Genomic DNA, 230,686 nt, shown 5'->3' on the forward strand with positions numbered 1-230,686 from the left:
TCTTCCATAGTGTTGAAGAAAATCGGCGCGATTTTGCTGCCCAGCACCACCCCGCCGCCGCGTTTGTTCGGCACATACGGAATGTCGTCACCCATAAACCACAGCACCGAGTTGGTGGCGGATTTGCGCGAGGAGCCGGTGCCCACGACATCGCCGACATAGGCTAACGGGAAGCCTTTGCCGTTCAGCGCCTCGATCTGCTGGATGGGACCGACGTTGCCGGGCTGGTCGGGGATAATGCCGTCGCGGGCGTTTTTCAGCATCGCCAGCGCATGCAGCGGGATATCCGGCCGCGACCAGGCGTCGGGGGCCGGCGATAAGTCATCGGTATTGGTTTCACCGGTGACCTTGAACACGGTAACGGTCATTTTTTCCGCCAGCGGCGGACGGGACAGGAACCATTCCGCCTCGGCCCAGGACGTCATGACATCTTGCGCGTGGGCATTACCGGCCCTGGCTTTCTCTTCGACATCATAGAAGTTGTCGAACATCAGCAGCATGGATTTTAGCGCGCGGGCGGCAATAGGCGCCAGCGCATCCTTGTCCAGCGCGTCCACCAGCGGCGAGATGTTATAGCCGCCCTGCATGGTGCCCAGCAAATCAATGGCTTTTTCCGCCGTCACCAGCGGGGAAGACGCCTCACCTTTGGCAACGGCCGCAAGGAAACCTGCTTTAACGTAGGCCGCTTCGTCCACGCCCGGCGGTACCCGATTGGTCAACAGATCCAGCAGATACGCTTCTTCACCCGCCGGCGGGTTTTTTAGCAGCTCAACCAGCGCCGCCATTTGTACGGCATCGAGTGGCTTAGGGACAATGCCCTGTGCAGCACGCTCGGCAACGTGCTTACGATAATCTTCTAGCACGACGTTCTCCTCGCTTTCATTGTCATAGGTAGTGCCTGGCTTTCCGTTCCCTACCGGCGATACATTAATTAGAAAAGGTTCGTTGTTATCCGGCAGGGTAAGCGCCAGTTTATCAGTATTTAACCGTCTTGTTAATTTGTTTACATAAAAGCAACATGATATTTGGCTGAAACGATAAGGCTTTAGCGATACCTTCAAAGGCGGGCGGCGGCGCGGCGATAACCGCGTGCCACCTGACGAATCACTTTGACATGAAAGCGTGCCGAAGCAAAGCGCCAGCGCGCCCGCAATGGCGCGCATATCATCGCCGGCGCCGCCAAAGACGCTTCACGCCCGTCGTTTTCGCCCTATGGCGCCTGCCTGCCGTTCTCTCTGCCGCTGCGCTTTCGTTCAAGAGTTAATGCCTTACGCCCTTTTTTTTTTCAACAATACTCCTCTGGCGCGCGCAATTATTAATTCCCAAAGTAAGGAGACTGAATGTACACCCCAACTTGTATGCCCTATACGGATGTATCGAATAACGCGAAATGGAATGATAGCGATTTTCCCGCAGGACGTCCGAACCCCGTGTATGCCGAACTTGCCGCCGCCTTAAAGACCGATGGCCTAACGCTCTCTTTCATCACCCTTGGCCAAGATAACACCCCTTGTTGGTCCGGGCAGGCCACCACACCGCTGGCATGGGCCAAACCGCTGACCGATGCCCTGGTCGAAGCCGGAAAGGGTTTTAAATTGTCCTTCGGCGGCGCCAGCAATGCCGATATCTCCACCGCCCTGTCCGAGGATGAATTACTGGAAGCCTATCGCCAGGCGATTACCCTCTATCAACCGCAGGGGTTGGATTTCGATCTGGAAAACAATCTGTTCGATATAGGGAAAATCAGCGCGGCGCTGGCCCGCCTACAGCCGGAGTACCCGAACCTGCCGATTTCATTGACGCTGCCGACCGCCCCCACCGGGCTTAAGCCCGAGCAAATAACGCTGGTGGAACAACTGGCCGCCGCGAAAGTCGATTTTATCGTGAACGCCATGACGATGGATTTCTACCAGCCCGGCGTAGCAGGGGAAATGGGACAGGCGGCGAAAGATGCGGTCACCAATATTGTCGCCCAACTGCAAAGTATTTACCCCGAGTTATCCGAGACGGCGCGTTTTGCCAAAGTAGGCATAACGCCGATGATCGGCCGCAACGATGATGGTTCGATGTTTACGCTGGCCAACGCCTTTGACGTCGGCGCCTTTGCCGCCCAGCATGGATTATCTTCGCTCTCGCTCTGGTCGCTGAACCGCGACGTCCCTTCCGATTTCGATTATGTCGACCCCGGGAGCAGCAGCAATCCAGAGCAGCGCACGGTCGGCGAATATACCCTTAACTTCCTGGCGGGCGCGCTAAGCACGTCCGTGCCTACGTTGCCCAATACGGTTGAGGTGGTGGACACGCAGTTGAAAACGCCGACGGCCGAGGTGACCTCATCGCCGCAATGGTGCGCGAAAGAGATTGAAGCCGCCGTCGCCAGCGCCGCAGCGATCTCCGCGCCAGCCGGGGAGGTGCCAGCGGGCAGCATTGCCGCGAGCGCGAGTGAAACCGCCGACGAGGCGGCCGCGCCCGGCGCCGCGTCTGACGCTGTCCCCATCGCGACCGCCGCTGCGGGCAGCATTGCCGCGAGCGCGAGTGAAACCGCCGACGAGGCGGCCGTGCCCGGCGCCGCGTCTGACGCCGCCCCAACTACAACCGCCGCTGCGGGCAGCATTGCCGCGACCGCTAGCGAAACCGCCGACGAGGCGGCCGTGCCCGGCGCCGCGTCTGACGCCGCCACAACCGCGACCGCCGCTGCGGGCAGCATTGCCGCAACCGCTAGCGAAACCGCCGACGCGTTAACGCCCGCCGTGGCGCAGACGCAGGCCGATATCCCTAACGCCATCGCGGCGCAAGGTGATGCCTTGGCCGGCACCGTAGATGAAGCTGGGACCAAAACCGAAGCCGTAACGCATGCCGAAACTGAGGCCAAGACCGACGCCCTAGTTAATGGCATCGCGAAAACCGAAGCCGAGGCCGTTGCCGAGACCAAAGCTGAAGCTGAAACCGAAGCCGAGCCCGAGGCCGTAGCCTAAGCCAAACGCATGCCATAGCTGCATGTCATAGCTGAAGGCAAGGACGCGGCCGTAGCCTAAGCCAAACGCATGCCGTAGCTGAATGTCATAGCTGAAGGCAAGGACGCGGCCGTAGCCCAAGCCGTAACGGATGCCGTAGCGGAAGGCAACGTAGCGGCCGTAGCTAAGCCGAGACAAACGCCAACGCTATGGCATGCTAACGCCTCTCCTCGGGTGAGGCCACGCGCGCAGCCGATTTCCAACGGCGTGCCGGTGGCCTTCGGGGAGGCGTTCTTTTGGTAGGCCCTGCGTGACGCCCCATCCTTTTGACGGCGACGCGCCACGCCTAGCGCTGACTCCGCGCGTTCATCAACCGTTTCAGCCACGATCGGCGGCCGCGTCAGCCCCCCGTTCGCCCTCGCTGACCCGTTCACCACCGAGTTGCAAAAAGCGACCAGTAACGCCAATTACGGTTTGCCAATCGCGGGGGGTTAGCATTAGATGGTTGCCCTTTACGACGGAGGCAACATGATATGGATATCATCTCTAGTCCCCCCCTCAGTATTATCCTGAACAGCGGTTGGGCGCTGACCAGCAGCCGCATTACGCGTATTATTCAAGCCAGAACGCTGGATGACGCCAGCCATATGGGGCTTATCGATCGTCTGTACGACAGATTTTTCCGCCAAGGCGGCAAGCGCGCCGCCATCACCCGCCTCTACCGGCAACTGAGCCAGCCCGGCGCCGGAGAGCCGCACGATCTCACGCCGACCACGATGGTTGCCCGTTTTATGCAGTTGCGTGCCTATGCCAACAGCGAGTACCGCAAGGTTTTTCAGCTATCGCTACGCTATGATCCGCTGGGTCAGGCGCCCTGGTCCTATCTGATGCAAATTGGTGATTATCAAATCTATCAATCGCCGCCGCTGGATTACCGTTTGGACAATCACTTGGCGGAAGTGTGCACGATGAAAGTCTGTCTGTCGCTGGACGATGTTTTGGCGGAAATCCGTGAACAGCTGACGCCGGAACGGTATATCCAATCGCAAATCGAAAGCATGGCCGACGCGCCGGCGGTGCGGCAAAAACTACACGCCGTACTGGACGATCCCGCCTACGGTCGTGAGAACTTGCTGGGTATTACCAACGGCGACGATAGCGCCTGTATTGTGGCGCATTATCGCCATGACAGTCTTGCCTTTGCCAATCGCTGCGCCACCCACGACGAATTTCGCGGCAGCCGGTTAAAAACGGCGCTGCTAACCACCGACTACCCTAATTTGCGAGCGCTTTGCCTGGTCGGCTATATGACCAAAGAGGATACGCTGCTGAAATATCTTGCCCGGCCCCATCTGCTGCAATTGGTCGATTACATCGGCGACGCGATTCATCGTCCGGAGGTAAGGCGGCTACTGGCGCGTTTCCCGGTGGGGGAAACCACCGCCTGTGAACTGTTCAATTTAACGCCGCCCGACAACGACGCGAGCGCCGCGCGTCAGCCGCTCGGCGCGCAATAAAAAAAGGCGCCGCGAGGCGCCTTTTTTTTTGCCGAAAGGCAAAGGAAAGTTATTTCTTTTTCTTCGCTTTGGCGTTGGGCAGGTCGGTAATGGTGCCTTCGTAAACTTCCGCCGCCAGACCCACCGATTCATGCAGCGTGGGGTGCGCATGGATGGTCAGCGCGATATCTTCCGCATCGCAGCCCATCTCGATGGCCAGGCCGATTTCGCCCAGCAGCTCGCCGCCGTTGACGCCGACCACCGCGCCGCCAATCACCCGATGGCTTTCTTTATCGAAAATCAGCTTGGTCATACCGTCCTGGCAGTCGGAAGCGATGGCGCGGCCGGATGCCGCCCACGGGAAAGTGGCGACCTCATAGCTGATGCCTTTCTCTTTCGCTTCTTTTTCCGTCAGACCGACCCAAGCCACTTCCGGCTCGGTATAGGCGATAGACGGGATGACTTTCGGGTCGAAATAGTGTTTCTTGCCGGCGATAACTTCCGCCGCCACGTGGCCCTCGTGGGTGCCTTTGTGCGCCAGCATCGGCTGGCCGACGATATCGCCGATAGCGTAGATGTGCGGCACATTGGTGCGCATTTGTTTGTCGACGCGGATGAAACCGCGGTCGTCGACCTCTACCCCGGCCTGGCCGGCATCCAGCAGTTTACCGTTCGGCACGCGGCCGATGGCGACCAGCACGGCGTCATAGCGCTGGGCTTCCGACGGCGCTTTTTTGCCTTCCATGCTGACATAGACGCCGTCTTCTTTGGCTTCCACCGCGGTGACTTTGGTTTCCAGCATCAGGTTGAAATGGGAACTGATGCGCTTGGTGAAGACTTTCACCACGTCTTTATCGGCCGCAGGGATAACTTGATCGAACATTTCCACCACGTCGATTTCCGATCCCAGCGCGTGGTAAACGGTGGCCATTTCCAGGCCGATGATGCCGCCGCCCATCACCAGCAGGCGCTTCGGCACGGTGGTCAGGGCGAGCGCATCGGTGGAATCCCATACGCGGGGGTCATCATGGGGGATAAACGGCAGTTGGATCGGGCGGGAGCCTGCGGCAATAATGGCGTTGTCGAAGGTAATGGTTGTCGTGCCGTTTTCGCCTTCCACCTGCAGGGTGTTGGCGCCGGTAAATTGACCGTAACCGTTTACCACCTTGACCTTACGCGCTTTAGCCATACCGCTCAGGCCGCCGGTCAGCTGATTGACCACCTTTTCCTTCCAGGTGCGCACTTTGTCGATATCGGTTTGCGGCTCGCCAAAGACGATGCCGTTTTTGCTCAGCGCCTTGGCCTCTTCGATGACTTTAGCGACGTGCAATAAGGCTTTGGAGGGGATACAGCCTACGTTCAGGCAGACCCCGCCGAGGGTGGAATAACGTTCCACCAAGACGGTCTCCAGACCTAAATCCGCACAGCGAAATGCCGCAGAATAGCCGCCTGGGCCTGCCCCAAGTACCACGACCTGAGTTTTTATTTCAGTACTCATCATGACCTCTTAGTTGATTGTCCGGCGGGTCAGACGTCTATTTTATCGCGTGTATTTGCATAACGCGCTGTGTCCACCGGGACGTCTCCATCGCGCATAGTTTACAGAAATGTTAATAGACTGCAAAGTATGTGACGACGGCGCATGTTTAGTTGGTACCGCCGACGACCGCCCTTCGCCGCCGGCGGCGACGCGAAACAAGCAGGCCGGCCGGGGGGCCGGCCTGGAAGTTACATCACCAAGCGACGGATATCGGACATCACATTATTGATGAAGCTGATAAAACGCGCACCGTCGGCGCCGTCAATGACCCGGTGGTCATAGGACAGCGACAGCGGCAACATCAGTCGTGGCGCGAACTCTTTACCGTTCCACACCGGCTTGATCGACGATTTAGACACGCCGAGTATCGCCACTTCCGGCGCATTGACGATAGGCGTGAACGCCGTACCGCCGATGCCGCCCAGGCTGGAGATGGTGAAACAGCCGCCCTGCATATCCGACGATGTCAGCTTGCCGGCGCGGGCCTTTTTCGAGATCTCCGCCAGCTCGCGCGACAGTTCTACGATGCCTTTCTTATTCACATCGCGGAACACCGGCACCACCAGACCATTCGGGGTATCTACCGCCACGCCGATATTGATGTATTTTTTCAGCGTCAGTTTCTGGGCGTCTTCGGACAGCGAGCTGTTAAAACGCGGCAGCTCTTCCAGCCCCTTGGCGACAGCCTTCATGATAAACACCAGCGGGGTGATTTTCACATCCAGCTTCTTCTTCTCGGCTTCGGCGTTTTGCTGCTTGCGGAAGGCTTCCACTTCGGTGATATCGGCTTCGTCGAACTGGGTCACATGGGGGATCATCACCCAGTTGCGGTGCAGGTTGGCGCCGGAAATTTTCTGGATCCGACCCAGTTCCACCTCTTCGGTATCGCCGAACTTGCTGAAGTCCACTTTCGGCCACGGCAGCAGGCCAGGCAGCGTACCGCCGCCGGCAGCGGCTGGGGCGGCCTCGGCGCGTTTGACCGCCTCTTTGACGTACGCCTGGATATCTTCGCGTAGAATACGGCCTTTACGCCCGGTACCTTTCACCTTCGCCAAGTTGACGCCGAATTCGCGCGCCAGCCGGCGGATCACCGGGGTCGCGTGCACATAGGCGTCGTTCTCGGCAAATTCACCTTTGCCTTGGGCCGGCGACGGGGCGGCAGCGGCGCTCTTGTTGGCGTCGCTTGCCGGCGCAGGGGCCACGGCCGCGGCGCTTTCCTTGGCGGCGGCCGGCGCGGGGGCGGCGCCTTCCACCTCGAACACCATAATCTGCGAACCGGTGCTGACCTTATCGCCGACGTTAATCTTGATCTCTTTGACGGTCCCCGCAAACGGCGCCGGCACTTCCATCGATGCCTTGTCACCTTCCACGGTAATCAGCGACTGTTCGGCGCTGATCTTATCGCCCACTTTGACCATGACCTCAGTGACTTCCACTTCGTCGCCGCCGATATCCGGTACATTGACGTCTTGGCTGCCGCCGGATTGAGCGGGCGCGCTCTGCTGCTGCGCCTGCGGCGCTTCGGCCTCGGCCGGTGCGGCGTCGCTGCCGCCACCGGCGACCTCAAAGACCATAATAAGCGAACCCGTGTTCACTTTATCGCCGGTGTTGACCTTCAGCTCTTTGACCGTCCCCGCGAACGGCGCCGGCACTTCCATCGACGCCTTATCGCCCTCGACGGTGATAAGCGACTGTTCGGCTTCAACCTTGTCGCCCACCTTCACCAGCACTTCGGTGACTTCCACCTCGTCGCCGCCGATATCGGGTACGTTAACCTCTTTACTCTGTGCGGCACCGCCGGCGGCGGCCGGTTTGGCCGCCGGCGCGCTGTCGGCCTGCTTCGGCGCGGCGGCAGGCTTCTCAGCGCCACCCTCGGCTTCCTCGAAGACCATAATCAGTTTGCCGGTGGTGACTTTATCGCCCACCGCCACCTTCAACTCTTTCACCACCCCCGCCTGCGGCGAGGGCACTTCCATGGACGCTTTGTCGCCTTCCACGGTAATCAGCGACTGCTCGGCGTCAACTTTATCGCCCACGCTGACCAGGACTTCGGTGACTTCCACTTCATCTGCACCGATATCCGGTACGTTGATTTCAATAGCCATGATTCACTCTACCTCTTACGCCAGACGCGGGTTGACTTTGTCAGCATCGATGCCGAATTTGCTGATGGCCTGCGCCACCACATCAGCGCCGATATCGCCGCGTTTGGCCAATTCACCCAGCGCCGCAACCACCACATAGCTGGCGTCCACTTCAAAGTGATGACGCAGGTTCTCGCGGCTGTCGGAACGGCCGAAACCGTCGGTGCCCAGAACGCGGAACTCGCTAGCGGGAATGAAGTTGCGGATCTGCTCGGCGAACAGTTTCATATAATCGGTGGACGCTACCGCCGGCGCATCGTTCAGCACGGTGGCCACATAGGGTACGCGCGGCGTTTCGGTCGGATGCAGCATGTTCCAGCGTTCGCAATCCTGGCCATCGCGCGCCAATTCGGTGAACGAGGTCACGCTGTACACATCGGAACCCACCCCATACTCTTTCGACAGGATCTGCGCCGCTTCGCGCACGTGGCGCAGAATGGCGCCGGAGCCCATCAGCTGCACTTTGCCTTTGCCGCCTTCCAGCGTTTCAAGCCTATAGATCCCCTTGCGAATCCCCTCTTCCGCGCCTTTCGGCATGGCGGGCATAGCGTAGTTTTCGTTCAGCGTGGTCAAATAGTAGTAGACGTTTTCCGGCTTATCGCCGTACATCCGGGTCAAACCGTCGTGCATGATAACCGCGACTTCATAGGCATAGGCCGGATCGTAGGAAATGCAGTTCGGAATGGTCAGCGACTGGATATGGCTGTGGCCGTCTTCGTGCTGCAAGCCTTCACCGTTCAGCGTGGTCCGCCCCGACGTGCCGCCGATAAGGAAGCCGCGCGCCTGCTGGTCGCCCGCCGCCCAGCACAGATCGCCGATACGCTGGAAACCGAACATCGAATAGTAGATGTAGAACGGAATCATCGGCAAATCGTTGGTGCTGTAGGAGGTCGCCGCCGCCAGCCAGGAAGAAGCCGCGCCCAGCTCGTTGATCCCTTCTTGCAGGATCTGCCCTTTTTCGTCTTCGCGGTAGTAGGCGACCTGCTCGCGGTCCTGCGGCGTGTACTGCTGGCCGTTGGGGCTGTAGATGCCTATCTGGCGGAACAGACCTTCCATGCCGAAAGTACGGGCTTCGTCGGCGATGATCGGCACCAAGCGATCTTTGATCGACTTGTTCTTCAGCATCACGTTCAGCACGCGAACAAAAGCGATAGTGGTGGAAATCTCTTTCTTCTGCTCTTCCAGAAGCGGAGCGAAGTCCTCAAGCGTCGGCAATTCCAGCGGCTTGGTGAAATCCTTCAGGCGGCTCGGCAGATAGCCGTGCAGCGCTTTGCGGCGCTCGTGCAGATAGGTGTGCTCTTCGGACCCTTCCGCAAAAGTGATATAGGGCAGCGCTTCGATCTTGTCGTCGGTAATGGTGCTCAGGTTGAAGCGATCGCGGAAGTAGCGTACCCCTTCCATGTTCATTTTCTTCACCTGGTGCGCGATATTCATGCCTTCCGCGGTCACACCCATGCCGTAGCCTTTGATGGTGTGGGCGAGGATGACCACGGGCTTGCCGGTAGTTTTTTTGGCTTTTTGCAGCGCGGCGTAGATTTTTTTCGGATCGTGGCCGCCGCGATTCAGCGCCCATATCTCGTCGTCGCTCATGTCCTTCACCAGCGCGGCGGTTTCCGGATATTTACCGAAGAAGTGCTCGCGCACGTAGGCGCCGTTCTTCGATTTAAAGGTCTGGTAGTCGCCGTCGACGGTTTCGTTCATTAATTGAATCAGCTTGCCGGAGGTGTCTTTACGCAGCAGCTCGTCCCAGCGGCTGCCCCAGACCACCTTGATCACTTCCCAGCCGGCGCCGCCGAACACGCCTTCCAGCTCGTTGATGATCTTGCCGTTACCGGTGACCGGTCCATCCAGACGCTGTAGGTTACAGTTGATGATGAACACCAGGTTGTCCAGCTTCTCGCGCGTCGCGATGGTGATGGCGCCCTTGGATTCCGGCTCATCCATCTCGCCGTCGCCCAGGAAGGCGTAAACGGTCTGATTGCTGGTGTCCTTCAGCGCGCGATGGTCCAAATATTTAAGGAATTTTGCCTGATAGATAGCGCTGATGGGGCCCAGGCCCATCGACACCGTCGGGAACTGCCAGAACTCCGGCATCAGCTTGGGATGCGGATAGGACGAGAGGCCCTTGCCGTGCACTTCCTGACGGAAGTTGTTCATCTGATCTTCGCTCAGGCGGCCTTCCAGGAAGGCGCGGGCATAGACGCCCGGGGAAATGTGGCCCTGGAAATAGACCAGGTCGCCGCCGTCTTTGTCGTTGCGCGCACGGAAGAAGTGGTTAAAGCACACTTCATAAATCGTGGCGGAGGACTGGAATGACGCCATGTGGCCGCCCAGTTCCAAATCTTTCTTCGACGCGTGCAGCACGGTCATGACGGCGTTCCAGCGTATAGCGGAACGGATGCGGCGCTCCAACTCCAAATTGCCCGGATACTCAGGCTCCTCCTCGACCGGAATCGTGTTGATGTAATTGCGTCCGGCGGCACCTTGCGCGATGCTTACCCCACCTTTACGCGCTTCGTCCAACACCTGATCAATCAGGAATTGCGCGCGTTCAATACCTTCTTCACGGATAACCGATTCGATCGCCTGTAGCCAGTCGCGTGTTTCGATCGGATCCACGTCATTGTACAAACGTTCTGACATGGTGGTGTTCCTTATCTATCTTTAATATTGGTTTAGTTGGAGCCTGTCTTCCTATGCTCTGGCCGTCAGAGCATACGAAGACAGGCCCATAGCTTCTGCTGCCGCGTGGGCCGCCGTTCCCGGAGGCTTAATCCTTGCGTTGCTGGAGACGTCGAAGCGAGCGTTCGCGCCGGCTATGTTCCCGGCCAAGGTCCAGCAAAATTTCCTCAATAAACGCCAGATGGCGATGTGACGCCTCGCGCGCCTTTTCCGGCTCGCGCGCGACTATCGCCGCGAAAATCCCGGCGCGGTGGCTGCTCACCTGCGCCAGCATTTCCCGGCGCGAGTAAAGCAATTCAAAATTCTGACGCACGTTGTTTTCCAGCATCGGCCCCATGCAGCGCACCAGATGCAATAAAACCGCATTATGCGCGGCTTCGGTGACGGCGATTTGATAATTCATGACGGCATCGGCCTCCGCGTCGAGATCGCCGCTGTCCTGTGCCGCCTGAATCGCCTGATGGCATTCACGGATATGCTCGAAATCCTGCTCGGTCCCGCGCAGCGCCGCATAATAGGCGGCAATACCTTCAAGGGCGTGGCGGGTTTCCAACAGGTCGTATTGCGATTCAGGATGTTCCGCCAACAGTTCGGTCAGCGGATCGCTGAAGCTTTGCCACAAATTACTTTGCACAAACGTCCCTCCCCCCTGCCGCCGCAGCAGCAGGCCTTTGGCTTCCAATCGCTGGATGGCTTCCCGCAGTGAGGGGCGGGAGACGTCAAATTGCTTGGCCAGTTCACGCTCGGGAGGCAATTTTTCGCCGGGGCGCAGCGTCCCTTCCAGAATCAAATATTCCAACTGTTGTTCTATGACATCCGATAACTTGGGTTGGCGGATCTTACTATAGGCCATTTCTTGTCTTCTCAACGGATGGCGCGGAGTCAATTGGTAATACCAATTACATTTTCACGGTGCTAAAAGTAACAAAGTATTCACCTTCTGTCTATCGTGGCTTTGACCTAAATCATCAAATCGCGCACATTCTCACAAAAGCCTTACATCTATGCTGCGTCAGGCCCGCTGCGCAGCACAATCGTGTTTTCCGGCGAAAAGGTTATTAACGTCTATGAAACGTTCCGGGGAAGCCGGGGAAGATGACCGACACTGCAAGCCAGGGAAAAAACGCCGCCAAATGCATAGTCATGCAACCCGGATATGACCTGATGAACCCCGGCGATTTTCCCGTCGCCGTTACGCCCATCGTCCAGCAAACGACGGCGCCGGTTTATTACGCGCAAGTGTCATAAATCCCGTGCAAAGCCTGCCACATATCACTATTCTGTTGCCCGCGACAGCCCGGACGCAAAAATGCCGCGCCGTGACGCGTAAATTAAAACGTACAACAACCGTAACTGTGGATAGACACAGCGCTGGGCGGAATCCCGATATCTGCCCGCCATAACGACAGAGGATTCGATGATGGAAGGTCAACAGCGCGCCGAGACGCTGAAACGCGGGCTAAAAAACCGCCATATACAGCTTATTGCATTGGGCGGGGCGATTGGCACCGGCCTGTTTCTGGGGATTGCGCAAACCATACAAATGGCCGGCCCTTCGGTTATTTTGGGCTACGCTATCGGCGGCGTTATCGCCTTCCTTATCATGCGCCAATTGGGCGAGATGGTGGTGGAGGAGCCGGTGGCCGGTTCGTTCAGCCACTTCGCCTATAAATACTGGGGCAATTTCGCCGGTTTCGCCTCCGGCTGGAATTATTGGGTATTGTATGTCCTGGTGGCGATGGCGGAATTGTCCGCGGTCGGGATCTATATGCAGTACTGGTGGCCCGGACTGCCCACTTGGGTCTCGGCGGCGGTGTTTTTCCTGCTGATTAACGCTATCAATTTGGCTAACGTGAAGCTTTACGGCGAAATGGAATTTTGGTTCGCCATTATTAAAGTGATTGCCATCGTGGCGATGATCGTTTTTGGCGCCTGGCTACTGCTGAGCGGACGCGGCGGCCCGGAGGCCAGCGTGACCAATTTATGGGCGCAGGGCGGCTTCTTCCCCCACGGCGGCAAGGGCTTGCTGATGGCCATGGCGGTGATTATGTTTTCCTTCGGCGGTCTGGAGCTGGTGGGCATTACCGCTGCCGAGGCGGACGACCCGGCGCACAGCATTCCCAAAGCCACTAACCAGGTTATTTACCGTATTCTGATCTTTTACATCGGCGCGCTGGCGATCCTGCTTTCGCTGTACCCCTGGGGCAAAGTGGTGGAAGGCGGCAGCCCGTTTGTCTTGATTTTCCAGGCGCTTAACAGCTATTGGGTGGCCAATATCCTTAATCTGGTAGTCTTGACCGCCGCGCTGTCTGTTTATAACAGCTGCGTTTATAGCAATAGCCGCATGCTGTACGGTTTGGCCCGCCAGGGCAATGGCCCGCAATCGCTCGCCAGAGTCGACCGGCGCGGCGTGCCGGTGGCCGCGCTCGGCGTCTCGGCCGTCGCGACCGCGATTTGTGTGCTGCTCAACTACCTGATGCCCGGCCAGGCTTTTGGCCTGCTGATGGCGCTGGTGGTTTCTGCGCTGGTGATCAATTGGAGCATGATCAGTTTGGCGCATTGGAAATTTCGCCGCAAAAAGGCGCAACAGGGCGTCGTTCCGCGCTTTCCGGCGCTGTGGTACCCGCTGGGCAACTGCCTTTGCCTGCTTTTCATGGCGGGTATTTTGGCGATTATGCTGCTCACGCCGGGCATGGCCATTTCGGTGTATTTGATCCCGGTATGGCTGGTGGTGTTGGGCATCGGTTTTGCGCTGAAAACCTCCGGCCAGCGCGCAGCCGCACGCTGATCCCCCGTTTGCACGCCGGCCGGTATTACCGTGCCGGCGACGGGCCGCCGGCGGCCCGTTCGCGCAGGGCTTGCTACCTCAAGCTGCTAGCACCTGCCGCGTATCTATGCGCATTATTGCCTCTCGCATGCTGCGTAACGCGTTTCTCATGCCCGTATTCCGTCTCGCATGCCCGGTATCGCGTTTCGCGTGCCCGTATCCCGTCTCGCGTGCCCGGTATCGCGTTTCGCATGTCCCTATCCCGTCTCGCGTGCCCGTATTCCGTCTCGCATGCCCGGTATCGCGTTTCGCATTCCGGTATCGCGTTTCGCTTGCCCGTATTCCGTCTCGCATGCCCGGTATCGCGTTTCGTCTGCGCCGTATCGTCTAGTGCCCGCCGCATTTCGGATGCGGTGTTCTGCAAGTTGCCTGCCGCGTTGATTCCCGGCATTCCGCTTGGTGCAAAAGGTATTCCGCTTCCATTAACGCTAGAGTGCCGCTTTTCATCCTGTTTGCTTATGACATTGGGTTTTTACCTCGCGCGACGGCTGTCCTCATTACGCCACGAGGATGCGCATAAGCGAGTCAATATAAACCGGTCCTGCGCTGCGCGCTAACGGTGGGCACAGGTGCATTTCTATCCGCGTTAAAATATCATCGAAATGTGATTCAGCTCTTTATTTATCGTTAAAACCTGGGACCCACCGCTAACAAAAGAGCGCGTACCTGCCGATAAATAAGGTCTGCCCCCTCAGCAGGCATAAGTGAACACAAGGTGGCAGATTAATTATGACGCTTTCAATGTATTTAAGCACAAAAAATGACTTAGGATAAAAGCCCAAACTGATGATGAATACCGTGTCTTGTTTTCCAAATTCCAGCAATGTCTTTGCCACCATCACTATTGCCAATGCCAAATTGACGCCATATTCAATACGATTCCCTTCCCGGTCAGAACATCTACGCCGCAGGGTTGAGCGCATAAATCATGCGCCCTCAACCGCGAGCCCTTTATTCGCCGCCCACATCCGATCGCCCCGGCGCTTTGATAATAGGTAAAATCATCCGTCTCTCTTGCCAATTATTAAAGAAATATCGAGCAATGCTAATTAATATCATGAGTTTTCATTAGTCAATCAACTTTGACAGCGGGTGATAGGAACCGGTAGACGTGCTGATTTTGATCGTAAAACGCAATTAAAACGCTAAGAAAAAAGTGATTATGCGACAAATTTTTAATTTACTCAGCAAAAAACGGGGCATAGAAGCCTTACATAATCATACTAACAATAAGGTCAGAAATGAAAAAATTCACTGTTAATAATCAATATAGAAAACCTATCGGCAAGCATGTGAACTGGGCTGATGATAAACAGAAAAGCCAGTTGCCTTTTGATGACCAGGTTAAATTGCTCGCTAGCCAACCGGGGCTGCACAGCCGCAACGTAACCAGGCATAACGTCGCCAATTTAACCCTATTGGCTATGACTTACCTCACCAATGTCCAAAACAGCAGTCTCTCCGCCGCCTCATCCACGCCTAATCCCCGAGCGCTCGCTTTCAATGATAAAGGGGGCAATGTAAATTTCAAGGCGCCTAAGCCTGAAATCCCAAGCCACGAAAATCGACTGAATCACCGGCCCTTTCCCGTCGAAAAAGGCAAGTCAGGGACAATGATTGACATAAAAAAACGAGAAATGATTAATAACCTATCAGGTTCCTCGAATGAAACCAGAGAGAGGACAAGGACAAAAACCGAATCTCATTCCCTCTCTTTTCCGCAAGCCGAGGCAATGTCGGTAAAAGCCCATTCCCATCCTGACCGAAATAGCATCCGAAGTTCCCTTATTGATTGCCTTAAAAATTCTGCTACGGCCGTCGCTCAACAACATGCACACGTGGCAGTGGCTGAAAAAAATTTACCCAACAGCCGTGCGTCTGTCACGCCGGCCAAAACGCCTGTTGCATGGCCTTCCCCCGCGGCCAAGGACAAGCCTGAGGCGCTAAACCTTCCTGCCAAGCACGCCATTCCTCGGCAGACCACCAAAAAACCGCTCCCGGCACCAGAACGAGACCCGCTGAAACATTCTCTTTTGCCGAAAGCACGGCCTTTGCGCCACGCCCCCCAACTACAGGTAGGATCACGCCGCGCGCGTTCCCTGTATGGGCAAAACACGCTTTCCGATCTTGAGCCACCTCACCCGGCGGTACAACAGAATGACGACCGCAATATTGATCACAGTGCCGAAAGCGGGCCGGATAAAACGCGCCATCATAAACGTGAACGACGTGCATTATTAAACGATATAGAGAATGTGTTAGACATGCTGGCTGTCTATAGAAAACAGAATCATAATGAACTACTGAGTCGAAGTATGAGCCAGTGGCAAAACCAGCAGCTTGCTGCCTGGTTGAACTTTCCGTTTTCCGCGCGAAATGCTAAACATATCGTCGCGAATACTCTCCTTTTTTTAGTTCAGGATCAGGTTAAGCAACATGCGGTAGCCCAAAAATTACTTTATAGCGCGGGTAACTACGGCGGCGATGATAACGAACCCCTTACCGTAGCAGAAGATGAAAAGGTCATATATTATTGGCTGAGTGCCAATCTGTTCCCGGAATCTATTGAGCAATTTATTCTCGATACCATAAGCTCGCTACAGGCTGAAAACTATAAAAAACGCCAGGGCGTCGTCAGCGTTGCGGATCTGGGCATGAAGATAACAACTGAAATAAACAGGATGTTTGATTTCCTCAACCACGAACAGCAAAATGTCATCGCTGACTACCTACTGCATCACACTGTCTCTGTCGATTTCCCTTTATTCAAAATCCCCGAATGGCAAACGCTGGATGTCATGAGTTTTGACACCCAGCTAATTCATGTCGGTTTGAAATATGCCGATATTCAGAATGCGGACCCAAAACGGCTCAATCAGAACGAATATAAAGCGATAGGCATTGCTCTGTATGAAGGAATTATGACGGCAAAAATCCCGGCTATGCTTGCCGAGCATTTTCTTTTGCCGGCGCGTATCGACATTTTTTATTTGTCACAGACTCAGCCTTATCGCCATCGGGAAATAGTCGAGTGGGAACATAAAAAAAGGCTGTCGAACTATTTCAAACATCTCGGCCATCATATTCAGTCTAACAATATCATAGAAGACTATATAAACATACAGAAACTGTGGCGCACCCGCGAACAGATCGCTCAATCCATTAAAGACGATTGTTTAAAGAAGACGGAACACCACACGCTCAACAATGAGATAAAGGGGAAGTTTTGCATAAAAAAATTCTACGATAACAAAGGCAAGGTAAGAAAGTATTATGATTTATTACCAAATGATCTTGAGATGTACCATATGCTCGTGGAATCTATGACTAAACATTATGGCCAAGTCATCGATTTAGTCCTACGTAATGCGTTCTATAACTTAAGCGAAAATGAAATCCTTTTCTTGGCCCAGGCAACACTATCACAGATAGAGGCCACTGAATACGTGATCACCCGCGAACGTGATAAATTCAATTTATCGCACCGTAGTTCATACAGATGTAAACCACACAGGCTACTATTGAAAGCAGAGATGTCAGCGGAAGCTCGTTGGTATTCCATTGATTTCAATGGTGCGCCTTCGGTTATCCTGCGTGAAAATAATCTTGATCGCTACTGCAACCAAGACAATCCATTTCGTGATCGGCACGATGGCAACGCTAAAAGATCAATATATGACCCGCGAATCTTCCCTCTAAACCCCAATAACAGTATTAACAACTTAAAATCTCACTCAGAGCCTATCGATGTGTTTTTCGCTGGCGTTGTAAAACACTTTAAGCAGCAGTATTTTACTGTGTTATATGACAGCGGTTTTTCACAAACCGCGTTTGAAAAGTTCATCGGATTTCTGACCTCTTTAATCCCTTTTTACAATTGCGCCGAAGAAATAGAGAATAAACATGTCGCTGCGGCAACCATTGATTGTTCTATAGATATTCTTTCTCTCATTCCAGGCGTAGGATCCCTTGGCAAAATGCTGGCCAATCTCGGTCGAAAAACCGTGTTAAATCTGCTTAGGAAGACCAGCATCAAGGCATGGACGCCGCGTGTGTTAAAGAAAAACATACGAAAAGCCTTTATCTCAGCATTAAAATCCGAATACAAAATGACCGAAAAATATATGAAGGCGTTAACTAAGGCGTTCATGAGGCAGATAGATCCCGGTTTTGAGTTAATTTATAGCATCGGACGCAGCGGGGTAAGGAATATCAGGAAAGTTTTGAGGGAGTTCAACCATATCCCTCATGTATCATCAGCGTTGTATAAGCTTGAAAAGTTTTCACCTATGCAACCGTTTTTGCAAGGCGCCACGTCCGGCAAACCTTTGGTGGTTAAACATGGACAGACCAGATTATCCCTGTTAGCGCTGGAAGGTCGTCAATTTTTACAGCACCCACTTTATCTTGCAAACAGCGTCTCAACAGAACGATTTATCAGAAAGAAATATGTATTATCGCAACTCAACTATCCTTTAAGAGTTGGCCCTGGTGAATTAAAAAATTTCGGTCATTGCATTGCCAAACGAGATGGCATTAAAAGAAAATGCGTTAAAGCATTCAATTACCTGAGCCTAAATCAGAAACTTATTCGGGCCGATAATCATCTACGCCTCAACGATCTCATACAGGCATCGCCTTTTCTGCATCAGAGTTATAAACTGCTCGGCTTAACTAAGAAACGGGCTATTCCCGCTTTCGCCAATAGTTATGAAAATTATCTCACCAAACTATTTTCCGTATCGACAATCGGCGCGCTGGACTCTCTAAGCGAAGTTGAGATAATAGAGCGATGGATTGAGTTTAATGTCAAACACGCAGCAAAACCCGCGCTCGATGAACTCAAAAGTTTCACTATTAAGACGTTGGCCCATAGTGAGGTCTTTGTTGCAGAACAAACTATAAGAATTCGATATAGAAGACTCCACGGCGCGATAACCAGTCTCTCTACCACGCCGGTGGCACGTTACGCTAATGGACCGAACAGTCGTGCCAAAGTCTATGATCCATCGGCGAGCGCTAATCCCATTCAGGCCCCGACAGCCGGTGAAGAGGCATCAACCGCGACACACGGGATAATCATTCATGGCAATCAACGTTTTCAGACGGAAGTCATTAAGCATCTCGACACAATAAATACCCTCCCTTCAGGCAAACGCTTAATCGAAAGGTTGGAGCATAAGAAGGTTGACATAATACCGCCATCCTACAGCGATGTGAGAAGAGTAGTATCAAAACAAGGAGAGAAGGTCTTCTTGTCAGATAACTCATGTAACGGAAAAAGTATCATTTTCGATCCTGAAAATGACATCATGGGAACCAACGTTGAGGATTTGGCTAACGAGCCCTGGCGCGCACGCAATCCGGCCATCGCTTTGTACCATGAAATGCTTCATTCTTATTTTCATTATCACCATCAGAATATCTATGACCTTACGGGAAAAAAAGTGTTCAAAGTGAATGGCGGTAGCACTTTGCTTGACGAAGCGCGAATCACCGGCACCGTCTATAAACATAAGGGCCACGAATTCAATTTCTATGATTCTGGCTATCTGTCAACTATTGATGACGACACAAAATATTTTACTGAAAATAATTTCCGGAAAGAATTGGCGCAGCTTTATCGCCACGATCATTACTACATCAGGCCGGTTTATGGCTCCGGCGCTGAGCAAATCAGAATAAAGCAATACAAAATAAAATTAAGCAAATAAATGTAAGATTAGCAAACTCAATAATGAAACCACTTTTTAACCGCTTGCTTTTTGGCCACTATAAAAATATCCTTCTTTGGCTATCAGCAAAACCGCACAGATAAAACAGGCATCAAAAATAGGGATAGCCATTATTAATATTAGGAACGTTTTCATGTGCGAATAAAGATTAACTTCACACAAACGGACGTATGTTTTTGCCTTCATTGGGGTGTAAAATGTTTAAATTTTTGACAAACATGTATGAAAAACGCTTTCCCTCACGGGGATATGTTCCCGTTATGGATGTCGAGGACACGAATAATGAGATACCCAGGCCTTTACCCTTAGTTTTAGAACAGCAGTTACAAATCTGGATGCAGAATGGAATGCAAAGAAAGGAGCAGCGCGCGGCCGCGGGGAATAAGATAAGACAGTGTCATCATGCAAAAGAAGAGACTATTGATTTAAGTCATTTCAATTTATCAGAATGGCCACCTTATCTTCCTCCCACGTTAAGAAAGATCGATGCTTCACACAATGCCTTTCAGCAGTTTCCGCCGGCATCGCTTGTCCAGCTTGAGTCGCTTGATTTAAGCCATAATCGCCTGACACAACTACCTGCCGTTTATTCAGCGCCGCTCTCCCGGCTAAACATTAGCCATAACGCGCTTTCATCGCTACCGACTCCTCTTTATGAGTCGCTGGAACATTTGCGGGTAAATAATAACCCATTAAATTCCTTGGATAGTTTATCCAGCGCTTCGTTAAAGTGGTTGGAGGCCAGAAATTGCGGATTGCAGCACTTCTCTGCCACGACACCGGCGCTGACACATCTCGACCTGAGTGAGAATCATATCACCTCCCCCCCGCCGGCATGGCCTGAAACTTTGCAGCGGTTGAAACTCAGTCATAATAAATTAACCCATCTCGGACGCCTGCCCGACAGCGTGGGGCAACTCAACGCCGATGATAATCTACTGGTTGAACTGCCTAATCCGCCACCCAAAAACCTACGCTTTATCGATATCAGCCACAATCAACTGCGCCGCTTGTTCGATCCTGAAAAGGCGCTATTGCAGGTTCTCAAAGCTGACCATAATCTGATTAACACGGTGCCTGCCGCTTTTAGCCGGAAAGAGTGCGACACGCGTTTATGGCTCAGTGACAACCCCCTCACGGAGGAAACGAAAAATAGGTTGCGTGTATCGAACCGAGCAATTAGCGCCTTCGATAGCGCTTTACCGCGTATCGTTCTTTGATATATTGGCTGCGCTTGAATGGACTGACGCTTAACGCGGACGGCGTTAAGCCGATGGCCTCACTGGAACTCAGGGTGCCCCCCACCCTACCGCGGCGCTAGCGCGCCAAATCGGCGAATAACCCAGTGTCGCCGGTCGTTGCCGCCAAGGGTGAAGCGAGGCCGTGCTCCAAGTCCCAACTGGCTTTTCAGGTCTCGCCGTCCGCGTTTGGCGAATTAGACCAGCGCGCCGTAAATGGTTAACAGCGCCACCACGACCACAATCACCAACGTGACTTTCTTCGCCAGCGACACCGCGGCGCGGGGCGTTTGCACCGCATCCAGATGCGGCTCGCGCGCCAGCGAAAATTGCGCCAGCCGCGTGAGAACTTGATACTGGCTGCTATGGATATCCCACAGCGAAGCAAACCAGGCCGGCAGCGCCTTCTCGCCGTGCCCGAGCAAGGCATAGGCCGCGCCCGCCAGGCGCACCGGCAACCAATCCAGCCAGTGCAGCAACAAATCAATGCCGGAGCGCGCGCGTTTCATTGGCGTGGAGCGACGCGCCAACCAGGTCTGCCAGGCGCGCAAAAATGCATAGCCCGCCAGAGGTACCGGGCCCCAGGGGCCGCCTATCACCAACCAGAACAGCGGCGCCAGATAGAAACGGAAGTTGATCCATAGTAGAGCATTTTGCAGCTCGCGCAGCCGCTCCACCGGGGCACCTTCCACCGGCAGGCCATGTATCAGCGCCAGCTCCTCGCTCATCGCTTTGCTGGCGTCGCCGTCGCCGCGGGCGGCGGCAATCAGATAGTCACGGTAGTGGCGGCGGATCCCCCCCGCGCCGATGCACAGTACCCCTAAGACAATCCACAACAGCTGTAGAGGTAGAGAGTATAACCAACCGGAGGCCAGCCGCAGGCAGACCGCGACCAATAGCATCCAGCACAGCACCAATATCAGCGTCTGCGCCAGCGATGTCTCGCGCAGGCGGCTGAACGGCCGCTCAAGCCAGCGATCCAGTTGCCAATGTTCGCCGTGCTTGAAAAAACGTTCCCAGGCCAGCACCAATAATAATGTAAACAGCGTCATAACCCGCGTCTCCCTGTTAAATGTCGTCAGCCTGTGTTGACAGGAGTTGTCGAAAATCGCGCCAGCTGAAGGACGGTCCTGGATCGGTCTTGCGCTCGGGCGCGATATCGCTGTGGCCGGTGATGCGCGCCGGGGTAATGGGATAATGGCGCAGCAACAGGCGGGTCACGTCGACAAGCGCACGGTATTGCGCATCGGTATAGCCCAATGTATCGGTTCCCTCCAATTCAATGCCAATCGAAAAATCATTGCAGCGCTCACGTCCCTGATAGCAAGACACCCCCGCATGCCAGGCGCGCCGATGAAAGGGGACATACTGCACCACTTCCCCGTCACGCCGGATGAGACAATGCGCGGACACCCGCAGCCGCCAGATTGTGGCGAAGTAGGGATCAATCGCGGGATCCAGCGTGCCGGTAAATAGCCTGTCTATCCAGGGACCGCCAAAACGGCCCGGCGGCAAACTGATATTGTGTACCACCAGCAGCGTGGGCACCACGGTCGCCGGCCGATCGTCGCAATGGGGAGAAGGAACGCGCCTGACGCCTGCAATCCAACCGTTGTCCAACCGCATGGTGACCTCATTTTACCGAGAGTGGTACTTCGTTCGGCTTCAGGGTAGCATGAATCAAAGCTTCCCTTTATCCGCAGTTACGGAGATTTTTATGTCGACCCGCCGTTATAATGTTGAGCGCCGCCGCGCGGAATTACTCGAACGAGTAGAGCAGGATATCCCGCCGTCGGTCAGCGCCGCGCTAAAAGAAGATCTGGGCGGCAGCACCGACGCGCAGGCCGATATTACCGCGTTGCTGCTGCCGACGAACAGTCAGGCCACCGCCGTCATCATCACCCGCGAAAAGGGCGTTTTTTGCGGACGGCGCTGGCTTGAGGAGGTCTTCAGCCAGTTGGGCGGCGGCGTGACTATCGCGTGGCAGGTCGCCGATGGCGACCCCATTGAGGCCAACCAACCCCTGTGCCGGCTGAGCGGGCCGGCGCGAATACTGCTTACCGGCGAGCGCACCGCGCTCAATTTCCTCCAAACCCTGTGCGGCGTAGCCAGCGAGGTGAAACGTTATGTCGATGCGCTGGCGGGTACCGGCACCGCGCTGCTTGATACGCGCAAAACCTTGCCGGGCCTGAGAACCGCGCTCAAGTACGCGGTACTGCGCGGCGGCGGCAGCAACCACCGGCTGGGCCTGGCGGACGCTTTCTTGATTAAAGAGAATCATATCATCGCTGCCGGCTCCATCGCCAACGCCGTCGCCAACGCCGTGGCGCTGCGCGCCGATGTCCCGGTGGAAGTGGAAGTCGAAACCTTGGACGAGCTGCGCCAGGCCTTGGAAGCCGGCGCCGATATTATTATGCTTGATAACTTCAGCCGTGAAGACATGGTCACGGCGGTGGCCCTGACGCGTCAGAGAGCGGCGCTGGAAGTTTCCGGCAATGTCACGCTCGCGACGCTACGCGACTGCGCGCTGACCGGCGTCGATTATATTTCCGTCGGCGCGCTGACCAAACATCTGCGGGCGCTGGATCTCTCCATGCGGTTTCATCAAGGATAAAAAGTGCGCGCGGCTGCGCAGTGCCAATGCCACATGTTGCCGCCGCGCAGCAAATAGTCCAATCCACTTGCCAGTTTTTCTTGCCGCCGCTGTCGCCGCATTCGCGCAGTCGCTAGGGTGAAGTTGTTATTCTTCACCCAGGGGACCCAATATGCATCGCCAGCGCGGATTCACCCTCATGGAGCTGATGGTAGTCATCGCCATCATCGCTATTCTTAGCGCTATCGCGCTGCCCGGTTATCAACGTTATCTGGATCGCGCGGCGCTGACCGATATGCTGCGGATCGCCAGTCCCTACCGTCTTGCGGTGGAGCTGTGCGCGATGCAGCAGGGGGATATCGACGGTTGCCACACCGGGCAGCAAGGTATCCCGGCCAGCCATCGCTCCCGGTATGTCAGCGGCGTCAGCGTACGCCAGGGCGAAATAAGCCTGACCGGCCGCCATACTCTCGCGGGGCTGACGCTGGTGATGTCGCCGGAACAGCGCGACGACGGCCTGGTCTGGCGCCATCGCTGCGATGCCGCCGCAGGCAGCTCACTCGCCGTGGCGTGCGGTGCGCTGTTCCAGACGGCCGATCGCGAGGAAGAGTAATGGTTAACCGTTCGCCAGCCGACGCGCGCTGGCCGGTCACCGGCACCCCGTTGCGCGACGACATGCCGGTGACCGGCACCCTGGATCTGCTGCTTGAGCGCGCATTTTGCCGCGAGGCGTCGGATATCCACATCGAGCCCTACTCGCCCGCCGGCTATCGGTTGCGGCTGCGCGTCGACGGGCTGATGACCGCCGCGCAGGGCTGCCCCGTGGTGCTGGCGGAAGGTCTGGTTGCGCGCCTGAAAGTGCTGGCGCGGCTGGATATCGCCGAACGCCGCCAGCCGCAGGACGGGCAATTCAGCGCCGGCGGCGATGGGCCGCCATGTTCGCTGCGGCTTTCCACGCTGCCCACGCTGCACGGGGAAAAGGCGGTGCTTCGCCTGTTGCGCTGCACGCCGGAACGTCTGACGCTAAAAGGCTTGGGCATGCCGAGACCTCTCAGACGGCGCGTACTGACCGTGCTGCATCAACCGCACGGTCTGATACTGGTAACCGGCCCCACCGGCAGCGGCAAGACGCTAACGCTCTACGCTATGCTTAACCGCCTTCGCCGCCGACCGCTCAATATTTGCAGCGTGGAGGATCCGGTTGAGCTGCCGCTGGCCGGGATCAACCAGTGTCAGGTGAACCCCCGGGCCCGGCTGGATTTCCCCCTGTTGCTGCGGGCGCTGCTGCGTCAGGATCCGGACGTGCTGATGGTGGGCGAGATCCGCGATCCGGAAACCGCCGCCGTGGCGCTCAACGCCGCCCGTACCGGTCATCTGGTGCTCTCCACGCTGCATACGCTGTGCGCCGACGACGCCGTCAGCCGCCTGCGCCAGCTCGGGCTGGAGGCGGCACAGGCCGGACCGGCGCTCAGCCTAGTGCTGGCGCAGCGCCTGGTGCGCCAACTCTGCCCCGACTGCCGGCGCGCGCCGCGGTCAGAGGCGCCGCGACCGGACGCGGCGGGCTACTGGCAGGCGGCAGGCTGTGGCCGCTGTCAACGCGGCTATGCCGGCCGCCGTGGTCTGTTCGCGCTGCTGGAGCAGGATGCCGGCGACGGCGATGGCCTGTGGCGCGCGGGGATGGCGTTGGCGCAGCAGGGCATAACCTCGCTCGCCGAGCTGAGGCGCGTTTTGGGTCATCCGTCATGAGCGGCTGCTGGCTCTGGCGCTGGCAGGGTTTGTCCGCCGAGGGCCTGCCCTGCCGGGGAGAGATGATAGGCCGCAGCCGCCGCGACTGTGGCTTGCGTTTGGTCGCTCAGGGCAACCAGCCCTTTCGCCTGCGGCTTTACGGCTGGCTGCCGGCGCGCTATTGGCAGCGGCGGGCGTTAATTGCCCTCACCGACCGGCTCGCCTCGCTGCTGCACGCCGGGCTACCGCTGCGGGAAAGCCTGGCGCTGCTGGCCAGCGAGTACCCGCGCGCGGGCTGGCGCTGTCTGCTGGCGCAGCTCGGCGCGGACATAGAACGGGGGCTGTCGCTGTCGCGGGCCTGCGCCGCCTGGCCGCAGGTCTTTCCGCCGGTGTGGTGCGCCATGCTCGCCCTGGGCGAACTTACCGGCAGGCTGGACAGCTGCTGCGCCGAATTGGCGAAAAGCGAGGCCCGGCTATGGCATCTCAGGCAGCAGGTAATACGATCGTTGCGTTATCCGCTATTGGTCTGTCTGGGCGCGGCGGGGGTAATGTTGCTGATGCTGCTGGTGCTGTTGCCGGCTTTCGCCCGCATCTATACCGACGCCGGCGCCCCCCTGCCCCCCACCGCCGCCCTGCTGCTGCGTACAGCCGCACACGGCAGGGAATACGGCCTGGCTTATCTCGCCGGCGGGCTGGCGCTGTACGGCGCCTGGCGGCGGCTTTGCCATTACCATCCGCGCTGGCGTGGCCGGCTGCGCGCGGCTCTGCTGTGGCTGCCGCTGGCGGGCCCCCTGTTGCGCCACCACGCGCTTCATCAGCTGTTCCAGACGCTGTCGATGAGCCACAGCGCCGGCATCGCGCTGGATCGGGCGCTCGCGGTGGCGGCCCGCGCTGTGGGGCATCCCCGCTATCGTCAGGCGCTGCTACGCTGTCGGCGCGACCTGCGTCGCGGCAAGGCATTGCATCAGGCGCTGGCGCCGGCTGCGCTGTTCCCGGCGCACTGCCGCTGGCTCATTCGCAGCGGCGAGCTTACCGGCACGCTGGATGAGGTCCTGGCGCAGCTGGCGCAGTGTCACGGCGAGCAGGCGCGGCAAAAGGCTGAACGGCTGGCGCAACTGGCCGAGCCCGCGCTGCTGCTGCTGACGGGCGCCATGGTGTGCGGACTGGTGGTAATACTTTATGTACCGCTGCTGCAGTTGGGGGAAGTTTTTAGCCAATTTTAAGCGCGGGACAGCCGCGGCCGCCGCGCTCGGCGGCGAGCTAAGAGATGCAGGTCAAGCACGCTTTTGCCGCATTCCCCGCGTGAGCTCGGCGGCGCCAACCTGGCTGAGGTAAACGGCAGTTGGGGCGCAGCCGGGGCGCGTCAACGTCACATCCAGGTGCGCAAGGTCCGCCGCGGCCGCGTTCGCCGACGGCGGGCTTGCGGCACCCGGACGCACGCCGATGCGGCAGCGCCCCGCGCGGGTTATAGCTGGGTGAAGATCCGATTTTCCTGCTCGGCGACGCGGATGAAAGTGGTGCGTTTGGTCAACTCCTTCAAGCGCGATGCCCCAACATAGGTACAGGCGGAGCGCAGACCGCCGAGAATATCACGAATGGCATATTCCACCGGGCCACGCAACGGTAGCCTGACGGTTTTGCCCTCGGCGGCGCGGTAATCGGCCACTCCGCCCACATGCCGCTTCATTGCCGACTCGGAGCTCATACCGTAAAACAGCATAAAGCGCTCGCCGCTCTCCTCCACAATGGTGCCTTCGCACTCGTCATGCCCCGCCAGCATACCGCCAAGCATCACGAAATCGGCACCGCCGCCAAACGCCTTGGCCACATCGCCAGGCACCGCGCAGCCGCCATCGCTCACGATTTGGCCGCTTAGCCCGTGGGCGGCGTCGGCACACTCGATTACCGCCGACAGTTGAGGATAGCCGACGCCGGTTTTGACCCGGGTGGTGCACACCGAGCCAGGACCAATACCGACTTTGACGATATCGGCGCCGGAGAGAATGAGCTCTTCCACCATTTCCCCCGTGACCACATTGCCGGCGCAAATCACTTTATCCGGGCAGGCTTCGCGAGCTTTTTGAACAAAGGTCACAAAATGTTCCGAATAGCCATTGGCGACATCAATGCAGATAAAATTCAGCTGCGGCGACAGCGCCAGGATCTGCTTCATTTTCTCGAAGTCGGCCACGGAGGTACCGGTGGAAACCATCACATGACGGAGTACCGATTCCGGCGCGCGCGCCACAAATTCGCGCCACTGATCCACGCTATAATGCTTATGCACCGCGGTCAGCACGTCGAAGGCGGCCAGCGCCTCTGCCATGTGAAAAGTGCCGACGGTATCCATGTTCGCGGCGATAACCGGCACGCCGGACCAACGAAGGCCGGGATGTTTGAAGGTGAAGTCGCGTTGCAGTTCAACATCGGATCGGCTTTTCAGCGTGGAGCGTTTCGGCCGGATAAGCACATCTTTGAAACCTAACTTCACATCTTCTTCTATACGCATAGGGTTTTCCTGGTAAAAGGCGACGAGTCGCTAATCAATATCGGATACAATTTGCCTATTCCAGTAGCGGTATCATACGCGGGATTAAAGTTAGGGCAAGACTGCAGAATCTGCCCATTTTACGCTACAATCGTACCAATTTACCTTGGGCCGGGAGAGTCCCTTCAGGGTGAGGCAGTGAACGTGACGCAATACATTGTTGCCCTGACCGGCGGTATCGGCAGCGGTAAAAGCACGGTGGCCAACGCCTTCGCCGCCCTCGGCGTGCCCCTGGTGGATGCCGACGTGATCGCACGGGAGGTGGTCGAGCCGGGCAGCCCGGCGCTGCGTGCCATCGCGCAACGATTTGGTCCGGCGGTGCTGAACGCGGACGGGTCGCTGGATCGCGCCGCGCTTAGAGCGCGTATTTTCAGCGATCCGGATGAGAAAGCCTGGCTTAACGGTCTGCTCCATCCGCTTATTAAACGGCAAACCGAGCAGCAGCTGCGCTCCGCCCGCGCGCCGTACGTGTTGTGGGTTGTGCCGCTGCTTATTGAGAATAACCTGCAACAGCGCGCCGATCGGGTGCTGGTGGTGGATGTGGCGCGCGAGGTCCAGATCGCGCGCACGCTCAGCCGCGACGGCGTCAGCCGCGAGCAGGTGGAGAACATTTTGGCGGCGCAGGTGCCGCGTCAGCGGCGTCTGGCCTGTGCGGACGATATTATTGATAATAGCGGGCGCCCCGAGGAGATAACGGATCGCGTTGCTACTTTGCATCAACGCTATCTTGCGCTTGCGGCATCAGCAACCCGACAGGATAAATCACCATGAGTGACGTTTACTCGACAACGGTGCTGTTTGAACACCCGTTAAATGAAAAAATGCGGACTTGGCTGCGGTTGGAGTTCCTACTACAACAGCTTTACCGGCATCCGGCTTTAAGCGAAATCGCCAACGCGCTGACGTTTTTCCGTACGTTAGCCGATCTGCTGGACGTCCTCGAACGTGGCGACATCCGCAGCGAAATGATCAAAGAGCTGGACCGCCAGCAGCAAAAATTGCTGCAGTGGGAAGGCGTGCCCGGCGTCGACAGTGAACGCGTTAGCGCCCTGCGCACCGATTTCAAACGCTGCGCCACCACGCTGATGGCGGCCCCGCGCCTGGGCCAAGCGCTGCGTGAGGATCGCCTGATCGGCGCCGTGCGCCAGCGGCTATCCATACCCGGCGGCTGCTGTAGTTTTGACCTGCCGGCGCTGCATATCTGGCTGCATCTGCCGCAGCCGCAGCGCGACGCCCAGGTGGACGGCTGGCTCCAAACGCTGGATCCGCTCAACGCCGCGCTGACCCGCATCCTGGATATCGTGCGCCATTCCGGCCCGTTCAAAAACCAAATCAGCTTAAACGGCTTCTTCCAGGATAACGCCGAGGAGGGGGATTTGCTGCGGTTGCGCATCCCTGTCGAGCATCAACTCTATCCGCAAGTTTCCGGCCATAAAACCCGTTATGCTATCCGTTTTTTATCCCTGGACAGCGAGAACGGCGTGGTGCCGAACCGCCTGCCGTTTGAACTGGCCTGTTGTTAGGAGCAATTAATCATGAGCGACGATATTGTTAACGTCACCTGTCCAACCTGCGGCAAAGGGGTAGAGTGGAGCCAGAAAAGCCCGTTCCGGCCGTTTTGCAGCAAACGCTGCCAGTTGATAGATCTTGGCGAATGGGCGGAAGAGGAAAAGCGTATTCCAAGCGATGTGCAAATCACCGACAGCGACGAGTGGAGTGATGAAACCCGTCACTAAGCGACGGCGCCCGCGGCGGCAATACGTCACCGCCGCTGGCGGCACATCTTGGCGGTAGATGCCGCGTCCGCCACCTCTTTTTTCCCTCGGTCTTCTTTTCATCGAACCGCTAACGTCACGCCGACCCGTCGAGAAATAAACACGTTTGCCGTGCAGAGAGCGCCGTCCGCCGAGACATCGCGCCGCATCGCGTCCCCGACCGCTGAGAAAGAGCGTGCCAGTCCGCCCTCTGTTAACATCGCGCTGCCGCCCGCTGGCCCATGGCGCGGGATTAATCCGCCGTCAGTTGGCGAATGATAGCCGCGTTGGCCGGCGGAAACTCTTCAGCCTTTAGCGCCTGCTGCGGGCACCAGCGCACCGGCTGCCCCTCGTTGCCGCAGGGAGTGCCGCGCCACTGCTCCACCAGAAAGAAATAAAACGCCAGCTGCCGCTCGGCGAAGTGATGCTGGGTCGTCGCCAGCAAATGGGCCTGTTCGACATCAATGCCGGTCTCTTCACGCAGTTCGCGATACAGCGCCTGTTCGGGGCTCTCTCCCGGCTCGACTTTGCCGCCGGGGAACTCCCAAAAGCCGCCCATGTGGACTTCCGCCGGGCGGCGGGCGATAAATATTTCCCGCCGGGCGTTACGGATGATACCCACCGCGATGGTTCGTATCGTCATAGCTGTCAGCGCTCCTTAAGGTTATCCCGCACGGCCAGGCCGCACGTGTTAAAAAAAGTGTAACCTCTTTTCAATAAAACGCCCGGCGAACCGGGCGTGACGAACGACTGCTGGCCGCTTGGCATCGGCTTACTGTAATTTGCCGTGGCAGTGTTTGAATTTCTTGCCGGAACCGCACGGGCAAGGATCGTTGCGCCCGACTTTGCGGCCTTCCTGCGCCGAAGAAGCGCTGCCGGTGGCGAGTTCCGCTACCGGCGCCTGATGGCTTAGCTGCTGCTGTCTAGCCAGACGTTCGGCCTCTTCACGCCGCTGCTGCTCCATCGCTTCTACCTCTTCCGGCATGCGCACCTGCACCTTGCTAAGGGTGCTGATCACTTCATATTTCAGCGACTCCAGCATGGCGGCGAACATCGCAAAGGATTCGCGCTTGTACTCCTGCTTCGGATCTTTTTGCGCATAGCCGCGCAGATGGATGCCCTGACGCAAATAGTCCATCGCCGCCAAATGCTCTTTCCAGAGGGAATCAAGCGTTTGCAACATGACGCCTTTCTCGAAATTGCGCATCATGTCGCTACCGACGATTTCCTCCTTACGCTGATATTGCACCAACGTCTGCTCGAGCACGCGCTCACGCAGGGTCTCTTCGTGCAGGCCCGGCTCGTCGTCCAACCATTGGCCGATAGGCATCTCCAGATCAAAATCATCTTTCAAGCGCTGCTCAAGCCCGGGCACATCCCACATTTCTTCCAGCGACTGCGGCGGAATGTAGCTATCGAGGATAGTCTTCAGCACATCCTCGCGGATGCTCTTAATGGTCTCGCTAATGTCCGCGACGTCGAGCAATTCGTTGCGCTGGGTGTAGATCGCGCGGCGCTGATCGTTGGCGACGTCGTCATACTCCAGCAGTTGCTTACGGATATCAAAGTTGCGGCTTTCCACCTTACGCTGGGCATTGGCAATCGCCTTGGTGACCCACGGGTGCTCAATGGCTTCACCCGGTTTCATGCCCAATTTACGCATCATGCCGGAGACCCGGTCTGATGCGAAAATACGCATCAGGGCATCTTCCATCGACAGGTAAAAACGGGATGAGCCGGCATCGCCCTGACGGCCGGAGCGGCCGCGCAGCTGATTGTCGATACGGCGCGATTCATGACGCTCGGTGCCGATGATATGCAGGCCGCCGGCGGCCAGCACCGCCTCATGGCGCGGCTGCCAGGCATCTTTGATAGCGGCGATCTGCTGCTCGTCCGGCGCTTCCAGGGCCGCGATTTCCGCCTGCCAGCTGCCGCCCAGTACGATATCGGTACCGCGGCCGGCCATGTTGGTGGCGATGGTCACCGCCCCCGGCTGGCCCGCCTGGGCGACGATCTCCGCCTCCATGGCGTGGAATTTGGCGTTGAGCACTTTATGCGCGATGCCGGCTTTTTCCAGCTCGCCGGAAACCAACTCCGATTTTTCAATGGAGATGGTCCCTACCAGAACCGGTTGGCCGCGTTCGGTGCAGGTTTTGATGTCCTCGATAATCGCGTCGATTTTTTCCTTTTCCGTCATGTAGACCAGATCGGCCAAATCTTTGCGGATCATCGGACGGTTGGTGGGCACCACAATGGTGTCGAGTTTATAGATGGAGCTGAACTCAAACGCTTCGGTATCGGCGGTGCCGGTCATCCCCGCCAGTTTCTCATACAGGCGGAAGTAGTTCTGGAAAGTGATGGACGCCAGCGTCTGGTTTTCATTCTGGATCGCCACGTTTTCCTTCGCTTCCACCGCCTGGTGCAGCCCGTCGGACCAGCGGCGGCCCGGCATGGTGCGGCCCGTGTGTTCGTCGACGATAATCACTTCACCGTCTTTGACGATGTAATCCACATCGCGGGCGAACAGCACGTGGGCGCGCAGAGCGGCGGTCACATGATGCATCAGCATGATGTTGGCGGGGGAGTAGAGCGATTCGCCCTCCTCCATGATCCCGGCTTTCACCAGCAGCTCTTCAATCAGCACCAGCCCCCGTTCGGTCAGGTTCACCTGGCGGGATTTCTCATCCACCGAGAAGTGGCCCTCGCCCTGAAAGCTTTCGGAATCCTCTTTGTCCTGGCGAATCAAATGCGGGATCAGTTTGTCGACGCGGCGATACATATCGGAGCTGTCTTCCGCCGGGCCGGAGATAATCAGCGGGGTGCGGGCTTCATCGATCAGAATGGAATCCACTTCATCCACCAGCGCGTAATGTAATTTACGCTGTACCCGCTCCTCCGGGCTGAACGCCATATTGTCGCGCAGGTAGTCAAAGCCGTACTCGTTGTTGGTGCCGTAGGTGATATCGGCGGCGTACGCGGCTCGCTTGGCCGGCGCCGGCAGCCCCGGCAGGTTGATGCCGACGCTCAGCCCCAGAAACTCAAACAGCGGACGGTTGTTTTCCGCATCGCGCTGCGCCAGATAATCGTTCACCGTGACCACATGAACGCCTTTGCCGCTGAGGGCGTTAAGGTACGCCGGCAGCGTGGCGGTCAAGGTTTTCCCTTCGCCGGTGCGCATTTCGGCGATACAGCGATCGTTAAGCACCATACCGCCCATCAATTGCACATCGAAATGGCGCATGCCGAATACGCGCTTACTGGCCTCGCGCACTACGGCAAAGGCTTCCGGCAGCAGGCTGTCGACGGTCGCCCCTTTAGCGATACGCTCGCGGAATTCGACGGTTTTGGCCGCGAGCTGTTCGTCGCTCAACTGCTCCATTGCCGGTTCCATCTGGTTGATGGCGTCCACCGCCTTGCTCATGCGGCGCAGGGTACGATCGTTACGGCTGCCAAAAATTTTGGTAAGTAATTTTGCTAGCATAGTCAGTCACATCTCATCACGGCCCCGTCCATCGGCGGCCAAAAGTCGTTTGCGGGAAAGTTACGGTCCTTCAGGGTCAGGCGGCCGCGCGCGGGCCGGCCCGTATTCCCTGCAGCTGCGCCAGACGGATGCCGGTGCGGTGGTCGATGAAGGCGACATGGCCCGTTTGACGCAGGCGCCGCACCGGCATCGGCTGCCGCGCTTCGCGATTGAGCAACAGGCCAAGAGTGGTAAGCAATACTTGATGCTGTACGCGCAGCGGCGCGACGGCCTCGGGCACCGGCGCGGGGACCCAGGCAATGGAGAGATGACGGATGACGGTGCGTATGGCATGCTGGTGCCAATAATCGACGGCGTAGGCGGGGCGACGCGGGACATCCTTCAGCCGCGCCAGCTGGCTGAAGCCGGCCTGGAAGGCGCTTTGCCGGCTGAGGCTGGCGCAGCTGTCGGCCTGGTGCAGCAGCTCCTGAGCGCCGCCGGGCAATAACGGCACGCCAAATCCGGCCGCGACCATCCCCAACAGGAGATGCGGCCAGAAATAACGTCTGCCAAATTGTCGCCAACGCTTTAAAATACCCATTACCCGATAATGTCTTCCGCCGGAGTGTTGTTATGCGCGATAGTCGTCCACATCCCATCGACAGCCTGTTTGGCGACGCCGCCGAGACGGGCCGCGTGTCCCTCTCAAAGATTCAGCAGCGGGCCATCATGTTGCTTAAGCTCAACCGCGCGGTCAGCGCGCTGTTGCCGGCACCGCTGCGCCCCTGGTGCCGCGTTGCCAACGTCCGCCAGGGCGTGATGGTGCTGGAAACCGCCAATGCCAGCTGGAAGATGCGGTTACGCTATGAACAACCTCAATTATTATCCGCGTTAAGAGCGCAGATTCTACCATCATTGTCGTCCATCGACATCAGGATTAACCCTGGCTTGGCGAGAAAACAGGAATTGAACGCGCAAAATAACGACAGCGGCCGGCAACATCACCGGCCGCTCGGGGAAAAGCCGCGGCAATTGAGCGTACAGAGCGCGGCGTCTATTCGCCATGTGGCGGCGCGCAGCGAAGGGAAATTAAAGAACGCGCTGGAACGACTGGCGGAGCTGGCCGGAGAGAGTGCCAACCCCGCCCGTCGCGGGAAATAGACGCCTAACTGCTAACCCTGCCGGCGTAAGCCGGGACGCCGCCGTGAGGCGCTGCGCCACCGTGCGCCGACGACGCTCATGCCATAACGAAGGAAGGCGCCTTGAACGCCAGCGGCAGTTCCGCCTCGTCCTCGAAGGTCACCAGTTCCCAGGCTTCCTGGCGCGCCAGCACCGCCTGCAACAGCTTGTTGTTCATGGCGTGGCCGGATTTGAAGGCGGTAAAAGCGCCAATGATGTTATGGCCGCACATAAACAGGTCGCCGATGGCGTCGAGCATTTTGTGGCGGACAAACTCATCTTCAAAGCGCAGGCCGTCTTCGTTCAGCACCCGGTAGTCATCGACCACAATAGCGCAGTCGAAGCTGCCGCCCAGGGCCAGGCCGCGAGATTGCAGGTACTCGATATCGCGCATGAAGCCAAAGGTGCGCGCGCGGCTTATCTGGCGAACGAACGACTCCGCGGAGAAGTTCAGGAAATAACGTTGCGAGCTGGCATCAATCGCAGGATGTTTGAAGTCGATGGTGAAATCGAGGGTGAAGCCGTTATACGGCGCCAGCTCGGCCCATTTATCCCCATCCTCGACGCGCACCGCCTGTTTAAGACGCAGGAATTTTTTGGCGCAGTTAAGCTCCTCAATACCGGCATCCAGCAGCAGGTAAACGAAGGGGCTGGCGCTGCCGTCCATGATCGGGATTTCAGGCGCATCCACTTCAACGATGATGTTGTCGATCCCCAACCCCGCCAGCGCCGCGTTCAGGTGCTCAACGGTGGAAATGCGCACGTCATGCTCGTTCACCAAGCAGGTGCACAGCATGGTGTCGCGCACCGACCGGGCGTCCGCGGGGAAATCCACCGGCGGGTTCAAATCGGTTCGACGATAGATGACCCCGGTGTTTGCCGGTGCAGGGCGTAGTGTCAGTGTGACCTTTTTGCCGGTATGTAACCCCACACCGGTGGCCTGCACGATACGTTTTAATGTCCGCTGTTTGATCATCTGTTTCTCTCGCAATGTTTAACCATGCCGCCTACTCTGCCCAGTATAGAGGAGAGTGGGCGGGCCAGTTTAGCACAAAGAGCGGCGTTTCCCAAAATGGCACGGTTTAATCCGCCTGTTTACGCAGGAACGCCGGAATATCCAGGTAGTCGGGTTCCTTACTTCCCTGGGCGTTTTGCTCATTGACCGCCTTGGCCGCCGTTTTCTGCTCCTGAGCGAGCGAAGACAAGCCCGCGGCGTGATCGCGGTAGCGGTTATCCATGACCGGCTGGCTGCTCTGCTTGTTGGTCACCAGCGTGATTTCCGGGCGCTTGTCCATGCCGATGCCGGTGGCCACGACGGTAACGCGCAGTTCGTCGTTCATATCCGGATCCAGCGAGGTACCGATGACCACGGTGGCGTTGTCGGAGGCGAAAGCGCGGATAGTGTTACCTACGGTTTCAAATTCGTCCAGACGCAGGTCGAAGCCGGCGGTGATGTTGACCAGTACCCCGCGGGCGCCGGACAGATCGATATCTTCCAACAGCGGGCTGGAAATCGCCATTTCCGCCGCTTCTTCCGCGCGATCCTCGCCGCAGGCGACGCCGGACCCCATCATGGCGTAACCCATCTCCGACATGACGGTGCGCACGTCGGCAAAGTCGACGTTCATCAGGCCCGGACGGGTGATAAGCTCGGCGATACCCTGCACCGCGCCTTTCAGTACGTCGTTGGCGGCGCCAAAAGCGTCCAGCAGCGAAATCCCGCGGCCCAGGACTTTCAGCAGCTTATCATTGGGTATGGTGATAAGCGAGTCAACATGCTTGGAGAGTTCAGCGATGCCCTGCTCGGCGAACGCCATGCGTTTTTTGCCTTCAAAGTTGAAGGGCTTGGTGACCACGGCAACGGTCAAGATACCCAGATCCTTGGCGACTTCCGCGACAACCGGCGCGGCGCCCGTGCCGGTGCCCCCGCCCATGCCGGCGGCGATAAACACCATGTCGGCGCCCTCAAGCGCGGCCCGCAGCGCTTCGCGGTCCTCCTCGGCCGAGTTGCGGCCGACTTCAGGATTGGCGCCGGCCCCGAGCCCTTTGGTGATACCGCTGCCGATCTGGATAGTCTGGCCCACCGCCGTCTTACGCAATGCCTGCGCATCGGTATTCACCGCGAAGAAGTCCACGCCTTCGATGCGCTCGCGCACCATATGCTCGACCGCGTTGCCGCCGCCGCCGCCGACGCCGATGACTTTAATCACCGCGTCGTTGGTTAATTCCATAGGTTCAAACATAATTTCTCTCCGTTTTGTGCCTGTCGCTTCGGAATCGGCCGCCTGCACAGCCGGGTTCCGTCTTGAAAATCGTTAAAATTCTTTGCGCAGCCAGCCGCTGAACCGCTTAAACCATGTGCTGACCGACGTTCGTCTTTCCACATCCACTTCGCCGCTTAAATGTGACTCTTTACCGTAATGCAGCAGCCCAACGGCGGTCGAATAATAGGGCTCCTGCGCATAATCCGTCAGACCGGTGATATTCAGGGGCTGGCCGATGCGCACCTGGGTATGGAATACCCGCTGCGCGCAGGCCGCCAGACCGTCGATTTGCGCCGCGCCGCCGGTCAGCACGATGCCCGCGGCCAGATGGTGCTTTACCCCCTGCGCCCGCAGCTGTTCTTGTAGCTGTAAAATCTCATCGTTGACCAGGTTCAGCAGCTCGGTATAACGCGGCTCGATCACCTCGGCCAGGGTCTGGCGCTGTAGGCTGCGCGGCGGCCGTCCGCCGACGCTCGGCACTTCAACGCTTTCGTCCTTGCTGACCACCGACCCCAGCGCGCAGCCGTGGCGAACTTTGATCGCCTCGGCGTCGGTGGGCGGCGTGCCGAAGGCATAGGCGATGTCGCTGGTGACCACGTTGCCGGCATAGGGGATCACCTTGGTGTGGCGCAGCGCGCCGGCGGTATAGACCGCCATGTCCATGGTGCCGCCGCCGATATCCACGACGCACACGCCCAGCTCGCGTTCATCTTCCGTCAACACCGCATAGCTTGATGCCAGACCGGCGAAAATCAGTTGGTCAACTTTCAGCCCGCAACGTTCAACCGCTTTGACAATGTTCTTCGCCATATCATTATGGCAGGTAATCAGGTGGACTTTGGCCTGCATCCGCACGCCGGACAGGCCAACCGGGTTTTTTATTCCTTCCTGATAGTCAATCGCGTAATCCTGCGGAATCACGTGCAAGATGCGGTGTTCGTCGCGTACCCGCACCGATTTGGCGGTATGCACCACATTCTCGACGTCTTCCTGCGTCACTTCTTCTTCGGAAATCGGCACCATGCCGATTTCATTCTGGCAGCTGATATGTTTGCCGGACAGGGCAAGATACACCGACGAGATCTGGCAGTCCGCCATCAACTCCGCCTGATCGATGGCGCGCTGCACGCATTTCACCACCGATTCCAAATCGTTAACGCCACCTTTGTCCATGCCGCGCGACGGGCAACTGCCGACACCGATGATATTGACCATACCATCGGGCAGCACCTCCCCTACCAGCGCGGCCACCTTGGCCGTGCCGATCTCCAGTCCTACTACCAGTTTTCTGTCCGTCGCCTTGATCATTGTTGTTTTGCCTGTGCCTGAGTCTGTTGCTGATTACTGTTTTCCGGCTCGATATAGGCCGCCGCCCATCCGACGGCCAGGCCCGAGTCATAGCGCAGGTCCACGTAACTGATGCGCTTATTATCGTTCCGGGCCTGCTGGAGCAGAACCGGATAAATCCCGATAAAGCGCTGCAGGCGCCTGGCTCTGTCGTCCCGGCCCAGCTCCAGCCGGGTATCGTCCTTTAGCGTTAACTGCCACGAATGGCGGGCGCTCATGCTGACCGCCTTGAGCTGAAACTTGGCGGCCGTCAGCACCTGATTCATGGTGCGATAGCCGGTCAAGACGTCTTGCTCGCTGCCTTCCGGGCCATAGAGCATCGGCATGGGCTGATTGCCGATGCGCTCTGCCGGCGCGCTGAACACCTTGCCGTTGCCGTCCAACAGATGTAAATCATTCCAGCGCGCCACCGGCACATATTCCACCACGTGGATTTTCAACTCGTCCGGCCACTGTTTACGCACGCTGACCTGCTTAATCCACGGCATGCGCTCTATCTGCTGCTGGATGACGTTGACGTCCTGCGTCATAAAGGTACCTGGCGCTCCCAGCGCCAGAATCGCCTGGCGAATATCGTCATTGGTGGTGTAATGACGTTCGCCGGTCACCACCAGCCGGGACAGCGGTAAACGGTGGGGGTCTTTCATCCAGCCCACCACCATCCAGCCTCCCCAGACGATGGTGCCAAGCACCATCAACAGGAAGATCAACCCTGCGAGCTGGCCGCCGTTGCTGCGTCCCGCAACGGTCCTCTCCGTCTCACGGTTGCGTACATTTATCGCCGCCTGCGACATGTCAGGCCGCTCCCGCCGCGACGACCGTCGGCGCATGTCGGCACCGGCCAGGCCGTTTAACCATGTCGTCCCTCGCCCGGCTGCGGCTGCAGCCTGCTCTCGGCCAGTTTACGGGCGATTTTGCCCACCGTGCCGGCACCCTGCATCAGCACCAAATCGTTATCCTCCAAGGCCTGCGCCAGCGTCGCCGGCAGCGCATCCATATCCGGCACCAAAATCGGGTCCACCTTGCCACGCCCGCGTATGGTGCGGCACAGGGAGCGGCTGTCGGCGCCGGGGATCGGCGCTTCGCCGGCGGGATACACATCCAGCATCAACAGCACATCCACACCGGACAACACGTTGGCAAAGTCGTCGTACAAATCCCGCGTGCGGGTGTAACGGTGCGGCTGAAACACCATTACCAGCCGTTTGTCCGGCCAGCCCGCCCGCGCCGCTTTGATGGTGGCATCCACTTCGGTCGGGTGATGACCGTAATCGTCCACCAGCATGACCTCGCCCGTTTTACCGTTGACGTGGGTCAAATCATAGCGGCCCAAATCGTCAAAGCGGCGGCCCGTCCCTTGAAATTGCAGCATCGCCTGCAAAATACTCTCGTCATTGATGCCCTCTTCGGTCGCCACCGCAATCGCCGCCACCGCATTCAGCGCGTTGTGCCGGCCCGGCGCATTGAGCTCCACGCGCAAATCGGGCTTGTCCTGCCGAGTGAGGGTAAAGCTGCCGCGCGCGCCGTCCTGACGATAATCGGTAATGCGCAAATCGGCATCGTCGCTAAAACCGTAGGTGGTAATCTGTCGCCCAACGCGGGGCAGCAATTCGCGGATCACCGGATCGTCGATACACATCACCGCGCGGCCGTAAAACGGCAAATTGTGCAGAAAGTTAATGAATGTCTGCTTCAAATTCTCAAAGTCGCCCTGGTAAGTATCCATATGGTCGGCTTCGATATTGGTGATAATCGCCACCATCGGCTGCAAATGCAGGAAGGAGGCGTCGCTTTCGTCGGCCTCGGCAATCAGGTAACGGCTACAGCCCAGGCGGGCATGTACGCCGGCGGCTTTCACCAGGCCGCCGTTAACAAAGGTCGGATCCAGACCGGCCTCGGCGTAAATACTGGCCACCATCGCGGTAGTGGTGGTTTTGCCGTGGGTGCCGGCGATGGCGATACCGTGACGAAAACGCATCAACTCCGCTAACATTTCCGCGCGCTGAATCACCGGAATACGCGCCTCTTTGGCCGCCACAATCTCCGGGTTATCGGGGGCGATAGCGCTCGACACCACCACTACGCTGGCGTCGCTGATATTCTCCGGGCGGTGGTTAAAATAGATTTGCGCGCCCAGGTCGGTCAGTTGCTGCGTCACCGCGTTCGGCGCCAGATCGGAACCGCTGATTTGATAGCCCTCGTTTGCCAGCACTTCCGCGATACCGCCCATGCCGGCACCGCCGATGCCGACAAAATGGATTTGCCTGACGCGGCGCATCTCGGGGACAAAAGTTCGCAGTTTAGCCAGTTGTTGTGTATTCACAGTAGTATCGCTTAAGTCAAAAAAAACGCTCTGGACGGCACGCCCGGCCCGTCCGGTCTTGTCGGCGCGCGGCTTAGACACCCGCCGCCGCCGCCACTTCCCGCGCCACTCGCTCCGTCGCGTCGGGAATAGCCGCCGCCCTGGCGCGCTGCGCCATACTCAGCAGCGTCGGCCGATCCCAGCCTGCCAGCACGTCGCTGACCTGCTCGGCGGTAAAGGCCGGCTGTTCGATGATTTTCGCCGCGCCCGCCTGCTCCAGCGGCCGCGCGTTCCAATACTGCTGACGATCTTTGTGCATAAACGGCACAAACAGCGCCGGCAGACCGGCGGCGGCGATTTCGCTCACCGTCAGCGCGCCGGCGCGACATACCACCACATCCGCCCAGGCGTAGGCGGCGGCCATATCGTCGATAAACTCCACCACCTGGTGCTGCGTCTCGCCGGCCGCCGCGTAGGCCCGGTTGACCTCCTCCAGCGCCCCTTTGCCCACCTGATGCCACAGGGTCAAGGTGCCCGCCAAGCGGGCGGCGACCGCCGGCATGGTCTGATTCAGCACCCGCGCGCCTTGGCTGCCGCCGATCACTAAGACCCGAATCGGGCCGGTGCGTTCGAGAAAGCGCACGTCGGGCGCCGGCAGCGCCAGTACCGCATCGCGTACCGGATTGCCCACCACATCGGCATGGGGGAACGCGCCGGGAAACGCTTGCAGCACTTTGCGGGCGATTTTCGCCAGACCGCGATTGGTCAGGCCGGCAATGCCGTTCTGCTCATGCAGTACGACCGGGATGCCGCAGCTCCAGGCCGCCAGACCGCCGGGTCCAGAAACATAGCCGCCCATCCCCAGTACCACATCCGGCCGCCAGGCGCGCATGATGCGCCGCGCCTGACGCCAGGCGCTCCAGATGCGCACCGGCGCCATCAGCTGCGCTTTCATACCCTTGCCGCGCAGGCCGCTGATGCGAATAAAATCGATGTCGATGCCGTGCTGCGGCACTAAACTGGCCTCCATGCGATCGGCGGTGCCGAGCCAGCGAACCTGCCAGCCCTGCGCCATCAGGTGATGGGCAACCGCCAGCCCCGGGAACACATGTCCACCGGTACCGCCCGCCATCACCATCAGCCGCCTGGTCTTTTCCATCATCGCGGTGCCCTCGCAAACGCCTGCGCCTTGGCCAGGCGCGTCTCAAAATCCACTCTCAGCAGCAGTACAATCGCCGTCGACATAATCAGCAGGCTGGAGCCGCCGTAGCTGATTAACGGCAGCGTCAGCCCTTTCGTGGGCAGCATGCCGGCGGCGGCGCCCACGTTGACCAGCGCCTGGAAGCTGAACCAGATACCGATGGAGCAGGCCAGGAAACCGGAAAAGCGCTGGTCGATTTCCAGCGCTTTGCGGCCGATGGACATCGCGCGGAACGCGACTAAAAACACCATCAGCAGCGCCAGCACCACGCCGAAATAACCCAGCTCTTCCCCCAAAATGGCGAAAATAAAGTCGGTATGGGCTTCCGGCAAATACTCCAGTTTCTGTATCGAATTGCCCAGCCCCTGCCCCCAAAACTCGCCGCGGCCAAAGGCCATCAGCGATTGGGTAAGCTGATATCCGCTGCCGAAAGGATCATCCCACGGGTTCCAGAACGAGGTCACGCGCCGCATACGGTACGGCTCGGCGATAATCAGCAGCACCACCGCGAAAATGCCCGAACCGATAATCGATAAAAATTGCCACAGTTTGGCGCCGGCCAGGAACAGCATCGCCAGCGTGGTGACAAACAGCACCACCACGGTCCCGAGGTCGGGCTGCGCCAGCAGCAGTACCGCCAGCAGCACCATCACGCCCATGGGTTTGCAAAATCCCCAGAAGTTAGTACGCACTTCCTCTACCTTGCGCACCAGATAACTGGCCAGATAGCAAAACAGCGCCAGCTTGGACAATTCCGCCGGCTGGATCCGCAGCGGACCGAGCGCAATCCAGCGCGACGCACCGTTAACCGAACTGCCAACCACCAGCACCACCAGCAGCATCACCAGGGTGATAAGCAACATTACCGAGCTGTAGCGCTGCCAGACCGCCATCGGGATCCTAAGCGTTGCCAGCGACAGCACAAACGCCAGACCGAGGTAGAAAGCATCGCGCTTGGCGAAATAGAACGGGTCGTCCGACAATCGCGCCCCGATGGGCATCGACGCCGAGGTCACCATCACAAATCCGATACCGGCCAGCCCCAGCGTCAGCCACAGCAGCGTGCGGTCATACAGCACATGGGTCGGCGCTTCGGGCTCGCGCGCCCCCATCACCCACGCCTTCAGGCGGGGAATCAATCCTAAACCGGGAATGCGCATCAGCCCACCTCCCGCGCCAGGCGCGTGAAGACCTCACCGCGCACTTCAAAATTGCTAAATTGGTCCAGGCTGGCGCAGGCCGGCGACAGCAGCACCAAATCCCCTGCCCTCACCCGCGTGCCGATGATACGCATCGCCTGCTCCAGCGTCTCGGTGAGGGTGGCGGCGTCGGGACGCAGGGACGCCAGCTGCGCGCCGTCCTGCCCGAAACAGTACAGCTGCACCCGGTCGCCCTGCACCAAAGGCGAAAGCGGGGTGAAATCGGCGGATTTGCCATCGCCGCCCAACAGCAAATGCAACGTCCCCGCCACCGCCAGCCCGTTCAGCGCCGCTTCCGTGCTGCCCACGTTGGTGGCTTTGGAGTCGTTAATCCAGCGTACGCCGTGGCGGTCATGCACCAGCTCAAAGCGATGCGCCAGACCGCGAAACTGCCGCAGCGCCGCCAGGCTGGCTGCCCGCGGAAGACCAATGGCGTCCGCCAGCGCCAGCGCCGCCAGGGCATTGGTGTAATTATGGCGGCCGCCGACGGTCATTTCGGCGCAATCCAACAGCGGTTCGCCGCGCGCCATTAACCAGGTGTTGCCCGCGCGTTGGCTAAGATAATAATCGCCGCGCTCAACGCCGAAGCTGACGCAGCGCGCGTCATGTCCGCGTTCCGGCAGAGTGAGCGCATCGTCGGCGTTGACCACGCACACCGCGGCATGGTGATAAATTTCCAGTTTGGCCGCCCGGTACTGTTGCAGGCCAAGCGGATAACGGTTCATATGATCTTCGCTGATATTGAGCACGGTCGCCGCCGCCGCTTTCAGGCTGTGGGTGGTTTCCAGTTGGAAACTCGACAGCTCCAGCACATACAACTGGCGGGGCGCTTCCAGCAACATCAGCGCCGGCAGGCCGATATTACCGCCGACGCCCACCTGCCAGCCGGCGGCGGCGGCCATCTCGCCCACCATGCGGGTGACGGTGCTTTTGCCGTTGGAGCCGGTTATCGCCACCACCGGCGCCTGCGCCTCGCGCGCAAACAGCTCAATATCGCCGACAATAGCGATGCCGGCCGCCGCCGCCGCGGCCAACGCGGGATGAGACAGCGGGATGCCGGGGCTGGCGACGATTAGCGTGGCGTCGAGCAGCCACGCCTCGTTCAACGACCCCAGGTGGCGCGGAACATCGGCCGGCAGCTTCTCCAGGCCCGGCGGCGTAAAGCGGGTGTCCATCACCCGCGGCGTCACGCCGCGGCGGCGAAAGAAGTCAACGCAGGAAAGGCCGGTAAGCCCCAGCCCGATGATGACCACTTGTTCGCCCCGATAGTCCGTCATGATTACCGTACCTTCAGCGTCGCCAGCCCGATAAGGACCAGCATCAGCGAAATTATCCAGAAGCGCACAATAACGCGCGGCTCCGGCCAGCCCTTCAATTCATAATGGTGATGAATGGGCGCCATACGGAAAATGCGCTGACCGCGCAATTTGAACGACCCCACCTGTAAAATCACCGACAGGGTTTCCACCACGAACACCCCGCCCATAATCAGCAGTAAAAACTCCTGGCGCAGCAGCACGGCGATAGTGCCGAGCGCGCCGCCCAGCGCCAGCGAGCCGACATCGCCCATAAAGACCTGTGCCGGGTAGGTGTTGAACCATAAAAACCCCAGACCGGCGCCGACGATCGCCGTACACACCACGACCAACTCCCCGGCGAAGCGCACGTAGGGAATATGCAGGTAGCCCGCGAAGTTCATGTTACCGGTCGCCCACGCCACCAGCGCCAGGCCGGCGGCGACGAACACCGTCGGCATAATCGCCAGGCCGTCCAGACCGTCGGTCAGATTGACCGCGTTGCTGGTGCCGACGATAACGAAGTAGGCCAACAGCACATACCACAGCCCCAGCTGCGGCATAATGTCTTTGAAAAACGGCACCACCAACTGGGTCGCCGGCGTATCTTTTCCCACCGCGAACATGGTGAACGCCACCGCCAGCGCTATCACCGACTGCCAGAAATACTTCCAGCGAGCAATAAGCCCCTTGGTGTCTTTGCGCACTACTTTGCGATAGTCGTCGATAAAACCCACGATGCCGTAACCCACCAGTACAAACAGCACGCACCACACATAGGGATTGGACGGATAGGCCCACATCAGCACCGAAATCGTAATCGACGTGAGGATCATCAGCCCGCCCATGGTCGGTGTACCGCGCTTGCTGAAATGCGATTCCGGGCCGTCATTGCGCACCACTTGCCCGATTTGCAGTTTTTGCAGCCAGGCGATAAGGCGCGGCCCCATCCAGAGCGACAAGAACAACGCGGTCAGCAGGCTGACGATGGCGCGGAACGTCAGGTATGAAAAGACGTTGAACCCCGAATAAAATTGGACCAGATGTTCGGCCAGCCAGACTAACATGGTGCTTTCTCCTGTAACGCGCGCACCACTTGCTCCATTGCGGCACTACGTGAACCCTTCACTAATACGGTCATTACCGCTTGCTCTGACAACAACTGCGCCAGACGGGCGGTGAGCGCCGCTTTGTCCTGAAAATGCTCGCCCCGATCGCTGGGCTCACCGATAAGGTGGCTCAGATTGCCGACGCTTAATACCTTGTCGATACCGGCCAGGGCGACGGCTTCGCCCACCTGCCGATGGCACTCGGCTGCTTCATCGCCCAACTCCGCCATATCGCCCACCACCATCACCCGGTAGCCCGGCATATCCGCCAGCACCTGCGCAGCGGCGGTCATGGAGCCGACATTGGCGTTATAGCTATCGTCCAGCAGCAGTTGCCCGGCGCCGAGCGCGATGGGGAACAGCCGTCCCGGTACGGCCTTGAGCTGCGCCAGGCCGGCGGCGATGGCCGGTAGTCCGGCGCCCACCGACAGCGCCAGCGCGCTGGCGGCCAGGGCATTGGCGACATTATGCCGTCCCGGCAGCGGCAGCCGCACCGGACACTCCCCGTGCGGGCTGTGCAGGATGAAACGCACCCCCTGCTGATCGCTTACGATGTCGCTGGCAAAGAAATCCACGCCTTCGGCGGCGTGTACGGCAAAACGCCAGACCGCTTTGTGGCCCAGCACCTGTTGCCAGTGCGGCCAGTCGTGGCTATCGGCGTTAAGGATGCCGCGGCCGTTGGCCGGCAGTCCGGCGAAAATTTCACCCTTGGCCTGCGCGACGCCCGACAGCGAACCGAACCCGGCCAGATGCGCGGCGGAAAGGTTGTTTACCAGCGCGGTTTCCGGCCGCACCAGATCGGTCGTCCAGGCAATTTCGCCGAGATGATTGGCGCCCAGCTCAATCACCGCGAAATCATGCTCCGGCGTCAGACGCAGCAGCGTCAGCGGTACGCCGATATCGTTATTGAAATTTCCCTCGGTCGCCAGCACGCGCCCGCACTGGCGCAGGATAGCGGCGGTCATCTCTTTGACCGAGGTTTTGCCGGAGGACCCCGTCAGGGCCACCACCCGCGCCGGCACCTGCTGGCGCACCCAGGCGCCCAATTGTCCCAGCGCGCGGCGGGTATCGGCGACAATCAGCTGCGGCACGTCCAGCGGTAGCCGGCGATTGACCAGCAGCGCCACAGCGCCGGCGGCGACCGCCTGTTCGGCGAAATCATGGGCGTCAAACTGCTCGCCCTTCAGCGCGACAAATACACTGCCTTCGGCCGTGCTCGGCGCCCGCGAGTCGGTGACCACAGACAGGATAGTGCGATCGTCGCCCACCCGTTCGGCGTTGAGCACCGGTGCGATAGCGCTGAGAGAAAAGGGGATCATGCCATCACCCCCAGCAGCCGCGCCACGGTGGTGCGGTCAGAGTAGTCCAGCCGCTGCTGACCGATGATTTGGTAATCTTCATGGCCCTTACCGGCCACCAGCACCAGATCTGCCGGCGCGGCCTGCATAATGGCGCTGGTTACCGCCTCGGCACGGCCTGCAATCGCCTGGGCGCGGCCCGCATCCAGCAGACCGCTCTTAATGTCGTTGATAATGTCCTGCGCCGTTTCCCCGCGCGGGTTATCGTCGGTAATAATTACCCGGTCGGCGTACTGTTCGGCGATAGCGCCCATCAGCGGCCGCTTACCTTTATCGCGATCGCCGCCGCAGCCGAACACACACCAGAGTTTACCGTGGCAATGCAGTCTGGCTGCCGTCAGCGCCTTTTCCAGCGCGTCAGGAGTATGGGCATAATCTACCAGCACCGTGGGACGGCCTTCGGCGTGAAAGACTTCCATGCGGCCGCAAACCGATTGCAGGCGGCTGGCGCTGTCAAGCAGCGCCGGCAGCGGGTAGCCGAGCGCCAGCAGCGTGGTCAGCGCCAGTAACAGATTACTGACGTTGAATTCCCCGATTAATTGACTGTGGACGATCCCATCTCCCCAGCTGGAGCGGAAGGGAATATCCGCGCCGCGCGCATGATAGCGTACCTCGCCCGCACACAACCAGTCGCCCTGCCGTTCCGGCGGCAGCGCGCCGCTGACCGCTACCGCGATCGCCTGCGGCAATTGGTGCAGCCAGCGCCGGCCGGTGGCGTCATCGGCGTTGATAATGCGCTGACCGACGTCAAGCTCGCCGAACAGCCGCCATTTGGCCGCTTCGTACTGCGCCATATCGCCGTGATAATCTAAATGGTCGCGGCTCAGATTGGTAAAGACCGCAGCGGCGAAATGCAGACTGCTGACCCGGTGCTGCACCAGACCGTGGGACGAGACTTCCATCGCCGTGAAGGTCGCGCCCTGGCGCTGCAACTGCGACAGCAGCTGCTGGACTTCGACCGGCGAGCCGGTAGTGTTGTCGGCCGGATGGATGTGGCCCAGCACGCCGTTGCCGACGGTGCCCATCACCGCACTGGTTTCGCCCAATAACTGCGCCCATTGCGCCAAAAGATGCGTGGTGGTGGTTTTGCCGTTGGTGCCGGTGACGCCAATCAGGCGCAGCGCGTGCGACGGCTGCTGATAAAAGCGCCCCGCCAGCGCCGATAACCGCTCTTGCAGCCGGTGAAGATAGATGACCGGCACGCCGTGCAGCTCACGCATTTCACCTTCTTCGGCTTCGCCTTCCGCTTGTGCCACGACGGCGGCAACGCCTTGCGCGATCGCCTGGGGAATATAGCGACGCCCGTCCGTCTGATGGCCGGCGACGGCCACAAACAGATCGCCCGCAGCCGCGGTGCGGCTGTCCAGCGTCATTTCCCTCAGCACGCGTCCCGGCGCGTTAGGCACCCAGGGCGCGAGCAGCTCACGCAAATTACGATCGGTCACCTGATGCCTCTTTTCGATTATTGACGACCATGTCGGATTTCTCGCCGGGCTGCGGCAGCGCATCCGGCTCTATGTTCATTGTACGCAGTACGCCGCCCATGATGGCGCCAAATACCGGCGCGGAGACCGCCCCGCCGTAGTATTTGCCGCCCTGCGGATCGTTTATCACCACCACCAGCGCAAAGCGCGGATTACTGGCCGGCGCGACTCCGGCGGTATAGGCGATATATTTATTGATATAATTACCGTCCGGCCCGACCTTTTTGGCGGTACCGGTCTTGATGGCGATGCGATAGCCCTTGATCGCGGCTTTGGTACCGCCGCCACCCGGCAGCGCCACGCTTTCCATCATGTGTACCACGGTACGCACCAGCGATTCGGGAAACACCCGCTCTCCCGCCACCGGGGGATCGACCCGGGTAATGGAAAGCGGGCGTAAAACGCCCATACCGCCGATCGTGGCGTAGACCCGCGCTAATTGTAACGGCGTTACCATTAGCCCGTAGCCGTAAGAGAAGGCGGCCCTCTCCATGTCGGACCACCGTTGTTTATGGGGATATAAGCCACTGCTTTCTCCGACCAGCCCCAAATTGGTCGCCTTACCCAATCCAAAGCGCGAGTAAGTTTCTACCAGCGCCGAGGACGGCATCGCTAACGCCAGCTTAGACACACCGACGTTACTCGATTTCTGCAAAATACCTGTCACGGTTAATTCGGCATAGCGCGCCACATCCTTGATTTGGTGGCCGCTAATCATGTAGGGCAGCGTATTGAGTACGCTGTTTTCCCGCACCACGCCGCGCTGCAGCGCGGTCATCACCACCATCGGCTTGACCGTCGAACCCGGCTCGAAAATATCGGTGATGGCGCGGTTGCGCATCACGTCCATGGTGGTGCCGGTCAAATTATTGGGGTTGTAGGAGGGGCTGTTGGCCATGGCCAGCACTTCGCCGGTGTTGACATCCACCAGAACCGCCGTGCCCGATTCGGCCTTATTGAACGCCACGGCGTTATTCAGCTCGCGATACACCAGCGCCTGCAGCCGTTCGTCGATACTCAGCGCCAAGTTGTGCGCCGCCTGACTGTCCACCGAGGAGATATCCTCGATGACCCGGCCGAATCGGTCTTTACGCACCGTACGCTCGCCGGGCTGGCCGGTCAGCCAGCGGTCGAAGCTTTTTTCGATGCCCTCAATGCCCTGGCTATCGATATTGGTCACGCCGATAAGATGCGCGGTTACCTGACCGGCGGGGTAATAGCGCCGTGACTCCTGACGCAGATAAATACCGGGAAGTTTAAGTTTATGGATGTAATCGCCGATAGCAGGATTAACCTGGCGCGCCAAATAGACAAAACGCCCTTTGGGATTGGCGTTGATGCGTGAGGAGAGCTGATCGAGGGGAATGGAAAGCGCATCGGACAGCGCTTTCCAGCGGCTGTCGGCGCTAATACCGCCATGATCGTTGAGCTCTTTCGGATCGGCCCAGATGGCGTTGACCGGCACGCTTACCGCCAGGGGACGGCCGGCGCGGTCGCTTATCATGCCGCGCGCGGTGGGGACTTGCTGCACGCGCAGCGAGCGCATATCCCCTTCACGCACCAGCTTGTCAGGATTGATGACCTGCAAATAGGCCACCCGCAGCATCAGCCCCACCAGCGCCAGCAGGATGCAACCGCACAGCAAGGCGAAACGCCAGCTGACAAAGCTGGTCTGATTCTCCTGGCGTTTCAGTTTCATCGTGCGTGCTGCGGCTTTCATGTATCGTTAGCGATCCCTGTGTAGATTACGGTTGAACCACAATATTCTCTTGCGACGGATCCACATGCTGCATTTGCAGCTTCTCGGTGGCGATACGCTCAACGCGGCTGTGATCGCCCAGCGCGTTTTCCTCCAGGATCAGGTTGCGCCACTCAATATCCAGCGCGTCCTTCTCCAGAACCATCTGTTCACGTTCAGCGGTCAGCCGCCGGGTCTGGTGGGTGGTGGTCACCACCAGAACCGCCGAGACCAGGACCGCAATCAACAGCAGCAGCGGCAGCTTGCCGTGGCGCAACAGATCGCTGCCGATGATCCCGATAAGGCCGTGCCGCTCGTTGCCGATCATGGCGCCAGTTTCTCGGCGAAGCGCAGCACCGAACTGCGCGCGCGCGGGTTGTCGTTAATCTCCCGCGCCGACGGCTGCATTTTCCCGGCCGCTTTCAGTTGGCGCCGATCCTGGTGCTGCGCGGCGATCTGCGCCTCCGTGAGCGGCAGACCCGCCGGCACCTGCGGCCCGCGGCTGTGCTGACGGATAAAATGTTTCACCAGCCGATCCTCTAGCGAATGGAAGCTGATAACCGACAACCTACCGCCGGGGGCCAGCACCGCCAGCGCGCTGTCCAGCGCCCGTTCGATCTCTTCCAGCTCGCTATTGATGTAAATGCGGATCGCCTGGAAACTGCGCGTCGCCGGATGTTTATGTTTATCGCGAAACGGACTGGCGTCGGCAATCAACGCCGCCAGTTCGCGGGTGCGGGTCATCGGCTGCTGGCGATTTCGCGCCACGATGGCCTGAGCAATGCGCTTGGCGAAGCGCTCTTCGCCGAAAGTTTTCAACACCCAAGCAATATCTTCCGCCGAGGCTTGCGCCAGCCACTGCGCGGCGGACTGACCGCGCGTGGTGTCCATGCGCATATCCAGCGGTCCGTCGCGCATAAACGAAAAGCCGCGCTCCGGATCGTCAAGCTGCGGCGACGAGACGCCCAGATCCAGCAATATGCCGTCAACCCGGCCCAGCAGATCCCTTTCCGCCATGTAATCCGCCATGGCGGAAAACGGCCCATGGATAATGGTAAAACGCGCATCCTCAATGGCCCGCGCCGCTTCGATAGCCGCGGGATCGCGATCGATAGCGAACAGTCGTCCCTGCGCATTCAGCTTTGACAAAATAAGACGTGAATGCCCGCCGCGTCCGAAGGTTCCGTCCAAATAGACGCCATCTGGCCGGAGGTTCAGCCCCTTCACCGCTTCGTCCAGCAACACGGTGGTATGTAAATAATTCTCTGACATGGCTATAGCGATAAGTCTTGCAGCCGGTCGGTAAGCGGTAGCTCCGCCGACAGCTCAGCGTCGATGTCATCCTTGACTTGTTGATACCAGGTCTGTTCGTCCCACAACTCGAACTTATTGAATTGCCCAACCAGCATCACTTCTTTTGACAGCCCGGCATGCTGCCGGAGCGTCGGCGCGAGCAGTATTCTGCCTGCGCCATCCATCTGGCACTCGCTCGCATGCCCCAGCAACAACCGCTGCACCCGGCGTTCCGCGGGGTTCATGCTCGACAATCGCGACAGCTTTTGTTCAATGATTTCCCAGGCCGGCAGGGGGTAAAGCAGCAGACATGGCTGATGGAGGTCAATGGTACACACCATTAAACCTGCCGATTCCTCATTCAGCTTTTCCCGATGACGGGTAGGCACGGCGAGCCGGCCTTTGCTGTCAAGGTTAACCAAGGTTGCGCCACGAAACATGCGTCCGTTTACCCCTTAAAAACCTTAATCACCACTTTGCCCCACAAATTCCCACGCAAAAGAGTGTACGAATGGTGTCAAAACATTGTCAAGCGACTAAATGACTCAGAAGGGATTATTTACATCGGTAATTACCATTTGGCAGGTGAATGCGTAATACATCGCAAAAAAAAGCTAAAAATAACATCACTCTATTCATCTTCATTCTGTACAAAATAAAAATATAAATATTCGCGCCTACCAAACCCCTGACGGCCAAAAATCGGGTATAACGGACTTACAGGAAGCGGGAAAGCGCCGCGCGACGCTTGGGCGGATGAAGCAAGGGGGGAGTAACAGAAGGGTTTACCATTCCTCTTTTTTCATACTGCGCAGTTATTTTAACGTCTTTATTAATCGGGCGGAAGCGTTCTGTTCGGCGGCTTAAAATACACCTTCGCTTTTATATGCCCTAATCTTTGTTGATTTTATCATCAGATGTTTATTGGTTAAACGCCCGCTTTATTTTATCGCCAGACTATTCCTAAAAGCGACGCAATTCATTTTTCTTACCGCGCCGGCGCGTTAAAACGTCAACAGGGTCAGCGGCAAACCCATCACCTCCAACCAATTGATTATCATTATTTTTCATTTACTGACGGCGAGAAATCGTCCCGAAGCCCTCCAGCGGTCATTTTATTGGCACAAATATCGACATTTAACATTTAAATAAAAATTATAAGCTACTTAACTTAACACAAGTAGTGATGTACTCTACGCCACATAAATAATGCCTTACAAATCACTTTGGCTGCCGCTTCCCTCGCCGCACGCCCATGATCTTTTCGCGCTGGAGCCGTTACGTCATGTTTGCTGAATCATCCCGTTTACGCAGTGCCGCGGCGGATACTTTTGCGCTGGTGGTGTACTGTTTTTTTACCGGGATGGCGATTGAGATCCTACTGTCCGGCATGAGCCTACAGCAGTCGCTGTCGTCGCGGCTGTTGGCGATTCCGGTCAATGTGATTATCGCCTGGCCGTTTGGCCAGTATCGCGACGCGGTGCTGCGTCTGGGGTGGTTGCACGGGCCGAAACAATTCTGGACCCGTAATTTGGCGGATTTGCTGGCATATGTCAGCTTTCAATCACCGGTTTACGCGGTCATTCTTTTGGCGGTGGGGGTGGAATGGCAGCAGCTGATAGCGGCGGTGGCCAGCAATGCGGTGGCCTCTATGGTGCTTGGTGTGGTGTACGGCTACTTCCTGGAATATTGCCGCCGGCTGTTCCGGGTGACCGGGACATTGCCGGTCACCTCTGCGCCGTCCCGACAGTAACGTCGACGCCCGGCCCGGCGGCGCGTGATTAATTCCGGCTAAGCTGACCGCGCCGGAACAGACTGCGGCGAATACGCGTCAGGCCCGACTTGGGTCGATGGGGCTCGTCGAGGCTGGCGAGCACCAGCTCCAGCACCCGCTCCGCCACTTCCCGATGGCGCTGGGCAACCGCCAGCACCGGACATTCGAGAAAATCCAGCAGCTCGTTATCGCCGAACGTGGCGATAGCCAGATTGGTCGGCAGCCGGCCGCTGCGTTTCAGCGTCACATCCATCACACCTTGCAGCAGTGAAAACGATGTGGTGAACAGCGCCTGCGGCATCGGATTGCTCTCCAGATAGCGGCCAAACAACCCCGCCGCCGCTGAACGCTCGTAGCTGTTGGCATAGAGAAAGTCCGGCTTGCGCCGATCCTGACCCCAGCCGCGGCGAAAGCCCTGTTCGCGCAGAAAACTCACCGACAGCTCCGGTAGCGCGCCAAGATACAGCACGTGCTCCCCCGGAAACTGGCTGAGCTCCTGGGACAACATTTCCGCATCTTCCTCATCCGCGCCGACGACGCTGATAAAGTGCTCGCGATCCAGCGCGCGATCGAGTGCGATGATGGGGAAGGCGTCATTGGCCCAGCGCTGGTAGAACGGATGCTCCGGCGGCAGGGCGGTAGAGACGATAATGGCGTCCACCTGCCGCTGCAGCAGATGCTCTACGCAGCGCATCTCGTTGTCCGGTTGGTCTTCCGAACAGGCAATCAATAGCTGATAGCCGCGCTGACGCGCCTGGCGCTCGAGATAGTTGGCGATGCGGGTATAACTGGTGTTTTCCAGATCGGGGATAACCAGGCCGATGGAGCGGGTGCGCCCGGCGCGCAGGCCGGCGGCGACCGCATTTGGATGGTAATTATGCTCCCTGACCACTGCCATAACCTTTTCCACGGTTTTATCGCTGACGCGGTATTGTTTCGCTTTACCGTTAATGACATAACTGGCGGTTGTGCGCGAAACACCAGCCAGGCGCGCGATTTCATCCAGTTTCACATAGACCCCTTTATGCTTATCAATTAACCCTTTGCCCGAATGTCCATAGTCGCACCGGGGAATTCAACCATGCTACAACTATCAGCACAAAATGCTAAGGGAAAATCCAGCGGTCCGCCGCGAGCGCCGTAAGCGCTTGGCTGACGTGGCTGACATCTTGAATGCAGTGGATGAAACGGCAACAGGACTACGGCACGGTATCAGGCCAGGTAGGGCTAACCATCAAGGCGTCAGCGCCGCGCTGCTCAGCGCGCTATCAGGCCGGCCAGGGTGGAACCCCCGTCCCGCCGTCGCCGGTAAACCCGGCCAGAGACGGCCTTACAGCCTGCCCTGCCGCTTCGGGGGAAACGCGCCGATGCAGGATTCAGCTCGGCGTTAAAGCCCTCATGCGCCGGGCGTTACACCCTTTGCGCCCGGCGCATTAAGGGACGTTCAGCCGATAACGCCAGCCGCGGCCACCGTTGGTCAAGCGTTCAGCGCATCACTTTGTCGCCGCGCGACAGCCCGACAATGCCCGAACGGGCGACTTCAACGATTTCCGCCACTTCGCGCACGGTGGCGAGAAACGCGTCCAATTTCTCGCTGGTGCCCGCAAGCTGTACGGTATAAATGGCCGGGGTGACGTCGACAATCTGACCGCGGAAGATTTCAGCACAGCGTTTGACCTCTTCGCGCGCGAATCCGCTGGCCTGTACTTTCACCAACATAATCTCCCGCTCCACATGACTACCGCCACCCTGCCCCAGTTCGCTGACGCGCAGCACATCCACCAGTTTGTGCAGTTGCTTTTCGATTTGCTCCAGCACTTTCTCATCGCCCATGGTCTGGATGGTCATGCGCGAAAGGGTCGGATCGTCGGTGGGCGCCACGGTCAAACTTTCAATGTTGTAGCCGCGCTGGGAAAACAACCCGATCACCCGGGATAACGCGCCGGATTCGTTTTCCAGTAATACCGATAAAATACGGCGCATGATCAGGTCCTCTCCGTTTTACTTAACCACATTTCATCCATACCGCCGCCGCGGATCTGCATGGGGTAAACGTGTTCCGTTCCATCCACCATCACGTCCACGAACACCAGACGGTTTTTCACCGCCAGCGCCTGCGCCAGCTTGGATTCGAGCTCGTCCGGCCGCTCAATCGCGATGCCGACATGACCATAGGCCTCCGCCAATTTCACGAAGTCCGGCAGGGACGCCATGTAGGATTGGGAGTGGCGGCCGGAATAAATCATGTCCTGCCACTGCTTTACCATGCCCAAATAGCGGTTGTTCAAACTGACCACCACCACCGGCAAATCGTATTGCAGAGCGGTGGACAGCTCCTGAATATTCATTTGAATACTGCCGTCGCCGGTGATACACAGCACCGTTTCCTGCGGGAAGGCCATTTTCACCCCGAGCGCCGCCGGCAGGCCAAAGCCCATGGTGCCCAGGCCGCCGGAATTAATCCAGCGCCGCGGTTCATCGAACGGATAATACAACGCGGCAAACATCTGATGCTGACCCACATCGGAGGTGACGTAAGCGTTGCCCTGCGTCAGCCGGTACAGCGTCTCGATCACCGCCTGGGGCTTGATTTTATCGCTGCCGCTGTCGTATTTCAGGCAGGCGCGGGCGCGCCACTGCTCGATATCCCGCCACCAATCGCGCAGCGCGTCGAACGGCTGGCGGCTCTCGCCCTGCTCCAGCAGCTCCAGCATCTGTTCGAGAACATGGCGGGCGTCGCCGACGATCGGCACGTCAGCGGTGACGGTTTTGGAGATCGACGCCGGATCGATATCGATATGCAGCACCGTGGCATCCGGGCAATATTTCGCCAGGTTATTGGTGGTACGATCGTCGAAGCGCACCCCCACGGCAAAAATCACGTCGGCGCGATGCATCGCCATATTCGCCTCGAAGGTACCGTGCATGCCCAGCATACCGAGGCTTTGCCGATGGCTGCCGGGGAAGCTGCCCAGCCCCATCAGCGAGCTGACCACCGGCAGGTTCAGCTGTTCCGCCAACTGGCGCAGTTCGCGGTGGCAGGCGGAGGTAATGGCCCCGCCGCCGGTGTAAACCACCGGCCGCTCGGCGGCGAGCAACGTCGTGAGCGCGCGCCGGATTTGCCCTTTATGGCCCTGGACCGTGGGGTTGTACGAGCGCATCGACACCGAATCGGGATAGAGGTAGGGCAGCTTGTGCGCGGCGCTCAGGATGTCCTTGGGCAGATCGATAACCACCGGCCCCGGTCGCCCGCTGGCGGCGAGATAGAAAGCCTTTTTCAGCACCTGCGGGATATCTTCGGTTTTCTTGACCAGAAAACTGTGTTTCACCACCGGACGCGAGATCCCTATCATATCGCACTCTTGAAAGGCGTCGTAACCAATCAGCGAGCTGGCCACCTGGCCTGACAGCACCACGAGCGGAATCGAATCCATATAGGCGGTGGCGATGCCGGTCACCGCATTGGTGGCGCCGGGACCGGAAGTCACCAGCACCACGCCGACCTCGCCGGTAGCGCGGGCGTAGCCATCGGCCATGTGCACCGCGCCCTGTTCGTGACGCACCAGCACATGATCGATCCCGCCGACCGTATGCAAGGCATCATAAATATCCAGCACGGCACCGCCGGGATAACCGAATACCTGCTTTACGCCCTGATCAATTAATGACCGGACGACCATCTCGGCTCCTGACAACATCTCCATGGTTTGCCTCCAGGCTTACAGTGTTACGCCGACAGCGGAACGCCTTTCCGATTGTCGTGAGGGACAGGGAATAAGCACCCTGAATACGGTGTTGTTATATTTTATGGCCGATTACGATAGCGCCTGTTAATGATGCAGGCAAACAGCAAAAATTCCCGCGCGAATAGCGGCTCTGTTTATTACGCTATCGCGCCGCGCCATCGCAAGATATTCCACTGGCTATCCCACTATTTTTGGCGGGTTATTTCTGTCTATAGGTCAATTTTAGCAGGGGTGCGTAAAAGCACGCGCCGGCAAATCCCGCGCTCGCGCCGCAGGGACGCGATGAACGGTTGACAGCGCGCGCCGAATGCGGTACCAATAACCCTATTAAACGAATTCACTATTGGAATGCAGAGAGTTTATGTTCACGTCTATCCGTCTACTAAGCCTACTACTACACGCAGAAATGATGCGCGGCAGGCTGGTGCACGGTATTCAGAACTGAATTCGGGCCACTCCAGATAAAAACCCGCGCACTGCGCGGGTTTTTTTATGCCTGCCGGGTGCGGAAACCTACAGAATAAGGATCGACCATGAGCCAACAAGTCATTATTTTCGATACGACGCTGCGTGATGGTGAACAGGCATTGCAGGCAAGCTTGAGCGTGAAAGAGAAACTGCAAGTTGCGCAGGCGCTGGAAAGAATGGGCGTTGACGTCATGGAGGTAGGTTTTCCGGTATCCTCCCCGGGTGACTTTGAATCCGTGCAAACCATTGCCCGCCAGATCAAAAACAGCCGCGTCTGCGGCCTGGCGCGCTGCGTCGATCGCGATATTGATGTCGCGGCCGAAGCGCTGCGCGTGGCGGAGGCTTTCCGCATCCATGTCTTCCTGGCCACCTCGACCCTGCATGTGGAATCCAAGCTGAAAAAGAGCTTTGACCAGGTGGTTGAAATGGCGGTGCACTCGGTGAAACGCGCGCGCAACTATACCGATGACGTGGAATTTTCCTGCGAAGACGCCGGCCGTACCCCGATCGATAACCTGTGCCGTATCGTCGAAGCCGCCATTAACGCCGGCGCGCGCACGATCAATATTCCCGATACCGTGGGTTACACCACCCCGAATCAGTTCGGCGGTATCATCACCTCGCTGTTCCAACGGGTGCCGAATATCGACAAAGCCATTATTTCGGTCCATTGCCACGACGACCTGGGCATGGCAGTAGGCAACTCCATTGCCGCGATCCAGGCCGGCGCCCGCCAGGTGGAAGGCACCCTCAACGGCATCGGCGAACGCGCCGGTAATACCGCGCTGGAAGAGGTGATAATGGCGATCAAAGTGCGCCAGGACTTGCTGAACGTCCACACCGGCATTCATCATCAAGAAATCTACCGCACCAGCCAGGTGGTCAGCCAACTGTGCAACATGCCGATTCCCGCCAATAAGGCGGTGGTAGGCGCCAATGCCTTCGCCCACTCTTCCGGTATTCATCAGGACGGCGTGCTGAAAAATCGCCAGAACTACGAAATCATGACGCCGGAAACCATCGGTCTGAAAGAGGTGCAGCTGAACCTGACCTCCCGTTCCGGCCGCGCGGCGGTGAAACACCGCATGCAGGAAATGGGCTATCAGGAAAGCGATTACTCCCTGGACGAGCTGTACGACGCTTTCTTGAAGCTGGCCGATAAAAAGGGCCAAGTCTTCGACTACGATCTGGAAGCGCTGGCGTTTATCAACAATCAGCAGGAACAGTCGGAGCATTTCCGCCTGGACTATTTCAGCGTTCAGTCCAGCTCCGCCGATATCGCCACCGCCTCGGTGAAACTGGCCTGCGGTGACGAGCTCCACGCCGAAGCCGCCACCGGCAACGGCCCGGTAGATGCCGTCTACGAGGCGCTGAACCGCATTACGCAGTTCTCCATTCAGTTGGAGCAGTACCAGTTGACCGCCAAGGGCCACGGCCGGGATGCGCTGGGCCAGGTAGATATCGTGGTCGAGTATGAGGGACGCCGCTTCCACGGCGTCGGTCTGGCCACGGATATCATCGAATCCTCCGCCCAGGCGATGGTCAATGCGATGAACAACATTTGGCGCGCGCGGCAGGTCGGTATCGAACTGCGTCGCCTGCACCAGCACAATAACAGTCAGGATATGCAGGAAACGGTGTAATGATGAGCAAGACTTACCATATTGCGGTTTTACCCGGCGACGGTATCGGCCCGGAAGTCATGGCGCAGGCCTATAAGATCCTCGATGCGGTGCGCCAGCGGTTCGGCGTGCGTATCTCTACCAGCGAATATGATGTGGGCGGCGTGGCTATCGACCGTCACGGCAGCCCGCTGCCCGCAGGCACTTTGGCCGGCTGCGAACAGGCGGACGCGATTCTGTTCGGTTCGGTGGGCGGCCCGAAATGGGAACATCTGCCGGCGGCGGAACAGCCGGAGCGCGGCGCGCTGCTGCCGCTGCGTAAACACTTCAAGCTGTTTTCCAATCTGCGGCCGTCGCGCCTGTATCCGGGGCTGGAGGCGTACTGTCCCCTGCGGGCCGATATCGCCGAACGCGGGTTCGATATTCTGTGCGTGCGCGAGCTGACCGGCGGGATTTATTTCGGTCAGCCGAAAGGCCGCGAAGGTAGCGGCCCGCACGAGCACGCTTTTGATACCGAAGTCTACTACCGGTTCGAGATTGAGCGTATCGCCCGCATCGCCTTTGAATCGGCGCGCAAACGGCGCAACAAAGTGACCTCCATCGATAAGGCCAACGTGCTGCAAAGCTCTATTCTGTGGCGCGAGGTGGTAAATCAGGTGGCGCAGGACTACCCGGAGGTGGCGCTGTCGCATTTGTATATCGATAACGCCACCATGCAGCTGATTAAAGATCCGTCCCAGTTTGACGTGATGCTGTGCTCCAATCTGTTCGGCGATATTCTCTCCGACGAATGCGCCATGATTACCGGCTCGATGGGCATGTTGCCCTCGGCCAGTCTGAATGAACAGGGCTTCGGCATGTATGAGCCCGCCGGCGGCTCGGCACCGGATATCGCCGGCAAAGATATCGCCAACCCGGTGGCGCAGATTCTGTCCACCGCCCTGCTAATGCGTTACAGCCTGGGGCTGGACGACGCCGCGGACGCTATTGAGCGCGCGGTCAATCAGGCGCTGGAAGCCGGGCACCGCACCGCCGACCTGGCCGGCGGCGGCAGCGCGGTGGGCACCGGCGAAATGGGCGATATTATCGCCGCGTTAATCAGTCAAGGGGCATAATTAACATGGGCAAGTCGTTATACCAAAAATTATATGATGCACACGTGGTCTATGAAGCGGAGAACGAAACGCCGCTGCTGTATATCGACCGCCATTTAGTGCACGAAGTGACCTCGCCGCAGGCGTTTGACGGCCTGCGCGCCCAGGGGCGCACCGTCCGCCAGCCGGGCAAAACCTTTGCCACCATGGACCACAATGTGTCCACGCAAACCAAAGATATCAACGCCTGCGGCGAAATGGCCCGCATCCAGATGCAGGAATTAATGAAAAACTGCGCGGAATTCGGCGTGCAGCTGTATGACCTGAATCACCCCTATCAGGGGATCGTGCATGTCATTGGCCCGGAACAGGGAATGACCCTGCCGGGGATGACCATCGTCTGCGGCGATTCCCATACCGCCACCCACGGCGCCTTTGGCGCGCTGGCGTTCGGTATCGGCACCTCGGAAGTGGAACATGTGCTGGCGACCCAGACGCTGAAACAGGGCCGAGCCAAAACCATGCAAGTGGATGTGACCGGCCACGCCGCCCCCGGCATTACCGCCAAGGATATCGTCCTGGCGATAATCGGTAAAATCGGCTCCGCCGGCGGGACCGGCCACGTGGTGGAATTCAGCGGCGACGCCATCCGCGCGCTCAGCATGGAAGGCCGCATGACCCTTTGCAACATGGCTATCGAGATGGGCGCCAAAGCGGGCCTGGTGGCGCCGGACGACACCACCTACGCCTATTTGCAGAACCGGCAATTTGCGCCCAAGGGCGACGATTGGCACCAAGCCGTCCTGTATTGGGACACCCTGAAATCCGACGAGGATGCCCATTTCGACAAGGTGGTGACGCTGGATGCGCAAGATATCGCGCCGCAGGTCACCTGGGGCACCAACCCCGGACAGGTCATTGCCGTCAATCAGCTTATCCCGTCGCCGGAGTCGTTCAGCGATCCGGTGGAGCGCAACTCCGCCGCCAAGGCGCTGGCCTATATGGATTTGCAGCCCGGCATCCGTCTGACCGACGTGACGATTGACAAGGTCTTTATCGGATCTTGTACCAACTCGCGCATCGAAGACTTGCGCGCCGCCGCCGCCGTCGCCCGCGGCCGCCGCGTCGCCGCCGGCGTGCAGGCGATCGTGGTGCCCGGCTCGGGGCCGGTCAAAGCGCAGGCGGAAGCGGAAGGGCTGGACCGCATCTTTCTCGAAGCCGGTTTTGAATGGCGCCTGCCCGGCTGCTCGATGTGTCTGGCGATGAACAATGACCGCCTGAACCCCGGGGAACGCTGCGCTTCGACCAGCAACCGCAATTTTGAAGGCCGTCAGGGCCGCGGCGGACGTACCCATCTGGTCAGCCCGGCGATGGCGGCGGCGGCGGCGGTGGCCGGCCGTTTCGCCGATATTCGCGAATTGAATTAAGGAAAGAGTGATGGCTAAATTTACGCAACATACCGGTATCGTGGTGCCCCTTGATGCCGCTAACGTGGATACCGATGCGATCATCCCCAAGCAGTTTTTGCAAAAAGTGACCCGCACCGGTTTCGGACAGCATTTATTTAACGACTGGCGCTTTTTAGATGACGCCGGGCAACAGCCCAACCCGGATTTCGTGCTGAATCAGCCACGTTACCGCGGCGCCAGCATTCTGCTGGCGCGGGAAAATTTCGGCTGCGGCTCTTCCCGTGAGCATGCGCCCTGGGCGTTGACCGATTATGGCTTCCATGCGGTGATAGCGCCGAGCTTTGCCGATATTTTTTACTCCAACAGCTTCAACAATCAGCTGCTGCCGATTACGCTGCCGGAAGATCAGATAAACACGCTGTTCGCCATGGTGGCGGCGCAGGAAGGGATAACCTTCACCGTTAATCTGGAGCGGCAACAGGTGGTGGCCGGTAATGAGGTTTATCCCTTCGAGATAGACAGCTTCCGCCGCCATTGCCTGATTAACGGCCTCGACAGTATTGGCCTGACGTTGATGCATGATGACGCGATAAGCCAATACGAAAGCCGTCAGCCGGCCTTTCTGAACTGACAGCCCCTCGACGCCGCCCCTACCGGGTGCGGCGTCAATTGTTGGCTAACGCGGCAGCGATGGCCATTATCCCCCGCGGCGCCGCGCCTTTTTATTGCTTAGCGCGACGGTCGTCGCGTTGTTAACGTTGTGGTGTCGCTATTGACCCGCCCGACGCCGGTTGGCCCTGATGACGACCGCCGCGCGACACTCTGCGCTACCGTCCCCCCACCCGCTATTGCTCGGAAACGCAGCGCGCTAATGCGCGATGCGCGACGTCCTGCGCGCAAAAAAAAAGCCGGCGCCATGTGTCGCCGGCCGGTGATCATCACCTGATTCAAGAGTTAGGGTGTCTAGGCGCTTGTCCATTGCATCGTTTGCACCGCGGCATTGCGGCTGGCTGGCCCACCGGCCAAGCGTTGAGGAGGTATAGCCGCTCTGCCGTGGCGCAGCGGAGGTGCATCCTGCCGCGCTTTCGGCTTAGTGAGTATCGGCGTAATATACGGAAAGAAAAATAGATGACTTTTCAGAGAGGGTTCCCCTTTTATGGCCTCACCGCGTTTACAGCAGCAATTTATACGCCTGTGGCAAAGCTGCCAGGGCGAATCCCGCGATACCACGCTCAGCGAACTGGCGTTACAGCTCAACTGCTCGCGCCGCCACGTCCGATCGCTACTGAAAAGCATGCAGCACATGGGCTGGCTCAGTTGGCATTCCCAGCCCGGGCGCAGTAAACGCTCGCGGCTGGACTTTCATTATACCGGTCTCGGGCTCCAGCAGCAGCGCGCCAGCGAACTCCTCGAGCAAGATCGCATTGATCAGTTGGTGCAGTTGGTGGGGGATCGCGAGAGCCTCAGAAGCATGCTGCTTTCCCACCTGGGCCGCGGTTTCCGTCAAGGGAAACATATCCTGCGGGTGCTTTACTACCGTCCGCTGAGCAATCTGTTACCCGGTACGCCGCTGCGGCGCTCGGACAATCATATTGTCCGGCAGATCTTCAGCGGCCTGACGCGTATAAATGAGGAAAATGGGGAACTCGAGGCGGATCTGGCCCATCACTGGCAGGCGCTGGCCCCCGATCATTGGCGTTTTTATCTGCGTCCAGCGGTGCGTTTTCACCACGGCCGGGAGATGACCGTCGACGATGTCATCCAGTCGCTGTCGCGCCTGACCGGCAACCCGCTATTTGCCTCGATCCTGTCTTTGCACTCCCCCGCGCCCCATACGCTGGATATTAAACTCGCCGGGCGCGACGATTGGCTGCCCTGGCTGCTGGCGAGCGTATCGGCGATGATCCTGCCCGCCGAATGGCGTACTCTGCCGGATTTCGCCCGCCGGCCCGTTGGCACCGGCCCCTATAGCGTGGTGCGCAACCACCCGAGCCAGCTGACCATCCGCGCGTTCGACGATTACTTCGGCTACCGGGCGCTGATTGATGAGGTCAATATCTGGGTGCTGCCGGAGCTGTCCCATGAGCTTAGCTATAGCGGCGTTCAGCTGCAAAACGTGGCTATGCCGCCGGGGGAAGACGGCAGCAGCGACGCCGCCGCGGAGATACGTCAGGAAGAGGGGTGCTACTTTTTACTTTACGACCAGCGCTCGCCGCTGATGCAACGCCCGGAAATACGCCGCTGGCTCTGCGACTACCTCAACCCGCTGGCGCTGCTGCCCTATACCCCGCCCGCAAGCCAACATTTCTGGTCGCCGGCCTACGGACTGTTGCCGCGCTGGCACCACCGCCGCCATGAACCGCCGGCGGCTAAACCACCAGAACTGACCCGACTGACCCTCACTCTATACCGCAACCATTCGGAATTCGACGTGCTTGCCGCCGCGCTGAGCGCGCTATTGGCGGCGCAGTCCATCCAGTTGGACATCAACGCGGTGGAATATGACCAATGGTACCGCGGCGACGCCACCGCGGATATTTGGCTAGGCAGCGCCAATTTCTCGCTGCCGCTGGCGTTTTCGCTGTTTGCCACCCTGTATGAAATACCGCTAGTGCATCGTTGCCTGCCGCCGACGCTTCACGACGCGGCCGAACGTTGGCGCCATCGTCAACTGCCGATGGCGGAGTGGTGCCGGTCGCTGGTTGACGAACATGGGTTTCATCCGCTGTACCACAACTGGCTCAGCCTGCAGGGCAGCCGTAGCATGCGCGGGATCCGGATGAACACCCTGGGCTGGTTCGATTTCAAATCGGCCTGGTTCGCGCCGCCGGCACCCTAGCTACGCGCAGGTTACCGGCACCCTGGTTATCGTTTCCCTTGTTTTCCGTATTTCCGGCGCCAATGGCGGGATTTACTGTTAACCCGACTCGTAAGCGTTTACAATCAATGCCGTTCTCAACGGGGTGCCCACTCCCGCCGCCCGCCGCGGCCGGGGTCAGCTGAGAGAAGACCCGTCGAACCTGATCCGGTTAATACCGGCGAAGGGATTTGAGAGTGCGCTTCTGCCTCAAAGACCTTTGCCACCCTTATCTCAGGAGTGCAAAGTGTTGAAAAAATGGTTGTTCTGTCTGTTACTGGCCGCCGCCGCGCCGGCGTGGGCCAAACCGACCCTGACGGTGTACACCTATGACTCGTTCTCTTCCGAATGGGGCCCGGGGCCGGCGATAAAAACGGCGTTTGAAAAAGAGTGCGGCTGCGAGCTGAAATTCGTCGCGCTGGAAGACGGGGTGGCGCTGCTGAACCGCTTACGCCTGGAAGGCAACAATAGCCGTGCTGACATCGTGCTGGGCCTGGATAACAACCTGCTGCAGGCGGCGCACGATACCGGCCTATTCGCCCCCCACCGAGTCGCTACCGACGCGCTTACGCTGCCCGGCGGCTGGCATGACGACACTTTCCTTCCCTACGACTACGGTTATTTCGCATTTGTCTATGACCAGACCAAACTTAAAAACCCGCCCCGCAGCCTGCATGAGCTGGTGGACGGCCCCGCATCATTAAAAATCATCTATGAAGATCCGCGCACCAGCACCCCTGGGCTGGGGCTGCTGCTGTGGGTGCAGAAAGTCTATGGCGACGGCGCGCGGGCGGCCTGGGAAAAACTGGCCGCGAAAACCGTTACCGTGACCAAAGGCTGGAGCGAAGCCTATGGCCTGTTCCTGAAAGGGGAAGCGGACATGGTGCTTAGCTACACCACCTCGCCGGCGTACCATATTATCGAAGAGAAGAAAAATCAGTACGCGGCGGCGGACTTCAGCGAAGGGCACTACCAGCAGGTGGAAGTGGCCGGGCAACTCGCGGCCAGCAAACAGCCGGCACTCGCCCATCGCTTTATGCAATTCATCCTCACGCCGGCGTTCCAGCAGGCCATTCCCACCGGCAACTGGATGTATCCGGTGACCCCTACCCCGCTGCCGGCCGGCTTCGCTGCCCCCGCGCAGCGGACATTGAGTTTCACCCCGCAACAGGTAGCCGCCGAGCGCGCCGGCTGGGTCAGCGCCTGGCAGCAGGCCGTCAGCCGCTAATGTCCGCCGCCCGCCGTCGCAGCGGCGCGCATGCGCCGTGGGCGCGAGGACGTTCGGCGCGGCGAATCCGGGGCGGCCCCATCGGCGAGCGCCCCGCCACCGCCCTTGCCGTGCCGATGACGGGCCGCAGCGCCGGCTTTCCCGGCTGGTTATGGCCCGGCGTCGCGGCGGCGTCGGTCATTGCCATTATCGCCATTGCCGCCTTCGGCGCGCTGTGGCGCCACGCGCCCGCGCATCCCTGGCGCCCGCTGCTGGCCGACAGCTATCTGTGGCATGTGGTGTCCTTTACCTTTATCCAGGCGCTGTTATCGGCGCTGTGCTCCACTTTGCCGGCCGTAGCGCTGGCCCGGGCCCTCTACCGCCGGCGGTTTCCCGGCCGCGCGCTGCTGCTGCGTTTTTGCGGTATGACGCTGGTGCTGCCGGTGCTCGTGGGCGTCTTTGGCATTATGAGCGTGTTTGGCCAGCAGGGCTGGCTGGCGCAGCTGTGCCGCTTGCTGCACGTGGAATATGGGTTTTCCCCCTATGGCCTAAGCGGTATCCTGCTGGCGCACGTCTTTTTCAACCTGCCGCTGGCGACGCGATTACTGTTGCAGGCGCTCGAGAGCATTCCCGTGGAGCAGCGGCAACTGGCGGCCCAGTTGGGTATGTCCGCCGGGCCGTTTTTCCGCCTGGTCGAATGGCCCTACTTACGCCGTCAGCTTTTGCCGGCGGCCGCGCTGATTTTCATGTTGTGTTTCGCCAGTTTCGCCACCGTGCTGGCGCTGGGCGGCGGCCCGCGGGCGACGACGATCGAGTTGGCAATTTATCAGGCCCTCAGCTATGACTTCGATGTCGGCCGCGCCGCCCTGCTGGCGCTCATACAAATGGTCTGCTGCCTTGGGCTGGTGATGCTGAGCCAGCGCCTGGCCGGGGCGCTGCCGGTAGGCCATAGCCAGCACGCTCGCTGGCGCGAACGCCAAACGGCGCCGGGCGGGATCCTGTGCGACGGCCTGATTATTCTGGCTGCGCTGCTGTTTCTGGTGCCGCCGCTGCTGGCGGTGGTCATTGGCGGCCTAAGCGGCAGCCTGCTGACGGTGTTAACGCAAACCGCGCTATGGCGGGCGGTGTTCACCTCGCTGTCTATTGCCCTGTGCGCCGGCCTGCTGTGTCTGCTGCTCACCGCTATGCTGCTTTGGAGCAGCCGCGAGTTGCGTCTGCGCCAGCGCCGCCTGGGCGCCCAGCTCTTGGATTTGAGCGGCATGGTGATCCTGGCGATGCCCGGCATCGTGCTGGCGACGGGTTTTTTTCTGCTGGCAATGGACAGCGGCGGACTGCCCGCGTCGCCCGCGCCGGTGGTTATCCTGGCGAATGCGCTGATGGCCATTCCTTATGCGCTGAAGGTATTGGAAAGTCCCATGCAGGACGTGGCCGACCGCTACCGTCAACTGTGTCTGGCGCTCGATCTCCGCGGCCTTAACCGGTTACGCCTGGTGGAGTGGCGCGCGCTGCGCCAGCCGGCAGGGCGGGCGCTGGCCTTCGCCAGCATCTTATCCCTGGGGGATTTTGGCGTGATTGCCCTGTTCGGCAGCGAGGATTTCCGTACCTTGCCGCTTTATCTCTATCAGCAGATAGGCGCCTATCGCAGCCAGGATGGTGCGGTGACTGCGCTGCTATTGCTGCTGCTCTGCCTGCTGCTGTTTAGCTTGTTTGAAACCTTGTCGGGGTCCCATGATAACGCTGGATAACGTGACCTGGCTTTACCGCCATTTACCCATGCGCTTCGATGTCCATCTCGACGCCGGCGAAAAGGTGGCGGTACTGGGCCCGAGCGGCGCCGGTAAAAGCACGCTGCTGAACGTGATCGCCGGCTTCCTGACGCCGCACAGCGGCAGTTTGTGGCTGGACGGCGTGCGCCATCACCAGACGCCGCCGGCACGGCGGCCGGTATCGATGCTGTTTCAGGAAAACAACCTGTTTGCGCACTTGACGGTGGCGGAAAATATCGGGCTTGGCCTGCATCCCGGCCTGCGTTTGACGCCGGCGCAGCGCACCCAATTAGCGCAAGCGGCGCGGCAGGTCGGGCTGGAAAACGTGCTGGACCGGCTGCCGGCGGCCATCTCCGGCGGCCAGCGTCAACGCACCGCCCTTGCCCGCTGTCTGGTGCGTCAGCAGCCGATTCTCCTGCTTGATGAGCCCTTTTCCGCGCTGGATCCGGCTCTGCGCGCCGAGATGGTGAGATTGCTCAATGACGTTTGCGCGACGCGCCGTCTAACGCTTTTGATGGTATCCCATAACCTGGAGGACGCCCTACGGCTGGCGCCGCGCACTCTATTGGTGGTGGACGGTCGGATTTATTATGACGGCCCCACCGCGGCGCTGGCGAGCGGCGAGTCGCCGGCGGCGGCGATACTGGGTATCGGCCGCTAAGCGCAACCAGCGCGACCACGCCGCCCAGCCACCGCAGGCGCTCGCCCTTACCGGGAAGACGCCAGCGGCCCCCGCCGTCGGGACGTCCCACTGCCGCCACCTCACCCAGGCACTTACGGAGCGGCTTATCTGAGCTATACCACGCAGAGCAGTGTGGTTGCCGCGCAGCCTATTCTCATGCTCAGGTAATCCGCTCGATTTTGCCCATAATCACAATCCAAGAGAAAATGCTGAGCAACGCCATGCCGCCGACAAACATCAGGGCGGGGGCGAAATTACCACCGGAAACCAGATAACCGATAAGAATCGGAACCAAAATCCCCATACTGGTGCCGACGAAGTTGAATATGCCCCCCGCGATACCCACCCGGTTAATCGGCGCGATAGAGGACACCACCGACCATGAGATAGCGGCCAGCCCGCTGCCGAAAAAGGCAATGGTCATAAACACGACGATCATCGCGGGCGAGTCGACAAAATTGGCGCCGATAATGGTGGTCGCCAGCAGCAGACCGGTAATGATGGGAGCTTTGCGCGCGAAGGTTAACGAGTGTCCCCGTTTGATCAACTTGTCGGAAAGATAGCCGGAGAGCAACACACCGCACCAGGCCGCCGCAAACGGCAGCGTGGCCATGAAACCGATTTTAATAAATTCAATATGGCGGTACTTGACCAGATAGATAGGGAACCAGGTAAGGAAAAACCAGTTGGCGCAGGTCTCCCCCATATGCGCTATCACCAACCCCCACAGCTTTCTGCTGCGCAAAAAACGCCGCATCGGTACCTCGTCGGTTTCCCTCGCTTCGCCGTTTTTCGCCGCGCTTTTCCATTCTAATCGGCCGCCGCCCTCGCGAATGAGGCTTAACTCGGCGGCATTGGCGCGGGATTTTAGCGGATCGCGATATAATAGCCAGAACCCTAATGCCCAAATCACGCCTATGCCACCGGTGACATAAAACATAAAACGCCAGCCGAAGGCCGCCTGTAGCCAGACCAATACCGGCGCCAGAAAGGCCAAACCGACATATTGACCGGAGATGTAGACGCCGACGGCGGTAGCCCGCTCGCGCTCAGGCAGCCAACTGGTAATAATGCGATTGTTCATCGGATAGGAAGGGACTTCGCTTGCGCCTACCCCCAAACGGTACAATACGAGTTGCCATACCGTGCTAGCGGTGCCCTGTAAGCAGGTAAACAACGACCAAACGCCGATCACAATGGGGTATAACACCCGCGGCGCGATTTTATCCACCAGAAACGATCCCGGGATCTGAAACGGGGAGTAGGCCCAGGCAAAAGCGGAAAAGACAAACCCCATTTGTACCGAACTCAGCCCCAACTCTTCCACTATGTGCGGCGCCGCAATAGACAGGCTGCTGCGATCGACATAATTGATCACCACCGTGATAAATAACATCAATACAATGAAGCGTCTCAACTGGCTGGATTTGGCGCCCGCAGGGGTGGCCGCAGACCGATCTAATCCCGTCATGGTTACCTCGATTATGTAGGTTTTGCTAGGTGTGTCGTTAACTTTGATCAAATCAATGGATTTTTATATAAAAATATCTTATTTTTACGATCAATTATATAAAACTGTGAGAAGGTTAACATCATGAAGCCGCCCAAGGTCACGTTAAAGCAGCAGATCGTGCAGGACATGGTGTCGGGATTCTGGCAACCGGGGGACCGGCTAACGCTGGGGGAACTGGCCGGTCGCTACCAGGCAAGCCAAACGCCAGTGCGGGAAGCGCTGCGGGAACTCTACGGTGAAGGCTTTCTGGAAATGGGTGCCGGCAAAACGTTCCAGCTGCGGCCGTTAAGCTTAGCGTTTATTGAAAATATTTTTGATATCCGCAGCTGCCTTGAAGTGATGCTGGTGAAAACCGCCGCCAATAAATGTCGCGCCGCCGATATTTTACACTTGAAAACCCTAAACCACGCCCTGGCGGAAGCGGTAAGCCAAGGCATGTTCGAGATCGCGATTGAAAAAAACCGTGAATTTCATGATGTGATTAACGGCATCGCCGCCAATGCCGAGGCGACGCGGATCCTCAAAATGCACTGGATTTTTATCGCGTCATTATGGAAACAGGTGGGCTACGGCGCGGCGCGCTATACCGGCGTGGTCAGCGATCATCATGCCATCATTCAGGCATTTGAGCGCCAAGACGCCGATGCCGCCGCCTCGCTAATGGGGGCGCATGTGGTGAAAGCAAAATTTGAATTGATCGAGAAAGTGAAAAACCAGGCGTTACCTACGGGGGATGGAAATGAGCAATTCGCATGACAGGCCCGATGAAATCCGTATTGATCTTTGCCGCATCAGCGAAAAAACCTGCTGGTTATTTATCTCCATACGGACGCGTTCCGGCCTACAGGGGGTTGGCGAAGCCACCCTGTCAGGACGTGAAAAAGAGGTTTTGGCGCTGTTTGGCGAGGTTGCTAGCGCATTGCTTAACGCCCCCGGCCGCTCCCCGCGCGCGCACTTTCCTGACATGCTCTCGCTTCCCCTGGCGGCGCTGATATCCGCGTGCGATCAGGCCCTATGGGACATACAGGCGCAGGCACAGGCGCTGCCGCTGTGCGCCCTGCTAAGCCCCGAACCAGCGCGGGAAATCAGCGTTTACGCCAATATTAACCGCAGAACCGGCGACCGCTCGGCGGCGGGATTTGCCGTCAGCGCTCTGGACGCCATCGCCTGCGGGCATACTGCCATTAAAATCGCCCCCTTTGATGAGGTCGATTGCCGTCGTCAGCGCCCTCCGAAAGCCGTCGCGGCGCTGCAAAAAGGGATTGAACGCATTGACCGCGTCAGAGACGCTATCGGCGAGGATATCCGCCTGATGGTAGATTGTCACTGGCGCCTGGATGTGCCGACGGTGCAAGCATTATTGCCCTCAATAGCGCGTTACCGCCTGTATTGGCTGGAATGCCCATTGCCGGAATCGCACGCCAACCTGGATGAGTTGGTCGCGATCAAAGCGCAGGCGAACGCACAGCATGTTTTGTTGGCGGGCTGCGAGGAAAACATCAGGACCGAGAGTTTTGCCCCTTTTTGGGATAAACGGGTTTATGACGTCTATATGCCCGACGCAAAGTATGTCGGCGGTATTGAGGAGATGATGGCGGTGGCCGCCCATATCCAGCAACAGGGCGCGACCTTTTCCCCGCATAATCCCTCCGGTCCCGTCTGTGATGCCGTAAGCGCCCATGTCTGCGCCGCCGTGGCTGGCGCTGGCATGCTGGAAATGCAGTTTGATGAAACGCCGCTGTTCTCGGCCCTCATCGGCGGCGAAACAAAAGCCGTCGAGCGCGGAAAAGTCGCTCTTTCCCCTCGGCCCGGGCTCGGCGTGACATTGGATAGGGCGCTGGTTGAGAAGTATGCACTTACCAGTCAAACGGTAAAACGCGGTAGTTGAATCCCCGCCGGCCTGGCTTCCCTCGTCAGCGCGTTGGGAAATTTCCGGCCCGGCGTTTGCCGCCAGCGCGCGGGGGGAAACACGGCCGGGCGCACCCGGGTCGTCAGGGCAGCTTAAAACCGCAGCACATGCCACAGCAGGCCGGCGTACAGCGGCATCAGCGGATGGCGCACCAGCAGAACCATGGTCGCCACGGCCGCCAGCGTCAGCAGCGGCGCCAGCCAGCGCAGGCGCGCGGGGGGCAGCCAGCGGTTCAAGCGATCCGGTGCGCGCTTGGCGCTGCGCGCCCAGCGCCACAGCAGCCAGCAGGCCAGCCAGAGCAGTAGCGCAGCCGCCAGCAACAGTAGACGGAATTCGCCGGTGCTCTCCCCCGGCGGGATATTGATCGCCACGCCGGCCAGAATGCCGGGCAGCAGATAGACCGGCGGCCAGCTCAGACAACCGATGATGTTCGGCAAGGCGAATTTATAGGGTGAGAGATCCAGCATACCGGCCACCAGCGGCACCAGCGGTCGGGTCGGCCCGATAAAACGGCCCACCAGAATTGTCATCATGCTGTGCCGGTGTAGCGCATGCTCGGTTTTAGTCAGCATGGTGCGGTGTTTTTTCCAAAACGACAGCGTCTTGAGCGGTTTTTTGAAGGCGTGGCCGATATACCACGAGATCCAATCGCCCAGCAAACAGCCGATAATACCGGCGCCCCAGGCGGGATAAAATGCCATTTTCCCGCTGCCGATTAGCGCACCCAGCGTCGCCATCATGACCGTGCCCGGCAGCAGTAGCCCCACCAGCGCCAGCGATTCAAGAAAAGCCACCAGCGTGACCGCCAACAGTGAAAAAGCCAGGGATTGCGTCACCCAGTGCTCAAAAAAGGCTTCCATAACCCCTCATTGTCATAAACCCGCCGCGGATTGTCGGTGTCGGACGCCGGCACGTCAAACAATCAATTGTATACGGATTTGGCAAAAGGATCCCTTCGCCCGGTTGGCTGGACAATGACTGTATAAATACTCATACTTTACCCTATGCCGGTTGCGCCAAAGGCTTATGCTCCTCCTCGCCCGGCGCCCCTACTCACTCTCACGGGAAAGCCTGACGCCATGTCCGTACCTTCCCTGCCGCGGCAGGGTTTTATTCTGACCCGTCACTGGCGGGACACGCCTGCCGGTAGCGCCATCGACTTTTGGCTGGCGACGGACCAGGGCCCACAAAAGGTCAGCCTTCCTCCCCAAGAGGCGGTGGCTTTTGTGCCGACGGCGTTCAGCGATCGCGTCCGCGCGCTGCTGGCCGGCGAAGACGTACAGCTGCGGCCGCTGGCGCTGCGGGATTTTCAGCGCCGGCCGGTAGAGGGGCTTTACTGCCGCCATTACCGCACGTTGGCGCGCGCCGAGAAAATCTTGACCGAGGCCGGCATCCCGCTTTATGAAGCGGATATCCGCCCGCCCGAACGTTACCTGATGGAGCGTTTTATCACCGCGCCGGTGCTGTTCGACGGGACGGCCAATACCAACGGCCACCTTCACAACGCGCGGCTGAAGCCCGCGCCGGATTACCGACCCGCGTTGTCGCTGGTGTCGCTGGATATCGAAACCAACCGTTTCGGCGAGCTTTACTGTATCGGTCTGCACGGCTGCGGCCAGCATCAGGTTTACATGCTGGGGGAGCCGGGCGGTCCCTCCGCCACGCGGCCGGAGATGCAGTTGGAATATGTTCCCAGCCGCAAAGGGCTTATCGAACGGCTTAATGCCTGGTTCGCCCGCTACGATCCCGACGCGATCATCGGCTGGAACCTGGTGCAGTTCGACCTGCGTATGTTGCAAAAACACGCCGAACGTTATGGGCTGCCGCTGCGCCTCGGGCGCGGCGGCGAGGCGCTGGAGTGGCGCGAACACGGCTTCAAGCAGGGCTATTTTTACGCCGCCGCCGCGGGCCGCCTGATTATCGACGGTATTGACGGCTTAAAGTCCGCCTTTTGGCAATTCTCGTCCTTTAGCCTGGAGCATGTGGCGCAGACGCTGCTCGGGGAGGGCAAGGCCATCGCTACCCCTTACGATCGCATGGATGAAATCGATCGCCTATACCGCGAGGACCCGCCGGCGCTGGCGCATTACAACCTGACGGACTGCGAGCTGGTCACGCGCATTTTCGAGCATACCCGGCTATTGGCGTTTCTGCTGGAGCGGGCAACGGTTACCGGGCTGGCGGCGGATCGCAGCGGCGGATCGGTGGCGGCATTCAGCTGGCTTTATCTGCCGCGCATGCACCGCGCCGGCTATGTCGCGCCCAACCTCGGGGATGTGGCGCCGCAGGCCAGCCCCGGCGGCTACGTCATGGATTCCCGTCCCGGGCTGTACGATTCAGTACTGGTGCTGGACTATAAAAGCCTCTACCCCTCCATCATCCGGACTTTTTTGATCGACCCGGTCGGTTTGATAGAAGGGCTGGCGGCGGGCGAAGGCCCGGACACGCTGGCGGGCTTCGCCGGCGCGCGCTTTTCGCGCCGGCATCACTGCCTACCGGCGATCGTCGATCGGCTCTGGCAGGGCCGGGAGCGCGCCAAGCGCGACCATAACGCGCCGCTGTCCCAGGCGATGAAGATTATCATGAACGCCTTTTACGGCGTCTTGGGTGCGCCCGGCTGCCGTTTTTTCGATAACCGGCTGGCGTCTTCCATCACGCTGCGCGGCCACGCCATCATGCATCAAACGCGGGCCCTTATTGAGGCGGAGGGCTATCCGGTCATCTACGGCGATACCGATTCCACCTTCGTTTGGCTTAAACGCCCCTACCCCCAGGACGCGGCGGTAGCCATCGGCCAGGGACTGGTGAGCAAAATCAATGCCTGGTGGCGGGACAATCTGCGCCAGGAGCTGGATCTCGACAGCGCCCTGGAGCTGGAATTCGAGACGCATTTCAGCCGTTTTTTGATGCCGACCATCCGCGGCGCGGAACTGGGCAGTAAAAAACGCTATGCCGGGCTAGTGCAGGACGAACAGGGGGATCGCATGGTGTTTAAAGGGCTGGAAACCGTCCGCAGCGACTGGACGCCGCTGGCCCAGCAATTTCAGCAGCAGCTCTACGAGCGTATTTTTCGCCGCCAGCCGTATCAGACGTTCGTGCGCGATTACGTGCGTCAAACGCTCGACGGCAGCTTCGACGATCGGCTGATTTATCGTAAGCGGCTGCGGCGCAAGCTGGGGGAATATGAGCGTAACGTCCCGCCCCAGGCGCGCGCGGCGCGCATCGCCGATGCCTATAACCAACGCCAGCAGCGCCCGCAGCAGTACCAGAACGGCGGCTGGATCAGCTACATCATGACCACCGCCGGCCCCGAGCCGCTGGAATGCCGCCACAACCCGCCGGATTACGATCATTACATCAGCAAGCAGCTGCAACCGGTGGCGGACGCGATCCTGCCCTTTATGCAGGATGATTTTGCTACCCTTATATCAGGTCAAATGGGATTGTTTTGATTGGCGGGGCGATTGACAGGTGACGTCGCCGTCGCCATCCATTACCATAGCGCCCTCAACGCGTAATTTTAACCCCTGACCCCGACTTACGCCGTGTACTTCAGGCCCGCGCCTACCACGGCCAGCCGCGCTATTGCCGGTAATTTAGCCCAATACAACACTGAGCCGAGAATTTATGCCTTTTACGCTAGGTCAACGCTGGATAAGCGATACTGAAAACGAGCTGGGACTGGGCACCGTTGTCGCCCAGGACGCACGGATGGTTACCCTGTTGTTTTCCGCCAGCGGTGAAAACCGCCTGTATGCCCGCAGCGACGCCCCGATTACGCGGGTGATGTTCAATCCCGGCGATACCGTGACCAGCCACGAAGGCTGGCAGCTGCTTATCGACGCCGTCGAGGAAAAAGAGGGGCTGCTGACCTATATCGGTACCCGTCTGGATAACGGCGAAACCCACTGCGCGCTGCGCGAAGTGCTGCTCGACAGCAAGCTGACTTTCAGCAAACCGCAGGACCGCCTGTTTGCCGGCCAAATTGACCGCATGGACCGTTTCGCGCTGCGCTACCGCGCGCGTAAATTTTACAGTGAGCAATTTCGCGCGGCGTGGAACGGCCTGCGCGGCATCCGCGCCAGCCTTATCCCCCATCAGTTGCACATCGCCGCCGAAGTGGGACAGCGCCATGCGCCGCGCGTGCTGCTGGCGGACGAAGTGGGATTGGGCAAAACCATTGAAGCCGGGATGATAATCCATCAGCAACTACTGACCGGTCGGGCGGAGCGGGTGCTGATCGTGGTGCCCGAATCCCTGCTGCATCAATGGTTGGTGGAGATGCTGCGCCGCTTCAACCTGCATTTTTCGATATTTGACGACGAGCGCTATAGCCAATCCCTGCACGATAGCGACAACCCTTTCGAGACCGAACAATGGGTGCTCTGTTCGCTGGATTTCGTACGCCGCAACAAAGAGCGGCTGGCGCACCTGGTGGAGGCGCCCTGGGATATGCTGGTGGTGGATGAAGCCCATCATCTGGTCTGGAGCGAAACCGCCCCGAGCCGCGAATATCAGGTTATTGAACAGCTGGCGCAGCACATCCCCAGCGTCCTGCTGCTGACCGCCACGCCGGAGCAGTTGGGCATGCACAGCCACTTCGCCCGTCTGCGCCTGCTGGACCCCAGCCGGTTTCATGACTACCAGGCGTTTGTCGATGAACAGCAGCGTTATCGCCCGGTGGCCGACACCGTCACGCTGCTGCTTAACGGCGAGCCGCTGGATGCCGCGGCCATGGCGCTGCTGGCCGGGATGCTCGGCGGGCAGCATGCCGATACGCTACTGGCCCGCATCAACGAGAAAGGCGCGGCCGCCGACGACGCGCGCCGCCGGCTGACGGCCATGCTGATGGACAGCCACGGCACCAGCCGGGTCATGTTCCGCAATACCCGTCAGGGAGTGAAAGGTTTCCCGGCGCGCCGGCTGCACGCCCACGCCCTGCCGCTGCCTGCGCAATACCAGACCGCCTTGAAGGTGGCCGGCATTATGGACAGCAAGCAGGCGCCGGATGAACGCGCGCGCCATAGGCTGTACCCGGAACGAATTTTTCAGCAGTTTGAGGGACACAACGCCACCTGGTGGAACTTCGACCCGCGCGTGCAGTGGCTGGTCGACTTCCTGCTCGACCAGCGCCAGGAAAAAGTACTGGTGATTTGCGCCCATGCCGGCACGGCGCTGCAGCTGGAGCAGGTGTTGCGTGAACGGGAAGGCATCCGCGCCGCGGTGTTCCATGAAGGGCTGTCGCTGGTGGATCGCGACCGCGCCGCGGCCTATTTTGCTTCGGCGGAGGACGGCGCGCAGGTGCTGTTGTGCTCGGAAATCGGCTCCGAGGGGCGCAACTTCCAATTCGCCAGCCAAATGGTAATGTTCGACCTGCCCTTCAATCCGGATCTGCTTGAGCAGCGCATCGGCCGTCTGGACCGCATCGGTCAAGGTCGGGATATCCAGATCCATGTCCCCTATTTGGAACACTCGACGCAGGCGGTGCTGCTGCGCTGGTATCATGAAGGGCTGGATGCGTTCGAGCATACCTGTCCCACCGGCCGCACCCTGTATGATGAAGCGTATCAGACCTTGCTGGGCTATCTGGCAGAGCCTGGCGAGCTGACCGATTTTACCGCGTTTTTGCACGATTGCCGCGCCCGTCACGATGCGTTGAAAGCGCAAATGGAGCAGGGCCGCGACCGCCTGCTCGAGCTGCACTCCAACGGCGGCGAGCCGGCCTTGGCCCTGGCGCAGACCCTCGCTGAGCAGGATAACGACAGTCAGTTGGTGAATTTTGCCCTGAATCTGTTTGATATTATCGGCCTTGCCCAAGAAGACCGCAGCGATAATCTCATTGTCCTTAAACCATCGGATCATATGCTGGTACCGGATTTTCCGGGCGTGCCGGAAGAGGGCTGCACCATCACCTTCAATCGCGACCAGGCGCTGGCGCGCGAAGAAACGCAGTTTATCAGTTGGGAGCACCCGATTATCCGTAACGGCCTGGATTTGGTGCTCTCAAGCGAAAGCGGCAGCAGCGCGCTGTCGCTGCTGAAGAACAAAGCGCTGCCGGTCGGTACCCTGCTGTTGGAGCTCATTTATGTCGTGGAGTCGCAGGCGCCGCGTAACTTGCAGCTTAACCGCTTCTTGCCCGCCACCCCGCTGCGTCTGCTGCTGGATAAAAACGGCACCAACTTGGCGCCGCAGGTAGAATTTGAGCAATTTAACCGCCAACTTAATGCCGTGAAGCGCCATACCGCCAGCAAACTGGTCGGCGCGGTGCAGCAAGAGGTGCATGGCATGCTGATGCGCGGCGAACCCCTGGTGGCGCAACAGGCCCGCGCGCTGATTGACGACGCCCGGGCGCAGGCGGACCAGCGCCTTGGCGCCGAACTGAGCCGGTTGCAGGCGCTGCGGGGGGTCAACCCGGCTATCCGCGACGACGAATTGGAGGCGGTGGCGGAAAATCGGCGCCAGGTGCTCAAGCATCTCGATGAGGCCAGCTGGCGTTTGGATGCCATCCGCCTTATTGTGGTCACGCATCAATAACCCGCAATCTCTCCCCGGCGGTCACGCCGCCGGGTTCACCTGGAGCCGTATGGAACCTTATCATCCCCCGCAAACGCCCTGGCTGCATATCCTGTACCAGGATGCGCATATCATGGCGGTCAATAAGCCGAGCGGATTATTGTCGGTGCCCGGGCGGGCGCTGGAGCACAAAGACAGCGTCATGACGCGGATACAGGCGGATTTCCCGCAGGCAGAATCGGTGCATCGTCTGGATATGGCCACCAGCGGCGTGCTGGTGGTGGCGCTGACCAAGGCCGCGGAGCGCGAACTGAAACGCCAGTTTCGCGAGCGCGAGCCGCGCAAAACCTATATCGCCCGGGTGTGGGGGCATCCCGCGCGCGATGAAGGCGACGTCGATTTGCCGCTTATCTGCGACTGGCCGAACCGGCCGCGGCAAAAGGTCTGCTTTGACACCGGTAAAGCGGCGCTGACCCACTATGAGGTGCTATCCCGCGATCTCGATCATAGCGCCCGCGTGCGGCTGACGCCGCTGACCGGCCGCTCGCATCAGCTGCGGGTGCATATGCAGTCCCTCGGCCATCCCATCCTGGGCGACGGGTTTTACGCTACGCCTGCGGCCAAAGCCATGGCGCCGCGGCTATTGCTTCACGCCCAAACCCTGGCCATCACCCATCCCCATTACGGCTCGCCGATTCATTTCCATTGCGAAGCGGATTTCTAAACTAACCGCCGCGCTGGCTTTGCCGCTGCGGCGAGCGCGCGGCACGACATACCGAGCCTCGGCGTGTCATGCCCCGCCCACCCGGGCGCGGCCTGCGCCCGGCGGTTAGCCCTGGGCGGCATTTACCGCTTAGCGAAAGCCCTTTTCCCGCTTTAAGAGATCATAGGCCTGCTGGATCGCTTGCGTTTTCTGTTTGGCCATTTCCATCATTTCCGGCGGCAGCCCTTTCGCCACCAGCTTGTCGGGATGATGCTCGCTCATCAGCTTGCGGTAGGCGCGCTTAATCGTCGGGCCATCGTCCTGGGGACTGACGCCGAGCACTTTGCAGGCATCCTCCAGCGTCGGTCCCTGCGCCCGCCCCGGCTGGCGGTAGCTGCCCTGGTAAGACTCATGCTGACCGCCGAACTGCGCGCCGCCCTCCATCATGCTGAGGAACTGATCAAACTGGCCGCGGCTGATGCCCAGCTCTTCGGCGATGACGTACAGCACCTGCCGCTCGTTGGGGTGCAGCGAACCATCCGCGAAGGCCGCTTGGATTTGAATTTCCAAAAACATGCGGATAAGATCGAAGCGGCCAAAGCAGACCTGGCGAAACTCGCGCAGCCGGCCGCGCAGCGGGAAATCGCTATCTTTCCCTTCGCGGAACGCCTCCTGTGCGGCGCTTTTTAGCGCATCATTCAGCTGCATCCGCGTCATCAACCGATTGGCGTTGACAATGTCCGCCTCGGTGACCCGCCCTTTGGACTTGGTCAAATGGCCCATCACCTGGAAAGTGGTGCGGAAAAAAACGTTTTGCCGGGTTTGTTGATCGGAAAAATAGCCGGGACCGGTCACGCGGGCGCCCCGCGCCTTATCCACCATATGGCCAATCAGCAGGCCCAATACGATGGCCCAAAAACCGCCGCCCGACCAAATCGCCACAATAACGCCCAACAGCTTACCCCAATAACGCATATACTCCTCAATTCATCATGCCGTCGGTACAAAATTGCTTTATCATACCTGTCATTTAACGCTAAGCCTAACGGTGCGCGGCGAAACGGCAGGATTTAACACTGGCGCAACGCTAATGAGTGATATAGTCTCTGACCGTTTGCCGCGATAAGCCCTGGATGACGGAACACCTGAAAAACGCTTATGAAAAAACGTTTACCCACACTGCTGGCCAGCCTTATCGGGTCCGCTCTCTGTAGCCAGCAGGCGCTGGCCGATCTGGCGGATCAATGCCTGTTAGGCGTGCCGGCCTATACCAAACCTCTTGTCAATGGCGACCCCAACGCGCTGCCGGTACATATACAGGCCGATAAAGCCGCGGCGAATTATCCCGAACATGCGCTATTTAGCGGCAACGTGGATATTGAACAAGGCAACAGCACGCTCACCGCCGATGAAGTGCAGCTCACGCAGCGTCAGGAGCAAAACCAGGCGCCGCTGCGTACCGTTACCGCCACCGGCAATGTCAATTATGCCAGCAATGAGATCAAACTGCAGGGCCCCAAAGCCTGGTCTAATCTCAACACCAAAGATACCGACGTCTATCAGGGTAATTACCAGATGGTGGGCCGGCAGGGCCGCGGCGACGCCGATACCATGAAACAGCGCGGCGATAACCGCTACACGGTATTGGAAAACGGCAGTTTTACCTCCTGCCTGCCGGGGGACGACAGCTGGAGCGTGGTCGGTTCGGAGGTCATCCACGACCGCGAGGAGCAAGTCGCCGAGATTTGGAACGCGCGCTTTAAAATCGGTAAGGTGCCGGTCTTCTACAGTCCGTATTTGCAAATGCCGGTGGGCGACAAGCGCCGCTCCGGTTTCCTTATCCCCAATGCAAAATACGGCAGTAACAACGGCTTCGAGTTCAGCGCGCCCTACTACCTGAACCTGGCGCCCAACTACGACGCCACTATCACGCCGAATTACATGAGTAAACGCGGCACCCAGATCCAGACCGAGTTCCGCTACCTGACGACCCCGGGCGAAGGGCTGGTGGAATTCGACTGGCTGCCCAACGATCGCGTTTACAGCAGCGAACACGCCAGCGATGGCGATAGCGACCGCTGGCTGCTCTATTGGCATCATAACGGCGTCATGGATCAGGTGTGGCGTTTCAACGTCGACTACACCAAAGTCAGCGACTCCAACTATTTCGACGATCTGGATTCCAAGTACGGCAGTACCACCGACGGCTACGCCACGCAAAAATTCAGCTTCGGCTATGCCGATGAAAACTGGGATTCCGCCCTGTCGTACAAGCAGTTCCAGGTGTTTGACACCAATAGCAGCGACGCTTACCGCGCCGCGCCCCAGTTCGACTTGACCTACTATAAAAACGACATCGGTCCCTTTGACCTCAAGGTATTCAGCCAGGCGGCCAAATTTACCAACGTCAACAACGATTATCCCGAAGCCACCCGGCTGCATATCGAGCCCACGCTCAACCTGCCGCTGGCCAACCGCTGGGGCAGTCTGAATACCGAAGCCAAGCTGATGGCCACACACTATCAGCAGGAAAATATCGATTATTACAACGAGAATACCACTACCGGCCGTCACCTGAAGGGCTCGGTCAACCGGGTTTTGCCGCAGTTTAAAACCGACGGCAAGATGGTGTTCGAGCGCGATATGGATTACGCGCCCGATTACACCCAGACGCTGGAGCCGCGGCTGCAATACCTGTATGTGCCCTATCGCAATCAGAACGATATCGGCGTTTACGACTCCACTATCCTGCAAACCGACTACTCCGGCCTGTTCCGCGATCGCACCTACAGCGGCCTCGACCGTATTTCGTCCGCCAACCAACTGGCGGGCGGCGTGACCACCCGAATTTATGACGATCAGCGCGTGGAACGATTTAACGCCTCCGTGGGTCAAATCTACTACTTCTCGCGGCCCCGTACCGGTGATATCACCGGTACCTGGGATAATTATGATAATACCGGCAGCGTGGTTTGGGCGGGAGATAGCTACTGGCGTATCAGCAATCAGTGGGGGGTCCGAGGCGGCCTGCAGTATGACTCCCGTCTGAACAGCGTTGCGCTGGGCGATGCGGTGCTGGAGTACCGGCGCGACGAGAATCGCATCCTACAGCTGAACTACCGTTACGCCAGCCCGCAATATATTGAGCAGATGCTGTCCGACATTAGCCATCCCGGCTATCAACAGGGCATTTCGCAGGTGGGGGTCACCGGCAGTTGGCCACTGGTTGACCGCTGGTCGCTGGTCGGCGCGTATTATTACGATACCAAGGCCAACCAGCCGGCGGATCAGTTGGTCGGCCTGCAATACAACACCTGCTGCTGGGCTATCAATGTGGGCTATGAGCGGAAGATCACCGGTTGGAACAATACCGACAGTTCCAGCCAGTACGACAACAAAGTGTCGTTTAATATTGAACTGCGCGGTTTGAGCAGCAATTATGGCCTGGGTACGGATAAGATGCTGGGATCCGGCATTCTCCCCTATCAGCGGGCGTTTTAATGCTGCAGTCTCGACGCAAACATTGAACTTAATCCGCATATGCGGCTGATATATATGGAAAAGTTATGAAAAACTGGAGAACATTTATCCTCGGCCTCGCCCTGTGCGCCCAAGGCGCCCTCGCCGCCCCGCAGGTCGTGGATAAAGTTGCCGCCGTAGTGGACAACGGCGTCGTCCTGGAAAGTGATGTGAACAGCATGCTGACCACGGTGAAACGCGGCGCGCAGGAAGCCAATCAACAACTGCCGGACGACGCGACGCTGCGCCGCCAGATCCTCGACCGGCTGATTATGGATAACATTATTTTGCAACTGGCGCAGCGCGCCAACATCACCATCAGCGACGAGCAGCTGGATCAGGCCATCGGCAATATCGCCGCCCAGAACCATATGACCCTCGATCAGCTGCGCAGCCGCCTGGCCTATGACGGCATGGACTACAACACCTACCGGGCGCAAATCCGCAAAGAGATGCTGATTGCCGAAGTGCGCAACGGCGAAGTTCGTCGCCGCGTGACTATTTTGCCGCAGGAAGTGGAGTCGCTGGCGCAGCAGATCGCCGCCCAAACCGGCAACGGCGCGGAATTTAATCTCAGCCATATTCTGATTCCGCTGCCGGAAAACCCGAGCCAGGATCAGGTGGATAAAGCGGAAGCGCTGGCCAATTCGTTAGTCGAGCAGAGCAAGAGCGGCGCGGACTTTGGCAAGTTGGCAATCACTTACTCCGCTGACCCGCAGGCGCTGAAAGGCGGTCAAATGGGCTGGGGGAAACTTGAAGAGCTGCCGTCGCTGTTCGCGGCGCGCTTGCAGGGCGCTCAGAAGGGCAGCATTGTCGGCCCGATCCGCTCCGGCGTCGGTTTTCATATCCTGAAAGTCAACGACATTCGCGGCGGCGACCAGAAAGTGGCGGTGACCGAAGTACATGCGCGCCACATTCTTTTACGCACCTCGGTGGTGATGACCGATCAGCAGGCTCGCGCCAAGCTTGAGGATATCGCGGCGCAAATCAAGAGCGGTCGCCTCAGCTTTAGCGCCGCCGCTAAACAGCTGTCGGAGGATCCGGGTTCCGCCAATCAGGGTGGCGATCTGGGCTGGAGCTCCGCCGATGCCTTCGACCCGGCCTTCCGCGATGCGCTGATGCACCTGAAGAAAGGGGAAATCAGCACGCCGGTGCATTCGTCCTTCGGCTGGCATTTGATTCAGCTTATCGACACCCGTCAGGTGGACCGCACCGACGCCGCCCAGAAAGACCGCGCCTATCGCCTGCTGTTCAACCGTAAGTTCGCCGAAGAGGCGCAAACCTGGATGCAGGAGCAGCGCGCGTCCGCCTATGTGAAAATTATCGACAACAATGGGCAATAACCAACGCATTGTCATCACTCCCGGCGAACCCGCCGGGATAGGTCCCGATCTCGTCGCCCTACTGGCTCAGCAGGCGTGGCCGGTCGAGCTGGTGATCTGCGCCGATCCGGCGCTGTTAACGGCGCGGGCGCGGCAGCTCAACCTGCCGCTGCGGCTGCACCCCTACCGTCCCGAAGAGCCGGCTACGCCGCGCCAGGCTGGGGAGCTGACGGTGCTAGCCATCGAGGCGCCGGCGCCGGTCACTGCCGGTGAACTCAATGCCGCCAATAGCCATTATGTGATAGCGACCCTGGCCCGCGCCTGCGACGGCTGCCTCAGCGGCGAGTTCGCCGCGCTGCTCACCGGTCCGGTGCATAAGGGCATTATTAACGACGGCGGCCTGCCGTTTAGCGGCCATACCGAATATTTCGCCGAACGCAGCGGCCGCGATCGCGTCGTTATGATGTTGGCCACCGCGTCGCTGCGCGTCGCGCTCGCCACCACCCACTTGCCGCTGCTGGCGGTTCCGGGCGCCATCACCCGCCAGTCCCTGGATGAAGTCATTACGATTTTGGTCCAGGATCTCAAGCGGCAATTCGGTATCGCCGAGCCGTGCATCTATGTCTGCGGGCTTAATCCCCACGCCGGCGAAGGCGGCCATATGGGCCGGGAAGAAATCGAAGTGATCACGCCTGCCCTGGATACGCTGCGCGCCAAAGGGTATAATCTGGTCGGTCCGTTGCCTGCCGATACCCTATTTCAACCGAAATATTTACAGCAGGCGGATGCGGTGCTGGCGATGTATCACGATCAGGGTCTGCCGGTGCTGAAATATCAGGGATTCGGCCGGGCGGTCAATATCACGCTGGGGCTCCCCTTCATTCGTACCTCCGTCGATCACGGCACCGCCCTGGAGCTGGCCGGGTCGGGACAGGCGGAGGCCGGCAGTATCAAAACGGCGCTTAATCTCGCCATCGACATGATAAAACATCGTAATGAATAACCGCGTTCATCAGGGGCATCTGGCGCGCAAGCGTTTCGGCCAGAACTTTCTGCACGATAGCTCAATTATTGATGCTATTGTTGCCGCCATTCATCCCGAGCCCGGCCAAGCCATAGTGGAAATCGGCCCCGGCCTGGGCGCCCTGACCGAGCCAGTGGCGGAGCGCATCGACGCCATGACCGTTATCGAGCTTGACCGTGATTTGGCCGCCCGCCTGGCCAGCCATCCTTTCTTGCAGTCCAAGCTCAACATCGTGCAGCAGGACGCGATGACGGTGGATTTCGCCGCGCTGTCCGCCGAACGGGGCCAGCCGCTGCGGGTGTTCGGCAATCTGCCCTACAACATTTCCACGCCGCTTATGTTCCACCTTTTCAGCTATACTCATGCCATTCGCGATATGCACTTTATGCTGCAAAAAGAGGTGGTCAACCGGCTGGTGGCGGGCCCGAACAGCAAGGCCTACGGCCGGTTGAGCGTGATGGCGCAGTACTACTGCAACATCATCCCGGTGCTGGAAGTGCCGCCGACCTCGTTCCGCCCGGCGCCGAAAGTGGATTCGGCGGTGGTGCGGCTGGTGCCCTATGCTACGCTACCGTTCCCGGTCCGCGATTTGAGTAAACTGGCCACGTTGACCAGCCTGGCGTTCAACCAGCGCCGCAAGACGCTGCGCAACAGTCTGGGCAACCTTTTCAGTGCGCAACAGTTGGCGGAACAGGGTATCGACGCGACGCTGCGCGCGGAAAATTTAAGCGTTGAGCATTACTGCCGGTTGGCTAACGTGCTGGCGGAGCGCCCCGTTTCACAGGACTAACAGGAGTGCTTTGATGATAAACTCGCCCCGTGTCTGCGTTCAGGTTCAGAGCATGTACATAGAGACCCAGTCTCAGCCGGAAAAGGATCGTTACGTTTTCGCCTATACCATCACGCTGCGCAATTTGGGACGGCACCCCGTGCAGCTGATGGGGCGTTACTGGCTTATCACCAACGCCAACGGCCAGGAGATCGAGGTCCAGGGCGAAGGCGTGGTGGGCGAGAAGCCGCGCATCCTTCCCGGCGGCGAGTTTCAATATACCAGCGGTGCGGTGTTGGAAACCCCGCTCGGCACCATGCAGGGCCATTACGATATGGTCGATGATCAGGGCGAAGGGTTTCACGTTGCGATCCCCGTCTTCCGCCTGGCGATCCCTTCTCTAATAAACTAACTATGTCGACTTATTTAATCGGTGATATTCACGGCTGCTTCGATGAGCTGAAAATCCTATTGGCGCAGGTTGAGTTCAATCCGGCGCTGGACACCCTGTGGCTGACCGGCGATCTGGTCGCGCGCGGCCCCGGTTCGCTAGAGGTGCTGCGTCTGGTGCGCAGTTTGGGCGATAGCGTACGTATGGTGCTGGGCAATCACGATCTGCATTTACTGGCGGTCTATGCCGGTATCAGCCGCAATAAGCCGAAAGATCGCATCACACCGCTGCTGGAAGCGCCGGACGCCGATGAATTAATCAACTGGCTGCGCCGCCAGCCGGTGCTACAGGTGGATGAGGAGAAAAAATTGGTGATGGCCCACGCCGGCATCACGCCGCAGTGGGATCTCGCGACGGCGCGCCAGTGCGCACGGGAAGTAGAGGCGGTGCTCAGCAGCGACAGCTATCCGCTGTTCCTCGACGCCATGTACGGCGATATGCCGAACAACTGGAGCCCGGAGCTGAGCGGTCTGGCGCGTTTGCGGTTCAGTACCAACGTGTTCACCCGCATGCGCTACTGCTTTCCCAACGGCCAGCTGGAAATGAACTGCAAGGATATACCGGAGAAAGCGCCGGCGCCGCTGCGGCCCTGGTTTGCGCTGCCGGGGCCGGTGCCCGAATGCTATAGCATCATTTTCGGCCACTGGGCTTCGCTAATGGGGCAGGGAACACCGGCGAATATCTACGGGCTCGACACCGGCTGCTGTTGGGGCGGCGAACTGACTCTACTGCGCTGGGAGGATAAAACCTTTACCCGCGTGCCCTCCAACCGGCAAAACGAGACCGGCATCGAAAATCCCATCAGCGCTTAAGGCCAACCCCGGCGGCCTGATGGATGTCTGGCCGTTAAACCCCGGCGCGGGCGACGCCACAAATCACGCATCAGCCGCGGCGCTACAGGTCGAGTCGCACGTCAGCCACGGCGCTACAGGTCGGGTCGCACGTCAGCCGCGGCGCTACAGGTCGGGTTGCGTATCAGCCGCGGCGCTACAGGTCGGGTCGCACGTCACGCGCGGCGTTCGGAGACAAGGCGCGTCAGCCGCGGCGCTCCAATACTTCAAAGCAGTAACTGTGGGTATTTTTCTCGTCGGCGTCATGGAATTCACTGAAGGTGGATTGCCATTCATCCGGCTCATAATCGGGAAACCAGGTATCGCCATCCACTTCCGCATCGATATGGGTCAGATAGAGCCGCCCGGCCTGCGGCAAAAAGCTCTCATAAACTTTCCCCCCGCCGATGACCATCACTTCTGCCACCGCACCCGCCGCGGTCAGCGCTTGCGCAGGCGTTGACACCCAGGTCACGTCGTCATTATCGCCGGGGTGGCTGCTCAGCACGATATTGTGTCTTCCCGGCAGCGGCTTACCGATGGACTCAAACGTCCGGCGCCCCATGATAACCGGTTTGTCGAGCGTGTTACGTTTAAACCAGGCCAGATCGGCGGAAAGATGCCAGGGCATGGCATTTTCCATCCCAATCACACGATCTACCGCCAGGGCGGCAATCAGGCTAATAATCATAAAACCCCTTACAGGCAACAAAATTGCTGACACTATACGGAAAGAGATCCAGGGCGTCGATAGCTGGCTTTGCAAGGCGTGACAAATTTCAGAAAGCACTTAAAAGCGCCGCGCCGACAGAAGGAAATCGGTTAAACCGGAGCGAAACAGCCATAAAAAAAGGATGCTTTCGCACCCTTTTAAACACCGTTACACGCGGATTTAGCCGATGATTTGCGCGTGCATTTCCTGCACGGAAATTACCTGGGCGGTGGCGTCGGCGTTGAGGGACATCGCGGTCGCGAACCCGCCGTTCAGCGTCGTGTCGTAATGGACTTTATACTGCAAGGCGCTGCGCCGGATGAGTTTGGAATCCTCAATCGCCTGGCGGCCGGCGGTGGTATTCACGATGTAGCTGTATTCGCCGTTTTTGATCCGGTCCTGAATATGCGGCCGACCCTCATGGACTTTATTCACCAGACGCGGATTGATACCGGCCTCGCCCAGGATCACCGCCGTGCCGTGGGTAGCGTCCAGCTCAAAGCCGTGTTTCAGCAGCTTGGCCGCCAAGTCTACCACCCGGTCTTTGTCGCCTTCACGCACCGACAGCAGCGCACGGCCGCTTTTCTTCATGCGCGACTGGCTGCCGAGCATCGCCTTGGCGAACGCTTCGGCGAAGGTCCGCCCCACGCCCATGACCTCGCCGGTGGAGCGCATCTCCGGCCCCAGAATCGGGTCCACGCCCGGGAATTTGTTAAACGGCAGCACCACCTCTTTCACCGAGTAGTAGGGGGGAATGACTTCGCGCGTCACTCCCTGCGCCACCAAGGATTTGCCGACCATTACCCGGGCGGCCACCTTCGCCAGGGCTACGCCGGTGGCCTTGGAAACAAACGGCACCGTGCGCGCGGCGCGGGGGTTGACCTCAATGAGGTACACCTCGTTATCCTTCACCGCGAACTGGACGTTCATCAGCCCCCTGACCTGCAGCTCAAACGCCAGTTTCTCCACCTGCTGGCGCATGACATCCTGAATTTCACGGCTCAGCGTATACGCCGGCAGCGAACAGGCCGAGTCGCCGGAGTGCACCCCGGCCTGCTCGATGTGCTCCATGATGCCGCCAATCAGCACGTTTTCGCCATCGCAAACCGCATCGACATCCACTTCTACCGCATCATCCAGGAAACGGTCAAGCAGCACCGGCGCATCATTGGACACGCTAACCGCGCTGTGGAAGTAGCGCAGCAGGTCCGTGTCGTCGTAAACAATTTCCATCGCCCTGCCGCCCAGGACATAAGAGGGGCGCACCACCAGCGGATAACCGATAGTGGCGGCTTTTTCCACCGCCAGGTCAATGGTGGTGACGGTGGCGTTGGCCGGCTGTTTCAGCCCCAAACGCTCAACCGCCTGCTGAAAACGCTCCCGATCTTCTGCCCGGTCGATGGCATCGGGGCTGGTGCCAATCACCGGCACGCCGGCGGCTTCCAGCGCGCGGGCCAGTTTCAGCGGCGTCTGGCCGCCGTACTGTACGATGACGCCCTTGGGCTTTTCGATACGCACGATTTCCAGCACGTCTTCCAGCGTCACCGGCTCGAAATAAAGACGATCCGAGGTGTCGTAATCGGTGGAAACCGTTTCGGGGTTACAGTTGACCATGATGGTCTCGTAACCGTCTTCCCGCAGCGCCAGCGAGGCGTGTACGCAGCAGTAGTCAAACTCGATGCCCTGGCCTATCCGGTTCGGGCCGCCGCCCAGCACCATGATTTTCTCGCGATCCTGATGAGGCTGGGATTCACACTCCTCATCGTAGGTCGAGTACATATAGGCGGTATCGGTGGCGAACTCGGCGGCGCAGGTATCCACCCGCTTATAGACCGGGTGCAGATTGTAGCTTTCGCGTAATTTGCGAATTTCCGCCTCCGCCACGCCCACCAGAGCGGCCAGCCGCGCATCGGCAAAGCCCTTGCGTTTCAACTGGCGCAGGTAATCGGCGCTAAGGGCGGTGACGCCTCGCTCCGCCACGTCGTTCTCCAGCTTGACCAGCTCCTCGATTTGCACCAGGAACCAGCGATCGATATTGGTCAGGTTGAACACACCGTCCACCGACATGCCGGCGCGGAAGGCGTCCGCCACATACCAGATACGCTCGCCGCCGGCATCCTTCAGCTCGCGCCGCAGGGTGGTCAACGCTTCAGGATCGTCGAGATTGACCTTGGGATCGAAGCCGCTGGCGCCCACTTCCAGCCCGCGCAGCGCTTTTTGCAGCGACTCTTGCTGGGTGCGGCCGATGGCCATGACTTCACCCACCGATTTCATCTGCGTGGTCAAACGGTCGTTGGTACCCGCGAATTTCTCGAAGTTAAAGCGCGGGATCTTGGTCACCACATAGTCGATGGACGGCTCGAAGGAGGCCGGCGTGCGGCCGCCGGTAATGTCGTTCATCAATTCATCGAGGGTATATCCCACCGCCAGCTTGGCGGCAACTTTGGCGATGGGGAAGCCGGTCGCCTTGGACGCCAGCGCGGAGGAGCGGGAAACGCGCGGGTTCATCTCGATAATGATAAGCCGGCCGGTTTTCGGATTGACCGAAAATTGGACGTTAGAGCCGCCGGTTTCCACACCGATTTCGCGCAATACCGCCATCGAGGCATTACGCATGATTTGGTACTCTTTATCGGTCAGAGTCTGCGCCGGCGCGACGGTTATCGAGTCACCGGTGTGGATACCCATCGGATCGACGTTCTCGATAGAACAGACGATGATGCAGTTATCTTTCTTATCGCGCACCACCTCCATCTCATACTCTTTCCAACCGATGAGAGACTCATCGATCAGCAGTTCGGTAGTGGGGGACAAATCCAGACCGCGCTCGCAAATCTCTTCAAACTCTTCGCGATTATAGGCAATGCCGCCGCCGGTGCCGCCCATGGTGAACGAGGGGCGGATAATGCAGGGGAAGCCGACATCCGCCGCCACCGCCAGCGCCTCGTCCATGGTATGGGCAATGCCGGAGCGCGCGGTTTCCAGGCCGATTTTTTTCATCGCCTTGTCGAAACGCTGGCGGTCTTCCGCCTTGTCGATCGCGTCAGCGGTGGCGCCGATCATCTCCACGCCGAACGCTTTCAGCACCCCTTCACGCTCGAGCTCCAGGGCGCAGTTGAGCGCCGTCTGGCCGCCCATGGTTGGCAACAGCGCATCCGGCCGCTCTTTTTCGATTATTTTGCGCACCACTTCCCAGTGAATAGGCTCGATATAGGTCGCATCGGCCATGTCGGGGTCGGTCATAATGGTGGCGGGGTTGGAGTTCACCAGCACCACGCGATAGCCCTCTTCGCGCAGGGCCTTGCACGCTTGCGCGCCGGAATAATCGAACTCGCACGCCTGGCCGATAACGATGGGGCCGGCGCCCAGGATCAGGATACTTTTTATATCGGTACGTTTTGGCATCTCAGGCTCCTGATACGTTAGGCTGTGAGCGATAAGCGTTGATGAGCTCGATAAAATGGTCGAACAGCGGTGCGGCGTCGTGCGGGCCGGGGCTGGCCTCGGGATGCCCCTGGAAACTGAACGCCGGTTTGTCGGTGCGGTGCAGGCCCTGAAGCGTGCCGTCAAACAGTGAGGTATGGGTGACCCGGAGCGTGGCGGGCAGCGTTTTTTCATCCACCGCGAAGCCGTGGTTCTGGGCGGTGATCATCACCCGATCGGCCGCCAAATCTTTTACCGGATGGTTGCCGCCGTGGTGACCGAATTTCATCTTTACCGTCTTGGCGCCGCTGGCCAGCGCCAGCAATTGATGGCCCAGGCAAATGCCGAACAGCGGAATATCGGTGGTGAGGAAGGTTTGGATGGCGGCGATCGCATAATCGCAGGGCGCCGGATCTCCCGGGCCGTTGGCCAGGAAAATGCCATCAGGGTTCATGGCCAGCACCGTTTCAGCCGGCGTCTGTGCCGGCACCACCGTCAAGCGGCAGCCCCGATCCACCAGCATGCGCATGATATTGCGCTTGATCCCGTAGTCATAAGCCACCACATGATAAGGCAGGTCGGTCGCCGGCGCGGGTAATCCCCCGTCCAGAGTCCAACTGCCCTGAGTCCAGCTGTATTGTTCGGTGGTACTCACCTCTTTCGCCAGGTCCATGCCGTTCAGGCCGGGGAATTCGCGGGCTTTGCGCAGCGCCAGTTGCGCATCCGGATTATCGCCGGCGATGATGCAGCCGTTTTGCGCCCCTTTTTCCCGCAGCAGACGCGTCAGCTTACGGGTATCGATATCGGCGATGCCGACAATATTCTGCTGCTTCAGATAATCCGAGAGCGACAGCGTATCGCGAAAGTTGCTGGCGATGAGGGGCAGGTCGCGGATCACCAGCGCCTGCGCCTGCACGCGGGGGGATTCGTTGTCTGCTTCATTGGTGCCGGCATTGCCGATATGGGGATAAGTGAGAGTAACGATTTGGCGAGAATAGGAAGGATCAGTGAGGATTTCTTGATAACCAGTGATTGACGTATTGAAAACCACTTCCCCCACCGCCGTGCCCTCTGCCCCAATGGCCCGACCGTGGAATTGGGTTCCGTCTTCCAGAACCAACAGCGCTGACTTTATCAAAACACCCTCCAAGGAATATTCAGTCATTATATTTGCATATTAATTCATTCAAACGGCATGAATCAATGCAAAAATCACCTGTAAGGTAGAATTTTGGCAAATTGGGCGCATTTTAAAGATGACCCTGTAGTTTGTCTACCCTAAAGGGATATTTTTTATCTGCTTTCGTCCGCTTTAGCGTAATGCGGGCATGAACAGCGTAAAAAAGAGGATAAAACAGCCCAGGAAAACGGTTGCCCGCTATTTTGATGGCGCCAGAGCGGCAAGCGGTGCTCTTCGGCGCCTTTTGGCGGCGGAAACCGCAGATGGCGCCGTATAATCCCCCGCTTAATGTTAAAAAAAGGGGGTTTTACGAGGGAATCAACTTAAATAGGCAAAAACCAGACCACTTAAGCAACACATCCATAATTATTTAATATAAACAATCAGTTAATAAGGTCATATGAAGAAAATAATTCAGAAGAAACCCTATAATTTGTCAAGACCAAGCACATTGACCATATCAAAAAGGCCCTTTTTCTGGCCCGAAAGCCAAACGGCGGCACGCACCGCTCCGCTGGCGAAAGTCATTCTGCTTGACGCTTTATGGGCGATCTCCAGGCGCTCGCCGACCTCGGCAAACATGGCGGTATGCTCACCCACGATGTCACCGGCCCGCACCGTGGCAAAGCCGATACTTTTCGCTTTGCGCTCGCCGGTATGGCCTTCACGGCTGTACACCGCGCAATCGGCAAGATCGCGCCCGAGGGCGCCGGCAATCGCTTCCCCCATGGCTAGCGCCGTGCCTGACGGGGCATCCACTTTGTGGCGATGATGCGCCTCGATAATTTCAATATCGGCCTCCTCCCCCATCACCTGCGCCGCTTTTTCCAGCAACTTAAGCATCAGATTGACCCCGACGCTGAAGTTGGCGGCGAAAACAATGCCCGTCTCTTGCGCCGCCGCGTGAATAGCCTCTTTCTGCGCATCGCTAAACCCCGTGGTGCCGATGACAATGCCTTTGCGATGCTGACGGCAAAACTCCAGGTACGCCAGGCTAGCGTCGGGTCGGGTAAAATCAATGAGGACATCAAAATCCTCTATTACCGCCGTGAGGTCGTCGCTTATCGTAACGCCGAGGGCGCCGATACCGGCCAGCTCACCGGCGTCCATCCCGCACAATCCCGAACCGTCGCGGCTTAACGCCGCGCCCAGCGCCGCCTGTTCCGACTGCGCCACCGCCTGGATTAGCTGGCGCCCCATCCGGCCACCCGCGCCGGCGACCGCGATGCGGATTGGTGTGTTGCTCATGGATCCTCTCACTTTTTTATCTTGTCGGTTATTCTCAGGTTAACCGTGCCGGCGCGCCGCCGCCAGCAGAAATCCGTGGTGATGATAAATTTGCGCTCGGCCGCGCAAAGGATGAGCTAGGCCGCTAGCCGACGACATTTTTTTTGCGCCACGCTGCGCAATTTGAATGTTTATTCATAGCCAATGCGCTTTTACGCTTTCCCCATCGCGTAAAGCCGCTACACTTAGCGCTTATCGGCAAGCCAAAGATGAGGTCAGGATGGAGACGCTTTTTAGCGGTCAAGTGCGTCCGGTGGGCGATTATCGCGCCGAGCTGGGGGAATCCCCGGTCTGGTGCAGCCAGAGTCGGTCCCTGTTGTGGGTCGATATTTTACAACGCCGGTTACTGCGCTATTGGCCGGAGCGGGATGCCATCGAGCAGCGCAGCCTCGCGCCGCTGTTCAGCGCCGCACTGCTGACCGAGCGTCGCGAACTGTTTTTACTGGTGAGCGACCAGGGTATCCTGCTTTATCACTGGGAGGATTGCCAGGCGCCGCCGGCGTTGCTCTGCCCCTACCCGCGGGACGCGGCCGGCACCCGCCCCAACGAGGCCGCCATCGCCCCTGATGGTTCCCTGTGGTTCAGCACCATGGACGTTAACGAAGCGGCGCCCCTCGGTGGCTGGTATCGGTTTGCCCCGGGCGATTCCCGGCCGGTCAAAATGGCCGGCGCCATGACCATTCCCAACACGCTCGCCTGGCATGAAGATCGCGTCTGGTTTGCCGACAGCGCCGAGCAGGTGTTTTTCTCAGCCAGCGGCCTGGGAATTCTGCCGCAGGAGATGCGCAGCCACGCCGCCGACGATATGACGCCCGACGGGTCGGCGCTCAGTCATGAGGGGGATTTGATTAACGCGCGCTTCGGCCACGGCTGTCTTAGCCGCTACCGTATCCGCCACGGTACGCTTACGCTCGCCGAGCATGTGCCGCTGCCGGTCACGCAGCCCAGCTGCTGCGCCTTTGGCGGCCCCGGAGGCACGACGCTGTTTATCACCTCGGCGCGTAAGCAGCTGGCGGCCCCCGGCGAGCTGGACGGCGCACTGCTGCAGGTCGCCACCGGCACCCGCGGGGCGCCAACCTACCGATTCCGGTTCGATTGACCCGCGGCTTGGGAGGGTTCGCCGTTACGAAAGCGTTGGGCAAGACGGCGAGGATGGCATTACTCCACCATCTTCACGTCGACCCGCAGCTCTTTCGGCACTTCAAAGACGATATTTTCCTCGCGGCCGATGAGCTCTTCAGCGTCTTCGGCGCCCAGCGAGCGCAGACGTTCGATCACCTGCTGCACCAGGATATCGGGCGCCGAGGCGCCGGCGGTAACGCCGATTGCCTGCGTGCCCTGCAGCCAGCTTTCCTGGATGTCGCCGGCGCTGTCAATCAGATAGGCCGGCTTGCCAACCCGCTGGGCCAGTTCCGCCAGCCGGTTGGAGTTGGAGGAGTTTTTCGAGCCGACCACCAGCACCACATCGGCATCGGCGGCCAGATTGCGCACCGCTTCCTGGCGGTTGGTGGTCGCGTAGCAAATATCGTCTTTGCGCGGCCCGATAATCGCGGGGAACCGCGCGCGCAGCGCGTCAATCACGTCAGAGGTATCATCCACCGATAGCGTGGTCTGGGTCATAAAGCACAGATTATCAACGTTTTTGACGTTAAGCCGCCAGACATCCTCCGGCGATTCGACCAGATACATCCCGCCGTCGGGGTTGTTGTATTGCCCCATGGTGCCTTCCACTTCGGGATGACCGGTATGGCCAATCAGAATGGCCTCGGTTCCCTTACGGCTGGCGCGGGCGACTTCCATATGCACTTTGGTCACCAGCGGGCAGGTAGCATCAAACACGGTCAAATCGCGGCTGCGCGCCTCTGCCCGCACCGCCTGGGAGACGCCGTGGGCGGAGAAAATCAGGATGGAGCCATCAGGCACTTCAGCGATTTGCTCGATGAAAATCGCGCCCCGCTGGCGCAGCGTGTCGACCACATAGCGGTTATGCACCACTTCATGGCGAACATAGATGGGCGCGCCATAGATTTCCAGCGCGCGCTCAACGATACTGATTGCCCGGTCAACGCCGGCGCAAAATCCGCGCGGATTAGCCAGCAGTATGCGCATCGGTCGCCTCCAGTTGCGGGTCTATTGCCAGTACTTCAATATCGAACCAGACCACTTTACCGGCGAGCGGATGATTAAAATCGACGGTGATAGAGTCGTCCGCCACGTCGCTTATCAGCCCCGGCATTTCGCTGCCGTTGATACCGGTAAACAGCATAATGGTACCCACGTCCGGCACGCCGGTCTCAATAAAATTGCGGCGCGAATAAAACTGAATGAGATCGGGATTGGACGGACCGAACGCCGACTCCGGCGCCAGGGAGAAGCTTTTCCGGTCCCCCGTCCGCAGGCCGAGCAGCGCCTGCTCCAACTCGGCGGACAGGCTGCCGTCCCCGAGCCGAAAAAGCGCCGGTTTGTTCTCGCGCCGGGTCGAATCGGCCAACTGCCCGTCCGCCAGTTTAAGATCAAAATGCAACAATACCGCGCTGTCCGGTTGTACGGCGTGATTGGTCATCACTTCACCCTTTCTGCCTGGCGGTTTTGCCGGCGGGACGGCAAAAGCCCTCCAGCACAATCAGTACGGCGCCAATGCAAATGCCTGCATCCGCCACGTTGAACGTGGGCCAGTGCCAATCGCCAACATAGAAATCAATAAAGTCGATCACCACGCCATGCACCATCCGGTCGAACAGATTGCCCAGCGCGCCGCCGATAATCATCGCATAGGCGGCGTTAGACAGCCTGGCCCGCTTATCTGAACGATACATCATGACCAGCAGCACCACCGCGATGATCACCGCTATGGCGGAAAACGCCCAACGTTGCCATCCTCCCTTGTCCGCCAGGAAACTGAAGGCGGCGCCCGGATTGTGGGCATAGGTAAAATTAATAAACGGGATAACCGGCACCGACTCGCCGAGCCAGAAATGCGCCATGACCCACTGCTTGCTGCCGAGATCCAGCGCCAGAACCACCAGCGCCAGCCAAAGCCAGCGCAGTCCCGTGGACATCATCGTTTTATTCATCAGACAAACTTACGCTCTTCGCCCGGGCCGGCCACATTGGTGACACAGCGACCACAAATTTCCGGATGATCGGCATGCTGACCGATATCCGTCTCATAATGCCAGCAGCGCGGGCATTTTTCCCCTTCGGCTTTTGCCAAGGCAATCTTCAGCCCTTTCAGCCCCTCGCACTGCACCGCGTCATCGCCGGCGTCGCCATAATCCGCCACGACCGCGCTTGAGGTCAGTAGCGCGAAGTAGAGTTCATCGCCCAATTCGCGCAGTGAAGCGGCAAGTTCCGGCTCCGCGTACAGCGTGACCCGAGCCTCCAGTGAGCCGCCGATGCGCTTGTCCGCCCGCGCCTGCTCGATAACCTTGTTGGTTTCGCTGCGCACCTGCAACAGGGTCTGCCAATAAGCATCGTTCAACGGCTGGGCGGCGTCCAGTCCGAACAGGCCATCGTACCACTCTTCGGTAAAGACATACTGCGCCCGTTCCCCCGGCATAAAGCCCCAGATCTCATCGGCGGTAAACGACATGATAGGCGCCATCCAGCGCACCAGGGCTTCAATGATATGATACAGCGCGGTCTGGCAGCTGCGGCGGGCGATACTGTCCGCTTTGGTGGTGTACTGACGGTCCTTGATGATATCCAGATAAAAAGAGCCCATCTCGACGGAACAGAACTGCATCATGCGCTGCACGACATTATGGAAATCATAGCTGTCGTAAGCGGCGACGATCTCCGCCTGCGCCGCCTGCGCCCGGCCCACCGCCCAGCGATCCAGCACCACCATCTGCTCCGGGCTGACGCTGTGGCGCGCCGGATCAAAACCGTTCAGGTTGGCCAGCAGGAAACGGGCGGTGTTGCGGATGCGGCGATAGGCGTCGGCGGAGCGCTTGAGGATCTCATCGGACACCGCCATCTCGCCGGTGTAATCGGTGGAGGCGACCCACAGACGCAGAATATCCGCCCCCAACTTGTCCATGACCTGCTGCGGGCTGACTACGTTGCCCACCGATTTGGACATTTTCCGGCCTTGCCCATCAACGGTAAAGCCGTGGGTCAGCACCTGACGATACGGCGCCTTGCCGTGCATGGCGGTAGAGATCATCAGCGACGACATGAACCAGCCGCGATGCTGGTCAGACCCTTCCAGATACATGTCGGGCGCATGGCCTTCAAATTCCGGCCGCACCGCCACCACGGAGGAGTGGGTGGAGCCGGAGTCGAACCAAACGTCGAGGGTATCCGGCACTTTGTGATAATGCGCGGCATCGTCTCCCAAAATCTCGGCCGGATCCAAATCCCACCAGGCCTGAATGCCGTCCTGCTCAACCCGCTGCGCCACCGCTTCCATCAATTCAATAGTGCGCGGATGCAGCGCTTCGGTCTCGTTATGCACGAACAGCGCCATCGGCACGCCCCAAGTGCGCTGACGCGAAATGCACCAGTCGGGACGGTTGGCGACCATGGTCTCAATGCGCGCCTGGCCCCAGCCGGGGATCCACTGCACGTCCTTGATCTCCGCCAGCGACTGCTTACGCAGGCCGCGCTGATCCATGCTGACGAACCACTGCGGCGTGGCGCGAAAGATAATCGGCGTTTTATGGCGCCAGCAGTGCGGATAGCTGTGCTGTAGCTTTTCCACGTGCAGCAGGGCGCCGCTGTCGCGCAGCAGATCGATGACCACATCATTGGCTTTAAACACCTGCAAACCGTCCAGCGCCGGCAGCGTACCCGGTAGATAGCAGCCATCGGCACCGACCGGATTGGCGACCTCCAAACCGTATTGCTGGCCAATGACATAGTCGTCGGGGCCATGGCCGGGGGCGGTATGCACCGCGCCGGTGCCCGCGTCCAGCGTCACGTGCTGGCCCAGAATGACCGGCACATCGAAGCCCATGAACGGATGACGGAACCGCAGCAGCTCCAGCGCGCTACCTTTGGCGCTGCCGAGCACCGTCCAACCCGTGATGCCGGCGCGCGCCATGACGCTGTCCACCAGATCGGCGGCCAGGATATAGGCTTGCCCGTCAACCTTGACCCATTGATAGTCGAAGTCGGGATGGACGGCGATGGCGCGGTTGGCCGGCAGGGTCCACGGCGTGGTGGTCCAGATAACCAGTGACACTTGACCGGTAAAATCAGCGATGCCGAACTTGGCGGCGACCGCGGCGGCGTCTGCGGCCGCGAAAGCCACATCGATGGACGGCGAAGTCCGGTCGTAATACTCCACCTCCGCCTCCGCCAGCGCGGAGCGGCAGTCGATGCACCAGTGCACCGGCTTGGCGCCTTTATGCAGATGGCCGTTGGCGATAATCTTGCCGAGGGCGCGAATAATATTCGCCTCGGTAGTGAAATCCATCGTCAGGTACGGGTGTTCCCAGTCGCCAAGCACGCCCAGACGAATGAAATCCTTTTTCTGCCCCTCCACCTGTTCGGCGGCATAACGGCGGCAGGCGGCGCGGAATTCCGCGGCGCTGACCTTCTCGCCCGGCTTGCCGATCAGTTGTTCCACCTTCAGCTCAATCGGCAGGCCATGGCAATCCCAACCCGGGACATATGGCGAGTCATAGCCCATCAACCCTTTGGATTTAATAATAATATCTTTAAGAATTTTATTGACCGAGTGACCGATATGAATGCTGCCGTTCGCATACGGCGGGCCGTCGTGCAGAATGAACGTTTTCTTGCCCTTCCTGGCGTGACGAATAATCCCGTACAGATCCTGTTCATACCAGCGTTGCAGCATGCCAGGTTCACGCTTGGCTAAATCGCCGCGCATGGGAAACCCTGTGTCCGGCAAGTTCAGGGTATTTTTGTAATCAGTCATTCGATTCTCGGTTCCGTTTTCGGTTTGAGCATTATTGAGGCGTCGCCAGCCCGAAATAGTCGCGGGCGCTCACCACATCATTCGCGATTTGCCGCTTTAAGTCGTCAAGCGAAGCAAACCGTTGTTCATTGCGCACTTTCGCGCGAATCACCACCTCGATATGGCAACCGTACAGGTTCATGTCCACATCCAGCAAATGCACTTCCAGCCGCTGGCGCAAACCGGCCACCGTGGGCCGGGTGCCGATATTCGCCACGCCGGGCAGCGGCCGGTCGGCGATGCCGTAAACTTCCACCGCATACACGCCGTTGATGGGCGCCTGCCGCCCTTTCAACGACACGTTGGCGGTCGGGAAGCCGATCGTCCGCCCCAGCGCGTCGCCATGCACCACGCGGCCGGAGAGGCGATAGGGATGCCCGAGCAGCATTTCCGCCTCCACCAGACGATCCTGCGCCAGCGCCTCACGCACGGCGGTGCTGCTTATGCGCCGACCGCCTTCGGTGTAGGTGACGGTGCTCATCACCTCGAATCCGGCCGCTTTCCCCGCCTGCTGGAGCAGGGCGTAATCCCCCTGACGCCGAGCGCCAAAGCGAAAGTCGTCGCCGACGCCGATGAAACGCACGCCCAGTTTTTGCACCAGCAGATCCGTTACGAAAGCGCCGGCGCTAAGCGCCGCAAACCGCTTGTCGAAAGTGACGCAGACCACGGCGTCCACGCCGGCGGCCGCCAGGTATTTCACCTTGTCGCGCAGCCGGGTCAAGCGCGCCGGCGCGGCATCGCCGGCGAAATGTTCCTGCGGCTGAGGCTCAAAAATCATCACCATCACCGGTAGACCGCGACGGCGGCCCTCAGCCTGCAATTCTGCTATGAGCGCCTGGTGTCCGCGGTGAAAGCCGTCGAAATTGCCGATGGTCAGCACGCACCCATGGTGACGTGGCTGTAAATTATGTATGCCGCGAATAAGCTCCATAGCCGGCTCAAGACACCTAAAACAGTGGAAATCGGCGGATTATACCTTGTACCGCCGCTAAGGTTAACCCGCGATTCCAATCTTTGACATTGCGCGCAGAGAAAGCCGCGCTTATTTCGCCCCCGCCCTGTTTTCACGCAGGTTATGCTGCCGCGAAACGCCGGTGGGCGGCGCGTCCACCCTTGCCCGTGGCCGAACCGCCGGCTCAGCACGCCGGTAAACGCTTTTTTCGCATGAAGCACTGTATTGTGTCGGCGGAAACTGATAGAATCTTGCGCCATCACATTGTAACAGGCGTCGCGCGTTTAAGCGGCGCTTATTTGCACAAATCCATTGACAAAAGAAGACCGAACGGGCATATTCCTCGGCCTTTGAATTGTCTCATAGAACAAGTTTGGGAGTTGGACCTTGGCTAATATCAAATCAGCTAAGAAACGCGCCGTACAGTCTGAGAAGCGTCGTCAGCATAATGCAAGCCGTCGCTCCATGATGCGCACCTTTGTGAAAAAGGTTTACGCTGCTATCGCCGCTGGCGATAAAGAAGCTGCGCAGAATGCGTTTTCTGCCATGCAACCGATTGTTGACCGTCAGGCCAGCAAAGGGTTGATCCACAAAAACAAAGCTGCACGTCATAAATCGAACCTGACCGCGCAAATCAACGCCATGCAGTAATTGCGGTAACGTTGTGCTTTGTTGAGAAAACCGGCCCTGGCCGGTTTTTTTATGCCCGCAAATCGCCGTTAAACGCACGTCGGGCGCAAACGAAACGGCCTCGATCGCTCTATCTTCTGGCGCGCAAGCGGGCCTGGCAATGGCTCTGTCTACGGCTAGCGGCTTGTGATTAGGCGCGGGTATTGCCTTCCTCTGGCAACGCCCGGGCGACAGACGCCGCGCTCCCCTGCGGCCGCGGCAGGACCGCGCGCAGCAGCAGGTAGCCCAAAAGCGCCGCGGTCACCGAGCCGGATAAAATACCGACCTTCGCCAGCACGATGGTGGTCGGATCCCCCTGCCCGAACGCCAGATTGGCGATAAAAATCGACATCGTAAACCCGATACCGCACAGCACCCCCGCCGCGGCAATGTGGCGAAATGCCATGCCGGCGGGCAGCCGGGCCAGTCTAAGCTTCACCGCCGCGGCGGTAAACAGCACTATCCCCAGCGGTTTGCCGACCACCAGCCCGGCGGCAATCCCCAACGGCAGCAGTGAGACCAAATGCCCCGGCGCTACGCCCCGCAGCGAGATACCGGCGTTGGCGAAAGCAAATAGCGGCAAAATCAAATACACCACCCACGGCTGCAGCCGGTGCTCCAGGGCGCGCGCTGGCGATGTGCCGGTTGCCGGCAGCGTGAGCGGGATAAGCCCCCCCACTATCACGCCGGCGAGCGTGGCGTGAATCCCCGAAAGCAGGATACAGCCCCACAGTGCCGCCCCCAACAGCAGGTAAAGCGCGAGAGACCGGACGTTGGCGCGATTCATCAGCGCCATTACCCCGATGATGCCCGCTGCCGCGGCCAGCGCCAGCGGATTAAGCGCGCTATTGTAGAACAGCGCGATAATCACTATCGCGCCAAGATCATCAATAATCGCCAGCGCCAGCAAAAACACTTTCAGGCTGGCCGGCACCCGCGTTCCCAACAGGGCCAGCACGCCGACGGCGAAGGCGATATCGGTGGCGGCCGGAATCGCCCAGCCGGCGCGCAATGCCGGCGCGCTGGCGGTGACCAGGCTATAAATCAACGCCGGCGCCGCCATTCCCCCCAGCGCGGCAATGGCGGGAAACGCCGCCCGCGCGCGGCTATTGAGCGCCCCCTGCAACAGTTCGTATTTGACTTCCAGACCGACGGCCAAGAAAAACACCGCCATCAGGCCATCGTTAACGATCAGCTGCACGGTCAGATGCGCAGCGGTGTCGCCCTCGGGCCGTGCGGGAAAATGAATGATGGCGTCATAGAGCGCGCTGGCGTCGGTATTGGCCATCACAATAGCGGCAAGCGCAGCGACGAAAAGCAAGACGCCGCCGGCGGCCGGGTGGGCAAACATGCGGCGTAAAGGCGCAGCGAACATAACGATCCTCGATTTTGGCGGAGAAGGGATTATTGTGCGGCAGGCGACGGCGGGGGTAAATGAAAACCGCCCGCCGTGCCGACGAAAATCCGCTTAGGGCGCCGCCGGCGCGGCAAAAAAAACCCGGCGCAGGGCCGGGGAGATTTGCGCCGCGCCAGAGGCGGAGCCTATCAGCGGGTCAAATCGTCAAAAAACTTTTTCACACCGTCGAGAAAGCTTTTCGAGCGCGGACTGTTCTGATCGCCGCTCGGTCCACCAAAGCTCTCTTCCAGCTCGCGCAGTAGCTGTTTCTGACGCTCGTTGAGTTTTACGGGCGTTTCCACCACGACCCGGCACAGCAAATCGCCTTGCGACCCGCCACGCACGGATTTCACGCCTTTGCCGCGCATACGGAATAATTTACCGGTCTGCGTTTCCGCCGGCACTTTCAGCTTGACCCTGCCGTCGAGCGTCGGGACTTCGATCTCGCCGCCCAGCGCCGCCATGGCGAAGTTGATCGGCACTTCACAGTAAAGGTTGTTTTCTTCACGTTCAAAAATGGGATGTTTCCGCACCTGGACCTGTACGTACAGATCCCCCGCGCCCGCCCCATGCTCGCCGGCTTCGCCCTCGCCCGTTAAGCGGATGCGATCGCCGGTATCCACGCCGGCCGGGATCTTCACCGACAGCGTCTTGGATTTCTCTACCCGGCCATGGCCGTGACACTTGGTGCAAGGATCTTTAATGATCTTACCCTGCCCCTGACAGGTGGGACAGGTCTGCTGTACGGCGAAAAAACCCTGGCGCATCTGCACCTGGCCCTGGCCGTGACAAGTCGGACACGTCACCGCCGAAGTGCCCGGCTTCGCGCCGCTGCCGTGGCAGACATCGCACTCTTCAAGCGTAGGGATACGAATTTCGCGGGTAACGCCGCGCACCGCTTCCTCAAGGGAAAGCTCCATGTTATAGCGTAAATCCGCGCCCCGGCTGGCGCGCTGGCGCCGGCCGCCGCCAAAGATGTCGCCAAAAACATCGCCGAATATATCGCTGAAATCCGCGCCGCCGGCGCCGCCGCCGAAACCGCCGCCGCCCATGCCGCCCTGTTCAAAGGCCGCATGACCATATTGGTCGTAGGCGGCGCGCTTTTGCGCGTCGGTCAGCACTTCATAGGCTTCTTTGATCTCTTTGAATTTCGCTTCGGCTTCGGCATTCCCTGGGTTGCGATCCGGGTGGAATTTCATCGCCAGGCGTTTATAGGCCTTTTTGATTTCACGCTCTTCCGCATCCCGGGAAACGCCTAAAATCTCGTAGTAGTCTGATTTCGCCATCGTCGTCTCTTCCTGCCCTCAACATGCTTGCACGGGCGCAGAGTTGCCTCGACGCCCGTGCCTGTTGCCAGCAGCGGCGGTGTGCGCCGCCGCCGTGCCCATTCAGGGCGATTATTTTTTGTCTTTAACTTCTTCAAATTCGGCGTCGACCACATCGTCGTCCGCCTTGGCGCTGCCGTCCGCGCCGCCTTCGCCCGCCGCCTGAGCCTGCTGCTGAGCCACTTCGAGCAGTTTGCCGGAGACCTGAATAAGCGCCTGCATTTTCGCTTCGATGTCGGCTTTATCCTCGCCTTTCAGCGCGGTGTCGAGATTTTTCAGCGCTTCCTCGATAGCGGTCTTGTCGTCCGCCGGCAGTTTGTCGCCCGCGTCTTCCAGCTGCTTACGGGTGCTGTGCAGCAGATGATCGGCCTGGTTACGGGTCTGCACCAGCTCTTCAAACTTGCGGTCGGATTCGGCATTGGCTTCCGCTTCCTGTACCATTTTCTGGATTTCCTCTTCGTTCAGACCCGAGGAAGCCTTGATGGTGATCTTCTGTTCGCGGCCGCTGTTCTTGTCCTTGGCGGAGACATGCAGGATCCCGTCGGCGTCGATATCGAACGTCACTTCAATCTGCGGCGTGCCGCGCATGGCCGCCGCAATGCCGTCCAGGTTGAACTGGCCCAGGGATTTGTTATCGCCGGCGCGCTTACGTTCGCCCTGTAGAACATGGATGGTCACGGCGGACTGATTGTCTTCCGCGGTGGAGAACACCTGGCTGTGCTTGGTCGGGATGGTGGTGTTCTTGGCAATCAGCGGCGTCATCACGCCACCCATGGTTTCGATACCCAGCGACAGCGGGGTCACGTCCAGCAGCAGCACGTCTTTCACGTCGCCGGCCAGTACACCGCCCTGAACCGCAGCACCGATGGCGACCGCTTCATCCGGGTTAACGTCTTTACGCGGCTCTTTGCCGAAGAAGTCGGTCACTTTCTTCTGCACCAGCGGCATACGGGTCTGCCCGCCCACCAGGATAACGTCTTTGATGTCCGAAACCGACAGGCCCGCATCCTTCAGCGCTACTTTCAGCGGCTCAAGCGTGCGATTGACCAGCTCTTCCACCAGCGACTCCAGCTTGGCGCGGGTCACTTTCAGGTTCATATGCTTCGGACCGGAACCGTCGGCCGTGATGTACGGCAGGTTGACGTCGGTCTGCTGCGCGGAAGACAGTTCGATCTTGGCTTTTTCAGCGGCTTCTTTCAGGCGCTGCATCGCCAGCGGATCGTTGCGCAGATCGATACCCTGATCTTTCTTGAATTCATCCACCAGATAGTTGATCAAGCGGCTGTCAAAGTCTTCACCACCCAAATGGGTGTCGCCGTTGGTCGCCAGGACTTCAAAGGTTTTTTCGCCATCGACATCGTCGATTTCGATAATCGAAATATCGAACGTCCCGCCGCCCAGGTCATACACCGCGATGGTGCGGTTGCCGGTTTCTTTGTCGAGGCCATAGGCCAGCGCGGCTGCGGTCGGTTCGTTGATGATACGCTTAACATCCAGACCGGCGATACGGCCGGCGTCTTTGGTCGCCTGGCGCTGCGTATCGTTAAAATAAGCCGGTACGGTAATAACCGCTTCGGTGACCGGTTCGCCCAGATAATCTTCCGCGGTCTTTTTCATCTTCTTGAGGATTTCAGCGGAAATCTGCGGCGGCGCCATTTTCTGGCCTTTGACTTCCAGCCAGGCGTCGCCATTGTCAGCCGCGATGATTTTGTACGGCATGATGCTAACATCGCGCTGCACTTCTTCATCCTTGAAACGACGGCCGATCAGACGCTTGATGGCGAACAAGGTATTTTGCGGGTTAGTGACGGACTGACGTTTAGCCGGTTGGCCAACCAGAATTTCACCATCCTGCGTATAGGCAATGATGGAAGGAGTCGTACGATCGCCTTCGCTGTTTTCAAGTACGCGAGGTTTGCTGCCTTCGATAATTGCGATGCAGGAGTTGGTCGTACCCAAGTCGATACCAATGATTTTTCCCATCTAAACATCTCCACTAAAAGTTCAATTTCGTTGTGGTCGTAAACCTGATATGCGGCCGAAAATAAACTTTTCAAGTTTTCGCCGCCCGATTATTTCCCAGGTTCAACAACGTTGGATGCAAATAAGATGGGGTCACACCGCCCTGCATCAAGGGGTAACGGCAAAAAAAATCCCGCGATAGCGCCTCGCGCGCCGGACGTTTTGCCCTATGATGCGCGCGTTCCTCCCTAATTTATTGAATAATTTAGAGTAAATTAATTAGGCTATTTTCCATTGCAGCGGCGGCGTGACGCGCGTTCAGGGCGCACACATACCGCGTGCATAGCGCCGGCGTTACCGCGCCGGGTTGACACGGCTCTTTAAGCTTGCCATCTTCCCCGACGACCGAGGATTTTTGCCCGCCGCCGACGCCGGCCAGTGCCGACGCCGCACGCTGTTACCCGCCGCCGGCCAGTGTCGCCGCACGCTGGCCTGAGCCTTGCGCGGTCCACCGGCAATACGCCCCGCCTACAGCGCCGCCTTGGCCCCATCGCTGCTGGGCAGCATACGCTTCGCGTTCCCCGGCAGCGCGAACCCCAACGCAATCCCCATCAACGCCAGCGCCAGCACGTACCAGGACGGCGCCATCGGTGTGACGCTCATCAGCAAGGTCACCACCATCGGCGTCAAGCCGCCGAAAATGGCGTAAGCGATATTATAGGAAAAGGAAATGCCGCTAAACCGCACCGGCGCCGGAAAGGCGTGGACCATCACAAAGGGCACGCCGCCCATGATGCCGACAAAGAAGCCGGCGCTACCATAGGTCAGAAACAGCTGCGCCGGTTGGGTGACGTCGCTGTGGTAAAAGATCCAGCTGGCGATAGCCAACAGGGCGCAACCGGCAATGAAGGTTTTGCGCGCCCCGAATCGGTCAATCACCACACCGGCGACGATGCAGCCGAACGCCAGGGCGATTATCGCCACGCAATTGGCCTCCAGCGCGACGGGCGCGCTAATGCCGCGCTGCTGCTGTAGCCACAGCGGGGCCATCAGGATAACCACCACAATGCCGGCGGAAAGCAGCCAGGTCAGCAACATGGATATCGCCACCGCTTTTTTATGACTCATCACTACCGATTTGAGCGGTAGCTCGCGGGCCAGCGCTTTGCGCGCCTGTAGCTCGATAAAGATTGGCGTTTCCCGCAGCCAGCGGCGCAAATACATAGCGCACAAACCAAAGACGCCGCCGATAAAGAAAGGGATGCGCCAACCGCCGGCGGCGATAGCGCTGGCGGGGAGTAGTTGGTTGATGAGAGTGGCCACAAACGAGCCGAGCAGAATGCCGACGGTCAACCCGGCGGTGAGGGCGCCGCAGGCGAAGCCGATGCGCCGGGAGGGCACATGCTCGGCGACAAAGACCCAGGCGCCGGGGACTTCGCCGCCAATGGCCGCGCCCTGCAAGATCCGCAGCAACAGCAGCAATAGCGGCGCCGCGATGCCGAGCGACGCATAGGTCGGCAATAGCCCGATCGCCAGCGTCGGCAGCGCCATCAATAAGATAGACAGGGTAAACATTTTCTTGCGCCCCACCCTATCGCCAAAATGGGCCATGACAATGCCCCCCAGCGGGCGCGCCAGATAACCCGCGGCAAAAATACCGTAAGTTTGCATTTGGCGCAGCCACTCCGGCATGTCAGCCGGGAAAAATAACTGCCCCATGACCCCGGCGAAAAACACAAAAATGATAAAATCATAAAACTCTAACGCGCCACCTAATGCCGCAAGCGTGAGCGTCTTACAATCCTGCCGGTCCAGCCGGCGGTGATGTTCGTCATGCATAATCATCTGCGCTTGACAAGGTAAATGGCAACAATATACCACGGCTTGTAAACTTAAACTTACTGATAGGGTAAAAATGTTTACCCTTCAGGCAATAACTCATGTACGCCACGCGAGCGGCAGCGATATCGCAGCTATGCGCGATGCAGACGACGGATGATTAGGCCATGTGGCGGCGCGAGCGGCGGACCTTTCACCACACCGTTTACTCTTCCGCGGCCCGGCGGGCGCTTTTGGGTCGAAACGCCGTGACCACCGACGGCTCAGTTTCCAGATAAGGGCCGTCCAGCAGTTGCATGCAGTAAGGCACGCTGGCGAAAATGCCCTGGACTACAATGTCGCCGCGGTCGTTCTTCACGCCTTCCAGCGTTTCCTGAATCGATTTTGGCTGTCCCGGCAAATTGAGGATCAGCGACTGCTTACGAATCACGGCGGTCTGGCGCGACAAGATGGCGGTGGGAACAAAGTGCAGACTGATTTGCCGCATTTGTTCGCCGAAGCCCGGCATTTCACGATCGGCCACCGCAAGCGTTGCGTCAGGGGTGACATCGCGCCGCGCCGGCCCGGTGCCGCCGGTGGTCAGCACCAAATGGCAACCGCTTTCATCCACCAGTTCGCGTAGCGTTTGCTCGATCAGGGGCTGCTCGTCCGGCACCAACCGGGTCTCAAGGGTGAACGGGCTGGTCAGGGCGCGGTTCAGCCAGGCTTCGAGCGCCGGCAGCCCCTGGTCGACATAGACACCGCGTGCGGCGCGGTCTGAAACCGATACCAGGCCGATGCGACATGTTTGCATAATGATGTTCTCCTTAACCACGATCGCGGACGCCAACCGACGGCGCCATGTAAAACGGCCCGCGCAGGGCCGTAAACGTTCTATCTCGCCCTCGCCGGCTGCAAAACCGGCGGCCAGCGTTAAAGCAGTTCGTCCAGCATTTTTTCCAGCTTTTCCTGGTCGACGGCAAAGTTACGGATGCCTTGCGCCAGTTTATCCACCGCCATTGGATCCTGATGATGCTGCCAAAGAAATGCTGCTTCCGTTAACTTTTCCGGACGCGCTTTAACCGCTCCTGTATAAGAAAGTTTACGCTCAAGCTCCCCTTCGCTGTCCGCCAGCTCTTTAAGCAACGCAGGCGCGATGGTCAACCGGTCGCAGCCGGCCAGCGCCAGGATTTCGCCGCTATTGCGAAAACTGGCGCCCATCACAACGGTGTCATAACCGTGTTCTTTATAATAGCGATAGATGGCGGTAACCGATACCACGCCGGGATCCTCATCAGGCGTGAAGGTCTGGCGTTCACCGTTGGCCTTATGCCAGTCGAGAATTCGGCCGACGAACGGCGAAATCAGATACACGCCCGCTTCGGCGCACGCACGCGCCTGGGCAAATGAAAACAGCAGCGTCAAATTACAATTGATCCCCGCCTTTTCCAGCCGTTCGGCGGCGCGAATGCCCTGCCAGGTCGAGGCCAGCTTGATCAAAATGCGTTCGTTGCCGATACCGGCATCGTTGTAAAGTTTCACCAGGCTCTTGGCCTTGGCGACGCTGGCCTCGGTGTCGTAGGAGAGTCGCGCGTCCACTTCGGTGGAGATGCGGCCGGGCACCCACTTCAGTATTTCCCTACCGATGTTGACCGCCAGCCTATCGGCGGCATAGTTCACCTGTGCGGCCCGATCGTTGCTCTGGCCGCGCGCCCAGGAGAGGGCGTCGTCGATATAGCCGCGGTATTCCGGGATTTGGGCGGCGTTAAGAATAAGCGACGGGTTGGTGGTCGCATCCTGAGGCTGATAGCGCTTGATGGCGGTAATATCGCCGGTATCGGCCACTACGGTGGTCATTTTACGCAGGGAACTGAGTTTGTCTGTCATAATCATGGTCTCATGTTGTCGCGTGTAGCACGGAGCGGGCTGTGCAGCGCGAGAATGATAGCACGGGCGGCGGCGGCGAAAAGCGGCCGGACGCGGGCTTTTACCTGTCGCACCTATCGGTGAAATCATGCGTAAAATGGGTAAAATAAGCGCCCAGACCCTACAACACCCAGCCGGGACGCTGGAGCGGGAGAAAAGGAACGATGGCTGAGCTATTGAATTTTATCAATAACCTGTTATGGGATTCACTATTAATTTATCTGTTGTTGGGTACCGGCATTTGGTTCACGCTGCGCACCGGTTTCATCCAGATACGCCATTTCTGCCACACCTTCACGATCCTCAAAGACTCAGGGACGCGCGGCGGCGGCGGCATTTCGCCGTTCCAAGCCTTATGCACCTCTCTTGCCGCCCGTATCGGTTGCGGTAATTTAATGGGGGTCGCCATCGCACTGATCCTGGGCGGGCCGGGCGCCATCTTCTGGATGTGGCTGGCGGCGCTGATTGGCATGGCGACCGCCTTTGCGGAAAGCACTTTGGCACAGTTGTACAAAATACGCGACACCTGCGGCAACGCCTGCGGCGGGCCGGCCTGGTATATGGCCAACGGGCTCGGCCTGCGCTGGATGGGCACGCTATTCACCCTCTTTTTACTGGCGGGCTATGGCGGTTTTTTCAGCGCCGTGCAGGCCAACGCGATTACGCTATCGGCGCAGCAGTTATCCGGTATGGGCCGCTGGCCGATTACCCTGGCGCTGCTTATCTTGTGCGCGGCGGCGATTTTCGGCGGCCTGCGCGCCATCGCCCGCTTGACCCAGTGGCTGGTACCGGCCATGGGCCTGCTGTATCTGCTGCTGGCGGGCTGGGTGGTGCTGCACCACTGGCACCAGATTGCGGCGGTGGCCGCGCTGGTGTTCAATAGCGCCTTTGGCCTGCCGGCGGCCGCCTCGGGTCTGGTGGGTTATGGCTTGGCGCAAGCGATTTTCCAAGGCGTACAGCGCGGTCTGTTCTCTAACGAAGCGGGCACCGGCTCGGCGCCGAATATCGCCGCCGCCGCCGCGCCCTGGCCGCCGCACCCCGCCTCACAGGGCTATATCCAGATGCTGGCGGTCTTTATCGACACGCTGGTGATATGCAGCGCCACGGCGGCGATTATTCTTACTTCCGGCACGCTGGAGCACGCCCACGCCGATATCCACGGCATCGCGCTGATTTATCAATCGCTCGCCACGGTGACCGGGCACTGGAGCATGCCGCTACTGATGGCGCTGGTGTTTGTGTTCTCCTTCGCCGCCATTATTGGCAATTACGCCTATGCGGAGAGCAGCCTGCGCTTTTTCGTGCCGCAGCCGGTGAAACTGAAATGGCTGCTGCGTCTGCTGACGCTCACCATGGTGCTATTTGGCTGCGTGGCGGAGGTCTCGGTGGTGTGGCGGCTGGCGGATCTGGCGATGGGACTGATGACGATAACCAACCTTATCGCCCTTTTGTTACTGTCGCCGGTCGTGTTGATGCTGGCGAATGATTACAATAGCCAGCGCGCTATCGGTAAGCTGCCAACGTTTTATGCGGCGAATTTTCCCGCTATCGCGCCGCAGCTGGCGCCGGGTCTCTGGGTTCGGCCGGCGACGCCGCGCGATAAAAACAGCCGGGCGGCCGCCCCGCTCCCTCGCGATGGCTAGTACGCGCCGGCGCGGCATGACCGGCGCCCGTATTTTTTCGCTATAACAGGAACCTGCAATGCTAATGGTTATTTCTCCGGCGAAAACGCTGGATTATCAGAGTCCGCTGGCGACCCATCGCTACACGCAGCCGGAATTGCTGCCCCAATCGACGGCGCTTATCGACGTGTGCCGGCAGTTGACGCCGTCGCGTCTCGGCACCTTGATGGGTATCAGCGATAAGCTGGCCGATCTGAACGCCGCCCGTTTCCAGGCCTGGCAAACGCCGTTTACCCCCGACAATGCGCGCCAGGCGATACTGGCCTTTAAAGGGGATGTTTATGCCGGTCTGGCGGCGGAAACCTTTAGCGAGGCGCAATTCGATTTCGCCCAGCGGCACCTGCGGATGCTGTCAGGGCTGTACGGCATATTGCGTCCGCTGGATTTGATGCAGCCCTACCGGCTGGAGATGGGGATCCGTCTGGCCAACCCGGCCGGTGCCGATCTGTATCGCTATTGGGGCGCCGCGCTGACCGATAAATTGAACCAGGCGCTGGCGCAACAGGGCGACCCGATCCTGATCAATCTGGCGTCGGACGAGTATTTCCGCGCGGTGCAACCGGACCGCATCAACGGCCGGGTTATCAAACCGGTGTTCCTGGATGAGAAAAACGGCCAGTACAAGGTAATCAGTTTTCACGCCAAAAAAGCCCGCGGCATGATGTGCCGCTTCGTGATTACCGAAGCGCTGACGCAGCCCCGGTCCTTGCAAGCGTTCAATGCCGGCGGTTATCGGTTTGACGCCGCGGCGTCGAGCGAGAATGAGTGGGTGTTCAAACGACCGCAGCAGGCCGGTTAGCGCTACGGCAATAGCAACCACCGGCGCTTCGCGCTGGTCGACGGCGCTACGATCCCGGATCGTCGGCACCAAACCGCCGGCGGCGCAGGCGCGACAAACGCCTACCGCACGCTATCGGCGGCAAATCGATCTTCGCTCTGCCAAACCGCCGGCACCGCCGCCCGCGAGCCGCTGACGGGACGCTATCGCGGCAGTTCCAGCATGAAATGACGCAGGTCGCTGAACGACGCCGGCATGCGCGCCGACAGCAACGGTAACGTCGCGCGTACCGCCAGCGCCGGCGGCAGCGGCAAATTCTGCCCAAGGATGGATTCTACCGATTCCTTGAACTTGGCCGGATGGGCGGTGCCGAGGAACAAACCGAACTCCCCGGGCTGCAGGCCGTCGCGCAGCAGACGGTAGGCGATAGCGGCATGCGGCTCGGAAATATAGCCCAGCCCCGCCAGCTCGCGCATCGTTTCGGCGGTGGTCTTATCGTCGACGCAGCCGTAGCCGAGCGTCGTCAGCTGCCAATTTTTGCGCCGAAACAACTCCTCCACCCGCGGCCAGTTATTGGGTTGGCTAACATCCATCGCGTTTGACAGCGTAGCCACGGTGGGATTGGGTAGCCATTTCCCGCCGCTCAGAAACCGCGGTACGGTATCATTGGCGTTGGTGGCGGCGATGAAACGCTTCACCGGCAGCCCCAAGGTTTTGGCCAGCAGGCCGGCGGTAAGATCGCCGAAATTGCCGCTCGGCACCGAAATCACCAATTGATTGCGCGCCTGCTGCGGCAGTTGCGCCACCGCTTCAAAATAGTAACAAATCTGCGCCAGCAGCCGGCTAATATTGATGGAGTTGGCGGAATTCAGCCCCAGCGTCTGTTTCAGCTCTTCATCGTCGAACGCCTGCTTCACCAACGCCTGGCAGGCATCGAAATCCCCCTCTACCGCCACGGTATGAATATTGCCGCCCAGCGTGCAAAAGAGCTTTTCCTGCAGCGGGCTGATTTTGCCTTCGGGGTAGAGGATCACAACCCGCACATTCTTAAGTCCGTAGAACGCGTGGGCCACCGCGGCACCGGTATCGCCGGAGGTTGCGGTAAGGATGGTCACCGGCTGGCCCTGGCCGACTTCGGTGAGCATCTGCGCCATAAAGCGGCCGCCGAAATCCTTGAACGCCAGCGTTGGGCCGTGAAACAGTTCCAGCGCGGCGATATCCTCGGCGACCGGCACCACCGGCGCCGGGAATTCAAACGCCGCCGTCACCCGCGCCAAGACGCGTTCCGGCGGCAGTTCATCCCCGATATAGGCCGATAAAATACGTGCGCTGCGGCTAACGAAATCCATTTCCAGCAACTCGTCTATCTCGGTTAGGGCGAATTCGGGCAGTTCCATGGGAAAAAACAGCCCCTGCTGACGGCCAAGGCCCTGCTTGATCGCTTGGGCGAAGCTGACCTGCTCATTGTGTTCCTTGATATTGTACAGTTTCATCATTTAATCCATCATTATACGGGCGCCGGAGGTATCCAGGCGGCAAATATGAACAAAACCTTCGTCGTTTTGCAGGTAGTGCTGCGTCAGCCAGTCGGCGACGCGCGCCGCGGTATCCTGGCGATCGCAGATGGCAAAGAGCGTCGGCCCCGAGCCCGAGATACCGCAGGCCAGCGCGCCAATATCGCCCACCGCCTGACGCGCGTCGGCGAAGCCCGGTAGCAGCCGGGTGCGATAGGGCTCGGCAATGACATCTTTCATCAGCTTAGCCGCAAGCGCCGGTTGCCGGGTATGGCAGGCATGCACAAAGCCCGCCAGATAACGGCCATGGCTGATACAGTCCTGGCGGCGATACTGTGCCGGTAGAATCGCCCGCGCCTCGGCGGTACTCACTTTGATGCCCGGGTAGGCCATCACCCATAGCCAATCGTCGAACCCCGGCACCGGCTGGCTGATGATGCCGTTCTCCTCCAGCATCAGTTGCATGCCGCCGAGAAAACAGGGGGCTACATTATCGAAATGCACTCCGCCGGAAATGCGCCCTTCCATTTCCCCCATCAACATCAGCATTTGGTCATCGTTTAACGGTCGGCCGCAATGGGCATTCATCGCCACCAGCGCCGCGACCACCGAACAGGCGCTGGATCCCAGGCCGGAGCCGATGGGCATATTCTTTTCCAGCCGCATGGCGACCGGTACCGTTTTACCCACCGCCTCGCAGAATCGCTGCCAGCACTGGTAAACGATGTTTTGCTCCGGCTCCGCCGGCAATTTGTCGACGAAACGCCCGGCGCAGTGCAGACTGAAGATCTCGGCGCCCGTCACGCTGACGCAATCGCCCAGCAGCGTCCCGTCCACCGGCGACACCGCCGCGCCCAGCACATCAAATCCCACGCTGACGTTGCCGATTGAGGCCGGCGCATACACTTTAACCATGTTAAACTCCCAACTTCCATGACAGCGTGCGTAAAAGATCGGCGAAAACGCCGGCGGCGGTGACATCATTGCCGGCGCCATAGCCACGCAGCACCAGCGGTAACGGCTGATAATAGCGGGTTGAAAACGCCAGCGCGTTTTCCCCGTCTTTTACTTTGAACAACGGGTCGTTGGCGCCCACCGCCTCGATTTTGACTTTACAGCGTCCTTCGTCAATGCTGCCCACATAGCGCAGCGCCTGACCTTCGGCGCGCGCCTTCGCCACTCTGGCGGCGAATTCATCATCCAGGGCCGGCAGACGCGCCAGGAACGTCTCCACGTCGCCGCCGGCGTCAAAGCCCGCCGGGAGCACCGGCTCGACATCAATATCCGCCAATTCCAGCGTATACCCCGCCTCGCGCGCCAAAATCAGCAGCTTGCGCGCCACATCCATACCGGACAGATCATCGCGCGGATCGGGTTCGGTGTAGCCGTTGCCGCGCGCCAGAAGCGTTGCCGCCGACAGCGACATACCGTCATCCAGTTTGCCGAAAATAAACGACAGCGAGCCGGAAAGAATACCGGAAAAGCGGGTCAACTCGTCACCGGCATTCAATAAGTTCTGTAAATTTTCGATAACCGGCAAACCGGCGCCGACGTTGGTATCATAAAGAAATTTACGGCGCGAGGTCGCGGCGGCGGCGCGCATTTGATGGTAATAATCCATTGAGGCGGTATTGGCTTTTTTATTTGGCGTCACCACGTGGAAGCCGTCCGCCAGGAAATCCGCATACTGGTTGGCCACCGCCTCGCTACTGGTGCAATCGACGATGACCGGGTTAAGCAGGTGATACTCTTTCACCAGCCTAATCAGCCGCCCCAAATTGAACGGCTCGCGCGCCTCCGCCAACGCCCCCTGCCAGTTAGCCAAGTCGATGCCGTGCACATTGGTCAGCAGAGCGCGCGAGTTGGCTATTCCGCATACCCGCAAGTCGATATGCTTATCCTTTAGCCACGCGTGCTGACGGCGGATCTGCTCGATCAGCGCGCCGCCAACGCCGCCCGCGCCGATGACGAAGACTTCGATAACCTGATCGGTATTGAACAGCATCTGATGCGCGACCCGTACGCCGGTGGTGGTGCTGTCATTGTCCACCACCACCGAGATGGAACGCTCGGAGGATCCCTGGGCGATAGCGATGATGTTGATATTGGCGCGCGCCAGCGCGGCAAAAAGTTTGGCGGACAGGCCGCGCTGGGTGCGCATTCCGTCGCCGACCACCGAAATAATCGCCAGGCGGGAAATCACATCCAGCGGCTCCAGCAGGCCGTCTTTCAGCTCCAGGTAGAATTCCTCCTCCAGCGCCCGGCGGGCAGCCGCCAACTCATGCTGCGGCACGCAAAAACTGATGCTGTATTCCGACGAGGATTGCGTAATCAGCACCACGGAGCTGCCGGCGCGCGACATGGCCGCGAAAACCCGCGCCGCCATGCCGATCATGCCTTTCATTCCCGGGCCGGAAACGTTGATCATCGCCATATTATTCAGATGGGTGATACCTTTGACCGGGTTACCTTCCTCGCCGCTGGTGGGCCCGATTAACGTGCCGGGAGCTTGAGGATTGGTGGTGTTTTTGATAAGACAGGGAATTTGGAACTGCGCGATGGGGACGATGGTACGGGGATGAAGAACCTTGGCGCCGAAGTAGGAAAGTTCCATCGCCTCCTGATAGGAAAGCTGACTGAGTAAACGCGCATCCGGCACCTGATTAGGATCGCAGGTATAAACGCCGTCCACATCCGTCCAGATTTCGCAGCAATCGGCGCGCAGACAGGCCGCCAGAACCGCCGCCGAGTAATCGGATCCATTGCGGCCCAGCACCACCAGTTCACCGCGCTCGTTACCGGCGGTAAAGCCCGCCATCAGGATGATGTGATCGGCGGGGATGGCGGCATCGTTGATGCGCCGGGTGGACTCGGCGATATCCACCGTCGATTCCAGATAGCCCCCCTGCGCCAGCAGCTTCTCCACCGGGCCGATGACCGTCACGTTGAAACCGCGGGCGCGCAATAGCGCTTCCATTAGCGCGATGGAGAGTTTTTCGCCGCGGCTGATGATCGCGGCGTTAACGCTATCAGGGCAGTATTTCAGCAGTGAAATGCCGTGCAGTAACTGTTTGAGCTGCGCGAACTCTTGCTCCACCTGGCTACGCAGCGCCGGATGATCAAACTCCGGCTGGGCTGCGGCCAACCCGTCCAACAGTCGGGTAAAGATCTGTTCGGCGTCAAGGATATTCGGCTGGATATCAATGCCGTTGAGCGTACGGTCTATCATCATGACCAAGTGGTTGGTGATTTTGGCCGGCGCGGATAATACCGCCGCCACCTGTCCCTGGCGGCTATTACTCTCAAGGATATCGGCGACGCGGATAAAACGCTCCGCGTTGGCGACGGAGGTACCGCCGAATTTCAGTACTCGCATTTCTGTTTCATCTCCTGAATTAAGCTTAAAAAAAAACCCGCACTGTCAAGGTGCGGGCTTTTTTCTGGATTCCTGTATGCGTCAGCCCGCGCCGCTACCCGTGGTGGTATCGGTGGTGGTAATAATAATGGTGCCGTGGCTGAAGCGGGTACGCATGATGGTTGGCATTATCACTGTTTTTTATTAATACTCTATTGGTTAAAGCAATCAGCCGCTAAAGTCAATGAATATCTGCTTTTACGGCCCGTAGCATGACCCGAGTCGCACCGGTCAATATCCCGCGCCTGCGCCGCACGCACGCCGGAACCCATTATCATTACCGATAATGCAGTCTACTATGCTAGCCATTACCGATATCACAGCAGAAATCACCGCGCGCCGTGTGACGTCAATCCAACCGGGCGCCTTGGCGAGCATCCGAGAAGCAACCGGGAGCACCCTCAGGTGCCGTGCTAGGATGAATTTATATAGTCACTTAAGTTATTAGGCGGCAGCTATTGTCATTTGTGGAAAATGGCGGCAGGAAAAATAGACGTTTTCTCGCCCCTCTTGCGGTAATTATAATGCTAATCGATAAGCAAAAGTAATCCATTAACGCCCGGCCAAGCGCCGGGCTGCGTCCCCCCAGCGCCCTTATGCCGCGACCAGCGGCCGTTCTGTTAGGTTATTTTCACCCGAACGCCTTGCCGGGTTAAACAATATAAGATAATGGTACATAAAGAGACGTGAAAGTTATCTAACGTGCCGTGCTGTTAATCTTGTCTACAGAAATGGCACAGGTGTTAGGGTTTATTTTGATATACGTCAGCAAAATGATATTTTCTTGAGTGGTAAATTCTGTTGACGCTGTTATATTGTTGTTAATAAGGGTAAGCTATGCAGCATTTAAGCCTGACAAATCAGGCCTCGAATACAGGTAAGCGTCGCCGGTAACAGAGCGTTAATCACGATAGGGCACGATGATGTGCTTAGGCCTGAAGCCTTGGGGGATGCGTCTTATTCCTCCGCTACCGTTAAGGACGACAGCGGCTTGAGTACCTCCTCTTTCAATTATGTTGGTAATTTTAGGTAGCAAACATGCAGACCCCGCACATTCTTATCGTTGAAGACGAGTCAGTCACCCGTAATACCCTCAAAAGCATTTTTGAAGCCGAGGGCTATATGGTCCATGAAGCTACCGACGGCGCAGAGATGCATCGCGCCCTGTCGGAACATGATATTAATTTGGTAATCATGGATATCAACCTGCCGGGTAAAAATGGTTTATTGCTGGCGCGAGAACTCCGTGAGCATGCCAGCGTCGCTTTGATGTTTCTCACCGGCCGCGATAACGAAGTTGACAAGATCCTCGGGCTGGAAATCGGCGCCGACGACTATATTACCAAGCCTTTCAACCCCCGCGAACTCACTATACGCGCACGCAATTTGCTCTCCCGCACCATGAATTTGGGCGGCGCGCTTGAGGAGCGCAAATTGGTGGAGAGCTATAAATTCAACGGCTGGGAGCTTGATATCAATAGCCGTTCGCTGCTTAGCCCCCACGGTGAGAGTTATAAGCTGCCGCGCAGCGAATTCCGCGCCATGCTGCATTTTTGCGAGAATCCAGGAAAGATTCAATCCCGCGCCGAGCTGTTGAAAAAAATGACCGGCCGCGAGCTCAAGGCCCACGACCGTACCGTGGACGTCACCATCCGCCGCATCCGAAAACATTTTGAATCGTTGCCGGACACGCCGGAAATCATCGCCACCATTCATGGCGAAGGTTATCGTTTCTGCGGCGATTTGGAAGAGTAAGCTTCACCGACAACGGTGCCTGCCCCCGTGGGGCGGGCGGCCGATGATCTTTTCCTCACCCACCGGTAAACGGCTTCCCGTCGCCGCCATCGGCTGCCGCCCGTTACGCCAGATAGCCCCGGCCCGCTCCCGTTCCCCTTGCAACCCAATGCCTTAGCGCGGGCAGCGACCGGCACAGGTGGTGCCGCTGCCGCACGCACGGCGCCGGCAAAGGCGGTTACGGACGCGATTCGCCCCAGGGCATAATCGGCACCGCGCTCAGCGCATTTTTGGGCGACCCCTCCACCACCCGATCCGAATAGGAGAGATACACCAGCGCGTTGCGTTTGGGATCATAAAAGCGTACCACCTGTAGGCGTTTGAAAATCAGCGAGGTGCGTTTTTGAAACACCACGCTGCCGTGCTCAGGACGGCTTTTGATCTTGTCGCTTAGGGTGATTGGCCCCACCTGCTGGCAGGAGATCGCCGCATCGGAGGTATCTTCCGCCAGGCCGAGGCCGCCTTTGATGCCGCCGGTCTTGGCGCGGCTGAGATAGCAGGTCACATTGGGCACCTCGGGATCGTCAAACGCTTCCACCACGATTTTATGATCGGGTCCGAACAGCTTAAATACGGTGTCGACGGAACCGACCTCCTCGGCCCGGGCCATCCCGAGGCAGAAGGCGTAGCCCATCAGGGCGATAACGATTTTTTTATTCATAGTTCAGCGTATTTTCCTGTAGCACCCATTGAGGCCGCCGGGGCGAGGGCGCCGGCGGGACTGGTCAATATTAACTGGCAATAATAAGCTTATAAATCTTTGGCGACCTGTTAGCCAAAATATTGCTATTATGCGTCGACGCTTTTTTAACGACGCCATCACCGCTTTCTGAGGATTGTTATGGATCAAGCCGGTATCATTCGTGACCTGTTAAGCTGGCTCGATAGCCATCTGGACCAGCCGCTGTCGCTAGATAATGTCGCCGCCAAAGCGGGCTATTCCAAATGGCACCTGCAGCGTATGTTCAAAGAAGTGACCGGCCACGCCATCGGCGCCTATATCCGCGCGCGCAGGTTATCCAAGGCGGCGGTGGCCTTGCGGCTGACGAGCCGGCCAATACTGGATATCGCGCTGCAGTACCGTTTTGATTCCCAGCAAACCTTTACCCGCGCATTCAAAAAACAATTTGCCCAGACGCCGGCACTGTATCGCCGCAAAGAAGAGTGGGATTCCACCGGCATCCGACCGCCGATTCGTCTGAACCAAAGCGCGCTGCCCCAGGCCGAGTTCATTCGGCTACCGGCAATGGAACTGATCGGCGTCACGCAAAGTTACACCTGCACGTTGGAGCAGCTCAGCAGCTTCCGTACCGAGCTGCGCATCCATTTCTGGCGCCAATACCTCGGCGAGGCCAAATGTCTGCCGCCGACGCTGTACGGGCTGAATCATACCCGACCAAGCCTGGAGAAAGAGGATGAACAGGAGGTGCTTTACACCACCGCTATTGAGCCGCAGCACATGCCGGAAAATGTCCACGGCGGCGAGCCCGTTCATCTGGATGGGGGGGAATACGCCCGCTTTATTTATCAAGGCCCGCCCCACGACCTGCAGGACTTCATTCTGTCGCTGTACGGCACCTGCCTGCCGTCGCAAAGCCTGGTGCGCCGCAAGGGATGCGATATCGAACGATTCTTCCCGCCGGAGCGCAAACCGGACGCGGAGTTGCCGCACACTATCCGCTGCGAATATCTGATTCCAGTGCGCCGTTAACGCTGCAGTTCATCCAGGGCGGGCATATCCAGATGGGACACATCGCCCGCCGTTTCCACCACCCAGCCAGGCGCCAGCCACGGGCTTTGTTGGTAATCCATGCGGGAGAGGGAGCAGTTACGCAGCCTGAGTCGGCGCTCGGCGTAGGCCGGCAGGCCCAAGACGGTGCTTATCAGACAGCCAAGCGCCATGCCGTGGCTGACCAGCAGCGGCGTACTGCCCGCCGGCAACGTCAGGCAGTGGTTAAGGGCGGCATGCATGCGCGTCGCCATTTCGGTCATCGACTCACCGCCCGGAATGCGCCCGCCTTCGGTGCCGTTGACCAATTGCCGACGCCAATCCTCTTCCTCACGGGTCAGGGTAGCGATATCGCGGGTTTCCAATACCCCCATATCCAGCTCGCGCAGCCGCGCGTCCACCGTCATCGGGCAGCCGCAGCCGGCGGCGATGATCTCTGCGGTACGGCGTGTACGGCCCAGATCGCTGCTGATAATATGGGTGATACCCAATGATACGGCCCGCTCAGCGACCTGTTCCGCCTGGCGTTCGCCCTTGGCGGTTAATGCACTGTCGGATTGCCCCTGAATACGGCGCAGCGCATTCCATTCAGTTTCGCCATGACGAACAAGATAAACCTGTAACATACTTTTTTCCGTTATACTGCGTGAAAGAGACGGGAGTTAACCAAACACTATGTACAATGTAATCGCTGCCACCCATAACCCGGCCAAGATTGAAGCCATTCAGCACGCTTTTGACGATACGTTCGGTCCGGATAATTGCCGAGTGACGGGCATTGATGTTGACAGCGGCGTGCCGTCCCAGCCGATGGGCGATCATCAGACCCGCAGCGGCGCGCGCAACCGGGTGATGGCCGCCCGCCAGGTTAATCCTGAGGCGGACTTCTGGGTCGGCGTCGAGGCCGGCGTTGAAGATGATATGACCTTTGCCTGGATGGTGATTGAAAATGCACATCTGCGGGGTGAATCGCGCTCCGCCAGTTTAATGTTACCTAATAGTATATTACAGGGAATCACAGAAGGGCGAGAATTGGGTCATGAAATGGCACGATTAACCGGTATTGGGGACATTAAGCGCCGCGGCGGCGCCATTGGCGTGTTCACGGAAGGCCGCCTGACGCGCAGCAGCGTGTACCATCAAGCGCTATTGCTGGCGCTGGTGCCTTTCCATAACGCGATATATCAAGAACCTCGCCGACCGCGCAACTAGACTGGCGTATTCAGCAGCTGCTGCATCAGCCAGCGTTTCAGCTCCGGCGGCGCCGACTTCAGGCTGTTCGATCCCCGGGTAATGGTCGCGATACCGGTTCCAAGCTCGTTTTTCAGTTCCCGCTGGCTGACGTCGCCGGCCAGCAGCGCTTGAATAATGCGGATACGCGTCGCCAGCGCCTCGCGTTCGTCGGGCGTAAGCATCAGCTGCAACAGCGGCACGTGCAGCTCGTCGGCATAGGCCTGGCCCAGCAGGCGGGCAAAGGTGCGCCAGTCCTGCTCCAGCCTATCGGCACCGGCGTCCGCGCCGGCGGTGGAAGATGTCGCGTTCATAAGCTACCGCCATACCATTCAACTAGTACATGAGCTTATCATACTTTTCGCCACTCAGTAGCGCCGCTGCCATTCAGCGTCGGTCAGCAGCTTCGCCGGCTGGCGCAGGAAATAGCGGTAAAACACGTCATAGGCCAGGACGTTCTTGACATAGCCGCGCGTTTCGGAAAAGGGAATACTTTCGATGAACGCGATGGCATCGGCGCGTCCGGCGCTGGTGTTAAGCCAGCTGTTGACTCTGCCGGGACCGGCGTTGTAAGCGATGCTGGCGAGAATACGGTTACGGCCGAACATCTGATAGACATATTCCAGATAGGTCGTGCCGAGGGCGATGTTGATTTGCGGATCCAATAGCTGGCCAGGCTGGGTGTAGTTTGCCATATTAAACATCTGCGCCGTATGCTGCGCGGTGCTTGGCATCAATTGCATCAGGCCGGCGGCGCCCACCGGTGAACGCACCTTTGGATTCCACGCGCTCTCCTGACGGGCGATGGCCATGGCGTAACTCTGGCTGATTCCTTTATCGTTAGTCGCCTGACGGAACGTTTGGTGCCAGGCCAGCGGGAAGCGCTCTTCCAAATGGTCCCACAGCTTGCCGGTGATCGTCGCCTGCACGCTCAGATCAGGCCATTGCTGCAAAAACGCATAGCGCGCCAGCTGCTCCTGCTGCGGCCGGCTGCGGCTGGCCACCAGCGCGCTCCATTCGCTGCGCGCCAAATTGTCCATATTCCAATACATCAGCTCGCGCACCCGGGCGATGGCCGGCTCCCGCGCCAAAGCCGGGTCCGGCGTTGCGGCGCGCGCCACGTTAATGACATAGCGTTGTCCCAACGCCTCCGCCGCCGCCATGGGATAAAACCCGCGCGCCTGCATCAGCGGACGCAATAGCGCCTCACCCTGCGCGCGCTGGCCGGCGTCCATTAACAGCCTACCGCGCCAATAACGCCATTCATCCTTTTGCCGATCCTCTTCCGGTAACCGTTCCAGCCAGGCGCGGACCTCCTGCATATTGCCCTGACCCAGCGACATGCGGATGCGTCGTTCCAGTAATTCGGTGGAATGACCGCGCAGAATAACCCCGTCGCGCCAGCGCGCCTGTTCGGGATTGGCATCGGTGCCCATCAGTCGCCAGGCGACGCTCTCTTCAAGCGCCAGGCGTTCGCTGTCGCGCATTTGCTGCGCGCGGGCCACTATCGGGATCAGGGAACGGGCGTTTTCCACATCGGTGCGGGCCAGGCGGGCAAAGGCAATTTGCGTCGCTTGGCGGGTTAAATCGGTGGGGCCGACGCTGCGGGCGAAATCCGGCAATGTCGCCGGGTTATCCTGTAGCGCCGCCAGTGCGTTGCCCATAGTTTGGTACTCGGCCGGCAGTTGCTTTGACAGGTAGTTGACCAGACCGGTATTGCCCTCTTTCATCGCCAGCCGTATCCGTTCGAGGGTGGCCAACGGGCTGCGCTCGCCCGCCTGGTCCCAAACGCCGAACAGTTTGTTGCAGCTGTCAGGAAGAGAGTGCCCGTTCAGCCAGATGTCGCGGGCGCCGTCCCAGGCCTCCTGCGGCTTGCCGGTAGCCCATTTGGCATAATAGTAATTACAGCGCGCCGCCACCGGTTTCGGCGGCTGCGGGCTAAAAGCCAGCAGGCTATACCAGTCCTGGCGGTTCGCCAGTTCGTTAACATAGCGCGCGGCCAAGGAGCGGGCCGGCGGCAGCGTCGGGTTGGCCTGGATAAAGGCAGTGATTTGATCGGGACTGACCTGGGAGAGATCCTGTGATAGCTGCCGGTACGCCAGATAAGGATAGAGCGGGTAGTCGCGCAGGGTGGGCAGCAGTTGCGCCACCACGTCCATTTGCTGCGCGTCCCAAGCCGACTTGACCTGCTGATAGCGCTGCCGCTGGGCCTCGAGGGAATCCGCCTGCGCCAGCACGGGCAGCGTCATCATCCCGATTGCCGCTACCCACAACCGCCATCTGTCCACCTTGACCATCTTTACTCATCCTCAGCTGATTACCCGTCCCGCCGCGGGGACATCGTTGCGCGCTTAACCGACCGGTTTGCGTTCACATGCTAGCCAAGCCAGCGGAATCGCGCCAGCCGGATATGACAATAAACATTATTTATTAATTAATGTTTTTAGTCTTCATTAATATAGCAAACCCGTGCCGCGAGACCGGCGAAAGCCGGCGATTTACCCCCTTTTACAGTCCGCGGCGGTCGGTGAACGTTTTTGGCGCCCTCCCCCTTCTTAGCCGCAGTTGGAGTAGAGTGGCGGTACTGCCTTCCTGACCGGTGAACGGCCCTGGGCGCGTTCCAGCTCCACCGCCGTTAAGCGGTGCGAAGCGTTCCTGTCCCCCTGGCCGGTTTGCGCCCCCGGCGTTTCTTCCTCTGCGCCGCAGTGGAAGAAGGGTGGCGCTACTGCCCTCCTGACCGGTTTGCGTCCCCGGCGCGTTCCTTTTCCCTTCGCCGTGGGCGGTAGTGGCGTTCTTTAACCGTGGCCGCGAACCGGTGGTCACCTTTCCCCCACCCACCGTCGCGTTGCTAATCGCGTGCCTGAGCTGCCGCCGTCCGTGATGCTGTGATTACGTGCCGAAACGGGCTAAACTGCGTTATCGCACTGGCGTGGTCTTGCCCCGCTCATTCCCGCCGCCGCGCGGGACAGTCAAAAACCCCATTAACATGAGGCTTATCGCAACGTGGCTCAATTCGTCTACACTATGCACCGCGTCGGCAAAATCGTTCCGCCGAAACGCCATATTTTGAAAAATATTTCGCTGAGTTTCTTCCCCGGCGCCAAAATCGGCGTGCTGGGTCTTAATGGCGCAGGGAAATCGACGCTGCTCCGCATCATGGCCGGCATCGATACCGACATCGAGGGCGAAGCCCGGCCGCAACCCGGCATCAATATCGGTTATTTACCGCAGGAGCCCCGGTTCGACGACGAGAAAACCGTGCGCGAAGAGATCGAAAGCGCCGTGGCGGTCGTCAAGCAGGCGCTGACCCGGTTGGACGCGGTATATGCCGCCTATGCCGAACCGGACGCCGACTTTGATAAGCTGGCCAAAGAGCAGGGGGAGCTGGAAGCCATCATCCAGGCCCACGACGGCCACAATCTGGACAACCAACTGGAACGCGCCGCCGACGCACTGCGCCTGCCGCCCTGGGACGCCAAAATCGGCACCCTGTCCGGTGGCGAACGCCGACGGGTCGCTATTTGCCGGCTGCTGCTGGAAAAACCGGATATGCTGCTGCTCGACGAACCCACCAACCATCTGGACGCCGAGTCCGTCGCCTGGCTTGAACGTTTCTTGCACGACTATGAAGGCACCGTGGTGGCGATTACCCATGACCGTTATTTCCTGGATAATGTCGCCGGCTGGATCCTGGAGCTGGACCGCGGTGAGGGGATCCCCTGGGAAGGCAACTATTCGTCCTGGCTGGAGCAAAAAGATCAGCGCCTGGCGCAGGAAGCCTCATCCGAGGCGGCGCGGCGCAAATCCATCGAAAAGGAATTGGAATGGGTACGGTCGAACGCCAAAGGCCGCCAGTCGAAAGGTAAAGCCCGCCTGGCCCGCTTTGAAGAACTCAACAATGTCGAGTACCAAAAGCGCAACGAGACCAGCGAATTGTTTATCCCGCCCGGTCCCCGTCTGGGTGACAAGGTGCTGGAAGTCAGCCAGCTGCGCAAATCCTACGGCGACCGGCTGCTTATCGATGATTTGTCTTTCTCCCTGCCTAAAGGGGCGATAGTCGGCATCATCGGCCCCAACGGCGCCGGTAAATCCACGCTGTTCCGGCTGCTGTCGGGCAAAGAACAGCCGGACAGCGGCAGCATCACGCTGGGGGATACCGTACAGTTAGCCTCGGTGGATCAGTTCCGCGACAGTATGGATAACGGCAAAACCGTGTGGGAAGAGATCTCCGGCGGCCAGGACATTATGCGCATCGGTAATTTTGAACTGCCGAGCCGGGCCTACGTGGGCCGTTTCAATTTTAAAGGCGTCGATCAAGGGAAACGCGTCGGTGAGCTGTCCGGCGGCGAACGCGGCCGCGTGCACCTGGCTAAACTGCTGCAGGTGGGCGGCAATATGCTGCTGCTCGATGAGCCGACCAACGATCTGGATGTCGAAACGCTGCGCGCGCTGGAAAACGCCCTGCTTGAGTTCCCCGGCTGCGCTATGGTCATCTCCCATGACCGCTGGTTCCTCGACCGCATCGCCACGCACATTATCGACTACCAGGATGAAGGAAACATCGAATTCTTTGAGGGAAACTTCACCGAATACGAAGAGTACAAGAAAAGGACGCTGGGCGCGGAAGCGTTGCAACCGCACCGCATCAAGTACAAGAAAATGGCCTGACGGCCAGCAGTGTGTTACGGCGCCCCACGGCGCCGTTTTTTTTCGCCTGCGCCATGCGAGTGGCCTGCGCTGAGCGCTGGTCGATATGGTCGATATGGTCGATATGGTCGGTATGGTCGATATGCTCGATATGCTCGGTATGGTCGATATGCTCGGTATGGTCGGTATGGTCGTTAGTGCCGCGCGTGGGCCGCTACGCCCCGCGCTGGCGCCTGCAAATTGGGCGCCGGCGTTGTCGGCGGTGCCGTCAGCGCTCCCCCAACAGCTCTTTCACCAGGGTAATGCACTGTAAAAAGCGCTGGTCATAATCCGCCACGTCCACCCGCACGTAAGGGATGTGATTATCGTGCAGCAATACTTCAAGTAAACGCTGGAACTCATCGCGGTCCGTCGGCGCGCCGAGACTGCGCAGACCGTCGGCGACCCAGGGAGTATTGTTCTTCAGCAGGATAACCAAATCGAAGCGGTACTCATCAATCATCGCCTGCACGAAAGGGTGCTCACGGCCGTGATATTTTTTGCAAAACGCCTGGCTGGTGACGAAATCGGTATCGATAAAGGTCACCTTATTGGCGTATTTCACGGCGAAATCGATGAACTGGGCCTGGCCTAGGGCAATTTTATCGTAATCGGAATATTGCAGCGCCATCTCATCGCCGCCAAGATGGGTGAACACATAATCACGGCCATATTCCCACGCGCTGGTGGTATTAAAGATATTGGCCAGCTTGTTGACCATGGTGGATTTGCCGCTGGACTCTCCGCCAATCAGCGCCACGGTGCGGACGAAGAAGGGTTTGACCTCCGTTGGAATATAGTCCCAATAGCGGAAAGGATCCTGACGGATTTGCTCTCCGCTGATGGACATAAACGAACGGTCGGGATCGATGATGACGGTTTCAATCCCCAGATGTTCCCGATAATGCGCGAGATCCTGTTTTTCGCTCGAATAAATAAAATCCGCCTCGATGCCTTTGTCGGCCATGAAACCCTTTACGCCTCGGCTCCAGACATCCCAACCGTGGGGGTAAGGCTCCATTCCCTGTTCATTGAACGCATGAATACGGATATTTTTTTGGTACTTGAAGGTTTGCAGCAGCCAGCGCAGCCTGTCGCTGAGCGTGGGCTGCTGCGACATGGCGCTGTCCTCAAACAGCCGCAGGTCGCGCTGATCGTCGTAGTTTAGGATCACATGCAGCTCATCCACCTGACTACAGGCCCGCTGAATCAAATAGATGTGCCCGGTATGCAGCGGATAGAACTTGCCGAAAATCACCCCGACCGTTTTCTGCCGCCGGGGAAACTCCAGCCCAAGGAAACGGTGGATGGCTTCGAGCTTCTGGGCGCTCGGGCTTTTGATTTTTGCGTTCAGCAGCTGGCTGAGGTAGCCCTTGGTGACGCCGCAGGCTTCCGCCACCTGCTGTAAGGTGCATCCCTGCTGCTTGATGGCGCTTTTCAGGTAGTTGAACGACGACATAGTTTCCTCAGCGTCAGAGTTCTTCCCGTATCGCCAGCGCGTCGGCCAGTTTTTTTACGCCGAAGATCTGCATATTTTCCGGCATTTTTTTCGGCACGTTGGCCTGCGGCACGATGGCGCGGCGAAAACCGTGTTTGGCGGCCTCGGTGATCCGCTCCTGTCCACTCGGAACCGGGCGGATCTCCCCCGCCAGACCGACTTCGCCGAAAACCACCAGATCTTTCGGCAACGGGCGGTCGCGCAGACTGGATACCATCGCCAGCATCAGCGCCAAATCGGCGCTGGTTTCGCTGACCTTCACCCCGCCGACGACGTTGACAAAGACATCCTGATCCGCCATCTGCAGCCCGCCGTGGCGGTGTAGCACCGCCAGCAGGATCGCCAGCCGGTTTTGCTCCAGCCCCACCGCCACCCGGCGCGGATTGGCCATCATCGAATGATCCACCAGCGCCTGGATCTCGACCAGCAGCGGGCGGGTGCCTTCCCACACCACCATCACGCTGCTGCCGGGCGTCATCTCCTCCCCACGGCTTAGGAATATCGCCGAGGGGTTGCTGACTTCGCGCAGCCCTTGCTCGGTCATGGCGAACACGCCAAGCTCATTCACCGCGCCGAACCGGTTTTTATGGCTGCGCAGCGTACGGAAACGGGAATCGGAATCGCCGTCCAGCATAATGGAGCAATCGATACAGTGCTCAAGCACCTTCGGCCCCGCCAATGAGCCGTCTTTGGTCACATGGCCAACCATGATTATCGCCACGCCCTGGGTTTTGGCGAAGCGAGTCAGATAGGCAGCGGATTCCCGCACCTGGGCGACGCTGCCCGGCGAGGACTGCACATCGGCCATGTGCATAACTTGAATCGAGTCGATGACCATCAAGCGCGGTTTTTCCTGCGAGGCAATCAGGCAAATTTGCTCGATACTGGTTTCCGACAGCATATTCAGTTCGCCGGTGGGCAGCCCGAGCCGGTGCGCACGCATCGCCACCTGCTGGAGGGACTCCTCGCCGGTGACGTACAGGGTTTTCATTTCGCCGGCCAGCTTGCAGAGCGTTTGCAGCAGCAGCGTACTTTTCCCGGCGCCGGGGCTGCCGCCAATCAAAATGGCGCTACCCGGCACCATGCCGCCGCCCAGCACGCGATCCAGCTCGTTAAAACCCGTAGAGAAGCGAGGCAGCGCTTCCAGGCTGATGTCCGAAAGCTTTTGCACTCTGCTCACGCCGCTCTCGCCGGCGTAGCCGCTGAACCGCTCGTTGCGCGCCGCCGCCGGCGTGGCGGCAAGGCGCACTTCGGTGATGGTGTTCCAGGCATGGCAAGCGGTGCATTGCCCCTGCCAGCGGGGATAATCCGCACCGCATTCGTTACATACAAAAGCGCGTTTTACCGCTTTAGCCACAGATTACCTCGGCAAGATAGGGCGCGCCGGACGCCGCGGTCGATACGCCGCGGGCGGGCACGCTCAGCGTTCATCGTGTTTGAGATTGCCGCTCAGGATGCACAGCACTCCCAGCAGATCGGCGTGACGAATCGTCACCTTACTCTGTTCATTGACTTTCGGCTTGGCGTGGAACGCAATACCCAGACCTGCTGATTGTATCATCAATAAATCATTTGCACCGTCGCCAATCGCCACCGTCTGGCTGATGGGGATGGCCAACTTGTCCGCCAGGCGCGTCAATTCCCGCGCTTTGTAACCGGCATCCACCACCTCCCCCAACACCTCACCGGTCAAGCGGCCATCGCGAATTTCAAGCTCATTGGCGGCGATGGAAACCAAACGCAGTTTGTCACGCAGTAATTCGGCGAAGTAGGTAAAGCCGCCGGAGGCGATAGCGACATGCCAGCCCAGGCTCTGCAGCTTTTTCGTCAGCTGGGTCAGACCGGGCATCAGCGGTAACGCCTCGCGCACCTGCCTCAAAATATCGGCATCGGCCCCTTGAAGGGTGGCGACCCGCTGGCGCAGGCTGGCGGTGAAATCCAGCTCGCCGCGCATCGCCCGCTCGGTGACCTCGGCCACCTGTGCGCCAACGCCCGCCAGTTTGGCGATTTCATCGATGCACTCGATTTGTATCGCCGTGGAGTCCATATCCATAATCAGCAGGCCCGGCGCGCGCAAATGGGGCGTCTTGCCAAAGGGGGCCACGTCCAGGCCGTGATCATGGGCCAGCCGCGTGGCGCGCGCCGTCAGCGACCCCGCCAGACGCACCACCCGATAGTCGTCGATTTGCCAGGCGGAAACCACCACCATCGCCGCGCCTAGCGCGCGCTGATACCGCGACAGACTCTGTTTATCCAAATTTTTGCCGTATAATAACCAACCGGTATGGCCCGCCCGATAATCCAGCGGCATGACCTCATCGCCGCTTAATGACAAAGGCAATCCCGGCCAGTGTGAAATCCCCTCGGGCAGATCGCAGTAGGTCAGACTATTGGGCATTTTGACTCCTGTAGGATGATGTTCAGCCGCCGTTAGCAACGCGCAACAAGCTATCCTATCGCCGGCGCTTCTGGCAACATAAAGCGTCCAAAAGAGAAAGGAAACCTATGGCCCGCGCCAGATTCTCGTTCCGTTTACACCGCACGGTTATCGTGCTGATTTGCGTCGCGCTGCTGGTGGTGTTGATGCAGGGCGCGACCTATTTCAGCCTGAGCCACCAAATGGCCCGCTCGGCACAGGTGGAGGAGTTGGCGGATACGCTGATTCGCCAGGTCACCGGCGAGCTGGCGCCCTTGATGGCCAGCCGTGACGACAACAGCGCGCCCATCAAATCGGTGCTGGACCGCCTCACGGGCAATAGCCGCATTCTCGACGCCAGCGTGTATAACATGGACGGCAGTCTGGTGGCCCGCTCGGGCGAAAACATCAGCGTACGCGACCGGCTGGCTATCGGCAACCAGCGGGCGGGCAGCTTCTTCAATCACCAGTTGGTGCGGACAATCGAAGATGACAAAGGCCCGAGCGGTTTTGTCCGTCTGACGCTGGATACCCACGTGTTGGAGATTGAGGCCAAACAGGTGGATAACACCACTAACCTGCTGCGCCTCATGATGCTGCTGGCGCTCGCCATCGGCATTATCCTGGCACGTACGCTGCTGCAAAACCGTCGCAGCCGCTGGCAGCAGTCGCCTTACCTGCTCACCGCCAGTACGCCGCTGGCGGAACGGCGCGCGGAAGAAGATGACGCCGCGCTCCCCACGGACGACGCCAAGCCGCCCGCAACCGACGTCAAGCCCCCCGACGCGCCCTGAGACGGCGCAGCCCCAGCCCGGCAACGATTTAGCGCGCGTCGCCCAATAATACCGATTCCAGCGCCACTTCAATCATATCGTTGAACGTGGTCTGGCGATCGGCCGCGCTTAAAGCTTCTCCACTGCGAATATGATCGGACACGGTGCAAATCGCCAGCGCGCGCGCGCCAAATTCCGCCGCCACGCCATAAATCCCGGCGGCTTCCATTTCCACGCCCAAAATGCCGTATTTTTCCAGCACGTCGAACATCTGCGGATCGGGAGTGTAGAACAGATCGGCGGAGAAAATATTGCCCACGCGCACCGGAATGCCGGCGGCGTTAGCCGCATCCACCGCATTGCGCACCATATCGAAATCGGCGATGGCGGCGAAATCGTGATCTTTAAAACGCATGCGGTTCACTTTGGAATCGGTGCTGGCGCCCATGCCGATAACGATATCCCGCACATTGACGTCGCTTCTAATCGCGCCGCAGGAGCCTACGCGGATAATCTGTTTCACGCCGAAATCGGTAATCAGCTCTTTAGTGTAAATCGAGCAGGACGGAATGCCCATACCGTGCCCCATTACCGAGACGGCCCGCCCTTTATAGCTGCCGGTATAGCCCAGCATGCCGCGCACCTGATTCACTTCCCGGGCATCGGAAAGGAAGGTGTTGGCAATATGCTGCGCCCGCAGCGGATCGCCCGGCATAAGCACAACCTCGGCGAAATCGCCCATTTCAGCATTAATATGCGGCGTAGCCATACTCTGATTCCTTGTTATGTTGAAGATAAAAACGGGCCGTCGACCCCAACAGACCCACGGCCAATAGCCACGGTTGATTGACCGGCCGCTTAGCGCGACGTCGAGGCAACGTCAGGGCGCCGGCCGTGTTATCGACGGGCGCCGCCCCGCACGGCTTAAATTATCGCTTTGCCATAGTCCATCGGCGAGAGGCCGAAGTAGCGCGCCACCGTCTGGCCTATATCGGCGAATGTCGTGCGATGGCCATAAAAACCCGGATTCACTTTCGGACCATAGATCAGCACCGGCACATGCTCACGGGTATGATCGGTACCGTGCCAGGTGGGATCGCAGCCGTGATCGGCGGTGAGGATCAAGATATCATTGTCTTTCACCCGCGACATCAGCTCCGGCAAACGGCGGTCAAACAGCTCCAGCGCTGCCGCGTAACCGGCCACATCCCGCCGGTGGCCGTAGGCGGAATCGAAGTCAACGAAATTGGTGAACACCAGGGTGTTATCCCCCGCCGCGTCCATTTCCCGCACCGTCGCATCGAATAAGGCATCGAGGCCGGTGGCCTTCACCTTTTTACTGATGCCCACCTGGGCATAAATATCGGCAATCTTACCCACCGACACCACCGTCCCGCCTTTCTCTTCCACCAGCTTTTGCAAGATGGTGGCGGAGGGCGGCGGCACCGCTAAATCGTGTCGGTTGCCGGTACGCTCAAATTGGCCGGCCTTCGCGCCGACGAAGGGCCGGGCGATGACGCGGCCGATATTGTAACCGCCGTCGGTGAGAATCTCGCGCGCTATCTCGCACAAATCATACAGACGCTGTAGGCCGAAAGTCTCTTCGTGGCAGGCTATCTGAAACACCGAATCCGCCGAGGTATAAAAAATCGGCTTGCCGGTGCGCATATGCTCTTCCCCCAACCGATCGAGGATCACCGTCCCCGAGGCGTGGCAATTGCCGAGAAAACCCGGCAAGCCCGCGCGGGCGACCAGCGTCTCCAGCAGCGCCGGCGGGAAGCTGTTCTCCGTTTCCGGGAAATAGCCCCAGTCGAACAGCACCGGTACGCCCGCGATTTCCCAGTGTCCCGATGGCGTATCTTTACCGGAGGAAATTTCGCTGGCATAGGCGTATGCGCCAATGATCTCCGCCTGCTTATCCAGCCCCGACGGAAAATGCCCGGTGGATTGTTCGGCGGCTTTGCCCAGCCCGAGGCGCGTCAGATGAGGCAGCTTCAGCGGCCCGTTGCGTCCGTGATTGGCGTCGCCGCGCTCACAGCGCTCGGCGATATGCCCCAGAGTGTCCGACCCGCGATCGCCAAATTTATCGGCATCGCCAGCAGCCCCGATACCGAATGAGTCCAGCACCATGATGAATACACGTTGCATCATTGTTCTCCTGCTTGCGGCGCAATGCCGGCCTATCGGCCGCTTTTGCACCGCGTTCGAGGGGAGCGGTGCGCGCCGCTCCCGCAATAAAAAGCCGGCAGACTAACCGGCCGCCGCCGTAATGCGGCGGTAAACGACCGGTAACGCTTCCGGCGCCCCGTCGCCGAGCTGGATGGCCGCGCGCACCGCCTCGGCCGCGCGCATCCAGCTTTCCTCGCTGGCGGCGTGGATTATGGCCAGCGGCGTCGCACCGTCGACATAGTCCCCCAGCCGCGCCATATCGGTTAAACCGACGCTATAATCGATGGCGTCGCTGGCCCGCTGACGGCCGCCGCCGAGCGCTACAACGGTCATCCCGAGCGCGCGGGTATCCATGGCGCGGATATAACCCGCGCTGGCGGGGAAGACCGGCTTACTTAGCGTCGCCACCGGCAGATAGTGATCATAGCGCTGGATAAAGTCCGCCGGACCGCCCTGCGCCGCCACCATCCGGCCGAAGCGTTCCGCCGCCTCGCCGCTGTCCAGCGCCCGCAATAGCGCCGCGCGCGCCTCGGTCTCGCCGTGCGCCAGGCCGGCGGTTATCAGCATTTCGCTGCACAGCGCCATCGTGACCTCAAACAGCCGCGGGTTGCGTTCGTCATTGGTCAAAAAACGGACCGCTTCGCGAACTTCCAGCGCATTGCCAGCGCTGGAGGCCAGGACCTGATTCATATCGGTCAGTAGCGCGGTGGTTTTGCACCCCGCGCCGTTGGCGACGCCCACAATGGCCTGCGCCAGCGCCTCGGAGCGCGCGAAAGTGGGCATCAGGGCGCCGGAGCCCACCTTCACATCCATCACCAGCGCATCAAGCCCTTCCGCCAGTTTCTTCGCCAGAATCGAGGCAGTGATAAGCGGAATCGAATCCACCGTAGCGGTAATATCGCGGGTGGCGTAGATGCGCTTATCCGCCGGCGCCAGCGAATGGGTTTGCCCCATAATCGCCACGCCAACGTGTTTGATCTGGGCGCGGAAGGCGTCGTCGTCCAGGAAAATCGATAGCCCCGGAATCGCCTCCAGTTTGTCGAGCGTACCGCCGGTATGCCCCAGCCCGCGCCCCGACACCATCGGCACGAAACCGCCGCAGGCGGCGATCATCGGCCCCAGCATCAGCGAGGTGACATCCCCCACGCCGCCGGTGGAATGCTTATCCACCACCGGCCCGCTTAACCCATCCCGGCGCCAATCCAGCGTATGGCCGGAGTCGCGCATCGCCAGCGTCAGCGCCACGCGCTCTTCCAGATTCATGTCGTGAAAGAAGATGGTCATCGCCAGGGCGGCGATTTGCCCCTCTGAGACGGTATTATCGCGCACGCCGTTGACGAAAAAGCGAATTTCCTCCGCGCTCAGCGGCTCGCCATCCCGCTTTTTACGGATAATTTCTTGTGCCAGAAACACGGTTTCCTCCCGGCAAAGCAAAACGGGCCTTAGCCCGAAAAACGGCCTATGCCGCTGCGACGGCGGGCCGCCACGGCTTAATACCCGTTTTTGGCAGGCGGTGCTTCCTGTCCCAGCACCGTCAACAAACTGCCCAATAGACTGGAGGCGCCGAAACGGAAATGACGGGGGTTGACCCAGCCTTCGCCCATGATCTCATCGGCAAGGGCCAAATAGGCCGCGGCCTCTTCGGCGGTGCGCACGCCGCCGGCGGCTTTGAACCCCACGCGATCGCCGACGCCCTCTTCTGCGATGACGTTCAGCATGATGCCGGCGCTCTCAAGCGTCGCGTTGACCGGCACTTTACCGGTAGAGGTTTTAATAAAATCAGCGCCGCCCGCAATCGCGATTTGCGATGCCCGACGGATGAAATCCGCCCGGCGCAGTTCACCGCTCTCTATGATCACTTTCAGCAGCACCTGTGAGGCATGGCACAGTTCGCTGGCCTGTTTCACCATTTCCAAACCAATTTGCTCATTGCCGGCGATAAGCGCGCGATAGGGGAACACGATATCTACCTCATCCGCGCCGTAGGCGATAGCGGCGCGAGTTTCCGCCAGCGCGATGTCGAGGCAGTCATTACCGTGGGGGAAATTGGTCACGGTGGCAATGCGCACCGCCGTGCTGCCCTGGGCGTTCAACGTCTGCCGGGCAAGGGGAATAAAGCGCGGATAGAGACACACCGCCGCGGTCTCGCCCACCGAAGTGTGGGCCTGGCGGCATAAAGCGATGACCTTTTCATCGGTATCGTCATCATTCAAGGTGGTCAGATCCATGAGGCTCAGCGCACGCTGGGCCGCAAGGGTTAATTGATTCATTTTACTCTCCAACTTACCGTTTTTCGCCGTGGGGCGAATCAGCAAACAGAGCGCGGAACAGACGGCTGTTCACGCGCAACAAGGTTGGCGAGCGGACTTGGTTCCATGAAGAGCTACCCGCCGGCCATGCAGACCGCGGGCGTCAGAGTTCCTTCTCGCCGCGCCATTATCCAGTGCACGGGGTATCCTGCTCTCCCCGTATTGCGCTGACGCTATTTTTTCATATTTAAGCGAAATTAGCTGCTGCATTATCGCGTTTTATGCGCGACAACACGGAATTCATGCTGCCCGCGCGCCTTCCGCCGTCTGGTCATGGCTGAACGCATTTATCTTAGCGCGTCCAGCGTGGGTGCGCGTTCCGCGGCCCTCATGGCTGAACGTCTTTCTCGCCGCGCGCGCCCTCACGGTGCACGTTCTGCGATCTTTAGGGTTGAACGTCTTTCTCGCAGAGCGGCCACTTCAGGTGCGCGTTCCGCGGCCTTTAGGGCTGAACCGCGTGTCGCCCGCAGGGGCGCGTCCTCTCGCTTTTATGGCGGCGCCCTTTACCGCGCAGCGGCACCCGGCAGATGACTTTCCCCGGCAGGCTTTGCCCGCAGCCCGAACAGACGCAGGCTATTGTGATAAAGCGTCTCGGCAATCTCCGCCGGCGGCTCGCGGCGCAGATCGCATAGCGCAGCGAAGGTCTGGCGGATCCGCTCCGGGCGGTTAGGCTGGCCTTGGTAACCGGACAGCGGCATATCAGGCGCATCGGTCTCCAGCAGCAGGCACGACAACGGCAATCGCGCCATGACATCACGGGTTTTACTGGCGCGGGCATACGTGATGGTACCGCCGACGCCGAGATAGTACCCCAGACGACGAAATGCGTCCGCCTGCTGATAGCTGCCGGCAAAACCATGTACCACCCCGGTACGCGGCACGCTAATGGTTCGCAATAGCTTGGCCAGCCTGTCGTGCGTTCGGCGGGAGTGCAGTATCACCGGCAAATCGTAGCGCGCCGCCAGGCGCAGCTGCGCCGACAATAACGCCAGTTGGCGCGGCAGCTGCGGCTGCGGCATATAGGTATCCAGGCCGATTTCCCCGACCGCCGTCAGCCGCGCACGGTGCTGGCGTAAATGCTGCTCTAATAAGTCGACATCCGCATCCTGGTGCTGTTCAATGGCGATGGGATGCAAACCGAGCGCGGCATGCAGCATCGGGTGCCGCTCTGCCAGCGCCAACACATCGGCGAAGCGCGCGGCCGCCACCGATGGCACCACAATACCGTCAATCCCGGCGGCGGCCGCCTGACGTAAACTTTGCTGTTCCTCGCCCAAAAACGGCGGGAAATCGAAATGACAATGCGTGTCGATAAAGCGCGGTGGGTTCATGAGCCTCCCCTGTGCCGGCTGCCTCGCGTTAGTCGGCCGAGCCGTGTTCCTCATCAAGCTTATAACATAAAGCGCCTTTGGGCAGTGACACGCCTTCACCCCTGCGAACAACCGGCAACCGGCTGTACATCGCAATAGCCGCACGTCGATAAGCCGCCGCGTCCTGCTGTGCTTCAAGAGTCCGCAACGCGTGGGGCGGCGGACCAACGGTAAGTCTCAGCGCCGCAGCGAAGATCGCCCTTAATGGAAGAGTCCGTCTTGAGCAGTACAATGACACCAGGGTTACGGTCTTGAGCAGCATAATGACGCCGGGGTTACGGTCAACGCGATGAATACGCTAGGTAGGGCAAACAGTGACGATGGCGGTAGTGAATTGACTAAAAGCGAGGCTTGAACGAAAACGGCGTCACAATCTGTCGCCGGCGGGCGCGACAGGCAACGGGACGGTGATTCAGTGGCAGGATTTGCTGGCTAGCGGCGATACCGGTTTCACCGACTTGCCGTAGTCCTCTTGTAAAACGCCGGAGAGGTAATCATTGCTTCCCGCAACCCAGGCACAGTCGCTATCAAACCACTCTGCCCACAACAACCACATCTGGCTTTTCCACTGTTTCAATCTGCCTACCACGATGTCGTTATTCATAAGCCTCTCCGGAAATAACCGTTCAACATGACTGGCCCGAAGGCCAGTGGCTGTTTCAAAGCTTCACTACCTGCCGCGACGGCCGGTAAACAGGCTTATCAGGAACAGGATAATACCGACGACGAATACGATTTTCGCTGCCCAGGCAGCCGTACCCGCCAGACCACCAAACCCTAATGCAGCTGCAATCAAGGCAATAACCAGAAAAATAATGCCCCAACGAAACATAAGCCTCTCCTTACCCAAATGATGGAAGTACAACTTTTGTGTTACCGGAGGAGAGGGAGCTTGCCCCTCTTCCTATGACGATACCGGTTGTTTTAGTCCCTTTAACCGCAAATTGACCGCGGTTACTTCGCAAGCCGCCCGGATTACTGACCGGACGTCAGGTCGTTTTTAACGCTCTTCACGCCATCCACCGCTTTGGCAACGCTTTCTGCACGGGTGATCTGCGTCGCATTTTCCACTTTACCGCTCAACTGCACGATACCGTCGGTGGTTTCCACTTTAATCATCCGCGACGGTACGCTCTTGTCGGCCAGAAATTTCGCTTTCACTTCGCTGGTAATCGCCGCATCGCTGGCGTAGGTCTTGACCGACGTTTTATTGGTTTCCTTGACGTGCAACTTATCGCTAACCGATTTCACGCCTTTCACCGTGCGCGCTGAGGCGACGGCTTTTTCCGCCTGGCTTTGGTTGGCGACAAAACCGCTCAGCGTCACCACGCCTTCATTGGTTTCAACGGAAATGTCGTTGCTGTTAACGGCTTCATTGCCGACCAGCGCGCTTTTGACTTTCGCGGTAATGGCGCTGTCGCCCATGTACCCCGACGCTGACTTCATTGAGCTATCGATTTTCTGCCCCGTGGTGTTCGCCGCGGACTTGGCGTCCTGCGTCACGGAGGTATCCGCCATTGCGGTTGCGCCGGCCAGGACTGAACCCAGTACGATAGCCGTCAACGATTGTGCAATCTTGGTCTTATTCATCGATGTTTTCCTTTTGTCATTCCACCCAATGCCTGGGCGATGCGCCACAACTGTAGCCTGAATAATGCGCCGCCGCTTCACGAGCCGGTCTGGCATCCAACAATTTCCGCGTCCTGCACCCTTGCAGTGACCCTTCATTAAAAAAAGCGTAAGGTGATAGCCACGCTTGCTGCGGTCTGATCTCCTGTTGACCTCATTCCCTTCTGGGGACCGTGGACAATAAACAGCCTATCTTCACGGCCTTAACAGCAAATTGCTCTGACTTCGCCGGATTTATTAGCTTAATTAACCGCTCCGTCAGTGACAATTTAACTATAGACCACCACAAGTAATTTGCATGCTCAGGGAAAAGAAAATCGTCAAATCAAAAGCAGAAGCAAGGATTTAGGAACTTTCCGGGACGCAAGCGGCCGCCGCCGCGGGCCGGACATCCAACAACTAACGTTTCGGCGAGCAGGCGTAAACACAGGCGCGCGGCGGGGACGTCGCCGCGGTCGCCAACGCCGATACAGGCGGCGCGCCGGTACATCGGCTGGGCAGCAACGCCACAACAGCAAAGAGGGGATAGCACCGCAGACGGCGACCCGGTTATCAACGGTCGGCGACACCCGCCGCGCGCGGCGCTATGCCGACGCGACGCCAAAACAGTGACACGCCTCCACCACAACGTCATCGTGCGACGCTGCCTGATAAGGGAAGTATGACGCCGCCGCTTTCGCGGCGGCCCAGGACAGACGCGATTAGTGTTCGCGCGTTTTATGGAACTGAATATCCGGATAGCGTTCCCGGGTCAGATTCAGGTTTACCATGCTTGGGGCGATATAAGAGAGGTTATCGCCGCCGTCGAGCGCCAAATTGAGTTCATTTTTGCGCTTGAATTCTTCCAACTTTTTGGCGTCGCCGCACTCCACCCAGCGAGCGGTGGAAACGTTTACTGATTCATACAGCGCTTCAACGTTGTATTCGCTCTTCAGCCGCGCCACGACCACATCAAACTGCAGCACGCCGACCGCGCCGACGATAAGATCGTTATTGGCCAGCGGGCGAAAGACCTGCACCGCCCCCTCTTCCGACAGTTGCACCAGCCCTTTAAGTAACTGCTTTTGCTTAAGCGGATCGCGCAGGCGGATACGGCGGAACAATTCCGGCGCGAAATTGGGGATACCGGTGAATTTCAGCTCTTCACCCTGGGTAAAGGTATCGCCAATCTGGATAGTCCCGTGGTTGTGTAGGCCGATGATATCGCCGGCGTAGGCTTCTTCGATATGGGAGCGGTCGCCCGCCATAAAGGTCAGCGCATCGGCGATAACGACATCCTTACCGGTACGCACCTGGCGCAGTTTCATGCTCTTTTCATAGCGGCCGGAGACAACGCGCAAAAACGCCACCCGGTCCCGGTGCCGTGGATCCATGTTGGCCTGGATTTTAAAAACGAATCCGGTGAACTTCTCTTCGTCCGCGCGCACCACCCGAACGTCGGTCTGACGCGGCATGGGCGGCGGCGCCCAGGCCACCAGACCGTCCAGCATATGATCAACGCCAAAGTTGCCCAGGGCGGTACCAAAAAAGACCGGTGTCAGCTCGCCCGCCAGGAAAGCCTGTTCGTCAAAGGGATGGGACGCGCCCTGCACCAGTTCCAGCTCTTCGCGCAGTTGCGCGGCCAGATCCTCGCCCACCGCCTGATCCAGTTCCGGGTTGTCCAACCCTTTTACCACCCGCACTGCCTGGATGGTATGACCCTGACCGCTTTGGTAAAGGTAGGTTTCATCTTTCGCCAGATGATAAATGCCCTTGAACAGCTTACCGCAGCCGATAGGCCACGTGATCGGCGCGCAGGCAATACGCAGCTCGCTTTCCACTTCATCAAGCAATTCCATCGGATCGCGTATATCGCGGTCCACCTTATTCATAAAGGTCAGGATCGGCGTGTCGCGCAGGCGGGTGACTTCCATCAGTTTGCGGGTCCGATCTTCAACCCCTTTGGCGGCGTCGATCACCATCAAACAGCAGTCCACCGCCGTCAGGGTGCGGTAGGTATCTTCGGAGAAGTCCTCGTGCCCTGGCGTATCCAGCAGATTGACCAGTGCCTGGCGGTAAGGAAATTGCATCACGGATGTGGTAATGGAAATACCGCGCTGCTTTTCCATTTCCATCCAGTCGGATTTAGCGTGCTGATTAGAGCCGCGGCCCTTCACGGTGCCGGCGGTTTGAATCGCCTGTCCGAACAGCAGCACTTTCTCAGTGATTGTTGTTTTACCGGCGTCTGGGTGCGAGATAATCGCGAAGGTGCGCCGTGCCGCAATTTCGTCGGCGTAGAGGTCGTTCTTCATGGTCACTTTCTCGATGGGCGCGCGGCAGGCGCGCGCCACAGTGTCTGTCTAAAGGGAATTTGCTGGTTGCAGATTCTACATGGTGTGGGTAGGCATTGATAGCTCCCCGGCCGGCGGCGGCGTCAGCCCAGCGGCAGCGCCATGATAACGGCATCCTCCCGGCCGTCCGCCGACGGGTAGTAATGGCGCCGAATCGAGACTTCATTAAACCCCAGCGCGCGATACAGGGCGATGGCCGGCGCATTGGATTGACGCACCTCCAGCCAAAGCGTCAATACTTGCCGCTGCTCCAGCTCGGCGATCACATGATCGAGCAGCGCCCGGCCGTGGCCTTGCCGCTGAAAGTCGGGGTGAACCGCAATGTTAAACAACGACGCTTCATCCAGCACGGTCTGGGTGATGGCGAAAGCCGCGATGCGATCGCCCACGCACAGTTTGAAATTCACATAGCGTTCGCCTTGATTGCCGGCAAAGGTTTTAGCGCTCCAGGGAAAGGCGTGGCTAGCCTGTTCTATGTGCCAGGCTTCGGTGAGATCAGCCGGCAGCAGCGGTAATATGGTATTCATCATCACTTATCCGGCGCCATAGCTCGCGCTTGGCGCCAGCATCCCCTGAAAGCGCCGCCAGCGGCGGCGTATGGAAAGACATTCCCTCGAATTCACGCAGGGCGTCAAGGCCGAGCCACCAGCAATGGCAACGGACATCGTCCGGCAGCATCATCACCTGTAAAGGCGTCACCCCGCAGAGCTGCGCCGGCGTCAGCGCCATGCTGCGCGCCACATCGGCCACCAGCGGATGATCGAGCGGCGGCGGCGCCTCGGCCACCAGCAATAAACGAATATGCCCCGGCAAGGTGATTGCCACCTCCCCCTGTAGCACCGCCGGGCGCCGGAGCGTCCATTGCGTAATGCCCAGTTGTTGTAACAGCCAATCGCGCCTTGTCGTCATTGTTTATCCCGTCGGCGGTCTCGATTCCGCGCCGCTATGCTACCAAACCCATCGAACCCAGGGCAATAAAGCACTATACTCCCTGCTCGAATTATTGAGGAGCGTTTGTCGCATGTCTGCATTAACCCCCGCCAGTGAAGTCATACTTCGGCATCAGGATACATTCTCAGATAAACAGGTATTGATTGCCGGCGATGTGCAGGATTTGCTGCCGGCCCGGCTTGAGGCGCGGAGTGTACGGGTTCATACCGCCTGGTTTCACCACCGGCAGACGCTGGCGCGCGCGCTGGGCGAGCAAGCGGTGCAATTCGGCCTGGTGGCGGACGCCGCCCTGGTCGGCGGGTGCGATACGCTGATTTACTTCTGGCCGAAAAACAAACCGGAAGCGCTGTTCCAGATGACCAATCTCCTGTCGCTGATGCCGTTGGGCTGCGATGTGTTCGTGGTGGGTGAAAACCGCAGCGGCGTGCGCAGCGCCGAAGCGATGCTGGACGTATGGTGTCCGCTGGGTAAGATCGATAGCGCCCGCCGCTGCGGGCTGTATCACGGCGAACTCGTTCAGCCACCCCGTTTCGATGCGGAGTCTTACTGGCAATCTTACTCGCTTGACGATGTGGTAATAAAAACCCTGCCGGGCGTGTTCAGCCGCGACGGGCTGGATAACGGCAGCCAGCTGCTGCTGTCAAGCTTTGAGCAGCCGATTCAAGGCCATGTGGCCGATATCGGCTGCGGCGCCGGCGTCCTGTCGGCGGTTCTGGCGAAAGGCGTGGCGGGGGTGCAGTTGACGCTCAGTGATGTGCACGCGCCGGCGCTGGCGGCCAGTCGCGCTACTCTGGCGGCCAACGGTCTGCAGGGGGAGGTGCTGGCGGGCGACGTCTACTCCGCCATCAGCGGCCGTTTCGATATGATCATCTCCAACCCGCCGTTCCACGACGGTATGCAAACCAATCTGAAAGCGGCGGAGACGCTGATTCGCGGCGCGCTGGACCATCTGCGCATCGGCGGCGAATTACGCATTGTCGCTAATGCTTTCCTGCCCTATCCGGATCTGCTGGATGCGGTATTCGGCAATCATAAAGTGCTGGCGCAAAACGGCCGCTTTAAGGTCTATCAGGCTTTTCATCAAGTGAAGCGTACCCGCGAGAACCGAGGAAAACGCCGCTAACGCCGGGTTGGCGCACCGTTGGCCGCCGCGCGCCGCTGGGCCCGGCGGGGCACGGTATTTTTTTGCAGCAAACGCCCGCGAAATCACAAATAATCATTGACCTTAACGCCAAAACCTCTAAAATCCGCCTCCGTGGTAACAGCCTTAAGCGGCTGTCCGTGTCAGGCGAAGGTGGCGGAATTGGTAGACGCGCTAGCTTCAGGTGTTAGTGTCTTAACGGACGTGAGGGTTCAAGTCCCTCTCTTCGCACCAGCACAGACCACAAAGTCGTAGCGGTAGAGCCAGCCTGCGGGCGAAGGTGGCGGAATTGGTAGACGCGCTAGCTTCAGGTGTTAGTGTCTTAACGGACGTGAGGGTTCAAGTCCCTCTCTTCGCACCAACCGGCGGTTCTCCTCGTTAGCGCGCGACGACGTCAACCTAGGTTACGGCCCTTTTCCTCTGCCGCACCGCGGTCAAACATGCAGTCACATTGATTTGTGCGAAGGTGGCGGAATTGGTAGACGCGCTAGCTTCAGGTGTTAGTGTCTTAACGGACGTGAGGGTTCAAGTCCCTCTCTTCGCACCATTGTCAATGTCTCGCTTCGCGTTCCTCTTTTGTTGCGTCAACCTCTAACAGGCTGCTTCGTTCGCCTTCCTTAGGCCTGCGCGATATTCCTTTGCCCACGCCGGCAACCCGCAACTGATTGGATCAACTCACCATCTGAACATAGGCGATGCTGCCCACCGTCGCGCTGGTTGATTTGCGATCGCTTTGCCACAGCGCGACCGGTTTCGACGCTCTCGGTTTACTGACGCGGGTGCACGGCGATGTCCTTTAATCTGGCATGGTCTTTTACGCTGTCGCCGAGCGTAGTTAATGACAATCGCGGCTAAAGCTGGTAAATTGAGCGCAAAGCGAAAAATTAAATTCAGGTATAAAAACGCTTGGGGATTTATAGCGATCCGTTATTTTCTCGCAACATTATTTATTATTAGTTTTCACAGCCGGGGCTTATACGTTTGTCTATGTCTAAAACTTATAACACCTATGAGGAGCTCCGCCAAAGTAAGCTTCGCACATCGCTGCTGCTATTTTTGTTACTAAATATCGCCTTTTCTCTTTTTTACGTGGTGAGCGCGATAAATAACAGTCGCCAGCCGTCAGCGGCGGCGATAATCGTTGCGGCGTTATCGCTCACCGTTTTGGTAATAAGTCTCTTTCGGATGCGCAGTTATGCAGTTTCATTGAATTATCTTGCAATTATTATCGGCATCTCCTGGGCCTGGCATATTCTGTTTCGATTCAATCAGCTAGCCACACCCGATAAAACATTTCTTCTTTATAGCCTGATGACGGTCTTTTTCATTAGCGCTATTACGCTTGCCGATAATTTATTGGCGTTTTGCCTGCATAGCCTGCCTTCGGCCGTGACGGTGGTGGTGCTGGATGAGTTTAGCCATATCGTCATGCTGCTATTTACTATCGTGCTGCCGCTTATCAGTTTCTCCTTGCACCACTTGATGCAAAACCGCAGCGAGGCTTTCACTATCGACCTGGTGAAACGCCTAAGCGAAGAGCGCGAAAAATTCAGCGATCTCAGCATGATCGATCCGCTTACCGGCCTCTACAACCGCCGCGGTCTGCATAACAGGCTTGAGGGGCTGCTCGGCGCGGGCGGCGGGACGGGCTGCCACTATTTGCTGCTGCTGGATATCGACCATTTCAAGGCGTATAACGATAATTATGGCCATAGCATGGGTGATAAGGCGCTGACCGCGGTGGCGGTGGCGATACGCGACGCCGTACGCTCCCGAGACGTCGTGGTACGCTACGGCGGCGAAGAATTTCTGGTGCTGCTGATTGATGTTGATGAAACCGAAGCGCTGACCCTGGCCGAGAACGTCCGGCAGGCGGTGCTGGATCTGAAAATACCGCATCTCTATAACCAGGAAGCGTCCACCACCGTTACGCTGAGCGTGGGTATTGCCTCGCTAACGGGCGCCAATATTGATGCGTCATTAACCGCCGCCGACCAGGCTCTCTATCAGGCGAAACATCAGGGCCGCAACGCGGTAAAATTCGCCGGACTGCCCGTCGGGGAGAAATCGCCCTCTTCCGCCGAACGCTAACGCTGTTAAATGTTAATCGCCCATTAAGCTTCATTCGCCGCCGTTATTCGTTGCCACTCTAACCGCCTTAATCAAAATAACGGCAAAGTTGAGTATTATCCGAATGCCGTCGGTCACCTGCCGCACGGATATTTGCGGCATTATTACCGCCGCGAAACTATTTATTTTAGCAGTATTTATCCTCGCGGGCGGCGTTAAAAGATCCTCGCCTACGCGCCGGCAGTATTTACCCACCCGGCCGACATTTAACCGGCCTCGCGACGCGCTATTTTGCGCGGATTTAAAATAGCAAGATTTTACCGAAACGCTCAGCTCCATTGTGCAGTGGAATCAGGGGACTACCTAATTCTTTTTACCTCGCGATGAACAAAGCACTTTTTATCCTTTTGCCGCGCGGATAGTATTGCCTACCAACAGCGGCTTTCGCGCCTAGCGCAATTCAGGTTGCGCCGTATCTACCGGTCGGGGTCCGCAAAGTTGACATCGGCGAGACAGGGGTGACGTTGACGGCGATATCGGCATAAGCGGCAGCGGCAGCGGCAGCGGCAGCGGCAGCGGCAGCGGCAGAAAATCATAACCCCTTGATTGGCAACAGCATACTCTCTTCAATTTGCTGAGCGGTCGATCCGGCACTAGGCTTAGGTGAGGCCATCATTCAGCAGAAGGAGGACATGATGAGCAAGAAAATCGCCGTTTTGATTACCGATGAGTTCGAGGATTCCGAATACACCTCGCCGGCACAGACCTACAAACAGGCTGGGCACCACGTGGTCACTATCGAGAAGCAGGCGGGCAACACCGTCACCGGTAAAAAGGGAGAAGCCACCGTCACTATCGATAAAGGCATTGATGACGTTCAGCCCGCGGATTTCGATGCGCTGTTGCTTCCGGGCGGCCATTCCCCCGACTCGCTGCGCGGCGACGACCGGTTTGTCAATTTTACCCGCGCTTTCGCCGACAGCGGTAAGCCGATATTCGCGATTTGCCATGGCCCGCAATTGCTTATCAGCGCCGATGTGGTGCGCGGCAAAAAAATGACCGCCGTGAAACCGATCGTAGTGGATTTGAAAAATGCGGGTGCCGACTTTTTCGATAAAGAAGTCGTAGTGGATAACGATACGCTCGTCACCAGCCGGACGCCGGATGATCTGCCGGCGTTTAATCGAGAATCCCTGCGCATCTTGAATAAGCCTTAAGCTGTCCCCTCCCCCGGCCCCGGCCGCACGCCGGGGCTTTTTTATGCCGCATTTTCACCACCAGCCGGCACCGCCTGCCGCGGAGAACTGCAGGGGCGGCAGCGACGGAGACAGCCCGGTACGCACAACCTGACGGAGACAGCCTGCTAGGCACAGCCTTTAGGGGACGCCGGTGGAGACTACCTACCGAGAGGCGAGCAGGGGAGCAGCCTGCTGAGATTAGCGGAGGGGCCAGCGCCAAAACGAACGTCCTGTCAGAGAGGCAACGCGACGAAGGCGGCGGCGCCAGAGATGCGCCTTAGACGGGGCGGTAGCGGTGGCCGGCGGATTCCGCTACACTCGGCGCTGCACCCGCCAACGAGGTCAACGAGGTCAGCTAAGCCAGCTAGGTCAACGAGGTCAACCAGGTCAGCCAGGTCAACGAGGTCAGCTAGGCCAGCCAGGTCAGCCAGGTCAGCCAGGTCAGCCAGGTCAGCCAGGTCAGCCAGGTCAGCCAGGTCAGCCAGGTCAGCCAGGTCAGCCAGGTCAGCCAGGTCAGTTAAGCCAGCTACGCCAGTTAGGTCAACTTAAGGGATCACCACCATGAGCAGCACCCTCTGGCATCTTTATCTCATCCGCACCGCCAGCGGCATGCTCTACACCGGCATCACCACCGATGTACAGCGGCGCCTTGAGCAGCATCAACGCGGCGGCGGGGCCAAATCGCTGCGCGGTAAGGGACCGCTAACGCTGGTGTTTCAGCGTCCGGCGGGCGACCGCAGCAGGGCGTTGCGTTGGGAATACCGGGTGAAACAGCTGTCGCGGCGGCAAAAAGAGCGCTTTGTCGCCTTGCAGGAACAGGCGCTGGAATGCTTCGGGCTGCTCGCTGGCGAGGCACCTGCGCCACCCTTGGATGGAAGGCCGCTTGCATCAGCGCCCTCAACGCCCACGCCGGGCGCGCAGCCGGCGGGCGCCAAGACTGCCCGCCCGGATTAATGGCCCGTTCTTAATGCGGGGTGGGCGAACGGCGCGGGCCAGGAGACTTCCCCGCTTATGCCGTCCAGGGCGTTGTCCGCCAGCGTGAACAACTGGAACGCCGCCTCGGTGCCCGGCCAAGACGTGCGCAATTGCCAACGCGCGGCGGGCTCGAAGCCAAAACGGTGAAACCAGGACGGATCCCCCAGCGTCACCACCGCGCTGTAGCCGAATTCATTGAGCGTATCCAGCCCTTCATAAACCAATTGGCGGCCGATGCCCTGCCCACGCCAGGCGTCGTCTACCGCCAGCGGCGCCAGCGCTACCCACTGGTGATCCTCGCCGTCGATCCAGACCGGGCAATAGGCGGCATAGCCGATCACCCCGCCTTCGTCATCGGTCGCCACCACGCCCAGGGTCAGCAGCCCGTCTTCCCGCAGCGCGCGCACCAAGGCGGCTTCGCTCTCCCGATTGAACGCCCGCTTGAGCAGACTGTCGATCCCCGGCGCATCCACCGGGATTTCCATTCGAATCAGCAAGACTGTGATACGCGATGGCCGTTGGCGGCGATCGCGTCCTCTTTCAGGCCGGCTTCCACTATGTCGGCCAGCTGTTGCAGGGCGTGGCGCAGCAGGGCCGGCATGCGCTCAGGATCGATGGCGTCCAGCAGGTTTTTAACCGTCAGGCCAAGTTCCGTATCCCCTTCGATACGCAGCCGGCGTTGGAAAAACAGCGTGTCCGGATCTTCGCGCCGGGCGGCTATCATCAGCAAGTCATTCGCGTTACTGGTGAAAATAACGTCCGGCGTGGGATGCTGTCTCACCCGCAACTGTCCGTCGCGCAGCGTCATCGCCCAGCTCAGCCCCAGGTCGTCGACATTGATTTGCAACCAGCGGCCATCCAGAAAGTCCAACTCGCCTTCTTCCAGCGCTGAACGAAACTGCCAGTGCAACACCTGTTCCAGGACCTGGCGCCGTGCGGCAAATGGGGTCATTTTAATCGGCAAGCGCAACAGCGACGGCCCCCGGCGCACCAGCTGTGCTCGTAGTTTCTCCCACACTGTTTTCACTCCTTCAAAAAAAGTTATTGCCCATTTTGCCACAGCGGCCGGCGCACGCAGGGGCCTATATCAATGTTTCGCACAAAAACGTCGCGATTTACCACCGCCGGCGGCGGTTTTCCCCTGCCATTACGCCATAAACTGCCCCAAATCAAAATCCCTTCACCCGCCCTTATTTACAATTGCCGGCAGGCCCACGCGGCAAATGCTGTTAATTCAGCCTGTTGGCCTGGAATTATTTCTTGCCCTTGCCGGCTTCGGCAACGGGTGGCCACTTCTTGGGAGCTTTATGGAACTGCTCTGCCCAGCCGGTAATCTACCGGCACTCAAGGCGGCGATTGATAATGGCGCCGACGCGGTGTATATCGGCCTGAAAGACGATACCAACGCCCGTCATTTCGCCGGCCTCAATTTTACCGATCAGCGCTTACAGGAGGCGGAGCGCTATGTGCACCGTCACGGGCGCAAGCTGCATATCGCTATCAATACCTTTGCCCATCCCGACGGTTATGCCCGCTGGCAGCGCGCGATAGACATGGCGGCGCAGAGCGGCGCCGATGCGCTGATTCTGGCAGACCTGGCGATGCTGGCCTATGCCGCCGAGCGTTATCCCGCCATTGAGCGCCATGTTTCGGTGCAGGCCTCCGCCACCAATCAGGCGGCTATCCGCTTTTATCAGCAACAATTTGACGTCGCGCGGGTGGTCCTGCCGCGCGTGCTGTCGATCCATCAGGTGAAACAGCTCGCGCAAGTAAGCCCGGTGCCGCTGGAGGTGTTTGCCTTCGGCAGTCTTTGTATCATGGCCGAAGGACGCTGCTATCTCTCGTCCTATTTAACCGGTGAATCGCCCAACACGGTCGGCGCCTGCTCACCGGCGCGTTTTGTCCGCTGGCAGCAAACCGCCGCCGGGATGGAGGCGCGACTCAACAATGTACTGATTGACCGCTATCAACCTGACGAAAATGCCGGTTATCCCACCCTGTGCAAGGGCCGCTATCTGGTGGACGGGCAGCGCTATCACGCATTGGAAGAGCCCACCAGCTTGAATACGCTGGCGCTGCTGCCGGCGCTATTCGCCGCCAATATTGCCTCGGTGAAAATCGAAGGACGCCAGCGCAGCCCCGCCTATGTCAGTCAAGTGACCCGCGTATGGCGGCAGGCCATCGATCGCTGCCGCGCCAATCCCGACGCCTACCGGCCGGAGGATGCCTGGAATCAGACGCTGGCGGCGATGTCGGAAGGGGTTCAGACCACCCTCGGCGCTTATCATCGCCGCTGGCAGTAACAGGAGAGTCAGACATGCGCTATTCTCTCGGACCGGTACTGTATTATTGGCCCAAACCGACGCTGGAAACCTTCTACCGGCAGGCGGCGGAAAGCCAGGCCGATATTATCTATTTGGGTGAAACCGTTTGCAGCAAACGCCGGTCAATGAAAACCGGCGATTGGCTGGCCATGGCCAGGCAACTGCTGCCGAGCGGCAAGCAGATCGTGATATCCACCCTGGCGCTGATTCAGGCGCCCTCCGAACTCACCGAGCTGAAACGCTACTTGGATAACGGCGAGTTTTTACTTGAGGCCAATGATCTCGGCACGGTGCAGCTGGCGGCGGAGCAGCGGCTGCCCTTCGTCGCCGGCCCGGCTTTGAATTGCTATAACGCCTATACGCTGCGCATTTTGCTGAAACAGGGGATGGTACGTTGGTGTATGCCCGTCGAGCTGTCGCGCGAATGGCTGAGTAACACGCTGGAACAGTGCGAAGATCTGGGGATCCGCGGCCGTTTTGAGGTGGAGGTTTTCAGCTATGGCCATCTGCCGCTCGCCTGGTCGGCGCGCTGTTTCACCGCCCGCTCGGAGAACCGCTCGAAGGATGAGTGCGAAACCTGCTGTCTCCATTACCCCCAAGGGCGGCCGGTGATGACGCAGGAGCAGCAACAGGTCTTCGTGCTGAACGGCATCCAAACCCAGAGTGGCTACTGCTATAATCTGATTAATGAACAGGTGTCCATGGCAGGGCTGGTGGATGTGGTACGCCTGTCGCCCCAGGACCTGTCTACGCCTGGGCAGGTAGCGGCGTTTCGCGCCAACCAGCAGGGGCAACATAACGCGGTGCTAAGCGGTCAGAAAGAATGCAACGGCTACTGGCGACGCATTCCCGGCCTGGCGCTGGTGGAATAATGCCCGAGACGCGGGCAAACATGCAGGGTTCAGTGCAGCCACTCTCGCGCCGCAGGGCATCAATGCCAATGATGTTGAGCGTTAGCGCCGGCGGGGCGGTACATCAGCGCGGGTGATGTGACCCTTCACGCCGGCGCCGCGGTGCATCAGCGCGGGTGATGTGACCCTTCATGCTGACGACGCGGGGCGTCAGCGTGGGTGATATGAGCCTTCACGCCGGCGCCGCGGTGCATCAGCGTGGGTGATATGAGCCTTCACGCCGGCGGCGCGAACGGCCACCGGCGCATTAAGGGTAACACCCCTGGCGCCGCGCCACCCTACAAGCCATCGCCGGCCTAATAACCACAATAAATAATGGGCTATCGCTGCCCGTATTTTTAGTTAATACTCATAGTTATCATTAGCCGACAAAGTTGCGGCACAGACAACCTGTGAGTATGCCCATGCTAACTAAACAGACACCGATTCCCTTTTCCGTACTGGATCTCGCTCCGGTGCCGCAGGGCGCGACGCCGCGCGACGCGTTCCATGCCTCGCTGGATTTGGCGCGCCACGCCGAACAATGGGGCTACCACCGCTACTGGATGGCGGAACATCATAATATGACCGGCATCGCCAGCGCCGCCACTTCGGTGCTGTTGGGGTTCATCGCCAACGGCACCACTACCCTGCGCGTCGGCTCCGGCGGCGTCATGCTGCCGAACCACTCGCCGCTGGTGATTGCCGAGCAGTTCGGCACGCTGGCTACCCTTTACCCCGGACGGGTGGATTTGGGGCTAGGCCGCGCGCCGGGTACCGATCAGCGTACCATGCTGGCGCTGCGTCGGCATCTGGCCAATGACGTGGATAACTTCCCGCACGATGTACAAGAGTTGTTAGGTTACTTCGCTGACGTCAAACCGGGGCAGCCGGTGCAGGCGGTCCCCGGGCAAGGATTGCATGTGCCGATTTGGCTGCTGGGCTCCAGCCTTTATAGCGCACAGCTGGCGGCGGCAATGGGTCTGCCCTTCGCTTTCGCCTCCCATTTCGCGCCGGACATGTTGTGGCAGGCGCTGAGTCTCTACCGCGAGCATTTCACGCCGTCGCCCACCCTGGCACAGCCTTATGCCATGGTCTGTATCAACGTGATCGCCGCCGACAGCGAGCGCGACGCCCGCTTTTTGTTCACCTCGATGCAGCAACAATTTATCAACCTGCGCCGCGGCCGGCCGGGCCCGTTGCCGCCGCCGGTGGAAGATATCGAGGCGCTGTGGTCGCCGGGTGAGCAATACGGCGTTGATCAAGCGTTGCGGCTGTCGGTAGTTGGCGATGCCGCGCAGGTCAAGAGCGGGCTACAGGCCCTGATAACAGAGACCGGCGCTGACGAACTGATGATTAATGGCCAGATTTTTGATCATCAGGCGCGTCTGCGTTCATTTGAGATTGCCATGGCGGCGCGGGAACACCTGAAGGATTAGCAGCGGCGGCTGAGTCAATGCCCTTTGGCGCCACCGGCGCGGCACACCATAAAAAAACCCGCCGGCAGGCGGGTTTTTTGTCATCAGCGGCACGGCATGAGCGCGGGGCGCACGGAGGTCTCGGGCGCGGAGCCAGTCACCTCCCTTCATCCCCCAGCGCGCAACGCCGCCCTACGGCGGCGTTCGTCATGCCTGGCGACGACCTCGGCGGTTATGCATCGCCACCGAAACGGCGCCGGCCGGCCGGTGCGGCGTCACCGTCGCGGCGCGGCGCACGCTGACCGTCACGGTTGAACCGACGTTCACCGCCGGCAGCGCCATCGCGGCGATCGCCGAAGCTGCGACGGCCGCCGTCACGGCGTTCACCGCTGTAGTTACCACGGCCTGCGCCCGGACCGCCACGGCGTTCGCCGCCGCGCGACTGCGCTTCACCGACAAACTGCATATTCATCGGCTTGTTCAGAATACGCGTGCGGGTGAAGTGAGACAGCATTTCTCCCGGCATGCCTTTCGGCAGCTCAATGGTCGAATGGGAGGCGAACAATTTAATGTTGCCGATATAGCGGCTGCTGATATCCCCTTCGTTGGCGATCGCCCCGACGATATGGCGGACTTCCACGCCATCATCGCGGCCCACCTCGATACGGTAGAGATCCATTTCGCCCACATCGCGGCGTTCGCGGCGCGGCGGACGCTCGCCGCCATCGCGGCGCTCGTCGCGCTCGCGGAATTCACGGCGCGGACGGCGTTCAATCACCGGATCCGGCGGCAGAATCAGCGGGCGTTCGCCTTGGGCCATTTTCAACAGCGCCGCGGCCAGCGTTTCCATATCCAGCTCTTCCGCCGGCTGCAGTTTGGCCAGCAGGGCGCGGTACATATCCAGATCGCTGCTTTCCAGCTGGTTTTGCACCTTGGCGGCAAACTTGGCCAGGCGGCGGGTGCTCAACACCTCGGCGGTCGGCAGCTCCACTTCGGGGATGGTCAGTTTCATGATGCGCTCGATATTGCGCAACAGACGGCGCTCGCGGTTTTCCACGAACAGCAGCGCCCGACCGGCGCGGCCGGCACGACCGGTACGGCCGATACGGTGCACGTAGGATTCTGAATCCATCGGAATATCGTAGTTCACAACCAGGCTGATGCGATCAACGTCCAGGCCGCGGGCGGCGACGTCGGTGGCGATCAGAATATCCAGGCGGCCATCCTTTAAGCGATCCAGCGTCTGCTCGCGCAGCGCCTGGTTCATGTCGCCGTTCAGGGCAGCGCTGTTGTAACCGCTGCGCTCCAGCGCTTCGGCCACTTCCAGCGTGGCGTTTTTGGTGCGCACGAAGATAATGGCGGCGTCGAAATCTTCCGCCTCCAGGAACCGCACCAGCGCTTCATTCTTGCGCATACCGTGAACCGTCCAGTAGCTCTGGCTGATATCGGGACGGGTGGTCACGCTGGACTGAATACGCACTTCCTGCGGCTCGTTCATGAAACGGCGGGTAATGCGGCGAATCGCTTCCGGCATGGTGGCGGAGAACAGCGCGGTCTGATGCTGCGCGGGCACCTGCGCCAGAATATTTTCCACGTCTTCGATAAAGCCCATGCGCAACATCTCATCGGCTTCGTCCAGTACCAGCCCGCTCAGATTGGACAGATCCAGCGTACCGCGCTTCAGATGATCCAGCAGGCGGCCCGGGGTGCCGACCACAACCTGCGGCCCTTGGCGCAGCGCGCGTAATTGCACGTCATAACGCTGTCCGCCGTACAGGGCGACCACGTTGACGCCTTTCATATGTTTGGCGAAATCGGCGCAGGCTTCCCCGACCTGTACCGCCAATTCGCGGGTCGGCGCCAGCACTAGCACCTGCGGCGCGGCCAGTTCGGGATTGATATTGTGCAGCAGCGGCAAAGAGAAGGCCGCGGTTTTACCGCTACCGGTCTGCGCCATGCCCAGTACATCACGGCCGGCCAGCAGATGCGGAATACAGGCGGCCTGGATGGGTGACGGCTTTTCATAACCGAGATCGTTCAGTGCGTTAAGGATAGGAGCTTTCAGCCCCAGATCGGCAAAAGAGGTTTCTACTTCAGACATGTACACGTGCCTCATTTCTTAATGGCGGCCAGTCTACATACCTCGTCGTGAAAACTTTCATTCATTTTCATCAAAAGTGTGAACCGGCTCAAATTGGATTTAAAACGAAAAAAACTAGCCCTCACCCTCGCAGGTGAAAAAAGAGTAATGCGGGCTACGTATGTTTTGTTCGTCAGCTATTGCTGGTCCGATTCTGATAGGTCGTCTTGCCCTTGGCCCAAAAGCGCCAATTCCAACAATGCATAGCGGTGCTCAACAAAGTTATGCACGTTGTTAGCAACCGTCAGTTTGAACAGCGCCGAAGCGGCGTTCTTGTCCCCCAGACTCAGGTAGTGTTTACCTAAATAGAAGTCAGTTTCACTGAGATGCTCGGCGAGCGAAGTGTTATCCGTTGCGTCCGCCTTGAGGCGCGCCATCAGCGTCGATTCGCTAATGTCCCCCAGGTAGAACTCGACAATATTCCATCCCCATTGCCCTTTATTCGCCCTCACATAACGGCTTTGCAGCGCGTTACGCGCTTTACCATCGTCGATTTTTTTCTCGACCAGGAAAAGCCACAGCGAGCGGAAGGGATCGTTTGGGTCGTCGCGATAAAACGCCTGCAGATCATCCTGCGCTAAACGGTAGCGGCCGCCGTAATACAGGGCGATGCCACGGTTTAAATACGCGTAGTTGTAAGTTGGATCAAGCTCTAGTACAGAATCAAACGCTTCATAGGCGGCATCGTAATTGCCCGCCTGCGTTAAGTATATGCCAAGATAATTAAAAACTTCCGGCATATCGGGTCGGATTGCCAGCGCCTGTGAAAAATCATTGCGCGCCAGCGCTCTCAGCCCAAGACTATCATACAGCACTCCGCGCTCATATAATAGCTGTGCTCGTTCATCATCGGTAAGGGCCCGGCTCGCCAGTATCTGTTCCATACGCGCCAGGATGACTTCTTGCTGTAGCGTGGGCTGCAAAGGTACGGCCAGAACGCTATCTTTACTACGCCAATCACTGTTGCTGCATCCTGCCAGCATTAACGCCATTGCAACGAACCACCAGCGCAAGTAAGGCCTCATTTCCCACTCCCGAAGAAAAACATTGGATGAACGTCCTGTCCCCCATCGGCTTAACACAAGGCGTCCCGCCCTTGTGATACGAACAGCTCCCCACCGGGGCAAGGAGCTGTTAAATGCGCTAACAGTTTAAGGCTATTCTGCTTCAGGCACCACGGCGTCCTGGCTGGGGGCACTGGCTTCCTTGATGCTCAGACGAACGCGACCCTGACGGTCAACTTCCAGAACCTTGACCGGCACTTCCTGGCCCAGTTCAAGATAGTCAGCCACTTTCTCTACACGCTTATCGGCAATCTGGGAGATATGCACCAGCCCTTCTTTGCCGCCGCCGATGGCAACAAAGGCGCCAAAGTCCACGATGCGGGTCACTTTACCATTATAAATCCGGCCCACTTCGATTTCCGCGGTGATCTCTTCAATGCGGCGAATCGCGTGACGGGCTTTATCACCGTCGGTGGCCGCCACTTTCACGGTACCGTCATCTTCGATTTCAATCGTCGTGCCGGTTTCTTCGGTCAGCGCGCGAATAACCGAACCGCCTTTACCAATCACGTCCTTAATCTTATCGGGACTGATCTTAATGGTATGAATGCGCGGCGCGAATTCGGAAATATCACCCCGCGGCGAGCTGATTGCCCGCTCCATCACGCCGAGGATGTGCATACGCGCGCCCTTGGCTTGATTCAGCGCCACCTGCATGATTTCGCGGGTGATGCCTTCAATTTTAATGTCCATTTGCAGTGCGGTGACGCCTTCACGGCTGCCGGCAACTTTAAAATCCATATCGCCCAGATGATCTTCATCACCCAGAATATCGGATAACACCACGAAGTTGTCGCCTTCTTTCACCAGCCCCATGGCGATACCGGCAACGGCCGCCTTGATGGGCACCCCGGCGTCCATCAGCGCCAGCGACGCGCCGCACACGGAAGCCATGGAGGAAGAGCCGTTGGATTCGGTGATTTCCGATACCACGCGCACGGTGTACGGGAATTCGCTGGCGTTCGGCATCACCGCCAGAACGCCGCGCTTCGCCAGACGGCCGTGGCCGATTTCCCGGCGCTTCGGCGACCCCACCATGCCGGTTTCACCGACGCAGTACGGAGGGAAATTATAGTGTAGCAGGAAACGGTCTGTCCGTTCACCCGTCAATTCATCAATATTCTGCGCATCGCGTTCGGTGCCGAGAGTGGCGGTGACCAACGCCTGGGTTTCGCCGCGGGTGAACAGCGCCGACCCATGGGTACGCGGCAGTACGCCGGTGCGCACGTCCAGGCCGCGGATCATATCTTTTTCACGGCCGTCAATACGCGGTTCGCCGCGCAACACCCGGCTGCGCACCACATTTTTCTCCAGCGTGCCCAGGATGTCTTTGATTTCGCCTTCGTCCAGGGTGTCGTCCTGGCCGGTCAGGGCTTCAACGACATCCGCTTTAATGGCATCCACCGCGGCATAGCGCTCTTGCTTTTCGGTGATGCGATAGGCGTCGCCCAAACGGGATTCCGCCAGCTCGGCGACCCGCGCCTGGAGAGCGACATTAACGTCCTGCGCCTGCCATTGCCACTTCGGCTTGCCGGCTTCAGCTACCAGCTGATTAATGTTGTCGATCACCACCTGCTGCTGATCGTGGCCGTACACCACGGCGCCCAGCATTTGGTCTTCGCTTAACAGTTGCGCTTCGGATTCCACCATCAGCACCGCATTCTGGGTACCGGCCACCACCAGATCCAGGCGGCTTGTAGCCAATTCAGCCTGGGTCGGGTTCAGCACGTACTGATCGTTGATGTAGCCCACGCGCGCGGCGCCGATAGGGCCGCTGAACGGAATGCCGGACAGGCTCAGCGCAGCGGAAGCGCCAATCATCGCCACGATATCGGGGCTCACCTGCGGATTAACCGATACTACGGTGGCGATAACCTGCACTTCGTTCAGGAAACCTTCCGGGAACAGCGGACGGATCGGACGGTCGATCAGACGCGAAATCAGCGTTTCGCCTTCGCTCGGACGGCCTTCACGGCGGAAGAACCCGCCCGGGAAACGGCCCGCGGCGTAGGTCCGCTCCTGATAGTTGACGGTGAGCGGGAAGAAGCTCTGTCCCGGTTTTGCTTGTTTGGCGCCCACAACGGTCACAAACACCGCCGTGTCGTCCATGCTTACCATGACTGCGGCAGTCGCCTGACGGGCCATCATACCGGTTTCCAACGTGACGGTATGCTGACCGTATTGAAACTTGCGAACAATCGGATTTAGCAAAATAATTTCCTTTTTCAAAGTGCGCGGCGCTTTCAAACTCGCCGCCCACCGTTGACTAACAACCTTCTCATCGCATCCTCGCGACTAATGACAATCTTTATTCCCCGGAATAAAGCCTCTCATTAGCCGCGCGAACCTCAGCAATGGAAGAATCTACTTAGCGTTCACCGCGGCGCGGGCGAAACTATCCCCCGCCCCGGGGTGGGCGCTGCCTAGAAGAAAGGGGCCACATAAGGCCCCTTTCTCCTGAAACTGTCTGGCTTAGCGACGCAGACCCAGGCGTTCGATAAGGCTGGTGTAACGCGCCACATCTTTGCCTTTCAGGTAGTCGAGCAGCTTACGACGCTGTGAAACCATACGCAGCAGACCACGGCGGCTATGGTGATCTTTTTTATGTTCCGCAAAATGGCCCTGCAAATGGCTAATCTGAGCGGTTAAAAGAGCAACCTGAACTTCAGTGGAACCGCTGTCTTTGGCATCACGGCCGAAATCAGAAACAATTTTCGCTTTCGCTTCAACACTTAGAGACATTATAACACTCCAAAATGATTGTGAAATAGATGGGCGCCGATCTCTAATTCAGCCACCCGCTTCATAAGCCGCGCTATTCTACTCTCAGCCCGTGGCGATCGCAAGGCGATTACATGATCAGGCACGCGGTTCCGCTATCAGGCGGCGCGGTGTCAGCCGGCCTGGCGCGGCGATTTCGCCGATGCCGAAGAAACGCCCGGCATCCCCCTCGGTCAAGCGTACCAGACCGGCCTGCGGCTGCGCTGTAACCGCTACCGTTTGCCCAAGCCGGACCCGCGCGGCGACATCAGACGGCAGATTAACCGCCGGCATATCCGCCACCGCGCTGTCCATCGGCAACAGCAGCGCATCCAGTTGCGCCAGGGTTTCCGGCGTCTCCGGCGCGTCGGCGGCGATGGCCTGCAGCGCCGCAAGCGTTACCATACGCTCGGTGGGGTAGCGGGCGACCGCCAACCGACGCAGCGCCGTGACGTGCGCGCCGCAGCCGAGACGTTCACCCAAATCATCGATAATGGTGCGGATGTAGGTGCCTTTGGAACAATGAATTTCCAGTTCCACCTCCGTCAGGTCCCAGTGGTGTAACTGCAAATCGTATACGTGGATGGGGCGCGCCTCGCGCTCTACGGTAATACCTTTGCGGGCGTACTCGTACAGCGGACGCCCCTGATGCTTCAGCGCCGAAAACATCGACGGCACCTGCCGGCTTTCGCCGCGGAAGTGGTCCAGCGCCGCCTCCAGCCGCGCTTGGTCCAGCGATACCGGCCGGACGCTGACCGTCTGGCCTTCGGCATCGGAGGTATCGGTGCGTTCGCCGAGCCGGGCGGTCACCCGGTAGCGTTTATCGGCCTCCAGCAAATGCTGGGAAAACTTGGTCGCCTCGCCGAGGCAGACGGGCAACATGCCGGTCGCCAGCGGATCCAGCGCGCCGGTATGCCCAGCTTTGTTGGCGCGAAACAGGCGTTTTACCTTTTGCAGCAGATCGTTGGACGAAAGCCCGAGCGGTTTATCCAGCAAGACGATGCCGTCGATATCACGGCCACGGCGACTTGGACGGCCCATCAGTCTTCCTTCCCCTCGCCGCCTTCATCGTCCGCCGGGATTGTGCCGCGGCGCAGGCGGTCGTTTTGCACCACCTGGCTGACCAGGTTGGACATGCGCATGCCCTCTACCAGCGAATTATCGTAGGCGAACGTCAGCTCCGGCACCACGCGTAGACGCATGGCTTTGCCGAGCAGGCTACGGATAAAACCCGCCGCATCCTGTAGCGCCCGGACGCCGGTTTTCACCTGTTCGGGGGTATTGTCATTCAAAAAAGTGACGAACACTTTGGCATAAGCCAGATCGCGCGAGACTTCAACGCCGGACACCGTCGCCATGCCGACGCGAGGATCTTTGATTTCGCGCTGCAGGATGATGGCGATTTCCTTTTGCATCTCCTGTGCGACGCGCTGGGTGCGGCTATATTCTTTGGCCATGGTAAATTCTCCAGACAAGCAGGGGGGCTTTCCGCCCCCCTGTAATGTGCGCTGCCGATAACGCGTTATCAGGCAATGGTACGTTGGATCTCGATGGTTTCAAAGACTTCGATCACGTCGCCTGAACGTACGTCGTTATAGTTCTTCACGCCGATGCCGCACTCCATGCCGTTACGCACTTCGTTAACGTCGTCTTTAAAGCGACGCAGCGACTCCAGTTCACCTTCGTAGATCACCACGTTTTCACGCAGCACACGGATTTTGTTGTGACGCTTCACCACGCCTTCCGTCACCATACAGCCGGCGATAGCGCCGAATTTCGGTGAACGGAACACATCGCGCACTTCCGCCAGACCGATGATTTCCTGTTTGTATTCCGGCGCCAGCATGCCGCTCATCGCCTGTTTGACTTCATCAATCAAATCGTAGATGACCGAGTAATAGCGCAGATCCAGGTTTTCCGCTTCGATGACGCGGCGAGCGGAGGCATCGGCACGCACGTTAAAGCCCAGCAGGATGGCGTTGGAAGCCGCCGCCAGCGTCGCGTCGGTCTCGGTAATGCCGCCCACGCCGGAGCCGACAATCTTCACCTTCACTTCGTCGGTGGACAAATTCTCCAGCGCGTCGCTGATGGCTTCAGCGGAACCCTGTACGTCAGACTTCAGCACGATGTTCAGCTCGGACACTTCCCCTTCGGTCATGTTGGCGAACATGTTTTCCAGTTTGGACTTCTGCTGGCGCGCCAGTTTGACTTCGCGGAATTTGCCTTGACGATACAGCGCCACTTCGCGCGCTTTCTTCTCATCGCGCACTACCGTCGCTTCATCACCGGCGGCCGGCACCCCGGACAGACCGAGGATCTCGACCGGAATCGACGGGCCGGCGGAAGCCACATCACGGCCCACTTCATCGCGCATGGCGCGCACGCGGCCGTACTCGAAACCGCACAGGACAATGTCGCCCCGATTCAGGGTACCTTCACGTACCAGCACCGTTGCCACCGGGCCACGGCCCTTGTCCAGGAAGGATTCGATGACGACACCGCTGGCCATGCCGTTGCGGATCGCTTTTAACTCCAGTACTTCCGCCTGCAGCAAGATGGCGTCCAGCAGTTCGTCAATGCCCGCGCCGGATTTGGCGGAAACATGCACGAACTGGCTTTCACCGCCCCACTCCTCCGGAATGACGCCGTATTGGGTCAGCTCATTCTTGACCCGATCCGGATCCGCTTCCGGCTTATCGATCTTGTTGACCGCCACCACCACCGGTACTTTGGCCGCTTTGGCGTGCTGGATGGCTTCGATAGTCTGCGGCATCACGCCGTCATCGGCAGCCACCACCAGCACCACGATATCCGTCGCCTGCGCACCGCGGGCGCGCATTGCGGTAAAGGCCGCATGCCCCGGGGTATCAAGGAAGGTTATCATGCCGTTATCGGTTTCCACATGGTAGGCGCCGATATGCTGGGTAATGCCCCCGGCCTCGCCTGCCGCCACCTTGGTGGAGCGGATATAGTCCAGGAGCGAGGTTTTACCGTGGTCGACGTGACCCATGATGGTCACCACCGGCGCGCGCGATTCCGCGGCGGCGGAGCTGCCGGTATCACGGTCGGACATCACCGACTCTTCCAGCTCGTTCTCACGGCGTAAAATCACCTTGTGACCCATCTCTTCCGCCACCAGTTGCGCGGTTTCCTGATCGATTACCTGGTTGATGGTCGCCATGGCGCCGAGCTTCATCATCGCTTTGATGACCTGCGATCCTTTCACCGCCATTTTGTTGGCCAGTTCCGCCACGGTGATGGTTTCGCCGATGACCACGTCGCGGTTCACCGCCTGCGCCGGCTTGTTAAAGCCCTGCGTCAGCGTGCTCGGTTTACGCTTGCCCTTACCGCCACGGCCCACGGCACGCGCTTCTTCGCGATCGGCCTTGGATTCGGACAAACGGCTGGTCTTCTTCTGTTTGGTGGCTTTACCACCGCGGGTGCGGCTGCGGCGATCGCCTTCCACTTTGCGATCGTTTTCGTCTTCAGCTTCCCGGGCGTGGTGAGAGGTCGTAACGTGGTAATCGGTGGTGTCTTCCTCCGCCGGCTCAGGCGCGTTATCCCAGGTGCCGCCGCGTTCTTCGGCCATACGACGCGCTTCTTCCGCGACCTGGAGAGCCTTTTCTTCGACCTTGCGACGCGTTTCCTCTTCCGCTTTGCGTCTTAGCTCCGCGGCTTCGGCTTCACGGCGAGCTTTTTCAGCCGCCTGTGGTGACTTGGTCATAGTATTGGTCTGCTGGTTAGTCAATTTATCACTTTCCGCTGCCACACGTTTCGCTTGTTCAGCGGCCTCACGCTTGGCCTTCTCTTCGGCCGCGCGTTTTGCTTTTTCTTCGGCGTCACGTTTCGCTTTTTCGGCGGCTTCACGCTGGGCCTGCTGCTGAGCCAACTCTTCCGCTTCACGCCGGGCCTGTTCTTCCGCTTCAGCCTGCTCTTGCGCCTGCGGATCGCGTTGCACATAGGTGCGCTTCTTGCGCACTTCGATTTGCACCGACTTACTTTTACCGCCGGTGCTGGGAATATTCAAGGTGCTGCGCGTTTTGCGCTGCAAAGTTAATTTATTGGGCGCCGCGCCGCGATCGCGGTTCAGGTGCGCCAGTAAGGTTTCTTTTTCCTGCTGGGTCACAGAATCCACTGCGGTTTTATCAATGCCCGCATCAGCAAATTGCTGTACCAGGCGATCGACCGGAGTCTGTATTTCTGCGGCGAGCGATTTTACGGTTACATCTGTCATGCTGTTCCTTTCCTGCTACAGTTTATTACGCGTTGTCGCCAAACCAGCAAATATTGCGCGCGGCCATAATCAGCTCGCCGGCTTTTTCACTACTCAGCCCTTCAATATCTGACAGGTCGTCGACACCCTGTTCGGCAAGATCTTCCAGCGTACAAACACCACGCGCCGCCAGCTTGAACGCCATGTCGCGCTCAAGTTCAGGCAGACCCAGCAGGTCTTCAGCCGGTACGCCCGCGCCGCGATTCTCTTCCTGCGCCAGGGCAAGCGTGGTCAGCGCATTCTTCGCCCGTTCGCGCAGCGCTTCCACCGTGTCTTCATCGAGCCCTTGAATTTCCAGCAGTTCGTTTATCGGTACGTAGGCCAGCTCCTCAAGAGATGAGAAACCTTCCTCCACCAGTACCTCGGCGAACTCTTCATCGATATCCAGATTGCGGGTAAAGATATCGATGGCCGCATGGGCTTCAGCTTGATGTTTTGCCTGCAGATCCTCTACCGTCATTACGTTCAGCTCCCAGCCGCTAAGCTGGGAAGCCAGCCGGACGTTTTGTCCGTTGCGGCCGATAGCCTGGGCAAGATTGCCCGCTTCTACCGCGATATCCATGGTGTGCTTGTCCTCGTCCACCACGATGGAGGCGACATCGGCAGGAGCCATGGCGTTAATAACGAACTGGGCCGGGTTGTCATCCCACAGCACGATATCGATGCGTTCACCGCCCAATTCGCTGGACACCGCCTGGACGCGCGCGCCGCGCATGCCGACGCAGGCGCCGACCGGATCAATACGCTTGTCGTTGGTCTTCACGGCGATTTTCGCCCGTGAGCCCGGATCGCGGGCGGCGGCCTTGATTTCAATCACTTCTTCGCCGATTTCCGGCACCTCAATGCGGAACAGCTCTACCAACATCTCCGACCGAGACCGGCTGACAAACAGCTGCGCGCCGCGCGCTTCCGGACGCACAGAATATAACACGCCGCGAATACGGTCGCCGGGACGGAAATTTTCACGCGGCAGCATGTCTTCACGGCCGATCACCGCTTCGGCATTGCTGCCCAGATCGAGACTGATGCTATCCCGATTAACTTTTTTCACCACGCCGGTGACGATTTCGCCTTCATGACTGCGGAACTGATCGACCACCATCGCCCGCTCGGCTTCACGCACTTTTTGCACGATGACTTGCTTGGCGGTCTGGGTGGTAATACGGTCAAACACGACCGATTCAATTTCATCTTCGATGTAGCCGCCAAGCTGCGCCTCAGGGTCGTCAAACTGCGCCGCGTCCAGGGTGATTTCCCGGGTGGGCTGAGTCACTTCATCCACGATGAGCCAACGGCGGAAGGTATCGAAATCCCCCGATTTGCGGTCGATGCTGACGCGGACTTCGATTTCCTGTTCGTATTTTTTCTTCGTTGCCGTGGCCAGTGCCGTCTCTAGCGCCTCGAAAATCTTTTCCCGCGGGACGGCTTTCTCGTTGGACACTGCCTCAACAACAGCCAGAATTTCTTTATTCATCCTAGTTGCCTCAGTAAAACGTTAAAAGTGGGGTACCAGGTTCGCTTTCTGGATATTGTTCAAAGCGAACACGTCATCTTTTCCTTCCACCGTCACGGTGATCATGTCACCGTCAACCGCTTTGATGATCCCCTGCCATTTACGGCGGTTTTGTACCGCGATACGGAGCACCACGCTGACGTCGCTACCGATAAATTGACGATAATGTGCGGCGGTAAACAGCGGGCGATCCAGGCCCGGTGATGAGACTTCAAGGCTATAGGCCACGGAGATAGGGTCTTCGACGTCCAGTACCGCGCTGACCTGGTGGCTTACATCAGCACAATCATCAACGGTGATGCCCTCGTCACTATCGATATAAATGCGCAGCGTCGACTGGCGGCCACGAATAAATTCAATACCCACCAGCTCGAACCCTAGGGCTTCCACGGGTGCCGTGATCATCTCTGTCAATTTTTGTTCTAATGTGGACAAGGCCACCCCCAAGACATAAAAAAAGGGCTTATTAGCCCAGTATTACTGTAGTGAAATAACAAAAAACCCCGAAAATTCGGGGCGTTAAGTGACTGGACCCTGTAAACCGCAGGCGGTTTTGAAACCATTCCAGAAGAATTATTTTTCAAAACGCCTGTGATGGTAAACCTAACGCCTACAGACAGTATATTTGAAAAAGCACTCTAAGGGAATGTGGTTGCGGGGGCCGGATTTGAACCGACGACCTTCGGGTTATGAGCCCGACGAGCTACCAGGCTGCTCCACCCCGCGTCCGAAAACGCTGAAAATACTACGCTGATAACCCTAAAAAAGCAAGTTATCTCTGGGATTGGTACCGAGGACGGGACTTGAACCCGTAAGCCCAATCGGGCACTACCACCTCAAGGTAGCGTGTCTACCAATTCCACCACCTCGGCACTTTCTATCGACTCTTACGCTGCTGTTTCGTTGCCTTGCCGGGCAACGCTTAACGCTTACTGCGGAATATCGTTACCTGGTTTCGCCGGCGCTTCGGCTGGTGCCTTATCCGCCTGCTGAGCCTGATTCAAATTATCCCACTGGCTGCCTTTTTGACCATGATTGCTGCTCAGGTTGCCCAGCACCAGGCTGAGAACGAAGAACAGCGTCGCCAGCACGGCCGTCATACGGGTCATGAAATTACCGGAACCGCTTGAACCGAACAGGGTGCCAGAGGCGCCTGCACCGAACGAGGCTCCCATATCAGCACCTTTACCTTGTTGCAGCATGATCAGCGCAACCAGGCCGACCGCTACCAACAGGAATATGACTAACAGAGCTTGGTACATAATCTTTCAGTATCCTTGCGGCTACCACCGCACGTTAAGCTATTGCAGCCCCCAATACGGCACTTGGCGTCGCCGACTGAAGCGGGTGTGAATACTAACCAAAGCGCCCCTTGCGTGCAAGGGCATTTTACGGCTGGCTGACCGTTTGCGGAAAAAAACGCCAATGCCGTTCGCCGCTTAGACGCCGGCGCCGGTCGATGGGCCCCGCCAAAGCCGCAGCGGGCGCTGACGCGCTGCTTATGCCGGCGAAAACCGCCGCCTTGCGCCGGTCGTCAGCGCAGCGTCAGCCTGTCTATCCCGGACGGCGGCGTTCGCCGTATCAGCGCTGAAAAATCTTACGTCGCAGCCCGCAGCTTTCATGACATCAGCATCAAAGAGTCTGGCGTTTCAGCTCGCGGCGTCCACCGCATACGCGCCGAAAACCTGACGCTTCTGCCCGCGGCTCACTCGGTATTTGCGTCAGAAGCCTGGCGTTTTAGCCCATCATGTTCACCGCACGTGCGCCGAAATCTGGCACTTTTTCCCGCGGCGTTCACCGCATACGCGCCGACCTTCCGTACATTTTAGCCCGCGGCTTTTACGGCATCCGCGATCTGGTGCGCCAGCCGGCTGACCTGCTCGGTGTCATCCCCTTCGACCATAACGCGGATCAGGGGTTCGGTACCCGACTTACGCAGCAACACCCGCCCGCGCCCGGCCAGCTGCTGCTCCACCTCGGCGCTGGCCTGTTTTACCGCCGCCGATTCCAGCGGATCGTGAAGTCCGGCAAAACGTACATTGACCAGAATCTGCGGCAACAGGCGCATGCCGCTGCAAAGGTCGTGTAAATTCATGTGATTACCGACCATCGCCGACAACACTTGCAGCCCGGCGATAATGCCGTCGCCGGTGGTGGTTTTGTCCAGCAAGATAACATGGCCGGAGTTCTCCGCGCCGATGCGCCAGCCCTTTTCCTGCATTTTTTCCAGCACATAGCGGTCGCCAACGCGGGCGCGCACGAACGGCACCCCCAACTGCTTAAGCGCCAGTTCCAGGCCCATATTGCTCATCAGCGTACCGACCACGCCGCCGGATAACTGGCCCTGACGCAATTTTTCCCGCGCGATGACATACAAAATTTGATCGCCATCCACTTTCTGCCCCAGATGATCCACCATGATCACCCGATCGCCGTCGCCGTCATAGGCGATGCCCAGGTCGGCTTTTTCCGCCAGCACCCGGCTTTGCAACAGACGCACATCGGTGGCGCCGCATTCCTGGTTGATGTTCATACCGTCCGGCTGGCAGCCGAGGGTCACCACCGTCGCGCCGAGTTCGCGCAGCACGCTGGGGGCGATGTGGTAGGTCGCGCCGTTGGCGCAATCTACCACTATCTTCAATCCCTTAAGACTCAGATCGCCAGGGAAAGTCCCTTTGCAAAACTCGATGTAGCGCCCGGCCGCATCGACAATCCGGCTGGCTTTGCCCAATTCCGCCGATTCGACGCAGGTTAAGGGCTTGGCCAGCTCCGCCTCGATAGCTTCTTCCACCTCGTCGGGCAGTTTCGTGCCATCGATGGAAAAAAACTTAATGCCGTTATCGTAGAACGGATTGTGGGAGGCGGAGATAACAATACCCGCCTCGGCGCGAAAGGTGCGGGTCAAATAGGCGATAGCCGGCGTCGGCATAGGGCCGGTAAAAGCGGCGGACAGGCCGGCCGCGGCCAGCCCCGCTTCCAGCGCCGACTCCAGCATATAGCCGGAGATGCGGGTATCTTTGCCGATGATAATTTTACGCGAGCCGTGGCGCGCCAGCACCTTACCGGCGGCCCACCCCAGCTTGAGGACAAAATCCGGCGTAATGGGGGAATCACCGACCTTGCCGCGGATGCCGTCGGTGCCAAAATATTGATGATTGCTCATTGGAAATAGGTTTCCTTCGCTGAAAGCGTGGCTTGCACCACGCGCATTGCTTCCACGGTTTGCCTGACGTCATGAACCCGGATAATCTGCGCCCCCTGCAGCGCGGCGATGACCGCGCAGGCAACGCTGCCCGTAACCCGCTTCTCTGGCGGAAGGTCCAACAATTGACCTATCATCGATTTGCGCGACATCCCCACCAGCAGCGGCAGGCCGAGATGATGAAAATCCCCCAGCCGGGCCAGCAGTTGATAGTTATGCTCCAACGTCTTGCCGAAACCGAAACCCGGATCGAGCAGCAGACGGTCTTTGGCGATGCCGGCCGCTGCGCAGCGCTCAATTTGCTGCACAAAATACGCTTCTATCTCCGCCAGCACATTCTCATAGTGCGGCGCCTGCTGCATGGTGCTCGGATCGCCCTGCATATGCATCAGACAGACGGGCAGCTGGCTGGCGGCGGCGGCGGCCAGGGCGCCCGGTTCGCTCAGCGAGCGGACATCGTTGATCAAATGGGCGCCGGCCGCCGCGCTTTCGCGCATAACCAGCGCTTTGGAGGTATCCACCGAAATAAAGGTGTCGAAGCGCTGCGCCAGCGCAACCACCACCGGCACCACCCGTGCCGCTTCCTCTTCTGCGCTGACCGTCTCCGCCCCCGGGCGGGTGGACTCGCCACCGATATCGATAATGGCCGCGCCGGCGTCCAGCATCGCCGCGGCGTGATCGATTGCGGCGGCCAGATGCTGGTATTTGCCGCCGTCGGAGAATGAGTCCGGGGTTACGTTGAGGATCCCCATGACGCGCGGAATGGAAAGGCTAAGGGTACGCTCTCGAGCTTTAAGTTGCATAACGACGGTTTCCTTGTGCTGTGCAAACTGTAAGGCCGCTATCTTAGCATCTCCTGCGCAAAAAAAAGCCCCGGCGTGTCGTATAACGCGGGGCTGTCGGTAGTACCGCGCCGGGGCCTTGCCGCCGACGCGTGAGGGAACCCTTAACGGTTGCCGAACTGCTCCGACATGGTATTGCCGGGATTCGGCGTGCGCGGTTCATCCACCGGCGTCGGCGCGCGCGGCGTGCCGTCGTCGCCGCTATTGCCGGAGACGGTATCGTCCCAGCCTGCGGGCGGGCGGACCGCCTTGCGGCCCATCAGATCGTCTATCTGCGGCGCATCGATGGTTTCATATTTCATCAGCGCATCCTTCATGGCATGCAGGATATCCATATTTTCCATCAGCAGCGTGCGGGCGCGGACATAATTTCGCTCAATCAGCGACTTCACTTCCTGATCGATGATGCGCGCCGTTTCATCAGACATATGCTTTGCCTTGGCCACCGAACGGCCGAGGAAGACTTCACCCTCTTCCTCCGCATACAGCAGCGGGCCCAGCTTTTCGGAGAAGCCCCACTGGGTCACCATGTTACGGGCAATCGAGGTCGCCACTTTAATATCGTTGGACGCTCCGGTAGACACTTTCGCCGGACCGTAAATGATCTCCTCGGCCAGCCGGCCGCCGTACAGGGTGGAGATTTGGCTTTCCAGCTTCTGGCGGCTGGCGCTGATAGCATCCCCTTCCGGCAGGAAGAAGGTCACCCCCAGGGCGCGGCCGCGCGGGATAATCGTCACTTTATGCACCGGATCGTGCTCCGGCACCAGGCGGCCGATGATCGCATGGCCAGCTTCGTGGTAAGCGGTGGACTCTTTCTGCGCTTCGGTCATCACCATGGAACGGCGCTCGGCGCCCATCATGATTTTGTCCTTGGCCTTCTCAAATTCCACCATCGACACCACGCGCTTGCTGCCGCGGGCGGCAAACAGCGCCGCTTCGTTTACCAGGTTGGCCAAATCGGCGCCCGAGAAGCCAGGCGTGCCGCGCGCAATAACCGACGCATCCATGTCGGGCGCCAGCGGGACGCGGCGCATGTGGACTTTCAGAATCTGTTCACGGCCGCGCACATCGGGCAGGCCCACCACCACCTGGCGGTCGAAACGGCCCGGGCGCAGCAGCGCCGGGTCCAGCACGTCGGGGCGGTTGGTCGCGGCGATGACGATGATACCTTCATTGCCCTCAAAGCCATCCATTTCCACCAGCATCTGGTTCAGGGTCTGTTCGCGCTCGTCATGACCGCCGCCGAGACCGGCACCACGCTGACGCCCGACGGCGTCGATTTCATCGATAAAGATGATGCAGGGCGCCGCTTTTTTCGCCTGCTCGAACATATCGCGCACGCGGGAGGCGCCCACGCCGACGAACATTTCCACGAAGTCGGAACCGGAAATGGTGAAGAACGGGACCTTGGCTTCCCCCGCAATGGCTTTGGCCAGCAGCGTTTTACCGGTCCCTGGCGGCCCCACCATCAGCACGCCTTTCGGGATCTTGCCGCCGAGCTTTTGAAAACGGCTCGGTTCGCGCAGATAATCCACCAGCTCGCTGACCTCTTCTTTCGCTTCATCGCAACCGGCAACATCGGCGAACGTCGTTTTAATCTGGTCTTCCGTCAGCATCCGCGCCTTGCTCTTGCCGAACGACATGGCGCCTTTACCGCCGCCGCCCTGCATTTGACGCATAAAGAAGATCCAGACCCCAATCAGCAATAGCATCGGGAACCAAGAGATAAAGATCGACGCCAGCAGGCTGGGTTCTTCCGGCGGCTCGCCCACGACTTTGACGTTTTTGGTCAACAGGATATCGAGCAGCTTGGGATCGTTGACCGGGATATAGGTGGTGTAGCGGTTACTGTCTTTTTTAGTAACGGTGATTTCACGACCGTTAATACGCGCTTCCCTAACCTGATCCTGATTCAATTCGGACATAAAGGTGGAGTAATCCACTTTACGCCCATTGGACTCGCTGGGCCCGAAGCTCTGGAATACCGACATCAGCACGACTGCGATAACTAGCCAGAGAATCAGGTTCTTCGCCATGTCACTCAAGGGATTAACCTCATATTACAACGGTGTTAACAATTAGCGTAGGGTACTATATTTTGCGCCCTGTCGCCACAATGTACACTTCGCGGGAGCGGGCCCGGGAAGCGTCTGGCTTACGGATTTTTACCTTCGTAAACAGGGAGCGTATTTCCCGCAGGTACTCATCGAAACCTTCTCCCTGAAAGACTTTAACCAGAAAACTCCCACCCGGTGCCAGCACATCCCGGCACATATCGAGCGCCAGCTCCACGAGATACATGGATTTGGGGATATCGACCGCCGGAGTACCGCTCATATTGGGCGCCATGTCGGACAGCACCACCTGCACCTTCTGCTCGCCTACGCGCTCAAGCAACGCCTGCAACACCAGGGGGTCACGGAAATCCCCCTGGAGAAAGTCAACGCCCACCATCGGATCCATCGGCAGGATATCACAGGCGATAATACGCCCTTTGCCGCCGATTTGTGTGGCGACGTATTGCGACCAGCCGCCGGGCGCCGCGCCCAGATCCACCACGGTCATCCCCGGGCGAAATAGCTTGTCGCTCTGCTGTATTTCATCAAGTTTAAACCAGGCACGGGAACGGAGTCCCTTTTTTTGTGCCTGCTGAACATATTTATCGCTAAAGTGTTCCTGCAGCCAGCGGCTGGAGCTTGCAGAACGCTTTTTGGTCGCCATCTTATTTTCCAACTATCTTGTATAGAGTGCAGCGGTGGAAAGATTTGGCCGCCCATGCGCCGATATCGACGGACGCCGATTTGGCGATATGTATGAGATGGCGGTAGAATATGCCGTTTTCAATCCCAACCTAAGTAAAAAACACAAATGAATCTGAATAATAAGCAAAAACAGCATCTTAAAGGGCTGGCCCATGCGCTGAAGCCTGTCGTCATGCTGGGCAATAACGGCTTGACGGAAGGCGTGCTCGCCGAAATCGAACAGGCATTGGAACATCATGAGCTTATCAAGGTGAAAATTGCCGCGGAAGAGCGCGAGACCAAAACGCTGATCGCCGATGCCATCGTTCGTGAAAGCGGCGCCAGCAAGGTACAGGTTATTGGCAATATTCTGGTGCTGTACCGGCCGGCTACAGAGCGGAAAATTACGCTGCCCCGCTAACATCATCTTTTCCGATGGAAAGATGCCACTCTCCGACCCACAGGAAAAGGCCACCCGCGGCCTTTTGCTTTTCTTTACAAAGCCAGCGGCGGCCCGCGGGGGGCATAAGCGGACGGAGGCCGGCTGCGGCGCCGCCCGGATGCTTACAGATACTCCACCTTAAGGATCTCGTACTCCACCTCGCCGCCAGGGGTTTTGATGACGACGATATCCCCTTCTTCCTTGCCCACCAGCCCGCGGGCGATGGGAGAATTAATGGAAATCAGGTTTTGCTTGAAATCGGCCTCATCGTCGCCGACGATGCGGTAGGTTTGCTTCTCTTCGCTATCCAGGTTCTCCACGCTGACCGTGGCGCCGAAAATGACCCGGCCGCTCGGGGCCAGCTTGGTCACATCGATCACCTGCGCATTGGACAGTTTGGCTTCAATTTCCTGGATGCGGCCTTCGCAAAAGCCCTGTTGTTCCCGCGCGGCATGATACTCGGCGTTTTCTTTTAAATCGCCGTGCTCGCGGGCCTCGGCAATAGACCGGATAATTTCGGGGCGACGGACGCTTTTGAGATTTTCGAGCTCTTCCCGCAGTTTTTCAGCGCCGCGCAGGGTCATCGGAATCTGGTTCATAATTGTACCTCTATGTAAATTCTTCCTGCTAAAATAATCGCCGTCCTGGCGTGACAGGCGCTGGCGCGACGCGCGTTTGGCACACGCCGCTCACCAAGCGCAAAGCAAAAGGAGGCGACCCCGGAATTGCTTCCCAGGCCAGCCTCAGTTTTGCATTTTGATACGTATTTTACCGCAGAGTTCGGTGTGGGTCATCGTTTACTTTATCCCTGTTTGCACCGTAGTATGACAGCACGTTACATTGCCGTTGCCCAAAATTATGCGTTTTTTACGATTAGTCATAGGATTGACCAGTGTTTTCATGCTTTCCGCACAGGCGGCGCCGGTTGAAAACTATACGGAATATCTGCCCGACGGCGCCAACCTGGCGCTGGTGGTGCAAAAAGTGGGGGCCCCGCAGCCCGTCATTGATTATCACAGTCAGCAGATGGCCTTGCCCGCCAGCACCATGAAGCTGCTCACCGCGCTGGCGGCGCTGTTGCAGCTGGGCCCGGACTATCGCTTTACCACCACCCTCGAAGCGGCCTCGGCGCCGGTGGGCGGCGTGCTGCGCGGCAACCTGACCGCGCGTTTCGGCGGCGATCCCACGTTTACCCGACAGCGCTTGCGCAATATGGTGGCCGAGCTGCGCAAGCAAGGCATCAAACAAATCACCGGTGACCTGATTATCGACACCTCGGTGTTTGCCAGCCATGACAAAGCCCCCGGCTGGCCCTGGAACGATCTGACGCAATGCTTTAGCGCACCGCCGGGCGCGGCCATTGTCGATCGCAACTGTTTCTCGGTGTCGCTCTACAGCGCCCGGACGGCCGGGGAGCCGGCGTTTATCCGCGTCGCCTCGTATTACCCGGTCCATATGTTCAGCCAGGTGCGTACCCTGGCCCGCGGCGACGGCGCGGCGCAATATTGCGAGCTGGACGTGGTGCCGGGAGAGCTTAACCGCTATACCCTTACCGGCTGCATGACCCAGCGCGCCGAACCGCTACCGCTGGCGTTCGCCATTCAGGACGGCGCCAGCTATGCCGGCGCCATCCTCAAAGACGAATTGCAGCAGGCGGATATCACGCTGAGCGGCACGCTCCTGCGCCAGACGCAGCCCAGCCCGCCGGGACACATTTTGGCGCAATCCTCTTCCGCACGGCTGCACGATTTACTGCATATTATGCTGAAAAAATCCGACAATATGATTGCCGACACGGTTTTTCGCATGATTGGCCACGAACGCTTCAAAGTGCCGGGCACCTGGCGCGCGGGCTCGGATGCGGTGCGCCAGATCCTGCGTCAGCAGGCGGGCATCGATCTGGGCAACAGTATTCAGGTGGATGGTTCCGGTCTGTCGCGCCACGATTTGATTTCCCCCGCCACCATGATGCAGGTGCTGCAATATATCGGTCAGCACGATCAGACGCTGGACTTTATCTCCATGCTGCCGCTGGCGGGTTATGACGGTACGCTCATGTACCGCGCGGGTCTGCATGAGGCTGGGGTCGATGGCAAAGTGTCGGCGAAAACCGGCTCGCTACAGGGCGTCTACAACCTGGCGGGCTTTATCACCACCGCCAGCGGTCAACGTATGGCGTTTGTGCAATATCTCTCCGGCTATGCGGTGCCGCCGGCGGATCAACGCGCGCGCCGCGTTCCGCTGGTGCGTTTCGAGAGCCGGTTGTATAAAGATATTTATCAGAATAACTAGTCGTTTCGCGCCCGGTCGGCCCACGCGCCGGCCGGGCGACGCTCTTCTTTCCTACAAGCGGCTGGCGATGATTTTTTCCAACAATTTCCGCAGATCACGGCAGCAGATGGCGGCCATCAGGTGCTCGATGTGCCGCAATGTGCCGTTATCGTTGCGGTGATAGGGGCGGCCTTGACCGATGTCGACGACAAACTGCGCGATACAATCGGCGTTGTCCATAATGATATTGGCCTGTAGCATTTTGTCCGCTCTGACCCGCTCGATGAATTCCAGCGGCGTTAGGGGCCGTAATTTGCAGAAATTTTCATAGCCTTTCACGAAGGTCTTCGCGTAGGGCAGCGTCTCGCCATTGCGATTATTAATCGCATCATAGAACTGCTTCAGGATAGTCGTGACGTCCACAGGCTGGCCGTTGCTCGGCAGGAACAGAAAATCCTGGGCGCCCGCCTGGATATGGGAAATTTCATGCAGGATTGTGACATGCATCGGATAGTGTTTTTCAACCCTGTCGTTATCCACCATAATCACCACCCTGTTTCCCGCATCATTGGGCAGGGTCACGCCCAGCGGGATGGTCGGATCGTAGCTAAAGGGCTGGCCCGGGGTTCTCGACGAGGCGAAAAGGATATTGGTTTTGTGATGGCGCAGGTAGTCATTGAGACTGATGAGATAATAGCGTAGCCGCAAAATGGCCTGGGTGAGGATAAGATCATCTTGGGTATGCAGTACGCCGCTGAGATAGCGTCTGATGCTGCTATCGCCGGCAATGTTCTGCGTCCCCGTCAGCGTATCTTCAATCTCGTCGAAATAGATATCAAGCGCACGCCTGACATAGTCATGGGCCAACTCAACCTCATGGATGAAACGCTTCAAGTTTTGCCGCAGATACTGAAAGGCGGGAGGAATGGTTTGCATCTGCTTGCCATAGGAATACACATGAACTTTGAAGTTACGCAGATATGCCATCACTCTGCCCTCTTCCCAACCCGCCGCCTCACAACGTCGAATTTCGTTGCGCGCATAGTACGCTCTTACCGTGGCGTCTAAATCCTCGGTCAGGTCCTGCTTACGCTCGAACAGAAATTTATAGTACCCCATGGGATGAATGAAACTGGCCAGTCGCGACATAGGAAGGGGGGATGGCGAGTAGCTCGCCAGGGGGAAAAGCGACACGCTCTGCGCCTGTTGCGACGGCATCAGGTCATAGGTCGGGCGGTAGGCGTCTTGCAGGAGTGAGGCGGCCGATCCGGACGGCATGGCGGCATCCGCTGCGCGACGATCGGGGGCGCTACTCTGCGCCGCCTCTTTGGTTCCCTCAATGACTTCGGCAAGGCATGTCAAAATAGCATCCCATTCCATGTTATGTGTATTGAGGTCCGAAAAGCGTTCGCCGGCAGGCGCAGCCCTGGCCGGCACCGCTTGCGGAGCGACAGACGCATTAATAGCTCCCGTGACGCAGGGCGTGACGGCAACGGCGAACGGGGATGCGGTGGCGGACGGACCCGCAGCGGGCAACGCGGCGTTTATCGGCGCGCCCCTAACAATAGCGGCGTCGGATGCGTCCACGACCAGCGGCGCGGCGTTTATTGGCGCGCCCGTAACGATCGCGGCGGCGGACACATCCACGGCGGGCGATGCAGCATGGACCGGCGCGCCCTTAACATTAACGGATGCGGAGCCCTCCTGGGCGCGCGGCGCGGCATGGACCGGCGCGCCCTTAACATTAACGGACGCGGAGCCCTCACCGGCGGCCGGCACGGCATGGACCGGCGCGCCCTTAACATTAACGGACGCGGAGCCCTCACCGGCGCGCGGCGCGGCATGGACCGGCGCGCCCTTAAGATGAACGGACGCGGAGCCCTCACCGGCGGCCGGCACGGCATGGACCAGCGCGCCCTTAACATTAACGGACGCGGAGCCCTCACCGGCGGCCGGCGCGCCATGGACCGGCGCACCTTTAACAATAACGGACGCGAAGCCTTCACCGGCGGTCGGCGCGGCATGGACCGGCGCGACCTTAAGATGAACGGACGCGGTGCCCTCACCGGCGCGCGGCGCGCCATGGACCGGCGCGCCCTTAAGATGAACGGACGCGGTGCCCTCACCGGCGCGCGGCGCGGCATGGACCGGCTCACGCTTAACATTAACGGACACGGAGCCCTCACGGGCGGCCGGCGCGGCATGGACCGGCTCACGCTTAACCTTAACGGACGCGAAGCCCTCACGGGCGGCCGGCGCGGCATAGACCGGCGCACCTTTAACATTAACGGACGCGGTGCCCTCCTGGGCGGCCGGCGCGGCATGGACCGGCGCGCCCTTAACATTAACGGACGCGGTGCCCTCCTGGGCGGGCGGCGGCGTGCCCACAGGCTCGCGCTTCACCAAAGCGGCAGACGCCGTCGTAGCCGGCGCCCTGACTTCCTGCGCGTCCGACAACCCGGATACGCCGTTCACCGTGCTGGTGCCCGGCGCGGCCGTCCTCTTCTCCACCCCGCCGGGCGCGGCGCTAATCGCTCTCGCCATCGCACCGGCAAAGGCGGTGCCTATCGCCGGAAGCGCATCACCCCGACTCGCGGTACCCGTCCATAATTCACCGATAAGATTGCCATAACCGCTCAGGGTTTCGTTTGCAGGTATAACATCTCCCGCCGTCGGCTGAGACCAATAAGGTGTCCAGGCGCTAAAAACCAGGGTCTCTCTGCTTCCTTGCGCCGAGGTGTCAATGACGCTGGCCGCCAGCATACACATCATATTGCGCCAGCCCCAGCCGGCGATGGCTCCGGGCCAGGGAACGCTGGTCATCCTTATCTGCGCGCCCTGATCGCTGTGGAAGTTATTGCGATAACCCGCCTCCGATCCTCGCCGATAGGTAGGGTATCCGTGCGCGCGCGCGTCTGGCCTGTCGCCGTTGATGGCGATCGCTGCGGGTATTGCCCCTTGCGCCAGGGCGGCGGTGGGGAGCGGCGTGGAGGCGTCCGCCTCACCGGCGGTCGCGTTCAGTGCGGCATAGCGTAGTTGACGGTAGGGCGATGGTTCGGGCTTCTGCTGTTTTTTTACGCCATGACGAGAGCGGTTTTTGCCCCGTGGCGCTTTGCCGGGGGACGGGGTAGCCGGACTCCCGCCGCCGGGCTGACGCTGCCTGCGGGCGGCGGCGTTGCCGAGATCGGTAACCGCATCGCCCGAACGCCGGTCATTATCGGTCTGCGGCGGGCGTTCGGGGGCGGTACGCTCCATCGGCGCGGGGGCCGCCGCCCGCGGCGCAGGAGGCAAAGGACACGCCTTTGCGCCGTGGTGAGGCCGCGCGTGGGGCCGGGATGTTTTCTTCAGCAGCGCATTTATCATCAGCGGGAAGTGACTTGCGGCGGCTGGCACCGATGAACGCCCGCGCGGGCAGAGGGGAATCGCCGGCCTCACCGCCCGACGTTCGACCATGGCGGGCGACCGGGGCGGGGTGTGTGGCGTTCCTACGCCGGGTGAAGCCGGTGATGTGGATTGACGAGAAGCGTTCAATCCTGCTTTTTGCCTGACATCCAGGGTATTCGGCATAGTGACTCCTGTTCAGTTCCATTGGGTCGAAGTGACACCTCGCAACGCCGTTCGGGCCGCGGCGCGTCATGGCGTGATGCCGCCAACATTCAGGCACTGCCGGGCCTGCCATCAAGGGAGCCCCTGAGGGATAGCGCACGCATCGTTGAGGACATGTACCGCCCATCCTGACGGCCGGGTCATGTGGGACGGGTGAAATGTAACGAGCAGCAGGCAGTCGGCGCTGCGTATAGCCTTTCTCGCGGCTTTAGTGACCAGGGTAGTATGAAAGCCGCGGCAGCGACATGAAGAAAAGACGGTTTAATCACAACCGGTAATTTTCAGCGGATTCTTCAGCGATAGGGCCAATCTACCGTTGTAGACGGGCAGCAGGCAAGAGGATTTGCCCCCGGACGGATGGCCCGTAATGGAAATATCTTACGGCCTGAAAAGACATTCTCCCAGACGCAACGCGCGGTTAGGCAGCAATATCGCGGCTGGGGGAGGCGGAGATAGCCAGTCAGCACTTACTGACCAGCTATCGCCAACCGGGCGATGCCATGACCGCCAGGGGAGGAAAAGAGTTATTGATGCTCAGCGCTGATAGATTGTTTCCACGCCGTCTTCATCGTCCTCATCCCAATCATCATCATCCAGATCCTCTTCGACTTCCGCCTGCATGAGCTGATCGCGGTGATAATCATCCCACATGAATTCCACTTTTTCCGGCCCCGCCTCGGGCGCCGCCTGCTCTTTAGGATGCGCGTTGATAAACGCCATCACATCCCAGCACAGCGCCTTCACGCCGTCGCGATTGGCGGCGGAAATCAGATAGTATTGCGTTTCCCAACCCAACGCCTCGGCAATGGCCTTGGCGCGCGCCGCCGCTTCCTCAGCGCCAAGCAGATCCGCTTTATTGAATACCAGCCAGCGCGGTTTGGCGGCCAGCTTTTCACTGTAGCGTTCCAGCTCGGTGACGATAATGCGGGCGTTTTCGACCGGATCGGATTCGTCCACCGGCGCCAGATCGATAAGATGCAGCAACACCCGGCAGCGCTCCAGATGCTTAAGGAAACGAATACCCAAACCAGCGCCGTCGGCCGCGCCTTCGATCAGTCCGGGAATATCCGCCACCACGAAGCTCTGCTCGTTATCCATGCGTACCACGCCGAGGCTTGGCACCAGCGTGGTAAACGGATAATCCGCCACTTTCGGCTTGGCCGCCGATACCGCGCGGATAAACGTAGACTTACCGGCATTGGGCAGACCGAGCATACCGACGTCCGCCAACAGCATCAGCTCTAGCTGGATCTCGCGGATCTCGCCTTTGGTACCGTCGGTTTTCTGCCGCGGCGCCCGATTGACCGACGATTTAAAACGCGTGTTGCCCAAGCCGTGAAAACCGCCTTTGGCCACCATCAGCCGCTGCTCGTGGCGGGTCATATCGCCCATGACTTCGTTGGTGCCCAAATCCAGCACCCGGGTACCCACCGGCACTTTGATAACGATGTCTTTGCCGCGCTTGCCGGTACAATCCCGGCTCTGGCCGTTTTGTCCGCGCTCGGCGCGAAAGTTTTTCTCAAATCGGTAATCGATGAGGGTGTTCAGGTTTTCATCCGCCAGCAGCCACACATCGCCGCCATCGCCGCCGTCGCCGCCGTCCGGCCCGCCGCGGGGAATGTATTTTTCCCGGCGAAAGCTGACGCAGCCGTTGCCGCCGTCGCCCGCCGCCGCCAAAATGGCGGCTTCATCAACAAACTTCATGATAACTCTCCATAACTCATTTGCCGGGCGGCTTGATAACGGCGGCCGGGGCCCGTCTGTTCAGCCCGGGCCACCAGCGGTGACCGACAGCGGAACACATCGCACCCGCCACCACCACGACCGCGCCGCTATAGCCGACAAAGTTCAGCGGCGGCGGCGCGAAGGCCGCAGGCCAGAACAGCGCCAGCAAATTAGAAAAAATCAGGGTAAACAGCGGCGTCAGGGTAATAATGGCGCTCACTTGCGCCGCCTGCCAGCGCGCCATGGCTTCCGCCAGCGCGCCATATCCCACCAGCGTATTCAGGCCGCAGAACAGCAGGCAGGCCAACTGGCCGCCGGTTAATTGCAAAAGCGTCAGCGGCTTCGCCACCACCGTCAGCGCTATTGTACACAAAATATACAGCAACAACAGAATCTGTTGTGATGCCAGGCGCCGCAGCAAGACTTTTTGCGCCACGCCATAACTCACCCAAACCATCGCCGCGCAACAGCCAAAGATCACCCCCAGGGTGTTGGCGGTCAGACGGGTGAAAATCTCGCGCAGGCTGCTGTTGAAAAACATCAGCAAACCGCCTATCAGCATAATGGCACCAATCAGCTGCGTGATGCGCATGCGCTCTTTGAGAATGACGACGCTCGCCAGCATCATACCCACCGGCGACAGCTGGCCGATGACCTGCGAAGCGGTGGGGTTCAAATATTGCAGCGACGTGCTAAAAAAAACAAAGTTGCCTAAAAGCCCGGCGGTCGCCACCGCGAGCAGTATTAGCCAGCGCCAGCGGAAAAACAGCCGCAGGGGCGGCAATTGCCTGCGCGGCGCCAATAGCAGCAACAGCCCGATACCGGCCATTAAAAAACGGTACCAAACCACGGTGTAAGGCTCCATGGTGGTAAGGACCTGCTTCATGGCAATGGGGAGCGCGCCCCAGCACATGGCGGTGGTCAAAGCGAGCGCAATGCCGATGCCCGCCTGCTGTCCAGCCTGCTGCGTATTTTTCATGATGAACGGTGAGCGTAAAACAGCGGAATAAAGTAAAAAGCCCCGCAACCAGGTGCGGGGCTTTACTCGGCTATCGGAGAACGGAAAATTTATTCAGCAACGATGCTAACAAATTTACGGTTCTTCGGGCCCTTCACTTCAAACTGGATTTTACCCGTCGTTAAAGCGAACAGCGTATGATCTTTACCGCAGCCTACGTTGGTCCCCGGGTGGAACTTGGTTCCACGCTGACGGACGATGATGCTGCCGGCATTTACCGTTTCGCCGCCGAAGCGTTTAACGCCCAGGCGTTTACTTTCTGAGTCGCGACCGTTACGTGTGGAGCCGCCAGCCTTTTTGTGTGCCATGAGTCTGCTCTCCTGTTAAGCGCCAATACCGGTGATTTTAACGTCAGTGAACCACTGACGGTGGCCCTGATGCTTACGGAAGTGCTTACGGCGACGAAATTTCACAATCATCACCTTATCGCCGCGACCGTGAGCCACAACTTCCGCCGTGATCTTGCCGCCGCTCACGAAAGGACCGCCGATCTGGATGTCGTCGCCGTTGGCGATCATCATAACCTGGTCAAACTCAACAGTTTCACCCGTTGCGATGTCCAGCTTTTCAAGGCGAACGGTCTGACCTTCGCTCACCCGGTGTTGTTTACCACCACTTTGGAAAACCGCGTACATAAAAAACTCCGCTTTCCGCACGCTCAATCTGTAATCGTCTGGAGCGTGCTATAAATATTCACAATAGGGCGCGAATTCTACGCAAGAATCTCACTAAAGACAAGTGCAGAATACATACAGAAAGCGAAAAAGGTGCAGTTTCTTCATCGCCATTTATCTCTTACGTTTTTCAAGTACAATCAGTAACACTCTTTCCGCCATTCGGTCCCGTGTGCGGCATTACACTGACGGTATACCTACAAACCGATAGAAAATAATGAATCTTGAACAAATTACTGAACTGACCGCGCAGGATATGGCGGAGGTCAACACGGCAATTCGCGAGCAGCTAAACTCAGAGGTCGCCCTGATAAATCAGCTCGGCCACTACATCATCAGCGGCGGCGGCAAACGTATCCGGCCCATGATTGCGGTGCTGGCGGCGCGTGCGCTGCACTATCAGGGCAATCAGCATGTCACCGTCGCCGCGCTAATCGAATTTATCCATACTGCCACGTTGTTGCACGACGACGTGGTGGATGAATCGGACATGCGCCGCGGCAAAGCGACGGCCAATGCGGCGTTTGGCAACGCCGCCAGCGTCTTGGTCGGCGATTTCATCTATACCCGCGCTTTTCAGATGATGACCGCGCTGGAATCCCTGCGGGTGCTGAAGCTGATGTCTGAGGCGGTTAACATTATCGCTGAAGGGGAAGTACTGCAATTAATGAACTGCAACGATCCGGATATCACAATCGACAGTTATATGCGGGTTATCTATAGCAAAACCGCGCGGCTGTTCGAGGCGGCGGCGCAGTCCTCCGCCATATTGGCCGGCGCCGATGCCCGCCAGGAGGCGGCGCTGCGCGATTACGGCCGTTATCTGGGCACCGCCTTTCAACTCATTGACGACCTGCTGGATTACGGCGCGGACGGGAAAACGCTGGGTAAAAATACGGGCGATGACTTAAACGAAGGTAAGCCGACGCTCCCGTTGCTGCACGCCATGCGTAACGGCACGCCAGAACAGGCGGCGCTGATCCGCCAGGCGATCGAGCAGGGCAATGGACGCCACCTGCTGGAGACGGTGCTGGACACCATGCGCCAGTGCGATTCTCTGGGGTACACGCGCCGGTGCGCGGAAGAGGAAGCGGACAAAGCTATCGCCTGTTTGGACTGCCTGTCGCCCTCCCCTTACCGCGATGCGCTAGAGGGCCTGGCCCACGTGGCGGTGCAGCGCGACGCTTGAAAGCGCAATCGCCAGAGGAAAGGAATCTCTTTGGAAAATTGCCGTCATTGAGCGGCAAACCACGGCGTAACGCTGTCGTGGTGACCACCGTTACTCTTCTTGCAGCCCCAGCCGTACGATAAACGCGCCGATGCCTTCGCGCATAACAAAAGCAATCACCCGCTCCCGCTCTTCCACGGTCAGTTGCCGATAGATGGTTATCCAGGTGGCCAGGGCCACGGACACCCCCTCCGCTGGCGCTTCAAGAGACCATTCGACGTCGTCCCCGTCCCGCATTTCCCGGCGCATTAAAGCTTTTTGCACCACCGCCGGCAGGCTATCGAACGCATACTCCATCCCCCGCCCCTGCGCCCCTTTTCTGCGCCGCCGGTTCCATTTTTCACGCCTGGCAAGATCACACAGCCCCTGACGGGTACCGGGCAGTCCGGCAACGGACAGCAGTTCCTGCGTGCTGAACCAGGCTTGTTTCATAAGATTTTCATTCCGAATTCGACCTGCATAACAAATTAGAATTTATTTGGAAAATAATTGAAAACTTTTAGGAAGTTTGGTGCTATATATTTTCCAACTAAAGGCTATGACCATTGCCATCGTTTTATCTGCATTGGTTAGTTATACCATTAACCCGCGTTTGTCTTACAGCACAAGGAACGAAATATGAGCGAAAGGAATACAGATTGGCACCCTGCGGATATCATCGCGGCACTCCGTAAACGCGGAACCTCCCTGGCCGCGGTATCGCGCGCGGCGGGATTGAGTTCATCCACGCTGGCGAACGCCCTCACCCGGCCCTGGCCCAAAGGTGAATGGCTCATCGCCGATGTGCTGGAGGTCCATCCTTCGGTGATATGGCCCAGCCGCTATATCGACCCGGAAACCAATCAATTGCTCGATAGGAAAAGCCTGATACGCCAGCGCTGATCCTCGGCGCCGGGGAGGGCCATGCCTTCCCCGGCGCATTATTTCATTCCGGCCTGAGGTCGTTAACCGGCTCATCCGGATAGTCCAGACGCTTTAACAGGTTCAACACACCCTCACGTACGATAAAAGAGACGATAAAATCGCGCTCCGCATCGGAAAGTTGCCGATGAATTTCGTTCCAGGTTGCCGACGTCTCCTGTGGGGAGAGTTGGTACTCCGCCGGGTTGGTCCTTAAAGAAAGCGTCTTTTTTACCATGTCCGGCAAACTGTGCCAGGCATACTCTACCGCTTTGCCGCGCGCACCCTCGCGCCGCCTTTTTTGCCAGCCCTCCTCCCTGGCTCGCCGATTCAGTCCCTGTCGTGTTTTGGGTAGTCCACCTACCCCAATCAATTCGTGCGTTGCAATCCATTCTTTTTTTATTTCCATCTTTAATCCCCCTCCTTGTCATGGTGACAGCCTGGCGCTATCGCCATCGCACGGTTTGGGCAGGTACTGTGGAATTTACGGCACCTGATTCCCGTTCCGCTATTACGACAACATTTAATGTATAACATTAAAGACTTGTCGTAACGCTAATTACAACACAAAAAAAGCGCATTGGATCAAAGGTGGCATTAAAAAATGAGATCAATGCCAGCTATTAGAATAAAAAACACAAAATTAATAAAAATTGTTCATTATCAATTGAATAGAATTCTTATAACATTATCTATGTTATTACTGTAATGCAATAAACTATCTCTTAAGAAATAAGTTTTAGGTGAAAACGAATGGCCGAGAAAAGGGAAAAGAAAATGGCGCTGCCGCTAAATTTTCGACACGGAAACCGGGCCAGAAATAGTATTTGGCATAAGGAAAAGTTTATCGTTATACCCTGCTGAGGCGATGAAATGTTTAGCGTAGATTTAATCCCTCCGCCGACGCCATAACAGAAGTCGCGACCATCCCGCATGGCGTCAGGCGTCCCTTTTCGCCGGCGCAGGGCAACGCCACACGCACCGGTTCATCAGCAATAGCCACCTCGCCGGCGCAGGGCAGCGTCACACGCACCGGTTCACCAGCAGTAGCCACCTCGCCGGCGCCAGGCAGCGCCACACGCACCGGACCGCCAACAGTTCCCGCCCCACCGGCGCCGGCCCTGCCTGACACCTAAGCGCGCCGGGCCAGCCTACGCCCCGGCGCGTCAATGCCCCTAGCCCGGGCGAAACGCCCGACAAAACAATGCCGGCGTCGCCGGCAAATAACAGACCGCACCCGGCGGCTGTGATTATAAAGGGCAGCGCCGACGCAAGGATCGTAGCGCCTTATCCTCACGGCGGCGGCGGGCTACTGCTGCAGGAACTGGTCGCCGAGCGCAATATCCTGATTGAGCGCCGCGCGCATATCCTGTAGCGCCTGCTGCTCGAAGTCGCTGAGGATACCCAGCGGCCGCCGCGCGCTAACGCCCTGCGGCCCCAGCAGCAGCGGTTGGGCAAAAAAGCGGGAAAACGCCGACTCGCTTTCGACATAGGCGCATTCGATAATTCCCTGCTGCCCCTGCAGCGCCCGCACCAGCGACAGCGTAAAGCGGGCCGCGGCATACCCCATGGCAAGCGTGGCCGATCCGGCGCCGGCTTTGGCCTCCACCACCTCGGTGCCGGCGTTGCGGATGCGCCGCGTCAGGAGATTCACTTCTTCATCGCTGAAAGTGATCCCCGGCACCTGCGATAACAAAGGCAGGATGGTGACGCCGGAGTGGCCGCCTACCACCGGCACCTCTATTTGATCCGGCCGCAGCCCTTTCATGGCCGCCACGTAACTGTTGGCGCGGATAACGTCCAGAGTGGTGATACCAAAAAGCTTTTGCGGCTGATAGACCCCGGCCTGCGCCAGCACGCCGGCGGCGATGGCAACCAGGGTATTCACCGGATTGGTGACAATGCCGATCAGCGCCTCGGGCGCACAGACCGCCACCTGACCCACCAGCTGCCGCACGATGCCGGCATTAACATTAAACAGATCCGCACGATCCATACCGGGCTTACGGGCAACGCCCGCCACAATCAGCACGATATCGGCGCCAAGCAACGCCGGGGACGCGTCTGGACCGCAAAAACCACGCACCTTCACCGGCGAGGGAATGTGGCTGAGGTCCACGGCAATCCCCGCCGTTACCGGCGCAATGTCATACAGCGAGAGTTCCCCATCCTGGGGTAAACGGGTTGTTAGCAGCAGCGCCAGCGCCTGGCCGATGCCGCCTGCCGCGCCGAGCAGTGCGACTTTCATTGTAATCTCCTTATATCCCTACGAAGAATGGCATCTCATACTCTACTGAAAAGCATAAAGGCATCGCCTAATAAAGACAATTGATGAACATCAGGATTGCGACAGCGCATGGAGAAGCAGGCCATCTGTAGGCGGGTTGCAAGTTGGGGGCTTTTCACCCACCATGGACAGCGAAAGCTGTCTCCGGCAGCAATTTCATTGCATAAAAATTCATAAATATGCATAATAATCCATTAAATAATCGGCTTACTCTGCGGTAAAACATGCGAAATCAATCGAAACAGGAAGAACTGGTCAAGGCGTTCAAGGCGCTGCTGAAAGAGGAAAAATTCAGCTCTCAGGGCGAGATTGTGCTTGCGCTGCAGGAGGCGGGCTTTGAGAACATTAATCAATCCAAGGTCTCGCGTATGCTGACTAAATTCGGCGCCGTACGCACCCGTAACGCCAAGATGGAAATGGTATATTGCCTGCAGGCGGAGCTGGGCGTTCCCACCGCCAGCAGCCCGCTGAAAAATCTGGTGCTGGATGTGGATCATAATGACGCGCTGGTTGTCATCCATACGAGCCCCGGCGCGGCACAGCTCATTGCCCGAATGCTGGATTCGCTGGGGAAATCAGAAGGGATCCTCGGCACTATTGCTGGCGATGATACGGTCTTTACCACCCCCGCGCCTGGCTTTTCGGTCAAACGACTGTATGAATTTATTCTGGTCCACTTCAACCAAGAGCTCTGACGCTACCGCCGCTCGCGTTCGCAGCCGCCAGGGCCGACGGCGCACCGGATGCGCCATGCCGACGGCGTTACCGTAGAGCTGCCGCCGGCACCTGCTGGCCTAAGCTTGCCGCTCGGGCGCCTCGCCACGGCGTTAAACCCGGCATGCCGCAGGCTGGAAATGATCCCGTTTTCGACGTTTAACGTTCCTTTCGCCAGCGCCGGCTCCCGCCGGCGGTCGTGTACAGGCCCAGAAGCTACCGCGCTCCATCGGCACGCGATTTAGGCAGATGCGCGACGCGCATCCGACTGTTTCCCGGTAAAGACACAGCGCCCGCGCGCCCTAATCCGCCATCGTGCACAAAGCCGGATCCGATGCGTTAAACGGCGGTTTTTAACATTGTCTTACGTAGGGTAGGTTTTTTCACCTTGATAAATAGCGTGACATCGGATGTTACATGTCAGAAATAAGGGACTTTATCTGTAGGCCAGTGGGAAATGCTAGCTCAGACCGCACTTTTAGCCACATCAACTTATGCGCATGATTTTACATGACTTTAACAAAATACGCTCAATTTTTGCGCATATGTAATAACTTTTGCTTCTAACCTGGATGATTGCAAGCTTAAAGTTTCATAAATAATTATGATCAAACTATTAGTACCCGTCGTTACTAGTGTATACTTAGCTTCGTGATAAGCATCACAGTCCGAGAAAGATGCGCGTTATATGAGGAATAAAATGATGAAAACCAGAACGGCGTTACCATTAATGGCGGTGCTTTCCGCATTGTCTTTCGGCGCGTTCGCCGCGGATTCCATCTCGCTGCAGCAGGCTCAAGATTTGCAGCCCATGGGCAGCGTTAGCGTCAGCGGTATCGACGGTGCGCCAAGCGACATCCATCAGGCGCTGAATCAGGCGGCCGACGCGAAGGGCGCACGCGCCTACCACGTAACCGAAGCCTATGAACACGGCAACTGGCACGCCACCGCCCAGCTTTACAAATAATCTGTTCGCCAGAACCGGGACGGCTGCCCGCGGCAGCGCCTGGCGGATCAGCGCCACCCGGCGGGCATGCTTTTTGGCAGCACTATGCAATGTGTCATGTTGTGAAACACGCTCTGTAACCCACATCATTTCGCGGCGACCCTCAGTTAATCCTGTGTCCGGAATTAACCCATCGCGATTTGATGATTCCCTCATCGTCTAGCAGACGATTTTCCCCCGCTCGCGGGGTTTTTTTTTGCCCTGGGCTAACGCCCCTCAGCCCTGGCGCGTGGCTCGTTGCGCCAACTGATCCAGCAGCTTGGCATGAATGCCGCCAAAACCGCCGTTGCTCATCACCAGGATGTAATCTCCCGGTTGCGCGGTTTTCACGATCATTTCCACCAGCGTATCAACATCGGCGCTACAGTGCGCGGGCTGCACGCAGGCCTCCGCCACTTCGCTCACCTGCCAGGGAATATGCTGCGGCTGATACAGAAATACCTCGTCAGCGCGGCCGAGTGACGGCGCCAGCTCATTTTTGGATAGCCCCATTTTCATGGTGTTGGAACGGGGCTCCAGTACCGCCAGAATCCGCGCCGTGCCGCCGATTTTACTGCGCAGCGCCGCAAGCGTCGCCAGAATAGCGGTGGGATGATGGGCAAAATCATCGTAAACCGTCACGCCGTTGGCGGTACCTTTAAGCTCCAACCGCCGGCGGGCATTGATAAAGCGGCCCAGCGCCCGGCAGGCGTCCGCCGGCTGTACGCCGACGTGGCGAACGGCGGCGATAGCCATCAGCGCGTTATGCATATTATGCTCGCCCACCAGTGGCCAACTGACCGCGCCAACGGGCTCATCGTGCAAATACACCTCGAAACCGCTCGCGTCCGGGGTGGTTTTTTTCGCCCGCCATGCGCCTTCTTCGCCGGTGTATTCCGTTTCGCTCCAGCATCCCATCGCCAGGGTGTGTCTAAGATTGGCGTCATTATCCGGCAAAATGATTTTCCCTTTACCGGGCACCAGCCGGATCAGGTGATGGAACTGTTTCTGGATCGCTTTGAGATCATCAAAAATATCGGCATGGTCAAATTCCAGATTATTCAGAATAAGGGTGCGCGGACAGTAATGGACAAACTTGGACCGTTTATCGAAAAAGGCGCAATCGTATTCATCCGCCTCCACCACGAAGAACGGGCTATCGCCAAGCCGGGCGGAGACGGTGAAATTGCCCGGTACGCCGCCAATCACGAAACCCGGTTGATAGCCGCACTCCTCCAAGATCCAGGCGACCATGCCTGCGGTGGTGGTCTTGCCGTGGGTGCCGGCAACGGCGATTACCCAACGCTGCGCCAGCACGTGATCGTGTAACCACTGCGGGCCCGACACATAAGGGATGCCGCGTTCCAACACCGCTTCTACGCAGGGATTGCCCCGCGACATGGCGTTGCCGATAATGACCCAATCCGGCGCGGGATCGAGCTGAGTCGGATCGTAACCTTGAATCAGACCAATTCCCTGCTCCTGCAGCAGCGTACTCATCGGCGGATAAACATTATCATCCGAGCCGGTGACCTCATGTCCCAGAGAACGCGCCAGCATCGCCAGACCGCCCATAAAGGTGCCGCAGATACCAAGAATATGAATGCGCATAATTTTTCCATTTTTAGCCGCGTTTTGCCGCCTATTCTAGCGCCCCGGCCGATTGATAGAAACGGTATTTGATGATGTACTGGCAATCTGTTTAGGCTAAACTGGATGGACTGACTGGTAGTGGTAAAAAAATTATACCGCTTTTCATCCGTAGCTTCAGGGTCCTTTTTGAGATTCAGGGAATGTGTCATGAAAACGTTAGGCGAATTTATTGTTGAGAAGCAGCATGATTTTCCGCATGCCACCGGCGAGCTGACCGCGTTACTTTCAGCGATAAAGCTCGGAGCTAAAATCATTCACCGTGACATCAACAAAGCAGGATTGGTGGATATCCTCGGTACCAGCGGGGCTGAAAACGTGCAGGGCGAAGTCCAGATGAAGCTGGATCTGTTCGCGAACGAAAAGCTGAAAGCGGCGCTGAAAGCCCGTGGACAGGTCGCGGGCATTGCCTCTGAGGAAGAAGATGAAATTGTCGTCTTTGAAGGGGTTGAAAACGGCAAGTACGTGGTGTTGATGGATCCCTTGGACGGTTCGTCCAATATCGACGTCAATGTCTCGGTTGGCACTATTTTCTCTATCTATCGGCGCATCACGCCGGTCGGTACGCCGGTGACCGAAGAAGACTTTCTGCAACCCGGCAATAAACAGGTCGCCGCCGGCTATGTGGTCTACGGCTCCTCCACGATGCTGGTGTACACCACCGGCTGCGGCGTACACGCTTTTACCTACGATCCGTCGCTGGGGGTCTTTTGTCTGTCCCATGAAAGCGTGCGCTTTCCCGCGACCGGGCAGATGTACTCCATCAACGAGGGCAATTACATCAAGTTCCCCAACGGGGTGAAGAAATACATCAAATACTGCCAGGAGATGGACGAAGCCACCCACCGCCCCTACACCTCGCGCTACATCGGTTCGCTGGTTTCCGATTTCCATCGCAATTTACTCAAGGGCGGCATTTATCTCTATCCCAGCACCGCGACCCATCCCAACGGCAAGCTGCGATTAGCCTACGAGTGCAACCCGATAGCGTTTCTGGCCGAGCAGGCCGGCGGCAAGGCCAGCGACGGCAAAAACCGCATACTGGATATTGAGCCGCACGAGCTGCATCAGCGTTCCGCGTTCTTCACCGGCACCGAGTCCATGGTTAACGATGTTGAACGCTTTATCCGCGATTACCCAGATAACGTTTAAGCCTGGGAGCGCGCCGGCGGGGCATCGCGGGATGTCGCGCCGTGCTACTCTGCGTCCGCGCCACGGGCCGGACGGCCGCCGCGCTGGCCGACGCAACAGCGTGATCCTATCCGCGGGCGCCCAGCGTACCGCGGGGGAAAATCGGTTATACTAGCCGTCTCGCCATTCTTGGAAAGTTTAAGGAAAACGACATGAGTTTGAATCAGGTACCGGCAGGCAAAGATCTCCCGGAAGATATTTATGTGGTCATTGAAATTCCGGCTAACGCGTCCCCCATTAAATATGAAGTTGACAAGGAAAGCGGCGCCCTGTTTGTCGATCGTTTCATGTCCACCGCGATGTTCTATCCCTGTAACTACGGCTATATCAACCACACTCTCTCCCTGGATGGCGATCCGGTGGACGTGCTGGTGCCGACGCCGTATCCGCTACAGCCTGGCGCCGTGGTGCGCTGCCGTCCCGTCGGCGTGTTGAAAATGACCGACGAATCCGGCGAAGATGCCAAACTGGTGGCGGTGCCGCACACCAAGCTGTCGAAAGAATATGACCACATTAAAGACGTCGACGATCTGCCTCAGCTGCTGCGGGCGCAAATCACCCATTTCTTCGAGCATTACAAAGATCTCGAAGCCGGCAAATGGGTGAAGGTCGACGGCTGGGATAACGCCGAAGCGGCCAAAGCCGAAATTCTCGCCTCTTTCGAGCGCGCCAAAAAGAAATAATACCGCCGAAAAAAAACCGCTCACCGAGCGGTTTTTTTTGGCCGTTAACCCGCCGCGTCGGAAGGGTCCTCATGCCGGCGTACCCAATCTCCTCCGGGCAGCAGCGTAAGACCGGTGACCGGCCGCTGATAAAGATACATCCAGGCGCTGCCGTAGGGCGTGCCGATCAGGATCCGCTTGTATTCGCCGCTTTTGGTGCGCAGCGCATCCAGTTCCGCCAGGGTGGTGGAATCGATGCGGTACACCTCGCCATAGACCGCGCCGTCGCCCGACACGACCGCCGGATAATGGCCGAGATCGTAAAGCGCATAGCCTGGAATAGTGTAATCTCCCAGCCATTGGGCGTTGGTCATCCAGTGACTATTTCCCTGTTTGCGTCGCAGACTACCGTAAACAATAATTCGCATGGTTAAAACTCAAACCGATAGAGCAAGTCTAGCGCCTGGTTAAGACCAGACACGGCTTCCAGATAAAGTTTCGGCATTAAACGATAACGCAGCGTTAACGTTGCCAGTGAGTCAAAAATACCAACACCGTATTTGACCTGCAAACCGGGCGCGATATAACCGCTGACCACGACCTGGGAGCTGTCGCCAACCCCCTGTGTGTCCAGCGCTAAATCGCTGACCCCGAATGCTTGTCCGATTTTACCCACAACTTGGCCGCTTTGTGCAACCCCCATCCCAATTAACATCGATGTCATCATATTGCTGTCGGCGCCGGAGGCATCCAGACCCTGTCCGCGCAACAAATAAGACAGCGCCTCCTGTTGCGATTTGACCGGATCGGAAAAGACTTCCACTTTCGGCTGGTCGGCCAAGCCGGTGACGCGCACCCCCGCCGTGACGTCATCCTCGGTGGAATCCGGATTGCGGATGGCCTCGATGTTCAAATAAGGCTGATCGACCGGGCCGGAAAACAGCAACTGCCCTTTGTTGACGATCAAATCCTGTCCATAGGCGTGAAAGCGACCGGACGGAATATCGATTTGCCCGTTAAGCCCCAGCCCCTGCTTATCCTGCGCTACTTTCAAATCCCCTTTAAGCCTGGCTTTGAGGCCGAAAGCGTCCAGGCGCACATCGTCACCGACATGCACCAGCAGGTTGGAGGTAATGGGGATGGCGGAGCTCTCCTTATCGGCTACCGGCCGCAGATTATCGTCCAGCAGCACTTCATCACTGGAGACGCCAACCGCGCTCTGCGGCATATCCTTCACTTCAATGCGCGCCCAGGGAATATCAACCTTGCCATTAAGGGCGAACAGCGTCGGCGTAGCCTCGAACACAATATCCGGCGACATGTCCAGCCGTACCATGGGCGGCACGGTGATGCGCACCCGATTGCCCTGGGCGTTGATACGCGCGCGCCAGGCCGCCATCCGGTTCCAGTCGGCGTCGCCGGTCAGGTTGACCTGGCCGTGGGTTGTCCCGATAAGCCCCTGTAGCGTAGAGCGGGTCCCGGCGAAAGAGAGCGCCAGGCGACTGTCGGTCATGGCAAAGGGCATGAAGTTGCCTTTGATAACCAGACGCTCCAGCCCCAATTGACCGTACAGCTGCGGCCGCTGCACATCGCCGCCGAGACGCAACGCGGCATTGACTAGCCCATCGACGCTTTCACCCCGCGACATCAACGGTTTCAACAGCGCCAGCGAAAGCTGATTGATGTTGACGTTGCCGGACAGCGCCCGCCGATTTTGGGGATCCGCCACCTGCACCTGACCGTTGAACTGGCCATTGCCGGCGATTTTGAAAAGCCAGTCGAGGCGGGCCAATCCCTTATCCAGCGCGGCATTGAGCGTCAGCGTTTCAAACGCCACCGGCAGTGTCTTGCCCTGCACCGTTTGACTGACCTTCACGCCGTTGCCCACTAGCGCCACTTTGCCCTGCGGTAGGCCGCCCCCCGCGGTCCAGCGTACCTCGGCCCGGCCGGTGAAGACGCCGCTGGCCTGTGTTTCCGCCGGTAGCAGGGGTTTCAACATTGCCAAATCGAAGCGGTTCAGCTGCAAACTGGCCTGCCCGGATGCCCCTATCTCGCTGTTTTGCGGCGCGCAGATCTGCGCATTGGGGTTTTGCCAGCAATGCGGGCCGATAATGAGATTTTGCGCGACGGCCTGATAATCCAGCGTCATTGCGCGCGTCAGCCGCCATTCCCCCACCGGCGTAGCGAAACGGGTTTGGCTGAGCGTACCCTGCCAGCGTTGCTGTTGCCGATCGAAACCGCCGTTTAACTGCAACTGGCCGGCAACCGGCTCACCCTGCATCGCCAGCTTGAGCTGATGCCGCTTTTCATCGCCGGTCGCGTCCAGGGTCAGTTGGGCGATGGACAGCGACCCCTGTAGCAACCTGTCCAGCCGCAGCTGAACGTTACCGCGCACGATGTCGCTGGAACGGACATCGCCCTGCAACGCAATGCGCCCGACGGTTAACTCTCCCCAGCGCAGCGCGTATGCGTTGAGATCCATAAGCAACTGCGGCGCGCGCAGATTGCCCCGCAGTTTGATATCGCCCGCCGCCCGACCGCCCAGCCCTGGCAAGGCACCGTTCAGCGCCGGGGCGTTGAGCACGGCGTCCAGCGCGAAGGCATCGCTCAGTTCGCCTTTCACCGTCAACTGGTTACGCCCCAGCGCCAACAGCAGTTGCGGCACCTGCCATTGACCGGCGGCGTTACCCCTGAGCGACCCCTTCGCGGTGAGCGCGTTTTGCCGGATATGGCCATGGAGATCCAGTTCAGGCACCTGTAGTTGCCAGTTGCCGCCATACAGGCTGCCGCGGCTGGTGAGTTTTCCGTCCAGCCGCGCGGGCCAGTCCGGCCACTGGCGGGCGGTATTAATCCCGCTTAACGACAGTTCGCTACGCCAGCTAATGGCGCGCTGCCAGTCCACCACCGCGCTCAGATCGGTATTGCCCTGTAACGCCGCCAACCGCAGGCGCGATAGCGTAAAGCCGTCGGTATTGCCCTTGGCGTCCAGGCTCACATCCGCCGGCGGCAGACCCTCGCCGCTGAGCGCCGCTTTCAACGTCAGCCGATAATCCCGCGCCTCGCCGTCCAAACGCAGGGCCAGACCCCGCGCCTGATATTGCGGCGTACCGGTTAACGGCCACTGCACGGACTGCCCGTCGATCGTCAATGTCAGCGGCAGACCCGCCTGCGCCAGGCGCGTTTTCAGCGCCAACTGCGCGGTGAGCGGACCGGAGAGATTGAGCGCGGCGCGCAGTTCATCGCGCAGGTCGCCGTCTACCGCGAGCTTGATCTTCTCGCCTTTTAGCGGCGCGCTATTTACGGTGGTGTTGACCGTCATCGACACCGGCCAGCGCCCGCTGAGTTCGGCGTTGCCGGACGCGTTGAGCAAGCCCTGGGGCGAGTCGATATCCAGCAGCGTCAATTCAGCATGCCGATCGCGGGTCGCCGCCTGCAAACGTAAGCGGGTGATAAGCAGATTGGCGTCGCCGGAGAGACGCAGATTTTCCCCTTCGATATCCTCAACCGTCAGATTCAACGGCAGGGTAAACGAAGGCAGCGGCGGCAGGAGCGGCTTGGCGAACAGTGCGCGCAGCGTCTCGGCCAGCGGCGGCTGCGCGCGAATTGCCGCCCGCGCCGCCTCAGCATCGGCGCGTTTTTGCGCCGGCGTGCGCGTATCGGGTTTTATCGCCTGCGCGGCGGCGGCCGCCGCCTTATCCGCCACCACCTGCGCCGCCGTCGGCAGCGCCACCAGCAAACCGGCGATGCGCGTCGGCGTCACCGTCAGGTTATTGCCCTGAAACTGAAGGCCGGTGCTGAATTCGTCAAGGGCGATGCGGGTATTATCCACTTTGACCTGCACATTATTCAGCGCCAGACGGCGCAGGTTAAGCGGATAGGGGGTCGATAGGGAACCACCGCCCGACGCCTCCTGCGTTGCCGGCGCCGGCGGCCCGAATTCGGCGGTGTTTACGCCGACATTCACATCGCGCAGGGAGAGATCGTTGAGGCACAGCTGGCGCTCCCGCAGACAACCAAAATCCAGCGCAAGATGGAATTCGCCGACACCGACCGTAACGCCGGGCATCTGGTAACGTAACTGCTTAATGGTCAAATCGCGCCAGCCGCCGCTGACGGAGGCCATTTCCAGTCCCGGCACCCAGCGGGCCGCGCCGTTCAGCACCAGGTGCAGCCCGCTGGTGGTCCCCACCAGAAACGCCAGCGCGCCCACCAGCAGCACCAGCAGCAGCACGACACCCAGGCAGATTTTCTTAACAAGGCTCATAATTCCGGCCCCAGTCCAATATAGAATTGCACGCCGTGCTCATGTTCATCCGCCACCGGGGCGGCGATGTCCAGCTTGATGGGGCCGACGGGCGATTGCCAGCGCACGCCGACGCCGGCGCCGGTCTTGAAGTTGCTCTGTTTGATATCGTTAACCGCCTCGCCGCTGTCGACAAATACCGCGCCCCACCATTTGCCGGTGACGTTATATTGATACTCCAACGATCCGGTGGCCAGTTTGGAGGCGCCGGTCAATTTGCCGTCATCGTCGCGCGGCGACAGGGATTTGTATTTATAGCCGCGAATACTGCGATCGCCGCCGGCAAAAAAGCGCAGCGAAGGCGGGACGCGTTCAAAATCGTTGGTTTCGATCCAGCCCAGGTTGCCGCGGGCTACGAAGCGGTGTTTCTCCGCCAGCGTGCGGATCCAGACGTTCTGCGCCTGCAAAATGACAAAATCGATATCCGAACCCCAGACGGTATTGGAAACATCCACCGAATAGCGCTGGCTGTCGCCCCAGGTGGGCATCAGGCCGCCACGCTGGCGGGTCCGGTTGATACTGACGCCGGGATAGATAAGCATCGTGGTATCGGTAACGTTGGCCTGGGTAAAGTGATCCAGGCTCCAGCGCAAATTGATAGCCCGCTGCCAGCCGCTGGACAGATCCCAATAGCGCGCCACGTTCAGCGTGGTGGAATCCGCCTGGGTATCGTTGAGGTCTTCGCGCTTGAAGCCGCCTTGCAGCAGATAATATTGCTCCAGCGGATCTTTGAGCAGCGGAATTTTATAGCTGACATCGGCCGATTGCTCCGGCGCCGACAGGCTAAGACTGGTTTGCAAACTGTGGCCGCGCGAGTTAAGCCACGGTTTGTTCCAGGTGGTTTTGACCCGCGGTCCCACATCGGTGGCATAGCCGACGCCGGTTTCGAGACTGTTGCGACTGCGCGGCGTCACGACCGCGTCCAGCGGCAGCGTTTTGCTCTGTTTACCGGAGGAAAAGTCAGGGGAGATCACCACCGAATTAAACCAGTTGGTGGCCGCCAGCCGGCGGTTTAGCTCCGCCAGCGATTCGGCGCTGTAAGGTTCGCCCTCGCGTACTTTGGCGAGATTTTGCAGGTAATCTTCGCGGATCTGGGCGCCGTGGAAGCGCACTTTACCGAAGCGATAGCGCTGGCCGCTATCAAAATCGATATCCCAATAAGCCTGGTAGCGCGACGGCGCTACACCCAACTGGCTTTTGCGAAACTCGGCGTCGAAATACCCCTTGCGCAGCGCCAGGCTGGAAAACCCGTTTTTGAATCTGTCGTAAGCGCCGTGATTCAATACGGTGCCAAGGGCGGGCTTGCCGTCTGACACCCACTGGCGATAATCGCTGTCCTGCCGCGCCTCGCCGCGCAAAATGACATTGACGCCGGCGATTTTCACCGGCTTACCCGGCGTGACACGGGCGATAAGTACATCGCGACCGCCGTTCACCGCCGGCTTAAAGACGAAATCGATGGTGGGCGAATAATAGCCAAGCGCCCGCAGCCCCTCGCGCACCGCGTTATCCACCCGGCTTTGGAAGCGCGCGTCGGCGGTCACCTCATCGCTGCCAATGGTGGACAGGCGCGCGCGTACATTGCGCTGCAGGTCGCCGCTGAGCCCCTCCACCTGTAGGCGGACGTTGGCGCTATGGGCCTGCGGCATCAGCAACAGCGCGCAGAAAAATAGGGATTTTCGGCCGTACCGTGCTTTCACGCTGATGACCTCTGATTGTTTCTTTCCTGGCAAAGTCTCTCCATCCGCGACGAATCAGCGTTGATGCTATTATTAGCAGACTCAATACTCCGTTGGCAAAATCGCCGGGCGGCCCTTGCGCGGCCGCGTCCGTCTCGCCGTCGGGCGCTGAGTGGCGCTTACTCACCTGATGCTCAGGTGTATCAACCCTCTATGGTTAGTGATGAGATATTTTCGCAGTAAAATCGATTTATCTTCACAGCATCATGTAATAATGCGCTTTATTGTCGGTAAAGCGTGCCGGTTAAACAACCCCTTGCGGGGTATTTCGCCGGCATTTGTTCAAATGAGGAGTTCAGGGTGGCGCAAAATTTCGACAAAACTACGCGCATTACGCAAAGTGAAGCGCTGCCGGGGCGCATGACGCCCATGCCCATCGCCCCCACGCATCCGGTGCTGCACCATTCCATGAGCCACGTCCCGGACGGCATGGCGCTAGCGATATTCGCCATGGGCTGTTTTTGGGGCGTGGAGCGGCTTTTCTGGCAACAGCCCGGCGTTTACAGTACCGCGGCCGGCTATACCGGCGGCTTTACGCCCAACCCTACCTACCGCGAAGTGTGCAGCGGCCAGACCGGCCATGCCGAAGCGGTAAGAGTGGTGTTCGACCCGCAGATCATCCCCTACACGGCGTTGCTGGGGTTATTCTGGCAGCACCACGATCCGACCCAGGGCATGCGCCAGGGGGACGATATCGGCAGCCAGTACCGCTCGGCGCTCTTTCCCCAGGATGATGCGCAGCGCGAGGCCGCGCGCGTAAGCCTGGCCGCTTTTGCCCAAGCGATGGCCGACGCCGGCGATACCCGCCCCATCACGACCGCGCTGGAACCCGCGGCGCCCTTTTATTATGCCGAGGATGAGCATCAACAATATCTACATAAACATCCCGACGGCTATTGCGCCCTCGGGGGCATTGGCGTGTGCCTGCCGCCGGCCCGCTAAGCGGTATTGGCGGCGCGATGACAGACGCTGCTATACTGTCGTGCGACACGGTCGCCGTGGCGTTGAGGCGAGATGTTCACGCAAATTCGCCCTTACAGGGCGCCGACGCTTCCTTATAGCCCGAACTGGTTAACTTATGCTAAATAGTTTTTTGCTTATTCTGCTGCTGATTGCAGTAAGCGCATTTTTCTCGATATCAGAGATATCGCTGGCCGCCTCGCGCAAAATAAAATTGAAATTGCTGGCCGACGAGGGGGATATTAACGCGCAGCGCGTGCTCAAATTACAAGAGACGCCGGGCGTGTTTTTTACCGTGATTCAGATTGGCCTCAACGCCGTGGCCATTCTCGGAGGCATCGTCGGCGACGCCGCCTTTTCTCCCTGGTTTGCCTCGGTATTCGCGCACTTTATGTCACCCGAGCTGGCGGAACAGTTGAGCTTCATTTGCTCCTTCTCGCTGGTGACCGGTATGTTCATTCTGTTTGCCGATCTGACCCCGAAACGCATCGCGTTGATCTCTCCGGAAAGTTATGCCGTCAAGATCATCAACCCAATGCGCTTCTGCCTGCTGGTATTCCGTCCGCTGGTGTGGCTGTTTAACGGTCTGGCCAACGTCATTTTCAGAATGCTGAAACTGCCCATGGTGCGCAAAGACGATATCACTTCCGACGATATTTACGCGGTGGTAGAGGCCGGGGCGCTGGCCGGCGTGCTGCGCAAGCAAGAACATGAACTCATCGAAAACGTTTTTGAGCTGGAATCGCGCACCGTGCCCTCCTCTATGACGTCGCGCGAAAATATCATTTATTTCGATCTGCGCGAAACCGAGGACAGCATTAAAGAGAAAATCGCCACCCATCCCCATTCCAAATTCCTGGTCTGTGACGCGACCATCGACCACATCGTCGGCTATGTCGACTCGAAGGACCTGCTTAATCGCGTGCTGGGCAATCAGAGCCTGGCGCTCAATAGCGGCGTGCAGATCCGCTCGGCGCTGATCGTGCCGGATACCCTGACCCTGTCTGAAGCGTTGGAAAGCTTTAAAACCGCCGGCGAGGATTTCGCGGTCATCTTAAACGAGTATGCGCTGGTGGTCGGGATAATCACGCTAAATGATGTGATGACTACGCTTATGGGGGATCTGGTAGGCCAGGGGCTGGAGGAGCAGATTGTCGCCCGCGACGAAAACTCCTGGCTGATTGAGGGCGGCACGCCGATTGATGATGTGATGCGGGCGCTGCACATCGATGAGTTTCCGCAATCCGGTAACTACGAAACCATCGGCGGCTTTATGATGTTTATGCTGCGCAAAATCCCCAAACGCACCGATTTCGTCCGATACGCCGGCTACAAGTTTGAGGTGGTGGATATCGACAGCTATAAAATCGATCAGCTGCTGGTTACGCGCGTCGAGGAAAAATCCTCCCCGCTACTGTCGCCGGCGTCCGACAACAATGCCCATGTCGCCTGAGATAAGCGCCGCAGTGATGAAAAAAAAGCCCCCGCGCGCGGCGGAGGCATAATGACTACGGCGGCAGTTCGCCGTAAAAAGCGTTCTTAGGCCATATCTAGCTGGAGCCGCATTACCTGGCGATTGACTTCAGACATGACGCTGAAATGCTGTTTATCTCGCACCTTGGGCAGCAAAATTTTACCTTTATCAAACTCAAAAGCGCCGATGCCCTTGATGTAAAGTCTGCCGCGAAATAAGGTCTTTACGTAAGTGGCTACTTTTATGGCGTTATAGCGATGGAAGATTCTCATTTTTGTACTTTCCTCCTACAGGGTTACTTCTTCCTATGGTACTGACTACCGCGATTGGAAATCCGGTAACGCTACCTAACTACACCTTATCTGAGTGGTAAGTTGTGCTTTAGTTCACGCTCTTACAGGATGCATTACTGCTTTTACATATTTTGACAGTAGGGTATAAAAAACAAATCCCTATAAACAGTATAATTATCCTAAAAGTGCGGTGGTTGTGCTTGCACACACACTGGGCCAAAGAGGGCCCGGTGAGATCCTAACAACAGGAGTTTTTTATGCGCTATCTCATCGGCCTACCGTTATGCTGCCTCGTCGTGTCCCTCTCGTTGCATGCCCATCTGCTGCGCACCGGTGAACCGGTTCCGCCTGTGAAGGTCATGCATCAGGGGGAAGTAATCTACGATCATAATGAGTTTAGTCATCAATCCTGGAATAGCGCACGCCTCCCCGGAAAAATTCGTCTCATCCAGCATATCGCCGCCCGAACCTCGGCGCGCGAAATGAATGCCGCGTTGATTGAAACCCTACGCAAGGCAAGATTACCGCGCGAATATTACCAAACGACGACAATCGTCGATCGCGGCGACGCTTTCTTCGCTACCGGCTGGTTCATCCGCCACCAAATCGAGGCGAGTCTGCGTCGCTACCCCTGGTCGCAGATTATCGACGATACCAACAGCGTGGTGCGTCATAACTGGCAGTTGAAAAGCAAAACTTCGACCATAGTGCTGCTTAACGCCCAAGGAGAGGTGCAATGGGCCAAAGAGGGGCCGTTGACGCTGGAGGAGATACGCCAGGTCGTCAGCCGTATCCAGCGCCTATTGCGCGAACAGGACCGATGAGCGCCGGCGGCGAACGACGGCAGATTGATAGTCCAGCCGGACGGGAACAGCGGTCGGACGGTTATGGCCCGAGCGGTTACGTCGGCCGCTTGATAACCGTAGCCGGACGGGAGCAGCGGTCGGACGGTTGTGGCCCCAGCGGTTACGTTGGCCGGGCGGCCACGGCTGTCGGCGGGATATGGCCGCCCGACGAGTTAGCGGGGGCTAGACAGCCACCCGCTGCACGACCGCCGCGGGCGCGCGGCGTCAGAACAACGACACCCGAAAGCCGGGATTCAAGAAAGATTCTCGCGGGGTATAATCTAACGCCCGTCCCTGCCAATCATTGACCTGGGCCCCGGCCGCCATGGCCACCGCGTGCCCTGCGGCGGTATCCCAGACGCTGGTCGGCCCAAAGCGCGGATAAAGCTGCGCCGTCCCCTCCGCCACCAGGCAGAATTTCAGCGATGAGCCGATAGTGATCGTCTGATGCTCGCCCAGGTGGGCCAGATAATCCTGCAGCTCCGCATTGTTGCCGTGCGAACGGCTCACCACCACCAACGGCGGGCGCGCTTCTTTCACCTCTATGGCCTGCCGCTCGCCGTGCTCGTCGATACGCCAGGCTTTTCCGTCCGCTGCGGCATAAAGCCGGTCGGTGACCGGCGCATAGACCACGCCCATCACGGGCTTACCGTCTTCGATTAGCGCGATATTGACCGTAAATTCACCGTTACGGCGCAGAAACTCCTTGGTGCCGTCCAAGGGGTCCACCAGCCAGAAACGGCGCCAATGCTGACGAACGGACCAGTCCGGCGGATCCTCTTCGGAGAGAAGGGGAATGTCCGGCGCCAGCGCCTGTAAACGGGCGGCGATGACCCGATGCGCGGCCAGATCCGCGGCGGTAACCGGCGAGTCGTCCTGCTTCTGATTCAGCTCCAGCGGCTTTTCACCGTTGTAGACCTGCATGATGGCCGCGCCGGCGTCGCGGGAAAGGGTAATGATGTGTTCAATCATGATACACCTCGAAGATGAGCCTTAAGGTAATGATAATATTTTTTCGTCCGGCGTGATAACTCTTCGACACCCCAGGGGGGAGAAGTTGCATAGCGCCACGCCGTCGAGAGAAACGCCGGCGTGGGAGAGAGGAAACGCGTCGGCGCGCGTTCCGCAGGTTTACAGAATTTCCAACAGCTCTACTTCAAAAATCAACGCGCTGAAAGGCGGAATGGACGCGCCCGCGCCGCGTTCGCCGTAGGCCAGTTTGTGGGGAATATACAATTCCCACCGCGAGCCGACCGGCATCAACGTCAGCGCTTCGATCCAACCGGCAATGACGCCGCTGACCGGGAACTCTGCCGGCTGGCCCCGCTCAACCGAACTGTCAAACACGCTACCGTCCAGCAGCCGGCCGGTATAATGCACGCGCACGCGATCCTGGCGCGAGGGGATGGCCCCGTCGCCTTGGGTTAGGACTTTGAATTGCAGGCCGGATTCGGTCAGCGTGACGCCCTCCTTGTCGGCATTGTCCGCCAGGAACTTATCGCCTTCCACCGCCAGATGCTGTTGGCGCTCCTGACGCACCGCGTCGGCGCGTTCGTGGACGGTACGCAGCGCGCGATGGATAACGTCCACCGGCACCGCCGGGGCATTGCCTTCCAGCGCATCGCGTAATCCCGTAAGCAACGCATCCGGCAACAGGCCTTCCAGACCGGATTCGACCAATTGCTGGCCTACCTGTAGGCCGATACCGTAGCTCGCCTGGGCTTCTACGCTGTCTAATGAAGGGTTAGTCATGAAGTTTCCTTGATATCTCAAAAAGCGAAAGGCGCAGCATAACAGCGCGGGCGGTTGGGGTAAAATCCCGCGTGCAAATAGTATGACGCCTCCCCTTAACGTCAGCGTCACGGTATAAAATAGGCATGGAGCTTCATCCCACGCCGCTCTATACTTCATCGGGTTACGGCAACAGTTTTGCAAGAGAGGTCATCATGGGCAGAATCGCGCCCAGGAAAAACACGTCCCCGGGCTTTTCGCTGCCGGGCCTGGACGGCCTGCGGGAGAAATGGCGTCGCCGTTTCGGCCCCGATGATGATGTCAGCCGGCCCGCCGTTGAGAGCGAGGAACGCGCGCCAACCGGTGAAAGCGTTAAACGCACGCCGGGGCAAAACACGGGCGCGCAGGACAGCCTGCCAGCCGCGTCGACGGAGGACGCGACCTACGCCCTGGCCATCGGCAGCGCCGCCGAGGCAGACGAACCCTACCCGTCCCCTATCGGCAGTGCCGACATCGTGCGCGCGTCCCGCCGTGACGTTGGCACAACCTCCGGCCGCTACGGCACCGATGATGTTGACGCGACCTCCGTCCGCTACGGCACCGCTGCCGATGACGCGCCCGAGGCCACGCCCATCGGCAGCGCCGGCCATCGCCCTGATTATCTGACAGACGTTCCGCCACGAACGTCAGCGGCCCCCGCATCGCCAAGCGCAGGCGCCTCACTGCGTGGACAGGCGCTATTGGCGACATTGTGGCACCTGCCCGACGGTTTCAACTGGATGAGGCCGCTACCGCTCATGCATCGCCGCTGGCTGCTGATTATCGCATTACTGGTGGCCATCGCTTTACTTTGGCCCTACAGTCCAACGACGCCGCCGGCGCCGGTGGCTCGCAATGATGCAGCATCCTCAGCCGTACCGAGTATGCAGGCCGAGCTGGTGGACAACAGCGCCGGCGGCGGCAACACGGACGAGCGGCACGTGCAAACGTACCGCATCGTCGACGGCCAGACGCTGGCCCAGTTGTTCCGCGCGCATAATCTGCCGGTGGCGGATGTCTTTGCCATGGCCCAGGTAGAGGGCAACGACAAACCGCTAAGCAGCCTGCAGGCCGGGCAGGAAGTTCGCATCGTGCAAAACGCGCAGGGCGTCGTGACGCTGCTGGAAATAGAAACCGGCGCCGCCGGCCCGGTACGTTTTGCGCTCCAGCCCGACGGCAGTTACCAGCGGCGATAACCCTTCTGCCGCCGTCGCTGCCCTTGACGCCGGCGCCCTTGCGCGGCGGCAAAAAAACCGGCGCTCGGCCGGTTGTCATCCCACCCTCTGCGCGGGCGAAATAGCAAAACGCCGGCACGGGGCCGGCGTTTTAAGGTCGCATAATCTCGCGATTACGCTTCGGGCACAATCACCACATTCAGGGTAGCGAAAACATCGCTGTGTACCTGGATGCTGACGTCATGGTCGCCCGTCGTGCGCAGAACACCGTTCGGCAAACGCACTTCGCTCTTCGCGACGTTAACGCCGGCGGCGGTGATCGCGTCAGCGATGTCGCGAGTACCAATAGAGCCGAACAGTTTACCTTCGTCGCCTGCTTTCGACGCGATGGTGACGCTGCCCAATTCATTGATTTTCGCGGCGCGTGCTTCAGCTTCGGCCTGAACGTCAGCCAGTTTGGCTTCCAGTTCAGCACGGCGCGCCTCGAAATACTCTACGTTTTTCTTGGTGGCCGGCACGGCTTTGCCTTGCGGCACCAGGAAGTTACGAGCATAACCCGCTTTAACATTAACCTGATCACCCAAACCGCCCAGGTTGGTGACTTTATCAAGCAGAATAACTTGCATTACCTTATCCTCTCAAAGACTTAGTGGACAATGACCGATTACTGATGACGATCAGTGTACGGCAACAGGGAAAGGTAGCGCGCACGCTTGATCGCGCGGGCCAGCTGACGTTGGTATTTGGCGCGAGTACCGGTAATCCGGCTCGGGACAATTTTACCGCTTTCGGTGATATAGTTTTTCAGCGTAGCGATGTCTTTGTAGTCGATCTCAACAACGCCTTCCGCGGTGAAACGGCAGAACTTGCGACGACGGAAATAACGTGCCATAGGGCTAGTCTCCAGAATCTATCAAATCAATCTGCTCGGCATGCAGAACTATCTTGCTGAGGCCATTGCGTCCTTGATGGCAACTGATGAACCCCTGCACGGTGATCTGCGCGCCGACCGTTATACTGCGAGTTATATCGAGAGTGTGTTTTCCACTGACCACCACGGGCAGTCGGCACCATGCCTGGCGTGAAAAACCGGCTTCCTGCTGCACAGAACGGTGCTCAAGCACGAACTGGCAATGCGGAATACCTGACGGGCTGACCTTACGGATGGGTGTCTTGCACACGGTGCCCGACAGCATCAGACGGTTCGCCGTCATCATCGATTACTCTTCAGAATCCCCAGCATCAGAGTCTTCGTTGGTTTCAGTGGCGAAATCTTCACGGCGCTCGCGGCGTTCGTCTTTCGCTTTAACCATCGGAGATGCTTCAGTCACCGCGTGCTTAACGCGCATGATCATGCTGCGGATAACGGCGTCATTGAAGCGGAAAGCTGTTTCCAGCTCGTCGATCACTTCCTGCGGCGCTTCTACGTTCAGCAGAACATAGTGTGCTTTATGCAGTTTGTTGATCGGGTAAGCCAGCTGACGGCGGCCCCAGTCTTCCAGGCGATGGATCTGGCCTTCAGCACCGGTAATAAGGGCGCTGTAGCGTTCGATCATGCCGACAACCTGTTCGCTTTGGTCAGGATGAACCATAAAAACGATTTCGTAATGACGCATAGAATTGCTCCTTACGGATTATTCAGCCTCCTGTCAGGGTCAACCGCGGCCCATGGAAGCAAGGAACGTGATAAGTGTGCGGTCGAAAAATGACGCGCAATTGTACTTATCCAGTCGGCTAAACACAAGGACCGCGGCGGATTATTTCCGGGTTAAGCGGCCGGCGCTCGGCGTTCAACCGCAACGCTAAAGGGTGTCGCGAAAAAAAGCGACGGTGGCCGCGAGGGCGCCCACGGTAATTTTATGGCCAATCTCCGGCTCGGTGAGATAGCGCACCCGATGATGGGCGCCGCGCGCTGCTAGCGCCTGATACAGCCGCGCGCTTTCCGCCGGCGGCACCAGCGGATCCGCGTCGCCATGCCAGAGCAGCAGCGGCCGATCACCCAATTTATCCAGCCGCTGAAAGACATCGTAGTCCGCCAGCGGCGCCAGCGCGGCGGCAAAGCGCCGTTCATAATCCGGCGCATCCGGCGTCAATGGCGGAAAAAGCGTGCGGCTGAGCCGCATAAAATCGCCGGATCCCATCAGCGCCGCGGCAGACGACGGCCAATCATAACGCGCCAGCGCCCCTAGCGCCGTCATGCCGCCCATCGACGCGCCGCAGACGCCGACGCGTTGCCCATCAATCTGCCCCCGCTGACGATAATGGGCGTACAGCGTGGGCAATTCGTCGATATTATTGCGCAGAATATCCCAAAAATGCCGCAGGCGGCGTTGCTCATCGCCGTCAAAACGGGCACCATGCATAAGAGCATCCGGCAGGATCACACGGAACCCGGCCTGCGCCAGCGCATAGCCGAAATAGCTATAGACCTCTTTGGACGAGGTGTAGCCATGGTAAAAAAACAGCGTCGGCAGCCCTAACGCATAACCACCCGCCGGCACCGCATGTATCACTTCGATGTCGCCGACGTACTCCTGATGCATCTCTACCATGGGGCCTCCCCGTTCGCCGTAACACGTCACGCTACGCCGTCCTGTCGCCGTAGCGTCCGGTCATTACCATAATCACTGCTGGCCGGTTTCGCTATACTTTAATCACCTAAGCACTGCGGATATTTGGCTATGAAATGGCTTGCTTTGACGATCATCTTTTGCTGCTTGCCGTTAGCGGGATGTAGCGTGTTCAACGGCAAACCGGCGCCGCCGCCGGCGCCCGAAAAACAGGCGGTGGAAATCAGCCGCAATAGGGTAGGTTCGCTGACCCGGATAGGCAAGGTCACCGTAAATGAACGCGGCAGTCCGATGGATGCTAAAAACGCCATTCAACGCCAGGCGGATGAACGTCAGGCGCATTATTATCAGATCCTGATGATCGATGAAACGATCACCCCCGGCGTCTGGCACGCGGAGGCGATTCTTTATCGGTAATGGCGCCGCGCACGCGCATTTTAGGGGCTCATCGGCGCGAATACCCCAAGCGGCGCGCGCTACGTCGTCAAGGCGAGAACCGAATACGCCGCGGGGCGCAGCCCGCCGTCATCGTCGAGAACGGACAACGCCGAGGGCGCGAACATTTACTGGGCGCCTCGGCCGTCAGGGCCGTGGCGCGGGCGGACATACGCATGGCGTCATGGGGCGGGTGTAACCGAAAAGCGCCTCCGCCGCCGGCCCGATAGCGCCCACCGGCGGCCGCGAGATGATGTCTAACCTCGCTGCCGCACGGCTTCAAATAGACATACTCCGGCGGCAACCGACACATTAAGGGACGAAACCGCGCCGGCCATGGGAATACTGATGAGTTCATCGCAATGTTCACGGGTCAGGCGCCGCATGCCTTCGCCTTCCGCACCCATCACCAGCGCCAGCGGCCCGGTAAGTTTGCTTTGATAAAGATGGTGATCCGCCTCGCCGGCGGTGCCGACGATCCACACATTATGCTCTTGCAGCAAGCGCAGCGTACGCGCCAGATTGGTGACGCGGATCAGCGGCACGGTCTCCGCGGCCCCGCTGGCGACCTTTTTGGCGGTGGCGTTCAGCGGCGCCGCGCGATCGCGCGGTACTATTACCGCATGGACACCGGCGGCGTCGGCGCAGCGCAGGCAGGCGCCAAGGTTATGCGGATCGGTAACACCATCCAAAACCAGCAGCAGCGGCGCGGCCTGTTGTGCCAGTAGCGCCGGCAAATCGTTCTCTTGGAACTGCCGCCCTGCCTGCACGCGGGCGACGATACCCTGGTGTACCGCGCCCTCTGCTTTCTCATCCAGCCACTGGCGACTGGCCATCTGAATAACGATGCCGGCCTGCTCGAGTTGCTGCACCAGGGGCTGCAAACGGCGGTCGTCGCGTCCTTTTAACAAATACACATCCAGGAAACGCTGAGGATCGCGCTCCAACAGGGCCTGTACGGCATGAATGCCGTAAATAATTTCGCTCATGATCGTCTTTCATCGTCAACGGGCCTGCCGGCCCGTTTAGGGTTGTGCTAATAAACGTCGCGGTCCGGTAATCAGTTTTCTGAGCGACCGGAAGCCGCGGCGGGTTTCCTGCGGCGGCGCGTTTTGCCGCCAGCGGCTTTATTACGGGTAGCGCCCTCGGCGGAGGTTTTCTTGCGCGAAGTGTCCTCGGTCGACGGTTTGGCCGGCGCCGAAGAGGCGTGACCGCCTTTGCCGCGCCCTGCGCCGTGCGCCGCAGGCTGAGTCGCCTGAGCGCCCTGGGTCGTTTGCGCACCGCCGCGCTGGCGCTTACCCCGCCCGCCGCCGGGTTTATCGCCCCCCTTCCCTGTCGGCCGGAATGCGCTGTCGGGTTCAAAATTGGCGGGCTGTTTACTGCTGCTGCGGCGGCGCGGCGGTTTGCCGTCATTAGCGCCGCGGGCGGCCTGCTGCTGACGCTGGCGCTCGGTTTTGCCGGCACCGCGCGGCTGACGGCGGCTGGAAATCAATGAAAAATCGATTTTGCGTTCGTCCATATGCACGGCTTCAACGCGGATTTCTACCGCGTCCCCGAGCCGGTACACCCTGCCGCCGGACTCGCCTATCAGCCGCTGGCCGATGTTGTCATAGCGATAATAATCATTATCCAGCGATGAGACATGCACCAAGCCGTCGATAAACAGCTCATCGAGACGCACAAAGAAACCGAAACTGGTGACGCTGGTAATAATGCCGCTGAATACTTGCCCAACGTGATCCTGCATAAAATCGCACTTCAGCCAATCCGCCACGTCGCGGGTCGCTTCATCGGCGCGACGCTCGCTGAGCGAACATTGCTGACCGAGCTGCAACATCTCTTCCAGTTCGGAATGCCAACCGCCGGTCGGTGTGGCCCGTCCATCGACGTCGCCATTCTGTCGGCCGAGAAGATATTTGATCGCCCGATGCAGCGCAAGATCCGGATAACGGCGTATAGGCGAGGTGAAGTGAGCATACGCCTGCAGCGCCAGCCCGAAGTGGCCGCGGTTTTCAGGATCATAAATCGCCTGCTTCATCGATCGCAGCAGCATGGTTTGCAGCATTTCGTGGTCCGGACGGCCAGCGACCAAATTCATCATATCGGCATAATCTTTGGGCTCAGGTTTATCGCCGCCCCCCAAGGTCAGCCCCAGTTCGCCCAATACCGTGCGCAACGAGGTGATATGGTCATTGCTTGGCCGGTCATGCACGCGATAAAGCGCCGGCTCTTTATGCTTCTCGACAAAGCGCGCCGCGGCAATATTCGCCAGGATCATGCACTCTTCGATAAGCTTATGGGCATCATTGCGCTTCACCGGCTCAATACGCTCGATGCGGCGCTCCGCGTTGAAGATGAACTTGGCCTCTTCGGTCTCAAAAGAGATGCCACCGCGCTGCAACCTGGCCTGTTCCAGCGTCTGAAACATTTCATGCAGCTGGGTCAGCGGCTTGATGAGCGGCGCGTAATGGCTGCGCAATTCCTGCTGGCCCTGCAAGATCTGCCAGACCTTGTTGTAAGTCAGGCGCGCGTGAGAATTCATCACCGCTTCGTAAAATTTGTAGGAAGAGAGACGCCCCTGGGCGGAAATGGTCATCTCACAGACCATACACAGCCTGTCCACCTGCGGATTGAGGGAGCACAGCCCGTTGGACAGCACCTCGGGCAGCATCGGAATCACCTGCGAGGGGAAATAGACCGAAGTCGCACGCCGGCTCGCTTCCTGGTCCAGCGGCGTATGCGGCCGGACATAGTAGCTCACATCGGCAATCGCCACCCACAGACGCCAGCCTCCGCTGCGTTTTTTCTCACAGTACACCGCGTCATCGAAGTCGCGCGCATCCTCGCCGTCGATAGTCACCAAGGGCAGCGCGCGTAAATCGATACGCCCGCGCTTGGCCGCTTCCGGCACCTCTTCTTTTAAATCCGCCAACTGCTGCTCGACTTCCGGCGGCCAGACATAGGGAATATCGTGGGTGCGCAGCGCAATATCCACCGCCATGCCGGTTCCCATATTATCGCCGAGCACCTCCACCACTTTGCCGATGGCTTTGGTGCGCCGCGTCGGGCGCTGGGTCAGCTCCACCACGACCACGAACCCCATGCGGGCGCCCTGGGTCGCTTCCGGCGGGATTAAGATATCGAAACTGAGACGGCTATCGTCTGGCACCACGAACGCGCTGCCGGCGTCAATGAAAAAGCGGCCCACGATCTGGCTGGTTTTCGGCACCAGCACCCGCACAATGCGCGCCTCGCGGCGGCCTTTGCGGTCCGCGCCCTGCGGCTGCGCCATGACGACATCGCCATGAATGGCCATTTTCATCTGTTCGGCGGACAAATAATAATCGTCCTTGCTGCCTTCGACGCGCAGGAAACCGAAACCGTCTCGATGGCCGATGACCGTACCGCGCAACAAATCCAGACGCTCCGGTAGCGCATAGCACTGCCGACGGGTGAAAATCAGTTGCCCGTCACGCTCCATTGCGCGCAGGCGGCGGCGCAAGCCTTCCAGTTGGTCTTCACCACTGATATCCAGTTCTTGCGCCAACTCCTCGCGGCTGGCGGGTTTTTCCCGCTTGGCTAAATGGGCGAGGATAAATTCTCGGCTTGGCACCGGGAACGCGTATTTTTCTGCCTCTCTTTCCAGAAAGGGATCTTGTGACATTGAGCTATCTCCATAATGTCAAAACAGGTTGCCGTGCCGCTAGCGGGCACGCGCACGTTTTTGTAGAGCGGCGGTTAGGGCCATCATGCCGGCCACGCCAGGCGCAAAATGATGTGATGGACCCTATGGGTGCCTGCGGCAACACCTGTTTTCAACGGCAGGCAAAATGTCAACCTCTGTTTCCGCGCTACAACCGGCCGGCGCGCGCGGCACCGGCCTCAATACCGCTATCATTGGCAAGCCCGCCAAACCCTGGCGGGGGCATACGTACCGGTAAAAAGGAAAACATGAACAATAAGAGTAACCTTTGAGAACCAAACAGGCCATAAAACTTGTTGGTCGGCAATGAGGGCATTCGCAATGATGGCAGGATAACCTATTGACATATAAAAACAAACCGGGCTACGCCCGGTTCGCTCTCTTTTTTGCTAATTTACGCCCGACGGCCGTTAGGCGTCAAACGGATCGCGTAGAATCATGGTTTCGCTACGGTCAGGCCCGGTCGAAACGATGTCAACCGGCACGCCGGTCACCTCTTCTATGCGCTTGATATAGCGACGCGCCGCGTCGGGCAGCTTGTCGAACTGCTTCACGCCGAAGGTGCTCTCGCTCCAGCCCGGCAACGTCTCATAAATCGGCTCTATACCTTCCCAGTTTTCCGCCGCCAACGGGGTACTTTCCACCACGCGGCCGTCAGGCAGGCGATAAGCGGTACAGATTTTCACCTCTTGCAGACCGTCAAGCACGTCGAGCTTGGTGAGGCAGAAACCGGAAAGGGAGTTGATCTGCACCGCGCGGCGTACCGCTACCGCATCCAGCCAGCCGGTGCGGCGGCGGCGGCCGGTGGTGGCGCCGAATTCATTGCCCTTGGCGCACAGAAACTCGCCCGTGTCGTCAAACAGCTCGGTGGGAAACGGGCCAGCGCCGACGCGGGTGGAATAGGCCTTGACGATGCCGAGGACATAATCCACATAGCGCGGACCGAGGCCGGAGCCGGTCGCGACGCCGCCGGCGGTGGTGTTGGAGGAGGTAACGTAGGGATAGGTGCCGTGGTCGATATCCAGCAGCGTTCCCTGGGCGCCTTCAAACATCATCAAATCGCCGCGTTTGCGGGCGGCGTCCAGCAGCTCGGAGACATCCACCACCATCCCGGTCAGGACGTCTGCCACCGCCAGGATATCGTCCAGTACCGTTTGATAATCCACCGCTTCAGCCTGGTAATACTGCACCAGCTGGAAGTTATAGTAATCCACGACCTCTTTCAGCTTGGCGGCGAAGGTGTCTTTATTGAACAGATCGCCCACGCGCAGCGCGCGACGCGCCACTTTATCTTCATAGGCCGGGCCGATGCCGCGGCCGGTGGTGCCGATGGCTTTGGCGCCGCGGGCCTTTTCGCGCGCGACGTCCATCGCTACGTGATAGGCAAGAATGAGCGGACACGCCTCGGAAATCAGCATGCGTTCGCGTACCGGAATACCGCGCGCTTCCAGCGCTCCCATCTCTTTCATCAACGCTTCCGGCGACAGCACGACGCCGTTGGCGATGATGCTGACGACGTTTTCACGCAGAATGCCTGAGGGGATCAAATGAAGGACGGTTTTTTCACCGTTGATAACTAAAGTATGACCGGCGTTATGTCCGCCCTGATAGCGAACAACATATTTGGCCCGTTCGGTCAGCAGGTCGACGACCTTGCCTTTACCTTCGTCACCCCATTGGGTGCCCAGTACGACGACGTTCTTACCCATCTCTTAACTTCACCAGATTGCTTAAAAATGGATTCTATCATCTGAATCCATGACTTTCAGTACTTTTTCGCGCCGGTTCGCGCTGTTTTTTCGCGCTGCGATCACGCGCCCATTTTGCTACGCAACATATAGTAGATAACGCAGCCGGCGACCACTAAGCCTCCGCCGAAGCGGCGCAATAGCGTATCCGGCAGCGTCGTCAGCGAACCTATCATCTTGCGCCAGACGCCGGGAAACAACATCGGCCCCAATCCCTCCAGCACCAGCACCAAACCGAGCGCCATCCAAATCGTCGGATTCATGACATACCCTCAAAGCAAAAAGGCCCGAATGATCGGGTATTAAACACAGATTATCACATTGATTTGAATGCAATTCATCTCAAAGGCCGTCCACACACTATCGACACCGAACAAGAAGGCCTCGATAGCCGCGGCCTTTCCAAGCACACCTGTACTCTTCGCCTCTGCCTGCCGTCTTGCATTAGTGGCTTTCCCGTTCTTTCGCGCCAACACGCACGGTGGGTTAGCATTTAGCATCAAGTGCGAGCAATTTAAAAGAGTCTACGAAAATTCTTGTTGGAAGTTATCACCATGTTTAGACAAAGGCGCTAGGGAGGGACGTACGGCAAGCACCGCCGTTGACGTGCGTTATCCTCACTACGAATTAACCTGGCCATGTTGGCATCGTTATGCCAGCGCGGAGGCAAATTCGCCGCCGTTTGGCGTATGGCGTTTGGCGTATGGCGTATGGCGTATGGCGTATGGACAACGGTGACTAACGGCCGGACGGCGGCGTCAACGTCTTCTGTGACGCCGCCGCCCCTCCTCGGCATGACGCGAAACTGTCCAGCCCGCCCCCGCGCCGCAACCGTTATCCGTGGATCCATACGAAATGCGGTGTTAATAACGGGTATGACTAATGAGCAGATTTCCCTGCAGAAAGCGAAGAAAGCGATTCATAAGATTCCTGGGCGAACAGGTATACTCGCTCGCCATCGGGCGAAGGCGAGCTTTCTATGAAACAGAGTTCAACACTTATCGCCCGGAAGATGAATATGCGGCATTTACGCTTGTGGCAAACCTCGGTGGACACAAACAGCTTACCTCCGGCAAGCCAATTAACTTTGCTGTTTCTGAATAATTCGCTGGATAGCCTTTGGGATGAAGCATAACCTCAGCTTCGGCAACATCGACACCATGCATGTTTTTTGTTTCATGTTCTCGGCATTGTTTATAAAACGCTTTAGAAGCACAGGGATCGGGTGGACAAGGGCAATAATAGTGTCTGTCGTTATACCGATCAGAAAAGGTCATTCTCATAAGGGGCATTTCCCTACCTAGCGATTTAAAATGTGAAAACTCGTAATTTTCAAGGCAGCCATTCATATTGCCTATCCGCAGGCATTCTTGTCCATCAGACGGACATCTGCACAAGACATTATGAACCGTCACACGTCTATTCGCAGTCCTGTTTTTACGGCATTGCGACATGAATTTTTCTGTATAGCAAACATCCTGCCAATATTGATTCATTCTATGCTGTATTAAGTCGTTCGGCATGTTAGAGGGCCTCCATCATTGACTCATCGTAAAATACCTCATGGCGCAAAGAAAATATGCGCGTCGCTGTAACGCTATCATACTCATAATCACTACATGCAAAATATCATCACTCACCAAGCGAGATTTAAATGCCATCGGTGATTCAGCCTACCTTCAAGGCCAAGACCGCTTATGACGTAAGCGTTAGCGACATAAAAGATTGCGGCAAACCCTATTCGTTACGACTTCAAGCTATTTATCGATCCGTGTCGTTAGCTGACCAGATGGCGTCTAAGCGCAAGCTCAACGAGCTCATAACACAACACGCTTCTCTTAATCCTCCTAAAACCTGTTGTCTTGGACTGTATTTCATCGCATTAATTAACCGCCAATTGTTGATTTGCAAAACGGCAGGTTTTACATCACCTCCTTAATGAGATTCGGAGGCATAAGCGCTAATCGTTGAGGCTGCTTTTCGGGATGACACAGCATAATCAATGGCAGAAACCAGCGAAATAAGCAACCATTGCTTTGCTCAAACGTAGACAATAGCGAAACCGGGCGGCTGGGGGTGACCGGCAAAAAAGAGGTAAGTAAAAATAGCGCTAAGCGTTCAGCAGTAGGCTGAAATAAGGATGGCGGGTGCTAATAGCCAACGGTCTTATACAGTCTGTTTCAGTTATAATGCTTAAAGATAATATCAGGCTCACCGCTCGTCAGGTTGCGGGTCAGTATACCCCTGGTTCGCTAAACATCATTGGAGATAAGCTTGTTGGCGATCGCGATACGCCCTCCCCGGGCACCCTTTGCAAAGTCCTCTTACTCGCTTTACCCGTTCCCCGCTCGCGCCACGGGCCTGCCCTAATCGGGGTATTTTATAACCCGCTAGTGTCTGCGCAGCAGATGTACCCAATAGGGGTCAGACTGGTGCCCTCGATCTTCTCATCACTGAGGTTTGGGCACGTGTGCCAGAGCGTGCGCTGTGCATTGAATGAGGAAAAGACGCCTTAACCTAAAAGCAATAGTTTAATAATATAGTTGAACAAGCAACACTTGCTAGAGGTATTCGGCACTGCGTTTTAGATTCATTGTGGCACCCAGTCTGGGTGTGCCGGGAGGCGAGCCAGCAAGATAAGTCCCCGTAAATCAAGCCTTGTAGCCCCGTTCCCGACTCTTGCGTTAGAGGCTATCGTGTAAATTTCATGCCTTTGACATGGGAAATGGATGACTTTCATTCTCTCTGGTTACAGGTAGAATCATGAAAAGCTCGCCATCCGCGGCTGGCGAGTCCACTTTAATGGGCTAATGAACTGTTATAATTAAGAAAGGGAGGGGAAAGTACTATTGATGTCGATTGTTGTAGGTGGACAATAACAGTTTACTTCAGGCAAACCCAACAGCCTTGCTGTTTCTGGATACTGTTGGGGATAATCGCTAGGATGCAGAGTGAGTCTCGCTTGGCCTACATCTAGACCATGCATATTTTTTGATTCATAGTCTCGACATTGATTATAAAAAGCTTCCGATGCACAAGGATTAGGTGGACAAGGGCAATGGTAGGAGGTACTGGTTTTTTTATCAGTATAGGTGATTATCCTCATGTTAACCTCTTTGCTCGGGAATCTATAGTGTGGAAATTCATAATCGGAACGGCAGTGATTTGTATAATTCATCCAACGGCACGTCTCTTGGCTTGATGGGCACCTGCATAAGACATTATTTACAGCAGTAAATCTCTCCGTAATATTTCTCTTTCGACAATCGGCTATAAATTTATTGGTATAACATACATGTTGTCCATATTGATTTATCCTGTGCTGCATATAGTCGTTCGGCATGTATCATCTCCAATGTTGACCCGCCGTGAAGTGATGTACGGCGTTCATAGAGATCATGAACATTTCAAACATTGATTTAAACCTAGAGACGATTCAATTTTTATCAAAATGAGAACTAACACGATGAAGTGAACGCAATGTACCATCAAGTTTCATCATTTCGAGTTCAATCTTGAACGCTTTTCGCTGTCATTCCAGAACAATCACGTCGCTGAGGATAAAAACCGCGGATAGCCAAACCACAAGTCCTTCATAGTGAATATGATGATTCACTATGGGAAAAGTAACGTGGCGTTTGAGCGAGCCTTTCCCCATTAAGCGAAAGGCTCGGGTTATTATTACCTCACAATGATTGAGCGTCGGGCATTAAAAGCAGATAGGGAAACCGGGTCCCGTCCAGGCGCAAAGCTCTGCGCACTCCTTAGCGGTATTTCCGGGCTTGGCTAGACATGCTAAAGCAAAGGCCGGCGAAGTGGCGAGGGAAGTGAATACCAGTGTTGTTGCTATCAATAACGCTTTACGTGATTTAATTATAGAGTACATATCATTACCTCAGTGAAAATACGTTAAATCAGATGATGAACGGCCGCTTAAAATAGCCGCCCATCAATATTTCTATCATTAATTATTTTATTAATCATAGAAACGAGCTGATTGTTGCATAATTGTTTACAAAGTGTCTCAGTGACGAAAATATCGCGCACGCAAAAACGGGAGCAACCACCGGGATAGCGGGCGCTCCTCAGTATTTCGGTTCATGGATGCCCTCAAACACAACCGTGTCGCGATGCGAATCGCATCAGTTGCAAAAGGTGAACGGTTCGTGGCGGGATAGCTTATTGCTACGCTCAATCCAAAAGAGGGGATCGCTAGCGAAAAGGCGGGTTAGGGAGAAAAGTACCTCGCACACTCAAGCCTGATTGAATGTGCGAGGCAACCGTTAGGGACGGCGGCCGACCGCGGTATCTTCCGGCGACTTCATGAAGCGGAAGAAATCACTTTCCGGGCTCAGCACCATCACATCATTGTTGCTGTTAAAGCTGTTTTCATACGCGCGCAGACTGCGGATAAAGGCGTAGAACGCCGGATCCCGGCTGAACGCGTCGGCATACAGCTTGGCGGTTTCCGCATCCGCTTCACCGCGGGTAATCAGCGCCTGCCGCTCGGCCTCGGCCAGCGTGCGGGTCACTTCGTAATCCGCGGCGGCACGCAGCTTCTCCGCCTCTTCCTGGCCCTGGGACCGGTGGCGGCGGGCGACGGCTTCACGCTCCGCGCGCATGCGCTGATAAATCGCGTCGGACACTTCCGTCGGCAGGTTGATCTGCTTAATACGCACGTCGACAACTTCAATGCCCAGCGCCGCCATACTGTTCGGGTTCACCGCCGGCTGCGGGCCGTTGGTTTCACGCTCTACCCGCGCGGCGGCGGAAGCGATGGCGTTATCGGCCGCGGTGGCCTGCGTCTCTTCATCGTCGCCGGAGGTCCCGTTATTAAGCGCTTCGCGCACATCGGTCATCAGGCGGTTGCGGGAGTCGGTGACGATCCCCTTCACATCCAGCCGGCCGAGCTCCGAGCGCAAACGGTCGGAAAACTTCCGTTTCAGCAACACTTCCGCCTGCGACACATCGCCGCCGCCGGTCGCCAGATAATACCGGCTGAAGTCGCTGATACGCCATTTGATATAGGAGTCAACGATCAGGTCTTTCTTCTCCATAGTCACAAAGCGATCCGCCTGGTTTTCCATGGTCTGAATGCGCGCATCGAGATTCTTGACCGTTTCAATAAACGGTATTTTCATGTGCAGGCCGGGATTATAAATCAACGGTTTGTTGTCGCCGTCGCGCAATACTTTACCAAAGCGCAGCACGATGCCGCGCTGGCCTTCTTGCACCACAAACAGTGACGCATACAGCACCACCAGCACTATCACCACAATAAGCAATAAAGGCTTACGCATCGGTTACTCCCTCCCTTCGCGCGTGGTATCGTCACGCTGTGCATTGGCGCGTCGCTGATCCATGACCGTCCCGCTAGCGTTGCCGCCCGCGGCAGGTGCCGTCGTGGCACCGCTGTTAGCGCCCCCGGCGGGCAGCCGCAACAAATTGAGCGCCTCATTGCTTGAGCGCGTCTTGCTATTGCCGGTCGGCGCCGACGGGTTGCGCAACATCTGATCCAGCGGCAGCACCATCAAATTGTTGCTGCCCTTGTCGTTGACCAGAATTTTGCGGGTACTGCTCAGCACGCGCTCCATCGCGTCGATATACAGGCGTTCGCGGGTAATTTCCGGTGCCGCTTTATACTCCGGCAGCACCTTGGCGAAACGTTGCACTTCCCCCTGCGCCTCCAGCACGGTGCGGGCTTTATAGGCGCGGCCCTCTTCCAGAATGCGCTGCGCCTGACCGTTAGCGCGCGGCTGCACTTCATTGGAATACGCTTCGGCTTCGCGGATATACTGCTGTTCGTTTTCCCGCGCGGCGATAGCGTCGTCAAAGGCCGCTTTCACCTCTTCCGGCGGCCGGGCGGCCTGGAAGTTGACGTCCAGCAGGGTTATACCCATGTTATATGGCTGAATAGTTTCTTCTAGCACCCGCTGGGTGTCGCTGCGCACCACGGTACGGCCTTCGGTCAAGATGCGATCCATCGTATATTTACCGATGACGCCGCGCAGAGCGCTGTCGGTAGCCTGGCGCAGGCTGTCGTCGGCGTTGGTGACGCTAAACAAATAGCGTTCGGGGTCGGTCACGCGATACTGCACGTTCATTTCGACGCGCACCACGTTCTCATCGGAGGTGAGCATGACGCCGGACGCCGCCAGCTCCCGTACCGACTCCACGTTGACCGCGGTCACGGTATCAATGAACGTCGGCTTCCAATTCAGGCCAGGCTGAACCAGATGATCGAATTTGCCGAAACGCAGCACTACGCCGCGCTCCGCTTCTTTAATCGTGTAGAAGCCGCTGCCCGCCCAGATGACCACCACGGCCGCCACCGCCAGACTGATATAACGGCCGCTTCTGCCCGGCGCGCCGGTGCCGCTACCGCCGCCGCCTTTATTGCCGAACCCGCTCAGCTTGCGGCTGAGTTTGCGGAAGATATCATCCAGATCGGGCGGCCCTTGCTCTCGTCCGCCTTTATTGTTATTTCCGCCAGAGTTGCCGCTATTATTATTGCTGCTCCCCCACGGGTCGCGGTCATGTCCGTTATTACCGGGCTGGTTCCACGCCATGTTTTAGCTCCATTTTTACTTTAATTAGTATTCTTCAGGCTTGAGTTCCCAAAGGACGGTCAGACAAGATAGTCTACCAACGCCATTTCCTGCTTACATAAACGATGCCAGTCGATGATGGGCAGTCTTACCACCAACCCCACGCTGCCATCTTCCTCAACCCACTCTTTTTCTATGGCCTGCAGCTGGTAAAAACGGCTGCGCAGCCGGCCGGCCTGCGGGGGCAAACGGAGCTCATGGCGCGCGATCTCGCCCGCCAGTCGCTCGGTCAGGGCCTGCATTAATAGCGCGACCCCTTCGCCGCTGTGGGCGGAAAGCCACACCCGCACCGGTCGGTTCTCTTCATCGCGATCGATGCGTGGCGCGAAATCGTCAAGCAGATCGATTTTATTCATCACCAACAGCGTCGGAATATCGTTGGCTTCAATCTCAGCCAGCACCTGGTCCACCGCATCGATATTTTCATTAATTCGCGTATCGGCGGCGTCGACGATATGCAACAGCAGGGTGGCCTGCCGCGTCTCTTGCAGCGTCGCTTTAAACGCCGCCACCAGGTCGTGGGGCAGATGGCGGATAAAACCCACCGTATCCGCCAGAACGGTATCCCCCACGTCGCCAACGTTGATACGCCGCAGCGTCGGATCGAGGGTGGCAAACAGCTGATCGGCCGCATACACCCCGGCCTCGGTCATCAGATTAAACAGAGTGGACTTACCGGCGTTGGTATAGCCCACCAGCGAGACGGTGGGCACATCCGCCCGGGCGCGGGCGCGCCGGCCCTGCTCACGCTGTTTCTCCACCCGTTCCAAACGGGAAAGGATCTGACTGATGCGATTGCGCAGCAGACGCCGGTCGGTCTCTAGCTGGGTTTCCCCCGGCCCGCGCAGCCCGATGCCACCCTTTTGCCGCTCAAGATGCGTCCAGCCGCGTACCAGACGCGTAGCGAGATGACGCAGCTGGGCCAGCTCCACCTGCAGCTTACCCTCATGGGTGCGCGCGCGCTGAGCAAATATGTCGAGGATCAACCCCGTGCGGTCGATAACCCGGCACTCGCACAGGCGTTCAAGATTACGCTCCTGGGCGGGGGATAAAGCATGATCGAATAGGACCACAGACGCGCTACTGGTTTTAACCGCCTCCGCGATCTCTTCCGCTTTTCCCTCGCCGACAAAATATTTTGGATGTGGCGCCTTGCGGCTGCCGGTAACGACGTGCAGTGCCGCTACCCCGGCGGAAGAGACCAGGGATTCAAACTCCTGCAAATCTTCCATATCCTTGTCTTGCGAAAAAAAGATGTGAACCAGTATGGCCTGCTCACCGGCATCATAACGGTCAAACAAGCGTACAACCTCTCATACGGATATACCGCAGCTATAATCGGGCCTTAGCGCCAACAGCACGCTAAAGCACCGCGAAATGGTCAACAGGGATGCGCCTTATTCGGCGTCATCGCTTTCCGGCTGCGACGGTTGCGAAGCCGGGGTGCTGCCATGGTGATAATTACTGGAACCACCGCTCGGATTGTTATTGTGATGCGATACGGGGCGCGATGGTACGACGGTGGAGATGGCGTGTTTGTAAACCATCTGGCTGACCGTGTTCTTTAATAAAATGACAAACTGATCGAAAGATTCAATCTGGCCCTGTAGTTTAATGCCATTCACCAAATAAATAGAAACCGGAACACGTTCCCGACGCAACGCGTTCAAGAACGGATCTTGCAAAGATTGCCCCTTAGCCATTCTGTCTTTTCCTTATGTGCTTGTTGTTTGTAACAAGAACCATGTGGCTCTAAATAAAATAATCGTTGTAAAAAAGCGCGTTCAGTACCATCAATTGTACACAATCACCCAACCTATGCACTAACAACCTGTAATACCCTGTGAAGGGCGGCGGCGGGTTCATCGCTATCCAGCCAATGAACATCGCGCCACCCCCGCAGCCAGGTCATTTGGCGCTTGGCAAGCTGTCGTGTCGCGCAAATCCCGCGAAACACCATGTCATCATAATCGGTTTCGCCGGCCAGATATGACCACATCTGGCGGTAGCCGACGCAGCGAAGGGATGGCATTTCCCGGTGAAGATCACCTCGGGCAAAAAGCTTACTGACCTCGTGCTCAAAACCGGCGGCCAACATCTGATGAAAGCGCTGCGCAATACGCTGATGCAGCAATGCGCGGTCAAGCGGCGCGATGGCGAATTGATGTACCCGATACGCCAGCGCTTCACCGGATATTTTTGTCAGTTCCGTTAGAGTGTTACCTGAAACGAAAAAAACTTCCAGTGCCCGCGACAGTCTCTGCGGATCATTAGGATGAATACGATTTGCCGCAATCGGATCAATCTGTTGCAATTTCCGGTGCAATGCCTGCCACCCCACCGCTTCCGCCTCGCGTTCAATGCGCGCGCGCACTTCTGGATCTGCCGGGGGCAAGGGGGATAATCCCTCCAGCAGCGCCTTGAAGTAAAGCATGGTCCCGCCCACCAGCAACGGTATACGACCGGCCTCGGTGATCTCTGCCATTTCCTTAAGCGCATCACGGCGGAAATCCGCCGCAGAATAAGGCTCCGCCGGATCGCGGATATCTATCAGCCGATGCGGCGCCCGCGCCAGCTCGTCGGCGCTGGGCTTGGCCGTGCCGATATCCATACCGCGATAGATCAGCGCAGAATCGACGCTGATGATCTCCACCGGCAGGTGCTGGCGCAACGTCATCGCGAGCGCGGTTTTACCGGAGGCGGTGGGCCCCATCAGGAAAATGGCCTGGGGCCGGCGCGTAAATGTCGGCTCAGTCATGGTTCAGGGCTTTAATAGCGGCCTCAAAATTCAGTGTTACCAGAAGCCCGTCGGGCGGGGCTTTCACCCACTGCGGACAAAGCCGCTCCACCTCGGCAAGCAATTGTATCGCCCGGGAATGGCTCCAGACGACCGATTCGTGCTGCAGTCGGCGGGCAAGCCAGACTGCAACCTGGTGATGCGTCACCGACGTTTCACCGTGCAGGTAGCCTAACAGGTCTGGAATCAAGTTTTGTAAATTTTGTTGGCGTAATGGTAAAGGTACCGCATTCAGTATTGCCTGATGAAGATGCGCCTGTAGCGTAATTCCCATTTCCTGAAGCAGTGGCTGATGGCGTTTAAGCGCCGCGGCTTCTTCATCGCGCAGCGTCATACGCAGCGGAATCAGCAGCGGCTGAGCGCGCAGCTGTTCCGTGCCGGGCGTCAGTTGACGTTCGGTCAAACCGCGTTCGGCAACCGGCAGCGAGAGCAGCGCCAGGCCGCTCGCCGACTCTACCAGCGCATAGCAGGGCGCGACCAGAGTCACCACCCTGCCGAAACTGTGGGGATTACCGGCGACGGCCGGCCCGGCGCTGACGGACGCCTCGCCCATGACGGCGCTGGACGAGGCGGCGGCGCCGGCGTGCGGCGCGTCGTTGTCGCCGGGAAGCGAACCGCCATCCGCCGGCCGAGGCCGGGCGAAAATATCGCGCGGTGTCGTTTGCCCCTCCTGCGCCAGCGGCGCGGTCTGTACCAACTGCCGGTACAGCGCGCCTTCTTTGCGCTGATAGCCGGCGCCGCCGGCGTAGCCGCCGCTCCGCTCCCGCGCCTGGCCGCCACGAGCCGCCGCGCCGGAAGAGTGCTGCGGCGAAGCACGCTCGTCGGCTACCCCCGCCGACCGGCGGTCACGATCGCTATTTCCGCCCGCGGCCACTGACCGGCGGTCATGACGGCTATCCCCGTCCACCGCCACAGATCGTTGGTCATGTTCGCTATCCACGACCGCCGAGGATCGGTGGCCATGTTCGCTATCCACGACCGCCGAGGATCGGTGGCCATGTTCGCTATCCTTGACCGCGGCCGCGGATCGGCGGTCATGTTCGCTATCCCCGCCCGTCTCGCTCGCCGCGCGCCGCTCCTCGTCGGCCGCAACGAGCGCAGGCCGCGCCGCCGCCAGCCCAGACGCGGCGGCATCTTCCGGCAGGCGGGATGGCTCGCCGTCGGGCTGGCGCGCTCCCCATAGAGAGGATGCCTCGCCGGCGGGCAGGGAAAAATGATTGCGCCCGGATGCCTGGCGATTCTCCGGCGCGCTCGGCCCCGCGCCCTCATCGCCGATCGGCAGGCGTGGCGCCCCGCTTTGCTGCAAGACGGTCACCACCGCCTGATAGATAAAATCATGCACCAGCCGCGCCTGATGAAACCGCACTTCGTGTTTGGCGGGGTGGACATTGACGTCAACCTGATGCGGATCCACATCGAGAAACAGCACAAAGGCCGGCTGCTGCGTTCCCGCCAGCTGATCCTGATAGGCCTGCCGTATAGCGTGATTGATCAATTTGTCGCGCATCGTGCGCCGATTAACATAGCTGTACTGTATCTCGGGCAGCTCCCCCCCCGCCGGATCCGCTACCCAGCCGTGTATCGCCAGATCGCCGTGCTGCCAGGAAACGCTCAAGGCTCGCGCGACAAACGCCGGGCCGCAAAGCCCGCCCAGCCGGCGCAGATGCTGGCTTTGCTGGCTGACCGCGCGGTACTGGCGCACCGTTTTGCCGTTGTGCTGCAAAATGAATGTCACGTCGAATCGGGCCAGCGCGATACGGCGAATGACTTCATCGATATGGGTGAACTCGGTCTTTTCGGTGCGCATGAACTTGCGCCGGGCCGGCGTATTGTAAAACAGATCCACCACGTCCGCCGTCGTTCCGACCGGATGGGCGGCGGGTTTAAGCGTTACCGCCAGTTCGCGCCCCTCGGCGTAGGCTTGCCAGGCTTCGCTCTGCGCAGCGGTGCGCGAGGTCAAGGTCAGACGTGACACGGAGCTTACGCTGGCCAATGCCTCGCCGCGAAAACCCATGCTGGTGATGCTTTCGAGATCGTCCAGGCTGGCGATCTTGCTGGTCGCATGACGGGCCAGCGCCAGCGCCAGCTCCTCTTTAGCGATACCGCTGCCGTTATCACGAATACGGATACGTTTGGCGCCGCCGCGCTCGATATCGATCTCAATGCGGGTCGCACCGGCGTCAAGACTGTTTTCAAGCAATTCCTTTACCACCGACGCGGGGCGTTCCACCACTTCACCGGCGGCGATTTGGTTTGCAAGCTGTGGCGGCAGCACCTGAATCGGCATGATAATCGGGTCCTCTGGCCTTAAGCGGGCGGTATGGTCAACGTTTGTCCCAGCATCACGTTATTGGACGTCATATTATTAGCACGCTTGATGGCGCTGGCGGACACGCCATAGCGTGCGGCGATTGCGGTTAATGTATCGCCACGCGCCACTTGATGCCGTCGCGGACCGCCCTTCGGTGCGGCAGCGGGCGGCGGCGCGGCCTGAGCGCTTCCCACCGCGGGAATGCGCAGCCGTTGCCCGACCCAGACGCCCTCTTTTTTCAACTTGTTCAGCGTACGGATCGCCTCCATGCTTACCCCATATTGGCGGGCGATGGAGGAGAGCGTCTCACCCCGCTTGACGACATGGCGTCCTGCGGCGGCGGGCGCCAGCGCGCCGGCGTTGGACTGGGCCACCGCCTGGGTGCCGCTGGCTCCGGCGTCGGCCGCGGAGCTAACGCCCTGCGGCCGATTTTCGAGCTTTGGGCCGGTTTGCAGCGGATGCGCCAGGAAATAAGCGCGCAGCCCCAGGTACAGGGCGTTGGCGATCTTATCCTGGTACGCGCTGCTACCGAGTAGCCGCTCCTCCCGGGTATTACTAATGAAACCGGTTTCCACCAGCAGCGACGGAATATCCGGCGAGCGCAGTACGCCGAGACTGGCGTGTTCCGGCCGGCGTTTATGCAGCGCGCCTACCCGCTGCAGCTGGCCCAGTACCTTCACCGCGATGTCGTATCCCACCCGCTGCGAATGGCCGAACTGCAGATCCAGCACCGCCTGGCTGAGGTAGGGATCGGCCTGGCTGTTGGCCAGCAGATCGCCCGCGCCCCCCAGCAGCTCCGACTGTTTCTCATGCTGCTCAAGCCAGTTCGCCATTTCGCTGTTGGCGCGCCGGTTGGACAGCACCCAAACCGACGCACCGCTGGCGCTGCGGTTGGGCGCGGCATCGGCGTGAATGGACACCAGCACGCTGGCGCCCTTTTTACGCGCGACGTCGGAACGGCCCATGACGGAGATGAAATAATCGCCGTCGCGGGTCAGTACCGGCTTGAACATCTTGTCTCCATCGAGCAGCGTTTTCAGCTTGCGAGCGATGGCGATGGTCACATTTTTCTCATGCAGGCCATTAGGGCCGGTAGCCCCCGGATCCTGACCGCCGTGGCCGGCGTCGATGGCCACCACCACCGGCTCGGCGCCCGCCGGCAGCCGGCCGCGCGGGCTCGGCGTCGACGTCGATGCCGGCGTCGCCACCGTGGCGGGGCTCTCGACCACCGTCACACGGTTGGTAAAGGGGTTTTTTACCGATCTTGACGGCGGCGGCGCGCTTGGGGCCGGCACGGCGGCGCTGGTCCGCGGAGCAGAGGCGACGGCGGCCGGCTGCTGGCTCGTCACGGTCAGCACGACATTGTAGCGCCCGTCCACCTGACGTGTCGTGGCCTGCGCGCGGGATTTGCGGGTCAGCTCGAATACCAGGCGTATACTCTGCTTATCCACCGGCGTACTGGTGCGAATACGTTTAATCACATTCTCACCGCTGAAATCGAGCGGCAGCCCTTGCACCGGGCCGCTCTGGCGGATATCCACCACGACCCGTTCGGGGTTGTGCAGCGAGAAAAAAGCGTAAACCGGCTGTTGCGTAAACCCGAGGGTGACCGTCGATTGATTGGCGCTGTTGGCAACGTTAATATCGCTGAGCGTCGCCGCCATTGTCCGCCCTACGATTAAACACACCGCCAACGCCAGCATTATCCTGAACTTCAGCATCATGAAGACGTTCCCTGCCGCGGCGCCAGCTGCGCCAAAATGCGCTCGCCGGTGGCGCTGAGGGCCTGCGCCTGCGCCTGCCGGCCGTCCTCTTGGTAGACGAGCGTCAAGGCGATATCCGCCGCCGGCAGGATGCCCTCCCCGCGCTGCGGCCATTCCACCAAACACAAGGCGGTATCATCGAAATAGTCCCGCACTCCCATAAATTCAAGCTCCTCCGGATCCGCCAGGCGATAAAGGTCAAAATGATAAACCGTCCAGCGCGGTAGCGCGTAGGGCTCGACCAGGGTGTAGGTGGGGCTTTTTACATTGCCCGGGTGCCCCAGCGCGCGAAGAAACCCGCGGCAGAATGTCGTTTTGCCGGCGCCAAGGTCGCCATAAAGATAAATCACGCAGGCTTGCCGGCAGGCGTCAGCCAATGCTGCGCCGAAGGCGACGGTTGCCGTTTCATCCGGCAGGAATATTACACGTTTTTCCATGTCTGGTTTCTATGCGGTAAGCTCTGGATTGACATATAGGTACAATGCCGGCAGTAAATCTGTGGCCAACATGCCGCGCGTTCCTTTCTTCGCCGCCAGACGGTCGGCGGTAGCGCCATGGACTACGCAGCCGGCACAGGCTGCATCATACAGCGACAGCTTTTGCGCGAGCAAACCGCCGATGATACCGGACAATACATCCCCCATTCCCCCCGAGGCCATGCCCGCGTTACCGACATCGGCGACGGCGACGGCGCCATCTTCAGCGGCCAGCAAGGTCCCCGCGCCTTTCAGCACCACCACGCCGCCGTAGCGCCGCACCAGTTTGCGCGCCGCAAGTAAACGGTCACTTTCAATGGCGCCGACATTGCCATTCAGCAAGCGGGCGGCCTCGCCCGGGTGAGGCGTAATTATTCGATTGTGACGTTTCTCAGGATTGAATGCCAGCAAGTTAAGCGCATCCGCGTCCCACAGCATTGGTTTGTCACAATTTTCCACCTCGCGCAGCGCATTTTTCCCCCAACTGTCCTGTCCGAGGCCCGGGCCGATTACCACTACATCCGCCCATTCCAGCCCCTGCTGAAGGGTGTCGCGGGTCAGCGGCGCGACCATAAGCTCCGGCCGGGCGGTCAACAGCGGGGGGATATTCTCCTCGCGGGTCAGCACGCGGACCAGCCCGGCGCCGCAGCGCAGCGCGGCCTCCCCCGTCATACGAATCGCGCCGGCGAATCCATGATCCCCGCCCACAATCAACAGACGGCCATTGTCGCCTTTATGCGCGCAGGGATCGCGCGCCGGGAGCCAGCGCGGCAGCAGTTCCGCGCTGAGCCGCGCCATTAGCGGCGTTTCCCGCTCGAGCCATTTTCCCAGCCCCAAGTCGTCATAATGCACCTGTCCGGTCACGCTGCGCGCCTTGCCGGTCAACAATCCCGGTTTAAGGGCGATGAACGTCACGGTATGTGCGGCAGACACCACCTCCCCGGGCGTCGCGCCGGTCTCGGCCAACAGACCGGAGGGGATATCCAGCGCGATCACCGGCGCGGGATGCCGGTTTGCCGCGGCGATAAGCGAGCAATAGGGATCGCGCGGCGCCGCCTTGAGGCCCGTTCCCAGCAGCGCATCGATAATCACCTCCACGCCCTGCGGCCAAGGCGCCTCGGCGGCGTGTATTTCTCCGCCGGCCGCCAGCCACGCCGCTTTAGCCTGTTCCGCTTCGGCAGGCAAAGGGGAGCTGCCGCCGCACGCCAGCACCGTGACCTGTTTACCGGCGGCGGCGGCAAGCTGCGCCACCACGTAACCGTCCCCGCCGTTGTTACCGTGCCCCGCCAGCACCAGCCAGCGATGGGCGCCGGGATACAGCCAAAGAATACGTTGGAACGCTGCCGTACCGGCGCGCTGCATCAGCTGATAGAGCGACACGCTGGCCAGCCCGGCGCCCTGGCTTTCCCATTCCCGGAGCCACTGCGCACCGTAGACGGAGTGTGATAAACTTTGTAGAGAAAATGTGTTGGCACGGTCAGTCATGTCTTATCCTTTTGATCTTACAGAATTAGCCCGGCAAATTAAGCGCTGGGGGCAGGAATTGGGCTTTCAGCAGGTCGGGATTTGCGACACCGACCTTGCCGCCCATGAGCCAACGCTGCAAGCCTGGCTTGACCGCCAATACCACGGCGAGATGGCCTGGATGGCGCGCCACGGCATGCTGCGCGCCCGGCCCCACGAATTGCTGCCGGGCACGCTGCGGGTGATCAGCGTGCGCATGAACTACCTACCGGCTAAGGCCGCTTTTGCGTCGACATTGAAAAATCCTTCATTAGGATATGTTAGTCGTTATGCGCTGGGCCGTGATTACCACAAAGTTTTACGTAACCGTTTAAAACAACTGGGCGAGCGAATCCGCGACGCCTGCGGCGAGGTGAATTTCCGCCCCTTTGTCGATTCAGCGCCGATCATGGAGCGCCCGCTGGCGGCTAAAGCGGGAATCGGCTGGGTAGGTAAACACTCACTTATTCTCAACCGTGAAGCCGGTTCGTGGTTTTTCCTCGGCGAATTGCTGATAGATTTGCCGCTGCCGGTTGACGCGCCGCAGGCCGAACAGTGCGGCCGCTGCGTCGCCTGTATCACCACCTGCCCCACCGGCGCCATCGTCGAGCCTTATACCCTTGATGCCCGCCGCTGTATCTCCTATCTGACGATTGAGTTGGAGGGGGAAATTCCCGAGGCGCTGCGCCCGCTGATAGGCAATCGCATTTATGGCTGCGACGACTGTCAATTGATCTGCCCGTGGAACCGTTTTTCGCAGCTGACCGATGAGCCGGATTTTAGTCCGCGCGCGGTATTACATGCCCCTAAACTGGTAGAACTGTTTGGCTGGAATGAGGCCACCTTTCTGCGCGTTACCGAAGGGTCGGCCATTCGACGCATTGGCCACGTGCGCTGGTCACGCAATATCGCGGTCGCGCTGGGTAATGCACCCTATCAGGACGAGATCGTGCTGGCGCTGCGGCGCCGACTGGGAGAACTGCCGCTGCTGGATGTGCATATTCATTGGGCGCTGGAAAGGCAGATGGCGCGTCGAGAGGCCGCCGCCGTGGCGGTACAAAGCGCGCAGCAAACGCGGTTGGTCAGGGCCATCGAAAAAGGATTAACCCGCGACGCTTAGACAAATTCTCGCAGGGAAATGACCTCTTGCAATAGCGCATGGCCGCTGTGCATAAAAATAAAAATCCTTTGTCAATCAATCGTCACAAAAAACGCAAGCGATCGATCTTACGTTTCATAATAAAAATTTATCTTTCTTTTTCAAATGGCTATGGCAGAGCGAAATTTTCAACAGCCGAACGCGCGCGGTCGTTAGCCCGAAGAAGCCTGTGGATAACTCTGTTTAAAAGATTACGACGGAGAATATAAGGCAGACGCTGCGCTACCTTTAGCGGTGGATAAATTATTCACGCAATTAATTCGTCTGCTGCGGAAAAAAGGTGGCGAACGATCGTCTCGCGGGCGCTTGCACGGCTACGCCTTGATAGCCTTCGTGACGACGGATCGCATGATGTACCAGACACCTCAACTTGGCAAGCTTTTTGTCGACCGCGCGCGTGGATCCGCTTACCGTCAAGAGGGGTAAAGGCGGCGGAGGGCTCTCATGAATGAGCGTGTCAGCCATGGCAGTACGCTTGCTCAAGACCGCCGCCTAACGCTTGCCAACAGAGCAGTTGATCAGCCAAGTAACGATTACTTAGCATCATTGCGCCGTGACAAGAGGATAAGCGGGCCGCTATCGCGGTTTACTCGGCAGGGTAAGAGAGGCAATGACGGCGTCGGCCATGCCTAGCAGGTAACCGCCCGCGCTTATTCTGTAGAAAGTCTTAACATTAGGGGTTGGCGGCACCGATAAGGCGCAAAATGAAGGTCATGCTGGCCGGGCCGCCATGCCTATTTCTTGGCTTCAATACACCGCATTGCTGCTAGACCTTCAGCGGTTTTGCGTAAGCCGTCAAAGGGACCGAACGCGCATCAGCTTGTCCAACGTGCAAAAACAAAAAAGGGCCTGAAAGGCCCTTTTTCGCAACCGGCGACCGATCCGCGCGGATCGGTCGCCGTTAATTGGAGCGGGAAACGAGGCTCGAACTCGCGACCCCAACCTTGGCAAGGTTGTGCTCTACCACTGAGCTATTCCCGCATTAATCGCTTTCACGCTGCCCGGCAACGCAGACAGCTTATTATGATATAAGCAGTGCATCATTGCTGACAAAGACGGCAAGGGCATTTGGTTCTGGTTGGATTAACAGCGTCGTAAAACCACCTAACCCGTTGATTCCAATGCCTTTTAGCCATCTCAATCTTCGAGATGGACGCAATTATGGACTGCTTTAGGGTCAACGGCAAGCCTTTTTTCACGCTCGGCGTTTGACTGCTTATTCCGTCATCACCCCCTGTATTGCGCACGTTACCGGAGCGGCCGTCGGGCGCGGTCGTGATGGATAGATCATACTTAAAGGACTCATTAACCCATTATCGCCATTAACGTTGTATGGCGACACGCATCAAGGGAGAACATATGGATTTTCTGGGATGGACCGCCGCCGTCGGAGGGCTACTGTTACTGATGTCGCTGGCCTCCGGCTGGATTAATCGCGGTCCGCTGACGGTATTCGGCCTGTATCTGATCGCCGGGATTATCTGCGGACCGTGGATGCTGGATTTACTCCATCTCAACCTCGCCCAACATGCCGTTCTCGTCGCGCGGACGACAGAAATCGCCATGGCGACCTCGCTGTTCATCACCGGTCTGAAACTCCGTTTGCCGTTCAGCAACCCCGGCTGGCGTATGGGTATTCGCCTGGCGTTTCCAGCCATGATACTCACCGTCGCCGGCATCACCGTGATGTTCCATTACATCACCGGCTTTGCATGGCCGCTGTCGCTGGCGTTCGGCGCGATCGTCGCCCCGACCGATCCGGTGCTGGCCAGTTTAATCTCGGTGAATGACGCCAACGACGACGACAGCATGCGGGTTTCGCTCTCCAGCGAAGCGGGTATGAATGACGGTACGGCGTTGCCGGTACTGATGCTGGCGATGGCGCTGCTGGCTTCCAAAACCGACTTTTCCGCCGGCATCCTGGCCCACTGGGCGCTAAAAGATATTCTTTGGGCGCTATTGGGCGGGCTGGGGATCGGTTTTGGTATGGGCAGAGGCGTGGGAAAATTGGCGGCGCGCGTACGCAATGCCCATCAGGATGTCGCGCCCAATGACTTTTTTGCGCTGGCGCTGATAGCGCTAAGTTATGCCGCCGCGCAATGCCTTGATGCCTCCGGTTTTTTGGCTGCCTTTGCCGCCGGCGTCGGATTACGCCGCGCCGAAGTACGGGTGGTAAATCGCCATCCGCCGGAAGAGTTGGCCGAAGAAGAACATTATCCCCCCGCGGAGATCCTGGTGAACCCGAACCGGCGCCATACCTTGGGCAATGGGGGTCTGGCTACCGCCGTCGGTCTGGTAGTAGGGGATGCGCTTTCGTTCGGCGATACGGTGGAACGGCTGTTCGCCGCGGCGATTGTGGTGGCGCTCGGTATCTCCCTGGCCTACCATTGGGATCCGATGGGGCTGGTGCTGGCGGCGATACTGTTTGTGGTCATACGCCCATTATCGGTATGGCTGGCTACCCTCGGCACCGACACGCCGCCGTTGCGGCGGTTATTGATTGGCTGGCTGGGTATTCGCGGCATCGGCAGCGTCAACTATATCGCCTACGCTTTCAGCCATGGCCTGGCGGGCAAGGACGCGGAGCGCATGGTCAACATGGCGCTGACGCTTATCGTCGCCAGCGTCATTGTCCATGGCATTACCGTGACGCCGCTGCTGAACTGGCGCCAAGCCAGGCAAACCGCGCGCCAGGCAGACAATACTGACCCGTAAGCGCCGGTAGGAAGCGCCATGACAGAGCCTAACGCCCATCGGCCAGCGATTCGATTGCCCCGTCGGTAACGTACGTCTCTCTCGCCGATGGCCGCGCGGTTATGCCCGGCGAGCTCTGCGGGCCGCCGCGACCAGCCCGTCCAGCCACGTCTGATGGCCGTTCAACATGGGATTAGGCCGGGTTCTCGCCAGTTCCAGCGCCGGTTTGCCGTTCTGCGTTTCCTGGGTCAGAATACGCACCCGACCCCCGGACAAATCCTCGATCAACCAGGCGTGATGCACGTCCAGACGCGTAGGCCCCTCCCCCGCCCAACCGTGCCAGGCCAGCCGTCCCGGTTGCCCTGCGCCAGGTGCCTGCTGCTCTACGACCTGTGCTTCCACCGGGAAACCGAAGGTCTCAAAATAAAAGCGGACACCCGCCGTCAGCGCGGGGCCCGCCCGATCGTAAAAGCGAACGTTGGCGGCGTTAGTATAGTAGTCCGGCCAACGCGCGGCGTCGTTCAGCCACGGCCAAACCTCGGCCGCGCCAAGGCCGGCCTCAATCACTTCGTTAGAGACGAAATTGTCGGTAAAGCCCGGCTGATACTGCTCGGGCCAGATAATTGCATGCATAATTGACCTTGCTGTGTAGTGTGATGGGCCATGCCGCACGGATAGCGCCGCCGCGTCATGGACGCTACGCAGGGTGCGTGATACGCTGATATAAATCCAATCGCAATATTTTATTGACGCTATCATGCCCGCTGATATCAGACATTTGGATCTTAACCTTCTTAGAACCCTCGACGTCTTATTGGACGAGCGCAACGTCACCCGTGCCGCAAAGCGTCTCGCCCTGACGCAGCCTGCCGTCAGCGGTATGCTGACGCGATTGCGTGAGAGTTTTGACGATCCGCTGTTCGTACGTACGCAGCGGGGCATCGTCCCCACGCGGCGGGCGCAGGCGCTGGCGGCGCCGGTTAAGCAACTGCTTGGCGATGTGGAAACCCTGCTTAAGCCACCGGCATTTGACCCCGCCACGACCTGTGCGACCCTCACTCTTGCCGCGACCGATTATGCCCTGCGCACGGTGGTGGTACCGCTTATGGCGATGCTCAGACATCAGGCCCCCGGCATTACGCTAGCGGTGGTGGCGGTCGATAACCATCGGTTACAGACGCAATTTGAGCAGGGCGACGTCGATTTGGCGCTGGTGACGCCGGAGACGACGCCGCCGGGTCTGCACGCCCGGCCGCTGTATCAGGAAAGCTATGTTTGCGTCATGCGCGCCGATCATCCTGATGCCGCCAACGGCCGCCTCACACTTGATCGCTTTTGCGCGCTCGAGCATGCGCTAGTATCGTATTATGGCGACAATTTTGCCGGTGCGACCGACAGGGCGCTGGCCGATCTGGGGCGGACGCGGCGCGTGGCGCTATCGGTAAATAGCTTCCTGGTGTTGCCCGACATGCTCCGCATCAGCGATCTTATCGCCATCGTCCCGCGGCGGCTGGCGCAACATGCCGAAGGCTTGGCGATCCTGGCGCCACCGCTGACGATCCCCGGCTTTAGCAAAAGCGCGGCTTGGCACGAACGCACCCACCGTGACCCTGCCCACCGCTGGGTGCGGGAAACGCTTTTCACCCTGTGCCAAACGCGCGACTAATGCCGGCGAACGGCCGCCCTTCCCCTCCGCCCTTGGCGCCCAACCAACGGGGCCGCTTCTCGCGGAGGCGATAACGCCCGCTAATGGTGCCGAACGCATCTTCCATAGCAAGACCAGACATGCGCGCTTGAGAAAGCGCGCATGCATTTCATTCCATCAGAACAGGGTGGAAAGTTTTCAAAATCAGGGTAAATAAAAACGGAAACGTAATGAGTATTATCTCCAGTTACTTATAAGAAAATTAATATTTCCTTT

186 protein-coding genes, 6 tRNA genes, 1 riboswitch and 1 other annotated feature (1 of these 194 running past the window's edge) are annotated in these 230,686 nt (G+C 58.8%); of the genes, 69 read left to right on the forward strand and 123 right to left on the reverse strand.

The window, feature by feature from the left end; all coding sequences use genetic code 11:
* Nucleotides 1-863, reverse strand: partial view of a bifunctional aconitate hydratase 2/2-methylisocitrate dehydratase gene (gene acnB, locus SANT_RS16965; RefSeq protein ID WP_025423450.1) — the 5' portion only. The gene continues 1,735 nt to the left of window position 1, outside the view; the window shows 863 of its 2,598 coding nt (coding positions 1-863); the start codon lies at nt 861-863; its stop codon lies off the left edge, out of view.
* A 477-nt stretch (nt 864-1,340) separates the two neighbouring features.
* Here acnB and SANT_RS23020 point away from each other — a divergent pair, with 477 nt between their 5' ends.
* Together SANT_RS23020 and SANT_RS16975 are read left to right on the forward strand one after the other, a co-directional pair.
* Nucleotides 1,341-2,975 (forward strand): hypothetical protein, encoded by a 1,635-nt coding sequence (locus tag SANT_RS23020; RefSeq protein ID WP_148296319.1) that lies wholly within the window; start codon nt 1,341-1,343, stop codon nt 2,973-2,975.
* Between the two features lie 512 nt (nt 2,976-3,487).
* Nucleotides 3,488-4,471, forward strand: a complete 984-nt coding sequence (locus SANT_RS16975) for a hypothetical protein (RefSeq protein WP_025423452.1) — start codon at nt 3,488-3,490, stop codon at nt 4,469-4,471.
* Nucleotides 4,472-4,520: 49 nt separating this feature from the next.
* Here SANT_RS16975 and lpdA read toward each other — a convergent pair whose 3' ends face one another.
* The 4 genes from lpdA to pdhR form a co-directional block, all read right to left on the reverse strand.
* The gene (gene lpdA, locus SANT_RS16980) at nt 4,521-5,948 is read right to left on the reverse strand and encodes a dihydrolipoyl dehydrogenase (protein WP_025423453.1); all 1,428 of its coding nucleotides are present in this window, start codon (nt 5,946-5,948) and stop codon (nt 4,521-4,523) included.
* 230 nt (nt 5,949-6,178) lie between these two features.
* Nucleotides 6,179-8,095 (reverse strand): pyruvate dehydrogenase complex dihydrolipoyllysine-residue acetyltransferase, encoded by a 1,917-nt coding sequence (aceF, locus tag SANT_RS16985; protein ID WP_025423454.1) that lies wholly within the window; start codon nt 8,093-8,095, stop codon nt 6,179-6,181.
* 15 nt (nt 8,096-8,110) lie between these two features.
* Nucleotides 8,111-10,777 carry a pyruvate dehydrogenase (acetyl-transferring), homodimeric type gene (aceE, locus tag SANT_RS16990; protein WP_025423455.1) on the reverse strand — a complete coding sequence of 889 codons (2,667 nt, stop codon included), beginning with the start codon at nt 10,775-10,777 and terminating at the stop codon, nt 8,111-8,113.
* A 127-nt stretch (nt 10,778-10,904) separates the two neighbouring features.
* Nucleotides 10,905-11,669 carry a pyruvate dehydrogenase complex transcriptional repressor PdhR gene (gene pdhR / locus SANT_RS16995; protein WP_025423456.1) on the reverse strand — a complete coding sequence of 255 codons (765 nt, stop codon included), beginning with the start codon at nt 11,667-11,669 and terminating at the stop codon, nt 10,905-10,907.
* Nucleotides 11,670-12,236: 567 nt separating this feature from the next.
* Here pdhR and SANT_RS17000 point away from each other — a divergent pair.
* From SANT_RS17000 to SANT_RS24280, 3 genes are all read left to right on the forward strand, one after another.
* Nucleotides 12,237-13,604 (forward strand): amino acid permease, encoded by a 1,368-nt coding sequence (locus SANT_RS17000; RefSeq protein WP_025423457.1) that lies wholly within the window; start codon nt 12,237-12,239, stop codon nt 13,602-13,604.
* 1,280 nt (nt 13,605-14,884) lie between these two features.
* Entirely contained in the window at nt 14,885-19,357 is a 4,473-nt protein-coding gene (locus SANT_RS17010; protein ID WP_081730474.1) for a M91 family zinc metallopeptidase, read from the forward strand.
* A gap of 218 nt (nt 19,358-19,575) precedes the next feature.
* A complete protein-coding gene (locus SANT_RS24280; protein WP_158500166.1) occupies nt 19,576-20,598 on the forward strand; it encodes a hypothetical protein in 1,023 nt (340 codons plus the stop codon).
* Between the two features lie 215 nt (nt 20,599-20,813).
* Here the strand turns inward: SANT_RS24280 and ampE are convergent, their stop codons facing one another.
* Both ampE and ampD read right to left on the reverse strand, forming a co-directional pair.
* On the reverse strand, nt 20,814-21,668 hold the full coding sequence (ampE, locus tag SANT_RS17020; RefSeq protein WP_025423461.1) for a beta-lactamase regulator AmpE: 855 nt from the start codon (nt 21,666-21,668) through the stop codon (nt 20,814-20,816).
* Between the two features lie 16 nt (nt 21,669-21,684).
* Nucleotides 21,685-22,242: a 1,6-anhydro-N-acetylmuramyl-L-alanine amidase AmpD gene (ampD, locus tag SANT_RS17025; protein WP_025423462.1), complete on the reverse strand. Its 558-nt coding sequence runs from the start codon at nt 22,240-22,242 to the stop codon at nt 21,685-21,687.
* A gap of 91 nt (nt 22,243-22,333) precedes the next feature.
* On the opposite strand from ampD, the gene nadC reads away from it, so the two are divergent.
* The 4 genes from nadC (at nt 22,334) to SANT_RS17045 (ending at nt 26,157) form a co-directional block, all read left to right on the forward strand.
* A complete protein-coding gene (gene nadC / locus SANT_RS17030) occupies nt 22,334-23,230 on the forward strand; it encodes a carboxylating nicotinate-nucleotide diphosphorylase (RefSeq protein ID WP_025423463.1) in 897 nt (298 codons plus the stop codon).
* Nucleotides 23,231-23,381: 151 nt separating this feature from the next.
* Nucleotides 23,382-23,822: a prepilin peptidase-dependent pilin gene (ppdD, locus tag SANT_RS17035; RefSeq protein WP_025423464.1), complete on the forward strand. Its 441-nt coding sequence runs from the start codon at nt 23,382-23,384 to the stop codon at nt 23,820-23,822.
* A complete protein-coding gene (locus SANT_RS17040) occupies nt 23,822-24,955 on the forward strand; it encodes a GspE/PulE family protein (protein WP_025423465.1) in 1,134 nt (377 codons plus the stop codon). Before ppdD ends, SANT_RS17040 begins: the two co-directional genes overlap by 1 nt.
* Complete coding sequence (locus SANT_RS17045) at nt 24,952-26,157, forward strand: type II secretion system F family protein (RefSeq protein ID WP_025423466.1); 1,206 nt, start codon at nt 24,952-24,954, stop codon at nt 26,155-26,157. Before SANT_RS17040 ends, SANT_RS17045 begins: the two co-directional genes overlap by 4 nt.
* Before the next feature lie 242 nt (nt 26,158-26,399).
* Here the strand turns inward: SANT_RS17045 and SANT_RS17050 are convergent, their stop codons facing one another.
* Nucleotides 26,400-27,443, reverse strand: coding sequence for a GMP reductase (locus SANT_RS17050; protein WP_025423467.1), 1,044 nt, complete (start codon nt 27,441-27,443; stop codon nt 26,400-26,402).
* A gap of 183 nt (nt 27,444-27,626) precedes the next feature.
* On the opposite strand from SANT_RS17050, the gene coaE reads away from it, so the two are divergent.
* Genes coaE through yacG form a run of 3 tightly spaced genes read left to right on the forward strand, consistent with a single transcriptional unit; the run spans nt 27,627 to nt 29,218 of the window.
* On the forward strand, nt 27,627-28,253 hold the full coding sequence (gene coaE / locus SANT_RS17055) for a dephospho-CoA kinase (RefSeq protein WP_025423468.1): 627 nt from the start codon (nt 27,627-27,629) through the stop codon (nt 28,251-28,253).
* Nucleotides 28,250-29,005 carry a cell division protein ZapD gene (zapD, locus tag SANT_RS17060; protein WP_025423469.1) on the forward strand — a complete coding sequence of 252 codons (756 nt, stop codon included), beginning with the start codon at nt 28,250-28,252 and terminating at the stop codon, nt 29,003-29,005. The genes coaE and zapD overlap by 4 nt, the downstream gene beginning before the upstream one ends.
* A gap of 12 nt (nt 29,006-29,017) precedes the next feature.
* Nucleotides 29,018-29,218, forward strand: a complete 201-nt coding sequence (gene yacG / locus SANT_RS17065; RefSeq protein WP_025423470.1) for a DNA gyrase inhibitor YacG — start codon at nt 29,018-29,020, stop codon at nt 29,216-29,218.
* A 271-nt stretch (nt 29,219-29,489) separates the two neighbouring features.
* Here yacG and mutT read toward each other — a convergent pair whose 3' ends face one another.
* The 3 genes from mutT to secM form a co-directional block, all read right to left on the reverse strand.
* Nucleotides 29,490-29,879 carry an 8-oxo-dGTP diphosphatase MutT gene (gene mutT / locus SANT_RS17070; protein WP_025423471.1) on the reverse strand — a complete coding sequence of 130 codons (390 nt, stop codon included), beginning with the start codon at nt 29,877-29,879 and terminating at the stop codon, nt 29,490-29,492.
* 129 nt (nt 29,880-30,008) lie between these two features.
* Nucleotides 30,009-32,717: a preprotein translocase subunit SecA gene (secA, locus tag SANT_RS17075; protein ID WP_025423472.1), complete on the reverse strand. Its 2,709-nt coding sequence runs from the start codon at nt 32,715-32,717 to the stop codon at nt 30,009-30,011.
* Nucleotides 32,718-32,793: 76 nt separating this feature from the next.
* Nucleotides 32,794-33,297 carry a secA translation cis-regulator SecM gene (gene secM / locus SANT_RS17080; protein WP_025423473.1) on the reverse strand — a complete coding sequence of 168 codons (504 nt, stop codon included), beginning with the start codon at nt 33,295-33,297 and terminating at the stop codon, nt 32,794-32,796.
* A gap of 32 nt (nt 33,298-33,329) precedes the next feature.
* Here secM and SANT_RS17085 point away from each other — a divergent pair, with 32 nt between their 5' ends.
* Nucleotides 33,330-33,857 carry a DUF721 domain-containing protein gene (locus SANT_RS17085; protein ID WP_025245374.1) on the forward strand — a complete coding sequence of 176 codons (528 nt, stop codon included), beginning with the start codon at nt 33,330-33,332 and terminating at the stop codon, nt 33,855-33,857.
* 76 nt (nt 33,858-33,933) lie between these two features.
* Here the strand turns inward: SANT_RS17085 and lpxC are convergent, their stop codons facing one another.
* From lpxC to mraZ, 15 genes are all read right to left on the reverse strand, one after another.
* Nucleotides 33,934-34,851, reverse strand: a complete 918-nt coding sequence (gene lpxC, locus SANT_RS17090; RefSeq protein ID WP_025423474.1) for a UDP-3-O-acyl-N-acetylglucosamine deacetylase — start codon at nt 34,849-34,851, stop codon at nt 33,934-33,936.
* Between the two features lie 106 nt (nt 34,852-34,957).
* On the reverse strand, nt 34,958-36,118 hold the full coding sequence (gene ftsZ / locus SANT_RS17095) for a cell division protein FtsZ (RefSeq protein ID WP_025423475.1): 1,161 nt from the start codon (nt 36,116-36,118) through the stop codon (nt 34,958-34,960).
* A gap of 72 nt (nt 36,119-36,190) precedes the next feature.
* Nucleotides 36,191-37,447, reverse strand: a complete 1,257-nt coding sequence (gene ftsA / locus SANT_RS17100) for a cell division protein FtsA (protein WP_025423476.1) — start codon at nt 37,445-37,447, stop codon at nt 36,191-36,193.
* Nucleotides 37,444-38,280 (reverse strand): cell division protein FtsQ, encoded by an 837-nt coding sequence (ftsQ, locus tag SANT_RS17105; protein ID WP_025423477.1) that lies wholly within the window; start codon nt 38,278-38,280, stop codon nt 37,444-37,446. The genes ftsA and ftsQ overlap by 4 nt, the downstream gene beginning before the upstream one ends.
* 56 nt (nt 38,281-38,336) lie before the next feature.
* Entirely contained in the window at nt 38,337-39,809 is a 1,473-nt protein-coding gene (murC, locus tag SANT_RS17110) for a UDP-N-acetylmuramate--L-alanine ligase (protein ID WP_025423478.1), read from the reverse strand.
* A gap of 73 nt (nt 39,810-39,882) precedes the next feature.
* On the reverse strand, nt 39,883-40,950 hold the full coding sequence (gene murG, locus SANT_RS17115; RefSeq protein ID WP_025423479.1) for an undecaprenyldiphospho-muramoylpentapeptide beta-N-acetylglucosaminyltransferase: 1,068 nt from the start codon (nt 40,948-40,950) through the stop codon (nt 39,883-39,885).
* Entirely contained in the window at nt 40,947-42,149 is a 1,203-nt protein-coding gene (ftsW, locus tag SANT_RS17120) for a cell division protein FtsW (protein ID WP_025423480.1), read from the reverse strand. The genes murG and ftsW overlap by 4 nt, the downstream gene beginning before the upstream one ends.
* Nucleotides 42,149-43,465 (reverse strand): UDP-N-acetylmuramoyl-L-alanine--D-glutamate ligase, encoded by a 1,317-nt coding sequence (gene murD / locus SANT_RS17125; RefSeq protein ID WP_025423481.1) that lies wholly within the window; start codon nt 43,463-43,465, stop codon nt 42,149-42,151. The genes ftsW and murD overlap by 1 nt, the downstream gene beginning before the upstream one ends.
* A 2-nt stretch (nt 43,466-43,467) precedes the next feature.
* Nucleotides 43,468-44,550: a phospho-N-acetylmuramoyl-pentapeptide-transferase gene (gene mraY / locus SANT_RS17130; protein WP_025423482.1), complete on the reverse strand. Its 1,083-nt coding sequence runs from the start codon at nt 44,548-44,550 to the stop codon at nt 43,468-43,470.
* Complete coding sequence (murF, locus tag SANT_RS17135; protein ID WP_025423483.1) at nt 44,544-45,911, reverse strand: UDP-N-acetylmuramoyl-tripeptide--D-alanyl-D-alanine ligase; 1,368 nt, start codon at nt 45,909-45,911, stop codon at nt 44,544-44,546. Before murF ends, mraY begins: the two co-directional genes overlap by 7 nt.
* A complete protein-coding gene (gene murE, locus SANT_RS17140; protein ID WP_025423484.1) occupies nt 45,908-47,395 on the reverse strand; it encodes a UDP-N-acetylmuramoyl-L-alanyl-D-glutamate--2,6-diaminopimelate ligase in 1,488 nt (495 codons plus the stop codon). Before murE ends, murF begins: the two co-directional genes overlap by 4 nt.
* Complete coding sequence (locus SANT_RS17145) at nt 47,382-49,154, reverse strand: peptidoglycan glycosyltransferase FtsI (protein WP_025423485.1); 1,773 nt, start codon at nt 49,152-49,154, stop codon at nt 47,382-47,384. The genes murE and SANT_RS17145 overlap by 14 nt, the downstream gene beginning before the upstream one ends.
* A 25-nt stretch (nt 49,155-49,179) precedes the next feature.
* Nucleotides 49,180-49,500 carry a cell division protein FtsL gene (ftsL, locus tag SANT_RS17150; RefSeq protein WP_025423486.1) on the reverse strand — a complete coding sequence of 107 codons (321 nt, stop codon included), beginning with the start codon at nt 49,498-49,500 and terminating at the stop codon, nt 49,180-49,182.
* The gene (rsmH, locus tag SANT_RS17155; RefSeq protein ID WP_025423487.1) at nt 49,497-50,444 is read right to left on the reverse strand and encodes a 16S rRNA (cytosine(1402)-N(4))-methyltransferase RsmH; all 948 of its coding nucleotides are present in this window, start codon (nt 50,442-50,444) and stop codon (nt 49,497-49,499) included. The genes ftsL and rsmH overlap by 4 nt, the downstream gene beginning before the upstream one ends.
* A gap of 2 nt (nt 50,445-50,446) precedes the next feature.
* The gene (gene mraZ / locus SANT_RS17160; protein WP_011410413.1) at nt 50,447-50,905 is read right to left on the reverse strand and encodes a division/cell wall cluster transcriptional repressor MraZ; all 459 of its coding nucleotides are present in this window, start codon (nt 50,903-50,905) and stop codon (nt 50,447-50,449) included.
* An 845-nt stretch (nt 50,906-51,750) separates the two neighbouring features.
* On the opposite strand from mraZ, the gene SANT_RS17165 reads away from it, so the two are divergent.
* Nucleotides 51,751-52,218: an L-alanine exporter AlaE gene (locus SANT_RS17165; RefSeq protein WP_025423488.1), complete on the forward strand. Its 468-nt coding sequence runs from the start codon at nt 51,751-51,753 to the stop codon at nt 52,216-52,218.
* A gap of 28 nt (nt 52,219-52,246) precedes the next feature.
* On the opposite strand, the gene cra is transcribed toward SANT_RS17165, so the two are convergent.
* The 3 genes from cra to ilvI all read right to left on the reverse strand — a co-directional run bounded on the left by cra (nt 52,247) and on the right by ilvI (nt 55,943).
* Nucleotides 52,247-53,251 (reverse strand): catabolite repressor/activator, encoded by a 1,005-nt coding sequence (gene cra, locus SANT_RS17170; RefSeq protein WP_025423489.1) that lies wholly within the window; start codon nt 53,249-53,251, stop codon nt 52,247-52,249.
* Nucleotides 53,252-53,724: 473 nt separating this feature from the next.
* Nucleotides 53,725-54,222 carry an acetolactate synthase small subunit gene (gene ilvN / locus SANT_RS17175; RefSeq protein ID WP_025423490.1) on the reverse strand — a complete coding sequence of 166 codons (498 nt, stop codon included), beginning with the start codon at nt 54,220-54,222 and terminating at the stop codon, nt 53,725-53,727.
* Between the two features lie 2 nt (nt 54,223-54,224).
* Entirely contained in the window at nt 54,225-55,943 is a 1,719-nt protein-coding gene (gene ilvI, locus SANT_RS17180; protein ID WP_025423491.1) for an acetolactate synthase 3 large subunit, read from the reverse strand.
* Nucleotides 55,944-56,518: 575 nt separating this feature from the next.
* On the opposite strand from ilvI, the gene leuA reads away from it, so the two are divergent.
* The 8 genes from leuA (at nt 56,519) to thiQ (ending at nt 67,069) form a co-directional block, all read left to right on the forward strand.
* Nucleotides 56,519-58,096, forward strand: a complete 1,578-nt coding sequence (leuA, locus tag SANT_RS17185) for a 2-isopropylmalate synthase (RefSeq protein ID WP_025423492.1) — start codon at nt 56,519-56,521, stop codon at nt 58,094-58,096.
* Nucleotides 58,097-58,098: 2 nt separating this feature from the next.
* Nucleotides 58,099-59,190 carry a 3-isopropylmalate dehydrogenase gene (gene leuB / locus SANT_RS17190; protein WP_025423493.1) on the forward strand — a complete coding sequence of 364 codons (1,092 nt, stop codon included), beginning with the start codon at nt 58,099-58,101 and terminating at the stop codon, nt 59,188-59,190.
* A gap of 5 nt (nt 59,191-59,195) precedes the next feature.
* On the forward strand, nt 59,196-60,596 hold the full coding sequence (gene leuC / locus SANT_RS17195; protein ID WP_025423494.1) for a 3-isopropylmalate dehydratase large subunit: 1,401 nt from the start codon (nt 59,196-59,198) through the stop codon (nt 60,594-60,596).
* A 10-nt stretch (nt 60,597-60,606) separates the two neighbouring features.
* Nucleotides 60,607-61,209 carry a 3-isopropylmalate dehydratase small subunit gene (leuD, locus tag SANT_RS17200; RefSeq protein ID WP_025423495.1) on the forward strand — a complete coding sequence of 201 codons (603 nt, stop codon included), beginning with the start codon at nt 60,607-60,609 and terminating at the stop codon, nt 61,207-61,209.
* A gap of 525 nt (nt 61,210-61,734) precedes the next feature.
* Nucleotides 61,735-63,417: an HTH-type transcriptional regulator SgrR gene (gene sgrR / locus SANT_RS17205; protein ID WP_025423496.1), complete on the forward strand. Its 1,683-nt coding sequence runs from the start codon at nt 61,735-61,737 to the stop codon at nt 63,415-63,417.
* 110 nt (nt 63,418-63,527) lie between these two features.
* Nucleotides 63,528-63,643: riboswitch (TPP riboswitch) on the forward strand.
* A 42-nt stretch (nt 63,644-63,685) separates the two neighbouring features.
* Complete coding sequence (gene thiB / locus SANT_RS17210; protein WP_420480361.1) at nt 63,686-64,663, forward strand: thiamine ABC transporter substrate binding subunit; 978 nt, start codon at nt 63,686-63,688, stop codon at nt 64,661-64,663.
* Between the two features lie 116 nt (nt 64,664-64,779).
* Entirely contained in the window at nt 64,780-66,387 is a 1,608-nt protein-coding gene (thiP, locus tag SANT_RS17215; RefSeq protein WP_025423498.1) for a thiamine/thiamine pyrophosphate ABC transporter permease ThiP, read from the forward strand.
* Nucleotides 66,371-67,069, forward strand: a complete 699-nt coding sequence (thiQ, locus tag SANT_RS17220; protein ID WP_025423499.1) for a thiamine ABC transporter ATP-binding protein ThiQ — start codon at nt 66,371-66,373, stop codon at nt 67,067-67,069. The genes thiP and thiQ overlap by 17 nt, the downstream gene beginning before the upstream one ends.
* A gap of 181 nt (nt 67,070-67,250) precedes the next feature.
* On the opposite strand, the gene SANT_RS17225 is transcribed toward thiQ, so the two are convergent.
* The gene (locus tag SANT_RS17225; protein WP_025423500.1) at nt 67,251-68,561 is read right to left on the reverse strand and encodes an MFS transporter; all 1,311 of its coding nucleotides are present in this window, start codon (nt 68,559-68,561) and stop codon (nt 67,251-67,253) included.
* A gap of 123 nt (nt 68,562-68,684) precedes the next feature.
* On the opposite strand from SANT_RS17225, the gene SANT_RS17230 reads away from it, so the two are divergent.
* Both SANT_RS17230 and SANT_RS17235 read left to right on the forward strand, forming a co-directional pair.
* A complete protein-coding gene (locus tag SANT_RS17230; RefSeq protein WP_025423501.1) occupies nt 68,685-69,359 on the forward strand; it encodes a GntR family transcriptional regulator in 675 nt (224 codons plus the stop codon).
* Nucleotides 69,343-70,491, forward strand: a complete 1,149-nt coding sequence (locus tag SANT_RS17235) for a mandelate racemase/muconate lactonizing enzyme family protein (protein ID WP_158500167.1) — start codon at nt 69,343-69,345, stop codon at nt 70,489-70,491. Before SANT_RS17230 ends, SANT_RS17235 begins: the two co-directional genes overlap by 17 nt.
* A gap of 113 nt (nt 70,492-70,604) precedes the next feature.
* Here SANT_RS17235 and SANT_RS17240 read toward each other — a convergent pair whose 3' ends face one another.
* Nucleotides 70,605-71,372, reverse strand: coding sequence for a DedA family protein (locus tag SANT_RS17240; RefSeq protein WP_025423503.1), 768 nt, complete (start codon nt 71,370-71,372; stop codon nt 70,605-70,607).
* Nucleotides 71,373-71,591: 219 nt separating this feature from the next.
* Between SANT_RS17240 and SANT_RS17245 the strand changes: the two genes are divergently transcribed.
* The 3 genes from SANT_RS17245 (at nt 71,592) to rluA (ending at nt 77,749) form a co-directional block, all read left to right on the forward strand.
* Entirely contained in the window at nt 71,592-73,964 is a 2,373-nt protein-coding gene (locus tag SANT_RS17245; protein WP_025423504.1) for a DNA polymerase II, read from the forward strand.
* Nucleotides 73,965-74,139: 175 nt separating this feature from the next.
* Complete coding sequence (gene rapA / locus SANT_RS17250) at nt 74,140-77,046, forward strand: RNA polymerase-associated protein RapA (RefSeq protein WP_025423505.1); 2,907 nt, start codon at nt 74,140-74,142, stop codon at nt 77,044-77,046.
* 49 nt (nt 77,047-77,095) lie between these two features.
* Complete coding sequence (gene rluA / locus SANT_RS17255; RefSeq protein WP_025423506.1) at nt 77,096-77,749, forward strand: bifunctional tRNA pseudouridine(32) synthase/23S rRNA pseudouridine(746) synthase RluA; 654 nt, start codon at nt 77,096-77,098, stop codon at nt 77,747-77,749.
* A gap of 129 nt (nt 77,750-77,878) precedes the next feature.
* Here the strand turns inward: rluA and djlA are convergent, their stop codons facing one another.
* Nucleotides 77,879-78,703 (reverse strand): co-chaperone DjlA, encoded by an 825-nt coding sequence (djlA, locus tag SANT_RS17260; protein ID WP_025423507.1) that lies wholly within the window; start codon nt 78,701-78,703, stop codon nt 77,879-77,881.
* Nucleotides 78,704-78,886: 183 nt separating this feature from the next.
* On the opposite strand from djlA, the gene lptD reads away from it, so the two are divergent.
* The 6 genes from lptD (at nt 78,887) to apaH (ending at nt 85,625) form a co-directional block, all read left to right on the forward strand.
* A complete protein-coding gene (gene lptD, locus SANT_RS17265; protein ID WP_025423508.1) occupies nt 78,887-81,229 on the forward strand; it encodes an LPS assembly protein LptD in 2,343 nt (780 codons plus the stop codon).
* Between the two features lie 65 nt (nt 81,230-81,294).
* Nucleotides 81,295-82,590, forward strand: coding sequence for a peptidylprolyl isomerase SurA (gene surA, locus SANT_RS17270; RefSeq protein ID WP_025423509.1), 1,296 nt, complete (start codon nt 81,295-81,297; stop codon nt 82,588-82,590).
* Nucleotides 82,580-83,572 (forward strand): 4-hydroxythreonine-4-phosphate dehydrogenase PdxA, encoded by a 993-nt coding sequence (gene pdxA, locus SANT_RS17275; protein WP_025423510.1) that lies wholly within the window; start codon nt 82,580-82,582, stop codon nt 83,570-83,572. The genes surA and pdxA overlap by 11 nt, the downstream gene beginning before the upstream one ends.
* Nucleotides 83,565-84,383: a 16S rRNA (adenine(1518)-N(6)/adenine(1519)-N(6))-dimethyltransferase RsmA gene (gene rsmA, locus SANT_RS17280; protein ID WP_025423511.1), complete on the forward strand. Its 819-nt coding sequence runs from the start codon at nt 83,565-83,567 to the stop codon at nt 84,381-84,383. Before pdxA ends, rsmA begins: the two co-directional genes overlap by 8 nt.
* Nucleotides 84,384-84,396: 13 nt before the next feature.
* Nucleotides 84,397-84,774, forward strand: a complete 378-nt coding sequence (gene apaG / locus SANT_RS17285) for a Co2+/Mg2+ efflux protein ApaG (protein WP_025423512.1) — start codon at nt 84,397-84,399, stop codon at nt 84,772-84,774.
* A gap of 2 nt (nt 84,775-84,776) precedes the next feature.
* A complete protein-coding gene (gene apaH, locus SANT_RS17290) occupies nt 84,777-85,625 on the forward strand; it encodes a bis(5'-nucleosyl)-tetraphosphatase (symmetrical) ApaH (protein WP_025423513.1) in 849 nt (282 codons plus the stop codon).
* A 223-nt stretch (nt 85,626-85,848) separates the two neighbouring features.
* Here the strand turns inward: apaH and folA are convergent, their stop codons facing one another.
* The 4 genes from folA to dapB form a co-directional block, all read right to left on the reverse strand.
* Nucleotides 85,849-86,334, reverse strand: coding sequence for a type 3 dihydrofolate reductase (gene folA, locus SANT_RS17295; RefSeq protein WP_025423514.1), 486 nt, complete (start codon nt 86,332-86,334; stop codon nt 85,849-85,851).
* A 201-nt stretch (nt 86,335-86,535) separates the two neighbouring features.
* Nucleotides 86,536-89,760, reverse strand: coding sequence for a carbamoyl-phosphate synthase large subunit (gene carB, locus SANT_RS17300; protein WP_025423515.1), 3,225 nt, complete (start codon nt 89,758-89,760; stop codon nt 86,536-86,538).
* Between the two features lies 1 nt (nt 89,761).
* Nucleotides 89,762-90,916, reverse strand: a complete 1,155-nt coding sequence (gene carA / locus SANT_RS17305) for a glutamine-hydrolyzing carbamoyl-phosphate synthase small subunit (RefSeq protein WP_200867309.1) — start codon at nt 90,914-90,916, stop codon at nt 89,762-89,764.
* A gap of 468 nt (nt 90,917-91,384) precedes the next feature.
* Nucleotides 91,385-92,206, reverse strand: coding sequence for a 4-hydroxy-tetrahydrodipicolinate reductase (dapB, locus tag SANT_RS17315; protein WP_025423518.1), 822 nt, complete (start codon nt 92,204-92,206; stop codon nt 91,385-91,387).
* 259 nt (nt 92,207-92,465) lie between these two features.
* Between dapB and SANT_RS17320 the strand changes: the two genes are divergently transcribed.
* Nucleotides 92,466-93,344: an SMP-30/gluconolactonase/LRE family protein gene (locus SANT_RS17320; RefSeq protein ID WP_025423519.1), complete on the forward strand. Its 879-nt coding sequence runs from the start codon at nt 92,466-92,468 to the stop codon at nt 93,342-93,344.
* A gap of 59 nt (nt 93,345-93,403) precedes the next feature.
* Here the strand turns inward: SANT_RS17320 and ispH are convergent, their stop codons facing one another.
* The 5 genes from ispH to ribF are packed head-to-tail and all read right to left on the reverse strand — an operon-like array spanning nt 93,404 to nt 99,105.
* Nucleotides 93,404-94,354: a 4-hydroxy-3-methylbut-2-enyl diphosphate reductase gene (gene ispH / locus SANT_RS17325; RefSeq protein ID WP_025423520.1), complete on the reverse strand. Its 951-nt coding sequence runs from the start codon at nt 94,352-94,354 to the stop codon at nt 93,404-93,406.
* On the reverse strand, nt 94,335-94,808 hold the full coding sequence (fkpB, locus tag SANT_RS17330) for an FKBP-type peptidyl-prolyl cis-trans isomerase (RefSeq protein ID WP_025423521.1): 474 nt from the start codon (nt 94,806-94,808) through the stop codon (nt 94,335-94,337). The genes ispH and fkpB overlap by 20 nt, the downstream gene beginning before the upstream one ends.
* A gap of 4 nt (nt 94,809-94,812) precedes the next feature.
* Nucleotides 94,813-95,319, reverse strand: a complete 507-nt coding sequence (gene lspA, locus SANT_RS17335; RefSeq protein ID WP_025423522.1) for a signal peptidase II — start codon at nt 95,317-95,319, stop codon at nt 94,813-94,815.
* Nucleotides 95,319-98,135: an isoleucine--tRNA ligase gene (ileS, locus tag SANT_RS17340; RefSeq protein WP_025423523.1), complete on the reverse strand. Its 2,817-nt coding sequence runs from the start codon at nt 98,133-98,135 to the stop codon at nt 95,319-95,321. The genes lspA and ileS overlap by 1 nt, the downstream gene beginning before the upstream one ends.
* Nucleotides 98,136-98,166: 31 nt before the next feature.
* A complete protein-coding gene (gene ribF / locus SANT_RS17345) occupies nt 98,167-99,105 on the reverse strand; it encodes a bifunctional riboflavin kinase/FAD synthetase (RefSeq protein WP_025423524.1) in 939 nt (312 codons plus the stop codon).
* A gap of 408 nt (nt 99,106-99,513) precedes the next feature.
* Between ribF and rpsT the strand changes: the two genes are divergently transcribed.
* Nucleotides 99,514-99,777: a 30S ribosomal protein S20 gene (gene rpsT / locus SANT_RS17350; RefSeq protein ID WP_011410275.1), complete on the forward strand. Its 264-nt coding sequence runs from the start codon at nt 99,514-99,516 to the stop codon at nt 99,775-99,777.
* Nucleotides 99,778-99,946: 169 nt separating this feature from the next.
* Here rpsT and nhaA read toward each other — a convergent pair whose 3' ends face one another.
* The 6 genes from nhaA to tal all read right to left on the reverse strand — a co-directional run bounded on the left by nhaA (nt 99,947) and on the right by tal (nt 108,183).
* On the reverse strand, nt 99,947-101,170 hold the full coding sequence (gene nhaA / locus SANT_RS17355; protein ID WP_025423525.1) for a Na+/H+ antiporter NhaA: 1,224 nt from the start codon (nt 101,168-101,170) through the stop codon (nt 99,947-99,949).
* A gap of 170 nt (nt 101,171-101,340) precedes the next feature.
* Nucleotides 101,341-102,477, reverse strand: coding sequence for a molecular chaperone DnaJ (gene dnaJ, locus SANT_RS17360; protein WP_025423526.1), 1,137 nt, complete (start codon nt 102,475-102,477; stop codon nt 101,341-101,343).
* A gap of 111 nt (nt 102,478-102,588) precedes the next feature.
* The gene (gene dnaK / locus SANT_RS17365; protein ID WP_025423527.1) at nt 102,589-104,499 is read right to left on the reverse strand and encodes a molecular chaperone DnaK; all 1,911 of its coding nucleotides are present in this window, start codon (nt 104,497-104,499) and stop codon (nt 102,589-102,591) included.
* A 507-nt stretch (nt 104,500-105,006) separates the two neighbouring features.
* Nucleotides 105,007-106,317, reverse strand: a complete 1,311-nt coding sequence (locus tag SANT_RS17370) for an MFS transporter (protein WP_025423528.1) — start codon at nt 106,315-106,317, stop codon at nt 105,007-105,009.
* Between the two features lie 205 nt (nt 106,318-106,522).
* On the reverse strand, nt 106,523-107,110 hold the full coding sequence (gene mog, locus SANT_RS17375) for a molybdopterin adenylyltransferase (RefSeq protein WP_025423529.1): 588 nt from the start codon (nt 107,108-107,110) through the stop codon (nt 106,523-106,525).
* Between the two features lie 119 nt (nt 107,111-107,229).
* Nucleotides 107,230-108,183 carry a transaldolase gene (gene tal / locus SANT_RS17380; protein WP_025423530.1) on the reverse strand — a complete coding sequence of 318 codons (954 nt, stop codon included), beginning with the start codon at nt 108,181-108,183 and terminating at the stop codon, nt 107,230-107,232.
* Nucleotides 108,184-108,386: 203 nt separating this feature from the next.
* On the opposite strand from tal, the gene SANT_RS17385 reads away from it, so the two are divergent.
* Nucleotides 108,387-109,865: an alanine/glycine:cation symporter family protein gene (locus SANT_RS17385; RefSeq protein WP_025423531.1), complete on the forward strand. Its 1,479-nt coding sequence runs from the start codon at nt 108,387-108,389 to the stop codon at nt 109,863-109,865.
* Nucleotides 109,866-109,923: 58 nt separating this feature from the next.
* Nucleotides 109,924-110,703, forward strand: coding sequence for a peroxide stress protein YaaA (gene yaaA / locus SANT_RS17390; RefSeq protein WP_025423532.1), 780 nt, complete (start codon nt 109,924-109,926; stop codon nt 110,701-110,703).
* Between the two features lie 182 nt (nt 110,704-110,885).
* On the opposite strand, the gene thrC is transcribed toward yaaA, so the two are convergent.
* From thrC to thrA, 3 genes are read right to left on the reverse strand one after another with little or no spacing between them, the layout of a single operon-like run.
* Complete coding sequence (gene thrC / locus SANT_RS17395; RefSeq protein ID WP_025423533.1) at nt 110,886-112,175, reverse strand: threonine synthase; 1,290 nt, start codon at nt 112,173-112,175, stop codon at nt 110,886-110,888.
* Nucleotides 112,176-112,178: 3 nt separating this feature from the next.
* The gene (gene thrB / locus SANT_RS17400; protein ID WP_025423534.1) at nt 112,179-113,111 is read right to left on the reverse strand and encodes a homoserine kinase; all 933 of its coding nucleotides are present in this window, start codon (nt 113,109-113,111) and stop codon (nt 112,179-112,181) included.
* 1 nt (nt 113,112) lies between these two features.
* A complete protein-coding gene (gene thrA, locus SANT_RS17405; protein WP_025423535.1) occupies nt 113,113-115,572 on the reverse strand; it encodes a bifunctional aspartate kinase/homoserine dehydrogenase I in 2,460 nt (819 codons plus the stop codon).
* A 26-nt stretch (nt 115,573-115,598) separates the two neighbouring features.
* Nucleotides 115,599-115,718, reverse strand: a sequence feature (Thr leader region).
* 931 nt (nt 115,719-116,649) lie between these two features.
* Here thrA and arcA point away from each other — a divergent pair.
* Nucleotides 116,650-117,366: a two-component system response regulator ArcA gene (arcA, locus tag SANT_RS17410; protein WP_025423536.1), complete on the forward strand. Its 717-nt coding sequence runs from the start codon at nt 116,650-116,652 to the stop codon at nt 117,364-117,366.
* A gap of 217 nt (nt 117,367-117,583) precedes the next feature.
* Here arcA and creA read toward each other — a convergent pair whose 3' ends face one another.
* Complete coding sequence (creA, locus tag SANT_RS17415; protein ID WP_025423537.1) at nt 117,584-118,066, reverse strand: protein CreA; 483 nt, start codon at nt 118,064-118,066, stop codon at nt 117,584-117,586.
* Between the two features lie 180 nt (nt 118,067-118,246).
* On the opposite strand from creA, the gene robA reads away from it, so the two are divergent.
* Entirely contained in the window at nt 118,247-119,116 is an 870-nt protein-coding gene (robA, locus tag SANT_RS17420; protein WP_025423538.1) for an MDR efflux pump AcrAB transcriptional activator RobA, read from the forward strand.
* Here the strand turns inward: robA and gpmB are convergent.
* A complete protein-coding gene (gene gpmB / locus SANT_RS17425) occupies nt 119,113-119,760 on the reverse strand; it encodes a 2,3-diphosphoglycerate-dependent phosphoglycerate mutase GpmB (protein ID WP_025423539.1) in 648 nt (215 codons plus the stop codon). The two genes, robA and gpmB, sit on opposite strands and share 4 nt — an antisense overlap.
* A gap of 49 nt (nt 119,761-119,809) precedes the next feature.
* Here gpmB and yjjX point away from each other — a divergent pair, with 49 nt between their 5' ends.
* Complete coding sequence (yjjX, locus tag SANT_RS17430) at nt 119,810-120,346, forward strand: inosine/xanthosine triphosphatase (protein WP_025423540.1); 537 nt, start codon at nt 119,810-119,812, stop codon at nt 120,344-120,346.
* Here the strand turns inward: yjjX and trpR are convergent.
* Together trpR and sltY are read right to left on the reverse strand one after the other, a co-directional pair.
* Nucleotides 120,343-120,678: a trp operon repressor gene (gene trpR, locus SANT_RS17435; protein WP_025423541.1), complete on the reverse strand. Its 336-nt coding sequence runs from the start codon at nt 120,676-120,678 to the stop codon at nt 120,343-120,345. The two genes, yjjX and trpR, sit on opposite strands and share 4 nt — an antisense overlap.
* 54 nt (nt 120,679-120,732) lie before the next feature.
* Complete coding sequence (sltY, locus tag SANT_RS17440) at nt 120,733-122,661, reverse strand: murein transglycosylase (RefSeq protein WP_038668742.1); 1,929 nt, start codon at nt 122,659-122,661, stop codon at nt 120,733-120,735.
* A gap of 706 nt (nt 122,662-123,367) precedes the next feature.
* Here sltY and ettA point away from each other — a divergent pair.
* On the forward strand, nt 123,368-125,032 hold the full coding sequence (ettA, locus tag SANT_RS17445; RefSeq protein WP_038668744.1) for an energy-dependent translational throttle protein EttA: 1,665 nt from the start codon (nt 123,368-123,370) through the stop codon (nt 125,030-125,032).
* Between the two features lie 85 nt (nt 125,033-125,117).
* Entirely contained in the window at nt 125,118-125,324 is a 207-nt protein-coding gene (locus SANT_RS17450) for a hypothetical protein (RefSeq protein WP_025423544.1), read from the forward strand.
* Here the strand turns inward: SANT_RS17450 and nadR are convergent.
* The 3 genes from nadR to serB form a co-directional block, all read right to left on the reverse strand.
* Nucleotides 125,280-126,509 (reverse strand): multifunctional transcriptional regulator/nicotinamide-nucleotide adenylyltransferase/ribosylnicotinamide kinase NadR, encoded by a 1,230-nt coding sequence (gene nadR, locus SANT_RS17455; protein ID WP_025423545.1) that lies wholly within the window; start codon nt 126,507-126,509, stop codon nt 125,280-125,282. The two genes, SANT_RS17450 and nadR, sit on opposite strands and share 45 nt — an antisense overlap.
* A 13-nt stretch (nt 126,510-126,522) precedes the next feature.
* Nucleotides 126,523-127,905, reverse strand: coding sequence for a DNA repair protein RadA (gene radA / locus SANT_RS17460; protein ID WP_025423546.1), 1,383 nt, complete (start codon nt 127,903-127,905; stop codon nt 126,523-126,525).
* A gap of 63 nt (nt 127,906-127,968) precedes the next feature.
* Nucleotides 127,969-128,946, reverse strand: a complete 978-nt coding sequence (gene serB, locus SANT_RS17465; RefSeq protein WP_025423547.1) for a phosphoserine phosphatase — start codon at nt 128,944-128,946, stop codon at nt 127,969-127,971.
* Between the two features lie 107 nt (nt 128,947-129,053).
* On the opposite strand from serB, the gene SANT_RS17470 reads away from it, so the two are divergent.
* Nucleotides 129,054-129,758 carry a YtjB family periplasmic protein gene (locus SANT_RS17470; protein WP_025423548.1) on the forward strand — a complete coding sequence of 235 codons (705 nt, stop codon included), beginning with the start codon at nt 129,054-129,056 and terminating at the stop codon, nt 129,756-129,758.
* A 28-nt stretch (nt 129,759-129,786) separates the two neighbouring features.
* Here SANT_RS17470 and deoD read toward each other — a convergent pair whose 3' ends face one another.
* The 11 genes from deoD to SANT_RS17525 all read right to left on the reverse strand — a co-directional run bounded on the left by deoD (nt 129,787) and on the right by SANT_RS17525 (nt 140,453).
* On the reverse strand, nt 129,787-130,506 hold the full coding sequence (gene deoD, locus SANT_RS17475) for a purine-nucleoside phosphorylase (RefSeq protein WP_025423549.1): 720 nt from the start codon (nt 130,504-130,506) through the stop codon (nt 129,787-129,789).
* A 155-nt stretch (nt 130,507-130,661) separates the two neighbouring features.
* Nucleotides 130,662-131,885, reverse strand: a complete 1,224-nt coding sequence (gene deoB / locus SANT_RS17480; RefSeq protein WP_025423550.1) for a phosphopentomutase — start codon at nt 131,883-131,885, stop codon at nt 130,662-130,664.
* A 102-nt stretch (nt 131,886-131,987) separates the two neighbouring features.
* Nucleotides 131,988-133,319, reverse strand: coding sequence for a thymidine phosphorylase (gene deoA, locus SANT_RS17485; protein ID WP_025423551.1), 1,332 nt, complete (start codon nt 133,317-133,319; stop codon nt 131,988-131,990).
* Nucleotides 133,320-133,396: 77 nt separating this feature from the next.
* Complete coding sequence (deoC, locus tag SANT_RS17490) at nt 133,397-134,176, reverse strand: deoxyribose-phosphate aldolase (RefSeq protein WP_025423552.1); 780 nt, start codon at nt 134,174-134,176, stop codon at nt 133,397-133,399.
* A gap of 542 nt (nt 134,177-134,718) precedes the next feature.
* Entirely contained in the window at nt 134,719-135,546 is an 828-nt protein-coding gene (locus SANT_RS17495) for a TatD family hydrolase (RefSeq protein ID WP_025423553.1), read from the reverse strand.
* Nucleotides 135,547-135,997: 451 nt separating this feature from the next.
* Nucleotides 135,998-136,189: a CsbD family protein gene (locus SANT_RS17505; RefSeq protein WP_025423555.1), complete on the reverse strand. Its 192-nt coding sequence runs from the start codon at nt 136,187-136,189 to the stop codon at nt 135,998-136,000.
* 66 nt (nt 136,190-136,255) lie between these two features.
* Nucleotides 136,256-136,417, reverse strand: a complete 162-nt coding sequence (locus SANT_RS23550) for a DUF1328 domain-containing protein (protein ID WP_011410256.1) — start codon at nt 136,415-136,417, stop codon at nt 136,256-136,258.
* Between the two features lie 143 nt (nt 136,418-136,560).
* On the reverse strand, nt 136,561-137,175 hold the full coding sequence (gene osmY / locus SANT_RS17510) for a molecular chaperone OsmY (RefSeq protein ID WP_025244789.1): 615 nt from the start codon (nt 137,173-137,175) through the stop codon (nt 136,561-136,563).
* A 740-nt stretch (nt 137,176-137,915) separates the two neighbouring features.
* Nucleotides 137,916-139,505 (reverse strand): peptide chain release factor 3, encoded by a 1,590-nt coding sequence (prfC, locus tag SANT_RS17515; protein ID WP_025423556.1) that lies wholly within the window; start codon nt 139,503-139,505, stop codon nt 137,916-137,918.
* 122 nt (nt 139,506-139,627) lie between these two features.
* Nucleotides 139,628-140,071 carry a ribosomal protein S18-alanine N-acetyltransferase gene (gene rimI, locus SANT_RS17520; RefSeq protein ID WP_025423557.1) on the reverse strand — a complete coding sequence of 148 codons (444 nt, stop codon included), beginning with the start codon at nt 140,069-140,071 and terminating at the stop codon, nt 139,628-139,630.
* A complete protein-coding gene (locus SANT_RS17525; protein WP_025423558.1) occupies nt 140,040-140,453 on the reverse strand; it encodes a DNA polymerase III subunit psi in 414 nt (137 codons plus the stop codon). The genes rimI and SANT_RS17525 overlap by 32 nt, the downstream gene beginning before the upstream one ends.
* Nucleotides 140,454-140,565: 112 nt before the next feature.
* Here SANT_RS17525 and rsmC point away from each other — a divergent pair, with 112 nt between their 5' ends.
* The 7 genes from rsmC (at nt 140,566) to SANT_RS24905 (ending at nt 145,898) form a co-directional block, all read left to right on the forward strand.
* On the forward strand, nt 140,566-141,618 hold the full coding sequence (rsmC, locus tag SANT_RS17530) for a 16S rRNA (guanine(1207)-N(2))-methyltransferase RsmC (protein ID WP_025423559.1): 1,053 nt from the start codon (nt 140,566-140,568) through the stop codon (nt 141,616-141,618).
* 165 nt (nt 141,619-141,783) lie between these two features.
* Nucleotides 141,784-141,870, forward strand: a tRNA-Leu gene (locus SANT_RS17535).
* A 40-nt stretch (nt 141,871-141,910) separates the two neighbouring features.
* A tRNA-Leu gene (locus SANT_RS17540) sits at nt 141,911-141,997 on the forward strand.
* Between the two features lie 99 nt (nt 141,998-142,096).
* Nucleotides 142,097-142,183, forward strand: a tRNA-Leu gene (locus SANT_RS17545).
* Nucleotides 142,184-142,623: 440 nt separating this feature from the next.
* On the forward strand, nt 142,624-143,727 hold the full coding sequence (locus SANT_RS17550) for a GGDEF domain-containing protein (protein ID WP_081730475.1): 1,104 nt from the start codon (nt 142,624-142,626) through the stop codon (nt 143,725-143,727).
* 674 nt (nt 143,728-144,401) lie between these two features.
* Entirely contained in the window at nt 144,402-144,923 is a 522-nt protein-coding gene (locus tag SANT_RS17560; protein WP_025423562.1) for a type 1 glutamine amidotransferase domain-containing protein, read from the forward strand.
* Nucleotides 144,924-145,505: 582 nt separating this feature from the next.
* Entirely contained in the window at nt 145,506-145,898 is a 393-nt protein-coding gene (locus tag SANT_RS24905; RefSeq protein WP_025423564.1) for a GIY-YIG nuclease family protein, read from the forward strand.
* Here the strand turns inward: SANT_RS24905 and SANT_RS17575 are convergent.
* Complete coding sequence (locus tag SANT_RS17575; protein WP_038668749.1) at nt 145,895-146,416, reverse strand: GNAT family N-acetyltransferase; 522 nt, start codon at nt 146,414-146,416, stop codon at nt 145,895-145,897. The genes SANT_RS24905 and SANT_RS17575 overlap by 4 nt on opposite strands.
* Nucleotides 146,410-146,937: a ubiquinone anaerobic biosynthesis accessory factor UbiT gene (gene ubiT, locus SANT_RS17580; protein WP_025423566.1), complete on the reverse strand. Its 528-nt coding sequence runs from the start codon at nt 146,935-146,937 to the stop codon at nt 146,410-146,412. Before ubiT ends, SANT_RS17575 begins: the two co-directional genes overlap by 7 nt.
* Before the next feature lie 289 nt (nt 146,938-147,226).
* On the opposite strand from ubiT, the gene ubiU reads away from it, so the two are divergent.
* From ubiU to SANT_RS17595, 3 genes are all read left to right on the forward strand, one after another.
* A complete protein-coding gene (gene ubiU / locus SANT_RS17585) occupies nt 147,227-148,222 on the forward strand; it encodes a ubiquinone anaerobic biosynthesis protein UbiU (protein ID WP_025423567.1) in 996 nt (331 codons plus the stop codon).
* Between the two features lie 14 nt (nt 148,223-148,236).
* Nucleotides 148,237-149,115 carry a U32 family peptidase gene (locus tag SANT_RS17590; RefSeq protein ID WP_025423568.1) on the forward strand — a complete coding sequence of 293 codons (879 nt, stop codon included), beginning with the start codon at nt 148,237-148,239 and terminating at the stop codon, nt 149,113-149,115.
* Nucleotides 149,116-149,558: 443 nt separating this feature from the next.
* On the forward strand, nt 149,559-150,572 hold the full coding sequence (locus SANT_RS17595) for a luciferase-like monooxygenase (RefSeq protein ID WP_025423569.1): 1,014 nt from the start codon (nt 149,559-149,561) through the stop codon (nt 150,570-150,572).
* A gap of 211 nt (nt 150,573-150,783) precedes the next feature.
* Here SANT_RS17595 and SANT_RS17600 read toward each other — a convergent pair whose 3' ends face one another.
* The 17 genes from SANT_RS17600 to rlmE form a co-directional block, all read right to left on the reverse strand.
* A complete protein-coding gene (locus tag SANT_RS17600) occupies nt 150,784-152,652 on the reverse strand; it encodes a DEAD/DEAH family ATP-dependent RNA helicase (RefSeq protein WP_025423570.1) in 1,869 nt (622 codons plus the stop codon).
* A gap of 11 nt (nt 152,653-152,663) precedes the next feature.
* Entirely contained in the window at nt 152,664-152,723 is a 60-nt protein-coding gene (yrbN, locus tag SANT_RS24910) for a protein YrbN (RefSeq protein ID WP_376744496.1), read from the reverse strand.
* 105 nt (nt 152,724-152,828) lie between these two features.
* Nucleotides 152,829-153,716: a lipoprotein NlpI gene (gene nlpI, locus SANT_RS17605; RefSeq protein WP_025423571.1), complete on the reverse strand. Its 888-nt coding sequence runs from the start codon at nt 153,714-153,716 to the stop codon at nt 152,829-152,831.
* 132 nt (nt 153,717-153,848) lie between these two features.
* Complete coding sequence (pnp, locus tag SANT_RS17610; protein ID WP_025423572.1) at nt 153,849-155,966, reverse strand: polyribonucleotide nucleotidyltransferase; 2,118 nt, start codon at nt 155,964-155,966, stop codon at nt 153,849-153,851.
* 261 nt (nt 155,967-156,227) lie between these two features.
* The gene (gene rpsO, locus SANT_RS17615; protein WP_025244770.1) at nt 156,228-156,497 is read right to left on the reverse strand and encodes a 30S ribosomal protein S15; all 270 of its coding nucleotides are present in this window, start codon (nt 156,495-156,497) and stop codon (nt 156,228-156,230) included.
* A gap of 117 nt (nt 156,498-156,614) precedes the next feature.
* The gene (gene truB, locus SANT_RS17620) at nt 156,615-157,556 is read right to left on the reverse strand and encodes a tRNA pseudouridine(55) synthase TruB (protein WP_025423573.1); all 942 of its coding nucleotides are present in this window, start codon (nt 157,554-157,556) and stop codon (nt 156,615-156,617) included.
* Nucleotides 157,556-157,972 carry a 30S ribosome-binding factor RbfA gene (gene rbfA / locus SANT_RS17625; protein ID WP_025423574.1) on the reverse strand — a complete coding sequence of 139 codons (417 nt, stop codon included), beginning with the start codon at nt 157,970-157,972 and terminating at the stop codon, nt 157,556-157,558. The genes truB and rbfA overlap by 1 nt, the downstream gene beginning before the upstream one ends.
* Nucleotides 157,973-158,040: 68 nt before the next feature.
* Entirely contained in the window at nt 158,041-160,749 is a 2,709-nt protein-coding gene (infB, locus tag SANT_RS17630) for a translation initiation factor IF-2 (protein ID WP_025423575.1), read from the reverse strand.
* A 25-nt stretch (nt 160,750-160,774) separates the two neighbouring features.
* Nucleotides 160,775-162,262 (reverse strand): transcription termination factor NusA, encoded by a 1,488-nt coding sequence (nusA, locus tag SANT_RS17635; protein WP_025423576.1) that lies wholly within the window; start codon nt 162,260-162,262, stop codon nt 160,775-160,777.
* Between the two features lie 21 nt (nt 162,263-162,283).
* Complete coding sequence (gene rimP / locus SANT_RS17640) at nt 162,284-162,736, reverse strand: ribosome maturation factor RimP (protein ID WP_025423577.1); 453 nt, start codon at nt 162,734-162,736, stop codon at nt 162,284-162,286.
* Between the two features lie 214 nt (nt 162,737-162,950).
* Nucleotides 162,951-163,027: transfer RNA gene (locus SANT_RS17645), tRNA-Met, on the reverse strand.
* A gap of 59 nt (nt 163,028-163,086) precedes the next feature.
* A tRNA-Leu gene (locus tag SANT_RS17650) sits at nt 163,087-163,173 on the reverse strand.
* Nucleotides 163,174-163,230: 57 nt separating this feature from the next.
* A complete protein-coding gene (gene secG, locus SANT_RS17655; protein WP_011410237.1) occupies nt 163,231-163,563 on the reverse strand; it encodes a preprotein translocase subunit SecG in 333 nt (110 codons plus the stop codon).
* A gap of 563 nt (nt 163,564-164,126) precedes the next feature.
* On the reverse strand, nt 164,127-165,464 hold the full coding sequence (gene glmM / locus SANT_RS17660; RefSeq protein ID WP_025244763.1) for a phosphoglucosamine mutase: 1,338 nt from the start codon (nt 165,462-165,464) through the stop codon (nt 164,127-164,129).
* Nucleotides 165,461-166,306, reverse strand: coding sequence for a dihydropteroate synthase (gene folP, locus SANT_RS17665; RefSeq protein ID WP_025423578.1), 846 nt, complete (start codon nt 166,304-166,306; stop codon nt 165,461-165,463). The genes glmM and folP overlap by 4 nt, the downstream gene beginning before the upstream one ends.
* 143 nt (nt 166,307-166,449) lie before the next feature.
* Nucleotides 166,450-168,381 (reverse strand): ATP-dependent zinc metalloprotease FtsH, encoded by a 1,932-nt coding sequence (gene ftsH, locus SANT_RS17670; protein WP_025423579.1) that lies wholly within the window; start codon nt 168,379-168,381, stop codon nt 166,450-166,452.
* 55 nt (nt 168,382-168,436) lie between these two features.
* Complete coding sequence (gene rlmE / locus SANT_RS17675; RefSeq protein ID WP_025423580.1) at nt 168,437-169,066, reverse strand: 23S rRNA (uridine(2552)-2'-O)-methyltransferase RlmE; 630 nt, start codon at nt 169,064-169,066, stop codon at nt 168,437-168,439.
* A 147-nt stretch (nt 169,067-169,213) separates the two neighbouring features.
* Here rlmE and yhbY point away from each other — a divergent pair, with 147 nt between their 5' ends.
* Nucleotides 169,214-169,507 carry a ribosome assembly RNA-binding protein YhbY gene (gene yhbY / locus SANT_RS17680; RefSeq protein WP_025423581.1) on the forward strand — a complete coding sequence of 98 codons (294 nt, stop codon included), beginning with the start codon at nt 169,214-169,216 and terminating at the stop codon, nt 169,505-169,507.
* Between the two features lie 143 nt (nt 169,508-169,650).
* Here yhbY and greA read toward each other — a convergent pair whose 3' ends face one another.
* A complete protein-coding gene (gene greA, locus SANT_RS17685) occupies nt 169,651-170,127 on the reverse strand; it encodes a transcription elongation factor GreA (RefSeq protein WP_025423582.1) in 477 nt (158 codons plus the stop codon).
* A gap of 259 nt (nt 170,128-170,386) precedes the next feature.
* On the opposite strand from greA, the gene dacB reads away from it, so the two are divergent.
* Complete coding sequence (gene dacB, locus SANT_RS17690; RefSeq protein ID WP_025423583.1) at nt 170,387-171,820, forward strand: serine-type D-Ala-D-Ala carboxypeptidase; 1,434 nt, start codon at nt 170,387-170,389, stop codon at nt 171,818-171,820.
* Nucleotides 171,821-171,871: 51 nt separating this feature from the next.
* Here dacB and SANT_RS17695 read toward each other — a convergent pair whose 3' ends face one another.
* From SANT_RS17695 to rplU, 5 genes are all read right to left on the reverse strand, one after another.
* Nucleotides 171,872-175,090, reverse strand: coding sequence for a hypothetical protein (locus SANT_RS17695; protein ID WP_025423584.1), 3,219 nt, complete (start codon nt 175,088-175,090; stop codon nt 171,872-171,874).
* A gap of 849 nt (nt 175,091-175,939) precedes the next feature.
* Entirely contained in the window at nt 175,940-177,109 is a 1,170-nt protein-coding gene (gene cgtA, locus SANT_RS17700) for an Obg family GTPase CgtA (protein ID WP_025423585.1), read from the reverse strand.
* Between the two features lie 16 nt (nt 177,110-177,125).
* Nucleotides 177,126-178,109 carry a DMT family transporter gene (locus tag SANT_RS17705; protein ID WP_025423586.1) on the reverse strand — a complete coding sequence of 328 codons (984 nt, stop codon included), beginning with the start codon at nt 178,107-178,109 and terminating at the stop codon, nt 177,126-177,128.
* A gap of 89 nt (nt 178,110-178,198) precedes the next feature.
* Nucleotides 178,199-178,456, reverse strand: coding sequence for a 50S ribosomal protein L27 (rpmA, locus tag SANT_RS17710; RefSeq protein ID WP_025423587.1), 258 nt, complete (start codon nt 178,454-178,456; stop codon nt 178,199-178,201).
* Between the two features lie 15 nt (nt 178,457-178,471).
* Nucleotides 178,472-178,783, reverse strand: coding sequence for a 50S ribosomal protein L21 (gene rplU / locus SANT_RS17715; protein WP_025423588.1), 312 nt, complete (start codon nt 178,781-178,783; stop codon nt 178,472-178,474).
* A gap of 256 nt (nt 178,784-179,039) precedes the next feature.
* On the opposite strand from rplU, the gene ispB reads away from it, so the two are divergent.
* Entirely contained in the window at nt 179,040-180,011 is a 972-nt protein-coding gene (gene ispB / locus SANT_RS17720; RefSeq protein ID WP_025423589.1) for an octaprenyl diphosphate synthase, read from the forward strand.
* 90 nt (nt 180,012-180,101) lie between these two features.
* On the opposite strand, the gene SANT_RS17725 is transcribed toward ispB, so the two are convergent.
* Entirely contained in the window at nt 180,102-180,482 is a 381-nt protein-coding gene (locus tag SANT_RS17725; RefSeq protein ID WP_025244751.1) for a DNA-binding protein, read from the reverse strand.
* Between the two features lie 186 nt (nt 180,483-180,668).
* Between SANT_RS17725 and SANT_RS17730 the strand changes: the two genes are divergently transcribed.
* Complete coding sequence (locus tag SANT_RS17730) at nt 180,669-180,932, forward strand: helix-turn-helix domain-containing protein (RefSeq protein WP_025244750.1); 264 nt, start codon at nt 180,669-180,671, stop codon at nt 180,930-180,932.
* A 43-nt stretch (nt 180,933-180,975) separates the two neighbouring features.
* On the opposite strand, the gene SANT_RS17735 is transcribed toward SANT_RS17730, so the two are convergent.
* Both SANT_RS17735 and mdh read right to left on the reverse strand, forming a co-directional pair.
* Complete coding sequence (locus SANT_RS17735; RefSeq protein ID WP_025244749.1) at nt 180,976-181,353, reverse strand: DNA-binding protein; 378 nt, start codon at nt 181,351-181,353, stop codon at nt 180,976-180,978.
* 906 nt (nt 181,354-182,259) lie between these two features.
* The gene (gene mdh / locus SANT_RS17745) at nt 182,260-183,198 is read right to left on the reverse strand and encodes a malate dehydrogenase (RefSeq protein WP_025423591.1); all 939 of its coding nucleotides are present in this window, start codon (nt 183,196-183,198) and stop codon (nt 182,260-182,262) included.
* 263 nt (nt 183,199-183,461) lie between these two features.
* On the opposite strand from mdh, the gene argR reads away from it, so the two are divergent.
* Complete coding sequence (gene argR / locus SANT_RS17750) at nt 183,462-183,932, forward strand: transcriptional regulator ArgR (RefSeq protein WP_025244748.1); 471 nt, start codon at nt 183,462-183,464, stop codon at nt 183,930-183,932.
* Nucleotides 183,933-184,654: 722 nt separating this feature from the next.
* Complete coding sequence (gene yhcN / locus SANT_RS17755; protein ID WP_025423592.1) at nt 184,655-184,918, forward strand: peroxide/acid stress response protein YhcN; 264 nt, start codon at nt 184,655-184,657, stop codon at nt 184,916-184,918.
* Between the two features lie 255 nt (nt 184,919-185,173).
* On the opposite strand, the gene mpl is transcribed toward yhcN, so the two are convergent.
* Nucleotides 185,174-186,547, reverse strand: a complete 1,374-nt coding sequence (gene mpl, locus SANT_RS17760; RefSeq protein ID WP_025423593.1) for a UDP-N-acetylmuramate:L-alanyl-gamma-D-glutamyl-meso-diaminopimelate ligase — start codon at nt 186,545-186,547, stop codon at nt 185,174-185,176.
* Between the two features lie 189 nt (nt 186,548-186,736).
* Here mpl and fbp point away from each other — a divergent pair, with 189 nt between their 5' ends.
* On the forward strand, nt 186,737-187,738 hold the full coding sequence (fbp, locus tag SANT_RS17765) for a class 1 fructose-bisphosphatase (RefSeq protein ID WP_025423594.1): 1,002 nt from the start codon (nt 186,737-186,739) through the stop codon (nt 187,736-187,738).
* 191 nt (nt 187,739-187,929) lie between these two features.
* Entirely contained in the window at nt 187,930-188,460 is a 531-nt protein-coding gene (gene ppa, locus SANT_RS17770; protein ID WP_025423595.1) for an inorganic diphosphatase, read from the forward strand.
* A gap of 44 nt (nt 188,461-188,504) precedes the next feature.
* Here ppa and SANT_RS17775 read toward each other — a convergent pair whose 3' ends face one another.
* From SANT_RS17775 to tamA, 3 genes are read right to left on the reverse strand one after another with little or no spacing between them, the layout of a single operon-like run.
* Nucleotides 188,505-188,867, reverse strand: coding sequence for a gamma-glutamylcyclotransferase family protein (locus tag SANT_RS17775; RefSeq protein WP_025423596.1), 363 nt, complete (start codon nt 188,865-188,867; stop codon nt 188,505-188,507).
* A gap of 2 nt (nt 188,868-188,869) precedes the next feature.
* On the reverse strand, nt 188,870-192,703 hold the full coding sequence (gene tamB, locus SANT_RS17780; protein WP_025423597.1) for an autotransporter assembly complex protein TamB: 3,834 nt from the start codon (nt 192,701-192,703) through the stop codon (nt 188,870-188,872).
* Entirely contained in the window at nt 192,700-194,391 is a 1,692-nt protein-coding gene (tamA, locus tag SANT_RS17785; RefSeq protein ID WP_071882080.1) for an autotransporter assembly complex protein TamA, read from the reverse strand. Before tamA ends, tamB begins: the two co-directional genes overlap by 4 nt.
* A 450-nt stretch (nt 194,392-194,841) precedes the next feature.
* Between tamA and msrA the strand changes: the two genes are divergently transcribed.
* Nucleotides 194,842-195,423 carry a peptide-methionine (S)-S-oxide reductase MsrA gene (gene msrA, locus SANT_RS17790; protein WP_051440246.1) on the forward strand — a complete coding sequence of 194 codons (582 nt, stop codon included), beginning with the start codon at nt 194,842-194,844 and terminating at the stop codon, nt 195,421-195,423.
* 136 nt (nt 195,424-195,559) lie between these two features.
* A complete protein-coding gene (locus SANT_RS17795) occupies nt 195,560-196,894 on the forward strand; it encodes a hemolysin family protein (protein ID WP_025423600.1) in 1,335 nt (444 codons plus the stop codon).
* Nucleotides 196,895-196,980: 86 nt separating this feature from the next.
* Here SANT_RS17795 and SANT_RS17800 read toward each other — a convergent pair whose 3' ends face one another.
* Nucleotides 196,981-197,187, reverse strand: a complete 207-nt coding sequence (locus SANT_RS17800; protein ID WP_011410214.1) for a DUF1107 domain-containing protein — start codon at nt 197,185-197,187, stop codon at nt 196,981-196,983.
* Between the two features lie 278 nt (nt 197,188-197,465).
* On the opposite strand from SANT_RS17800, the gene SANT_RS17805 reads away from it, so the two are divergent.
* Nucleotides 197,466-198,032, forward strand: a complete 567-nt coding sequence (locus tag SANT_RS17805) for a YtfJ family protein (RefSeq protein ID WP_025423601.1) — start codon at nt 197,466-197,468, stop codon at nt 198,030-198,032.
* Nucleotides 198,033-198,278: 246 nt separating this feature from the next.
* On the opposite strand, the gene cysQ is transcribed toward SANT_RS17805, so the two are convergent.
* Nucleotides 198,279-199,025: a 3'(2'),5'-bisphosphate nucleotidase CysQ gene (cysQ, locus tag SANT_RS17810; protein WP_025423602.1), complete on the reverse strand. Its 747-nt coding sequence runs from the start codon at nt 199,023-199,025 to the stop codon at nt 198,279-198,281.
* 159 nt (nt 199,026-199,184) lie between these two features.
* A complete protein-coding gene (locus SANT_RS17815; RefSeq protein WP_025423603.1) occupies nt 199,185-199,805 on the reverse strand; it encodes a peptidylprolyl isomerase in 621 nt (206 codons plus the stop codon).
* 125 nt (nt 199,806-199,930) lie between these two features.
* Here SANT_RS17815 and SANT_RS24740 point away from each other — a divergent pair, with 125 nt between their 5' ends.
* Complete coding sequence (locus SANT_RS24740) at nt 199,931-201,019, forward strand: LysM-like peptidoglycan-binding domain-containing protein (protein WP_237234629.1); 1,089 nt, start codon at nt 199,931-199,933, stop codon at nt 201,017-201,019.
* 152 nt (nt 201,020-201,171) lie between these two features.
* Here the strand turns inward: SANT_RS24740 and rplI are convergent, their stop codons facing one another.
* From rplI to yjfP, 5 genes are all read right to left on the reverse strand, one after another.
* Complete coding sequence (rplI, locus tag SANT_RS17825) at nt 201,172-201,624, reverse strand: 50S ribosomal protein L9 (RefSeq protein WP_025423605.1); 453 nt, start codon at nt 201,622-201,624, stop codon at nt 201,172-201,174.
* A gap of 38 nt (nt 201,625-201,662) precedes the next feature.
* On the reverse strand, nt 201,663-201,890 hold the full coding sequence (gene rpsR / locus SANT_RS17830) for a 30S ribosomal protein S18 (RefSeq protein WP_005974788.1): 228 nt from the start codon (nt 201,888-201,890) through the stop codon (nt 201,663-201,665).
* Between the two features lie 4 nt (nt 201,891-201,894).
* Entirely contained in the window at nt 201,895-202,215 is a 321-nt protein-coding gene (gene priB / locus SANT_RS17835) for a primosomal replication protein N (protein ID WP_025423606.1), read from the reverse strand.
* Nucleotides 202,216-202,218: 3 nt separating this feature from the next.
* Nucleotides 202,219-202,614, reverse strand: a complete 396-nt coding sequence (gene rpsF, locus SANT_RS17840) for a 30S ribosomal protein S6 (protein WP_025423607.1) — start codon at nt 202,612-202,614, stop codon at nt 202,219-202,221.
* A gap of 186 nt (nt 202,615-202,800) precedes the next feature.
* On the reverse strand, nt 202,801-203,550 hold the full coding sequence (gene yjfP, locus SANT_RS17845) for an esterase (protein WP_025423608.1): 750 nt from the start codon (nt 203,548-203,550) through the stop codon (nt 202,801-202,803).
* A gap of 129 nt (nt 203,551-203,679) precedes the next feature.
* On the opposite strand from yjfP, the gene bsmA reads away from it, so the two are divergent.
* A complete protein-coding gene (gene bsmA / locus SANT_RS17850; protein WP_025423609.1) occupies nt 203,680-203,985 on the forward strand; it encodes a biofilm peroxide resistance protein BsmA in 306 nt (101 codons plus the stop codon).
* 275 nt (nt 203,986-204,260) lie between these two features.
* Here the strand turns inward: bsmA and rlmB are convergent, their stop codons facing one another.
* From rlmB to nnr, 13 genes are all read right to left on the reverse strand, one after another.
* Nucleotides 204,261-204,992, reverse strand: coding sequence for a 23S rRNA (guanosine(2251)-2'-O)-methyltransferase RlmB (rlmB, locus tag SANT_RS17860; protein ID WP_025423611.1), 732 nt, complete (start codon nt 204,990-204,992; stop codon nt 204,261-204,263).
* 71 nt (nt 204,993-205,063) lie between these two features.
* A complete protein-coding gene (gene rnr / locus SANT_RS17865) occupies nt 205,064-207,667 on the reverse strand; it encodes a ribonuclease R (protein WP_025423612.1) in 2,604 nt (867 codons plus the stop codon).
* 449 nt (nt 207,668-208,116) lie between these two features.
* Nucleotides 208,117-209,415, reverse strand: coding sequence for an adenylosuccinate synthase (locus SANT_RS17870; RefSeq protein ID WP_025423613.1), 1,299 nt, complete (start codon nt 209,413-209,415; stop codon nt 208,117-208,119).
* Nucleotides 209,416-209,516: 101 nt separating this feature from the next.
* Nucleotides 209,517-209,717 carry a DUF2065 domain-containing protein gene (locus SANT_RS17875; RefSeq protein ID WP_025244728.1) on the reverse strand — a complete coding sequence of 67 codons (201 nt, stop codon included), beginning with the start codon at nt 209,715-209,717 and terminating at the stop codon, nt 209,517-209,519.
* A 4,020-nt stretch (nt 209,718-213,737) separates the two neighbouring features.
* Nucleotides 213,738-214,754, reverse strand: a complete 1,017-nt coding sequence (gene hflC, locus SANT_RS17890) for a protease modulator HflC (protein WP_025423616.1) — start codon at nt 214,752-214,754, stop codon at nt 213,738-213,740.
* Nucleotides 214,755-214,757: 3 nt separating this feature from the next.
* Complete coding sequence (gene hflK, locus SANT_RS17895) at nt 214,758-216,023, reverse strand: FtsH protease activity modulator HflK (protein WP_025423617.1); 1,266 nt, start codon at nt 216,021-216,023, stop codon at nt 214,758-214,760.
* A 59-nt stretch (nt 216,024-216,082) separates the two neighbouring features.
* Entirely contained in the window at nt 216,083-217,363 is a 1,281-nt protein-coding gene (hflX, locus tag SANT_RS17900; RefSeq protein ID WP_025423618.1) for a ribosome rescue GTPase HflX, read from the reverse strand.
* A gap of 96 nt (nt 217,364-217,459) precedes the next feature.
* The gene (hfq, locus tag SANT_RS17905; protein WP_011410200.1) at nt 217,460-217,765 is read right to left on the reverse strand and encodes an RNA chaperone Hfq; all 306 of its coding nucleotides are present in this window, start codon (nt 217,763-217,765) and stop codon (nt 217,460-217,462) included.
* 113 nt (nt 217,766-217,878) lie between these two features.
* The gene (miaA, locus tag SANT_RS17910) at nt 217,879-218,820 is read right to left on the reverse strand and encodes a tRNA (adenosine(37)-N6)-dimethylallyltransferase MiaA (protein WP_025423619.1); all 942 of its coding nucleotides are present in this window, start codon (nt 218,818-218,820) and stop codon (nt 217,879-217,881) included.
* On the reverse strand, nt 218,813-221,146 hold the full coding sequence (mutL, locus tag SANT_RS17915; protein ID WP_025423620.1) for a DNA mismatch repair endonuclease MutL: 2,334 nt from the start codon (nt 221,144-221,146) through the stop codon (nt 218,813-218,815). Before mutL ends, miaA begins: the two co-directional genes overlap by 8 nt.
* 20 nt (nt 221,147-221,166) lie before the next feature.
* Nucleotides 221,167-222,894, reverse strand: a complete 1,728-nt coding sequence (amiB, locus tag SANT_RS17920) for an N-acetylmuramoyl-L-alanine amidase AmiB (protein WP_025423621.1) — start codon at nt 222,892-222,894, stop codon at nt 221,167-221,169.
* Nucleotides 222,891-223,370, reverse strand: a complete 480-nt coding sequence (gene tsaE, locus SANT_RS17925) for a tRNA (adenosine(37)-N6)-threonylcarbamoyltransferase complex ATPase subunit type 1 TsaE (protein WP_025423622.1) — start codon at nt 223,368-223,370, stop codon at nt 222,891-222,893. The genes amiB and tsaE overlap by 4 nt, the downstream gene beginning before the upstream one ends.
* Before the next feature lie 9 nt (nt 223,371-223,379).
* Nucleotides 223,380-224,894 carry a bifunctional ADP-dependent NAD(P)H-hydrate dehydratase/NAD(P)H-hydrate epimerase gene (gene nnr / locus SANT_RS17930; RefSeq protein WP_025423623.1) on the reverse strand — a complete coding sequence of 505 codons (1,515 nt, stop codon included), beginning with the start codon at nt 224,892-224,894 and terminating at the stop codon, nt 223,380-223,382.
* On the opposite strand from nnr, the gene queG reads away from it, so the two are divergent.
* A complete protein-coding gene (gene queG / locus SANT_RS17935) occupies nt 224,893-226,032 on the forward strand; it encodes a tRNA epoxyqueuosine(34) reductase QueG (protein WP_025423624.1) in 1,140 nt (379 codons plus the stop codon). The two genes, nnr and queG, sit on opposite strands and share 2 nt — an antisense overlap.
* 945 nt (nt 226,033-226,977) lie before the next feature.
* Here the strand turns inward: queG and SANT_RS17940 are convergent.
* Nucleotides 226,978-227,052 (reverse strand) — tRNA-Gly (locus SANT_RS17940).
* A 378-nt stretch (nt 227,053-227,430) separates the two neighbouring features.
* On the opposite strand from SANT_RS17940, the gene SANT_RS17945 reads away from it, so the two are divergent.
* Nucleotides 227,431-228,786, forward strand: a complete 1,356-nt coding sequence (locus tag SANT_RS17945) for a cation:proton antiporter (RefSeq protein ID WP_025423625.1) — start codon at nt 227,431-227,433, stop codon at nt 228,784-228,786.
* A gap of 99 nt (nt 228,787-228,885) precedes the next feature.
* Here SANT_RS17945 and SANT_RS17950 read toward each other — a convergent pair whose 3' ends face one another.
* Nucleotides 228,886-229,398, reverse strand: coding sequence for a polyketide cyclase (locus SANT_RS17950; protein ID WP_025423626.1), 513 nt, complete (start codon nt 229,396-229,398; stop codon nt 228,886-228,888).
* Nucleotides 229,399-229,522: 124 nt separating this feature from the next.
* On the opposite strand from SANT_RS17950, the gene SANT_RS17955 reads away from it, so the two are divergent.
* On the forward strand, nt 229,523-230,431 hold the full coding sequence (locus tag SANT_RS17955; RefSeq protein WP_025423627.1) for a LysR family transcriptional regulator: 909 nt from the start codon (nt 229,523-229,525) through the stop codon (nt 230,429-230,431).
* Nucleotides 230,432-230,686: the final 255 nt, after the last annotated feature.

This window comes from Sodalis praecaptivus, assembly GCF_000517425.1.
GTDB lineage: Bacteria > Pseudomonadota > Gammaproteobacteria > Enterobacterales > Enterobacteriaceae > Sodalis_A > Sodalis_A praecaptivus.

Excerpts from the sequence above, each read along its gene's own strand:
- lpdA (WP_025423453.1), bottom strand. The coding sequence starts at position 5,948 with ATGAGTACTGAAATAAAAACTCAGGTCGTGGTACTTGGGGCAGGCCCA.
- SANT_RS17085 (WP_025245374.1), top strand. The coding sequence starts at position 33,330 with ATGCGCGATAGTCGTCCACATCCCATCGACAGCCTGTTTGGCGACGCC.
- hflC (WP_025423616.1), bottom strand. The coding sequence starts at position 214,754 with ATGCGTAAGCCTTTATTGCTTATTGTGGTGATAGTGCTGGTGGTGCTG.
- infB (WP_025423575.1), bottom strand. The coding sequence starts at position 160,749 with ATGACAGATGTAACCGTAAAATCGCTCGCCGCAGAAATACAGACTCCG.
- SANT_RS17245 (WP_025423504.1), top strand. The coding sequence starts at position 71,592 with ATGTCCGTACCTTCCCTGCCGCGGCAGGGTTTTATTCTGACCCGTCAC.
- yacG (WP_025423470.1), top strand. The coding sequence starts at position 29,018 with ATGAGCGACGATATTGTTAACGTCACCTGTCCAACCTGCGGCAAAGGG.
- carB (WP_025423515.1), bottom strand. The coding sequence starts at position 89,760 with ATGCCAAAACGTACCGATATAAAAAGTATCCTGATCCTGGGCGCCGGC.
- SANT_RS17225 (WP_025423500.1), bottom strand. The coding sequence starts at position 68,561 with ATGACGGGATTAGATCGGTCTGCGGCCACCCCTGCGGGCGCCAAATCC.
- osmY (WP_025244789.1), bottom strand. The coding sequence starts at position 137,175 with ATGAATAAGACCAAGATTGCACAATCGTTGACGGCTATCGTACTGGGT.
- SANT_RS17235 (WP_158500167.1), top strand. The coding sequence starts at position 69,343 with ATGAGCAATTCGCATGACAGGCCCGATGAAATCCGTATTGATCTTTGC.
- SANT_RS17775 (WP_025423596.1), bottom strand. The coding sequence starts at position 188,867 with ATGCGAATTATTGTTTACGGTAGTCTGCGACGCAAACAGGGAAATAGT.
- SANT_RS17040 (WP_025423465.1), top strand. The coding sequence starts at position 23,822 with ATGGTTAACCGTTCGCCAGCCGACGCGCGCTGGCCGGTCACCGGCACC.
- SANT_RS17600 (WP_025423570.1), bottom strand. The coding sequence starts at position 152,652 with ATGTCTGAAGTAGAAACCTCTTTTGCCGATCTGGGGCTGAAAGCTCCT.
- ppdD (WP_025423464.1), top strand. The coding sequence starts at position 23,382 with ATGCATCGCCAGCGCGGATTCACCCTCATGGAGCTGATGGTAGTCATC.
- nadR (WP_025423545.1), bottom strand. The coding sequence starts at position 126,509 with ATGTCGTCGTTCAACTACCTGAAAAGCGCCATCAAGCAGCAGGGATGC.
- SANT_RS17045 (WP_025423466.1), top strand. The coding sequence starts at position 24,952 with ATGAGCGGCTGCTGGCTCTGGCGCTGGCAGGGTTTGTCCGCCGAGGGC.
- SANT_RS17955 (WP_025423627.1), top strand. The coding sequence starts at position 229,523 with ATGCCCGCTGATATCAGACATTTGGATCTTAACCTTCTTAGAACCCTC.
- queG (WP_025423624.1), top strand. The coding sequence starts at position 224,893 with ATGTCTTATCCTTTTGATCTTACAGAATTAGCCCGGCAAATTAAGCGC.
- murG (WP_025423479.1), bottom strand. The coding sequence starts at position 40,950 with ATGATGGAAAAGACCAGGCGGCTGATGGTGATGGCGGGCGGTACCGGT.
- SANT_RS17495 (WP_025423553.1), bottom strand. The coding sequence starts at position 135,546 with ATGAACCCACCGCGCTTTATCGACACGCATTGTCATTTCGATTTCCCG.
- murD (WP_025423481.1), bottom strand. The coding sequence starts at position 43,465 with ATGACGGACTATCGGGGCGAACAAGTGGTCATCATCGGGCTGGGGCTT.
- thrC (WP_025423533.1), bottom strand. The coding sequence starts at position 112,175 with ATGAAACTGTACAATATCAAGGAACACAATGAGCAGGTCAGCTTCGCC.
- leuD (WP_025423495.1), top strand. The coding sequence starts at position 60,607 with ATGGCTAAATTTACGCAACATACCGGTATCGTGGTGCCCCTTGATGCC.
- mutT (WP_025423471.1), bottom strand. The coding sequence starts at position 29,879 with ATGACGATACGAACCATCGCGGTGGGTATCATCCGTAACGCCCGGCGG.
- miaA (WP_025423619.1), bottom strand. The coding sequence starts at position 218,820 with ATGACTGAGCCGACATTTACGCGCCGGCCCCAGGCCATTTTCCTGATG.
- zapD (WP_025423469.1), top strand. The coding sequence starts at position 28,250 with ATGAGTGACGTTTACTCGACAACGGTGCTGTTTGAACACCCGTTAAAT.
- yjfP (WP_025423608.1), bottom strand. The coding sequence starts at position 203,550 with ATGGTAGAGATGCATCAGGAGTACGTCGGCGACATCGAAGTGATACAT.
- priB (WP_025423606.1), bottom strand. The coding sequence starts at position 202,215 with ATGATGACGGCGAACCGTCTGATGCTGTCGGGCACCGTGTGCAAGACA.
- bsmA (WP_025423609.1), top strand. The coding sequence starts at position 203,680 with ATGAAATGGCTTGCTTTGACGATCATCTTTTGCTGCTTGCCGTTAGCG.
- mpl (WP_025423593.1), bottom strand. The coding sequence starts at position 186,547 with ATGCGCATTCATATTCTTGGTATCTGCGGCACCTTTATGGGCGGTCTG.
- secM (WP_025423473.1), bottom strand. The coding sequence starts at position 33,297 with ATGGGTATTTTAAAGCGTTGGCGACAATTTGGCAGACGTTATTTCTGG.
- truB (WP_025423573.1), bottom strand. The coding sequence starts at position 157,556 with ATGGGCCGTCCAAGTCGCCGTGGCCGTGATATCGACGGCATCGTCTTG.
- mog (WP_025423529.1), bottom strand. The coding sequence starts at position 107,110 with ATGCAAACATGTCGCATCGGCCTGGTATCGGTTTCAGACCGCGCCGCA.
- nadC (WP_025423463.1), top strand. The coding sequence starts at position 22,334 with ATGTCGACCCGCCGTTATAATGTTGAGCGCCGCCGCGCGGAATTACTC.
- arcA (WP_025423536.1), top strand. The coding sequence starts at position 116,650 with ATGCAGACCCCGCACATTCTTATCGTTGAAGACGAGTCAGTCACCCGT.
- hfq (WP_011410200.1), bottom strand. The coding sequence starts at position 217,765 with ATGGCTAAGGGGCAATCTTTGCAAGATCCGTTCTTGAACGCGTTGCGT.
- deoD (WP_025423549.1), bottom strand. The coding sequence starts at position 130,506 with ATGGCTACGCCGCATATTAATGCTGAAATGGGCGATTTCGCCGAGGTT.
- ribF (WP_025423524.1), bottom strand. The coding sequence starts at position 99,105 with ATGGAGCTTATTCGCGGCATACATAATTTACAGCCACGTCACCATGGG.
- SANT_RS17705 (WP_025423586.1), bottom strand. The coding sequence starts at position 178,109 with ATGAAAAATACGCAGCAGGCTGGACAGCAGGCGGGCATCGGCATTGCG.
- rimI (WP_025423557.1), bottom strand. The coding sequence starts at position 140,071 with ATGAATACCATATTACCGCTGCTGCCGGCTGATCTCACCGAAGCCTGG.
- SANT_RS17725 (WP_025244751.1), bottom strand. The coding sequence starts at position 180,482 with ATGAAACAAGCCTGGTTCAGCACGCAGGAACTGCTGTCCGTTGCCGGA.
- dnaJ (WP_025423526.1), bottom strand. The coding sequence starts at position 102,477 with ATGGCGAAATCAGACTACTACGAGATTTTAGGCGTTTCCCGGGATGCG.
- rnr (WP_025423612.1), bottom strand. The coding sequence starts at position 207,667 with ATGTCACAAGATCCCTTTCTGGAAAGAGAGGCAGAAAAATACGCGTTC.
- SANT_RS17450 (WP_025423544.1), top strand. The coding sequence starts at position 125,118 with ATGGTCGATATGGTCGATATGGTCGGTATGGTCGATATGCTCGATATG.
- leuB (WP_025423493.1), top strand. The coding sequence starts at position 58,099 with ATGAGCAAGACTTACCATATTGCGGTTTTACCCGGCGACGGTATCGGC.
- SANT_RS17945 (WP_025423625.1), top strand. The coding sequence starts at position 227,431 with ATGGATTTTCTGGGATGGACCGCCGCCGTCGGAGGGCTACTGTTACTG.
- surA (WP_025423509.1), top strand. The coding sequence starts at position 81,295 with ATGAAAAACTGGAGAACATTTATCCTCGGCCTCGCCCTGTGCGCCCAA.
- ftsL (WP_025423486.1), bottom strand. The coding sequence starts at position 49,500 with ATGATCGGCAACGAGCGGCACGGCCTTATCGGGATCATCGGCAGCGAT.
- prfC (WP_025423556.1), bottom strand. The coding sequence starts at position 139,505 with ATGAAGAACGACCTCTACGCCGACGAAATTGCGGCACGGCGCACCTTC.
- sltY (WP_038668742.1), bottom strand. The coding sequence starts at position 122,661 with ATGGTCAAGGTGGACAGATGGCGGTTGTGGGTAGCGGCAATCGGGATG.
- SANT_RS17730 (WP_025244750.1), top strand. The coding sequence starts at position 180,669 with ATGAGCGAAAGGAATACAGATTGGCACCCTGCGGATATCATCGCGGCA.
- SANT_RS17800 (WP_011410214.1), bottom strand. The coding sequence starts at position 197,187 with ATGAGAATCTTCCATCGCTATAACGCCATAAAAGTAGCCACTTACGTA.
- dnaK (WP_025423527.1), bottom strand. The coding sequence starts at position 104,499 with ATGGGAAAAATCATTGGTATCGACTTGGGTACGACCAACTCCTGCATC.
- rpsF (WP_025423607.1), bottom strand. The coding sequence starts at position 202,614 with ATGCGTCATTACGAAATCGTTTTTATGGTTCATCCTGACCAAAGCGAA.
- SANT_RS17550 (WP_081730475.1), top strand. The coding sequence starts at position 142,624 with ATGTCTAAAACTTATAACACCTATGAGGAGCTCCGCCAAAGTAAGCTT.
- glmM (WP_025244763.1), bottom strand. The coding sequence starts at position 165,464 with ATGAGCAATCATCAATATTTTGGCACCGACGGCATCCGCGGCAAGGTC.
- SANT_RS23020 (WP_148296319.1), top strand. The coding sequence starts at position 1,341 with ATGTACACCCCAACTTGTATGCCCTATACGGATGTATCGAATAACGCG.
- greA (WP_025423582.1), bottom strand. The coding sequence starts at position 170,127 with ATGAACCAGATTCCGATGACCCTGCGCGGCGCTGAAAAACTGCGGGAA.
- folP (WP_025423578.1), bottom strand. The coding sequence starts at position 166,306 with ATGCAACTTAAAGCTCGAGAGCGTACCCTTAGCCTTTCCATTCCGCGC.
- fkpB (WP_025423521.1), bottom strand. The coding sequence starts at position 94,808 with ATGACCAATCACGCCGTACAACCGGACAGCGCGGTATTGTTGCATTTT.
- ftsW (WP_025423480.1), bottom strand. The coding sequence starts at position 42,149 with ATGCGCATTCCCGGTTTAGGATTGATTCCCCGCCTGAAGGCGTGGGTG.
- rsmA (WP_025423511.1), top strand. The coding sequence starts at position 83,565 with ATGAATAACCGCGTTCATCAGGGGCATCTGGCGCGCAAGCGTTTCGGC.
- rsmC (WP_025423559.1), top strand. The coding sequence starts at position 140,566 with ATGTCTGCATTAACCCCCGCCAGTGAAGTCATACTTCGGCATCAGGAT.
- fbp (WP_025423594.1), top strand. The coding sequence starts at position 186,737 with ATGAAAACGTTAGGCGAATTTATTGTTGAGAAGCAGCATGATTTTCCG.
- thiP (WP_025423498.1), top strand. The coding sequence starts at position 64,780 with ATGACGGGCCGCAGCGCCGGCTTTCCCGGCTGGTTATGGCCCGGCGTC.
- rpsR (WP_005974788.1), bottom strand. The coding sequence starts at position 201,890 with ATGGCACGTTATTTCCGTCGTCGCAAGTTCTGCCGTTTCACCGCGGAA.
- dacB (WP_025423583.1), top strand. The coding sequence starts at position 170,387 with ATGCGTTTTTTACGATTAGTCATAGGATTGACCAGTGTTTTCATGCTT.
- gpmB (WP_025423539.1), bottom strand. The coding sequence starts at position 119,760 with ATGTTACAGGTTTATCTTGTTCGTCATGGCGAAACTGAATGGAATGCG.
- SANT_RS17870 (WP_025423613.1), bottom strand. The coding sequence starts at position 209,415 with ATGGGTAAGAACGTCGTCGTACTGGGCACCCAATGGGGTGACGAAGGT.
- SANT_RS16975 (WP_025423452.1), top strand. The coding sequence starts at position 3,488 with ATGGATATCATCTCTAGTCCCCCCCTCAGTATTATCCTGAACAGCGGT.
- cgtA (WP_025423585.1), bottom strand. The coding sequence starts at position 177,109 with ATGAAGTTTGTTGATGAAGCCGCCATTTTGGCGGCGGCGGGCGACGGC.
- ampD (WP_025423462.1), bottom strand. The coding sequence starts at position 22,242 with ATGCGGTTGGACAACGGTTGGATTGCAGGCGTCAGGCGCGTTCCTTCT.
- SANT_RS17320 (WP_025423519.1), top strand. The coding sequence starts at position 92,466 with ATGGAGACGCTTTTTAGCGGTCAAGTGCGTCCGGTGGGCGATTATCGC.
- serB (WP_025423547.1), bottom strand. The coding sequence starts at position 128,946 with ATGCCCAATAGTCTGACCTACTGCGATCTGCCCGAGGGGATTTCACAC.
- hflK (WP_025423617.1), bottom strand. The coding sequence starts at position 216,023 with ATGGCGTGGAACCAGCCCGGTAATAACGGACATGACCGCGACCCGTGG.
- ftsZ (WP_025423475.1), bottom strand. The coding sequence starts at position 36,118 with ATGTTTGAACCTATGGAATTAACCAACGACGCGGTGATTAAAGTCATC.
- rpmA (WP_025423587.1), bottom strand. The coding sequence starts at position 178,456 with ATGGCACACAAAAAGGCTGGCGGCTCCACACGTAACGGTCGCGACTCA.
- thrB (WP_025423534.1), bottom strand. The coding sequence starts at position 113,111 with ATGGTTAAAGTGTATGCGCCGGCCTCAATCGGCAACGTCAGCGTGGGA.
- yaaA (WP_025423532.1), top strand. The coding sequence starts at position 109,924 with ATGCTAATGGTTATTTCTCCGGCGAAAACGCTGGATTATCAGAGTCCG.
- ftsA (WP_025423476.1), bottom strand. The coding sequence starts at position 37,447 with ATGATCAAGGCGACGGACAGAAAACTGGTAGTAGGACTGGAGATCGGC.
- dapB (WP_025423518.1), bottom strand. The coding sequence starts at position 92,206 with ATGAGCAACACACCAATCCGCATCGCGGTCGCCGGCGCGGGTGGCCGG.
- SANT_RS17590 (WP_025423568.1), top strand. The coding sequence starts at position 148,237 with ATGCGCTATTCTCTCGGACCGGTACTGTATTATTGGCCCAAACCGACG.
- pdxA (WP_025423510.1), top strand. The coding sequence starts at position 82,580 with ATGGGCAATAACCAACGCATTGTCATCACTCCCGGCGAACCCGCCGGG.
- SANT_RS17470 (WP_025423548.1), top strand. The coding sequence starts at position 129,054 with ATGGCCCGCGCCAGATTCTCGTTCCGTTTACACCGCACGGTTATCGTG.
- msrA (WP_051440246.1), top strand. The coding sequence starts at position 194,842 with ATGACGCCCATGCCCATCGCCCCCACGCATCCGGTGCTGCACCATTCC.
- robA (WP_025423538.1), top strand. The coding sequence starts at position 118,247 with ATGGATCAAGCCGGTATCATTCGTGACCTGTTAAGCTGGCTCGATAGC.
- yhbY (WP_025423581.1), top strand. The coding sequence starts at position 169,214 with ATGAATCTGAATAATAAGCAAAAACAGCATCTTAAAGGGCTGGCCCAT.
- murF (WP_025423483.1), bottom strand. The coding sequence starts at position 45,911 with ATGATCCCCTTTTCTCTCAGCGCTATCGCACCGGTGCTCAACGCCGAA.
- ampE (WP_025423461.1), bottom strand. The coding sequence starts at position 21,668 with ATGACGCTGTTTACATTATTATTGGTGCTGGCCTGGGAACGTTTTTTC.
- ispB (WP_025423589.1), top strand. The coding sequence starts at position 179,040 with ATGAATCTTGAACAAATTACTGAACTGACCGCGCAGGATATGGCGGAG.
- ftsH (WP_025423579.1), bottom strand. The coding sequence starts at position 168,381 with ATGGCGAAGAACCTGATTCTCTGGCTAGTTATCGCAGTCGTGCTGATG.
- SANT_RS17050 (WP_025423467.1), bottom strand. The coding sequence starts at position 27,443 with ATGCGTATAGAAGAAGATGTGAAGTTAGGTTTCAAAGATGTGCTTATC.
- SANT_RS17795 (WP_025423600.1), top strand. The coding sequence starts at position 195,560 with ATGCTAAATAGTTTTTTGCTTATTCTGCTGCTGATTGCAGTAAGCGCA.
- yjjX (WP_025423540.1), top strand. The coding sequence starts at position 119,810 with ATGTACAATGTAATCGCTGCCACCCATAACCCGGCCAAGATTGAAGCC.
- SANT_RS17240 (WP_025423503.1), bottom strand. The coding sequence starts at position 71,372 with ATGGAAGCCTTTTTTGAGCACTGGGTGACGCAATCCCTGGCTTTTTCA.
- apaH (WP_025423513.1), top strand. The coding sequence starts at position 84,777 with ATGTCGACTTATTTAATCGGTGATATTCACGGCTGCTTCGATGAGCTG.
- ftsQ (WP_025423477.1), bottom strand. The coding sequence starts at position 38,280 with ATGTCGCAGGCGGCGATAAATGTACGCAACCGTGAGACGGAGAGGACC.
- rsmH (WP_025423487.1), bottom strand. The coding sequence starts at position 50,444 with ATGTCAGAGAATTATTTACATACCACCGTGTTGCTGGACGAAGCGGTG.
- ispH (WP_025423520.1), bottom strand. The coding sequence starts at position 94,354 with ATGCGCATACTGCTGGCTAATCCGCGCGGATTTTGCGCCGGCGTTGAC.
- thiQ (WP_025423499.1), top strand. The coding sequence starts at position 66,371 with ATGATAACGCTGGATAACGTGACCTGGCTTTACCGCCATTTACCCATG.
- folA (WP_025423514.1), bottom strand. The coding sequence starts at position 86,334 with ATGATTATTAGCCTGATTGCCGCCCTGGCGGTAGATCGTGTGATTGGG.
- ppa (WP_025423595.1), top strand. The coding sequence starts at position 187,930 with ATGAGTTTGAATCAGGTACCGGCAGGCAAAGATCTCCCGGAAGATATT.
- lptD (WP_025423508.1), top strand. The coding sequence starts at position 78,887 with ATGAAAAAACGTTTACCCACACTGCTGGCCAGCCTTATCGGGTCCGCT.
- rapA (WP_025423505.1), top strand. The coding sequence starts at position 74,140 with ATGCCTTTTACGCTAGGTCAACGCTGGATAAGCGATACTGAAAACGAG.
- ilvI (WP_025423491.1), bottom strand. The coding sequence starts at position 55,943 with ATGGAGATGTTGTCAGGAGCCGAGATGGTCGTCCGGTCATTAATTGAT.
- SANT_RS24740 (WP_237234629.1), top strand. The coding sequence starts at position 199,931 with ATGGAGCTTCATCCCACGCCGCTCTATACTTCATCGGGTTACGGCAAC.
- tamA (WP_071882080.1), bottom strand. The coding sequence starts at position 194,391 with ATGCCGCAGGCCCATAGCGCCAACGTCCGCCTACAGGTGGAGGGGCTC.
- secA (WP_025423472.1), bottom strand. The coding sequence starts at position 32,717 with ATGCTAGCAAAATTACTTACCAAAATTTTTGGCAGCCGTAACGATCGT.
- secG (WP_011410237.1), bottom strand. The coding sequence starts at position 163,563 with ATGTACCAAGCTCTGTTAGTCATATTCCTGTTGGTAGCGGTCGGCCTG.
- SANT_RS24280 (WP_158500166.1), top strand. The coding sequence starts at position 19,576 with ATGTTTAAATTTTTGACAAACATGTATGAAAAACGCTTTCCCTCACGG.
- rlmB (WP_025423611.1), bottom strand. The coding sequence starts at position 204,992 with ATGAGCGAAATTATTTACGGCATTCATGCCGTACAGGCCCTGTTGGAG.
- nnr (WP_025423623.1), bottom strand. The coding sequence starts at position 224,894 with ATGACTGACCGTGCCAACACATTTTCTCTACAAAGTTTATCACACTCC.
- rluA (WP_025423506.1), top strand. The coding sequence starts at position 77,096 with ATGGAACCTTATCATCCCCCGCAAACGCCCTGGCTGCATATCCTGTAC.
- SANT_RS17000 (WP_025423457.1), top strand. The coding sequence starts at position 12,237 with ATGGAAGGTCAACAGCGCGCCGAGACGCTGAAACGCGGGCTAAAAAAC.
- SANT_RS17010 (WP_081730474.1), top strand. The coding sequence starts at position 14,885 with ATGAAAAAATTCACTGTTAATAATCAATATAGAAAACCTATCGGCAAG.
- tal (WP_025423530.1), bottom strand. The coding sequence starts at position 108,183 with ATGACAGACAAACTCAGTTCCCTGCGTAAAATGACCACCGTAGTGGCC.
- thrA (WP_025423535.1), bottom strand. The coding sequence starts at position 115,572 with ATGCGAGTACTGAAATTCGGCGGTACCTCCGTCGCCAACGCGGAGCGT.
- trpR (WP_025423541.1), bottom strand. The coding sequence starts at position 120,678 with ATGAACGCGACATCTTCCACCGCCGGCGCGGACGCCGGTGCCGATAGG.
- rplI (WP_025423605.1), bottom strand. The coding sequence starts at position 201,624 with ATGCAAGTTATTCTGCTTGATAAAGTCACCAACCTGGGCGGTTTGGGT.
- nusA (WP_025423576.1), bottom strand. The coding sequence starts at position 162,262 with ATGAATAAAGAAATTCTGGCTGTTGTTGAGGCAGTGTCCAACGAGAAA.
- rlmE (WP_025423580.1), bottom strand. The coding sequence starts at position 169,066 with ATGGCGACCAAAAAGCGTTCTGCAAGCTCCAGCCGCTGGCTGCAGGAA.
- nhaA (WP_025423525.1), bottom strand. The coding sequence starts at position 101,170 with ATGTTCGCTGCGCCTTTACGCCGCATGTTTGCCCACCCGGCCGCCGGC.
- amiB (WP_025423621.1), bottom strand. The coding sequence starts at position 222,894 with ATGATGCTGAAGTTCAGGATAATGCTGGCGTTGGCGGTGTGTTTAATC.
- leuC (WP_025423494.1), top strand. The coding sequence starts at position 59,196 with ATGGGCAAGTCGTTATACCAAAAATTATATGATGCACACGTGGTCTAT.
- yhcN (WP_025423592.1), top strand. The coding sequence starts at position 184,655 with ATGAAAACCAGAACGGCGTTACCATTAATGGCGGTGCTTTCCGCATTG.
- lspA (WP_025423522.1), bottom strand. The coding sequence starts at position 95,319 with ATGAATAAAACGATGATGTCCACGGGACTGCGCTGGCTTTGGCTGGCG.
- deoB (WP_025423550.1), bottom strand. The coding sequence starts at position 131,885 with ATGCAACGTGTATTCATCATGGTGCTGGACTCATTCGGTATCGGGGCT.
- tsaE (WP_025423622.1), bottom strand. The coding sequence starts at position 223,370 with ATGGAAAAACGTGTAATATTCCTGCCGGATGAAACGGCAACCGTCGCC.
- SANT_RS17385 (WP_025423531.1), top strand. The coding sequence starts at position 108,387 with ATGGCTGAGCTATTGAATTTTATCAATAACCTGTTATGGGATTCACTA.
- creA (WP_025423537.1), bottom strand. The coding sequence starts at position 118,066 with ATGAATAAAAAAATCGTTATCGCCCTGATGGGCTACGCCTTCTGCCTC.
- nlpI (WP_025423571.1), bottom strand. The coding sequence starts at position 153,716 with ATGAGGCCTTACTTGCGCTGGTGGTTCGTTGCAATGGCGTTAATGCTG.
- ilvN (WP_025423490.1), bottom strand. The coding sequence starts at position 54,222 with ATGCGCCGTATTTTATCGGTATTACTGGAAAACGAATCCGGCGCGTTA.
- mdh (WP_025423591.1), bottom strand. The coding sequence starts at position 183,198 with ATGAAAGTCGCACTGCTCGGCGCGGCAGGCGGCATCGGCCAGGCGCTG.
- pdhR (WP_025423456.1), bottom strand. The coding sequence starts at position 11,669 with ATGGCCTATAGTAAGATCCGCCAACCCAAGTTATCGGATGTCATAGAA.
- SANT_RS17165 (WP_025423488.1), top strand. The coding sequence starts at position 51,751 with ATGTTTGCTGAATCATCCCGTTTACGCAGTGCCGCGGCGGATACTTTT.
- SANT_RS17595 (WP_025423569.1), top strand. The coding sequence starts at position 149,559 with ATGCTAACTAAACAGACACCGATTCCCTTTTCCGTACTGGATCTCGCT.
- rpsO (WP_025244770.1), bottom strand. The coding sequence starts at position 156,497 with ATGTCTCTAAGTGTTGAAGCGAAAGCGAAAATTGTTTCTGATTTCGGC.
- SANT_RS17505 (WP_025423555.1), bottom strand. The coding sequence starts at position 136,189 with ATGAATAACGACATCGTGGTAGGCAGATTGAAACAGTGGAAAAGCCAG.
- SANT_RS17560 (WP_025423562.1), top strand. The coding sequence starts at position 144,402 with ATGAGCAAGAAAATCGCCGTTTTGATTACCGATGAGTTCGAGGATTCC.
- argR (WP_025244748.1), top strand. The coding sequence starts at position 183,462 with ATGCGAAATCAATCGAAACAGGAAGAACTGGTCAAGGCGTTCAAGGCG.
- leuA (WP_025423492.1), top strand. The coding sequence starts at position 56,519 with ATGAGCCAACAAGTCATTATTTTCGATACGACGCTGCGTGATGGTGAA.
- SANT_RS17815 (WP_025423603.1), bottom strand. The coding sequence starts at position 199,805 with ATGACTAACCCTTCATTAGACAGCGTAGAAGCCCAGGCGAGCTACGGT.
- SANT_RS17805 (WP_025423601.1), top strand. The coding sequence starts at position 197,466 with ATGCGCTATCTCATCGGCCTACCGTTATGCTGCCTCGTCGTGTCCCTC.
- SANT_RS17950 (WP_025423626.1), bottom strand. The coding sequence starts at position 229,398 with ATGCATGCAATTATCTGGCCCGAGCAGTATCAGCCGGGCTTTACCGAC.
- cysQ (WP_025423602.1), bottom strand. The coding sequence starts at position 199,025 with ATGATTGAACACATCATTACCCTTTCCCGCGACGCCGGCGCGGCCATC.
- rplU (WP_025423588.1), bottom strand. The coding sequence starts at position 178,783 with ATGTACGCGGTTTTCCAAAGTGGTGGTAAACAACACCGGGTGAGCGAA.
- SANT_RS17370 (WP_025423528.1), bottom strand. The coding sequence starts at position 106,317 with ATGCATGACGAACATCACCGCCGGCTGGACCGGCAGGATTGTAAGACG.
- mraY (WP_025423482.1), bottom strand. The coding sequence starts at position 44,550 with ATGTTAGTCTGGCTGGCCGAACATCTGGTCCAATTTTATTCGGGGTTC.
- SANT_RS17875 (WP_025244728.1), bottom strand. The coding sequence starts at position 209,717 with ATGAATCCGACGATTTGGATGGCGCTCGGTTTGGTGCTGGTGCTGGAG.
- apaG (WP_025423512.1), top strand. The coding sequence starts at position 84,397 with ATGATAAACTCGCCCCGTGTCTGCGTTCAGGTTCAGAGCATGTACATA.
- lpxC (WP_025423474.1), bottom strand. The coding sequence starts at position 34,851 with ATGATCAAACAGCGGACATTAAAACGTATCGTGCAGGCCACCGGTGTG.
- SANT_RS23550 (WP_011410256.1), bottom strand. The coding sequence starts at position 136,417 with ATGTTTCGTTGGGGCATTATTTTTCTGGTTATTGCCTTGATTGCAGCT.
- mraZ (WP_011410413.1), bottom strand. The coding sequence starts at position 50,905 with ATGTTTCGTGGCGCAACCTTGGTTAACCTTGACAGCAAAGGCCGGCTC.
- SANT_RS17145 (WP_025423485.1), bottom strand. The coding sequence starts at position 49,154 with ATGAAAGCCGCAGCACGCACGATGAAACTGAAACGCCAGGAGAATCAG.
- SANT_RS17230 (WP_025423501.1), top strand. The coding sequence starts at position 68,685 with ATGAAGCCGCCCAAGGTCACGTTAAAGCAGCAGATCGTGCAGGACATG.
- aceF (WP_025423454.1), bottom strand. The coding sequence starts at position 8,095 with ATGGCTATTGAAATCAACGTACCGGATATCGGTGCAGATGAAGTGGAA.
- djlA (WP_025423507.1), bottom strand. The coding sequence starts at position 78,703 with ATGCGTTATTGGGGTAAGCTGTTGGGCGTTATTGTGGCGATTTGGTCG.
- mutL (WP_025423620.1), bottom strand. The coding sequence starts at position 221,146 with ATGCCGATTCAGGTGCTGCCGCCACAGCTTGCAAACCAAATCGCCGCC.
- sgrR (WP_025423496.1), top strand. The coding sequence starts at position 61,735 with ATGGCCTCACCGCGTTTACAGCAGCAATTTATACGCCTGTGGCAAAGC.
- deoC (WP_025423552.1), bottom strand. The coding sequence starts at position 134,176 with ATGAATCAATTAACCCTTGCGGCCCAGCGTGCGCTGAGCCTCATGGAT.
- tamB (WP_025423597.1), bottom strand. The coding sequence starts at position 192,703 with ATGAGCCTTGTTAAGAAAATCTGCCTGGGTGTCGTGCTGCTGCTGGTG.
- rbfA (WP_025423574.1), bottom strand. The coding sequence starts at position 157,972 with ATGGCCAAAGAATATAGCCGCACCCAGCGCGTCGCACAGGAGATGCAA.
- SANT_RS17525 (WP_025423558.1), bottom strand. The coding sequence starts at position 140,453 with ATGACGACAAGGCGCGATTGGCTGTTACAACAACTGGGCATTACGCAA.
- ileS (WP_025423523.1), bottom strand. The coding sequence starts at position 98,135 with ATGACTGATTACAAAAATACCCTGAACTTGCCGGACACAGGGTTTCCC.
- SANT_RS24905 (WP_025423564.1), top strand. The coding sequence starts at position 145,506 with ATGAGCAGCACCCTCTGGCATCTTTATCTCATCCGCACCGCCAGCGGC.
- aceE (WP_025423455.1), bottom strand. The coding sequence starts at position 10,777 with ATGTCAGAACGTTTGTACAATGACGTGGATCCGATCGAAACACGCGAC.
- ubiU (WP_025423567.1), top strand. The coding sequence starts at position 147,227 with ATGGAACTGCTCTGCCCAGCCGGTAATCTACCGGCACTCAAGGCGGCG.